The 230,686-nt window shown below is 46.3% G+C and carries 182 protein-coding genes and 1 tRNA gene (2 of these 183 running past the window's edge); 71 read left to right on the forward strand and 112 right to left on the reverse strand.

The window, feature by feature from the left end; translation table 11 throughout:
- Positions 1-1,602 carry the end of a SusC/RagA family TonB-linked outer membrane protein gene (locus GWR21_RS12950; RefSeq protein WP_162332154.1) on the forward strand. Its footprint begins 1,686 nt before the window's first position, so only the last 1,602 of its 3,288 coding nucleotides appear in the window; its start codon lies off the left edge, out of view; it ends in the stop codon at positions 1,600-1,602.
- Between the two features lie 26 nt (positions 1,603-1,628).
- Positions 1,629-3,251, forward strand: coding sequence for a RagB/SusD family nutrient uptake outer membrane protein (locus GWR21_RS12955; RefSeq protein ID WP_202929082.1), 1,623 nt, complete (start codon positions 1,629-1,631; stop codon positions 3,249-3,251).
- Between the two features lie 163 nt (positions 3,252-3,414).
- Here GWR21_RS12955 and GWR21_RS12960 read toward each other — a convergent pair whose 3' ends face one another.
- From GWR21_RS12960 to GWR21_RS12995, 8 genes are all read right to left on the reverse strand, one after another.
- A complete protein-coding gene (locus GWR21_RS12960; protein WP_162332155.1) occupies positions 3,415-4,878 on the reverse strand; it encodes a glycoside hydrolase family 30 protein in 1,464 nt (487 codons plus the stop codon).
- A gap of 22 nt (positions 4,879-4,900) precedes the next feature.
- Complete coding sequence (locus GWR21_RS12965; RefSeq protein WP_162332156.1) at positions 4,901-6,358, reverse strand: glycoside hydrolase family 30 protein; 1,458 nt, start codon at positions 6,356-6,358, stop codon at positions 4,901-4,903.
- Positions 6,355-7,215: a glycoside hydrolase family 16 protein gene (locus GWR21_RS12970; RefSeq protein WP_162332157.1), complete on the reverse strand. Its 861-nt coding sequence runs from the start codon at positions 7,213-7,215 to the stop codon at positions 6,355-6,357. Before GWR21_RS12970 ends, GWR21_RS12965 begins: the two co-directional genes overlap by 4 nt.
- A gap of 187 nt (positions 7,216-7,402) precedes the next feature.
- Complete coding sequence (locus GWR21_RS12975; RefSeq protein ID WP_162332158.1) at positions 7,403-8,260, reverse strand: hypothetical protein; 858 nt, start codon at positions 8,258-8,260, stop codon at positions 7,403-7,405.
- Positions 8,261-8,306: 46 nt separating this feature from the next.
- On the reverse strand, positions 8,307-9,848 hold the full coding sequence (locus tag GWR21_RS12980; RefSeq protein WP_162332159.1) for a RagB/SusD family nutrient uptake outer membrane protein: 1,542 nt from the start codon (positions 9,846-9,848) through the stop codon (positions 8,307-8,309).
- Between the two features lie 21 nt (positions 9,849-9,869).
- Complete coding sequence (locus GWR21_RS12985; protein ID WP_162332160.1) at positions 9,870-13,223, reverse strand: TonB-dependent receptor; 3,354 nt, start codon at positions 13,221-13,223, stop codon at positions 9,870-9,872.
- A gap of 287 nt (positions 13,224-13,510) precedes the next feature.
- Positions 13,511-14,626, reverse strand: a complete 1,116-nt coding sequence (locus GWR21_RS12990; protein ID WP_162332161.1) for a FecR family protein — start codon at positions 14,624-14,626, stop codon at positions 13,511-13,513.
- Positions 14,627-14,779: 153 nt separating this feature from the next.
- Positions 14,780-15,370: an RNA polymerase sigma factor gene (locus GWR21_RS12995; protein ID WP_162332162.1), complete on the reverse strand. Its 591-nt coding sequence runs from the start codon at positions 15,368-15,370 to the stop codon at positions 14,780-14,782.
- A gap of 244 nt (positions 15,371-15,614) precedes the next feature.
- Between GWR21_RS12995 and GWR21_RS13000 the strand changes: the two genes are divergently transcribed.
- Positions 15,615-15,688 (forward strand) — tRNA-Asp (locus GWR21_RS13000).
- A 159-nt stretch (positions 15,689-15,847) separates the two neighbouring features.
- On the opposite strand, the gene GWR21_RS13005 is transcribed toward GWR21_RS13000, so the two are convergent.
- The 9 genes from GWR21_RS13005 to GWR21_RS13045 all read right to left on the reverse strand — a co-directional run bounded on the left by GWR21_RS13005 (position 15,848) and on the right by GWR21_RS13045 (position 26,075).
- Positions 15,848-16,573 (reverse strand): PDDEXK nuclease domain-containing protein, encoded by a 726-nt coding sequence (locus tag GWR21_RS13005; protein WP_202929083.1) that lies wholly within the window; start codon positions 16,571-16,573, stop codon positions 15,848-15,850.
- A gap of 75 nt (positions 16,574-16,648) precedes the next feature.
- Positions 16,649-17,389 (reverse strand): IS21-like element helper ATPase IstB, encoded by a 741-nt coding sequence (gene istB, locus GWR21_RS13010; protein WP_162331617.1) that lies wholly within the window; start codon positions 17,387-17,389, stop codon positions 16,649-16,651.
- Positions 17,390-17,409: 20 nt separating this feature from the next.
- Positions 17,410-18,957 (reverse strand): IS21 family transposase, encoded by a 1,548-nt coding sequence (istA, locus tag GWR21_RS13015; protein ID WP_162332163.1) that lies wholly within the window; start codon positions 18,955-18,957, stop codon positions 17,410-17,412.
- Positions 18,958-19,176: 219 nt separating this feature from the next.
- Complete coding sequence (locus tag GWR21_RS13020) at positions 19,177-19,647, reverse strand: DUF1016 N-terminal domain-containing protein (protein WP_162332164.1); 471 nt, start codon at positions 19,645-19,647, stop codon at positions 19,177-19,179.
- 611 nt (positions 19,648-20,258) lie between these two features.
- The gene (locus tag GWR21_RS13025; protein WP_162332165.1) at positions 20,259-21,425 is read right to left on the reverse strand and encodes a Wadjet anti-phage system protein JetD domain-containing protein; all 1,167 of its coding nucleotides are present in this window, start codon (positions 21,423-21,425) and stop codon (positions 20,259-20,261) included.
- A 3-nt stretch (positions 21,426-21,428) separates the two neighbouring features.
- The gene (locus GWR21_RS13030) at positions 21,429-24,827 is read right to left on the reverse strand and encodes an ATP-binding protein (RefSeq protein ID WP_162332166.1); all 3,399 of its coding nucleotides are present in this window, start codon (positions 24,825-24,827) and stop codon (positions 21,429-21,431) included.
- Positions 24,828-24,837: 10 nt separating this feature from the next.
- Complete coding sequence (locus tag GWR21_RS31900; RefSeq protein ID WP_162332167.1) at positions 24,838-25,050, reverse strand: DUF4194 domain-containing protein; 213 nt, start codon at positions 25,048-25,050, stop codon at positions 24,838-24,840.
- A gap of 343 nt (positions 25,051-25,393) precedes the next feature.
- Positions 25,394-25,723: a PDDEXK nuclease domain-containing protein gene (locus tag GWR21_RS13040; protein WP_162332168.1), complete on the reverse strand. Its 330-nt coding sequence runs from the start codon at positions 25,721-25,723 to the stop codon at positions 25,394-25,396.
- Positions 25,724-25,871: 148 nt separating this feature from the next.
- Positions 25,872-26,075 carry a hypothetical protein gene (locus GWR21_RS13045; protein ID WP_162332169.1) on the reverse strand — a complete coding sequence of 68 codons (204 nt, stop codon included), beginning with the start codon at positions 26,073-26,075 and terminating at the stop codon, positions 25,872-25,874.
- 645 nt (positions 26,076-26,720) lie between these two features.
- On the opposite strand from GWR21_RS13045, the gene GWR21_RS13050 reads away from it, so the two are divergent.
- Positions 26,721-27,596 carry a sulfite exporter TauE/SafE family protein gene (locus GWR21_RS13050; RefSeq protein WP_238430354.1) on the forward strand — a complete coding sequence of 292 codons (876 nt, stop codon included), beginning with the start codon at positions 26,721-26,723 and terminating at the stop codon, positions 27,594-27,596.
- A 605-nt stretch (positions 27,597-28,201) separates the two neighbouring features.
- Here GWR21_RS13050 and GWR21_RS13055 read toward each other — a convergent pair.
- On the reverse strand, positions 28,202-28,432 hold the full coding sequence (locus GWR21_RS13055; protein ID WP_162332170.1) for a helix-turn-helix domain-containing protein: 231 nt from the start codon (positions 28,430-28,432) through the stop codon (positions 28,202-28,204).
- A gap of 2 nt (positions 28,433-28,434) precedes the next feature.
- Positions 28,435-28,992 carry a DUF2975 domain-containing protein gene (locus GWR21_RS13060; RefSeq protein ID WP_162332171.1) on the reverse strand — a complete coding sequence of 186 codons (558 nt, stop codon included), beginning with the start codon at positions 28,990-28,992 and terminating at the stop codon, positions 28,435-28,437.
- Between the two features lie 255 nt (positions 28,993-29,247).
- Between GWR21_RS13060 and GWR21_RS13065 the strand changes: the two genes are divergently transcribed.
- A complete protein-coding gene (locus tag GWR21_RS13065) occupies positions 29,248-31,548 on the forward strand; it encodes a TonB-dependent receptor (protein WP_162332172.1) in 2,301 nt (766 codons plus the stop codon).
- 46 nt (positions 31,549-31,594) lie between these two features.
- Here the strand turns inward: GWR21_RS13065 and GWR21_RS13070 are convergent, their stop codons facing one another.
- The 11 genes from GWR21_RS13070 to GWR21_RS13120 all read right to left on the reverse strand — a co-directional run bounded on the left by GWR21_RS13070 (position 31,595) and on the right by GWR21_RS13120 (position 45,604).
- The gene (locus tag GWR21_RS13070) at positions 31,595-32,971 is read right to left on the reverse strand and encodes an AMP-binding protein (RefSeq protein WP_162332173.1); all 1,377 of its coding nucleotides are present in this window, start codon (positions 32,969-32,971) and stop codon (positions 31,595-31,597) included.
- On the reverse strand, positions 32,968-33,207 hold the full coding sequence (locus GWR21_RS13075) for an acyl carrier protein (RefSeq protein ID WP_162332174.1): 240 nt from the start codon (positions 33,205-33,207) through the stop codon (positions 32,968-32,970). The genes GWR21_RS13070 and GWR21_RS13075 overlap by 4 nt, the downstream gene beginning before the upstream one ends.
- 17 nt (positions 33,208-33,224) lie before the next feature.
- The gene (locus GWR21_RS13080) at positions 33,225-34,631 is read right to left on the reverse strand and encodes an MATE family efflux transporter (protein ID WP_162332175.1); all 1,407 of its coding nucleotides are present in this window, start codon (positions 34,629-34,631) and stop codon (positions 33,225-33,227) included.
- 20 nt (positions 34,632-34,651) lie between these two features.
- Positions 34,652-35,980, reverse strand: coding sequence for a lysine N(6)-hydroxylase/L-ornithine N(5)-oxygenase family protein (locus GWR21_RS13085; protein ID WP_162332176.1), 1,329 nt, complete (start codon positions 35,978-35,980; stop codon positions 34,652-34,654).
- Complete coding sequence (locus GWR21_RS13090) at positions 35,958-37,301, reverse strand: GNAT family N-acetyltransferase (RefSeq protein ID WP_162332177.1); 1,344 nt, start codon at positions 37,299-37,301, stop codon at positions 35,958-35,960. The genes GWR21_RS13085 and GWR21_RS13090 overlap by 23 nt, the downstream gene beginning before the upstream one ends.
- Positions 37,302-37,305: 4 nt before the next feature.
- Positions 37,306-38,109 carry a creatininase family protein gene (locus GWR21_RS13095; protein WP_162332178.1) on the reverse strand — a complete coding sequence of 268 codons (804 nt, stop codon included), beginning with the start codon at positions 38,107-38,109 and terminating at the stop codon, positions 37,306-37,308.
- Positions 38,106-39,929 carry an IucA/IucC family protein gene (locus tag GWR21_RS13100; RefSeq protein ID WP_162332179.1) on the reverse strand — a complete coding sequence of 608 codons (1,824 nt, stop codon included), beginning with the start codon at positions 39,927-39,929 and terminating at the stop codon, positions 38,106-38,108. Before GWR21_RS13100 ends, GWR21_RS13095 begins: the two co-directional genes overlap by 4 nt.
- A gap of 18 nt (positions 39,930-39,947) precedes the next feature.
- Positions 39,948-41,777 (reverse strand): IucA/IucC family protein, encoded by a 1,830-nt coding sequence (locus tag GWR21_RS13105; protein ID WP_162332180.1) that lies wholly within the window; start codon positions 41,775-41,777, stop codon positions 39,948-39,950.
- Between the two features lie 11 nt (positions 41,778-41,788).
- The gene (locus tag GWR21_RS13110; RefSeq protein ID WP_162332181.1) at positions 41,789-43,312 is read right to left on the reverse strand and encodes a pyridoxal phosphate-dependent decarboxylase family protein; all 1,524 of its coding nucleotides are present in this window, start codon (positions 43,310-43,312) and stop codon (positions 41,789-41,791) included.
- Between the two features lie 25 nt (positions 43,313-43,337).
- Positions 43,338-44,393, reverse strand: a complete 1,056-nt coding sequence (locus tag GWR21_RS13115) for a Fe(II)-2OG oxygenase family protein (protein ID WP_238430355.1) — start codon at positions 44,391-44,393, stop codon at positions 43,338-43,340.
- 572 nt (positions 44,394-44,965) lie between these two features.
- The gene (locus GWR21_RS13120) at positions 44,966-45,604 is read right to left on the reverse strand and encodes an NAD(P)H-binding protein (protein WP_162332183.1); all 639 of its coding nucleotides are present in this window, start codon (positions 45,602-45,604) and stop codon (positions 44,966-44,968) included.
- Between the two features lie 346 nt (positions 45,605-45,950).
- Between GWR21_RS13120 and GWR21_RS13125 the strand changes: the two genes are divergently transcribed.
- The 6 genes from GWR21_RS13125 (at position 45,951) to GWR21_RS13150 (ending at position 54,050) form a co-directional block, all read left to right on the forward strand.
- Complete coding sequence (locus GWR21_RS13125; RefSeq protein ID WP_238430356.1) at positions 45,951-46,418, forward strand: hypothetical protein; 468 nt, start codon at positions 45,951-45,953, stop codon at positions 46,416-46,418.
- Between the two features lie 329 nt (positions 46,419-46,747).
- Entirely contained in the window at positions 46,748-48,028 is a 1,281-nt protein-coding gene (locus GWR21_RS13130; protein WP_162332185.1) for a TCR/Tet family MFS transporter, read from the forward strand.
- A gap of 111 nt (positions 48,029-48,139) precedes the next feature.
- A complete protein-coding gene (locus GWR21_RS13135; protein WP_238430357.1) occupies positions 48,140-48,955 on the forward strand; it encodes an AraC family transcriptional regulator in 816 nt (271 codons plus the stop codon).
- 150 nt (positions 48,956-49,105) lie between these two features.
- The gene (locus GWR21_RS13140) at positions 49,106-49,486 is read left to right on the forward strand and encodes a VOC family protein (RefSeq protein ID WP_162332187.1); all 381 of its coding nucleotides are present in this window, start codon (positions 49,106-49,108) and stop codon (positions 49,484-49,486) included.
- A 181-nt stretch (positions 49,487-49,667) separates the two neighbouring features.
- Positions 49,668-51,317, forward strand: a complete 1,650-nt coding sequence (locus tag GWR21_RS13145) for a tetratricopeptide repeat protein (protein WP_162332188.1) — start codon at positions 49,668-49,670, stop codon at positions 51,315-51,317.
- Between the two features lie 99 nt (positions 51,318-51,416).
- Positions 51,417-54,050 carry a T9SS type A sorting domain-containing protein gene (locus GWR21_RS13150; RefSeq protein ID WP_162332189.1) on the forward strand — a complete coding sequence of 878 codons (2,634 nt, stop codon included), beginning with the start codon at positions 51,417-51,419 and terminating at the stop codon, positions 54,048-54,050.
- A 316-nt stretch (positions 54,051-54,366) separates the two neighbouring features.
- Here GWR21_RS13150 and GWR21_RS13155 read toward each other — a convergent pair whose 3' ends face one another.
- The 3 genes from GWR21_RS13155 to GWR21_RS13165 all read right to left on the reverse strand — a co-directional run bounded on the left by GWR21_RS13155 (position 54,367) and on the right by GWR21_RS13165 (position 56,514).
- Positions 54,367-54,774 carry a DUF6157 family protein gene (locus GWR21_RS13155; protein WP_162332190.1) on the reverse strand — a complete coding sequence of 136 codons (408 nt, stop codon included), beginning with the start codon at positions 54,772-54,774 and terminating at the stop codon, positions 54,367-54,369.
- Between the two features lie 128 nt (positions 54,775-54,902).
- A complete protein-coding gene (locus GWR21_RS13160; RefSeq protein ID WP_162332191.1) occupies positions 54,903-55,904 on the reverse strand; it encodes an aldo/keto reductase in 1,002 nt (333 codons plus the stop codon).
- Positions 55,905-55,914: 10 nt separating this feature from the next.
- Positions 55,915-56,514, reverse strand: a complete 600-nt coding sequence (locus tag GWR21_RS13165) for an NAD(P)H-dependent oxidoreductase (protein ID WP_162332192.1) — start codon at positions 56,512-56,514, stop codon at positions 55,915-55,917.
- Positions 56,515-56,614: 100 nt separating this feature from the next.
- Here GWR21_RS13165 and GWR21_RS13170 point away from each other — a divergent pair, with 100 nt between their 5' ends.
- Entirely contained in the window at positions 56,615-57,517 is a 903-nt protein-coding gene (locus GWR21_RS13170) for a LysR family transcriptional regulator (protein ID WP_162332193.1), read from the forward strand.
- A 45-nt stretch (positions 57,518-57,562) separates the two neighbouring features.
- Here GWR21_RS13170 and GWR21_RS13175 read toward each other — a convergent pair whose 3' ends face one another.
- The 3 genes from GWR21_RS13175 to GWR21_RS13185 are packed head-to-tail and all read right to left on the reverse strand — an operon-like array spanning position 57,563 to position 60,545.
- The gene (locus GWR21_RS13175; protein WP_162332194.1) at positions 57,563-58,954 is read right to left on the reverse strand and encodes a hypothetical protein; all 1,392 of its coding nucleotides are present in this window, start codon (positions 58,952-58,954) and stop codon (positions 57,563-57,565) included.
- A gap of 24 nt (positions 58,955-58,978) precedes the next feature.
- Entirely contained in the window at positions 58,979-59,986 is a 1,008-nt protein-coding gene (locus GWR21_RS13180; RefSeq protein ID WP_162332195.1) for a FecR domain-containing protein, read from the reverse strand.
- 7 nt (positions 59,987-59,993) lie between these two features.
- Entirely contained in the window at positions 59,994-60,545 is a 552-nt protein-coding gene (locus GWR21_RS13185) for an RNA polymerase sigma-70 factor (RefSeq protein WP_162332196.1), read from the reverse strand.
- A 171-nt stretch (positions 60,546-60,716) separates the two neighbouring features.
- Here GWR21_RS13185 and GWR21_RS13190 point away from each other — a divergent pair, with 171 nt between their 5' ends.
- The 3 genes from GWR21_RS13190 to GWR21_RS13200 all read left to right on the forward strand — a co-directional run bounded on the left by GWR21_RS13190 (position 60,717) and on the right by GWR21_RS13200 (position 63,113).
- The gene (locus GWR21_RS13190; protein WP_162332197.1) at positions 60,717-61,202 is read left to right on the forward strand and encodes a GNAT family N-acetyltransferase; all 486 of its coding nucleotides are present in this window, start codon (positions 60,717-60,719) and stop codon (positions 61,200-61,202) included.
- 330 nt (positions 61,203-61,532) lie between these two features.
- Positions 61,533-62,396 carry a helix-turn-helix domain-containing protein gene (locus tag GWR21_RS13195; RefSeq protein ID WP_162332198.1) on the forward strand — a complete coding sequence of 288 codons (864 nt, stop codon included), beginning with the start codon at positions 61,533-61,535 and terminating at the stop codon, positions 62,394-62,396.
- Positions 62,397-62,462: 66 nt separating this feature from the next.
- Positions 62,463-63,113, forward strand: a complete 651-nt coding sequence (locus tag GWR21_RS13200; protein ID WP_162332199.1) for an HD domain-containing protein — start codon at positions 62,463-62,465, stop codon at positions 63,111-63,113.
- Positions 63,114-63,154: 41 nt separating this feature from the next.
- On the opposite strand, the gene GWR21_RS13205 is transcribed toward GWR21_RS13200, so the two are convergent.
- Positions 63,155-63,460, reverse strand: coding sequence for an ArsR/SmtB family transcription factor (locus tag GWR21_RS13205; RefSeq protein WP_162332200.1), 306 nt, complete (start codon positions 63,458-63,460; stop codon positions 63,155-63,157).
- Between the two features lie 188 nt (positions 63,461-63,648).
- Here GWR21_RS13205 and GWR21_RS13210 point away from each other — a divergent pair, with 188 nt between their 5' ends.
- The 3 genes from GWR21_RS13210 to GWR21_RS13220 are packed head-to-tail and all read left to right on the forward strand — an operon-like array spanning position 63,649 to position 68,362.
- On the forward strand, positions 63,649-65,064 hold the full coding sequence (locus GWR21_RS13210; protein WP_238430358.1) for an FAD binding domain-containing protein: 1,416 nt from the start codon (positions 63,649-63,651) through the stop codon (positions 65,062-65,064).
- A gap of 6 nt (positions 65,065-65,070) precedes the next feature.
- The gene (locus GWR21_RS13215; protein ID WP_162332201.1) at positions 65,071-67,380 is read left to right on the forward strand and encodes a molybdopterin cofactor-binding domain-containing protein; all 2,310 of its coding nucleotides are present in this window, start codon (positions 65,071-65,073) and stop codon (positions 67,378-67,380) included.
- Positions 67,343-68,362, forward strand: coding sequence for an XdhC family protein (locus GWR21_RS13220; protein WP_162332202.1), 1,020 nt, complete (start codon positions 67,343-67,345; stop codon positions 68,360-68,362). The genes GWR21_RS13215 and GWR21_RS13220 overlap by 38 nt, the downstream gene beginning before the upstream one ends.
- On the opposite strand, the gene pucL is transcribed toward GWR21_RS13220, so the two are convergent.
- On the reverse strand, positions 68,307-69,152 hold the full coding sequence (pucL, locus tag GWR21_RS13225; RefSeq protein WP_162332203.1) for a factor-independent urate hydroxylase: 846 nt from the start codon (positions 69,150-69,152) through the stop codon (positions 68,307-68,309). The genes GWR21_RS13220 and pucL overlap by 56 nt on opposite strands.
- Before the next feature lie 77 nt (positions 69,153-69,229).
- Here pucL and allB point away from each other — a divergent pair, with 77 nt between their 5' ends.
- From allB to GWR21_RS13260, 7 genes are all read left to right on the forward strand, one after another.
- A complete protein-coding gene (gene allB, locus GWR21_RS13230) occupies positions 69,230-70,576 on the forward strand; it encodes an allantoinase AllB (protein ID WP_162332204.1) in 1,347 nt (448 codons plus the stop codon).
- Between the two features lie 15 nt (positions 70,577-70,591).
- Positions 70,592-71,842, forward strand: a complete 1,251-nt coding sequence (locus GWR21_RS13235) for an allantoate amidohydrolase (RefSeq protein ID WP_162332205.1) — start codon at positions 70,592-70,594, stop codon at positions 71,840-71,842.
- 1 nt (position 71,843) lies between these two features.
- Positions 71,844-72,590 carry a (S)-ureidoglycine aminohydrolase gene (gene allE / locus GWR21_RS13240; protein ID WP_162332206.1) on the forward strand — a complete coding sequence of 249 codons (747 nt, stop codon included), beginning with the start codon at positions 71,844-71,846 and terminating at the stop codon, positions 72,588-72,590.
- 12 nt (positions 72,591-72,602) lie between these two features.
- The gene (gene uraD / locus GWR21_RS13245; protein ID WP_162332207.1) at positions 72,603-73,109 is read left to right on the forward strand and encodes a 2-oxo-4-hydroxy-4-carboxy-5-ureidoimidazoline decarboxylase; all 507 of its coding nucleotides are present in this window, start codon (positions 72,603-72,605) and stop codon (positions 73,107-73,109) included.
- Complete coding sequence (gene uraH / locus GWR21_RS13250; RefSeq protein WP_162332208.1) at positions 73,106-73,444, forward strand: hydroxyisourate hydrolase; 339 nt, start codon at positions 73,106-73,108, stop codon at positions 73,442-73,444. The genes uraD and uraH overlap by 4 nt, the downstream gene beginning before the upstream one ends.
- A gap of 12 nt (positions 73,445-73,456) precedes the next feature.
- Positions 73,457-74,890 carry a DUF6986 family protein gene (locus GWR21_RS13255; protein ID WP_162332209.1) on the forward strand — a complete coding sequence of 478 codons (1,434 nt, stop codon included), beginning with the start codon at positions 73,457-73,459 and terminating at the stop codon, positions 74,888-74,890.
- A gap of 61 nt (positions 74,891-74,951) precedes the next feature.
- The gene (locus GWR21_RS13260) at positions 74,952-75,149 is read left to right on the forward strand and encodes a KTSC domain-containing protein (RefSeq protein WP_162332210.1); all 198 of its coding nucleotides are present in this window, start codon (positions 74,952-74,954) and stop codon (positions 75,147-75,149) included.
- Here GWR21_RS13260 and GWR21_RS13265 read toward each other — a convergent pair whose 3' ends face one another.
- The gene (locus GWR21_RS13265; RefSeq protein WP_162332211.1) at positions 75,150-75,971 is read right to left on the reverse strand and encodes a ThuA domain-containing protein; all 822 of its coding nucleotides are present in this window, start codon (positions 75,969-75,971) and stop codon (positions 75,150-75,152) included.
- Positions 75,972-76,057: 86 nt separating this feature from the next.
- On the opposite strand from GWR21_RS13265, the gene GWR21_RS13270 reads away from it, so the two are divergent.
- Positions 76,058-77,398, forward strand: a complete 1,341-nt coding sequence (locus GWR21_RS13270; protein ID WP_162332212.1) for a serine hydrolase domain-containing protein — start codon at positions 76,058-76,060, stop codon at positions 77,396-77,398.
- Positions 77,399-77,524: 126 nt separating this feature from the next.
- Here GWR21_RS13270 and GWR21_RS13275 read toward each other — a convergent pair whose 3' ends face one another.
- Both GWR21_RS13275 and GWR21_RS13280 read right to left on the reverse strand, forming a co-directional pair.
- A complete protein-coding gene (locus tag GWR21_RS13275) occupies positions 77,525-79,666 on the reverse strand; it encodes a rhamnogalacturonan lyase family protein (RefSeq protein ID WP_162332213.1) in 2,142 nt (713 codons plus the stop codon).
- A gap of 203 nt (positions 79,667-79,869) precedes the next feature.
- Positions 79,870-80,853, reverse strand: a complete 984-nt coding sequence (locus GWR21_RS13280) for a 2-hydroxyacid dehydrogenase (protein ID WP_162332214.1) — start codon at positions 80,851-80,853, stop codon at positions 79,870-79,872.
- Between the two features lie 615 nt (positions 80,854-81,468).
- On the opposite strand from GWR21_RS13280, the gene GWR21_RS13285 reads away from it, so the two are divergent.
- The gene (locus tag GWR21_RS13285; RefSeq protein WP_162332215.1) at positions 81,469-82,512 is read left to right on the forward strand and encodes a S41 family peptidase; all 1,044 of its coding nucleotides are present in this window, start codon (positions 81,469-81,471) and stop codon (positions 82,510-82,512) included.
- Between the two features lie 106 nt (positions 82,513-82,618).
- On the opposite strand, the gene GWR21_RS13290 is transcribed toward GWR21_RS13285, so the two are convergent.
- Complete coding sequence (locus GWR21_RS13290) at positions 82,619-83,302, reverse strand: TIGR02117 family protein (RefSeq protein ID WP_162332216.1); 684 nt, start codon at positions 83,300-83,302, stop codon at positions 82,619-82,621.
- A 407-nt stretch (positions 83,303-83,709) separates the two neighbouring features.
- Between GWR21_RS13290 and GWR21_RS13295 the strand changes: the two genes are divergently transcribed.
- Complete coding sequence (locus tag GWR21_RS13295; protein WP_202929085.1) at positions 83,710-85,578, forward strand: glycoside hydrolase family 71/99-like protein; 1,869 nt, start codon at positions 83,710-83,712, stop codon at positions 85,576-85,578.
- Positions 85,579-85,679: 101 nt separating this feature from the next.
- Here GWR21_RS13295 and GWR21_RS13300 read toward each other — a convergent pair whose 3' ends face one another.
- Positions 85,680-86,519 (reverse strand): rhomboid family intramembrane serine protease, encoded by an 840-nt coding sequence (locus GWR21_RS13300; RefSeq protein WP_162332217.1) that lies wholly within the window; start codon positions 86,517-86,519, stop codon positions 85,680-85,682.
- 149 nt (positions 86,520-86,668) lie between these two features.
- Between GWR21_RS13300 and GWR21_RS13305 the strand changes: the two genes are divergently transcribed.
- Complete coding sequence (locus GWR21_RS13305) at positions 86,669-87,202, forward strand: DinB family protein (RefSeq protein WP_162332218.1); 534 nt, start codon at positions 86,669-86,671, stop codon at positions 87,200-87,202.
- Here the strand turns inward: GWR21_RS13305 and GWR21_RS13310 are convergent.
- The 7 genes from GWR21_RS13310 to GWR21_RS13340 form a co-directional block, all read right to left on the reverse strand.
- Positions 87,176-88,426 (reverse strand): alkaline phosphatase family protein, encoded by a 1,251-nt coding sequence (locus GWR21_RS13310; protein ID WP_238430359.1) that lies wholly within the window; start codon positions 88,424-88,426, stop codon positions 87,176-87,178. The genes GWR21_RS13305 and GWR21_RS13310 overlap by 27 nt on opposite strands.
- 18 nt (positions 88,427-88,444) lie before the next feature.
- Complete coding sequence (locus GWR21_RS13315; protein ID WP_238430360.1) at positions 88,445-89,896, reverse strand: SusD/RagB family nutrient-binding outer membrane lipoprotein; 1,452 nt, start codon at positions 89,894-89,896, stop codon at positions 88,445-88,447.
- 11 nt (positions 89,897-89,907) lie between these two features.
- A complete protein-coding gene (locus GWR21_RS13320) occupies positions 89,908-93,321 on the reverse strand; it encodes a SusC/RagA family TonB-linked outer membrane protein (protein WP_162332220.1) in 3,414 nt (1,137 codons plus the stop codon).
- A gap of 12 nt (positions 93,322-93,333) precedes the next feature.
- A complete protein-coding gene (locus GWR21_RS13325; RefSeq protein ID WP_162332221.1) occupies positions 93,334-94,341 on the reverse strand; it encodes a FecR family protein in 1,008 nt (335 codons plus the stop codon).
- Between the two features lie 63 nt (positions 94,342-94,404).
- Positions 94,405-94,968 carry an RNA polymerase sigma-70 factor gene (locus tag GWR21_RS13330; protein ID WP_162332222.1) on the reverse strand — a complete coding sequence of 188 codons (564 nt, stop codon included), beginning with the start codon at positions 94,966-94,968 and terminating at the stop codon, positions 94,405-94,407.
- Between the two features lie 101 nt (positions 94,969-95,069).
- Positions 95,070-95,513: a hypothetical protein gene (locus tag GWR21_RS13335; RefSeq protein WP_162332223.1), complete on the reverse strand. Its 444-nt coding sequence runs from the start codon at positions 95,511-95,513 to the stop codon at positions 95,070-95,072.
- Positions 95,514-95,796: 283 nt separating this feature from the next.
- Complete coding sequence (locus tag GWR21_RS13340) at positions 95,797-96,717, reverse strand: AraC family transcriptional regulator (RefSeq protein ID WP_162332224.1); 921 nt, start codon at positions 96,715-96,717, stop codon at positions 95,797-95,799.
- Between the two features lie 189 nt (positions 96,718-96,906).
- Here GWR21_RS13340 and GWR21_RS13345 point away from each other — a divergent pair, with 189 nt between their 5' ends.
- Genes GWR21_RS13345 through GWR21_RS13370 form a run of 6 tightly spaced genes read left to right on the forward strand, consistent with a single transcriptional unit; the run spans position 96,907 to position 107,772 of the window.
- Positions 96,907-100,152, forward strand: a complete 3,246-nt coding sequence (locus GWR21_RS13345; RefSeq protein WP_162332225.1) for a SusC/RagA family TonB-linked outer membrane protein — start codon at positions 96,907-96,909, stop codon at positions 100,150-100,152.
- 10 nt (positions 100,153-100,162) lie between these two features.
- Positions 100,163-102,079 carry a RagB/SusD family nutrient uptake outer membrane protein gene (locus tag GWR21_RS13350; RefSeq protein ID WP_162332226.1) on the forward strand — a complete coding sequence of 639 codons (1,917 nt, stop codon included), beginning with the start codon at positions 100,163-100,165 and terminating at the stop codon, positions 102,077-102,079.
- A gap of 33 nt (positions 102,080-102,112) precedes the next feature.
- Positions 102,113-103,372 (forward strand): DUF4959 domain-containing protein, encoded by a 1,260-nt coding sequence (locus GWR21_RS13355; RefSeq protein ID WP_162332227.1) that lies wholly within the window; start codon positions 102,113-102,115, stop codon positions 103,370-103,372.
- Between the two features lie 18 nt (positions 103,373-103,390).
- Entirely contained in the window at positions 103,391-104,611 is a 1,221-nt protein-coding gene (locus GWR21_RS13360) for a DUF4998 domain-containing protein (protein ID WP_162332228.1), read from the forward strand.
- Between the two features lie 10 nt (positions 104,612-104,621).
- On the forward strand, positions 104,622-106,958 hold the full coding sequence (locus GWR21_RS13365; protein WP_162332229.1) for a glycoside hydrolase family 95 protein: 2,337 nt from the start codon (positions 104,622-104,624) through the stop codon (positions 106,956-106,958).
- A 22-nt stretch (positions 106,959-106,980) separates the two neighbouring features.
- Positions 106,981-107,772 (forward strand): SDR family NAD(P)-dependent oxidoreductase, encoded by a 792-nt coding sequence (locus tag GWR21_RS13370; protein ID WP_162332230.1) that lies wholly within the window; start codon positions 106,981-106,983, stop codon positions 107,770-107,772.
- On the opposite strand, the gene GWR21_RS13375 is transcribed toward GWR21_RS13370, so the two are convergent.
- Positions 107,767-108,228, reverse strand: coding sequence for a hypothetical protein (locus GWR21_RS13375; protein ID WP_162332231.1), 462 nt, complete (start codon positions 108,226-108,228; stop codon positions 107,767-107,769). The two genes, GWR21_RS13370 and GWR21_RS13375, sit on opposite strands and share 6 nt — an antisense overlap.
- 112 nt (positions 108,229-108,340) lie before the next feature.
- Between GWR21_RS13375 and GWR21_RS13380 the strand changes: the two genes are divergently transcribed.
- Positions 108,341-108,826: a hypothetical protein gene (locus tag GWR21_RS13380; protein ID WP_162332232.1), complete on the forward strand. Its 486-nt coding sequence runs from the start codon at positions 108,341-108,343 to the stop codon at positions 108,824-108,826.
- A gap of 10 nt (positions 108,827-108,836) precedes the next feature.
- Positions 108,837-109,454, forward strand: coding sequence for a hypothetical protein (locus tag GWR21_RS13385; RefSeq protein WP_162332233.1), 618 nt, complete (start codon positions 108,837-108,839; stop codon positions 109,452-109,454).
- A 306-nt stretch (positions 109,455-109,760) separates the two neighbouring features.
- On the opposite strand, the gene GWR21_RS13390 is transcribed toward GWR21_RS13385, so the two are convergent.
- The 10 genes from GWR21_RS13390 to GWR21_RS13435 form a co-directional block, all read right to left on the reverse strand.
- Positions 109,761-110,525, reverse strand: a complete 765-nt coding sequence (locus GWR21_RS13390) for a hypothetical protein (RefSeq protein ID WP_162332234.1) — start codon at positions 110,523-110,525, stop codon at positions 109,761-109,763.
- A 483-nt stretch (positions 110,526-111,008) separates the two neighbouring features.
- A complete protein-coding gene (locus GWR21_RS13395) occupies positions 111,009-111,329 on the reverse strand; it encodes a hypothetical protein (RefSeq protein WP_162332235.1) in 321 nt (106 codons plus the stop codon).
- 104 nt (positions 111,330-111,433) lie between these two features.
- Positions 111,434-111,862, reverse strand: coding sequence for a c-type cytochrome (locus GWR21_RS13400; RefSeq protein WP_162332236.1), 429 nt, complete (start codon positions 111,860-111,862; stop codon positions 111,434-111,436).
- 71 nt (positions 111,863-111,933) lie between these two features.
- Positions 111,934-112,950, reverse strand: coding sequence for a DUF4421 domain-containing protein (locus GWR21_RS13405; protein WP_162332237.1), 1,017 nt, complete (start codon positions 112,948-112,950; stop codon positions 111,934-111,936).
- Positions 112,951-113,595: 645 nt separating this feature from the next.
- The gene (locus GWR21_RS13410; protein ID WP_162332238.1) at positions 113,596-114,885 is read right to left on the reverse strand and encodes a RagB/SusD family nutrient uptake outer membrane protein; all 1,290 of its coding nucleotides are present in this window, start codon (positions 114,883-114,885) and stop codon (positions 113,596-113,598) included.
- Between the two features lie 19 nt (positions 114,886-114,904).
- Positions 114,905-118,027, reverse strand: a complete 3,123-nt coding sequence (locus GWR21_RS13415; protein ID WP_162332239.1) for a SusC/RagA family TonB-linked outer membrane protein — start codon at positions 118,025-118,027, stop codon at positions 114,905-114,907.
- Positions 118,028-118,190: 163 nt separating this feature from the next.
- A complete protein-coding gene (locus GWR21_RS13420; RefSeq protein ID WP_162332240.1) occupies positions 118,191-118,937 on the reverse strand; it encodes a DeoR/GlpR family DNA-binding transcription regulator in 747 nt (248 codons plus the stop codon).
- A gap of 119 nt (positions 118,938-119,056) precedes the next feature.
- Positions 119,057-120,250 (reverse strand): anhydro-N-acetylmuramic acid kinase, encoded by a 1,194-nt coding sequence (locus GWR21_RS13425; protein ID WP_162332241.1) that lies wholly within the window; start codon positions 120,248-120,250, stop codon positions 119,057-119,059.
- A gap of 6 nt (positions 120,251-120,256) precedes the next feature.
- Complete coding sequence (gene murQ / locus GWR21_RS13430) at positions 120,257-121,057, reverse strand: N-acetylmuramic acid 6-phosphate etherase (protein WP_162332242.1); 801 nt, start codon at positions 121,055-121,057, stop codon at positions 120,257-120,259.
- 24 nt (positions 121,058-121,081) lie between these two features.
- Positions 121,082-122,563, reverse strand: a complete 1,482-nt coding sequence (locus GWR21_RS13435; protein WP_162332243.1) for a sodium:solute symporter — start codon at positions 122,561-122,563, stop codon at positions 121,082-121,084.
- A gap of 153 nt (positions 122,564-122,716) precedes the next feature.
- Between GWR21_RS13435 and GWR21_RS13440 the strand changes: the two genes are divergently transcribed.
- Positions 122,717-125,158 carry a glycoside hydrolase family 9 protein gene (locus GWR21_RS13440; protein WP_162332244.1) on the forward strand — a complete coding sequence of 814 codons (2,442 nt, stop codon included), beginning with the start codon at positions 122,717-122,719 and terminating at the stop codon, positions 125,156-125,158.
- On the opposite strand, the gene GWR21_RS13445 is transcribed toward GWR21_RS13440, so the two are convergent.
- On the reverse strand, positions 125,151-126,398 hold the full coding sequence (locus GWR21_RS13445) for a glutamate-5-semialdehyde dehydrogenase (RefSeq protein ID WP_162332245.1): 1,248 nt from the start codon (positions 126,396-126,398) through the stop codon (positions 125,151-125,153). The two genes, GWR21_RS13440 and GWR21_RS13445, sit on opposite strands and share 8 nt — an antisense overlap.
- A gap of 20 nt (positions 126,399-126,418) precedes the next feature.
- Positions 126,419-127,453 (reverse strand): glutamate 5-kinase, encoded by a 1,035-nt coding sequence (gene proB / locus GWR21_RS13450; RefSeq protein ID WP_162332246.1) that lies wholly within the window; start codon positions 127,451-127,453, stop codon positions 126,419-126,421.
- A 151-nt stretch (positions 127,454-127,604) separates the two neighbouring features.
- On the opposite strand from proB, the gene GWR21_RS13455 reads away from it, so the two are divergent.
- From GWR21_RS13455 to GWR21_RS13480, 6 genes are all read left to right on the forward strand, one after another.
- Entirely contained in the window at positions 127,605-129,914 is a 2,310-nt protein-coding gene (locus GWR21_RS13455; protein ID WP_162332247.1) for a GH92 family glycosyl hydrolase, read from the forward strand.
- Between the two features lie 96 nt (positions 129,915-130,010).
- Positions 130,011-130,514 (forward strand): hypothetical protein, encoded by a 504-nt coding sequence (locus GWR21_RS13460; RefSeq protein WP_162332248.1) that lies wholly within the window; start codon positions 130,011-130,013, stop codon positions 130,512-130,514.
- 758 nt (positions 130,515-131,272) lie between these two features.
- Entirely contained in the window at positions 131,273-131,731 is a 459-nt protein-coding gene (locus tag GWR21_RS13465) for a hypothetical protein (RefSeq protein WP_162332249.1), read from the forward strand.
- A 218-nt stretch (positions 131,732-131,949) separates the two neighbouring features.
- Positions 131,950-132,585 (forward strand): hypothetical protein, encoded by a 636-nt coding sequence (locus GWR21_RS13470; RefSeq protein ID WP_162332250.1) that lies wholly within the window; start codon positions 131,950-131,952, stop codon positions 132,583-132,585.
- Positions 132,555-133,391, forward strand: a complete 837-nt coding sequence (locus tag GWR21_RS13475) for a sensor histidine kinase (RefSeq protein ID WP_162332251.1) — start codon at positions 132,555-132,557, stop codon at positions 133,389-133,391. Before GWR21_RS13470 ends, GWR21_RS13475 begins: the two co-directional genes overlap by 31 nt.
- A complete protein-coding gene (locus GWR21_RS13480; protein ID WP_012794385.1) occupies positions 133,363-134,040 on the forward strand; it encodes a response regulator transcription factor in 678 nt (225 codons plus the stop codon). The genes GWR21_RS13475 and GWR21_RS13480 overlap by 29 nt, the downstream gene beginning before the upstream one ends.
- Here GWR21_RS13480 and GWR21_RS13485 read toward each other — a convergent pair.
- The 6 genes from GWR21_RS13485 to kduI form a co-directional block, all read right to left on the reverse strand.
- Positions 134,037-135,293, reverse strand: a complete 1,257-nt coding sequence (locus GWR21_RS13485) for a DUF2264 domain-containing protein (protein ID WP_162332252.1) — start codon at positions 135,291-135,293, stop codon at positions 134,037-134,039. The two genes, GWR21_RS13480 and GWR21_RS13485, sit on opposite strands and share 4 nt — an antisense overlap.
- Positions 135,293-136,486 carry a glycoside hydrolase family protein gene (locus GWR21_RS13490; protein WP_162332253.1) on the reverse strand — a complete coding sequence of 398 codons (1,194 nt, stop codon included), beginning with the start codon at positions 136,484-136,486 and terminating at the stop codon, positions 135,293-135,295. The genes GWR21_RS13485 and GWR21_RS13490 overlap by 1 nt, the downstream gene beginning before the upstream one ends.
- 120 nt (positions 136,487-136,606) lie before the next feature.
- Positions 136,607-137,671, reverse strand: coding sequence for a LacI family DNA-binding transcriptional regulator (locus GWR21_RS13495; RefSeq protein WP_162332254.1), 1,065 nt, complete (start codon positions 137,669-137,671; stop codon positions 136,607-136,609).
- 20 nt (positions 137,672-137,691) lie between these two features.
- Positions 137,692-138,456, reverse strand: coding sequence for a 2-dehydro-3-deoxy-D-gluconate 5-dehydrogenase KduD (gene kduD / locus GWR21_RS13500; RefSeq protein ID WP_262888501.1), 765 nt, complete (start codon positions 138,454-138,456; stop codon positions 137,692-137,694).
- A 21-nt stretch (positions 138,457-138,477) separates the two neighbouring features.
- A complete protein-coding gene (locus GWR21_RS13505; protein ID WP_162332256.1) occupies positions 138,478-139,620 on the reverse strand; it encodes a DUF4861 family protein in 1,143 nt (380 codons plus the stop codon).
- Between the two features lie 5 nt (positions 139,621-139,625).
- A complete protein-coding gene (gene kduI / locus GWR21_RS13510) occupies positions 139,626-140,462 on the reverse strand; it encodes a 5-dehydro-4-deoxy-D-glucuronate isomerase (RefSeq protein ID WP_162332257.1) in 837 nt (278 codons plus the stop codon).
- Positions 140,463-140,734: 272 nt separating this feature from the next.
- Here kduI and GWR21_RS13515 point away from each other — a divergent pair, with 272 nt between their 5' ends.
- The gene (locus tag GWR21_RS13515; RefSeq protein WP_162332258.1) at positions 140,735-142,381 is read left to right on the forward strand and encodes a UxaA family hydrolase; all 1,647 of its coding nucleotides are present in this window, start codon (positions 140,735-140,737) and stop codon (positions 142,379-142,381) included.
- A gap of 63 nt (positions 142,382-142,444) precedes the next feature.
- Here the strand turns inward: GWR21_RS13515 and GWR21_RS13520 are convergent, their stop codons facing one another.
- The 5 genes from GWR21_RS13520 to GWR21_RS13540 form a co-directional block, all read right to left on the reverse strand.
- Entirely contained in the window at positions 142,445-143,800 is a 1,356-nt protein-coding gene (locus GWR21_RS13520) for an MFS transporter (protein ID WP_238430361.1), read from the reverse strand.
- Positions 143,801-144,029: 229 nt separating this feature from the next.
- The gene (locus tag GWR21_RS13525; protein WP_162332260.1) at positions 144,030-144,692 is read right to left on the reverse strand and encodes a beta/alpha barrel domain-containing protein; all 663 of its coding nucleotides are present in this window, start codon (positions 144,690-144,692) and stop codon (positions 144,030-144,032) included.
- 2 nt (positions 144,693-144,694) lie between these two features.
- Positions 144,695-145,693: a sugar kinase gene (locus GWR21_RS13530; RefSeq protein WP_162332261.1), complete on the reverse strand. Its 999-nt coding sequence runs from the start codon at positions 145,691-145,693 to the stop codon at positions 144,695-144,697.
- Between the two features lie 11 nt (positions 145,694-145,704).
- Complete coding sequence (gene uxaC, locus GWR21_RS13535) at positions 145,705-147,099, reverse strand: glucuronate isomerase (protein WP_162332262.1); 1,395 nt, start codon at positions 147,097-147,099, stop codon at positions 145,705-145,707.
- 15 nt (positions 147,100-147,114) lie between these two features.
- Positions 147,115-148,620: a tagaturonate reductase gene (locus GWR21_RS13540; protein ID WP_162332263.1), complete on the reverse strand. Its 1,506-nt coding sequence runs from the start codon at positions 148,618-148,620 to the stop codon at positions 147,115-147,117.
- Positions 148,621-148,800: 180 nt separating this feature from the next.
- Here GWR21_RS13540 and mnmA point away from each other — a divergent pair, with 180 nt between their 5' ends.
- On the forward strand, positions 148,801-149,904 hold the full coding sequence (mnmA, locus tag GWR21_RS13545) for a tRNA 2-thiouridine(34) synthase MnmA (RefSeq protein ID WP_162332264.1): 1,104 nt from the start codon (positions 148,801-148,803) through the stop codon (positions 149,902-149,904).
- Positions 149,905-150,057: 153 nt separating this feature from the next.
- Here mnmA and GWR21_RS13550 read toward each other — a convergent pair whose 3' ends face one another.
- From GWR21_RS13550 to GWR21_RS13565, 4 genes are all read right to left on the reverse strand, one after another.
- Positions 150,058-150,945: a hypothetical protein gene (locus GWR21_RS13550; RefSeq protein WP_162332265.1), complete on the reverse strand. Its 888-nt coding sequence runs from the start codon at positions 150,943-150,945 to the stop codon at positions 150,058-150,060.
- An 18-nt stretch (positions 150,946-150,963) separates the two neighbouring features.
- Positions 150,964-152,124 carry an RsmB/NOP family class I SAM-dependent RNA methyltransferase gene (locus GWR21_RS13555; RefSeq protein ID WP_162332266.1) on the reverse strand — a complete coding sequence of 387 codons (1,161 nt, stop codon included), beginning with the start codon at positions 152,122-152,124 and terminating at the stop codon, positions 150,964-150,966.
- 107 nt (positions 152,125-152,231) lie between these two features.
- Positions 152,232-153,797 carry a 2-oxoglutarate dehydrogenase complex dihydrolipoyllysine-residue succinyltransferase gene (gene odhB / locus GWR21_RS13560; RefSeq protein WP_162332267.1) on the reverse strand — a complete coding sequence of 522 codons (1,566 nt, stop codon included), beginning with the start codon at positions 153,795-153,797 and terminating at the stop codon, positions 152,232-152,234.
- Between the two features lie 58 nt (positions 153,798-153,855).
- Complete coding sequence (locus GWR21_RS13565) at positions 153,856-156,606, reverse strand: 2-oxoglutarate dehydrogenase E1 component (RefSeq protein ID WP_162332268.1); 2,751 nt, start codon at positions 156,604-156,606, stop codon at positions 153,856-153,858.
- A gap of 269 nt (positions 156,607-156,875) precedes the next feature.
- Between GWR21_RS13565 and rpsT the strand changes: the two genes are divergently transcribed.
- Positions 156,876-157,130: a 30S ribosomal protein S20 gene (gene rpsT, locus GWR21_RS13570; protein ID WP_089815682.1), complete on the forward strand. Its 255-nt coding sequence runs from the start codon at positions 156,876-156,878 to the stop codon at positions 157,128-157,130.
- 652 nt (positions 157,131-157,782) lie between these two features.
- Positions 157,783-159,510 carry a M14 family metallopeptidase gene (locus GWR21_RS13575; protein WP_162332269.1) on the forward strand — a complete coding sequence of 576 codons (1,728 nt, stop codon included), beginning with the start codon at positions 157,783-157,785 and terminating at the stop codon, positions 159,508-159,510.
- A 146-nt stretch (positions 159,511-159,656) separates the two neighbouring features.
- On the opposite strand, the gene GWR21_RS13580 is transcribed toward GWR21_RS13575, so the two are convergent.
- From GWR21_RS13580 to GWR21_RS13630, 11 genes are all read right to left on the reverse strand, one after another.
- Positions 159,657-160,691, reverse strand: a complete 1,035-nt coding sequence (locus GWR21_RS13580; protein ID WP_162332270.1) for a beta-ketoacyl synthase chain length factor — start codon at positions 160,689-160,691, stop codon at positions 159,657-159,659.
- 16 nt (positions 160,692-160,707) lie between these two features.
- Positions 160,708-161,922: a beta-ketoacyl-[acyl-carrier-protein] synthase family protein gene (locus GWR21_RS13585; protein ID WP_162332271.1), complete on the reverse strand. Its 1,215-nt coding sequence runs from the start codon at positions 161,920-161,922 to the stop codon at positions 160,708-160,710.
- A 12-nt stretch (positions 161,923-161,934) separates the two neighbouring features.
- Positions 161,935-162,231: a phosphopantetheine-binding protein gene (locus tag GWR21_RS13590; protein WP_317165874.1), complete on the reverse strand. Its 297-nt coding sequence runs from the start codon at positions 162,229-162,231 to the stop codon at positions 161,935-161,937.
- Positions 162,232-162,330: 99 nt separating this feature from the next.
- Complete coding sequence (locus GWR21_RS13595; RefSeq protein WP_162332273.1) at positions 162,331-163,617, reverse strand: ABC transporter permease; 1,287 nt, start codon at positions 163,615-163,617, stop codon at positions 162,331-162,333.
- Positions 163,618-163,627: 10 nt separating this feature from the next.
- Positions 163,628-164,374 (reverse strand): ABC transporter ATP-binding protein, encoded by a 747-nt coding sequence (locus tag GWR21_RS13600; RefSeq protein ID WP_238430362.1) that lies wholly within the window; start codon positions 164,372-164,374, stop codon positions 163,628-163,630.
- A complete protein-coding gene (locus GWR21_RS13605; RefSeq protein WP_162332274.1) occupies positions 164,374-165,399 on the reverse strand; it encodes a BtrH N-terminal domain-containing protein in 1,026 nt (341 codons plus the stop codon). The genes GWR21_RS13600 and GWR21_RS13605 overlap by 1 nt, the downstream gene beginning before the upstream one ends.
- A gap of 45 nt (positions 165,400-165,444) precedes the next feature.
- The gene (locus tag GWR21_RS13610; RefSeq protein ID WP_162332275.1) at positions 165,445-165,843 is read right to left on the reverse strand and encodes a hypothetical protein; all 399 of its coding nucleotides are present in this window, start codon (positions 165,841-165,843) and stop codon (positions 165,445-165,447) included.
- A 199-nt stretch (positions 165,844-166,042) separates the two neighbouring features.
- Positions 166,043-167,179: a beta-ketoacyl-ACP synthase III gene (locus GWR21_RS13615; RefSeq protein WP_162332276.1), complete on the reverse strand. Its 1,137-nt coding sequence runs from the start codon at positions 167,177-167,179 to the stop codon at positions 166,043-166,045.
- A 301-nt stretch (positions 167,180-167,480) separates the two neighbouring features.
- Positions 167,481-168,401, reverse strand: a complete 921-nt coding sequence (locus tag GWR21_RS13620; RefSeq protein WP_162332277.1) for a dialkylrecorsinol condensing enzyme — start codon at positions 168,399-168,401, stop codon at positions 167,481-167,483.
- A gap of 456 nt (positions 168,402-168,857) precedes the next feature.
- Positions 168,858-169,526 (reverse strand): class I SAM-dependent methyltransferase, encoded by a 669-nt coding sequence (locus GWR21_RS13625; RefSeq protein ID WP_162332278.1) that lies wholly within the window; start codon positions 169,524-169,526, stop codon positions 168,858-168,860.
- 121 nt (positions 169,527-169,647) lie between these two features.
- A complete protein-coding gene (locus tag GWR21_RS13630; RefSeq protein WP_162332279.1) occupies positions 169,648-170,364 on the reverse strand; it encodes a head GIN domain-containing protein in 717 nt (238 codons plus the stop codon).
- A gap of 134 nt (positions 170,365-170,498) precedes the next feature.
- Here GWR21_RS13630 and guaA point away from each other — a divergent pair, with 134 nt between their 5' ends.
- The 5 genes from guaA to GWR21_RS13655 all read left to right on the forward strand — a co-directional run bounded on the left by guaA (position 170,499) and on the right by GWR21_RS13655 (position 176,903).
- Positions 170,499-172,037, forward strand: coding sequence for a glutamine-hydrolyzing GMP synthase (gene guaA, locus GWR21_RS13635; RefSeq protein ID WP_162332280.1), 1,539 nt, complete (start codon positions 170,499-170,501; stop codon positions 172,035-172,037).
- Positions 172,038-172,152: 115 nt separating this feature from the next.
- Positions 172,153-173,475, forward strand: a complete 1,323-nt coding sequence (locus tag GWR21_RS13640; RefSeq protein WP_162332281.1) for an ABC transporter substrate-binding protein — start codon at positions 172,153-172,155, stop codon at positions 173,473-173,475.
- 218 nt (positions 173,476-173,693) lie between these two features.
- Entirely contained in the window at positions 173,694-174,716 is a 1,023-nt protein-coding gene (locus tag GWR21_RS13645) for a ligase-associated DNA damage response exonuclease (RefSeq protein ID WP_162332282.1), read from the forward strand.
- Between the two features lie 9 nt (positions 174,717-174,725).
- Positions 174,726-176,315 carry an ATP-dependent DNA ligase gene (locus tag GWR21_RS13650; RefSeq protein ID WP_162332283.1) on the forward strand — a complete coding sequence of 530 codons (1,590 nt, stop codon included), beginning with the start codon at positions 174,726-174,728 and terminating at the stop codon, positions 176,313-176,315.
- A gap of 84 nt (positions 176,316-176,399) precedes the next feature.
- A complete protein-coding gene (locus tag GWR21_RS13655; protein ID WP_162332284.1) occupies positions 176,400-176,903 on the forward strand; it encodes an Lrp/AsnC family transcriptional regulator in 504 nt (167 codons plus the stop codon).
- Between the two features lie 5 nt (positions 176,904-176,908).
- Here the strand turns inward: GWR21_RS13655 and GWR21_RS13660 are convergent, their stop codons facing one another.
- Positions 176,909-177,496 carry a hypothetical protein gene (locus tag GWR21_RS13660; RefSeq protein ID WP_162332285.1) on the reverse strand — a complete coding sequence of 196 codons (588 nt, stop codon included), beginning with the start codon at positions 177,494-177,496 and terminating at the stop codon, positions 176,909-176,911.
- Between the two features lie 72 nt (positions 177,497-177,568).
- Between GWR21_RS13660 and GWR21_RS13665 the strand changes: the two genes are divergently transcribed.
- From GWR21_RS13665 to GWR21_RS13685, 5 genes are all read left to right on the forward strand, one after another.
- Entirely contained in the window at positions 177,569-178,612 is a 1,044-nt protein-coding gene (locus GWR21_RS13665) for a S66 peptidase family protein (protein WP_162332286.1), read from the forward strand.
- 211 nt (positions 178,613-178,823) lie between these two features.
- A complete protein-coding gene (locus GWR21_RS13670) occupies positions 178,824-179,525 on the forward strand; it encodes a hypothetical protein (protein ID WP_162332287.1) in 702 nt (233 codons plus the stop codon).
- 86 nt (positions 179,526-179,611) lie between these two features.
- A complete protein-coding gene (locus GWR21_RS13675) occupies positions 179,612-182,074 on the forward strand; it encodes a ligase-associated DNA damage response DEXH box helicase (protein ID WP_162332288.1) in 2,463 nt (820 codons plus the stop codon).
- 32 nt (positions 182,075-182,106) lie between these two features.
- Positions 182,107-182,754: a ligase-associated DNA damage response endonuclease PdeM gene (pdeM, locus tag GWR21_RS13680; RefSeq protein ID WP_162332289.1), complete on the forward strand. Its 648-nt coding sequence runs from the start codon at positions 182,107-182,109 to the stop codon at positions 182,752-182,754.
- Positions 182,754-183,653 (forward strand): histone deacetylase family protein, encoded by a 900-nt coding sequence (locus GWR21_RS13685; RefSeq protein ID WP_162332290.1) that lies wholly within the window; start codon positions 182,754-182,756, stop codon positions 183,651-183,653. Before pdeM ends, GWR21_RS13685 begins: the two co-directional genes overlap by 1 nt.
- 341 nt (positions 183,654-183,994) lie before the next feature.
- On the opposite strand, the gene GWR21_RS13690 is transcribed toward GWR21_RS13685, so the two are convergent.
- The gene (locus GWR21_RS13690) at positions 183,995-184,747 is read right to left on the reverse strand and encodes an XRE family transcriptional regulator (RefSeq protein WP_162332291.1); all 753 of its coding nucleotides are present in this window, start codon (positions 184,745-184,747) and stop codon (positions 183,995-183,997) included.
- Between the two features lie 113 nt (positions 184,748-184,860).
- Here GWR21_RS13690 and GWR21_RS13695 point away from each other — a divergent pair, with 113 nt between their 5' ends.
- The gene (locus tag GWR21_RS13695; RefSeq protein WP_162332292.1) at positions 184,861-185,322 is read left to right on the forward strand and encodes a hypothetical protein; all 462 of its coding nucleotides are present in this window, start codon (positions 184,861-184,863) and stop codon (positions 185,320-185,322) included.
- A gap of 363 nt (positions 185,323-185,685) precedes the next feature.
- On the opposite strand, the gene GWR21_RS13700 is transcribed toward GWR21_RS13695, so the two are convergent.
- The gene (locus GWR21_RS13700) at positions 185,686-186,366 is read right to left on the reverse strand and encodes an SdpI family protein (protein WP_162332293.1); all 681 of its coding nucleotides are present in this window, start codon (positions 186,364-186,366) and stop codon (positions 185,686-185,688) included.
- A 280-nt stretch (positions 186,367-186,646) separates the two neighbouring features.
- Here GWR21_RS13700 and dinB point away from each other — a divergent pair, with 280 nt between their 5' ends.
- From dinB to GWR21_RS13715, 3 genes are all read left to right on the forward strand, one after another.
- Positions 186,647-187,861 carry a DNA polymerase IV gene (dinB, locus tag GWR21_RS13705; RefSeq protein ID WP_162332294.1) on the forward strand — a complete coding sequence of 405 codons (1,215 nt, stop codon included), beginning with the start codon at positions 186,647-186,649 and terminating at the stop codon, positions 187,859-187,861.
- A gap of 10 nt (positions 187,862-187,871) precedes the next feature.
- Positions 187,872-190,820: a DNA polymerase III subunit alpha gene (locus GWR21_RS13710; protein ID WP_162332295.1), complete on the forward strand. Its 2,949-nt coding sequence runs from the start codon at positions 187,872-187,874 to the stop codon at positions 190,818-190,820.
- A gap of 210 nt (positions 190,821-191,030) precedes the next feature.
- On the forward strand, positions 191,031-192,644 hold the full coding sequence (locus tag GWR21_RS13715) for a hypothetical protein (RefSeq protein ID WP_162332296.1): 1,614 nt from the start codon (positions 191,031-191,033) through the stop codon (positions 192,642-192,644).
- A gap of 83 nt (positions 192,645-192,727) precedes the next feature.
- Here GWR21_RS13715 and GWR21_RS13720 read toward each other — a convergent pair whose 3' ends face one another.
- The 12 genes from GWR21_RS13720 to trpS all read right to left on the reverse strand — a co-directional run bounded on the left by GWR21_RS13720 (position 192,728) and on the right by trpS (position 210,769).
- Positions 192,728-194,050: an aspartate kinase gene (locus GWR21_RS13720; protein ID WP_162332297.1), complete on the reverse strand. Its 1,323-nt coding sequence runs from the start codon at positions 194,048-194,050 to the stop codon at positions 192,728-192,730.
- 76 nt (positions 194,051-194,126) lie between these two features.
- Positions 194,127-195,200, reverse strand: a complete 1,074-nt coding sequence (locus GWR21_RS13725) for an Ldh family oxidoreductase (RefSeq protein ID WP_162332298.1) — start codon at positions 195,198-195,200, stop codon at positions 194,127-194,129.
- A 54-nt stretch (positions 195,201-195,254) separates the two neighbouring features.
- Complete coding sequence (locus GWR21_RS13730; protein ID WP_162332299.1) at positions 195,255-195,569, reverse strand: DUF3467 domain-containing protein; 315 nt, start codon at positions 195,567-195,569, stop codon at positions 195,255-195,257.
- A 93-nt stretch (positions 195,570-195,662) separates the two neighbouring features.
- Positions 195,663-197,003: a SusD/RagB family nutrient-binding outer membrane lipoprotein gene (locus GWR21_RS13735; RefSeq protein ID WP_162332300.1), complete on the reverse strand. Its 1,341-nt coding sequence runs from the start codon at positions 197,001-197,003 to the stop codon at positions 195,663-195,665.
- Positions 197,004-197,022: 19 nt separating this feature from the next.
- Positions 197,023-200,217, reverse strand: a complete 3,195-nt coding sequence (locus tag GWR21_RS13740; protein WP_162332301.1) for a SusC/RagA family TonB-linked outer membrane protein — start codon at positions 200,215-200,217, stop codon at positions 197,023-197,025.
- Between the two features lie 309 nt (positions 200,218-200,526).
- Positions 200,527-201,969, reverse strand: coding sequence for a SusD/RagB family nutrient-binding outer membrane lipoprotein (locus GWR21_RS13745; protein ID WP_162332302.1), 1,443 nt, complete (start codon positions 201,967-201,969; stop codon positions 200,527-200,529).
- Between the two features lie 19 nt (positions 201,970-201,988).
- Positions 201,989-205,240, reverse strand: a complete 3,252-nt coding sequence (locus tag GWR21_RS13750; RefSeq protein ID WP_162332303.1) for a SusC/RagA family TonB-linked outer membrane protein — start codon at positions 205,238-205,240, stop codon at positions 201,989-201,991.
- A gap of 478 nt (positions 205,241-205,718) precedes the next feature.
- On the reverse strand, positions 205,719-207,731 hold the full coding sequence (locus GWR21_RS13755; RefSeq protein WP_162332304.1) for a ComEA family DNA-binding protein: 2,013 nt from the start codon (positions 207,729-207,731) through the stop codon (positions 205,719-205,721).
- A gap of 31 nt (positions 207,732-207,762) precedes the next feature.
- Entirely contained in the window at positions 207,763-207,987 is a 225-nt protein-coding gene (locus tag GWR21_RS13760; protein WP_162332305.1) for a hypothetical protein, read from the reverse strand.
- A gap of 29 nt (positions 207,988-208,016) precedes the next feature.
- Complete coding sequence (locus GWR21_RS13765) at positions 208,017-208,835, reverse strand: hypothetical protein (RefSeq protein WP_162332306.1); 819 nt, start codon at positions 208,833-208,835, stop codon at positions 208,017-208,019.
- 151 nt (positions 208,836-208,986) lie between these two features.
- Complete coding sequence (locus tag GWR21_RS13770; protein ID WP_202929086.1) at positions 208,987-209,622, reverse strand: deoxynucleoside kinase; 636 nt, start codon at positions 209,620-209,622, stop codon at positions 208,987-208,989.
- Positions 209,623-209,764: 142 nt separating this feature from the next.
- Positions 209,765-210,769, reverse strand: coding sequence for a tryptophan--tRNA ligase (gene trpS / locus GWR21_RS13775; protein ID WP_162332307.1), 1,005 nt, complete (start codon positions 210,767-210,769; stop codon positions 209,765-209,767).
- A 108-nt stretch (positions 210,770-210,877) separates the two neighbouring features.
- Here trpS and gatC point away from each other — a divergent pair, with 108 nt between their 5' ends.
- Genes gatC through GWR21_RS13790 form a run of 3 tightly spaced genes read left to right on the forward strand, consistent with a single transcriptional unit; the run spans position 210,878 to position 212,487 of the window.
- The gene (gene gatC, locus GWR21_RS13780; RefSeq protein ID WP_162332308.1) at positions 210,878-211,168 is read left to right on the forward strand and encodes an Asp-tRNA(Asn)/Glu-tRNA(Gln) amidotransferase subunit GatC; all 291 of its coding nucleotides are present in this window, start codon (positions 210,878-210,880) and stop codon (positions 211,166-211,168) included.
- A 26-nt stretch (positions 211,169-211,194) separates the two neighbouring features.
- Positions 211,195-211,914 (forward strand): ABC transporter ATP-binding protein, encoded by a 720-nt coding sequence (locus tag GWR21_RS13785; RefSeq protein WP_162332309.1) that lies wholly within the window; start codon positions 211,195-211,197, stop codon positions 211,912-211,914.
- A 9-nt stretch (positions 211,915-211,923) separates the two neighbouring features.
- Positions 211,924-212,487, forward strand: a complete 564-nt coding sequence (locus GWR21_RS13790; protein ID WP_162332310.1) for a cob(I)yrinic acid a,c-diamide adenosyltransferase — start codon at positions 211,924-211,926, stop codon at positions 212,485-212,487.
- An 8-nt stretch (positions 212,488-212,495) separates the two neighbouring features.
- Here the strand turns inward: GWR21_RS13790 and GWR21_RS13795 are convergent, their stop codons facing one another.
- Positions 212,496-213,179: an ABC transporter ATP-binding protein gene (locus tag GWR21_RS13795; RefSeq protein WP_162332311.1), complete on the reverse strand. Its 684-nt coding sequence runs from the start codon at positions 213,177-213,179 to the stop codon at positions 212,496-212,498.
- Between the two features lie 100 nt (positions 213,180-213,279).
- On the opposite strand from GWR21_RS13795, the gene GWR21_RS13800 reads away from it, so the two are divergent.
- Positions 213,280-213,501, forward strand: coding sequence for a DUF2795 domain-containing protein (locus tag GWR21_RS13800; protein WP_012794455.1), 222 nt, complete (start codon positions 213,280-213,282; stop codon positions 213,499-213,501).
- A gap of 825 nt (positions 213,502-214,326) precedes the next feature.
- Here GWR21_RS13800 and GWR21_RS13805 read toward each other — a convergent pair.
- The 5 genes from GWR21_RS13805 to GWR21_RS13825 all read right to left on the reverse strand — a co-directional run bounded on the left by GWR21_RS13805 (position 214,327) and on the right by GWR21_RS13825 (position 220,451).
- Positions 214,327-215,139 (reverse strand): enoyl-ACP reductase FabI, encoded by an 813-nt coding sequence (locus tag GWR21_RS13805; protein ID WP_162332312.1) that lies wholly within the window; start codon positions 215,137-215,139, stop codon positions 214,327-214,329.
- Positions 215,140-215,220: 81 nt separating this feature from the next.
- Positions 215,221-216,870: a DNA repair protein RecN gene (gene recN / locus GWR21_RS13810; RefSeq protein WP_162332313.1), complete on the reverse strand. Its 1,650-nt coding sequence runs from the start codon at positions 216,868-216,870 to the stop codon at positions 215,221-215,223.
- 88 nt (positions 216,871-216,958) lie between these two features.
- On the reverse strand, positions 216,959-218,446 hold the full coding sequence (locus tag GWR21_RS13815) for a tetratricopeptide repeat protein (RefSeq protein WP_162332314.1): 1,488 nt from the start codon (positions 218,444-218,446) through the stop codon (positions 216,959-216,961).
- Between the two features lie 149 nt (positions 218,447-218,595).
- Positions 218,596-219,348 carry a zinc ribbon domain-containing protein gene (locus tag GWR21_RS13820; protein WP_162332315.1) on the reverse strand — a complete coding sequence of 251 codons (753 nt, stop codon included), beginning with the start codon at positions 219,346-219,348 and terminating at the stop codon, positions 218,596-218,598.
- An 8-nt stretch (positions 219,349-219,356) separates the two neighbouring features.
- A complete protein-coding gene (locus tag GWR21_RS13825) occupies positions 219,357-220,451 on the reverse strand; it encodes a Nif3-like dinuclear metal center hexameric protein (protein ID WP_162332316.1) in 1,095 nt (364 codons plus the stop codon).
- A gap of 44 nt (positions 220,452-220,495) precedes the next feature.
- Here GWR21_RS13825 and GWR21_RS13830 point away from each other — a divergent pair, with 44 nt between their 5' ends.
- Positions 220,496-222,013: a carboxypeptidase M32 gene (locus GWR21_RS13830; protein ID WP_162332317.1), complete on the forward strand. Its 1,518-nt coding sequence runs from the start codon at positions 220,496-220,498 to the stop codon at positions 222,011-222,013.
- On the opposite strand, the gene GWR21_RS13835 is transcribed toward GWR21_RS13830, so the two are convergent.
- A complete protein-coding gene (locus GWR21_RS13835; protein WP_162332318.1) occupies positions 222,008-222,679 on the reverse strand; it encodes a rhodanese-like domain-containing protein in 672 nt (223 codons plus the stop codon). The two genes, GWR21_RS13830 and GWR21_RS13835, sit on opposite strands and share 6 nt — an antisense overlap.
- A gap of 216 nt (positions 222,680-222,895) precedes the next feature.
- Between GWR21_RS13835 and GWR21_RS13840 the strand changes: the two genes are divergently transcribed.
- The 4 genes from GWR21_RS13840 (at position 222,896) to GWR21_RS13855 (ending at position 229,884) form a co-directional block, all read left to right on the forward strand.
- Positions 222,896-227,767, forward strand: coding sequence for a PKD domain-containing protein (locus tag GWR21_RS13840; RefSeq protein WP_162332319.1), 4,872 nt, complete (start codon positions 222,896-222,898; stop codon positions 227,765-227,767).
- A 51-nt stretch (positions 227,768-227,818) separates the two neighbouring features.
- Positions 227,819-228,856, forward strand: coding sequence for a PorP/SprF family type IX secretion system membrane protein (locus tag GWR21_RS13845; RefSeq protein ID WP_162332320.1), 1,038 nt, complete (start codon positions 227,819-227,821; stop codon positions 228,854-228,856).
- A gap of 69 nt (positions 228,857-228,925) precedes the next feature.
- Complete coding sequence (locus tag GWR21_RS13850; protein WP_162332321.1) at positions 228,926-229,396, forward strand: redoxin domain-containing protein; 471 nt, start codon at positions 228,926-228,928, stop codon at positions 229,394-229,396.
- Positions 229,397-229,533: 137 nt separating this feature from the next.
- On the forward strand, positions 229,534-229,884 hold the full coding sequence (locus tag GWR21_RS13855; protein WP_162332322.1) for a T9SS type A sorting domain-containing protein: 351 nt from the start codon (positions 229,534-229,536) through the stop codon (positions 229,882-229,884).
- Positions 229,885-229,971: 87 nt separating this feature from the next.
- On the opposite strand, the gene GWR21_RS13860 is transcribed toward GWR21_RS13855, so the two are convergent.
- Positions 229,972-230,686: the 3' portion of a class I SAM-dependent rRNA methyltransferase gene (locus tag GWR21_RS13860; protein ID WP_162332323.1), read on the reverse strand. 458 nt of this gene lie beyond the right edge of the window; 715 of the gene's 1,173 nt are visible here — the last part of the coding sequence; its start codon lies beyond the right edge, outside the window; its stop codon occupies positions 229,972-229,974.

Below are 230,686 nucleotides of genomic sequence, written 5' to 3' on the forward strand. Positions count from 1 at the left end.
GAACAGAAAATATATGCTGGTACCATCGCACAGCTGGCTACCAGGAACGGTGGTTATGTATACAGTAACACCACTACCACCCAGAAGTACGGCGACGTATTAGCCAACTTCGACATTCCTGTAAATAAAGACATCCGCATCACCGGTGTGGTGGGGGGTAGCCTCAGGGACGTTGTCACAAAGGGTAATAAATTCAATAATGGTCAGGATAGTCTGAATATCGCAAACCTGTTCATGATCCAGAACTTCTCTGCGATCAACCCACTGAACTCCGGTTCCTTACAGGAGAACCACAGCCAGGTACAATCAGTATTCGGTAGTGCTAACATCGCCTTCAGAGACTGGGTATACCTGGACCTGACAGCGAGAAATGACTGGGCTTCTAACCTGGCATTTACACCAAGTGGTTCTTACTTCTATCCTTCTGCTGGTCTGAACGTAATTCTGAGCTCCGTTGCGAAACTGCCTGAGTTCATCAGCTTTGCAAAAGTACGTGGTTCCTTTGCGCAGGTAGGTAACTCTCCGCTGCCTTATCAGTCTAATCCGGCACAGTATACCTTCAACGTAGGTGGTACTTTCAAGATCAACACGGCAGCTCCATTCACTGATCTGAAACCAGAGAAAACAAACTCCATAGAGATCGGTACGGAATGGCGTTTCTTCGATAACAGACTGAGTGCAGACGTTACTTACTATAAGACCAATACAAAGAATCAGACATTACAGATCCGCGCGCCATACGCCAGCTTCTTTGAATACTACTTCATCAACGCCGGTAACATCCAGAACCAGGGTGTGGAAGCAGTAGTAAAATATGATGTACTGCGTGACGGTAAACTGAAATGGAATACAGGTCTCAACTTTGCTACTAACCAGAACAGGATCAAATCCCTGGCACCAGGTGTTGACGAGTTTACACTCAGCGGCGCTTCCGGCTCTAACTACGTTTCCAAATTCAAAGTAGGCGGTTCCTTCGGCGATATCTATGGTATTGAACTGGTAAAAGATGAACAGGGTCGTGTGGTGATCACTGACGGTTCTCCAACCAAGAGAGGTGACTTCACTTATATTGGTAACTCCAACACGAAATGGCAGCTTGGCTGGAATAACAATCTGGCTTATGACAACTTCAGCCTGTCCTTCCTGATCGATGGCAAGTTCGGTGGTAAAGTACTGTCTATCACACAGGCGATGATGGATCAATACGGTGTATCCAAAGAAAGCGGCGATGCACGTGATGCGGGTGGTGTGAATGTGAACGGTGTGGACAAGGCTACCGGTAATGCAGTGACGAATGTAGATGCCAACAAATGGTATTCAGCTGTAGGCGGCCGTGAAGCTGCATCAGGTGAATATATCTACAGCGCTACTACCGTACGTCTGCGTGAAGTAGCATTAGGATATACAATTCCTGTCAAGAGCACCAGCTTTGTAAAAGCGCTGAAAGTGTCTCTGACCGGCCGTAACCTGCTGTACTTCTCCAAGAAGGCGCCATTCGATCCTGAGCTGACAATGTCAACTGGCAATGGTCTGTCTGGTGTGGACATCTTTATGCCACCAGCTACCCGTAACTACGGTCTGACACTGAATGCTACTTTCTAATCATTGTTGCTACTAAACTGAAGAAAATGAAACGTTATTATAAAAAAGGCATGTGGGCGATAGCAGCAGCGGTAGTGCTGGGTGCGAGCGCATGTACGAAGAACTTTGAATTATATAATACAGATAATACCGGCATCTCTCCTGACGATCTGAAAGGAGATTTCAATGACGTACGCTCATTCCTGGTACAGGCACAGCGTTCCGTTATTAACTTCTCAAACGGAGGTGATCCGAACTCTTACCAGGTACAACAGAATCTGAACGCAGACTGCTATTCAGGTTATTTCATGTCGCCGACGAACTTCGCCGGCGGCCAGAATAACCTTTCCTATTCACTCATCACCGGCTGGAATGAAGAACCATTTAAAGTGGCTTACCTGAACCTGATGTCAAATGTGAACAGACTGCGCCAGAACGGTATTGACAAAGATTATCCTGCTGTATGGGCAGTAGCGCAGATCGTACAGATAACTGGTATGAGCCGTGTGACGGATATATATGGTCCGATACCTTACAGCAAGGCTGGTTCTGACAAGAACAACATTGCCTATGACAGCCAGGAAGATGTGTACAAACGCTTCTTCCTTGAACTGGATAGCGCAGGTACCAATCTGCGTAACCAGATCAATGGTGTCAATCAGCCTTTGCCATTCTCCTTCGCTAACTCTGACCTGGTGTATGACGGAGATTTCACCAAATGGCTTCAGTTCGCGAACAGCCTGCGTCTTCGTCTGGCGATGCACATCGTGAAAGTAGCCCCTGAGCTGGCGAAACAGGAAGCTGAAAAAGCCCTGAACCCAGCGAATGGTGGTGTTATTACCGGCAACGCAGGTAATATGCTGGTAAAAACCACCGGTACCGGTATCAGCAACCCACTGGTGTTCATCGCTACCAACTGGGCTGACATCCGTGCAGGTGCATCAATCATCAGCTATATGAATGGTTACCAGGACCCACGTATCGGTAAATACTTTGATAAATCAACAGATACCAAATTCTCTGAAAGATACCAGGGTATCCGCATTGGTTCTACCGTAGATAAGCCTGAGTATGTTACTTATTCTAATCTGAATGTATCTGGCCCCAACCCGTCCTTCACACTCAGAACGCCTGTACAGCTGATGACTGCTGCGGAAGTGTACTTCCTGAGAGCAGAAGCTGCCCTGCGTGGTTTTGCGAATGCAGGAGGTACCGCACAGGCACTGTATGAGCAGGGTGTGAATATCTCTATGGCACAATGGGGTGTAAATGCAGGTAGCTACCTGACTGATAACACCAGCAAACCAGCTGCTTTTGTTGATCCTAAGAACAGCGCGGCGAATGCGCCTGCTCCTTCCGACATTACGGTAAGATGGGATGATGCTGCTACAGAAGCGACCAAAATGGAACGTATCATTACCCAGAAATGGATCGCGATGTTCCCTGAAGGACAGGAAGCATGGACGGAGTTCCGTCGTACCGGTTATCCGAAGCTGTTCCCTGTTGTGAACAACTTCAGTGGTGGTGTTATCAACAGTACCACCCAGATAAGACGTTTACCATTTGCACTGAATGAATATAACACCAACAGGGCTGAAGTAGAAAAAGCCATTACCCTGCTGAAAGGCCCGGATAACGGCGCTACCAGACTGTGGTGGGATGTACAATAGTTACCCGATATAACGCTTGGACGTTAGGATTGTCTGAATGTGAAATTTTCGATTTAAACGGAAACCATCAGTTGAGTTGAAGGATCAACGATTGGATGAAAGAGTGAAGAAAAAAGGCCCGCCATCTTCCGGCGGGCCTTTTGTATATTATGTTGTCCACTAATTAGTCAACGATCAGGGTGGCAATGGAGTGCGGCAGGCTGTTTGCCGGTGCTGCTTCTCCCTTGATCCACAGTTTGTAAGGAACCTCCTTATCAGACATGTTTAATACTACAACAACCAGTTTGCCATCTTTGTTTATAAATGCAGTTGTTTCCAGATCGGTCCTGTTGGAAGAGGCGACCACACGTTTAGCGCCCGGACGGATGAATTTGGAAAAATGCCCCAGATAATAATACGCGTTGGTATAGATCAGTTCTCCCGTTTGGGTATCTGCATGTACAGGTGCAAAACAGAAGTTACCTACGTGATTCGGACCGCCGTTTTCATCCAGCAGGATATTCCAGTCTGTCCAGGCAACGGTACCATTGTTAAAATCATTCACCAGGGAATGACCATAGCGTTCTCCAAGGAACCATTCTTCCATACGGTTACGTTTGAAAGACTCCACACATCCCTCTGTGAAAACAAGGTGCTTGTCAGGGAATGTCTCTGACACACGGCGTACGTTATCAAACATCATCGTACTGCCAGTCCATGTTTCATACCAGTGATAGCCGATACCCCATACATATTTTGCGGCTGCCGGGTCTTCCAGGATCGTGCTGGCACGCTGATATACCTGGTCACGATTGTGATCCCAGGCAATCAGTTTTTTACCCGCCATGCCCTGTCTTTGCAGGGTAGGTCCGAGATAAAGTTTGATAAAGTCTCTTTCTTCTTCGGCTGAGTAATTACAGGACTCCCATTTCTGTACCGCCATAGGTTCGTTCTGTACTGTCAGTCCCCATACAGGAATACCCAATGCCTCATAGGCTTTGATAAACTTCACATAGAAGTTGGCCCATGACTGGTAATATCTGGGTAATAATTTACCGCCATGCAGCATATCGTTGTTGTCCTTCATCCAGGCCGGAGGGCTCCATGGGCTCACATACAATGGTATCTTTCCACCTGCAGCCTCAATCACCGCTTTTATGAACGGAATACGGAACTGCTGGTCATGTGCTACACTGAACGTCTTCAGCAGACTGTCATGCTCCTGTACATAGGTATAACTACCACTGGAGAAGTCACAGCTTTGTATATTGGTCCTGGCCAGGGTATAACCGATCCCATTGACCGGGTCGTAATACGCCTTCAGTAATTCCTGTTGTTTCTCTTTCGGCAGTTTAGCCCATACTTCTGCAGAAGCGTCGGTCAGCGCACCACCGATACCGGTCAGCGTCTGAAAACGCTTCGCAGGATCGACAAAGATGCAGACCTCTGTTTCCTTCGGCTGCTTCATGGGTGCAAAAGAGAGTGTGGCAGTTTCGGATATACGTAGTTTCGTGTTCTCGGCAGTAGTGTACACCGTCACAGTTTTGCGTAAGGGCACGGTGGCCTCTTTCCTGTTCGCCAGGGTCTGGCTCTTCGCGTAGCCGGTATAAGCTACCAGCAGCAGGCCCATCAAAGCATACTTTCTCATCTATGAATACTGAATTATTATGTTACCAGATATAGGTAGCTACCGCTCCATTGGCCAGCGAAGTAGTTACCAGTTTTCCATTATACTGGATGTTAAAAGATTGCGGAGTATCCCCGCTATTCACAACGATCAATGCTTTTTTACCATCGGGTGTTTTAAAAGCGACATTGTCCAGTTTACTGGTGATATTGGATGCGATCCTTACGGATCCAGGGCGGACAAATTTAGAGGCATGCCCGATAATGTAATAGGCAACGTTACGAATAACGCCGGAACCAATTGTTAGCGCACCGAGGCACGTCGTACAACCACCATCAGTATGCGGACCATAATTAGGATCAGCAGCCAGGTTCCATTCCAGTACGTTACGGCTCCAGTTACGCGTAGCGCCTACTATGAGTGTGCTGACATGCCATTTCAGGTCATTGCCAAAGTTACCCGGACCACCTACCCATTGTTCTGTGAAGTAAATATTCTTCTCCGGATAGGCATTGTGTACCTGCGTCAGGGCACTGATGTCGCCACCATACAGGTGAAAGGCAGAACCGTCCACATAGGGGTAAGCTGCGGCATCGCCCAGGATGGCAGCAGGGTACTCGGGTTTATCAGCATTATGATCGTATACGATGATCTTTGTAGTCAGGCCGGCCGCTTTAAAAGCAGGTCCCAGATGGTTCTTTACAAAGTCGGCCTGCTCATTCGCCTGCATCACCATACTTGGGTTGTTGCCACCATGTAAAGGTTCGTTCTGGGGAGTGATCGCATCAATGGTAATGCCTTCCGCTTTCATTGCCTGGATATACTTCACAAAGTATTTTGCATAAGCAGCATAGTATTCCGGCTTCAGACTGCCTCCTTTAGACGCATTGTTCGTCTTCATCCAGGAAGGAGCTGACCAGGGAGAACCGAGTATTTTAATATTGGGAGACAATGCAACTACCTTCTTCAGAATAGGCAGCAGGTCTTTACGTTCTTTCTCTATACTGAACTTCGCCATATCCACATCAGTCTCACCAGCGGGAAGGTCATTATAGGTAAATGGCGCTACGCTCAGATCAGAGGCACCAATACTCACCCGCAGATAACTTACACCGAGGTGCGCTGTATCGGGCAGGAAGAGTTCTTTTAACAAAGCATCCTGTGCATCGGCAGTAAGCGCATTGATCAGCATGGCGCTACCATCAGTCAGGCAATAGCCGAAGCCATCTATTGACTGATAGGACTGTGATTCATCAACCTTAATTGTAGGATATACATTCACCGTATCTTTAAACAACAGGCTTACTTTCTGTTTTTGCAATAACACAGACTTATCGCCTTTGGTCAGCCACATATTCACATCTGTTGTATCTTTTCCAACAGGTGGATCAACAGGCGTAACAGGTGTATCACCGCCATTATCTTTACAAGCGGCAAAAGCGATCATGCCTGATAGCAGGAAGGTGGTCAGACTGATCTTTGTTTTATACTGGAATCTCATTTTTCAATCATTTTGTAAACACGGACATAATCAACATCCATGGTAACGGGATAAATGGAGTCGTCCATTCCCTGCGCACCACCCCAGTCGCCACCGACAGCGATGTTCATCAGGAGATGAAATTTCTTATCGAAGGGCCATACAGTGTAGCCTTTCCCTTCATTCTTAAACTCGAAGATCAGCTGATCATCAATGTAGCCACGCAATGCGAAAGGAGTCCAGTCCATACGATAGAGATGGTAAGCAGTGGTGGCATTGCTGATCTTTTTCGTTGCCGATTTCTGTGTACCTATTTTAAAATAATAGGCTTCCGTATGAGCAGTGATATGGACTACATCAGGATCATATCCCACATGCTCCATGATATCGATCTCACCTGATTTAGGCCAGTCACCATATGCCCAGTCAGTAGGTAACATCCACAAAGCGGGCCAGGTACCTTTGCCGGCAGGCAGTTTTGCCCTGATCTCAATACGTCCGTAAAGGAAATCGCCTTTCCCTCTGCTGACGAGGCGGGCCGAAGTATAGTTACGGTTTTCCTTAGCTTCTTTTTTAGCGGTAATGGTCAGTTTGCCGTCAGCGACAGCAGCATTATCGATACTATTGGTATAGTATTCCAGTTCGTTATTCCCCCAACCACTACCACCAATATCATATCCCCATTTGGTAGCATCGGGTAAACCGGTATAATCAAATTCATCCGCCCACACAGGAGTGGTTTCAAATGTCCAGCCCTTGTCTACAGGGCCCTGAGGTATTACAGGGTCAGGGGTACTGCCACCACCATCACCTTTTCCTGAGCAGGAAAGAAGATGAATGCCAAGTAGGATGAAGGGAAGGTATTTTAGTTGTTTCATACATGCGTTTTAAAAAATTAGGAATTAAAAATCAGGAATTAAGAATTGGTTGGCCGTCAGTTTTACGAGGCATCAGTCCTGCTAACAGTGATGTTATTAAAACATTAACTCATCACAGGCATTGATGGAAAAGACAGTCTCCAATATTTGCTAATTCCTAATTCTTAATTCCTAACTCCTAATCAATTTAGATTTCTTCCAGGAACTTCACATCATCCATCACGATGCCACCCGTACCTAAGGTACCACCGGCACTGCCAGCTTTCACGACGATGTAAACATCCCCTGTTTTTGTAAACGACATAACGCCATTTTTGTTCTTACCAGTACCATCGCAACCAATAACAGCGAGGTCACCGGTAAACTTAACGGCGCCACAGCCTGCCCAGGTGTTCAGCGAAATATACTTGTTTCCGCCATAGTCACTGCCCTGTTTGGGTACTGCTGTATCGATATATATTTCAAACCAGGAATTGCTTGCACCGTTACCGGTTACTTTCGCAGAGAAGATATAAGACTTACCTGCTTTCACGCTTACCTTCTGGTAGATCGCACCATTGGAATCACCGGTATTCTCGAAGTGCATAGCACCATTCTCGATCCTGATCGCTGTTTGTGTACCGCCGGTATTGAGCACAGTCCAGAACTGCTGACTATCCGTACCCATATCGCCACCTTTCAGGATGTCCTGTGTTTTGGCGTTCTGGGCGATGGTCACCTTTTTAACAGCTTTGGCAAAACCACCGCTGGTAAATACGGTAAACTGGATAGTATACTCTCCCGCCTGGAAATAGCTAAGGGTATCTTTTTCCCGGGTAGCTTTATTGTTGTTATCGTCTGTGTATTCAAACATGAAACCTCCCGGAGTCGTACTGGTCACAACGATCTTATTCGGATTGCCGGCCAGTGGTTCAGCAGTAAAGCTGGCAGTAGGTAAAGGGCCGAGTTCCTTATCGGATGACTCGGGCGTACAGGCAGATACAGCGCCGGCCAGCAAAGCTGCCATCGCGATGGTACGTGTATTTCTGATATAGTGAAAGTTCATTTTGTGCTGTTTGTTAAGTCATGAATGCTGTTAATGTACACTTTGATTATTTCCACTCTGCGCTCTGTACGATCTTGGTGTTTTCCATTTCCAGTAATGGAATAGGCAGAATTTCGTGTTTGCCGGCCACAAAGCCACGACCTCCCAGTACAGCCGCAGCTCTCTTGGTACGTACCAGGTCAAACCAGCGGTGACCTTCACCAGCCAGCTCCAGACGTCTTTCATTGAAGATATTGTCGTCAGTAGCAGTGATCGGGTTAAGACCAACACGGGCACGTACGGCATTGAGCAATGCATAGGCACGGGTGCCAGGTCCACCAGGCTGACCAGCTTTGAGCAATGCTTCTGCTTCGAGCAGGTAAGTATCTGCCAGACGGATCTCATACAGGTTCTGTGGATAGTTCAGTTCCTTGTTACCAGGACCTTTGGACTGATCGCCGATCTTCGCAGCAAATTTGTTAAGGAAATAACCTGTGTTATCATGACCAGGCGCATAGTCAGCGATGCCATTCGTCTTCAGGCTATCCATATCCAGAATAGTTGCATTAAAACGTGGATCACCATGTAATGCATCGTAGAGGCTCTTTGTTACTACCAGGAAGCTCCAGCCGGACACCATATCAGGAGCGGTTGGTTTCAGTACTTTATATCCTCTTGGGCCTACCATGATGTTCAGCACGTTACCTTCAGTACATGCCACACAATCCCAGTTACCACCTGAATTAGAGCTGTATGCCGCTTCCAGGATGGACTCAGAGTTAAACTTGTTGGTAGCGAATTTCCACAGGTCTTCAAAGTGCTCCATTAGTTTGTAACCATATTTTGCACTTGTCTGACCAGGGGTAGTACCATTCACTTCAGCCAGTTCCGCTGCTGCTTCCGACCATTTTTCCTGCCACAGGTATACCTTACCTAACAGTGCGTGTGCAGCACCTCTGGTAGCACGACCACCTTCAGTACCTACCGGTACCTGGTCAGGAAAATTAGTTTCTGCAATAGCAGCTTTCAGGTCTTCGATGATCTGCGCATATACTTCATCCGGTGTGGCCTGCAGCACATCATACATTTCTGAAGTAGAAACAGGTTGTGTCAGCAGTGGGATATTTTTAAATAAACGCACCAGGTCAAAATAGAAGAAGGCACGCAGGAATTTACATTCTGCGGTGAAGCGTTTCTTCAGATTTTCATCCATAGGGATGCCAGGCAATTTGTTCAGCAGTGTATTTGCACGGAAGATACCAGCATATCCTTTTTTCCACAGTTCTTCCTGTGGTCCCTGTGCTGGCGTCAGTGTATAGTTGGTGAACACCTGGAAGGAAGATACGTCGTTAGGGCCGCCACCACCAGCAAGATGATCATCAGAACCAGCGTCCAGCGCACCTACTTTAGTGACATAACCACCACCTTGCCAACCTACCACATCATATACAGCGATCAACCCGTTGAAGGCTTCTGTTGCGTTACGGTAATAGTTAGCCTCCAGGTCAGTACCTTTTGGTTTTACTTCGAGAAAGCTATCGCGGCAACCGCTGGCCAGTTGTAAACCCAGGGCCATTGCGATGATATATGGAATTTGTCTTGTTTTCATTTTGTAATCAGCTTTTAATAATTAGAAAGTTGCATTTACACCTACCATGAATGAGCGGGCCTGAGGATAGATACCTCTGTCGATACTGAACACACCACCACCGATCTCAGGATCGTAACCAGTGTATTTGGTCAGTGTCAGCAGGTTTTCGCTCATCAGGTATACGCGGAATCTCTCGATATGCGCTTTCTTTAACAGAGAAGAAGGCAGTGAGTAACCAATCTGCAGAGATTTGATCCTTGCATAGCTACCATCTTCCAGATAGAAATCTGATGGGTTAGTGAAGTTCCTGTTATTGTCCTTTGTGGTCAGACGTGGATAATCATTTGAGGAGCCCTCTCCTGTCCAGCGGCCCAGGGCCTTGGTCTGCCAGTTTGCAGCACCGATATCCAGACGGCGTAAACCCTGGAAAATCTTGTTACCGGCAGCACCCTGTACGAATAATACCAGGTCGAAGCCTTTATAACCAGAGTTCAGTGTGAAACCGTATGTCCAGTTTGGCGTAGGATTGCCCAGGAAAGTACGGTCGCCTTCATCGGTCAGCACACCATCACCGTTTACATCTACCCAGCGGAAATCACCAGGAACAGCATTTGGCTGGAGTTTCTTACCATCTTTACCCACATACGCATCTACTTCCTGCTGATTCTGGAAGATGCCATTTGTTTTGAAACCATAGAAGGCATTGAATGGCTGACCAATGGCAGTACGTGTGATAGGATAGCTGGTAGACTGGAGTGTTTGTCCGCCGGAAAGGTATTGTATACCCTGACCCAGGTTGGTCACTTTATTTTTCAGATAAGAAACATTACCATTAACAGAGAAGTCGAATTCACCGAATTTCTTACGATAGCCCAGCTCCAGTTCCACACCGGTATTTTCCATATCTGCTACGTTAGCAGCAGGATTCGAGATAGCACCTACATATAAAGGAATACGTGGGTTCTGGAGGATATCTCTGGTAGCTTTTTTATACCAGTCGAATGACACGGTGATATCTCTCAGGACGGTTGCTTCAAAACCAACGTTTGTCTGGCTGGTAGATTCCCATTTCAGATCAGGGTTGGATGGTGCATTCGGGCTGTAACCGATCAGATACGTATCTCCGGAGCCGAAGCTGTAGTTACGACCGCCACCGATAGTAGACAGGTAGGCAAAGTCACCGATGTTGTCATTACCAACCACACCGTAACCGCCACGGAACTTCAGGAAGCTCACGATCTGATTGTCATTCCAGAATCCTTCGCGGGAAGCAACCCAACCGAGGGAGAAGGACGGGAACACACCGTATTTATTGTTAGAACCAAAACGGGAAGAACCATCGCGACGAACGATCGCTTCTGCCAGGTACTTTTCATCATAGGTGTAGTTCACACGTGCAAACAGGGAGGAGATCCTGTGGTCAGGGTTCTCGCTACCACCTGCATTTCTCTGGTCCTGCGCCACATTATAGTTGAGAGACGCATCCTTGAAATTGTTAACAGGCAGGTCCCAGTATGTTACGTTCAGTGCACGGGTATGGTTATCCTGGTAGGCACCCTGACCGGCTAAGATAGTAACATTGTGTTTGTTGAACTCCTTATTGTAAGATACGGTATTCTCCAGGTTCCAGTTGTAACCGGAGTTAGAGCTACGGTTAAAATTGGTACGGGAAGCAATAGTAGAAGGATTAAGATAAGATATAGGGGTAAAGGACTCACTTCCCCAGAAGGAGATCTTGGAACCGAGCGTAGAACGGAATTTCAGTCCTTTGATCGGAGATACTTCCAGGTAGGCGTTACCTACGATATTATGAGACCAGCCATAGTTGCCCAGGCGCGTTTTGATGTAAGCCAGCGGGTTGGTGATTTCCTGTGCCACTGCTCTGGAAACACCATAGTAGTTACCGTTGGCATCAGTTGGCGTCCTTGGATCGTAATTCGCTGCTTCAGCAGGATCTGTTACGATTACCGGAGTGATAGGATCGAGGTTGATGGCAGAAGCCAGCGGACCACCGAATTCGCTGTTGGTATTACCAAGACCGATAGACTTATCGTAAGCATAACCCACGTTCTGACCAAAGGTCACCCACTGGGACAGCTTATGAGTAGAGTTCAGACGGAAGTTTACACGCTCATATTTAGAGATGTCAGTGGCTACGATACCATCCTGTTTCAGATAACCGAAAGAAGAGTAGAAAGTAGACCTGTCGTTACCACCGCTGATGCTAATCTCATGGTTCTGGCGTTTTGCGCTACTGTTGAAGATCTGATCCTGCCAGTCGGTGCCTTTACCATATGACCGGGGATCGGCGTAAGGCAGTGAGTTTTCATTGCCAGCTTTAGCCGCTTCGTTTCTGAGCGTAGCATACTGTGTAGCATCCAGCAGTTTCAGTTTACGGGCAGGAGCGGAAGTACCGTAATAACCATTGTAGTTAACGCTGAGTTTACCTGCTTTACCTTTTTTGGTGGTAACGAGGATCACACCAGCTGCAGCACGGGCACCATAGATAGCCTGGGAAGCCGCGTCTTTCAGCACCTCGATAGATTCGATATCATACTGGTTGAGGTAACCGATACCACCATTATCTACCACAACACCATCCACTACCCACAGCGGATCATTATTGTTGAAGGTGGTCAGACCACGCACCCTAACAGCGGAACCTGAGCCAGGCTGGCCGGAGCTGGAAGCGATGGTTACACCGGAAGTTCTACCCTGGAGGGCAGATTCGACACGCGTGATAGGCTGGTTTTCAAGATCAGCAGCTTTTACACTGGAGATAGCACCGGTCACCACACTTTTCTTCTGCACACCATAACCAACCACTACCGTTTCGGTGAGGGAAGTTTCGGAGCCTTTCAGTCTGATAGTCAGGTTACCATTACCTACCGCCTGTGTATATGGCGCGAAGCCGAGCGCACTGAATACCAGGGAAGCGGTAGCAGGTGCTTTCAGGGTAAACTTACCATTTACATCAGTAGCGGTACCAGCGGATCCGTCTTTTACACGAACGCTTACACCGGGAACAGGTTCACCTTTTTCGTCAGTTACACGGCCGGTAACGGTGATGGTAGTGTCTGCCGCGGCTTTGTTACCGATAGGCAGGCTTTTAACGATGATGCGGGCACCATCTATAGTATAATCAAAAGGTTGGTTATCGAGACAGATGTCGAGTACCTCTTTAACAGAAGCATTTTTAATATCGATAGTTACCGGATTGGCTGTAGCGAGCAATGTTTCATCATAAACTATGGAAATTCCTGCCTGACGAGCCACCTGGCGAAGTACCTTTTTCAGGGGAGCCTTCTTCTCCGATATAGAGATTTGCTGAGATACTCCTTTTGCGCTGATCTGCAGACAAGCCACTAGCAACAAAAAGGTTGTCAGTTTCATAACGTTGAGAATTTTGGTTGATAGCGATTTCCGGACACGGAAAGTCCTACCACTAAAGTTTAAATGCATACTTTTGTAGTGTTTGGGAATTTTAGAAGATCAATTTAACGTGACGTGGTTTTCAGAATGCCCCGACTAATATTCCGGAAGTGTTGCAAGCGCTTCCGGTTTTTTTATGCGGCATTCGCTGCTTCTTTAATCTGTTCCTGTTATTTCCATAACGCAATTCGTTTTACTTAATGAATGTCCCGGCTGCTGTTTACGTGGATTTAAATACAGCACAGGCTTTACTTACCTGATGTTACAGTTAGTTTTCTTCCTGACAGTGAGAATGTAGGTCCATTTGCTTCCAGCATATGCAGAATATCAGATAATGGTAAGCTCCGGCTTATACGTCCCCCAAAGCGCCCTTCATTTCCCGCCTGGTTGTAACTAATATCTATATCATACCACCTGGACAACTGACGTAGAATATCGGCCAGGCTGGCATTGTCAAATTCAAAGAATCCTGTTTTCCAGGCAATTACCTGATCTACATCGGCGGGTCTTACAACCATATTACCGGTAGCCGGATCTACGATTGCCTGCTGGCCAGGACGTAGTCGTTCTTCGTGGCTTCCGTGTTTTACATTTACAAGTCCCTCGATCAGTGTTGTATTAATACTCTTTTCGTCGGCATAGGCCATAACATCAAAGCGGGTGCCCAGTACCTGTACCTCCATATCGTTGACCTTTACAAAAAAGGGTTGGCGTGCATTAGGTGTGATCTCAAAGTAACCCTGTCCCTGGATCTCCACTTCACGACGGCTGCCGTTAAAAGCGGTCGGGTATCTCATGCTGGAGGCTGCATTCAGCCATACGTGGCTACCATCCGGCAGAATAATATTGAACTGACCTCCCCTGGGAACGGAGAGTGTATTGTAGACTACAGCGTCACTGTTACCCTGAACAGCATATTGCAATTGTCCATTCTGCTGACGCACGAGGGTTTGTCCCTGGTTGATCACTTGATTACCGGCACTATCCAGTGTTACCACATCGCCGTTTGCCAGTGTCAGAATAGCCTTATTAGTACCTGGCGCAATATCTGCGGTATCAGCCAGTACATTGTTAACTGCGGTAAAGGTCTTGCGGGGCGAGACGGTGTTCATATAATAGTATACGCCACTACCTGCCAGCAGAACGATAGCCGCAGCAGCCGCCCAGCGGAACCGGGTACGCTGTGGGAAGGAAACAATCTTTTCGCGGGAGATATCCTGTAAGAGCCTGGTTTCAATTCTGTCACTCAGTTCAGAAGGGATTTCATGGTGCTCACTCATCGTTGTTTCGAACTCCCTTTGCAGGGCAGCCAGTAAAGAACGGTGCGAACCTGACGATTGCAGCCAGGTGTACAGTTCTTCCATTTCGGCCTTATTACATTGACCGTCAATGTATTTTTGCAAAAGTTTTTCGTAGTAGTCCGTGGATAATGACATAATAGATGAGCACCTTTTGCGTCGGTACTGTATATATTATCCGGAAATAAAGAAGTAGGGTACCTCTGTTTAAAAAAAAAGTTAAAATATTTTTTTGAAGAGGTAAATGGCGAACAGGATATCGCCGTGGCGGTGCACATAATCGTATATAAAACGCATACCGAGTACCATGTGCTTTTTGACAGCATTCCTTGAAATACCCAGTAAAAGAGCTGCTTCATCATAGCTCTTCCCCTCCTGCCGGCATAGCTTGAATACATTCAGTCGCTGGGTGGGCATCCTGACCAGGGCTTCATGAAATAGCCGGTCATACTCTTTGGCTCTTACCTGGTGTTCCGGTTGTGCATGAGAGATATCATCCAGCTGGTTGAATAGCTGGTTCCGGAGATTTTTATCGGTAGCCAGTTTATCGATCGTTTTTATAACATGATTTCTGGCTATTCTATATAGATACCCGGAAAAGGAGAGTTCAGGGTTGATACGGTCTCTTATTTCCCATACTTTCAGGAATACATCGTGCACCAGGTCCTCTGCAAGGGAGGGAATCTTGCAAAAACGTAATAAATAAACGTAGAGTGAGGCGTGGTAGTGCCGGTAGATTTTCGTGAACGCAGACTCATCTCCCTGCATCATCCTTAACAACACCTCATCTTCGGATGGCATACGATCCATATCAAATTGTGCATTAATCTATGGGAAACCCCCTTAAAGCTGTAAAACTAAAGAAAAGTGAGAAATGTACAAATTGGGGCAGAAATGAATAGATAGCATTACGAGAAGCGTTTTCTACACCCTTGTAACTATCGGGTTTTCAATTATTTTCGCAGAGTTGTAAATATTTCTGCATAATTTATTTGCGCAATTGAAATATTTAATCATATATTTGCACCCCCGACGAACGGGAACACACAGTGTTGGATCAGTAGTTCAGTTGGTTAGAATGCCGCCCTGTCACGGCGGAGGTCGCGGGTTCGAGTCCCGTCTGGTCCGCAAAAAGCAAAACCCACGCTTAGCGTGGGTTTTGCTTTTTGCACAATTTGATCTTTTTGCCCCAGAATCCTAATATTCAATCTGGGAAAAGGTTTTGTTGGTTCGAAACTACCAAGATAATCTCGTTAAATAACCATCAACCAAAACATCAATATTTGGTTAGCTTAGTTTTCTTTGTTCATCTTCAATAATCATTCTCAGTTCATCTTCACTAGGTAGATTAATTAGATATTTAGATACAAACATCTGCTGTGGTAAACCAGAAGTAGCATATTTCACCAGATTTTCATTTTTATTTGCGCAAAGAATAATCCCTACTGGCGGATTATCATCCTCCTGCATTTCATTATCTTTATAATAGTTTAGATATACGTTCATCTGACCAGCATCTGCATGTGTAAATTCACCAATCTTTAAATCAAGCAGAACATGGCACTTTAATATGCGATGGTAGAATACCAAGTCTATTCGATAATGAGTATTATCAAATGTTATCCGTCTTTGCCTGGCTTCAAAACAAAATCCTCTACCTAATTCCAAAAGAAAGCTCTGTAAATGATTAATGATAGCTTGCTCAAGGTCTGTCTCCGTGTATATTGCTTTTTCCTCTAATCCCAAGAACTCAAGCATATAAGGATTACGAAATATATTCTCGGCTTTTAAATTTTTCTTCTTTGCTTCTTCACCTAATACTGCATTTTTATTAGTACTTAATCCAGTTCTCTCATATAACATACTGTTCATTGCCCGTTGCAAATCACGAACACTCCAATTATTCTTAATCGTTTCAATCTCATAGAATTCCCGTTGGAATATTGCATCGATTTTTAACAACTCAATAAAATGAGAAAAACTCAGCTGTAAATTCTGGTCATGTTGACCCACTATTCTGGGATGTTGACCCACCTGCGAAGCAGGCAATAAAAGTAAGAGCTTGAGGCTGTGTAAAAATACGATGTGTTACTGATTCTCAGATGCCTTTTTTCTCCTCATAGAGTCTCCCTTTAGTTCAATACGATGTGCATTTGCTGTCATTCTGTCAAGGATTGCATCAGCTAACGTTGGATCGTTAATGTACTCATGCCATTTAGAGACCGGTAGTTGTGATGTGACGATGATGCTTTTCTTACCATAGCGATCTTCAAGTAGTTGGAGCAATGTAAGCCGGATTTCCTGTGTCATTGGCGTTAAGCCAAAGTCGTCCAGCACGATCAAGGTTTGTCGTTCCAGGTGATTGAGCAGTTTAATGTAGGATCCGTCAAGTTTAGATAAGGTGACCTTCTCAATAAGACGGTTCATGTTCAAGTAAGTTGTTTTATAACCCTGAAGGCATGCCTGATGCCCTAAGGCACATGCCAGGTGGCTTTTTCCGCAACCAGTTGCGCCTGTAATCAGTACATTCTCTCCCTGCTGTAAATAGCGGCCCTCACTTAGTAGTGCGAGCTGCTGTTTGCTTAAATTGCGTCTGGGACTACAATCTATTTGTTCAATGGTTGCTGGCAGACGCAGCTTGGCCAGTTTCAGGTAATATGCGGTCTTCTCATTAAGACGATTTTGCTCTTCTGATTGTACCAGATGGGCAATCATGTCATGACCTTCAAGTTGTTGATTCATGGGTAGGTCTAATTGAGTCTGATACGCCTGGAACATGCCCTGTAGGCGAAGTGATTGCATTTGTTGGAGTGTTTGTGCCGTGTTCATTTTTGTTTATTATTTACTGATTATTGATAGTGGTCTTTACCTCTTATATTATCATGCAGAGGTATAGATGATACTTCTGAAGCAGGAACCGATTTATCCATTCCTCTCTCAAGGATGTTTTTAATGAGCGTATAGTTTACGCGAGTGCCAGTCAATGCTCTATTGCAGGCAGCCTCTAACCTGTCTGAACCATATTTCTTCTGCAGCCTCAACATTCCAAAGCAGGCTTTGTAGTTCTGCTCGATATAGATACTGTTTTCAAGCATTATGCCTGCTGCCTGATGGGTCGATGTCCCAATACGAGCTGCCTGTTGCAACAGATCCTCGCGGTTCCATCCTTTGATCTGTTGCATACGCTGGTGATGAGGCGGCATATGTTCGGCCAGTGTTGTATATGCTTTATTGTGACCGTCTCTTCGATGTAGTGCAATGCGTTGGTGATCCAGATAGACTTCCACCGTCCGTTGATCATAAAGCACTTTAACCTTTTTACCGACATGGGCATAGGGAACACTATAGTACCTGTGGTCTTCTGAGAGCTGTACGTGATAGTTACGCTGAACAGTGAGTTGCACTACTTTTTTGGCACTAAACGGTTGGGGCGGTAGTGGCTTCAGAGAGGATTGTTCCTGCTGTTCAAAATAATGCCAGCGACTGTAAGGCGTGCCTTTATAAGGTTTATTATTGAGTAGCAGTAATTGTTCATGCACAGCCGCATTAAGTGCCTTAAGACTGGTAAACTCCCGTTTCCTGAGTGGGCCGTATAAGTTGTTATAAATGATATTTACCGCTTTTTCGACCATCGCTTTATCACGTGGGCTGTATGGTCTGGTTGCGCTAAAGGTAGTGGTATAATGCTCACTGAGTTGCGTACAGATATCAGTAAACAATGGTTCATAGCGATTTGGCTGCTTTACTGCGGTTCTTAGGTTATCACAGAGAATCGTATTAGGAGCTCCTCCATAGAATAACAGCATAGCGTTGATGCAATGAACGAAGTCGGCTGTTTGCTGGCTGCGTACTGCCTCACAGAAGATAAGTCCGCTAAAAGGCAGAATTGCGATAAACACTTCGCATTCGACCAGTTCTCCGGTAGCAAGATCAATATAATGGAGCTTTTTACCTGCAAAGTCGATCATGATCATATCAGCTATGGAGTACTCCATATGCATCGTCACATCCAGTTTCTTCAGATACTGGTTAAGGTGATGACAATAATGGCTGTAAGCGTATCCATCAGGATGCTGCTGTAAATATTCCCGCCAAAGCAGTTGACGGGTGACTCCAACTTTACCTAATTCTCCCTGGGCGTATTTCAAATGGACAACCAATTGTTCAAGTCGATGCATATCATGAACGGTATTGTCATTGGTATACGCCTTTTCAGCAAGGGTCTTATTATCCGGAGGCTGTTCCTGAGTAGAATCATCAGAGAGTAGACACAGATATTTACGCACGCTATTGCGGCTAATACCTATGCGGCGTGCCATTTCCCGTATTCCAACTCCATCATTATGAAGTTGTAAAAGCTGTCTTAATTGTTCCATTGCAATGGGCGTTTGTGCCATGCTCCCACATTTTTAGGAGCAAATAATAAACAAAAGCCCTTACTAATGACTGTCCGCAGGTGGGTCAACATGCCAGAATGGCAATCCGAGCTGTGAATCCAACACAGCAACCCAGGTGGGTCAACATCCCAGAATTATTTGGCAACTAGCTGTTTTATTAATAATTATGGGTGGGTCAGCATCCCAGAATGGTGGGTCAACATAAATCAGAACGGTGGGTCAACATGGTCCAGAATCTACACTCAGCCTTTCTAATAATAAATTGGAAATGGTCTTACTATCAGCAGGGGATCTTTGTGAGGATTGAATTTCTACTGAATGTAATTTTTCAGAAAGGGGCTGCAAGAATTTAACTCCATAAGAATCAGATAGATATAATTTTGCGGACGGTGTCCGCAAAATGTTAGAATATGCTTTGTAGAAGTCTTTACATAAATAGAGATGTCTTTCCCTTATGGACTTAATACCTGCTTTATTTAGATTTGAAGCAATCTCCTTGTAAAGTTTCTGGCCATAAACAGCTCTATCATTGCCGTTTTGTTCATATTCAACTATATAGAACCCAATTATCCAGTTCCTTAATGTTAAGGCGGTATTAACCTGTTTCTGGACTTTGTTCAGGAAATAATGATTGGTTTCTTTGATGCTATTGACAAGTGTCTCAATACTGCTGCTTTTATTGCTTTCCATATTATGAAAATGATGTGTTGCGGTTAACTATCTGTCACAAAACTAGTGTATTTTATACTTCATTTAATGAAAAAAAATCTATAAAAACCTCATTATCATTTAGATAAACCTGATATTAGTTTAATATACCTATTAATAAGGGCTCCTTTGGCGAAATCTTGTTAGTGGTTATTTGCGGGGTCTGCAACCATGTGAAATATTCAAACTTTCATTTCCATTAATCATTAGCTGCAATACATTCGTTAAGCTATATGTAATTATAAATCCTTGGATTTATAATGAGTTTCACTAATAAACATTACAATTTTAGATAAATCTTCCACAAACCGGTTCGAAAGTTGTCCCTCATAGCCCGCAAAATAAATCGACCGATTTAGCAAAAATTGAAAGCGTTCAGATGGAAATTCTGAATGCTTTTTTTTTGTGGCAGTCTCAGATCGAATGATTTTGACTGTAACAGATCAAGTTGAATTTTTTGGGGATATATTTGATTAGGCATAAATCCTAGACAACATAAACAGGAAGAAGTATCATAATCCATTATCTATAAAGAATTGATTATTATAGAACGAAATATTCACTAATCTATAAACAGAATAAATCGGCCCGAATCACCTAAACCTACCCCTAAAAACACTCTCCACATACTCTTGCGGAATCTTTTCCTGCTCCAGCCTATTCCCTCCCTTCATCGTCTTCAACTTCCTATACATCTCCTCTTCCTTTCCCGTCAGTAAATCCAACTTTTCCGCATTACTCCGTCCCCCATCAACCGCAAACTGTTTAAACCTTTCAAAGGTCTCTTTATCCATCATCAAACTTTCCACACCTGCAAAATAACTCCTGATCTGATGTAAAATCTGAAATCCATGTTCATCAATATCTCCCCAATAGTAAATCTGAATCCCATTCAACCATTCTATCTCCCGCAAATAGGAAACATTAAATCCTCCCCCGCTCCAAATCGCAATCCCTCCTGGCACAGATGGCAACGTCAGAAAATTCATCTTGTTCTCCGTAATAAAAATCCTTACGATTGGTAAATCTATTTTCTGAAAATCCGACAACGGAATACTGATATCAGATAAACTACCTGCAACCGATAGAGACATATCAAGTATCCGTACACGAATCAATGGCTCATCAAATCTAAGGTAAAACCGCTCCGCAAACCTTTGCTGCCCTGCATGACGAATATGCCCAGGTATCAGAAAATCCAACAATGATTGAATCAATGCAGTATTCTGCTCAATAAACTTTGTATGAACCGATATCGGTAACTGTCTTAGGTAAAGATTAGGCCGCGGATGAGCTACAAAATAATGACATACCTTCAGGATATCCGCCCACTGTATATCAGGATTCGTCAGTGACAAACAATGCTGGTATGCCCAATCTTTCAAAGAAGCAAATGTAGCTACCAACAACTCATAATGCTGTTGGAAATATTTCCACTCTTTCTTCTTTTGCACAAAAGACAAATAATCATCTATTGACTCAAACACAATATTATCCGGTACCTCTTGACTCCCGGCACGCCTAAAAGTCTGGTTAACGGTTTTAACCTCGTAGCCCAACCCAGTGTTGGATTTGGAATGACGATGCAAACGCGATATCTGCTCCCGTAGCAACTCAAGGTTGCCGGTAATACCAGTAGATTTAACTTTCCCTATCCGGTCAATCGTTCTGGGGAAAAAAGGTACACCAGAGATATAACTTTGTAAAATAGGCTTCCACCAGCTCAGCGCCTGCTTTTGTATCTCTTCCGGACTAATCATCGATTAATTTTTCTGAATATTGACTAATTGACGTTTTTGCTTCTCAGCTTCATATTCCAGCTTCGTCAAATTTCTCACCTGGGAATTATTCCCATCCCGGTTACTCACAAAATGAAACGAGTTCACGTGACTCTCAATAACGTGTATTTTCTGCAGCGGCGTTACAATCAATAATTGCAGATTCAGCTTCTTAAATAGCTCCATTCCATACCGGGTACTTTCATCACTCCCCCTTCCAAAAGCCTCATCTATTACCACAAAACGGAAACTACGGCTCTTACTCTCCCCAAATTGCAATCCAAACTGGTAAGCCAGCGCACTAGCCAAAATAGTATACGCCAGCTTTTCCTTTTGGCCACCACTTTTACCACCAGATCCCTCATAAAACTCTTTTTCCGCATTATCTGCCCTAAATCGCTCACTGGCATTAAACTCAAACCAATGACGCACATCCGTCACCGTATTCGTCCATTCCTTATTGCTATTCTCCATACTAGCAAAACGATCCAATATCCGCTTTACCTGCTCAAACTTACCCTCCGTATACAACTCAGTATTATCACTTAGAGAATGTGTAAAACACTTCTTCAGGTCTTCTCTGAACATCCTGATATCCTTATTATTAGCAGGGTCAATCAGTATGGTAATAAAGGTATCTTGCGATGCGTTATACACAATCTCATGCAGGTGCTGGTTGATCAGCTTAATTTTCTGCTTGATCTCTTTTTCATGTTTTTCCAACTGAGCGTCAAATACCGCTATGCTATTAATGGTATTTTTATTCAGCTCCTCTTTAAATCGCTCTTCATGCCGCTTCAAATCTTCCTTTTGCAGCTGTTCAAACTTGCCCATATATTCTCCACGAGCATCTATGTGGTCAGGTAGCTCGCTATACTCTGCTTTGGAATGATCTTTTATCTGCCGCATCTTATTTTCTATCGCAGATCTTAACCCACCCTGCCTACTGCGTAGCCGCTTCAATTCCCCCTGCTCTCCAATATATTCTTTCCTAAACTCCTCCATCCGGTTATCAATACCTTTCAGCGTCAGGTTTCTCTCCGCCATCTTTTCGTCAATAACGGGAAACCACTGCTGTTGGTCGCTTTCATTCACTTCAGTAATACGAAGAGAAGCATCAGCATGCTGTGCCCTATAATTTCGGATTTCAGTCTCCTTACCACCAATTAATTTACTGATTTCAACTTCCTGATCCCGCATTTCCTTGAGCTTATGTTCTACTTCTTTTCGCTGTTCCTGCAAATGTTTAAGCAAGTCATTATTATTCAGCAAATCATATTGTTCTTTTTTCAACTCATCTATCTTCCCGGCATGATACTGCCAGTTGATACGGGAATAGTCTGTTTTGGATAACAATACAGCCAGGGCTTTCTTCAATTTTTTGTTTTCCTCTTCTTCCTGTTCTACCCGCGAGATCTCTCTGCCCAGATCCTGAATAATGATATTCAATTCAGCAATCGCATGCTCCAGTGCCTTTAACTTTTCCACATTACTCCATCCAAGCACATAATTCCGCCGGTCATTTATTGAATGCCGGTCATCTTTAGTATGCCTGATACGCCCACTCTTAATAAGCCCCTGCTTGGTTATCCCATAAGAAACATGTTGCAGTGAATCGACTTCCACACATAAAAATTCACCAAAAGTACGCTGTATATACTGCTCTATCCATTCATAAAAGTCCGTTTCCGGTTTTATATCTATTTTATAAAAGATACTGTCCGCATCTGGCATTCTATTGCTTTGGGAAATGTTTCTTTTGTCCGCTTCAAGATAAGTCAACTTCATGCCCCTTCCATCTGCCCGCTTCAGCACATTATCATTTACATACTTACCCACACTTCGATAATGAATACCAGGTACCAACAAGCTGATACCCGCATCGCGCAATAGTTTTTCCACTGCTCCCTCCCAGGCAGATTCATCCTCCTTCACCTTTACCAATTCCCCCAGAAATGGCAAATCTGATTCCTCAATGCGTAAATCCTCGCACAACTGCGTACGAAAATCTACCAACCACGCCGGAATCTGGTTCTGTCTTTCTTTTAAGGATTGTAATTCCTCCTTTTCCAGCTGTAAATTAACTTTTAGGTCACGCTGTTCTATTACAAGATCATCCCTGGTATTACGCAGTACACTTTCTTGTTTTGTACATGCTTCCTCCAGTTCAGTTGCCTTGTTCAAATTTTGCTCAAAATCCTTTTCATAGGTTACCGCAGGCAATCCACATAAGCTACTAAACTGATTATAATCGTTATATTCCCGCTGCTTTTGTTCACTATCATTGCTATGCCGTTTTATTTCCTCTTCAATTTGTTCAATACGTCTCCCCCCATTATTTCCTATATCCTGGATAATAGCCTGCTTTTTATCTTCAAGTGCCCGCTCCTCATTTTGAACAGATAAATAACGACGCTGCTCTTTTTCGACCTCCTGCGTAGCCTTCTCAATAGCCTCTTCCAGCAATGCTATTTTCTTTGCTGCAAACCATGCGGGCATCACTTCCAGCATAGCTTCAAGACTTTCTATATCGGACCACACTTTTCCAAATTCAATCGAATTTTCAACCAATGGTTTCAAAATCTGATACTGCTCTCGCGCATTCACTACGGCTGTATGTGCCTTGGTAAGGTCATCGAACCGTTTTAATAAAGTCGCAATTTGCTCCTTTACATCAGTTCTTTCCAACATCTGCTCCCGCACAAAATCCGTCAGACTACTCACCGATTTCATGGATACTGTCTGATAAAACAAGTCTATAGCTTTTTCACTATTCATACCAAACATCCGGCGAAACTGCTCGCTATATTGCGAGAAGTTGTCATTAAATAATTGCACTCCTTTTATATTCCGCAATCGCTTGCGCAGCTCATTGACGTCAACAAAATTGCTAAAATGTTCTTTGATTGTTAATGGTACAGTACTGATGATGAGCAGTTTTTCTACCTTATTGTCTTTGCCCACCCAAAAGAACTGTGCCAGGCAAACATACTCCTGATAGCCTTCATTGTGAAAGCTTCCTATCACAACAGTATACGTATCATAACCAGGGCGCAGATAGATTCTTTTAGCTGTTTGGGTGATCTCCTGCTTCTCCTTTTTATATTCTCCTTTTACATAGCTTAGCAGGTTACGTTCCCGACTCTCTGCACCAGCAGCTTTGTTAAAGGTGATTTTATTATGTGGTACCAACAAACAGGTAAGTGCATCAACCAGCGTAGACTTACCAGAACCAATATCACCCGTCAGCAATGCATTATGTCCATTAGGATGTATACTCCACCGTACCTGGTTAAAAGTTCCCCAGTTAAATACCTCCAGGTATTGTAATCTAAACCCCGCTTGTACATCTATGTTTATATTATTATCACCAGACAATTCCATATAATTTCTTTTATTCAGTTATCTGCTTGTCTTCAGCATGTTGTTGCAACCTCCTGAGCGTATCGTCAATAACCTCAGCATTCACAAATCCCTTTATAATCCGATGTATCTCATAATTTTGCTCCTGATCATCCAGCTTTCTTAGGAAGCCAAGGTCTATTATTTTATTGATCGTAGTGTGAACTTTATCCTGTTGTTTGGCTTCGTCTGTGGCAACCGGCAAAAATAATTCTCTGATGACTACGCAAGACTCGCTTCCGATGGTTGACTAGACCTTGTCGGGCAGGATTGGCTACCTGCCGGATAATTTCGAGGTGTTTCATCTAAAAAAATCCCACCTCACGGACTTTGCACAGCGCAATCGAAACTTGTCCCCTCCAGCCCGCAAAAAGCAAAGCCCGCTCTGAGAGCGAGCTTTGCTTTTTTTATATATTTTGATGAGTTTATAGGATACTTATTATCAGAAAGTGATCGAATTCCATGATCGCCCTGAACTACGCGACTTCACATCCAAACATTTATTTTCTTATTCTCTGTTGCGCTAACTGGATTTCCAAATGTAGCTTTTACTTCAGCAATTCTTTTGACGGGAATTCAAGTAGATATTGAGCAACATGTATACCAGCAGAATCAAGTTCTAAAAGTTCAATCAATTCATCATTTTTATCAGTACAAAGAATTAATCCAATTGGAGAAAGCTCATGAGACTGTTGTTCATATTTTGTCAGCCACCGAAGATATAACTCCATTTCCGCGCAACGCAGGCAATGCCTACAGCTGAAAAGCATGCCTGCCGAAAATGTAAAACCATGGAAGGAGTCTGCTTGATAACTCACATGACCACCTATAGCATCGGCCCTGCAATTAGTAAGTCCGGAAGTATTATTGGTTACCATGATTACATTTCTCAGTTGACCATGTAATGATCCTTTGTCAAAGTCCTGAACAGGGTGCTTGCATCCTTACTTTTGACTGGGAGGCAACTACTGATTGGAGCAGGAATGCAGGAAGCAATAAATAAAATACCTTCTTCACATCCTGCGTTTATTTTTCGTGTTTTGCCGATGGTAGGGTACAAGCCCCACTAAAACAGGGGCGCATATTAAAAACGGCTATGATAATAAAAGATAGACCAGCTACACCCAGCAAGGGTTGTCGTTCAGTCACTGCAAGTGTTATCGCTGTGATACCAGCCAGTAAGCGAATAAAACGCATTATAGTCCAGCGGGTAAAGATGAGTTTTTTCATTGTTCACTGATTATATTTATTTTTTCAAATTTTCCATTAAGCGTCTACATTATCCAGCGTGCCGCCATTAATGCCCCCCTTAGTAGGTATCTATATGGCTTTTCGGATCTATCACAACAGCGACGCCTGCTTTTGGACGTCCAGTAAAGCAACTGCTATGTACCAGGCTATTATCATAAATGTGCTGAAAATACATAAGGTAACTTGTTTTGATAGCACAAAGATGCAGCCTGTTATTAAAGCCATCAGTGATCCCTGTCACATAGCATTAAATTTACTTTTTGATCCGATCAAAAGAATTACGATGGACGATCACCCAGTCATTTTTCTCCATCCTTCTCATCAGCCGGCTGACTACTTCTCTGAAAGGATTGAGATCAGTAGCTATTTCCTATGATTTTAGCTCGTCGCCCATTTTTTCGACCTGTCATTTTTATAAAACTCCAGTCGTTCCTCCATGTTTCTGAAAGCGATTTCATTGATGGCGTTTAAAAATTCTTAGGCATATGATTACATTTCAGGCTCAAAAAAATGCCGATGCACTAAATGCACCGGCTATAAACAAAAACCAACGAACTTTCTCAGATTTTATAATGCAGAATTACAATACAGGAGCATAGTTAAAAGTGACTTTTATCACAAAAAATGGATAAAGACGGTACAGTAAAAGAGGTGACTAATATCACAGACGGCACCGATGAAGAGTGCGACATTTGCCTTAAATCAAATATTATGCATGTGTTTGGATATATAGCTTCGTTACTGATAGGAATATCGCTTGGATTAATCGGTGGTGGAGGTTCCATACTTACTATGCCTGTAATGGTATATCTCTTTGGTGTATCACCGGTTACGGCCACTTCCTATTCTTTATTTGTGGTAGGATCCACAAGTCTTATCGGTGCTGCCAGGCAGTATAAGGATGGTACGGTGAATATCAGGATGGCCTTACTATTTGCAGCTACTTCTGTTGTGACCGTATTTATTACCCGTAAGTGGCTGGTACCTGTCATTCCGGCACATATTGCGACATTGAACGGTTTTGCTATTACAGAAAGCTGGTTGACAATGATATTATTTGCGGTACTGATGCTCGTTTCTGCTGTTTTTATGATGCGAAATAAAAAGGTCACTGAAGTGAAGGGTCAGAAAATCAGGTTCATGAAGCTGGTGATATACGGTACAGGTATCGGACTGGTAACTGGCCTGCTGGGGGCCGGAGGCGGTTTTTTACTTATACCGGCGCTCGTGTTACTTCTACATCTGCCAATGAAAGAAGCTGTTGGTACGTCACTGCTAGTGATAGCGCTGAATTCTTTGATCGGCTTTATGGGAAATGTGCAAGATAAGGGGATGGATTGGAGATTACTGATTACGGTGACATTGCTTGCTATGGTTGGTATTTTTGCGGGTAGTTATTTGAATCATAAGGTACCGGCAGGAAAGCTGAAAAGAGGCTTTGGTTGGTTTGTACTGATTATGGGGATTTATATTTTAGTGAGAGAAGGGATTACTTTATGACCTTCAATTAAGCGTACAATGACGCTGATGTTATTCTCTTTTGTCTGGCAAGAAAAGCAAAATCATTGCCCTGCTATAATACTAAAAACGCCGATTGCTATGTAAAGCTTAAATTGCACACCCGTAAAGTTCAAACTGAAATTAGAAATAGTTGTAAAGTCAATCCTGATCTTCCCCAATAGAACTGTAAAGTTTTTCTGTATTAAGACAATGTTCAGTCAGTTACTTATTCAGATTCGTTTAAGTAGGCTTTCTCTTACGTTTCTCTTACGTTTTAAAACGTAAGAGAAACGTAAGAGAAAGCCTACTTAAAGACACCTAAAACATAGGTCAAGTGAACGTCTTTTAACTTGCAATGCTACGGAAGCTTAAATGGACGAAACGGCTTATGACGCCAAATCGACCCTCCGTGACGCGAAACCGACGGTTGGTATACTCACTTCTAAAAATGCATTAAAATCTTCCATAATATTTGGTTATCAATCACAACCAAAGGGAGCATCTACACAGGAAGCGCCTCTCTCCTGTAACCCCCGAAAGTTGTGATAGCAGAGAATTTTGTTTGTTAACCGTTATGAAACAATTGATGATAATTACAACAAAAATCAAATACCAGACCCGTTCTCATTCTTATCACTCACAAATTCCAGAATGTCGCCCGGCTGGCAATCTAACACCTTACAAATCGCCTCCAGCGTACTAAAACGGACAGCCTTTGCTTTTCCCGTTTTTAAGATAGACAGATTGGACAGTGTCAGGTCTACTTTTTCTGACAGCTCATTCAATGACATCTTCCGCTTGGCCATCATTACATCCAAATTGACTATTATAGGCATCCTTATATTGTTAAATCATTTTCCGTTTGCAATTCTATGCCCCGTTTTACAATCTGTACAATTACAAAAAGTACAATTGCCATAAATAACCATATGTCAGCCCCCACAAAGTGTAGTGCCTGCAGATCAGGAATACTCCCTCCCTGTTTGGCTAACCATGTGGCATATTTAAGACCGGCATGTGAGAACAACGAAATACCTAAGGTAATGCAGGAAAGATTTAAAATAAACTTTCTAAGTTCCGGGTTGAAAGGATGGGATATATTCAGTTTTCGTTCAGAGAACAGTTTTACGATCAGGTAAAACATTAGCGCCTTTAATACGGCCACGATGGACATGATCAGGACAATGACCATAAAATAGCCTTTGTCAAACGAATATAATCCAGATAAATAGGCTGCGCCTTTCCAGAAGTTTGCTACACCAGGAGGGTGGATGGTCAGTGTGATGACCGCATTCACAATAATTTCTCCCGCTTCAACACATAATCCGATAAAAACGATCCAGGATAGTAACTGCAGGACTTTCAATAGCTGTGGGGTGGTGATCTTAATTTCCATAATGTTAGTTAGTTCATAAGGCAAACATAGGCATTTTCGGCAAATATTTATCGATATTCAATAAATATATTTCGATTAAATAAAATTAACCAGTCATAATTTAACTGTCCGGACCGGAAACTTTTCCCTTTTGCGTAAAAGATTTTCCCGAATGTTAAAGGAGGAACACCGCTCTATAACGGACTTTTGCGGAAATTATACCCAACCATGAGGCAATTTCTACAGATTTTCCTCTTATTGTTACCTATCTGCAGTTTGGCGTCAGTTTACGAAGAGAATGACTTTGGTACCATTAAAGGCAAAATAACAACTAACGACAACCGCGCGGCAGCTGCGGTTACCATTATTATCAGAGATGCAAAGAAGACCACTCTTACCAATGAAGATGGCACATTTACCATCTCACATGTTCCGGCAGGTAGCCATCAGCTTGAAGTATCCCTGGTGGGTTACGCCCCCCTGCAACAGGAAGTAAAGGTGGAAAAAGGTAGAACTACAGATATAGAGCTACAATTACAGGTATCCAGCACACAGCTAAAAGAGATATCCATTATTTCTAACCAGAATAAGTTCAGCCGCAGGGAAAGTGAGCAGATCGCCCGCCTTCCCATCAAAAATCTGGAAAACCCACAGGTATACCAGATAGCAGGCAAGGAACTGATTGAAGAACAGGTCATTACAGAAAGGACAGACCTTTATCGTAATATCCCTGGTGCAGTACCCAACTTCGCTGCCGGTGGCTCCCAGGGCCTGACCATTCGTGGCTTTGCCAATGCAACAGGTATGCGTAATGGTATGGTCACCAGTGCCATCGTACCGCTGAACCCGATCATCCTGGAAAAGGTAGAAGTGATAAAAGGCCCCTCCGGTACTTTATTTGGCAGCAACCGTAATGTAACCTTCGGTGGGGTATTCAACTACGTTACCAAAAAACCTTATGACACCTTCGGTGGTGAAGTTAGTCTTACCGGAGGCAGTTTCCAGTTTGGCCGCGTTACTGCAGATATCAATACGCCCCTTAACAAAGAAAAGACACTGCTGTTCCGCCTGAATGCCGGCGCTCAAACGGAAGGTTCCTTTCAGGACCAGGGTTACGCTAAAAACTATACGATCGCACCGACACTCAGCTATCAGCTTACTGACCGTCTGAAAGTTACGTTAGATATAGAACTGACCCGGGCATCTTATACCACTACTTCGTTTGCAATAGACTCTATGAGCAAAGTAACTGCACGTAGTTTCAGAGACCTGCCGATCGGTTACGACCGTTCTTATATCAACAACAGCGTAGATGTCGCCAACGGTATCAATAATATACAGGCACAGGCGGAATACAAGATCTCTGATAACTGGACATCCCAGACCAACTACCTGTATTCCGAAGGTTTCTATAAACACTTCCTCTGGACGACCTTGTCACTGGTAAGTGATTCAATGATGAACCGTACGGTAAGAAATCAGACACCGGAAACATTTGGTAACATCCAGCTTCAGCAGAACTTCATAGGAGATTTCTATATTGGCTCCTTCCGGAACAGAGTGGTGATAGGACTGGATTACAATTATAACTATAATCAACTATACCGTACGACCGTATCATACGATAAGGTGAACATCAATAATCCGCTGCCGGATATCAATGCAGAAAAGATCAATGCACTGGCCTATCAGAAAGGATTTGTCGGTACTACTTCCAAAGCCTATAGCTACAGTGCCTATATCTCCGATGTATTTAACATCACGCCTTCGCTGATGGCCATGTTAAGCTTACGTGCTGACCGCTTCACAACAGATGGCACGTATGCCATTGCCACCGGCAAATACACCGGAAAATACAACCAGCATTCCCTATCGCCTAAATTAGGACTGGTTTATCAGATCGTAAAAGAAAAAGTATCTGTATTTGGTAACTATATGAACGGTTTTGTCAATCTGGCACCTACAACACAGCCGGATAATACTATTCTCGAGTTAAAGCCACAATACGGCAATCAGTGGGAAGGTGGTGTGAAAGTGGACATCATCAATGGTAAACTCAGTGGTAGTGCCAGCTACTATGATATCTCTGTTACAAACTCTACCCGCACCGAAGTACTGGATGGCAAATCATTCACGCGTCAGGACGGCACACAACATAGTAAAGGATATGAGGCAGATATTACTGCCAGCCCGTTGCCTGGCTTGAACATCATTGCCGGTTATGCGCATAATGAGAATAAATACACTAACGCCAGCCCGGCTTTGCAAGGGAAGTATGTAACTGCCAGTCCGAAAGATGTCGCTAACATATGGGTTAGCTATCATCTGACCCGTGAAAAGGCGAAAGGCCTGGGATTTGGTGCAGGTGCCAACTATATCAGTGATTCATGGTTCGAGGCAACCAATACATTTGTATTGCCAAGCTATACGCTGATCAATGCTACTGTTTTCTATGACCAGCCTACATTCAGATTATCCGTAAAAGCAAATAATCTTCTGAATGAACAATACTGGAACCCGGTGGGTAACGCACAGAAACAAATGAACTTCCTGGGCAGCATTGCCTTCAAGTTTTAACTATATATGTATTGTTAAAAAGGCCGGACAGATCGTCCGGCCTTTTTTAATGTTGTATCTGCGGAAGGCTATCTTGTTGTAATGCGGTGTAGTCCAGCTTCCCATTAGGTGTCAACGGAAAATCGTCTATCTTTTGCACCTTAAATGCCGTAGGATGCAGCCCCAGCTTTTTCGCTAGTAACGACCTGATCGTACCGTCATCCAGCGTAGCCTGCCGATGAAATACCATCAGCTGTTTGTCCTCCATACCGATACAGGCAAACGTTTCTCCGGCTGTTTCCTGCTTCAGGATCGCCTCTACCTCATCGAGGTTAATACGTGTACCAAACAGCTTAACAAAACGCTTTAAACGGCCTGTAATGTAATAATACCCATCGGCATCACATACGGCTACATCGCCTGTGTGTAACACCGGCAAACGCTCAAACGATGCCAGGTCAGCAGCCGTAGTAGCATAACCGCCAAATACATTAGGACCAGTATATAACAGCTCATTGGTATCAGGCGCCAGGGAGAATTGCCCACCTTTAATAGGCCGGCCTATCGCACCCACCTTCTGTAACAGGTCATGAGGAGGCATGTAAGCCATACGGGCAGTGGCTTCTGTCTGTCCATACATCACGAAAAACTGTTTACCCCTGTCGGCCAGATAGCTGCCGAAAGACTGTATCAGTGTGTCGCTTAGCTTTCCCCCAGCCTGTGTCATGTATCGCAAAGATGGATACTCCCTGCGATGAAAACCTATACGATGAAGCATTTCATATACATAGGGTACCCCCGCCACGGATGTATAACCATACCGCTCCATATCTTCCCAGAACTCCTTTTGCACCACATCACGGTTACCACATACGACCTGTCCTCCGCCAATGCTATTCGTCGTAAAAACAGATAATCCGTAAGAATAGAACACGGGGAGGTTCAGCGGGGCGATATCTTTACTGTTAACAGGCAGATAGTCCAGAATAGACAACGCATTCTGTACAAGGTTATCATCTGACAACTTCACGAATTTGGGCGAACCGGTCGTCCCTGAAGTACTAAGCAACACCTTTATATCCGGATGTATCACATTCCTGATCACATTTTTACTACAGAAGAGCATATCGTCCTGCAAGTCAAAATCAGGTATAACTGTTCTTGTTACATCGTAAATGTAATAAGGAGTATAAGCTTGTTCCAGGCGCTGCTTATACTCAGTATGCAGCTTTGGGCTCAACAGTGCCAGTGTCAGTTTACTATTAAGACAACTTAACAGCATCTTTACAGATGCAATTGAATTGTCCAGATACAGAAAAGCCAATGCCCGTCTATCTGTAATATCCACAGCATTACTTACATCCCGGAGCGTATACTTGTCACCAGTAACGGCATCGAGATACTGCAACTGTTTGTTCTGCGCAATTAATCCGTATAAACTCATATCTCAACGTTATGCTTTCTAAGGGTTTCTTTTATTTGTTCCACGTTGCTCATTTCGAGTACCTCATCAGTATCGATCGTAATATTAAACGCCGCTTCCAGTTCTGTGATGAGATAAATATGGGAGACAGAATCCCATTCGGGAATACTCTGATAACTAAGGTCATCTGTCACCTCATTTAAGGGTATCGACAATGCAGCTGCAATAATATCCTGTAGTGTTTGAGTTGTGTTCATAAAACAATATTTTCAGTTTATATTTTTACTTTTTTCCATTTACCGCTACGGAATACAATAAGACATGCTGCGGCAAGCACCATTTCCGATACCAGAATAGCGATGAAGATCCCCTGTGCCCCCCTGTCTGCATGTATACCCAGGAACCAGGCCAGCGGCAGCTGTGTGACATAGAACATCAGCACATACATAAGGGTCACCACATTAACAGCACCTGCCGCATTCAAAGAGCGGGAGATCACCATGGTATATCCGAAAAAGAAATAAGCGATAGACATGTAACGCAGATAGAGCGCCGCGTTCTGGGCAACGACCTGTTCACGGGTGAAAAGATGTACGATACTCTCTCCTGATACTAACAGGAATAATGCGATACTACCCAGGAAACACATATTGAAAACACCCGTTTTCCATACCGACTGCTCCGCTCTTTCCGGCTGTCCCGCACCCAGGTTCTGCCCCGTCAGCACACCCGCTGCATTGGCAATACCCCACGCAGGTAATACTGTGAACATAATGATACGGTTAGCCACAATATATCCGGCCAACACGCTCTCGCCCAGTTGCGCAACAATAATGATCATCAGGAATCGACTGGAAGACGGTATCAGGTATTGTACGGTACCTGAAGCAGCCAGTTTACATAAGCGTTGAATGATACCAGGCACCAGCATCAGTTGCTGCTTACCTATAGTGATCAGCTTTTCCACCTTTACAAAGTACCAGCACTGATAGCCTACCCCAACAATATTGGCAATGCTGGTTGCTATTGCCGCACCTACCAGCCCGAAAGCGGGAACTGGCCCCAGACCAAAGATGAATACCGCACATAACACGGCATTCACTGCGTTGGACAATAACAACGTGCGCATCGCCATAGCGGCATTACCAGCACCACGGAATATCCCATTCAACAGTACGCGCATCACAACCAGCAGGATACAACCAAACATAATCCGGGAGAACAGATCACCTTCCTGTACCAGTTCCGGTGAAGCACCGGCCAGCTGCAGGATACTTCTGTTAAAGGTGATGGATATGATACTGAACAACACAGAGATCGTTACACCCAGATAGATGGCCTGCATCGCTGCCAGACCAGCAGTACGGGGCTTCTTCTCTCCTATACGCCTTGATATAATAGCCGTAGCGGCAATGCTAAGGCCCATGGCTACGGAATGAAAAATGATGATAACCGAGTTGACGATACCTACAATTGTAATCGCTCTTTCTCCGAGACTGCTCACGAACAGGAGGTCTACCATTACAAAGAGGGATTCCATCGCCAGTTCCAGCATGGAAGGCACAGACAATAAAAAAGTAGCACGATTGACGCTACCAGAAGTGAAATCCTTTTCTGTACCGGCAATAGCACTTTTAAACAGCGTTAATATAGAACGGGCTCTCACTAGCACAGCATTCATTCCTAATAATGGTTTTATCGTTAAAGGATGGCTAAATCTGTAGCAGTTTCTTTTACATTCGCAACACCGAAGTCCTGGTAGGCGATCCGCTTCTCAATCTTATACACGTCCCTTCCGGCAACTGCATTAACGATATGTGAATTGCGATAAGCCCCCATGCCAAGATCGGGTGTTACAAATCCATGGGTGTGCAGTTCTGCGTTCTGAACAAATATCTCATTGTGATGAATATCTATTGTGTAGTTACGGTGCACATCCATCAGATTATCCGGAGTACGACGGATACGTTCTTCAATACCACTGAGAATAGCGGGTTCATTATATTTATAACCTGTTGCGAGTACAACAGACCTGGTATCCAATGTGAAACGTCTTTGTTGCTGTGTATGATTAAAATGCAGGGTGTAGGCATCAGAACCTGCAACAGATGTTATATTAGTCAATTCGCTGTTGGTATTCAACTGCACATTGAGTTTCCGCCCACCCACACTCATCTCATACATATTATCAAAGATCTCATTGATCAGATCGTAGTTAATACCTTTGAAGAGTGAGTTCTGTGAAGCCAGTACCTTCCTGCGACGCTCCGGTGGCATCTCATAGAAATAATCTACATACTCCGGTGAAGTCAGCTCCAATGTAAGTTTCGAATATTCCATCGGAGAGAATCTATCCGCGCGGGTAAACCAGTTCAGTTGCAAACCCTTCTTTGTTTCAGGCAGTAAATCATAAAAGATCTCTGCCGCACTCTGTCCAGAGCCAATAATAGTGAGGTCACCTTTCTCCAGTATATTCTCTTTGTTAGGAATGTAAGCGGATGTGTGTATAACGCCAGGTAATTGTTCCCTGTTCACAAAAGAGGGCGTGTATGGTTGCGTGCCTGTACCAAGCACCAGTTTTTCCGCATACCAGGTGGTCACATCTCCTGTTTGGGTATTTTGTACAGTTACCTCATACAAGCCATCACGATAGGCGAGCCGGGATACTTTCTGCGAAAAGCGACAGGAGGGTAACTGTGCTATTGCCCATTGACAATACAGATTATACTCTCTGCGCAGCATATAAAAGTTCTCTCTGATAAAGAACGGGTACAAACGATCTGTCTGTTTCAGGAAATTAAGGAAGCTGAACCAGCTGGTCGGATCCGCCATCGTTACCAGATCTGTGCCCATAAAAGGTGTTTGCAGGGTTGCACTGGGCAACATCAGACCAGGATGCCAGTCAAAACCATCTGCCTGATCAAAAAATACGGCGCTTACATCTTTTACAGGGTGTAACAATGCAGCCAGCCCCAGATTAAATGGTCCGATACCAATACCAATAAGATTATATACGGGAGATTGTTTCATGTTGTGTTTGTTTAATTGTTGGAGTAACGGTTTGTGCGGGAAGATGCCGGCTCTCCGGGAACTTCGCCCAATACCATTCACGGTAACAAAAATTAAGATTGGCTTTTTTATGCGGCAGTGTGATCACTTTTTCCACCCGGAACCCCACATGCGCTTTATTCATTAATGCGGCCAGCGACTCTACTGATCCCTCGCCAACCATTTTGCCTACCTCCGGCTGAGCGAACACCCAGTCGAGCATACATTGCGTAGAAGGTGATGAAAATTTAAGTGTAGGATCTACAGGTGCAATAAACTGATGAGTGCCATAATCTGTAGGCAGGGCATCATAGTAGTCGGCTAACATATCACGTACTACCCAATAGACTTCGAAGTTGTAATTAGGCGACCCATTGATCTCTCCGATATAGCTATGTGACCAGTTGCCGGGCAACATACACCGGTAATACAATTCCAGCTCACGCAGCGGCCAGTCCATCTTCCAGATCTTCTTTGCATGCTCACGGTTAAACCATTCGTGCACCATCTCCAGATCCCGGTCGATATCGAATGGCCTTATGCTGACAGTGATATTTTCTTTCGGAAAATAGCGGCTGTATACAACGCCCTTTCCTTCCGGCTGAATAAGCGCAGAAGAATAGTATGCCTTATGCAGCGGATTATGATACGGACGCATTGCCTTCTCCTGCCCCAGCATAAAGGATAACAGCACATTATGGACTGTCAGCTTATTACTGTTTAACAACGGATGGTCGACCAATAACTGGGCACACCTTTGATGGATAGCGCTGAGTAGTTTGTTTTCATCTGCCTGCTGCCGGAACCCGAGACTGGCGACTATAGGCAGCATATCCCGCACCAGCCATTCTTCAGGTTCCGATTGTCGACTGATATCCGTCATCAGCAATTGTGTGTTAAACGCAGCGACACTCGCCACTTCTATCTGCGTTGGACAGGGGAAAGAAGACAGGTTATCCAAAGCCTGGCGGAGATGTATGTCAGGATAGGCTTCCTGCAGATGGTCCGCTATGATCGTCAGCAAGCTTACCTCGTCGATCGTATGGATCTGATCATCAGGGAGTGTTCTTTCTACCACCGGAAAATCGAATACATGATAACCGCTTTCTGAAAAATAACGCAGCGGAACAAAGACTTCCCTGCCATTAGCGCTAAAGTCCAGCCGTAGATGAAGGTGATGTCCTGTAATTGAGAAATGATGACGAAGGGCAGCATCATATTTCGGAATGCCCTCATAACAGCTCCAGTTGGAGAACCCTCTGCAATAGCTGTTGATGATGGCAGTGATGATATTTGTGTTCATTCGTTTATTGTTTTACCTGTGACAGCCATTGACGTATTTCGCGGACCGCCAGTTGCACCCGCAGCTGACCAAACTGTCTGCCCTGCTCAGGCGTTGCATGACAGGGATCACCAGATACGCCTGCGGCATCCAGCGGACCATTGCCTAAATGCGTAGTGTCGCCTGCAGCGAAATACGCTGTACGCACTGCTGCTGGTAACACCGCCCATGTTTCCGCGGTATCCCATAGTCCTCCATGGCCACCAGGCACAAGACCCTGGCGGGCAATGCCAGCTTCTATCTGTGCTCTTGCTTTTTCATATCCATCACTGGAAAAGAACACCCGTACTCCTTTTTTACTAAGCGCACTATCCAGCTTTGCAGCCAGCGCTTTTAAAGGACGCTGACTGTTAAAGTGGTCGCTCATCAAAACGATATAACGAAATCCGGAAGCAGCCATACTTCTAGCCAGCTGTTCATTCACATCAGAGAAGGTCGGCTCAGTCAATGATATGGTACCAGGATACTGCTCCAATACCGGACTGTTAGGAGCAAATGGCAACACGGGAGCCACAAGGGTATTACCAAGACTATCCGCAATCTGTGTGGCATATCTGTACACACGATAGTTATGTTTACCCAGGACCAGATGAGGACCCGAGGCTTCTGTACCTCCACTGAAGATGAGTACAGTCTGCGCACCGGCAGCAACACGTGCGGAAAGCTCCCGCGATGTCATTGCTTCTATCAATACCTGTTCGGGTGCCTGCGCCCATACACAGGTAGATATCACCAGCAGCAGGCAACTAATACCAGCTATTCTTTTCATAGGGTCGCCATTTTAGTGAACGAGGATGCCGGTCTGAAAGCGGCGATAGGGTTTTCAACGAGGCCAATAGAAGGCACATCAAAAGGATTGGCCCTATTCCGCAACTGACGGTTATTACTGATCTGTAAACGGTTCAGTGCATCAGGACTGATCTCCTTTACAAAGAGGTCAAACTGTTCAAACTTCTGCTCCAGCTGCGGATGTTGTTGTCTGTATTCGAGTACAACATTTGCCACCAGTTCCCAGAAACGCTTCTCAGGATAATCCATGTGCTCTTCAAGAATAGCAGCAATAAATCTGAAAATACCATCAAATATCTGTGTGAAAAGCGGCAGTGTTCTCACTTCATCAGGTACCAGCACACGTAACCGGCCGGCCACTTCAGGCAGCGCAATATCCGCACTGAGAACGGACACTTCCTCTCCTATATCTTTCATGATCGTACGTACAGGCACATGGTTTTCCAGTACCAGTATGATATTTTCCCCATGTGGCATGAATACCATGTCGTGCTGATAAAAGCAATGTAGCAGAGGACTCATGTAAACATGGATATATTGCTTCAACCACACATCCGGGTCCAGACCAGACAACTGAATGAGCGCCGGCAACAACGCCTCTCCCTGCATATCTATATGCAGTAGCGCGGCCATCGTCATGATACGCTGTCCTGGCTGCATCCTGGATAACGGACTTTCTCTCCATAATGCTGCCAGCATTTTCTTGTAAGGGTTATCTGTCCTTGTAGCCTGCTCGTAGTTATGATTGGAATAGCCCGTAGTGGCAATCTCCCGGAGTGTACAGAAGCCTGTCTCCCGTAGATAGGCATCGTTCTCCACCAGTGTATTGACCCACTCATTGATACCAGGAGTTGTACGCATGAAATATGGAGATAATCCACGTACATATCCCATGTTCAGAATAGAGAGCGCAGTTTTGACATAGAACTTCTCTGGATGATCAACATTGAAGAATGTGCGTATCGATTGCTGTGGCAGGTACTGATCCTGTCCATAACCCAGTATCACCAGTTTATTTGCCGCTATATCCGGTGCAAAAATGCCGGCTAGTTTGTTATACCATTGCCATGGATGTACGGGTATATATATGTATTCCGCGGGCAGCAGTTGCTTACTGCTGATTATTGCGTCAAAATCATCCGCCAGACGGCCCAATTCCTGTCGCTTTACCTGCTCATATTCCAGCGGCGCGATGCTGGTAAACTCCGTGCAACTACGATGTCCTGCCAGCCATAACAATGGCATCGGGCTGGCTGCCTCGGGGGCAAAGCTGCGATAGTCACAGGCGTCAAACCCGACACGTCCGTTGTTGGCGATAAAGCGGGGATGTCCTGTCATGGCATGCTCAATTTCCTGGTAACCGGCGCCGGCCAGATAGGCGGAGGAAGGGCTTTCCTGCGCATGTATATGTGCACTGCCATACAGTGTAGCCGCTACTTCTTCCATATATACAGGCAGCAATGCAGGATCCATCTGCAGTTGTTCACTGAATTCTACGATGAAAGCCAGTGCATCCAGCGGAGCGGGTTGCCCGTCCACCAGCTTCTCAATGGATTTTGTGAGAATATACCAATGATTGAGACGTAATATCTTCGCACGGAAACGATATTCTATGTTAGGCTGATCAGCTGTCAGCACATAACACACCCATCCCTGTTTCACATGTCTGTAAGAAGGCTGTATGATCTGTTCATGTGCATATTCTGCAATCATCTTACGAACGTGCAGACGGTTCACCTTCGCCCATATATCCGGTTGCAGGTGGGCAACTGCCTCCCGGGGAGTAACTGTATTAAACATGTAAGTATCTTTAAATAGTTATGCGACCGGCACCGCTTTGTGCTTAAAGGCCGCCAATGGATTTTTAAACGTACCCGCAAACTGCTGGCTTTTGAAAGGGTTGTTCGGTTCGATCATCCGCTGGTTATTACGGATCTGCAGTCTGTTCAGACAGGTTTTGATGATCTCATCTGCAAACAGATCACTACGTTTGAATTTCGCTTCCAGCTCAGGATGCAATTGCTGATATCGCTGAATGCATTCAGCTGCCAATGCCCAGAACTGTTCTTCAGGATAGTTCACATGCTCCACGAGTATATGTGATACGAAGCGGAAGAAGCAATCAAATATCTGGGTGAAGATGGAGAGTATTTTCAATTCTTCCGGAACCGGAATTACAATACGTTTTACATTTTCAGGTAGTTCCAGCTCGCTGTTCACGATGGCCACCTCTTCTGCGATGTCTTTCATGATCGCTTTTACCGGCACATTATTCTCCATGATGAGTATCACGTTTTCGCCATGTGGCATAAAGCGCAGATCATAATAGTAGAAGCAATGTAACAGCGGACTCAGATAACAATCCATGTATTGCTGAAGCCACGTCGTTGTATCCAAACCAGAAGCACGGATCAACGCGGGTAACATTGCCTGACCGTGTGCATCTACGTGCAGCAATGCGGCCATCGTCATCAAACGCTGTCCTGGTTGCAGTTTATTCACCGGACTTTCGCGCCATAGTGTGGCCAGCATCTTCTTATAGGCACTCTCTCCTTTGATCGCTGTTTCAAAGTAGTGATTTGTATATCCCATGGTAGCAGCTTCTTTCAGCATGGTGAAGCCCTTTTGCCGGAGGTAAGCGTCACCTTCTATGATCGCACTTACCCATTCATTGATACCTGGGGTGGTACGCATGTAGTATGGAGAAAGACCACGCATAAAGCCCATATTCAATATGGATAAGGCAGATTTGACATAAAATCGTTCCGGTGTGGTCACATTGAATAAGGTACGTACAGATTGCTGTGGCAGGTATTCATCTTTCCCATATCCGAGGCATACAAGATAATCCGCCGCTATATCAGGAGAAAAGATACTGGCCAGTTTATTATACCATTGCCACGGATGAATGGGCATCAGATAATAATCTTCTACCTGTAGACCTTTATCTTTTAGTATAGCATGAAATGTTTCTATGGTAGCAGCATCGAGTTCCTGTTGCAATACTTCTTCGTACTTCAGCGAGTCTATACCTGTAAACACAGTTCTGCTCTTATGACCTGCCAGCCATATAACAGGGAAAGGCGTAGCTGCTTCCGGTGCATATTTCCGATAGTCGACAGTATCATAACCGATACGGCCATTATTCGCAACGAAGCAAGGGTGACCTGCCATCATCGCGTGTTCTATATCCTGATAATCAGCAGTCGTCAGTTCAGCCGCGGTAGTCGTATTATAGGTATGCATGTAGGCACTACCATAGAGCGTACTGATGATCTCTTCCAGGTAGGTTGGCAACAATGCAGGATCAAAACCAAGTTGTTCACTGAACTCAGTAATAAAATGAACTGCATCCAGGGGAACCGTATTACCATTCACCTGTTTTTCCATAGACTCCGTATCTATATGCCAATGATCGAGGCTTAGTAACCTGGACTGAAAGCGGTAAGTGATACCTTCCGCGGGCGATAAACGATAGTGTCCCCAACCGGCTGCATCTGTATGCTCCAATACCGGAGTAATTAACAGTTCATGTGCAAATTCCGCAATGATCTTACGTACATGTAGTCGGTTCACTTTCAGCCAGGTGGCGGGTTGCAGATGGGCTACTGCTTCTGCTGCTGATATATTAATAAGTTGCTGAGTCATAAAAGGGGCTTTTATTGGCGCCATGCAGCGCCGGTTTTTTTGATGGTATTGAGGATGTAATGCACGTCTTCCATCGTGGTTAACGGATTCAGCATAGTGAACTTCAGATAGAAATTCCCATCTACCCGGGTACTCGCCACCAATACCAGACCGCTATTGAACATGGTCTTTTTAATATACTGATTCAATGCATCGAGATCTTCGGCTTTATACTGATCTGGTGCGTAACGGAACAGTATGACGCCCATATCAGAATAGCTCAGTAGTTCCAGTTCAGGATCTGCACTGATCACTTCCGCCGCCTTCTGAGCTGTTTCTATAATAGTTTCTGTATACGCACCCAGTTTCTGCTTACCCATCAGGCGCAGCGTGAACCATAGCTTTAACGCATCAAAACGACGGGTACTTTGCATAATGGACTTATTGATCTGATTCAGATCATCATAGTCCTCATCTTTAGGATTGAGATAGTCCACATGCATGCGTAACAGACGCAGATATTGTTTATCCTTCACGATAAAAGCACTACTGCTGATAGGCTGGAAGAATGATTTATGATAATCGATAGTAACAGAATGAGCTGATTCTATTCCATTCAACAGATGACGGTATTTATCAGTCAGCAGCAGGCCACATCCATAGGCAGCGTCTATGTGGAACCACAGTTTATACTTTGCGGCGATACGGCCAATGGATGCCAGCGGATCGAGGTTACCAAAGTCAGTTGTGCCGGCCGTTCCTACTACAGCGATCGGAATATTGCCCTGCTGTATCTCTCTGGCAATAGCTGCTTCGAGCAATGCTGCATCCATGCGAAAACGCTCATCGGTCTTAACTTCTACCAGCGCCTGTTCTCCAAGTCCCAGTAATGCAGCACCTTTATGGTTACTGAAATGTGCCTTTTCAGAGATGAAAATGCGGTAACGGGAAGCGTCAGCCGGCAAACCATATTTTTTGATATTGTGACCATCATGGGTAATAGCATAATGGTCTCTCGCCAGCAATAACCCCATCAGGTTACTCTGTGAACCACCAGCGGTAAATACACCATCCGCCACGCTGCCGAAACCGATCTCACGTGCAGTCCAGTTAATGAGCTGCTGTTCCATAAGTGTTCCACCTGCACTCTGATCCCAGGTATCCTGAGAGGAATTAATAGCGGCAATCAATACTTCCGCAGCTACTGCCGGTATAACCACAGGACAATTCAGATGCGCGATATACGCAGGTAGATGAAAAGCAGTAGCATGTTTTACATACAATTCCTGTACTTCATTCAGCAGACTTTCATAATCCGGCAAAGGCGTATCAAAGTCTACTGCAGCAAATGCAGCCTTTAGGGCTGCAGAAGATATACCGCTGAAAGGCTGGCGGTTCTGCTGCAGGAAATGAGTGACCAGTTCACGCGCGCCATTGATGGCCTGCTCATATTCAGCGGCTGAATCCTGGTGAAAAATATCTTTATAGGTTTCCTTTACAGGCAATACAATGTCCTGCAGGGGCTGTTGCCAGCCTGCAAATGCGGTCGTACTCATATTTGGATGCTATTTCCGGGTTTAATTAAAGATTTGCGAGGTGAGCATTATATACTTTACCATAATGCTCTTCCATGATGAGATATGGGTTTTCGGGGTGGGTCACTTCACGGATGTTAATAAGGCTGGTCTTGCTCATCATACGCAACATCAATCGACGTTCGCATTTAACCAGCTGACCATTTTCTTCCCGGAAGCCTGCCAGGAAAGCATTACGGCCATGCGCACAGAGATGATTATTGACAAAGATCAGATCACCTGATGCCGGAATGAAGTCATTGTATATTAACTGACGTGCTTCTTCCCAGAAACGTTTCAGATTGTTTAATGCTTCCGGGTCCTGCCTGGCATCTTCATTATAGATTTGCTCTGCAGCATCAAAACGCATAAAAGGAGCCGATTTACTGCCATACAGGACCGACGTGCGGGTATCTTCCCCTATAGCATCATCAGCCGCGTAATTGGCATCTTTCGGGCATTTGTAGATAGGCTTGAACAGTTCCTGTAATACGGCGTTAGGTCTGCCATGCGAACGGATTGAATATAACGTTGATGGTACACGTTCTTCATTACGCAGGAAAAGGAAACTCAGGAAATCTGCTGCATTGTGGAGGAACGCGTCTTCCGTATGCACAAAAAGATCTGTGCGGGAGCCTGAACCAGTTTGTGTATAACTCATATTCTCGTCAGGAATGATGGCGTGCATTAACCCACCGCCTTTCCGCTGCGCAAAGTACTCAACAGGTTTAGAGGGCACCGCACCATGTAATAAAGAAGAAATGAAGCCGTACTCCATAATTTTTTCATAGTCGGTTTCCTGCCAGGAACGTGGCGTAGGCCCCAGTTCATCCTGCCCTATTTCTATCAGTCCGCGTAGCACAACAGCACCATACTGCTGATCAGAAAAGTCTGTTCCGAAACTACTAAGCACCTTTGCAATACGTTCGGGCAATAGCGTATATGCATTCAGATGCAGCATCGAAATAAAGCCGGGATCATCATAGCTCTTATACTTACGTTTGAGCTTCTTCCCGATATAGGTAATCTCCAGTTTCTCATCCTCCGTGATATCTATTATCATGGGTTGCAAAGGAGGTTCAGTAGCCAGATGCATTAAGCGGGAGGGTTCCTGAACTCCTGGGCTAATCGTAGGCATTATATCCAAGGGTCTCATTCAATAAAATTTTTTTTAAGTCAATGTTGAGGTTCCAAATTGAAAAATAAGGTCTTCCATATGTTGCTATTACAAAATGCAATAACAACAACATGCAAAAAGTAGTCTTTTAATGTTTCGTGCTTACCGGATTAACTAAGCGTTACAAAAGTGCAACATCTGCATTTAGCTATTTGATCGAAAGCGGAAAACATTTTACGCAATAAGGAAAACACATGTAGTGGCGGGTTTTGTGGTTAACAATGTTATTTCTCAATTAAGGCTGCTAAAATTGAATACGGTGAAGATTTCTTTTTCGCATGACCGGTTTTAAAAATTCAATGGGATAACTAACAATGTAAAAGTACATCTTTTTTACCGCTCTCAGAAGCAAATAAAAAAGTTTATACTGACAGCAAAAACAAATACCTGATCTCGTGACGTTTTGATGTTAAAGTTCGTAGCTATTTTTTCAAGATATCGTGACTAATGCCTTATCGCTAAAATCCGAAGATCTCATCCAATAGAATTACCTGTGTTGCTCCTCCAGCGACTTTTGGCGCCTTCGCGAGTTTTTCCGCGAGCACATAGGTGGACAATGGCCGGAACCGCTTCAGTAAACCTATACCATTCAGAAATTTCAGTATCCCCGCTATGATACGTTCGCTCGCTCTGTCTGTACCTTTCCGTAAGAGCATACCCGGCTTAAAAATGACATACTGATCAAACGCCAGACGGGCAATATCTTCTTCCAGTTGTCCCTTCATTTTTGAATAAAACACCTTACTCGTGGCAGCAGCTCCATACGCAGATACCAGCACCGCTTTGGCGACACCATTTCTCCTGGCAATCTCCGCAAACTTCAATGGGATCTCATAGTCTATATGCCATTGTTTTTCTTTTGAACCCGCTGTCTTTAAAGTAGTTCCCAGACATGAGAACCACACATCTCCCCGGATGAATCCTGACACATCTTCCAGCTTATCAAAGTCGGTCAGGATTTCAGTTAGCTTCGGATGGCTTATGCCGGTTGACCGGCGTACAAATATCACTACTTCGGTATACGCCGCATCCTGCAATAAAATATTTGTGAGGTCTTTTCCGGTGGCACCGGTAGCACCAATGATCAATGCTTTCATATAATGCCTTTATGTATTGATTAAATATAATACTTTTCGTACTGTGAAAACAAGCCTTAGGTTATGTGAGGCATAATGTTTCATACTATTTGGTTTTATGTAGTCCATTTTTGTTGTGCTGCCATTAGAAAGATTGACGCATAATAAATAATTTAAATACATTTGCAGTAAATTACCCGACATCCCAGACCTATACATATGCAATGCTATTATAAACCCATCCTGCAATTATCTGGCTTACAGGCAGTTTTGATAACATACCGGGCGATGTACAGGACTCATGCCGGCAGCGGCCAGCCCCTTTCCTCTCAAATAGCCATTTACCGTTAAACACTTATTCTCTACAATGCATTTCTTCAAACGATTTTTCAACAGGAACAAAATGCTCATTCAATGTCCGAGATGCCTGGGTAAAGGGCACGTAGATACAGAAGACATAAAAAGACTTGGCAGAGAATTAACCTGGAGACCAGGTTCCTGTGCCTATTGCAATGGAGCCGGAGACGTGCCGGCCGATGTGGTAAATAAAGTCTCTCCCGGAGAAGCTTATCTGACCGTTGATCTTTCGCAGGAAGAAAGACAACGGGTCCTTGACGGCGCACCGGAAGCAAAGGCCAGAATGGAGGAATTTAAGCAACATACCGATCGTGTTATCAAGGATATCGTAACACTACACTATGTAAGAAAACTAGACGTGGAGGAAATAGCTGAACTATACCTGGGATCTTCTTCGCGGTTCAATGTTGAAGGACATGCGCAAAAGAAGAAGGAACTAATGGTATATATCAACAAGGTAATTTCCCGTCAGAATTAGCAGCATTCCGTTCTTCTTTTTTGAAAAATGGATATTTGTAACTGTAGCGTATAGCAAGGACGTATATGCGCCGTCCGGAAAGATCGGTACCTATCCACCGTCCCCCTTTTGTCAACTTACCTTGACTTAAATTCCCCCTTAACTTGGCGTGATCAGCACCCCTGACATTAGACATTTCTCACTAAGTTTGCATTACCGGGAACCAGCACATTACGTGCAACGATTATTCTTCATGCACCTCCACAGCAACTATGCTACTTAAACCAGCAGGAGGAATCTTTGTTATTAATATCATATCCGGGTTAAGAAGTTTCAATTCAATCATACATATGCAAGTATCTAAAAAGTCTGCTATTGGCTTTATTTTCATTACGTTACTGATCGATGTCATGGGATGGGGACTCATCATTCCTGTGATGGCCCGCCTGATATCGGAACTGAAAGGTATTCCGGTCAATGAGGCCAGTACCTATGGGGCCTACCTGCTCTCCGCGTTTGCCATTACACAGTTTGCGTTTGCACCAGTTGTTGGCAATCTCAGCGACAAATACGGCAGACGTCCCATCCTGTTGCTGGCATTGCTGGGCTTTGGGATTGACTATATCATCCTTGCGCTCGCCCCTACCTACGGCTGGTTATTCATCGGACGTATCATTGCTGGTATGACAGGCGCCAGCTTTACTACCGCCACCGCCTATATCGCCGATATCAGCGAAGATGAAACCTCACGTGCCAAGAACTTTGGTATGATCGGTGCTGCATTCGGGTTGGGTTTTGTCCTCGGTCCTGCATTGGGTGGCCTGCTGGCGAAATGGGGCATCAGAGCGCCATTCTATGCTGCCGCGGCCCTCTGTCTGCTCAACTGCCTGTATGGCCTTTTTATTCTCCCTGAATCATTGAAAAAAGAGAACCGTCGTCCATTCGAATGGTCACGTGCGAACCCCTTCGGATCACTGAAGTTCTTAAATACCCATCCGGAGATCGGCGGACTGGCAATCGCCTTCTTCCTTATCTATCTCGGTGCCCAATCTGTACAAGGTAACTGGAACTTCTTTACAGAATACCGTTTCCACTGGACGGAAGGCATGGTAGGTACTTCCCTCGCCATCGTCGGTGTACTCGTCGGAGGTGTACAGGCCGGACTTACCAGGGTGGTCAATCCGAAGATCGGCAATGAGAAGAGCATCTACCTCGGATTATCATTATATACGATAGGGCTTGTTCTCTTTGCATTTGCCACACAAAGCTGGATGATGTTCGCCTTCCTGGTGCCCTACTGTCTGGGAGGTATCTGTGGCCCTTCGCTACAGTCCATTATATCCGGACATGTACCCCCCAATCAACAGGGAGAGCTGCAAGGTGCATTAACCAGCCTGATGAGTCTTACAACAGTGATTGGTCCGCTGCTCATGAACAGCACATTCGCGTACTTTACATCTGATCATGCGCCGTTTCATTTCCCGGGAATACATTTCCTGATCGGGGCGGTATGTATGCTGCTGAGTATCGTTATTACGAATAAGGTATTGTCAAAAGAGAAAAAAGAAAATCCGGAGTTAAGGAATGTGATTGCGGGTGGTGGAGACCTTAAAGATATGCCAACACATTAATGCAATAAGTTATAGCGAACAAAAAGGAAAAGGATGGAAGTATGTTCATCCTTTTCCTTTGCATGATAAATTATGTTCAATACCCCCTATCTTTACCCAAACAGCACGTCCTTGCACCCATTCGCCACCATACGAAATCTCTACACACCTATTCAGCCGACGATCAAACAATCAGCTGAACATGTCACCTATCACGAATTCCTACCTCATCCCCGCCTCCAAACGTTCATCTACTGCTACTGGCAGTTAAAAACCACCGCCCCTCTCTCAGATCAGTTTAAATACCGCGTTGTTGCCGACGGCTGTATAGATATCTTCTTCGAACTTAATAATCCCAAAGAAAATTACATCATGGGATTCTGTAAACAATACACCGAATTTGCATTAGACAACAACTTCAATTACGTAGGCATTCGATTTCTCCCTACCATGTTCCCTCAGCTGTTCAAAGTGAACGCCGCTGAACTAAGTAATCGCTTCGAACACCTGAGCAACGTATTACCTGCCACAGCTGACTTTATCACCAATCATTTACACGAGGCACTACCAGCTGCTGATATCGCTGATATCTTTAATACGTATTTCCTGCAGACAGTAGCAGCAACAGACATCAATAATGACTCCAGACTATACGATGCCCTCACACGGATCCTGAACAATTGCGGCGTTGTCGACATTGAGAAGGATCTGAATACCGGCATCAGCGCGAGACAACTACGCCGGCTGTTTGAGTTTTACATAGGCGATACTGCCAAGACCTTCAGTAAGGTCGTGCGCTTCCAGCATATATTGAAGGCAAAGCCATCCGCACAAAGCCTGCGACAAAATAAACTGTTCTTCGACAGTGGCTATTATGACCAGTCACATTTCATTAAGGAGTTCCGTAATTTCTATGGTGTCACCCCTTCCAAGGCCTTCGGCAGATAAATTGTCCGTTTTTTACAATGTTAGCACTGACTGATTGCTGAATTTTACAGTACAAAATAAGCTGTAATGAAACACTTGTTGCCATTATTATCTGCCCTGTTACTAACTTCAGGCATATACGCCCAATCGCTCTCTAAATCAAAACATACTATGAGACTAAATGCCGGTATTATCACCAGTAAACTCAGTGAAAGCAAAGCCTTTTATAAGGATGTACTCAGCTTTGGTGTGACTTTCGAAAACGAGTTCTACCTCCTGTTACATACACCTGATAAAAGCACAGAAATCAGCTTCCTGCTGCCCGAACATCCTACACAGCAGCCGTTGTTTCAAAAAGCTTTTCAGGGACAGGGCATGTACCTGACAATTGAAGTAGACGATGTAGACAGTATATATGCCGATATCAAAAAGAAAGGTATTCCTATGAAAATAGACATCCGGGACGAGCCGTGGGGCGACAGACATTTCGCTATTGAAGATCCTAATGGTGTTGGTATAGACATTGTACACTACCGGGCCACTGAACAATAAAACGGGGCCTTCTCAAGGCCCCACATACCTATCTTATATTCCTGCAAAGCACAACTTTTCCTTCGCCCCGTAACTTTTATCTTATCTCACCCGTTGAATATTTTTTATTATTTTAAGCCCGTCCCTGCTCCGGGTAGGGAGGAAATCAACCAATAGCTACATCCAAGACACCTGTGTGGTAATGAAGTATTTAAAACATTTATTTGTAACGGGGTTCCTGTTATTTACTGTACTGACAACCTATTCCAGCAACCAGCCCTATTGTGACACGCTGATCAAAAGAGGCATAGATTCCATGCTCTCCAGGAAATTTGTTCCGGCCATCAACCTGCTGACAGAAGCCCAGCACCTATCGGCTGACAATCACTGGCAAAAACAATTATTTCTTGCTACCAACAATATCGGGCTGACCTACTATTTCATGCTGGACTACGGAGAGGCATTGCGGTATTACCTCAATGCCTATAAAATTGCCATGGCAGAAAAAGACGCTACGCTGGAAATGACCGTGCTGAACAACATTGCTATCCTTTATTCCAAAGAAAAGAACTTTGATAAGGCCAGCATGTACTTTCTGAAAGCCTACGATATTGCCAAAGAGAAAGATGATAAGATCAGGATAGGTAACTACGCCTCTAATCTGGGAATCGTATATACCGAAATGAATCAGCTGGCGAAAGCAAGGGAGTACCTGCGGGAAGCAGCTATCTATCTGCAGAATGACACACGACGGTTACTGGGCGCACGGTATGCCTATGCCCAGAATCAGTTTCAGGAAGGGAACATTACCGAAGCCGACCGCCTCTGTACCGAATTACTTACTATCGCCAGGGACTCCGGCTACCGGGATGAGCGCATCTCCCTCCTGACACTCATCACCTCCACCAGGCTCAAGCTGAACAACACCGTTCAGGCTATACAATATGCCAATGAAGCGCTGGCCCTGTCGCCCAACCTGGAAGAACGCATCGAACTTCACCATACTTTGGCCGATATTCACCTCAAAGACCATGCTTATGCACAGGCCATGGCCAGTAAAGATTCGGTGATGTATTACCGGGATTCCATGAACACTGTTAAAAACGGGCAGCAGTTCGAAACCGGCAAACTTAAATTCGAACTGCTCAACTCACAGCATACCCTCTCATTAAATAAGGCGCAGCTCTCCAACCAGCGCCGGCTGCTGTATGTCGCGCTCGCATTTATCGCGGTGATCATCGCATTTTTCATCTGGCTCATGCGCATCAAGGCCGCCGAGAACAGACAAAAAGCCATCCTCGCTGAACGCAGCCATCAGATCATGGCACTGGAAATTGAGAATGAGAAAAGCCAGAAACTATTGCTCGAAAAGCAACTAAAAGAAAAAGAAACTGCTGCCCTCCTCGAACAGGAAAGGCTGAAAAACGAAATTGAGATCCGGAACCGGAAGCTCTCCGCCAAAGCATTATACCTCTCCGGCAGAAATGAACTGATCGACGAGATCATTACCGCCATGTCAAAAATTCCGGATCTGAGCAAAGATGGCGTTGTATTTAAACACATCTCCCAACTGAAAAGTTATCTGCGCACCGATAGCGAGTGGGATGATTTCAGCACACACTTCCAGGAAGTCAACCAGGGATTCCTGAATGCCCTTCGGAAAAATCATCCGAATCTGACCTCTAATGATGTCCGGTTCCTCTCTTACATATACATGAATTTGAATACGAAGGAAATTGCTTCTCTGCTAAACATCACACCGGAAGGTTGCCGCAAAAGGAAGGAACGGATCACCAAAAAGATGCAGTTGATCGAAAACACCTCCCTTTTCGATTATTTATCAGGACTTTAGGCGACATGTCACACTTTGTCCGGCTCCTGTCCTGTTAATTACATACACACTTTAAGGGAAGCGGGGTACTTTCACAAAGCACCCAATCGACCAAAATTCATGAGAAAAATTTTACTCTTTCACCTTTTCCTACTGCTATTCTTTTCTGCCAACGCACAGCTCTCTTTTGAGTCAACCGGGGACTTTGGGAAGTTATGGGACGTTACGCCTGATCCTGCTGTTGCCAACAGATTGTATGCCCGTACACTGAATAATCATATCCTGGTATCAAATAACAGGGGCACAACCTGGGACATATTCTATTCGTTTGAGAACAGTGCCATATCTGTTACGCAATTCAAATTCCTGCCTAGCGGACAGGCCTTCTCCTTTGCTGTTGTTAATGCGCCCGATATGAACACAAACGGCGTATATGTGGTGGATATGGAAAGCAAAGAGATCATCCGGCATTTTGTCACCCCCGATCAGTTCAGAAAAACGTTTGTAGTTAGCTACGATATTTATGACGCACAGGCTAGCCGGGCGGTTATCAACACGGCCTTCATAGACCCCGACACCTGGACGCAGCTAACCGAAGTCTACTTCACCAAAGACGGCGGTAAAAATCTCAGTCTGATCTATTTCAGCTCTGATCATGATGGTGTACATATCGGCAATAGCTTCTTTCATCCGGATGACCCCAAAAAGATCTACCTCGCCAGGAGTCTGGGCGCACAGGGCGTAGATGGTGGTCTCTTTATCTCTCCCGACGAAGGGAAAACCTGGAGAGAACAGCTGGCTGGTAAAGGATCACTGAACGCTATGGTGTTCAATCCAAAGAACCATAATGAGTTCTTTATCTGTAGTTATATCAACTTTGGCTCCTCACCCGAAGCAGTATTTCATACCCTGGACAGTGGCCATACCTTTACACAGGTACCTGTCTCTTTTACCAGTCAGACGCTCGACAACGTCATTATGATCACTTATGATCCATCCAATACACAGCACATGTGGATGCTGGAAGAAAACGAGATCCTGAAAAGTACGGATGGTGGTTTGCACTGGACATCTATTGTTTTCCCTCCCAAGAACCCGGTATATGCCAGCGGCACTTCCCTGGTCATTAACCCGAAAAACAGTAACGACATCCTGGTCTTCTCTGATGCCTGGCCCCAGCGCTCCAGGGACGGCGGTAAGACGTTTGAACGCCTGCAATTACCTTTCCACTTAACAAGAGACGTGGCTCTGGCGCCCCGTGGCACCGGCAAACAACTGTACTACACCAGCCAGGGAGGATACACCACAAAAGATCTTACCACCGGGAAAACAGCGATTCATGATACACTGCCTTTCTACTCATTTACCTACGAAAACTATTACGTCATACCGGATACTTCCGTTGAGGGACGCGTGTTTTTCTTCAAACCCTGCGACGACTTCCTGAATCCTTCAGAACTGTATTACAGTGACGACTACGGCGCCACGAAGAGGAGGCTGCCGTCCGACGATTATGCCACCGGACTGGATGCCATCCGCCGTGATCCTAATCATAAAGACCGCTACTGGATCTCGTACTCATTCTACAACGCATTCTCTGCCCTGTACAGACTGGACTTCCCCGATCCGGCGAATCCGGAACACAATGCAGTGGCTGCAACAGGTAATAGCGTGCTGACTGACATCTTCATTCCTAAAGGCGATGGTCAAACCCTGTTCATTACAGTAGGTGAAAAAGTTTACAGGTCTAATGACGGAGGTATCACATGGGGATCTGTATCCCAAGGTTTGGAAGCCCTGGTAGAAGGAAATGATATGATCTGGGACCTGGCCACCAATCCTTTTGATGAGAAAGCAATGGCGGTCGCCACAACGCTCGGTATCTATCAGACCACCGATGGTGGAGAGAACTGGGCGCGTACCCTGGAGGCTACTGATCTGAAAAAGATCTCTTATTCTACTGCTGTCAATGGACACCTTTTAGCCGCTTCTTTCTCCGGCTATTTCAATGACACCAGACTGGTTTTCAGCACGAACAAAGGAGCAAAATGGTCTACGGTACCCGCATCAGCCATGGCTTACATCTCCTGTGGCGCTTCCATGGATTTTCGCTTCTTTGATGATCACGCGGATATTTACCTTGCCTCTTCGGATTTAGGGATCGTTAAATATCAGCTGACTGATCTCCTTTCTCCCGAGCTGATCTTCCTGCATTCCTTCACAGGAAAACTACAGGGACACAACGCCTTCCTGGAATGGAGAACCCAGAACGAAGAAGGACTGCTGCATTATGAACTGGAAAGAAGTACGAATAATAAAGATTTCACCACTATCAATACCCAGCAGGCTACCAATAGCAACGGCCGTTTCTACTACAATCATGAGGACCTGGACTTCTGGAACCTGGCGGCGAATGCTGGCAATGTGTATTACCGGCTGAAGCTGGTCAGCCAGGACAATAGCTTCTCCTATTCTGATACCGTAAAATTGAGTGCCCGTGATATGTATATCTATCCTGTGCCTGCGGCAGATGTGATTAACCTGCATGTGCAGGGCGTCACCCAGGCTACTAAGTACAGGATATTACTGGTGGATGTGGCTGGCAGACAATATACCATTCAGCAATACAATATACCAACCGGACAAACCACTATTAATATGCCGATCAGCCGGCTGACTGGTGGCGTTTACTTTATGCTGGTGGAAACCCGTCCGGGAGGAGAAGTAAAGAAATTTAAGTTCATCAAGTTATAATACCGGCCTTTAAATCCTGTACCTACAACCCCGGGCGCCCGCAAAATGCGGGCGCTTTTTCGTTATGACTATGCCTGCGCTTTTATAGTGTTTGGGGCCCGCTTGGCCGTCGCTTGTTCGTCGCTTGTTATACCCTTCCGGCCCCGGGGACGTTTTGCCAGTATATTATACTACGCAAAAGCAACAGCAGGCAGCACATTTTTCTACCATTGCTTCCCTTCTACGCTATATTGCTTGCGTAACCGCTGTCCAGTTCCTGAGAGCGGTTTTCCAAAGTCCCTACCCGGAAATTATTAAAAAAAATTACATATCATATTTATAGCTTCTTTGAGCGCATCGCCTTTATCTGCCTCAGCGCCTTGTCCCTGGCAAACTGCTGATACTCTTCAGACTCGACAGCATAGATAGCCATCCGTCCATCCGCATCAAAATGAGCCCCCCAGCCATATCTTTTGGTTAACGGGGAGGAGCGGAAACAAGCCTGTCCTTTGGAAAAGAACTGCTCTCTCTCCTTCTCAAACTCTTTTGTTCTGAGTTGGCGTTTTGCAGCATAGACATGGAAAAGCACATCGTCGGAGGTAAATTCATACGGGTTATCAACCAATAGTTCAAACTCAATATTGGCGATAGTCTTTTCGCCTCTTAACGGGGGCACTTCTGCTGTAGTAACGGGGCAGTCTTCAGCCACTTCTATAAAAGTGTTGTAATAATTGGTGGTCTTCATTCGTAAACTGTTTACAGGTCCCTTTGATATTATATTACCTAAAATATAAAAAATCCTGGTAACTTTTGTTACCAGGACCAGGAACTCTACAACGAAAGTAGATATTAATTATTTTTAACTCATCTTACTTACACAGCCTGTCTACTATACACTTTCTCCAGTTCCCCATTAATAAATCCTATTTCTTCAGTCGTCAGTTGCAGGTCCATAGCTGCCACATTCTCTACTGCCTGCGTCGCATTCCTCGCACCGGCCAACACAACGGTAATACCAGGTTGTAAAGTGGTCCAGCGTAATACCAGTTGTGCCAGCGATGCTTTCTTCCCTTCCGCCAGCGGGGTGATACTTTCCAGAAATGCCATTACTTTATCGGCCGGGAACTGTCCGAAATAACCATTCCGGTGATCATCGGCTTTCAATGCCGCATCTTTGAAGTACTTGCCGGTCAGCAAGCCTCTTTCCAGCGGGCTATAAGCGATGATACCAATATTATTACCAATGGAATAAGGCACTATGTCCTTTTCTATTTCCCTGTTCAGCATGCTGTATGATACCTGATTCGATGCCAGCTGTATAGTTTTTGCCGCTTCCTGCATCTGCCCCTGGTCATAGTTACTCACACCTGCCGCTCTGATCTTGCCCTGTCTGATCAGGGTGTTCAGCGCTTCCATTGTTTCTGCAATGGGTGTGGTCGCATCGGGCCAGTGTAATTGTAGCAGGTCCACGTAATCGGTGCCCAGTCTTTTCAGACTTTCCTCCAGTTCTTTAATGATATTAGCTTTGGAAGTATACTTATATACCGGGATGTTCTTACCATCAGCGGGGGCATCAAAGAAATACTCTCCCTTACCGTTGTTACTGCCATCCCATACCAGACCAAACTTTGTCAGTAGCTGGATCTTGCTTCTGTCCTTTCCCCTGATCGCTTCCCCTATCAGCTCTTCGCTCCGTCCGAAGCCATAGAAAGGTGCCGTATCAATTGACGTTATACCATGATCTAATGCAGCATGTATACCTGCAATAGAGTCCTGCTTCTCATTACCTCCCCACATATTGCCACCAATAGCAAATGCGCCATATGTAATAGCTGACAATTGCAGCTCCGAATTACCTAATTTTCTGTATTCCATTTCCGTTAACTTAATTCACGTTTGTAAATACTTTTTCCAGATGTTCTTTGTATACACGCAGGTCTCTTGGAATGTCCGCATTCTTTTCAATATCATGAAAGTGCATGCCTGGTAGTGGTGTCAATCCGATAAACGCATTCATGCGGTGAAAACCAAATAAGATGCCCTCATCTACAGGCGTTTCATTAAAGAACTCGCCCGGCATCGTAAACGCCTCACGTGGCGCATTCCAGGAGGAGGTCACCATATATTTTCTGCCATGCAGCATGCCACCTGTGCCATAATTAACAGCCGGATTAGCTGATGAACGTCCGTCGCTATGGTAAATGCCTGTGCCATGCCCTTCCGTGAATACTTTATCTATATATGCTTTGAATCCGTGCGGTACCTGGAACCACCAGATGGGGGTATGATAGATCACTACATCCGCCCATTTATATTTTTCAACCTCTTCTTTCAGATCGTAATCGTGATTGATATTGGTGGTCTTCACCTCAAAGTCCGGCCTGCTCTCAAAAAACTCAGCAGTAGCTGCTGAAAGGGTCTCGTTGAACCGGCCGCCGGAATGGCCGAACTGCTGACCTCCGTTGATGATAAATACCTTTGTCATATGTTCGTTTTTCTTTTGACAATACAAAAGTAGAACGACCAGCAGTATTATTAAAACAAGTTAAATCATACCTTTGTATCAGAATTATAATAGCATTATTATGGTTAATCTAGAGTGGTACAGGACATTTAAAGCAATATATAAGACCGGCACCCTGACCGGTGCCGCAGAAAGCCTGTTTATATCGCAACCAGGGGTGAGTCTGCATTTAAGTTCGCTGGAGAACTATGTCGGCTACAAACTTTTTGAAAGAACGGGGCGTAAAATGATCCCTACGGAAAAAGGAAAGGTTTTTTACAACTTCATTATTGAACCGCTCAGCAAACTGGAAGATGCAGAAAAGAACTTCCAGAAAAGTACAGAAGTACACACCCCTACCATCAGTGTAGGCATGTGCTTCGAAACATTTCAGATAACGCTGGAACAATACATATCCACACTTCCCTTCAATGTCATTATCCGCTTTGGGGAATATCCGGAAATGCTCGATAACCTGGACAAAGGCATCCTCGACCTGATCATCACACCGCAGCGAGGTACCTCGGTCAACATTGAACACGAAGCCTTTTCTTCGGAAACGATTGTATTGGTAGCAGGGAATGATGTAGACAGTAAAGCCTTCAATAAACTGGCCAAAGGTAAAGATATGGATGTAGTGGAAGAATGGCTTAAGCAACAGAAATGGTACGGTACCACCGGCGATATGGAGCACCTGTTCCGTTTCTGGAAACTGAATTTCAATCATCATCCTGACTTCCGTCCGAACTACATCGTACCCAATCTGAACTCGATCGTTCGTTGTCTCAGAAGCGGAAAGGGGGTGGCCGTCATACCCGATTTCCTTTGCAGGAAAGAGATAGAAGCAGGAGAGCTGAAACTACTTTGGGAAGGAAAAACAAAACTAAAGAATACACTCTACTTCGGTACGAGAAAAAAGACGATGTATGCAGAGGAAATAGCACTCATCAAAACGCTCTTCAGAAAAGTCATGTTACCCGTTTAAAAAGAACAGCGACCTATGCATCATCATACAGGTCGCTGTTAATATTTACAAATGACTTTTCTTATTCAGTACGTAAGAGAACCTGATCTCTACTGCCGGGTAAAACCTGGAATGAATGGGATTAAACGTATCAATAAAGTTACAGCCCCATCCTACGCCTGCATGGCCATCTATCACCCATTTCCTGCCTATAGGCGTCTGCATCCCCCAGTGTATATTGCTCATGATCGCGTCCGTGACATCTGTTTCAATGATACTCGTACTGGTGTACTTTACCCGCAGCCCGATATAATACCCCGCGTTCAGTGAATTACGTTTTCCTTTTCTTTCACGCTTATCGCGGTTGTAATAATACCGTGGATTGACAGACAGGTACACACATGGATCTGCCAGCGCCCAGTCATAACTAAAGTCATTACGCAGATCATACCCTCCTCCAAGACCGCCGGAAAACTTAACAGTAACTTTCCTTGCCACGGGCAATTCAAAAGCCAACCCAATACCCTGTAGTCCCAGTTCCAGGCTTGTCAGCTTACGCAATGGCGGGGCAGCAACCATATTTGTATCTCCTGCCTGACGGGCTGCGATAAACGCAGCCCTCTCTTTCACCGCCCCAACAACGGGAGGGTTCACTATACTGATCTGTTGATCTGTTGCGGGTAATTCATATGCAGGCAACGGCTGTAATTCATCGTTGGTGATCAAACCTGCCTGCCCGTTATACGTTGGCTTATCAGCAGTATAGGCAGCATCACCCTTAGCAGCCGGCACAACCGCCCTGTGGGGCGACATGCTGTTTTCCGGTATGTCAACGGCATTCACTCGCGCGTTACTATCTGCACGTTGCTGTTGCCGGGCACTGGACTCCTGGCTATCCGTGACATCCTTTAGTCTTTTCTTCTTATCAGTCATAGTCACTTTATCACGCTCATGCAAATGTTTAACAATGGCAACACCGTGGTTTACAGCCAGCTTCTCCGTTATATCAGGAGCATTTTCGCCTGGTTGCACAACTACTTTATTCGCTGCTGCGGCACGCTGTATAGTTGACGTTTTTACAGCAGGAGTATTCACCACCGCTCTCTCCCTGATAGTTGCAGTCTGTACAGGCACCGGTGCATCCTGTAGAATAATATGATCTCCTTTCACGCGTACGTGAATACCGGTGGTCTTTTCCAGCTCTTTCAGCCACGCAGATAATGTCTGATCGTGATGCGTAACCGGTATTTCCCTCGATGGACTTAACTGTTTTGAATTAAAGGAAAACTCAAGGTCGGTTTCTTTTGAAAATATCCCCAGCAATGTAGCTACACGAATCGTTTTACTATTAACAACAATGTGTTTCTCTGCTTTCTCTTTACTGAGTTGGGCATGGGTGATAACAGGAAGCTGCGCCATTCCGATCAGGAACGGAAAATAAATTGCCTTTTTAAGCATAGTAGAGAATTATAGGTTAATGGGCTAGTTACAGCCGTTTCCGCTGATATAAATAGTATTATCCTTAATAGTATAGTCAATATTTAAAGTGGCCGCTATCATATCCATGATATAGGCGACAGACCTGCCCTTAAAATGAGCTGACATTCTGCATTGCGACAGTTGTTCATTCTCCAGTATGACCTGCACATTAAATGTATGTTCCAGGTAGTGACAGATCGCCGGCAATGGCATATCATCAAAAGCGAAGTCATGGGTCACATAACTGAACACATTGATATCCGTTGTATCACTAAGCGTGAGCGCACCGGTTGTTATTGCATACACCCCCGTTTTTCCTGCCGGAACAATCAGTTCTTTATTTGTAGTATACAACTTTACTTTACCGCTATTCACCGCCACCGTAATCACCCTTGCCGCAAAGTCCTCCCGCACATTAAAGGATGTACCCAATACCTGTATTTTCAGATCGCTGGCATGTACAATGAAAGGCCTGTGTCCATCTGCCATCACATCAAAATAACCCTCTCCCTGTAGCAGCAATTTTCTATCCTGCTGATTATAGTCCGCCGCATACTGCAATGTACTGTTCCTGTTTATTACGATCGCAGATCCATCGGGCAATACACCTTTCCGTATTGCATATCGTGTACTTTGCACCGGTACTGGCTGCCATATAATATTCTTTTCTCCGCGCAGCTGATAATAACCATACAAACCGGCTATGAACAATATGCCGGTCATGACAGCTGCCACCGCGTAACGAATGAGCAGCCGCCTGAGGCTACCTGCCTGAGGCTCCTTCGGCAGCTGTGTCAGCAATGTTTCCCATTCTCTGGCTGCGGATGGCGCGTTCCATGTCTTATTGCCCGGGATCAGCTGCCACGTTTGACGAAGCTGTGCAAACTCCTGCGAATGTGTGCTGTCGGTCAGCCAGTCGTCTATTGCCATCGCCTCTTCAGGCGTCGCTTCACCTGACAGGTATCTCGTCAGCAGCGTGATATCTATCTCCATCTTTTGGTGTATACTCATTGAAGCGCTATTTGAAATATGCGATAAGAATTATAGATATTGGAATCAGATCTCCGAGTTGTTCCCTCATCACTTTAAGCGCTTTGCTCATCTGCACTTCTACCGTTTTGACGGATATATTTAACTCAGCCGCGATCTCTGCGTACTTCTTATCCTCGAAGCGGCTTTTACAGAATACCTCTCTGCATTTAGGTGGTAAAGCATCAATTGCGGCCTGTATCCTGTTACTCAATTCTCTGCTTTCCAACCGGTCATCTGTATATTCTTCTGCATGTGTGGCATGTACTGCACTGGCATAGTTCTTTCGTACCTTCTTACTCCGGAAAATGTTATAACATTCTCTTTGTACTGTTGTATACAAATAAGCCCGGCCTGCACCTTCCAGGTTGATCTCCTCCTGTTTCTGCCAGAGTTTGACAAATGCCAGTTGCACAACATCCCTGGCTTCTTCATTATCCTGTAGTAGTGTGAAGGCATAGCGATGCAGGCGTTCAAAATTTTCCTGAAAGCACTGTTTATAAACATCCTTCGCACGTTGCGGATTGATCAGTTTGTTCAATGTGTACAACTTTAAGCATGACCGGTTACATACTAGACACGCCACACGGAAGATACCCTTATACAGACACAGAAAATATTTTAATTGGTACTATAGCCCTGTTTGCTAGGATATCCAGGTCGATTTACTTTATTTTTACGTGCGAATCAATTACTTCAGAACAGCAACACCATGCCAGTAACGATCAGAAATATTATTCCGGCTGACAATGCCCCATTGGCGGCTATCATCCGTGCAACATTTGATGAATTTGATACCGTACCTAAAACAGGCACTGTTTATTCAGATCCGGAGACGGATAAGCTCTATGATCTTTTTCAGACGCCAGGCAGTGCGTATTTCATAGCAGAAGAGGACGGTGTGATCTTAGGTGGATGTGGGCTCTTTCCTACCAGGGGACTGCCTGAAGGCTGCGCCGAACTTGTCAAGTACTATTTAAGCAGTGCCGCCAGGGGCAAAGGTATTGGTAAGACCCTGATGGAAAGGACTTTCGAAGGTGCTAAAGAATTAGGCTATAAGGAAATATATCTCGAATCTTTCCCTGATTTCACCAAGGCGATCAGCATCTATGAAAAAGCGGATTTCCGCTATTTGGATAAACCACTGGGTAACTCCGGACATTTCGCCTGCACTGTCTGGATGCTGAAAACACTATAGTACAGTCAGGCCTGCCCATTACATCTTTATCTATCCCTTTAATAAGGGAGCAACAGTCGTATCCCCAATTTCGGTGATTGCATGATCCGGCAAAAAGCCGGACTTTACATACATGTTAGCAGGACATCGCCGGCTAACTACCATTTTTACCATTAAAAGACAAACAACCATATCCATATCCTGATTAACACAAGTTGCTCGAATTTTCTCAATTTAGTCCCCCGGGCCTTCACTATCAGACAGTGAAGGCCCTGTTGTATATAATGATCTCTATGAAAGCATCGATTCTTTAAATATTCACCCACGGGATATTTACCTAATTTTACACTTATGCACAGGGCCGACATCATCAACATAACTATTCATCCTGCATTGAAGGACTCGTTTTCCATTACAGCCATCGACGGGCAACTGTTTGAAGATGATGCCCTGCGACGTATCTCCTTCAATGAACTCATCTTTGTAAGGAACGGGCACGGCACGATCACCATTGACGGCAAGGCACACGCGATTACTCCGCATAGCCTTTTCATCCTCTCCAAAGGGCAGATATACGCTGTTAGCCATGATAATCTTGTTAACGGGTATATACTCCGCTTCGGAGACTGCTTCTGGGAGAAAACACCCGCCAGTGCAGCTAATTGTAAGGCTGTACTTTACAATGATCCCTCCGGGCACCAGCAGATGCAGTTGGATACCAGGGAGGAACAGGTAATAGACAGTCTGCTGTCCACCACACTCGAAGAATTTAATATGCCTGATTATGTGAACAAGGGCGATGCGTTAGCCGCTTATCTGAAGATCATCATGATCAAGGTGGCGAATGTGAACAGCCTGTTGCACACCGGTCATAGTTCCACCGACAACCAGGTATACCGCCAGTATGTAGAACTGGTCAGCAGGGAATACCGGAATACACATGAAGTGAATGACTATGCCGGGAAATTAGGCCTCTCCTACCGCCAGCTGGCAGACCTCTGCAAACGCTGCGGAGGCAGAAGAGCGAAAGACGTCATTAACGGACAACTGGTCGCCGAAGCGAAACGGCTATTACAGTTTTCCACAAAACCAGTGAAAGAGATCTCATACCTGCTCAATTTCGCCACACCGTATCAGTTCAGTAATTTCTTTAAGAAAGAAACACAGGTATCGCCGAATGAATACAGGACCCAGTTTGTGAAAATTGGTATCTGATTGGCAGTTTTTAGCATTTACTGCCCTGGGCTTTCCCGGTAATTTTGAGGCATAAATAGTAAAATTATGCCAGTAACAAGATTATCAAAATTAGCCGGAATAGATATCCCAGACAGCCAGGTAGCAAAGCAGGCCACGGAATTACTGCTGGAACATGGGAATGAGTTCCTTTACAACCACTCACTCAGGGTATTTCTCTTCTCTTCACTCAATGCACAGCGTAATCATGTCAAACACGATACAGAGTTGTTGTATATCAGCTCCATCTTTCATGACCTGGGACTTGTACCTCATTACAGCAGTCCGGATAAACGTTTTGAAGTAGATGGGGCAAATGCTGCAAGAGACTTCCTGAAAAGCCATGGTTATCCGGAACAGTCGCTGCAACGCGTATGGGATACCATTGCCCTGCATACAACGATCGGTATTGCGGAGTATAAAGAACCGGAAGTAGCGCTGATGTATTCCGGGGTAGGTTTAGATGTGATGGGAGAAGGCTATGAACACCTGACAGCAGAGAACAGGGAAGCGATCATCAGGGCATTCCCGAGAACGGATTTCAAGAAAAAGATCATTCCGGCCTTCTTTGAAGGGTTTAAACACAAAACAGATACGACGTTTGGCAATATTAAGGCGGACGTTTGTGCCTTTATGATCCCAAATTTCGAAAGGAAGAACTTCTGTACCTGCATAGCGCATTCGCCGTGGGCGGAGTGAAATTAGGCATTGGGAATTGGGAATTGGTCAGCATGCAATTCCTAATTCCCTTCCAGGAACTCTCCCAACGCATCCAGCCGCTGCGTCCAGAAGCTTTTAAACTGTTCCGTCCACTCAGCTACTTCCTGCAGCTTTTTCGGATCTGCACGGCAATAGCGTTCCCTGCCCTGCTGGGTGATCATTAATAATCCGCATTCCGTTAGTATCCTGATATGTTTGGATACGGCGGGTCTGCTGATATCAAATTTGTCGGCGATCGCATTCAGATTGAGTGTCTGGTGTGCCAGCAGGTGGATGATTTCTCTCCTGGTAGGATCTGCAATGGCCTGATAAACATCTCTTCTCATTGTATATGAACTTGTTACAAGAAACTGTACGGTTACAAAATTAAGGAAAGCAATGCTTGTTTCCATCACTCACATCGTTCCTGACCGCAGTACAAAAAATAATGCCTTAAAGCCGCACAGCATCGGCGAACAGCACTTCTGAACATGGAAAATTTTCATTAACTTCAGAGAAACCACATTTGTTACCCTTGCTAAAATTTATACTTAATAATGAAGATGTTAGTACCTCACTGCCCCCGGGTATGCCGCTGCTGGATTTCATCAGATATCATCAGCACCTGACCGGTACAAAGACCGGTTGCAACGAAGGAGATTGCGGCGCCTGTATCATACTGGCAGGTGAGCTGCAACAGGGCGTACTGGTGTACCGCTCCTGGACTTCCTGCCTGACGCCACTGGGCAATGCACATGGTAAACATATCGTGACCATAGAAGGCGTTAACATGCTGCCTGCACTGAACCCTATCCAGCAGGCAATGCTGGACAACAGTGCTACGCAGTGCGGCTTCTGTACCCCCGGCTTCGTCATGTCACTCGCCGGCTTTTGCCTGGACCGGAAAGCGCCTACTACGCGCAATGCCATTGCCGCCATAGATGGCAACATCTGCCGGTGTACCGGATACAAATCCATAGAAAGAGCTGCGGCCGTTGTGGCAACCCTGCTTACCAGCAGAGATAACGAGGAACCGGCCTTATTTGCTGCCGAAAGACAAATCCTGCCCGAATACTTCACCAGCATAAAAGAGCGGCTAAAAAGCCTGATTACATCGCTTAACGGGGAATTAAATCCACCTCCTGACAGCCATCCCTGTTTCGTTGGTGGCGGCACCGATCTCTATGTGCAGCAACCCGAAGCGCTACAGGAGCATCCCATCCGTTTTTTACTCGGACAGGAAATGCTGAAAGGCATTACCCGGGAAGACACCCGCTGTGTACTGGGCGCCGCTGTTACCGTAAGTGACCTGCTGGAATCGCCTGTCATGCAGCACTATTTTCCGGCACTGGAGAATTATCTGCAACTGGTGTCCTCCACGCCTATCCGGAACATGGCCACCATTGCGGGCAACTTTGTCAACGCCTCTCCTATCGGCGACATGACGATCTTCTTCCTTGCCCTGGATACAACCCTGGAACTGAGTGACGGACACCATACGCGAACACTTCCGCTCCGGGAATTGTATAAAGGCTATAAACAGTTGCATAAAAATCCCGATGAGTATATCACCCGTTGCTGGTTCGAACTGCCTGGCCCGGACACCGGCTTTCATTTTGAGAAGGTCAGTAAACGGACGCACCTGGATATTGCCAGTGTCAACAGTGCCATCAGTATCACAATGGCAGCGAACCTGATCAGTGAGGTGCGGATCGCCGCAGGCGGTGTAGGCCCGGTTCCGATGCTGCTGACTGATACAGCGGCATTTCTGAGGGGCAAGGCACCGGGAACAGCGACCATCAAACAGGCATATGCCATTGCGCAACTGGAAATCACACCGATCAGTGATGCCAGGGGTACCGCCGAATATAAACGCCTGCTGCTGGAACAACTGATAAAAGCACATTTCATTACGCTCTTCCCCTCCCTGCAGGTGGAATTGTTATTATAACACGCTATGAAGAATATTGATTCGAACACACATGTCAGCGGTACGTCTGTGTACCTGGACGATGTACCCGTCATGAATGGTACGTTGTTCGGAGCTGCCTTTGAGTCGCCCTCCGCGCATGGCGTCATCAGGGAATTGATATTAGATGACGCCCTGCGGATACCTGGTGTCGTGCGCGTCTTTACAGCAGCCGATATTCCCGGACAGAACGAGATAGGTGGTATCATCAAGGATGAACCCCTGCTGGCTGATACACATGTACATTTTTGCGGTATGCCGGTGGCCTTTGTGGTCGCCCGCACCCGGGAGGCGGCAAGAGCAGCGGTAAAGAAGATACGTATTAGGATCGATGCGCTACCTGTCATTACTGATCCCCGCGAGGCGCAGGCAAAAGGTGAGCTCATCATCCCTCCACGCACTTTCCGGCAGGGAGATACAGACCTTGCCTGGCCGCAATGTACACACATCTTTACCGGCAATGCTGATATCAACGGACAGGAGCATCTGTACATTGAAACGCAGGGCGCCTATGTCATTCCACAGGAGCATAACAGTCTGCGGATCTATTCCTCCACGCAGGGACCAACTGCTGTGCAACGCGTGGTAGCTGCCATCACAGGAGCCTCTATGCACCAGTTTGAAGTGATCGTGACACGGCTGGGTGGTGGCTTTGGTGGCAAGGAAGATCAGGCGAACACCTGGGCGGCCCTCTGTGCCTTAGCCGCATGGATACTGAAAAAGCCGGTAAAATATGCCCTGCACAGAATGGAGGATATGGCAATGACTGGTAAGCGGCATCCATATGCAGCCGACTTTAAAATAGGGCTGGACAAAGACCTGAAAATACTGGCGTACGAAGTATCCTTCTTTCAGAATGCCGGCGCTTCCGCCGACCTGTCGCCTGCCGTACTGGCCAGGACACTTTTTCATTGTACCAATGCCTATTACATTCCCCATGTGAAAGCAACCGCCTGGAGTTGCCGTACACACCTTCCTCCCAACACCGCCTTCAGAGGCTTTGGTGGTCCGCAGGGCATGTTTGTGATAGAAGCTGCCATTGCAAAAGCAGCCCGCGTGCTGCAGGTAGATGCGGCCCTTATTCAGAAAACAAACCTGATCGCCACCGGACAAACATTCCCCTACGGACAGATCGCTGCCAGTGAAGCCGGCACCTGCTGGGACAAGGCGGAAACATTGTATGATGTGGTGGAACAGCAAAGAAAGGTACAACTGTTCAATACGGAAAATAAGCTGCTTAAAAAAGGGATCGCCTTTATGCCGATCTGCTTCGGTATTTCTTTTACCAACACGATGATGAACAATGCCCGTTCGCTGGTACATGTTTATTCAGACGGGAGCGTCGGCATCAGTACTGGCGCTGTTGAAATGGGACAGGGCGTCAATACGAAAATACTTCAGGTAGCCGCACAGACGTTTTCCATCCCTGCGAATAAAATAAAGCTCAATCATACCAGTACCTATACTATTGCCAATACGTCGCCCTCTGCGGCCAGCGCTACGGCGGATCTGAATGGGAAGGCAACACTGATAGCCTGTAATGCAATACTGGACAGGCTGAAACAACTGGCTGCGGAAGCATTCCACGTCACGCCTGCTGACATCACCCTGGAAAACGGACATGTACTGGTGAATCAGCAGCCGTCTTCCTGGAACTGGCAACAGCTCGTCACAACTGCTTTTGCACAGCGGATCAATCTGTCTGAACACGGACATTACGCCACTCCGGAAATACACTATGATGCAGTGAAAGAGAAAGGGCATCCTTTCGCCTATCATGTGTATGGCACTGCCATACTGGAAGCGACGGTCGACTGCCTTCGTGGTACCTATACCATAGACACGGTTAAGGTTGTACACGACTTTGGCAACAGTATGAATACCGATATTGACCGCGGACAAATAGAAGGCGGTATCGTACAGGGTATCGGATGGATGACCCTGGAAGAAGTGATCTACGACAGAGAAGGAAAGCTCCGTTCTAATGCATTATCCACCTACAAGGTACCCGATATCTATGCAGTCCCAAAAACGATTGCCATAGACGCATTGCAAACTACCAGGGATAACCTGGCCGTATTCCGTTCCAAAGCAGTCGGAGAACCACCACTGATGTACGGAATAGGTGCCTGGTTTGCGCTGCACAATGCGATACGGGCATTCCACCCACATGCTGATATCCCGTTTATCACCCCTATGACGCCTGAGAAAGTGCTGTTGGCATTATATTCTAAAACCAATACGGAAACGAATCAACAACATGCAGAAACAGTTAGTCACCTGGGATCTGATCTGTAAGAGCCTGCGACAGAACATTCCCGTTATGCTGCTATATGTACTCGAAAGTAACGGCAGCAGCCCGGGCAGAAGAGGCTTTTTTATGGCCGTAAATGAATCAGGAGAAATAGCCGGCTCCATCGGCGGCGGCATCATGGAACACAAGTTTGCTGAGATGGCGAAAGAACAGTTAGGACACTTTGCTACCTCCTACTCCATTCACCAGCAACACCATGACAAGAGCGTACCCAAGAACCAGAGCGGCATGATCTGCTCCGGCGATCAGACCATCCTGTTATACAAACTGACGCCAGACAGTATCACGCCTGTTAACAAGATCATTGCCTGTCTGATGCAACACCAGCAAGGTATACTGGAGCTCTCTCCGCTGGGACTGCAGTTTACCAGCGAAGTGCAGGGCCATCCGGCATATGACTATCACATGCAGTCAGAGCTCGACTGGTATTACCGGGAAAAGATCGGATACCGGGATTACCTGCATATTATCGGCGGGGGACATTGTTCACTGGCACTCTCGGACATCATGCACAAACTGGACTTTTATGTACATGTCTATGAAGAACGTCCGCAGGTACATACATTGTTGCAAAACAATAGTGCACATGAGAAGACCATTGTACATGATTACAGTCAGCTGGAAACGCTCATTTCCGGTGGACCACATCATTACGTGGTGATCATGACGGTGGGTTACCGTACTGATGATATTGCGTTACGTGCATTGCTGTATACATCTTTAAGATATTGCGGGGTATTAGGTAGTGCCGCTAAGATGGACAAAATGTTTGCCACCTATCGGGCAGAAGGCATCCCCGATTCACTGCTCACCAGGTTGTATGCGCCGATAGGCATAGACATCAGCAGTCAGACGCCGGAAGAAATAGCGGTGAGTATTGCCGCTCAGCTCATACAGACAAGGCATTTACCTACTCCCGCGTCACCCGTCCCGAAATCAGACCATACGGCTCATCCGTCGCCATGAAGATCTCATTCTCGTGTCTGATATTGAACTGCTCCAGGTTGAAGGGGATATGATGCTTATTAGGCATTTCAAGATAGACATCTTTTACATTGGCATGCGACTCCAGTACGGCGGCTCCCATAGCATACAGGGTCTGTTGTACGGAGAGGCTTTTATGTCCTGCGAATGTACGTAGTAACACCTCCCTTATACTGTTATACTGTTCTGTATAATCAGCCGGCAATGGATCATATTCCCATGTGATGGTACATTTTGTAGCCAGTATCCGGTCACTGGTCTCCTTTAGTGTGGTGTATGTGTCTTTTATATATTTCTCAAAAGCAGAATCAGTTGTTTTTAATATTAACAGGTCAGCAATACCGGATGTAACGCTGACACTGGTGGCGTCTTTTGTAACGACAGTCGTATGCTTTTCGGACCCGCCGCCGATATAGGTATGCGGATGTTCATTTCCGTCCAGCATGATACGCTGGTACAGGTGTTCCGCTATTGCAACAGTAGCAGTTCCTACCTGGGGCTGTGTGGAAACAAAGTGATTGGCAAGATAAATAGCAAAGTCTTCCACGGAAGATTTAAAATGATCCTTCGCCAAGGCGTACACGGTATTCTTTTGTGTATCTGTAGGCAATATTTTGCTATTGTCACCATTTGTATGGGCCTCTTCAAAATCGCCCTTCAGCGAGACGCTCACTGTTATTTGCCGGAACTCATGATAAGCGGGGTGACGGATAATTTTAGATAATTGGATAGCATTTTTGCCATAGCTATTTTCGCCAAGTCTTATTTTCATTTTGAGGCATTTTATTTGGTGGTCACATACCCTAATATAATGAATTAATTGCCTATTTTTACTTAGAAGCCCCTTATATGTTTGACCTCATTATAAAAGGAAATAACATACTCACACCTGAGGGTATTAAACCCGGTGTAGTATTGGTGAGAGACGGCTGCATCTACTCAGTCAGTGACACCGTGCCTGAGGCAGCCCATACCATTGTTGATATCGGTAATAAGATACTGATGCCGGGCATGATTGATCCACATGTACACATCAACGAACCCGGCAGAACAGATTGGGAAGGCTTTGCAACAGCTACACAGGCTGCTGTTGCCGGCGGTATCACTACCCTGATCGACATGCCACTGAATGCGGATCCGGTGACGACTACCGTCAGGGCATTTGAGGAAAAAATACAGGCGGCCGGTCCCCGGTTACACTGTGATGTCGGATACTGGGGAGGCATTATACCGGGCAACACACACGAAATAGAAGGGATGGCATTAAAGGGGATCAGTGGGTTCAAGGCATTCCTGACGCACTCCGGCATTGACGACTTTCCGCATGTCACCGCTGCCGATCTGGAAATGGCGATGCCGGTCATTGCCCGCCATCAGCTGCCCTTACTGGTCCATTGTGAGCTGATGCCGGATATACAGCCCCCTAGGCAGGATAATGTACGCTCCTATCGACAGTATATGGCATCCCGCCCGCAATTGTGGGAACAGGCGGCTATTGCGCTGATGATACATTGCTGCGAACTATATGGATGCAGGGTCCATATTGTGCATCTTTCTTCGGCAGCCGCCCTTGAACAGATCACTATCGCAAAGGAAAAAGGGTTACCCCTTACAGTTGAAACCACACAGCATTACCTGTACTTCAATGCGGAGGAGATCCCCGACGGCAATACCAGCTTTAAATGCGCACCGCCTATCCGGGAAAGAGAGAATAACAGTAAATTATGGGAAGCCCTGAAAGCGGGCATTATTGACTTTGTGGCAACAGATCATTCTCCGGCACCACCGGCATTGAAACAGATCGACACAGGTGACTTCACTACTGCCTGGGGTGGCATAGCCTCCCTTCAGTTAGCATTACCTGCCCTATGGACAGCAGGCAGAAGCCGGGGCGTCCGCATTGAACAGATAGCGAGCTGGTTATGTGAACGTCCTGCGATATTAGCCGGACTAGAAAACAGAAAAGGGAAGATAGCACCGGGTTATGACGCTGACCTCGTCGTATGGGATCCTGAGCGTTCATTTATCGTCAATGCAGAAGGACTGTACCATAAACATAAACTGACACCCTACATCAATGAGACTTTATATGGTGTTGTGGAACAAACCTATCTGAGAGGAGTAAAAGTATTTGATGAGGGTAATTTTCCACATACGCATCAGGGTCAGCACATCATCAGACAGTCAAACATATAGACTAAATACAGCGTTATGGAAAACTACCTGCACCGGGCAAACAATATACTGGCCAGAATCCAGGAACTGGCTTGTATCAGTGAGGATGCTCACTGTATAACGCGCACGTTCGGCTCACCTGCTTTTATCAGCGGATGCAGCCGTGTATTGTCATGGATGCAGGAAGCAGGACTGGACGCCAGAATAGATAATATCGGAAATGTAAGAGGCAGATGGAACAGTCAGCAACCTGCCGCCAAAACACTGGTCATTGCGTCACATATCGATACAGTCAGGAATGCAGGCCGCTTTGATGGTCCATTAGGCGTGATCATGGGCATAGACCTGATCCACTGGCTGCACCAGGAAGATATACAACTCCCGTTCAATATAGAGCTGATCGCCTTCAGTGATGAGGAAGGCGTACGCTTTCATACCACATACCTGGGCAGTAATACCGTTGCCGGTAGCTTTGACATATCGCTGCTTCAGCAAACAGATGATACGGGTATCACACTTCGTGATGCGATCAAAACAATTGGCGGCGATCCGGCGTTACTGGCCAATGATGCCATACCAGCAGAAGAATGGCTGGGATATTTCGAAATACATATCGAACAGGGACCGGTACTGTATGAAGAGCAACTACCGGTAGCCATTGTACAAAGTATCGCAGGACAACAACGTGTCCGCGTAAAGTTTAATGGTATATCCGGGCATGCGGGCACTGTCCCCATGGACATGCGGCAGGATGCTTTATGTGCAGCGGCTGAATTCATACTGGCAACAGAAAGGTATGCTGCGCATCAGAAAGAAGCGCTGCTGGCTACAGTGGGCACCCTCCAGATAACAGATGCCGCCAGCAACGTGATACCGGGTGAAGTAACCTGCACACTGGACATCAGGAGTCCTGAACAGACTGTATTAAAGAAAGCACGCAAATCCCTGAAAGAAATAGCCGCACAGATCTGTGATGAAAGGCAACTGACCGCGGACTGGGACATTATACAAAAAACGAAGCCTGTTGCCTGTGACACCGCATTAAGCCACCTGCTTGCGCAGGCTGTCTCCGCAGCAGGCTACAATGTGAAGAACCTGCATAGCGGCGCAGGACATGACGCCGTGACCATTGCAGCCGTTGCTCCCGTATGCATGCTGTTTGTCAGATGTTACAAAGGAATCAGTCATCAGCCACTGGAAAATGTGGAAGTACCGGACATTGCTGCGGCAGTGAAAGTAGCAGATCATTTTATTCATCGCCTCACAGAGGTATATAAAAAGCGGTAATATGGAAATATCAGCAATGACAAGATCGGTGGTAAAGCGTAATCACGCAGTGATCTGTCCGGATGGATATGTCAACAGTGTCGTACCGGGATGGACAAACTGCCGCGTAAATGTACTGATCAATGAGCAAATGGGCGCACGCCTTGGACAAACACTGATCACGGCAACGGCAGATACTGTTATTGCAGGCGATACAGACACCGCACAGATCTTCTTTTATATCATCTCCGGCTCGTGTATCGCGAAAGTAGATACGGCTTTACAAACGTTAGGCAGCGGACAGTTCGTCTACGTGCCTGCAGGGCATTCCTATAGCCTGGAGCAGTTCTCCGCAGATACACAGATCGTGACATTCCATAAAGTATATGAACCATTAAAAGGACATACTGCACCACCGGTGATCTTTGGTGATGCCGCTAAAGTAGAAGGCCCTGCCTTCCTGGGTGATCCTGCGTTACGGCTCCAGGTCCTACTACCGGAAGATCTGTCGTTTGACATGGCCGTAAATATCTTCACATATGACCCCGGTGGACATCTTCCTTTTGTGGAAACACACATTATGGAACATGGTTTGCTCTATCTCCAGGGACAAGGAGTGTATATGCTCGATCATGAGTGGTACCCGATCAAAAAAGGAGATACCATCTGGATGGCGCCCTATTGTCAGCAATGGTTCACTGCGATGGGCAAAGAACCGGCAGTGTATATCTATTACAAGAATGTGAACCGGTTTCCAACTACGTTATAATAAATTCCACTAATGACTTTGAAAGACTTGAACACACTATCACCAGAACAATTACAACAAACACTGCGTCAATGTTGTGGCGCAACAGCATGGATCGAAAAAATGAAGCATGAATTTCCTGTAGCTGATGAAGAAAGTCTGCTGGAAGCCGCTGCCCGGCACTGGCATACCTGCTCTGAAGAAGACTGGAAGGAAGCCTTTACACATCATCCGAAGATCGGAGACCTGCATGCCCTGCAACAAAAATTTGCCTCCACCGCACACTGGACCAGTGGAGAACAGGCAGGTACCATAGATGCGTCAACAGTTATACTCCAGGCATTTGCAAAAGGCAACATGCTGTATGAAGATAAATTCGGTTACATATTTATCGTATGTGCCACCGGCAGGTCAGCACCTGAAATGCTGTCGTTGCTGACAGAACGCCTGAAAAACACACCTGAGGACGAAATAAAGATCGCGATGGGTGAACAGGAAAAGATCACTACTATCAGACTGAAAAAACTATTGACTGCATGAGCCAGATCACGACACATATACTAGATACTTCAGCAGGCATACCCGCAGCGGGTGTGCCTGCCAGCCTGCTGCAACAGACAGCTGGCGGATGGACATCCATTGCCACCGGCGAGACCGGTGAAGATGGAAGGATCACCGATCTGCTGCCGCCTGACAAGTTATTAACACCTGGAAGCTACAAACTCAGATTTGATACGGAAGCCTACTTTACCGAACGGGATATCACTACATTCTACCCTTTTGTAGAAATAGCTTTTCTTATCAATGATGAGCCACATTACCATGTGCCACTTTTATTGAATCCGTTTGGTTACTCTACTTATCGTGGCAGCTAAAATCACCTGCTTATGCAACTGGCTATCGCTGAAAATGAGAAAGAACAACTGCTACAGGTATTACAAACAGCCAACCTGAAATTCCAGCAGACCTATCCCGGTGATAAACCTGACCGGCAGCCAATACATACTGTCTATGGCGGCGCTAACCTGTTCAAAGCGGATACCTGTATCCGCATGGGCGACATTGCGCTTAAACATCTGCATACCTATGCGCCTGATTTTGTCTCACTCGCAAAGGCCCTGCGGTTAGAAGGGCACGAACAGCTGCCACAAAAGGAAGCTGCGATCAGTCAGCTACAGGAAAGACTGGCGCTGTTAACAGACAAGGACCGCCGTCAGGAACCCGCCTGGTTGTATTATACTGTCTATCACAAGATCATCCGGAAGTTATCCACAGAAGCTGTGGAAGACTTCCGGATCGACTTTGAAGATGGTTTCGGTAACCGTCCGGATGAAGAAGAAGATGCCACTGCTGTCAGTGCCGCCAGAGAACTGGCGCTGGGCATGCGGCAAAAGACTATCTCTCCTTTCATTGGCATTCGTATCAAACCTTTTACCGAAGACCTGAAATACCGGAGTGTAAGAACACTGGACCTGTTCCTGACAACCCTGTTACAGGAAACAAGGGGCGTCCTGCCAGCTAACTTTGTGGTGATGTTACCCAAAGTCACTATTCCGGAACAGGTCGTCACGCTCGTCAGGTTGTTCGAGCTGCTGGAAAAAGCACATGCACTGGTTCCCGGCTCCCTGAAAATGGAAACCATGATAGAAGCCACGCAGATCATCATGGACGATGAAGGCAGAAACCCATTGATGCGGATCATCAGGGCCAGCGAAGGGCGTTGTATCGCAGCCCATTTCGGTACATATGACTACACTGCTTCCTGCGGTATCACCGCGAAATACCAGACCATGGCACATCCGGTATGTGACTTTGCCCATCATATGACCAAAGTCGCACTGGGCAGTACAGGTATCTTCCTCTCGGATGGCGCCACCAATGTCATCCCGGTAGCCCCGCATAAAGGAGCACATCTGAGCCTGGCGCAGTTACAGGAGAACGCAGATACCGTTCATCATGCATGGCGTACCGGATACGGACACACCCAGCATTCCCTCATCAATGGCTTCTACCAGGGATGGGACCTGAATCCGGCACAGTTACCCATGCGCTATGCAGCCACCTACCTGTTCTTCCTCAGCAATTATGAAGACGCATTATTCCGGCTGAAGACATTTGTGGAACGTGCAGCGATCTCCACACTCACCAAAGACATCTTTGACGATGCGGCTACCGGACAGGGACTGCTGAACTTCTTTCTGAAAGGGATCAATTGCGGCGCTATTTCTGAAGAAGAGGTACTCGCTACCGGATTAACGCTGGATGAGATCAGGAGCCGGTCCTTTTACCGTATACTGGAAGGAAGAAGAAAGCGACACTGACGGGACTGCCGTTTACTGATGACACTGCCTGCACTGGCGCGGCAATTGTGGTAGGACACATATGCCATCTACCGTTGTCTATAAGATGCTTTATGACCATGATACTGCTACCCTGCGGATCATCTTCGTTTCCGGTCTGATATACGACTACAAGAACGTACCGGAAGAAGTGTATCAGGCAATGAAAAATTCTGGTTCAAAGGGGACTTATCTCAACAAGCATATCAAAGGGCACTATGCGTATGAAAAAGTCGGCTGACTACCGGCCGGCCAGCCAGAACAGCGCGTCCAGGACAAACCGTCGCTGCACCTTGTTATCAAAGGTATGTGACAGGTCTTTATTGGTATGATGCTCATAGTCGATATCATTATGCCCCATGTTCATATACAGCATCTTGTAACGCTTGTTTGTCCATACAACAGGATAGTACCCGCTATGCCATATTTCATGTGGCTTAGGACCTGTACCCAGTGGAAAACTGGCAGGATCTATCGACAACAATATCTCAATATCCTTATTTGATTTCAGGTCATTTGACCATCTGTACCACTCATTGGGAGCCGCTGTAAAGGTGACCGGCAGGTGCTTCATGGCAGGATGCTCCGGATGTTCTACCCGCAGAATAGCGGATGTGGGCCGCCAGGTATTACTGCCATATTCACCGGAACCAAGGAATTGGTTATGATACCAGTCCCAGTTCTGCGGATAATCGGATGGCGTAAGCGCGAAAGCAGCAAAGTGGAATCCCATCCAGGCGCCTCCGTTTTCCATATATTGCCGGAAAGCTTCCCGCTGGGCGGGTGTATCAGGTCTTGTATCCAGAAACACGACCACCTGGTATTGCGAGAGTACGCCTGGATTCATTTTATGCCAGTCATTAGTCGAATCGTAAATGAAATGATGTTGTTTAGCCATCTCTGCAAACCAGCGGTTGGCTTCATGTACGAAACTGATATGAGCCTGGTCATGACGGGCGGTGTAGAAACCTAGTACTTTAAATGGCTTATGTTGCTGGGCACTGGCGGCGGTAATGGAAAGGCAGCAGATACAGATCAATATTCTCTGCAAAAAACAATTCATGATACGTGGATTTTATACATTCCAAAATATAACATTATATTTGCCCGTACAACATAGCCCGACGTCTTCCCAAAACTACAATTACCATGAAAAAATTACTATGCCTGGGCATATTCCTTGGCACGTTACACCCTGCTATTGCCCAGGATACCACTGCTAAACTGGATTCTCTTGTCAGCGCCTATCACAAACTACATCGGTTCAACGGCACCGTACTGGTAGCACAACAGGGTAAGATATTACTGGACAAGGCCTATGGATATCAACGTACAGCCGACAAGACCCTGAATGAACCAGGTACGATCTTTCAACTGGGCTCTGTAACCAAACAATTCACTGCCACCGTCATTCTCAAACTGGAAGAACAAAAGAAACTAAGTCTGCAGGACAAGCTGTCAAAATATTTCCCGGACTATCCCAAAGGCGACAGCATCACCATTGAAAACCTGCTGACACATACATCCGGTATTTACAATTACACCAATAACAGGGAGTTTATGCAGAATGAAGTTACTATCCCTGCCAGCAGAGAGAAGATCATGGGCCTTTTCAAAGACAAACCGCTTAACTTCTCCCCCGGCACCAAATGGGATTACTCAAACTCCGGTTATTCCATGCTGGGATATATTATAGAAAAGGCAGCCGGTAAACCGTACGAACAGGTGATGAGAGCGTACATCTTCGGCCCTTTACATATGGACCATACAGGCTTTGACTTTAAGAACCTGAAAGACAGTAAGAAGTCAACCGGCTATTTCAATATCAGCGATACCAGCAGTACACCCGCGCCATCCGTGGATTCTACCATCTCTTATGCAGCCGGAGCCATGTACAGCACTACCGCCGATCTGTATAAATGGCACCAGGCAGCGCAGCAGTACAAGATCATCTCAAAGGCTGACTGGGAAAGAGCGTATACACCATTCATGAACCATTATGGCTATGGATGGGAGTCTGACTCTATTGCCGGCAAACGTAAGGTATCACATGGCGGCGGCATACATGGATATGTCACTACTATTGTGAGGGTACCGGAAGATGATGTGTGCATCGTTGTACTTGACAATGCGGCTGACAAGGAGGTAGGTAAAATAGGGCAATCGCTGCTGTCTATACTTTATAAGCAGCCATACACCCTACCGTACGAGAGAATCGCGATACAGGTGCCGGAAGCGACACTGAAGCAGTATGAAGGAGAATATAACCTGTTCCCGAATTTCAATATTGTCATGACAGTGAAAAATGGTATGCTGATAGGCCAGCCTACCGGGCAGGCGGAGTCTCCGCTGTTCGCTGAGAAAGAGGATTTCTTCTTCCTGAAAATAGTGAATGCACAGATCAGATTTACGCGGAACGACAACAGGGAGATAACGGGACTTATCCTGTATCAGAATGACAGAGAGATGCCTGGAAAGAAAATAAAGTAATATGCACAAAGGCGTCCGCTTCCAGCGCGACGCCTTTACTCAGATAATATCGGTAGTTCCCTTTACATGAATGGCCGTCATCAACGGCAATGTCTGTTCTTTCATCTGCTCTCAGCAGACAGGCAGTTACTGCTTTACTATTTTACCCTTGAAATGTTGTTTACCGTCTTTTAGCTGTACGATATACAACCCCTTCGGGAATGATCCTATTATTGCATTTAAGCCATTATTCAGCTCTGTAATGCTGCCGGTGCGTCTGAATACCACATGGCCATCTCCAGCCGTTATAACGACGTTTAAACGGGTATTCTGGCTATTATAATCCAGATAAGCTGCATTGTCAACGGGATTAGGACGGATCGTCAGTATCTGGCTGTCTTTGATCGTTTCCTTCACTTCCTGTATACGTAGCGCACTGCTGTTCGGAATGTAAATATTCGGCTGCGGTGGTGTGCTCATACCGGTACCGAGGTAGTAATCAGGATAAGGCGGCTGATTGTACGCAGTATTCTGCCAGGCAATAGCCGTGCGGTATTGGAGATTGTGCATCAGCGTGTACAGTCTGTAAGAAGTTTCAGCTGTTGTTGTGAATAATAACAAGCTACTGTTATCAGCACTTCTTACCAGTACTTCTTCCCGCCAGTCGCCCAGCAGGTCGGCAGTCAGGCAGGGATTAGCCTTTGTACTGTTATTGGAAGTCCCACCATAGTCAGATAAAGTAAGCAAACGGTTCAGCGCTTTGGAGGTGTAATTCCATTTATCCAGTTTCACACCATCCAGTAATTCCCTGCACAGATCACCATCCCACCAGATACCGAAATTATTACTGGGTTTGGCAGTACCAATAGATACTCCTTTACAGGTATACAGATCACCGGCGGAAGCCCACACCTCATAACCTATATGGGTGGGATCCACATCACCGGCCAGCGCCCTGCCGACATCTCCGGTAATACCATGGGCCGCTCCTCTGCCCCAGATAGGCGTACCACTGGCCGCATCTCTGAACTCGATACCAAAGTTACCATACTGGGACGGTGTCTCATGGCATTGCCACAACTCCTGCCCTGCTCTTTCCGGATCGAGATCTGTCATGTGCATGGCATCACCGTGTCCGAGGCCATTGACATATAGTCCACTACCGTTGTCATTGATAGCACTCGAACCATTGATCAGCTCCTGCTTTCCATCGTTATCCACATCCCCCACCGTTACCTGGTGATTACCCTGTCCTGCATACGCGCCGTTACCGGATGTATTGCTGTCAAAAGTCCAGCGTTGGGTGAGCTGACCATTCCGCCAGTCCCAGGCGACTCTCACCAGGCGGGTATAATAGCCACGGCCCATGATAAGAGAAGGACGGGCACCATCCAGATAAGCCACCGCATTCACAAATCTGTCTACACGGTTGCCATAGCTGTCTCCCCAGGAAGACACGGTACCACGGGCAGGCAGGTAATTGGTCGTCGCCATCGCAGCCCCTGTTTGTCCGTTGAATACAGTCAGAAATTCAGGACCACTCAGCACATATCCACTACTATTCCTGTAATCGGCGGTCGCACTACCAATCACAGTACCCACGCCATCTACAGTTGCATCAGCTGTTTTCATCGCCACTTCTGCTTTACCATCACCATCCAGGTCGTACACCATGAACTGTGTGTAATGGGCGCCGGCACGGATATTACGTCCCAGGTCAATACGCCACAAACGTGTACCGTTCAACCGGTATGCATCAATATACACATTACCGGTATAGCCACTCTGGCTGTTGTCCTTGGCATTGGTAGGATCCCATTTCAGGACGATCTCATATTCACCATCGCCATCCAGGTCGCCTACACTGGCATCATTGGCAGTGTAGGTATATGCTTCACCGGATGGCGTGGTACCACCAGCGGGGAGCTGTAAGGGGATTGTTTTGTAGATACTGGTCCATACACTGACAGCCGGAGTAGCTGTCTGCTCAGCACCATTTATAACGGGGCGGATGGTATAAGAACCGTTGGTGGTGACATTGTCAACATAATTCGTGGAATTGGTGATGGGAGTGGCGTTCAGCTTTACACCGTTCCTGTACACGTTAAAACTAATGGAACTGGGGTCGGTGCCAAGCATACGCCAGCCGATGTAGACGGCACTGCTGCTCTGGCGTACGGCAACAGGCGCTCTTGAAAGAAATTCCATCTGTTTCGACTGCGAGACGGCAGAAGAGGAAGAAAGGCTGATCAGTGCAAGGATCAGCAGTTGGGTGAACATGCTTTTCATACGGGAACTTATTTAAATATTTGGGAATTTGGAATTAGGAACCGGTTCAAATCAACAGGCATACAAATAGTGTACAGGTGCACAATAGCGTCATATCCCCGGGGCTTTGAGGCCATATTCCAGGCGTACACATATCAATATCGTAAGACGCACCAATTCCTAATTCTTAATTCCTAATTTATTCAATATTCCCGCGACTATACTTACACCCTCGTTACATTCTCTACTACCGCATGTTCCAGCTCCTTCCCTTCAAATGTCCGTATGACATTTCTGGCTGCTATGGCGGCCATGGCATTACGTGTATCAACCGTAGCTGAGCCTATATGCGGCAGCACAGCGACATTGGGCATATTCAGCAGGGGATTATCTGCGGTCATAGGTTCAGGATTGGTCACATCCAGCCCCGCGCCCCAGATCGTGCCATTCTGCAATGCAGCGATCAGGTCGCCTTCATTGTGAATACCGCCCCTGGCCGTATTAACGAATATTGCGGAAGGTTTCATTTTACTGAACACCTCTTTATTGAAGAGTTCTTTCGTCTCTGGCGTCAGTGCGGTATGTACGGATACCACATCACTATTCTGCAGTAACTCATCAAAGGAGACACGTATAGCGCCCAGTTGCCTTTCTGCTTCCTCATTTATACCGCGGTTGTAATATATGATCTTCATACCGTAAGCACCTGCACATCGCTGCGCCATCTCAAAACCGATCCTGCCTAAACCAACGATCCCCAGTGTCTTACCATTGAGTTCCAGTCCCAGGTTAGCCGTAGGATCCCAGAAATTCCAGTTGCCACGCAGGATCTCCTTGTGCATGTGAAAAGCTTTACGGGAAGCCGCCAGCATCAGCAGAAAAGCAGTATCTGCAGTAGCGCCGCTGAGTACGCCTGGCGTATTGCCCACGGCTATACCAAGGTCTTTTGCTGCTGTAACATCCACATTATCATACCCTACGGACATCATGGAGATGATACGCAGATGACGGCATGATTCGAGAAAATGACGGTCTACCTGCAGCGGACCGGACACAATGATCGCATCGTATTCCTTCATCACCGGGATCAGTTCTTCTGCCGGCTGATGACGGTTCTCCGTCCACACCGTATAGTCGATCTGATTGTCATTCAGCAGTTGCAACGCTATCTCAGGAACGTTCCTTGTTATATACACTCTCTTACGCATGGCTATATTAATTTCTGGTTATTGTCTACAAAATACATAAATGACTGTTTTCAGGGATATTTTTGACAAATTGTTTCGGGTAATTTTGCACCGAACAAAATTCACCTTTTCCCTCGTACCATTAAGAGCAGGTCAAATGGTTAAAGTGTTGGTTTTATTGTTTATTTTAGTCAAGTCCTACAGGCCGCTTACCTAACAGTGAACGGCCTGTTTTTTTTAGCCGGTTGCCCGCAGTCATACTGTTCACCCAATCATCTATTCCATGCTCTCCAGATATGCGGCTCATGCATTCCCATTTTATAGCTGTACAGGATATTCCGTATTGTTTTACTGACACGAAAAAAAAAGTGCTTTTCCACGTTGTAAAATTGATGAATAATGATAACTTGCAATAGGGCGAAACGCCCGCCCATGCTGCATTAACAATTCATTTAAGATCGTAACAATTCATTAAAGATTCGTCACACAGTGGATGTTGCTGACAGCACGGGACTGTGTATAAATGATCGTCAATAATTATACGCGCAGCAACCGAAAAGATGGCGTAAAATACTATCGCCAGAAAGCAATGGATAAAAACAACTGCAGGTATTTCTAACTAATCTCCGTACGAGTATGAAACTACACTTATATAAATCTGCCGCCCTGCTGGGCGCTCTATGCCTTCCGCTATATATGTCCGCACAGACAGCTGCGAAAGATACAGTTCATGTGGTCAGTAAAGAAGTAACGCATGAGATCCTTACGAGGATCAGTAAACAACTGGATGAAGGATATCCTTTCCCGGAAATAGCGAAGAAATATATCGCAACCTTAAAAAACCAGGAATCCAGGAAAGCCTATCAGGACCTGACCCCGGAAAAGCTGGCCAGAAAGATCACCAATGATCTGCGTGAGACGCATAAAGATGTGCATCTTACCATCTTCCACAATAAAGATTACTATGAGCAGCTGACCCGTTCATTCTCTAATACCCGCACACCTGAAGATGATAAACTGGAACTCGAAAGAAAACGCCAGAACAACTACGGTTTTGATGCGGTGGAACTGAATAAAAAAACGTCTACTGCCTACATTAAAATACAAGGTGGTTTCCATGGCGATCAGGAAGCTTTTGAAATGGCTGCCAATGCTATGAATATGGCTGCGTATTCCAAAAACATCATTATCGACATCAGGGATAATGGTGGTGGGACCGGTATGATGGGACGTTTTCTCGCTGGTTATTTCTTCAATGCGGGTGACGAACGCTACTACCTCCATGGTTATCATAAAGACAGATCAAAAGATATCCAGGAATGGACATATCCTTTCGTTCCCGGTAAGAGAATGCCTGACAGCAAACTGTATATCCTTGTTAATAAACATACAGCATCTGCAACAGAAGGTTTTGCTTTCGCTATGCAACAGATGCATCGTGCCACTATCGTAGGCGACACGACCGCTGGTGCCGGTATCGCTGGTTCCATGATACCGCTGAAGGAAAACCTGGTGGTGTTCATGCCGGTGAAAATGGTCGCAGCTCCTGGTTCTGATGAGGGATGGGAAGGCATCGGCGTATTACCGGATGTTCCTGTAAAAGGTGAAGATGCAAGAACGGAGGCTGAAAAGCTGATCAAAAAAGAACAGGACCTGGCCTCAGCCGCCAGGACTAAGTAATATTTCCTACCTACAACTGTAACTGTAACAGTGGGGTATCAAAAGTGATCGCTTTTGATACCCCACTGTCTTTTTTATGCATGGAGGAATGTTGTATCAACTGATACTATTTCCTGCTTTTATACTGATAAAAGATGCCCTTATCAAACGGCGTCCACAGACAGGCCTTTTGTCCGCCACTTTTCAAACCACTGTTTGCCCAGGTATTACAGGTATGAAACAGACTATAACTACCTTTTGCCTCATAAAATGCATCTGTGGTTCCATAATTGGCATCTGTAACAATGTGGATCACATTCCCTTTATCATCACGATCAAAACTACCCTGTATATAGCTGATCAGTCCTGCATAATGCGCACTGTCAATATTGAGTCTGATACAATCATTCCCCTCACGCATCGTGCGGTAATAAGTAGCATGAATAGCCGATGAACTAAGGCCGGTAGCGGCCTTAAAAGCCGTACTGAATTTCAGGTCCGCCCAGGTAGGCGTTTCCAGGTAGAAGCCTTTGTCTCCCCATCCGAAAGCAATCCATTCGGCCGTAGTATCCTTTCCTCTGGTATTGACAAAGCGGACGTCTTTGCTCCAGTCGATCTGACTATTGCGCACCGGCATCACCAGATCTGTATGTACGCCATTTGTCAGAATGTAAAGCGGGATCTCATCACCGCTGGCGGGTTCTTTATCCACCGTAATACGTGATAACACATAAGCTGCTGACAGGTATAGGGCTACGAGTACAACCGGAGTTAAAATAGTCCATCCGATGATCTTGATTACTTTCTTCAATGTGATTGATAATTAATAATTAGCAATGATACTTAATAAGCAGGCTAGCCTTACATGTAATAGGTAAACGTTTATCATTAATCCCCGGCGGGCAAAAAGGTAACCCACTACAATCGCTGCCTGCATGCTGCGCCATCAACAACCACTAATGACTAATTACATTGGCTGATCATGAAAACATCGCCGGACTACTGAACGAAATGACTTATATTACCAATGGATTATAACGTAGATGCCCCTGCGGAATTTGCAGCTGCAGGAGTAAGCGTAGGCGGATCATGCGCCTTCCCTAAGACGAACAAACGCGTAGAATAACATTGTAACGGTTATAAATGCGAATACCTGTGAGTAGAGCTACTCACAGGTATTCACGTTATATCTTCAGAACAATTTAAACAAAACCCTCTATGCGAAAACCCTCAGTATGGTCCTTTACCCTTATGGTACTGACGATCATTACACTCCATTCAAGCGCGCAGGTGGCTCCTGCAGCACAATCAGTGACCGGTAAACTGATTTGCGGATACCAGGCATGGTTTAATTGTTACGGCGACGGCTCGCCTGTAGAAAGATGGGCCCATTGGAGCCCCGGCAATTACCGCTCAGACACGCCCAAACCTGCTCCTGGCCGTATTACCTTCGAAGCATTCCCGGACATATCGGAGTACCCTGCCACCAGTCTGTTCCAGACGGCTCTCGGTAACCTGCATGACGCACGTAATGCCCGTCTGTTCAGCTCCTGGCCACAGGCATCGATTGACCTTCACTTTTCCTGGATGCAGCAACACGGTATTGATGGCGTAGCCCAGCAACGTTTCCTCGGACCTACCGGGGACGGTGTGTACAAAACCAGTATGGATAGCCTGGTACGAAGGATCAGGCGTAGTGCCGAAAAGTACCAGCGTATCTTCTACATCATGTATGACATGAGTGCGGATGATACCGCCTTCTTCAAAGCTGACTGGCTGCATATCGAAAACGATCTGCGTCCACAGGAATCCCCTTACTATGCCCACCAGCATGGAAAGCCGGTCATTTGTATATGGGGCTTCGGACTGAATGAACGCAGTAATCGGCCGGCCAATAGTCTCGCCATTATCAACTGGCTGAAAGGGAAAGGATACTACGTTATCGGCGGCGTTCCTGCCGGCTGGCGTACTGGTACCCGTGATTCACATCCTGGTTATGAGAATGTGTATAAAGCATTTAATATGCTGTCTCCCTGGGCCGTAGGACGCTTCAACAGCCTTACCGGTGCAGACGACTTTAAAACCGACAATCTGGTCCCGGATCAGGCGTATTGTGCGGCAAACGGGCTGGATTACCAACCGGTTATATTCCCTGGCTTTGCCTGGAGCAACTGGAATGGCGGCACCAGGAACATGATCCCCCGCCTCCGCGGAGAATTCTTCTGGCGCCAGCTGTATAACATCAAAAGCCTGGGTATGAACACCGCCTACATCGCTATGTTCGATGAGTATGACGAAGGCACTGTCATCGCTAAAATGGCGGATAGCTATTTTGCGGTAACGAATGATCAATACTTCCTTACCACCAGCGCTGACGGTACCTATATAGGAGCCGATTTCTACCTGCGGCTGGCCGGTCAGGCCACAAAAGTCCTGAAAGGGGCCGCGCCACTGACAACCAATGTGACCATCCCCTACGCGACGGCACCACTATGGTTCAGGACCAGTGTAGAACCACAATATGATGCAACGATCACCTGGACGGATACGCCCGACCAAAGTGTGGCTACCACCAATGTAACGGGCTATGACGGAACAGGTGCCCCCATCTGTGGCATTGTACAGAATGAGTCCAGCCATACAGGACCATCTTCCATCCGCGTGGCAGGAAGGGCTACTTCTGCTACTGCCAATGCTTACTGTGCCTTTAAGATCTTCGACGTCAATATTCCTGTAACTGCCGGTACCGGACTCAGTTTCTGGCTCTATCCTACCAGCAATCTTTCCCGTTACGTAACGGTAGACCTGATCATGACGGACGGAACTTCCCTGCGGGATGCCGGTGCGGTGGATCAACATGGTGTATCTATGCATCCGGCTGCAGGACATGGTACGGTCAACAGCTGGTCACAGATCACCTGTAATATCGGGCAATGGCTGAACGGTAAGACTATTGACCGTATCGTCGTGGATTATGTACATGGCAATGAAGTGGGTAACTTTAAGACATATGTGGATGATATTATCATCAGTGATACGACCACAGTGGCTAGTCTGCAATTAAAAACACCAGGCAGGAAACATTAAGTATAAAAGAGCGGGGCCTTTTGTATGACGCTCATATGTTTACAACATAAGAGCATCGTACAAAAGGCCCCACTTTATTAAAAAATAGAATAATCAGTTATTCACACTTCTTCTGAATACTTCATGAGCATAGCCCGCTCTTTTTTGGTCAGACTTTTCATACCGCGTTTATGGATCTTTTCCAACAGGGCGTCCAGGTCCTGCTTCTGGCCGGACCGTTCGAGATTATAACGGTCATCCAGGTCATAATCTCCTACATGCTCCTGGAAGTACTTGTTTTCGATCAGCAGTGCATGCGGGCGGGTCACGATGATATACACAAAAAAGATCCCTGGTAGCAGGATCGCCAAAATGGTCGGGAGATTGGTCACCACCACTTCCGGCACCATACACAGCACCACGAGCATTCCAATCAGGGCACCACCCAGGTGCGCTTCGTGGCCGATATTATCTTTCTTGGAACGTACACCGTAAATAGAATAGAGTACATATCCCACGCCATATGCCCAGGCGGGAATAGCAAACGGCAAGCCGAAGAACCCCAGCTTCATTCCCGGAAAGACAGCAATGGAAGCAAAGACAATTCCACACACAGCCCCGGAAGCCCCCACAGCGCTATAATCACCATGATTACGGTGGATCAGCAGCGATAAGAGGTTCCCTCCTACCAGACTGGCCACGTACAATACCAGGTAGCTCGCATGCCCCATCCTCAGTTCAAGCCCACTGAAGGCATACAGGGAGAACATATTGAACAACAGATGCATCCAGTTCACGTGCAGGAACCCTGACGAGATCAGTCGTTTGTAGTCTTTGTAGACCAAGATGTTATCTACTTCAAATGAGTACTTATTGAAAAAGGTGCGGTCCTTTAGTCCTTTGTAAGAAACTGCAATATTTACAATAATCAGTAAGAGGTTAATGAGACCAATGTGTGCCATTCAAATGCGGGTTTAAAAATAACTATAGGGAACGCCAGCCCGGAAATATTGTTCACTTCAATATTGTGATTAGTACAAATATATCCAAAACTGCCGTCATCAATTCGCGCTTTCCCGGAATTTATTTAATATTAGCAAAAATCGCACCCATGATATCAAGACCACAAGCTGGCGAATTTGTACCCTACCAGGAAGTTTATATTAAGGCTGTTGGCAATGCGGAAGTCCCTGCAATACTGGAAGAACTGAAAGACAGCACGTATGCATTTTTCACAGCTATTCCGGAGGAAAAGGCCGACTATGCATATGCGCCGGGAAAATGGACTGTAAAGGAAACTTTAGGGCATATGATCGATACGGAGCGGGTATTTGCCTACAGACTGTTATGTTTCCTGCGGGGAGAACAACAGGGGTTACCAGGGTTTGAACAGGATGATTACGTCCTGAACTCATCTGCCGGTGAACGCTCCTTACAGGACCTGGCAAATGAGTTCAGGGTAGTACGTGAATCAACGATATACCTGACACGTAATCTGAAAAAAGAACAGGAAACTATTATGGGCAAGGCCAGTAATAATCCGGTATCTGTAAGAACACTGGCTTACATAATTCCCGGCCATGAGCTGCACCATTTAAGCATACTGAAAGAAAGGTATTTACCTGGAATGGGCATCCAGATCTAACCACTTATTGACGGTATTGGCAGATGTTTCCAGTACGATCTTGTAAAAGCGGGAAGACAGCTGCCTGACATCCAGTAATGCATGACGGTCCTGTACGGGTACTTCTGCCAGCAGTTTGTACTCGTCAGTGCCGCCTGTTTTGAAATTATTTGTAGTGGCTACCCAGATCTTCACTTTACCTGTGTCCTGCAGGGAAGACCATTTCAGGTCAATATTTCCCTGAATAAAGTTAGCAGCTGCATTCGCTATCGCCACATTTCCGATCATTGGCGTACCATCTACCTCACGGGCGGTATGTGCAGGAATATCCATATGCAGATAACGGGCGATAGTAGGCATGATATCCACAATACCCGGCTCGTAATAACGCGCATATGCATTGGCAGGTTTGTAGCTGGTCACCATCCAGGTGCTGCGCTGACGGGCGGATTGTCCGCCATGGTCACGACCGGTCTTTTCGTCCCGTCCATGATCTGTCGTGATGACCAGCATCCAGTCTTCCTTAAAGTGTTGCTGTCTGTAGTTGATGGCATCCCACAGTCTGCCCATTTGTTTGTCCATCAGCTCTACCGCTCTATAGAACTCCGGGCTATCTCCATACCCATGTCCCATATCATCTGTATACTCCAGGTATACCCATGACAGCGACGGCGCGTCTTTTCTGATACCGGCAGTTGCCTCATCCATCACTTTCTCATCGATGTTATGCATAAAGTCTCTTTTCTTATCATGCGGGAAATGGACGGTATCCAGCTCATAACCATCGGCATGCAGGTCGATGTGTACATTGCCTGCTGCTGCCAGGCCATCCCCTGCCAGCTTGGTACGGTTATCCAGCCAGCTGGAATAGATCGCTACCTTCTTCTGCGGGTACTGTGTTTTAAAGAGACGGAAAAGGTTATAGTAATGATAGTTAGGCGCTTTGATATCGTTATCAGTCACGTTGTGTTTATTCACCCAGGTGCCTGTCAGCAAACTGTTATATCCCACGGCGGAGATGGTAGGTGTCTGGTTATAGGTATCCTTATCTCCACCCACATGCATGCGGGTATACCGGCCGGCCTTAATTATACGGTCGATATTAGGCGTATGCAGCTTTTCCAGTACATCGGCAGGAATACCATCTGCAATTACGAACACTACTTTCTTTTCTCTTTGCTGCGCCTGCGCTGAACCTCCCAGCAGAAGGCCCAGACAAGCGGCAAGATATAATTTCTTCATCATGACTTAAATTTATACAACTTATTCTGCTTTTAGTAACCACATAACACCATTGATGTTATCATTACCGGAGAACTGGCTACTGATGGCGGCATTTACATTCGCCTGATTGTTCTGCAGCTCACTCACCGGATACATCCAGCGTTTAGGTATTTTCTTGTCATTCAGCACACCAGCACCTGTTACATCAAAAACAGGCAAACCAGTACGGCGCTGCTCATAGAAGAAATTCCAGTCACTGTTCATGAAGGAGGCAATATATTTCTGGGTCATGATGGCTTTCAGCTGATCTGCCGCAGGAAAAGGATTTGCTTTCAGATAGTTGTCAATGGCAGTCTGGTCAATGGCATAGAACTGCATGGAAGCCTGTACACCCTTGGTGTAATATTCCGCTGCATTTCCGGAGATCCAGCCGCGTACGACAGCTTCCGCCAGGATAAACTGCAGCTCGCCGTAACCGATAGCGATACTTGGTTCGTTCACCGGATTATTGAAGTAACGGGACTTGATCTTAGACACTTCACCTGCCAGCACTTTACTGCTGTTCACATTCACGGGATCACTTCCCTTAGCACCTCCATAGGCATTAAAGTCGTTATCCGGCAGTGCGACATGATCAGGCGCCTTTTCCGCAAAACGGAACAGACGAGGGTCCTGCAATCCTTTCAGGAGGTCTACGAAAGTAGCATCCATGTAGTAAGCTGTTTGCAGATCATTGTCGTTGAATGTCGGGTAACGTGTACCCAGTACATCATGAAATACCAGTTCACCATTATCACTATTACCTGTCATTAAAGGATAGTTCTGCGGATTGTTCACAATCTCCGCAAACCTGCCTTTTACATTGAGGGAAGTATTGTTCTCTTTCACGGAGAGGCTCATGAGGATACGCAGTGACAGGGTATTGATCAGGCGTTTCCACTGTTGCATCCTACCCTTATACAGGATATCGCCCTGCACATCCGCTGTTGTATTGGTGATCAGTGTATTCGCTGCTTTCAGGTCATCCAGTACTGATACATAGATGGTCTGCTGTTTATCATACACAGGTGTCAGACTATCCTGCTCACCTTTTAGTGCAGAAGTATAAGGAATATCACCAAAGGTGTTCGTCAGTTTCATGAAGTAGTAGGCCTTAAAGAATTTAGCCAGCGGAATATATTCCGGCTTCTGCATTCTGTTGGCCTCTTCCTCCATCTTCACCACCTGGCGCAGCTTGTTATAGGTGTCAAAGCTGGCACGTGTCCATCCGTAATACTGATCGTTCGATACACTATTCACAAATACCATCTGTCTGGTCGCCAGTGTGGCACCCAGGTTAGTGGACTGAAACGCGTCCTGGATAACAGTGCTCAGTAACAGATCGGGTGTAGACTGTGTTGGCTTATTAGGATCTATCTGAAAATCCTCAAATTTCTTACAACCTGTTGCTACGATCAGCAGCAGCGCTGCTATGCTAAATATCTTTCTCATCGTTGCTGACATTAGAATTTAAGATTAAGGTTAACACCCATACTTCTGGTAGAAGGCGTTTGCAGGTTATCCACACCTGAATCCGGATCAACGTTCGGCATTTTGGTGAACAGCAGCAGGTTACGACCTACAGCAGAGATATCTGCTGCGCGGAACACACGTCCCTTCAGCCATTTCGAAGGCACGCTGTAAGTAAGGGTCACTTCTCTGAGTTTCAGGAAACTCTGTGAGTAGTAGTTATAATTTACGTCTGCTCCATTGCTGGTATTCGTCATGTAGTCGATATAGTTTACCCCCTGTGTATTTGGTGCGAAAGTTCTGTTATCACTGATGATGTTACCATCTGTATCATATGTCGCCTGACCGGAAGTCACCACTACACCCTTACCCACAAAAGTGGATTTGTTCTGGTTTGCATCATCCCTGAAATGGTTCACAGTACCCGGATGTGTACCACCCCACCACATTTTCTGGTTAGTAGTAGAATACATCATTCCACCCAGACGACCATCTACCAGGAAACGGAAACTGAAGTTGCCATAAGAGAAACTGTTTTCCAGCCCATAGATCAGGTCCGGATCATTGTTGCCTATCAGGCGCTGAATATTGTCTTCCAGCGGGAATCCATCCGCCCTGAAGATCACATTACCGGAAGGGTCTTTCTGGTATACGGTAGCGAAGATCTTGTCACTTCTGTCTCCTGCCTTCAGGTAACCCAGACGGTCACCACCCGTGATCTCTTTCAGGCGGCGACGATAGGTACTCAGGTTAAGCATCACATCCCATCTGAATTTATCCTTGCGGATCGGCGTAGCAGTCGTCACAAGTTCCACACCCCTGCGTTGGTAAACGTGACCATTTTCCAGCCGGCTGGCAAAACCAGTGCCTAATGAGATCGGAATAGTCAGGATGTTGTTATAGTCTTTTGTCTGGAAGTAGGTCAGTTCAAAACCGAGTTTATTGCCAAAGAACTTCGCATCCACACCCGCTTCCCAGCTATCGGAGGTCTGTGGTTTCAGCGACGGGTTCCTGATCACATCTTTAAACTTCAGTCCAGGTACGCCATCCCAGGTTGTGCCTTTATCATAAGAAGGCAGATAACCGTAGGTGTAACCATTATCAAGTGTTCCGCTGGACACACGGGATACCGCACCTCTGGCTTTCAGGAAGGAGAACCATTCCGGCAGACGGGTGAGTTGTGATACAACTACCGAACCAGACAGTGATGGATAGAAGAAGCTGTTGTTCTGTGTAGGCAGTGTGGAGATCTTATCGTTACGTCCTGTCAGGGACACATAGATCGCGTTGTATAATTCCAGGTCTACAACACCATATAAGCTGGCTGTTCTGCGTTCTTCCAGCCAGTTGGTAGACTGTACCGCATTGGCGGAGTTACTCAGGTTATACAGACCCGGAATGGTCAGTCCGTCAGTATTGCTGGAGTCACCCTTGAAGTTGCGGTAGTAGTTGGAGCCGCCTGCCTGTGCGTGTATCTTAAAATATTCACTGAAAGTATGGTTATAGTCTACGATCAGATCAGATACAATATCAAAATAGGTATTGGAAGTAAGTGTATACTGACCTCTTGATTTGTTACCGTAGCCAATATAGCTCTTCGGTTCTCTGTAGTCCCGATTCAGGCTATACTGGTTGATACCTGTACGGAACTTCGCACTGAAGGAAGGACTGATCTTATAGTTCAGGTCAACAGATCCGAAGGTATTATTCTTATCATATCCCCTGAGGTATTCATATGCCTGAAAATACGGGTTGTTGTAATAAGACGTGTTGTAATGACGTTGCTGTACACCTTCCTTACCCGGTGCCCAATAGTTACGCAGGTCACGTACATCAATATCCGGACCTGTCCACAGGATCAGGTTATACAGATAGTTGGTAGGACCATAACCGGTTTCAGGGAAGTTGTGTGTATATTCTTTGTTATAGCTGATACGTCCGTTCACCGTAAAGTCCTTTGTCATGTTGTAGGTACCAGACAGGTTGAAGGAAGTATTCTTCAGGTCTGTATTAGGTACAATACCCTGCTGATAGATATGAGACGCTGATGCGCGGAAACTACCGTTATCACTGGATTTTGCAAAGCTGATGTTATTACTGGTGATCACCCCTGTTCTGAAGAAGTTATTCACATTATCCTTACCACGGGAGAGGAAAGGCAATGGCACCAGCTTACCGGTGTTCGGATCTACCGGACTATTGAACTGAGGTGTTTCATAGTAACCACTTGGCGTAGAAGGATCGCGCTGGTCCAGCTTAGGGCCCCAGATCCATCCAAAACCTTCCGGACCACTACCTGATCCGTCTATATACTGATATTCTCCTTTAAAACCGTTACCATAGGTAGTCTGCACCTTAGGGATACGGATAAAGCTGGTCTGGAACTGTGTAGAGGAATTGAAGTCAACGCTCAGGTCTTTCGCACCACCTCTTTTCGTGGTGATCATGATCGCACCATTCATACCGATGGAACCATACAGCGCAGAAGCAGAAGCACCTTTCAGTACGGTCATACTTTCAATATCATCTGCATTGATCTTATATAAGTCGGCGGACTGGTCTGGGATACCATCTATTACGATCAGCGGTTTAGCACCACGCAGCGAAATACCCGGGTCCTGGAACAAGTCAGTAGTATTCCTGATAGTCAGACCAGCTACACGGCCTGTCAGAGAGCTGATCACGTTTGGTTCACGTGCCTTTACCAGGTCAGCACCTTTTACTTCCTGTGCAGCATAACCAACTTTTGCTTTTTCTTTCTTAATACCTAATGCAGTCACCAGTACTTCAGAGAGCACTTTCTCATCATCCTGTAAAGTGACCTGGTAACTCCCGGATCTACCGACAGTTAGCAGGTAGGTCTGATAACCGGTAAAAAAGAACTGCAATACTTCACCTTCATTGGCTTTGATCTGGAAGTCGCCATTCTCCGTCGTGATGGTACCGCGTTTAGTACCTTTCACCATGATAGACACACCAGGTAAAGGTTGTTTTTTACTATCGGTTACTTTACCGGAAATGTTCTTCTCGGCAGGATCACCGGGGTCAGTTACTGCACCTGCCTTTACGATGATATTGTTATCGAGGCATTTGTAGTTGAAAGCTGCTTGTCCGGCCAGCAGTTGCAATACATTCTCCAGTGTGGTATTTCTGGCGTTAAGATTTACTTTTCTATTCATCAGTCCGGACTGGTCCACACAGATGATAGCATAATGCGTTTGTTGTTCGATCAGCTCGAACACTTCTTCTAATGATTTATTATGTACGGTCAGAGAGCAGGGCACCTTGTGCAGGTCCGCGATCCTCTCCGCCTTTACGGTTGTAAAAGGCAATGAAAATACACAGCAAAGCAAGAGGCATAAGACTGCTTTACTGCGGATACTCAGATGTTTGTAAAAAGAAGACATAAATGCATGCATTTAGTGTGATTGATAAGCGTTGTTTTCGATAAACCGGATCTGCTTTCCGTTGATGGTGTAGTCGAGATTGCCCGTTGCTTTGATCACATCCAGGATGTAATGAAGTGGCTTGTCCCTGAACTTCGCAAACAACTTATAGTTAGCCATGGCAGGGTCGGTAAAGATGATCTCAACATCATACAATTGCTCCAGTTTGCGTGCCACCACAGCGAGTGATTCGTTGCGGAATATGAGTAAACGGGACGTCCATCCGGTTACTGATTCCACATCATAATCTCTTGTGAAAGCCTGCTTCGCATGGCTATCATAAAATAACTCCTGTCCTGGCTGCAGGTCAACAGGATGCGGCTGCGCAGGCGTACTTACCTGTACCTTCCCCTCTACCAGGGAAACGGCAGCACTGTCCTGCCCTTTGTAGTGTGCTACGTTAAAACGGGTACCGAGTACCAGTACAGAGAGCTCTCCTGCCAGTACAGTAAAGGGACGGTGCGCATTTTTAGTGACATCAAAAAATGCCTCTCCTTCCAGTATGATGTGCCGGTCAGTCTTACCGAAGTCCTGTGTATAACGGATAGTGCTGTGAGGCGCGAGGTGCACAATCGTACTGTCCGGCATTGTCAGTGTCAGCACCTGTCCCGGCAACCCTGTTCTCTCCACATAGGCGATGGGTTGCGGCTTTGTGCTGTGACGCAGATAGAACACACTGCTGATGATCATACCTGTTACGACAGCTGCGGCCGCGATCTGTGTAAGGTATTGTTTCATCATAGTGATCAGCGCAGGTTGCTGACGCTGGCGGATGCGTTGTTTTACATCCTTTAGTGCAGCATTCACCAATGCAGTATCTGATCGTTGATGGCTGGCCTGCCATAACTCTTTTAATACATTGTAAGTCTGCCTGTTCTCTGCTGCGCTCTCCAGCCAATCGGCCAGGAAGTCTTCTTCCCATAGGGCGGTCTGTTCATTAAAATGCCTGGTGATCAGTAAATAAAGCTCCTGCTGTTCCACAATGTTTCCGTTTACAAGACAAGGACGAAAAGAATGACGCTGCTCGTGACAGGAAAAATGGAGTTAACATATTGGTAATATTGGATAGGTCGCCTTGAGGAATTTAAGGGCGCGGAACATGTGTGTCTTAACTGAATTAACAGATATATTTAATAGACCCGCAATCTCTTCATAACTGAATCCTTCATATCGGTGCATCTTGAATACCAGCTGCATCTGCGGCGGCAACTGTGCGATCAGGGACTGGATATGTACAGTGATATCTTTATACATCAGCTGATGATCGGGTTGCTGATAGCCATCATCAGGCATCTCTGCAAGTGCTTCTTCCGGGAGGTTATACATTGATTTTCGCTTACGATAGTAATCGAAGATCCTGTTACGGACCGCTACATACAGGTATGCGTTTAAAGTGGTGGAAATAGCCAGCTGGCGGCGGTTATGCCATAGGGCGCAGAACATTTCCGCGACGATATCTTCTGCTTCATCAGTAGGATATGGCAGCAATACTTTAGCGAACTGTCTCAATCCTTCATAGTAGCGTTTGAAGATAGCGTCAAACGCATCTTCGCTTCCGGAGATGAACAGTTGCAGATAGTGGTTATCGTCGAAAGACTGGCGTGCCATTGCCACAAATCTAAGGGGCGGCCACGGGTTTCAATGTTAGGTTTTCATTAAGTCTTAAGAGAGGGCGGTATTATCGCATTACATAATCACGTTCGCCATCTTTAAAAATAGATATCTACGTAGTCTACAACATTATTCCCTTCGCAGTTATCCATTTCCTGTAAACGCCAGTATTTTCTTGCACCTTTCGCCAGGAAATGGTATGTACCTGTCTTATCACATACCTCTCCTTTATTAACAGTGGCATACCTGGTTTGGATCTTACCCTTAAATATCAGCTCATTAAAAGTGACCATCGTCAGTGTACCATCGATCGTCACAAAGTCGCCGTTCTCCCCACGTTGCTCACCTTTAACCGTATACGTACCATCCCTTTGCTTTTTGATCTGCACTTTACCCGGCTGGTCCCAGCTGATCCATTGCAAGGTGAAATTGTGTTTGCCTTCCCGTATCTGTTTAACAGGTTGCTTAGCTACATGCTGGGCAAAACTGGTGGAGAAGGCCAGACTTAATACGCAGGTTGTACCAAAAAATAACTTTTTCATATTCATAAATCGTTCGTTATAGCGGAGCTGGTCTGGTGTATCATTAGACCAGGGAAAAAATTAATGAATTAATATGATAGTAATTAATAGCCGGAGTGAGATGATTGCAGGAGTTCATCTGGTCTGCTCCACCACTAGACCAGCAACAATTTCTTCCTGAACTATCCTACTATGCCATGTAGGTGAAACACAGCACTGGTCTGCCTCACAACTAGACCAGAGAAGATAACATGCAATACTGATAAAAAACTATCTGACTTAAAATTCAAACACCTTGCATATACTAGAGCACCAGGCAATCCATCCCCTCATGATCCTTTCTCCGCATGCCTCTATAGAGCTCCGGACTCACATGCATACTCTTCTTGAATAGGCGTGAGAAATGGTACGGATCTTCATACCCTATCGCAGTAGCCACCTGCTTGATCTTCAGGTCTGTCGTGTATAACAGCAGACAAGCCTGCTGTAGTTTCAGGTGAATAAAATAATTCAGCGGAGACATGCCCGTCGTCTTTTTAAACAGGTTGGAGAAATGTGAAGGTGACAGGTCAGCCAGCTGCGCCAGGCGTTCTACCGTCAGTGTAGCCGCGAGGTGCTGCTGCATATACCGGATCGTATCATGGATACGGTGATGCCCTTCCGCCGTGTCACGGGTAGGCTTTTCCGGGAAAAGAAAGGTCGAAATGAAGTGGTACAGATGTAGGTTTGCTTTGCTCAGATTGTCTTTTCCAAATCCCATCTTCAGTGACTGGAACATGCTGTTCCATAGCTGAATCCCTTTCTCATTGCGGTGAATGGGTTTTGGACCATCATACAGCCCAATGTTAAATCCATGATTAAATGCCTCCATATCTTTTCCGCTGAAATGCACCCAGTAAATTGTCCATGGATGATCATCATCAGAGCCATAGCGCAACGGCAGATCAGTGACCGGAATAATGACATATTCATTCATGCCGACCCTGAATGTCCTGTTATCAATTGAGTACCAGCCTTTGCCGTGCGTACAATAGATCAGAATATTGTCCGTGCAGCCTTTTTCTCTGTCCCTGTAATGAAAAGCAGCTTTAGGAAAATAACCAATGTGTGTGATGTACAGCTGACCCAGTACGGGATTGATCTTAATGGCATTTTTCCAGACGGCATCAGGGAGACTGATGAGCTGTTCCCCTTCGAAGCCATCCCTTCTTTTAAGAGTCCCCATAACGTGAATGTTGTTTTGATGTTTTTCGTACCTGAAAAATACTCAATTCATCTGAAAAAATAGTTGAATAATTCATCAAAATAGATGGATTTGCTATTTACACCACCTAGGTGATGAAATACATTTGCCTGATAATTCCATTTATGAAATAGTTTTATTCACTAACACAATCTCCCAAACGTCTGGTTTATGCCACGAATCCTCTCCACGTCCCGGTTACCCGGGGTACTAAAACACGTATACCTATTACTACTGTTTTCCACGAACTTCACCTACAACGCGTTTGCACAGCAAGCTGCTAAAGTTACCGTTACCGGTACCATTACAGATACGTCAGGTGTGTTTCTACCGGGTGTATCTATCGTCGCGGAAAACAAAAAGAATGTCGCCACCTCAACCAACAACAACGGTAAGTTCATTCTTGACGTAGAAGTGGGTACATTGCTGCGATTTTCGTACATAGGTTTTGAACCACAGTTTATCACTGTTTCTCCTAATTCAAAGGTGATCAACCTGACCCTCCGGTCAGCTACCTTTAATGCGGAAGAAGTCGTGGTTGTCGCTTATGGCCGTAAACAACGAAAGGAAGCGGTAGTAGGCTCAGTGACCACTATTGATCCCGGCAACCTTAAAATTCCGTCCAGCAACCTGACAAATGCAATGGCCGGACAAATCGCCGGTATGATCTCCTTCCAGCGCGGCGGCCAACCAGGGCTTGACAACTCCCAGTTCTTCATCCGTGGGGTGACCACCTTCGGATATAGTGCCAGTCCGCTGATACTAGTAGACAACATCGAGTTAAGTGCAAATGACCTGGCACGTCTCCAGGTAGATGACATCGCCAGCTTCTCCATCCTGAAAGATGCAAGCGCAGCGGCACTGTATGGTGCAAGAGGTGCGAATGGTGTTATACTTGTCACTACGAAAGAAGGTAAAGCCGGCAAGGCGAATGTGAACGTTCGTTATGAGCATTCTATCTCCCGCCCTACAAAGACCGTAAAACTGGCCGATCCGGTAACGTACATGAAACTGTACAATGAGGCACTCACCACCAGGAACCCGCTTGCGACACCACTGTATACGCCGAATGATATTATCAATACACAGGCTACATGGAACAAAGCACCCGGGCATAATCCATATGTATACCCGGCGGTAGACTGGATGAAAACACTGTTCAGAGACCAGACCACCACACAACGCGCCAACTTCAGCGTACAGGGCGGTAATGATGCGGCACGTTATTACATCGCAGGTTCGTATGACAGGGACAATGGTATTCTGCAGGTGAATCCTGTGAATAACTTTAACTCTTCCATGAAGTTCGAGAACTATCAGCTGCGTTCCAACGTAAATGTAAAACTGACTAAAACCACAGAAGCCGTTGTTCGCCTCTGGGGTAATTTCAATGAATACACCGGCCCCATTACCGGCGATCGTTCCGGCCTGGCCAGTGATATGTACGACAGGGCGCTGCATACCAGCCCGGTGGCCTTTCCGGCCTACTATCCGGCTGACAGTGCCAACCTGCTGACCAAACATATCCTGTTCGGTAACTCACTCACGACTTCCGGCGGACTGCAATCCAATCCTTATGCATCCCTGATGTATGGGTACAAAAGTTTTTCAGAATCAAGACTCTCTGCACAGTTTGAATTAAATCAGAACTTCAACTTCATCACCGAAGGACTGGCATTCCACGGCTTATTCAGTACCAACCGTTACGCATATTTTGATCTGACAAGATCGTATTCTCCTTTCTTTTATGACGTGGACCAGTATGACCAGGCAAGCAACAGTTATACATTGAAATGGCTGAATAGCCAGCCGGGACAGGCACAGGAGTATCTCAGCTACTATCCTGGGGCTAAAAACGTGAACACTTTTCTTTACATGCAGGGCTCAATCGATTACGCTCGTTCTTTTGGTAAAAATAACATCAGTGCAGCACTCATCGGTACCCGTCAGCAGAAGCTGAATGCCGATGCAAATGATCCGGAAACCAACCAGCCATCATTACAATACTCACTGCCTTACCGTAATATCGGACTGGCAGGTAGAGCGACTTACTCTTATGCGAGCAAATACTTCCTGGAATTCAACTTTGGGTATAATGGATCGGAGCGTTTCTCCATGCAGCACCGCTGGGGCTTCTTCCCGACTATAGGCGCAGGCTGGGTACTGTCTAACGAGAAATTCTGGAAAGGGCCTGTCAGCAATATTGTCACCAGGCTGAAACTGAGAGGTAGCTATGGACTGGTCGGAAATGACAACATCGATAACACACGTTTCTACTACCTGTCTAACGTTAAACCCAATGATACCAACGGACCTTCCGCTGTATTCGGCACCAACAACGGTGTAAGGATGTATGGTACCACTATCCGTAACTATCCTAATCCGGGCGTAACATGGGAAACAGCGAGAAAGTCTAACCTGGCAGCTGAGATCACCTTCATAGACAAACTGAATATAACAGCAGAGATCTACCATGAGTACAGGTATAACATCCTGCAACAACGTGGATACATACCAGTGACAACCGGTCTGGAAGCAGCAGTAAAGTCAAACGTAGGCACTGCCTATGCGAAAGGTCTTGACCTGAACATCAACTATAAACAAACCTTCAATAAGCACCTGTGGGCATCTGTGCTGGCGAATCTGACTGTCACTGCCAACAAGTATGGCCGCTTTGAAGAGCCGCAGTACAAATATGATTACCGTTTCCAGGCAGGTAAACCAATCAATCAGCCGTTCGGTTATATCGCAGAGCGACTGTTCGTAGATGATAAGGAAGCGGCTAACTCACCTACACAGTTATTCGGTTCCTCTCCATTACCTATTGGTGGCGATATTAAATACAGGGATGTCAACAAGGACGGTATCATCAATCAGGACGACCAGGTACCTATCGGTTTACCGACTACACCACAGATCATCTATGGTTTCGGTTTCTCACTGGGCTACAAAAACTTTGACCTGAACGCCTTCTTCCAGGGACTGGCAAGGGAATCCTTCTTTATCAATGCTACATCGGAAGATGACAGATACTGGGGTAAATATGGTACAGCGCCTTTTGTTAATAATGCACAGATCCTACAGGCATATGCAGATGACCACTGGTCTGAAGAAAAACAGAACCTGTACGCACTATGGCCCCGCCTGGCCACTACAGACATCCTGAATAACCAGCAGCAGAGCACCTGGTGGCTGAGGGACGGCAGTTTCATGCGACTGAAATCACTGGAAGTCGGCTACACACTACCTAAAGAGATCGCCAGAAAAATGCACATCAGGAATATGCGCATCTACTTCACAGGTCTCAACCTCCTTACCTTCAGCAGCTTCAAACTATGGGATCCTGAACAGGCCGGACAAGGCTTCAGCTATCCTATACAGAAGGTATTCAACCTCGGTATCAATGTCAACCTTTAAACGATTGCAGATGCAAAAGATCAGTAAATTATTTGTCGGCCTGGCCCTCTCCATATGCATGCTATCGTCCTGTAACAAGTACCTGGACGTAGTGCCTGATGATGTTGCTACACTGGAAAGCGCGTTTGCGAATGCCAATGAAGCACAAGCCTATTTATTCGGATGTTATGCCACCTTACAGGCATTGTCAGATATACGCCGCAATGCCGGCTTTACCACTTCAGGAGAAATGATGTTCCCTTATCCATTACAGGACCAGACTACCCTGGGCGGTAATGGCGGAGACGCCGGATTCAGCATCCTGCGTGGTTTACAGAACAGCGCTAATCCACTACTCAACTACTGGGATGGTTATAACATGGGCATTAACATGTGGCAGGCGATCCGCCGGTGTAACATCTTCCTTGAAAACGCGCATATCCCCAGAGACCTGCCGGAATACCAGCGCAAAAGATGGGAAGCAGAAGCCAAATTCCTGAAAGCCTACTATCACTACTGGCTGATCAGGATGTATGGACCTACGCCGATCGTAGATGTGAACCTACCCGTGAATGCGTCTATCGATGAAGTAAGAGTGAAACAGCAACCAGTAGATTCCTGCTTTAATTATGTGGTACGCCTACTGGATGAAGCCATTGCCGATCTGCCACCTGTTATACAGAACCTGGCCGCAGAACAGGGCCGTATCAGCTCCACCATTGCCAAAGCTGTGAAAGCAGAAGTACTGGCCACCGCTGCGAGTCCGTTGTTCAATGGCAACAGGGACTACATCAGCATGAAAAGGAAAGATGGCACCATGCTGTTTCCTCAGGCATATGATGAAACCAAGTGGCAGAAAGCAATGATCGCCTGCCGGGAAGCAATTGAAGCAGCTACCACCAGTAGTGCAGACCTCTATCAGCTCAGACTGAGCGGCGGTATTGTACACATGTCTGATGAAACGCGCAGAATGCTGACAATACAGGGCGCCTTTGTAGATAGCTGGAACCCTGAGCAGATATGGACACTCAACTCACAGTTCGGCTGGCAGTACATGGCATCTCCAAGGGTGACTGCTGAAGCAGCAGCCAACGTATTTGCCGTATATTCCAACTTATCTGTTCCTATCGGTCAGTCGGAACTGTTCTACACCGATCACGGTGTACCTATTGGAGAAGACAGAACGTGGGACTATAAGAACCGTTACAAATTACAGGCAGGAGATGAAGCCCATAAGTATTATATCAAACAAAACTACGTCACAGTTAAAGGTAACTTCAACCGCGAGCCACGTTACTATGCCGATGTAGCCTTTGATGGTAGCGTATGGTTCGGTTCCGGTGGACTGGACGACAACAATCCAAACTACATCAATGCAGTGAATGGACCTGCTGCACCACCCGACCAGCTGCGTTATAACGCGACCGGTTACTGGGCCAAAAAGCTGGTACCCTATCAGACTACCTTCGGACAGAACAGCGTACAGCAAAACTATTCCTGGCCGTTCATGCGCTTAACCAGCCTTTGGTTACTATACGCAGAATGTATCAATGAAGTGAACGGACCTGGCGCTGATGTATACAACTGGATCGACAAGGTTAGAGAAAGAGCCGGTCTGGGAGGTGTAGTGAATGCATGGGCACAATACTCCACCAACCCGAATAAACCGACCACCAAAGATGGTCTGCGTGCTATCATTCACCAGGAAAGAAGGATCGAGACAGCCTTCGAAGGCCAGGCCGGATGGGACCTCCGCAGATGGAAAGAACTGCAGAACGTACTGAGCACTCCATTGCAGGGCTGGAATGTTTTCAGCAGAAAGACAGAAGGTTACTACCAGCTAAGGATCGCACAACAGACTGTATTTGGCGTAAGGAACTACCTGTACCCTATCCAGGACTTTGACATTCTGGCGAATCCTAACCTGGTGCAGACACTCTACTGGTAAGCAGGGATCTATTCAACTACTCAATTTTCACGTATGAAGTATACATCGAACGCTATACAACGGCTCTTGCTGTTATTCATTATATCAGGCTTTCTTCTTTTCTCCTGTAAGGAGATGGATGGTTACAACGAGATCGTATCCACAGACATGACCAAACCTGATCCGGTCACGAATGTCAAAGTGGTTAATTTTAACGGAGGGGCCTATATCACCTATACACTGCCGAAGTCTTCCAACATCCTGTATGTACAGGCAAACTACATGATCAACGACAAGAAAAGCAGGGAAACAAAATCTTCCTACTACTCTGACAGCATCACCGTAAGCGGCTTTGCGAAGAGTCAGGATTATGATGTGGAACTGCGTGTGGTCAGCCGTGCACAGGTGGCATCGGAACCCGTGCATATTAAGGTCCATCCGGATACACCGGCATACCTGCTGGCCCGTCCGACCATTACGATCAGACAGGACTTCGGCGGTGTACAGATCAGTGCATTCAATAAAGCACATGCTAATCTGGGTATCATCGTCGTATCACCAGACCAGACCAACAAATACCAGATCATTTCCCAGAACTATACCAATGAGGATTCGATCACTTTCAGTCTGCGCGGATATGATACCATTCCCCAGAAATTCGGCATCTATGTGACTGACCAGTGGGAAAATATTTCAGATACTTTATATGCCACCATCACGCCGGTTTACGAAATGCAGATGGATAAATCGAAGTTCAGGTCCTATCAGCTGGGTACAGACGCAAGGACAGGCTTTGGCTGGGTAATAGAGAACCTCTGGAATAATTCGGCACAATCTCCGGGTTATCATACCGAACAACCTATTCAACCACTGGTATGGCCCGCAGTGATCACTTTTGATATGGGGCAGACCGCAAGACTAAGCCGGTATACCATCTGGAACAGGGGTATAGATGGTAGTGGTAACTGGTTATGGCAGGCGGGCGCTCCGCAGACATGGGTATTATGGGGACGCGAAGATAATCCCGTAGATGAGACCATGCCGGATGAGAATCATCTGCCACCAGTAGGCGGCTCCACACCCAATGGCTGGATCAACCTGGGCGTATATGAAGCACCAGGCAAACCATCCCGGTTACCGAATCCGCAGTACACGAATGCCGATCTCTCTTTCTGGAATGCAGGCTTCAGCTATAACTTCTCACTGAATCTGCCCAAGGTGAGATATATACGGTTCCAGTGTGTGTCTAATATGGCACAGACCAACAACTTCTTTAACGTGAACGAACTGACATTCTGGGGCGATCCGAGATAACCTTCCAAAAAGCAACCAATGAAACGTTATACAACATATAATACATATCTGCTGGCCGGTTTGCTGGCCCTGATGGGATGCAGCAAAAAACCCACTGACTACCGTGACTTCCTGAACGGAGAGGAACTGACCTATCCCGGCAAAATATCCAACAGCCAGGCAAGGCCGGGTAACGGACGCATACAGCTGATATGGACACCCAGCCCTGACCAGAGCATTACCCAGTACAGGGTATTCTGGAACAATGGGGCGGACTCTCTTACAGTGGCTGCCAATACACATAATACTTCTGATACCGTAAGATGTACTATCCCTGACCTGTCGGAATATGTGTACTCCTTCATGCTCTATTCCTATGACGGAAAAGGGAACCGTTCCGTATCCACAGAGATCAGCAATGCGCGGGTATATGGCACTGTGTACATTGGTACACTGAATAACAGGTTAACCAATACGGAGAATCTTTTCACCGTCAATGAAAACAACTCTGTTACACTGCGCTTCCTTACACCGGATACGATCAACATCCGTACGATACTGAAATACACGAACGCGCAGAATCAGGAAGCTGTTGCCACCCTGGCTCCTGCCGATAACGAGCTGACACTGACCGACTATAAATTCGGTACCCCTATTCTGTATCAATCTTCCTATATTCCTGTAGCCAATGCACTGGATACATTCAATGTACCACGTTATGATACCATTGCACCGATATACAAGCTCATTCAATGTGACAAGAGCCTGTTCCAGGAAAGGGATATGTGGGGAGATATGGGGATCTATCAATCAGATACCCGGGTAAGCAGATTGTGGGACGGCTCCGTTGGTCCGCAGGGATATCCAAACATCTTCCATAGTGATGGAAATGGTGGTATGCCAAGAACACTGAGCTTTGATATGGGTAAGGTATATAACCGTCTGGCGGTAATAGAAGAGACAGGCAGGGATTGTTGCAATAATCCTGATCAGTTTGAAGTATGGGGTATTGCAGATCTTACGAATGCTATACCGGAAATGAATCCAGGTGACCCGGGCTGGAAAGATGCAATGCTGAATAAGGGATGGACATTACTGACAGAAGTGAAAAGACAGGACAACGGCAATGGTGCCTTTAAGGCAAACCTGATTGACAATCCGCCGCCGGTACGCTTCATCAGGATCAGGGTGCTGCATAATGCCAATGGAGAGAATAGTTATGTTAATATGTCGGAAATCACCTTCTGGAATAAAGAATAAGTTCGAGCTAATGATGATCTTAAAGAAACACATTATTACTACAATTGTGCTGCTTATACCTGTAACATTCAGTTATGCGCAGCAAAGTCCGCTGACAATGAAATATGACAGGCCGGCGGCTATATGGGAAGAGACATTACCACTTGGAAACGGCCGACTGGGAATGATGCCGGACGGTGGTATTGAAAAAGAGAAGGTCGTGCTTAACGACGTCACTCTATGGTCGGGCGCCCCACAGGATGCGAATAACTATGAAGCTTACAAGCAGCTGCCGAAGATCAGGCAGCTGCTGAAGGAAGGCCGTAATGACGAAGTACAGGCACTGATGGATAAAGATTTCATCTGTACCGGTAAAGGGTCAGGCAGCGTTCCCTTTGGCTGTTATCAGACATTAGGTGAACTACAGTTGCAGTTTACCTATGACAATGCAGGTAAAGTGGAGCCGGAACAATATGAGCGCCAGCTTTCCTTACCACAGGCTGTTGCAGGTTGCCATTACAAGATAAAAGGTGTCACCTATAGCCGGGAATACTTTACCAGCTTCGGAGACGACCTGTCGTTCATCCGCCTGACGGCCAGCGAGCCAGGCAAACTGAACCTGCGCGTAACGATGAGCCGTCCGGAAAGAGCGGCTACCCGCACAGAGAATGGCGCGTTACAGCTATATGGACAGCTGGACAATGGCATCGACGGAAAAGGGATGCAGTACCAGGCTACTGTCAGGGCACAGGCGAAAGGTGGTACGGTGGCCACGGAAGCGGAGGCACTGGTGATCAAAAATGCGACAGAAGTGATCCTCTATATCGCGGCAGGTACCGACTTCAGAAACCCTGGATTCAGGACACAGCAATCCAAAGTACTGACCACTGCCATGAAAAAGCCCTATAAAGCGCAAAAACAGGCGCATATAGCCAATTACAGCAAATTGTTTAACAGGGTACAGATAAACCTGGGTAAAGGCGAATCAGGGCAGCTAACGACCGATAAAAGGCTGGCAGCTTTTTACAACAATGCTGCTGCTGACAATGAGCTGCCTGTACTCTTCTACCAGTTTGGCCGTTACCTAAGCATCTGCAGTACCAAACCGGGCTTACTGCCACCGAACTTACAGGGACTATGGGCCAACCAGGTACAAACACCCTGGAACGGAGACTATCACCTGGATGTGAATGTGCAGATGAACCACTGGCCGGTGGAGGTATCCAACCTGTCAGAGCTGAACCTGCCGCTGGCTGAGCTGGTGAAAGGCCTGGTAAAACCAGGAGAAAGAACAGCGAAGGCCTACTACAATGCACCAGGATGGGTGGCCCACGTGATCACCAACATATGGGGATTCACAGAACCGGGCGAGAGTGCCTCCTGGGGTGCAACCAAATCCGGCTCCGGCTGGTTGTGCAATAACCTATGGGAACATTATGCATTCACCAATGACAAAAAATACCTGGCCGATATCTATCCCACATTGAAGGGTTCTGCGGAGTTTTATAATAGTCTGCTGATAAGGGATGAGAAGACCGGCTGGCTGGTGATGTCTCCTTCCTCTTCTCCGGAAAACTCTTTTTATCTGCCTAACGGCAAACATGCCAGCATTTGTATCGGTGCGACGATCGACAATCAGATCGTCCGTGACCTGTTCAACAACATCATCACGGCATCTGAGGTACTCGGTATAGATGCCGCCTTCCGTCAGGAGTTACAACAGAAGCTGCCACAGCTGCCACCAGCGGGCGTGATCTCTCCGGATGGCAGGATTATGGAATGGCTGGAAGACTATAAAGAAACGGAGCCGCAACACCGGCATATCTCTCATCTATGGGGACTGTATCCGGCTGCACTGATCACGGCAGAAACAACACCGGAACTGGCAGCAGCAGCGAAGAAAACACTGGAAGTGAGAGGCGACGATGGTCCAAGCTGGACCATCGCCTACAAGCTGCTTTTCTGGGCAAGACTACAGGACGGTAACCGTTCCTTTAAATTGCTGAGAGAGCTGCTGAAACCTACTAACAGAACAGATATCAACTACGGCGCAGGCGGTGGTGTATATCCAAACATGTTATCAGCAGGCCCGCCGTTCCAGATAGATGGCAACTTCGGTGCGACAGCCGGTATTGCGGAAATGTTGCTGCAAAGCCATGCAGGCATGATCAATCTGCTGCCGTCTATTCCTGACCAGTGGCAGGCACAGGGCGCTGTAAAAGGATTAAAAGCGAGAGGCAATATCACAGTCAGCTTTGACTGGAAGGATGGGAAGGTGGTTCACTATACCCTCACTTCACCTGTAGCTACTAAAGTAAAAGTAAAGATCAATGGTGAGATAAAAGAGATCACCACCAGCAAAAGCTGACATTCCTAATCACCCTCATCGTATGCAACTTCTGACCGGTAAAATCATATTACTGACAGGCGGCTCTTCCGGTATCGGATATGAGTGCGCTTTGAAGTACGCAGAGGCAGGTGGCATCGTTGTGATCGTGTCCAACGATGCGCCGGCCCTTGCCGCTACGATCAGCACACTGGGTGCTGATCACCATGCGATCTTCGCCGATATCTCCCAATCAGCCGACGTGGCACAAGCTATCCGGGAAACACTGGAGCGATACGGCAGAATAGATGTTATTCACAATAACGCAGCTATCGCCTCTCCTTCGAGTCCACTACATGAAACCAGTGAGACCGAATGGGATCAGGTGATGAACACAAACCTGAAAAGCATTTTCCTGACCACCCGGTATGGCATTCCGGCACTGAAAGAAAGCAGGGGATGCATCATCAATACCAGTAGTCTGGTGGCGGAGATCGGACAGGAAAACCACGCAGCGTATACTGCCAGCAAAGGTGCGGTGAATACACTCACCAAATCCATGGCGCTGGATTATGCACCGTTTCATATACGCGTCAATGCGGTGGCGCCAGCAGGTGTATGGACACCGATGTTACGGGAATGGGGAAAACAGCAACCTAACGGACATGGCTTTGAGCAATATATGAATGGCATCCATGCGTTAGGATATTGTCCGGAGGGAGACGTGATCGCGGATGCGTGCGTATTTCTGGCTTCGGACAAGGCACGTTTCATCACAGGGCATGTCATGCATGTGAGTGGCGGCGCCGAGCTGGGATACAGGGCACTGATGCAGCCGGTCGAAGCAGGGTTATAGCTTGCCGTCCAGTGGTGTTATTCCATTCCCTGCTTTAAACACTTCCATGGTCTGCTCCTCTTTCCTGCGGCAGCAATATAAGCACCAGTTATAATGCTTATCAACAATGAAAAAACCCTCGATATGATAAGTTAACAACCATTTAATTGCCCTTACACTGCAGTTATACACATGAGGCTTACAATCCGGATACGCTTCATATACTGGTACCCACCAGTAGTTGGAGGTATCCGGTAGTAGCTTCAGCATACTCCACAGGTTACCTTTCGCTGTTGATCCTACTGCCACTTTATGCCTGATACGATCTGTCCAGTGGGTAAGAAAATAATTAGGATCTCTGATAAAGAAACGATCGTCAATCTTTTTCAGGATGCCCACACCTGCTGTGAATGGATCTGTAAATTCCGCAGGTCCGAGTTTGTTTTTTATATATTCAAGCCTTTCTTCCCAGAACATAAGACGGTCTCTTTTGTGTGCAAAAATAGCAGAATGCGATGTAGTCGTATGCGTGGTTTGGAGAGTTTCCCGGAATAAGTTTACTTTGAGGCGAATTTAATGGTTTGTCCCTATGCCCGAGAATACCGCTATCACATCGACAGCATACTTTCATCAGCTGCAATTTGCTTATTTCGATACCTATTCATTTTGCAGAGGTGAGCAATATCAAAGTGAGTCCTTACCTGTGGAATTCCTGACTGACGCTAATAAGTCAATTCACCCATCTGCTGTTTTATATCAAACAGCGCGACAGGACAGTTCTTTCGCAGATGCATTAAAACAAGCTTTAGTACAAGATATACACATGGAAGGCGGATGGATGTGTGGACCTGTTTACCGGGATGGTATTATCTTCTACAATGAGCAGGGAGAGATCATTTCCGTATTGAATGTTTGCCTGAGTTGTTGTCATATGCAGCTGGATGACAAGACATACCTTTCAGCCGATTTCTTAACCTATGATCTGCTGAAAAAGCTATTCCTGGAAGCAGGACATCCGGTAGAAGAACCGGAGCACTTCTATGTACCTGGATTAAAAAAACATTATCCCCAATAATACCTTTACTATGAATGTCAACCGATTCACGCTTATTTTGATTACCGGTATTGCGGTTGTTTACAGACTAGTATATAAGATTGATGAAGATTTTTTTTTGGATGGCATACTCAATGTGTTCACTATCATTGCTGCGACTATTGTAATGATTGGTGTGATAGTGAGAGATGTTAATGACTATAAATTGTCCAGATCTTCTAAACAGTTGCTACCTACTTTTACAAGTGTTCTATTTCTGCTGGTTATCGCCGTGTCGCTATATGCTTTAAACAGGAGAGATAATACGCCGACAATTGTTTTTGCCAGCTATAGTGGTGATTTTAATGGTGCATCGCTTGACCTGCGTGCCAATGGTACTTATAAGTTTACAAATTATGCTCTGGGTGCGGATTATTTCAGGGGAAAGTATACTATAAAAGATAGTGTTATCATCCTGGATAAGTCGGATATTGACAATGTGATCAGGAGTAATAGGTTAGTGATCAGATCAGCGCCGTTCGTACCCGGGACAGGTTTGATGATCTATCAGATAAATAAGCAGGGACAGGTACTTGAAGATGAGCTTTCGTTTCAGGTACGGAGGATAACAGGAGATAATGTAGAGAAAAAAGAAGCCCCCTGGCAATAGATACCAGAGAGCTTATTTTACAATATACAAATGATTACTTACTTCTTCTTTTTCGCTTCTATAACTTCAATTACTTTTTTCCCGTCGAATCAAATTTTTCTGTTTTTACGAGTTTACCTTTCTTGTAAGTCCTACGCTATGCAGAAGAGCGGCCAGTTTTGACAACAAACATTAAAGCAGAAAGTTATTTCAATAGCAGGAAGATCCACTGGACAGTCCAGTAGTAAGGTATAGATTTCTATTCTCCACGGATATAATATTCAATAGGTATAGTCACTCACCAGTATAAATTTCTCCGGCTGTTTGCTATTCTCTTTGAATGAAATTCCTGGTAGTAACTGCATCCCACCGTGCATCAAATATCGCTGATGGTTGATCTGCTATCGCATGCGGCGGATGTATGACTACCGCCTTATATGTTACCTCCTGTGGCTCCAGTACACCTACGATATCAGCAGCCATATCCTTCCTGTTAACAGAAGGCCCGTCATGACGCATTCCCCTTGCCTGTACAGCTACCATTAACGTGCCGGTACCCGGTACATCCACCGAAAAAGAAATACCCGTAAAAGGCTGCTTCGTATCAATAGTTATGATAGCCGAAGCCACATTTACTACTTGCTGTAATCCAAAGCTGACACGTGCCGCAATGATCTTCACTTCCAGGGATGTAGTGTCTTTTCCCGTTGACAGGGCCTGCGCAGGAATATGAAAAGTACCTTCCGGCGTCAATACAGGCGCCACTGTGAAGAAACGTTCTATACCCGCATGCTGATTAAACTGAAAGCCGATTACGGATTGAATGCTCTTACCGCCCGCACGGATCAACACACTATTCAGACGGTTAATATGACTGCCATCCCCGTGTACATCTAACTTACTGTCAAATGCACTACGGATCAGCGCTCCTTTCCTGCTGGCAATACCGAAACGTTGCGCCGCCTGACGGGTAGCCGCTGTTTGCCTGACACTTTCAGGGGCGCTACGCAGAAAATAACTGCCTTTGCGATAATAACCGATCATGTTACCGAGTTTCCCGGTGAAGATGATGATAGAATTTTGCTTAGCCATTGAAATGCATACTGGTGAATACTGAAAATAAGAAAAACCAGGCACTCATCTCGGGCGTAAACAATTGATTATCTGATATTAAATACCCGTTTATCTGCAAAATTCACAACAGCACTGGCCTGGCAGTTTCAATAATCATCAATAGCAGTAAATGAAGGGTTAGAAAATTGCGAAATCTTATCCGGCATACAGTAGACTTTGAGCCTCCATCTAACAGATAGCTATTTAAAGATGATATCGGGGCGGGAAATAGAGGGCCTTATTACACGATATCAACAGTTCATGCTAAAAACCGACAGCTCGTGTACTCTCTTCAGCATCACATTGAAATCTTTGCTAACATTGTGTTATCAATCACGGCTGAGACCTGCGTCCATTACAGGAGAGGGGGGCCTCCTGTTACACCCGGATGCCATTATTGCCAAAAACAAAATAGGACTGTGATCTATGACCACAATCCCCTTTCAATTATATACGGATAAGTTATTTACTACCTAACTGATACTTCGGCATTATCAGCAACCGCACAATGGTGTGGGCTGTAAATGACAGGACAATCACCAGTGCCAGTATCAGCAGCTGTTTGCCCGGCGTATCAAACACATCCAGGACAGAGGAAGTATTGGTCCCTGAGAACAGCATTGCCATCAGGAATACCAGTGCTCCGGCGACCCAGAGTGTGACATGAGAATAGAAATAACGTTTCTTCTGATAACCATTTTTTCCGAATGATGTAAACAGTAATACAACGTGGGCGATAAATGAAATCAGCGCCAGAATGGCGAGGGAAGTGAAAGCAATCATGATTTTACATTTAAGTTGTGCGGTCTGTAACAGTTAATACAACAATAGGTAGATGTATTACTATAAAGATATTATTTTTCACAATTGCTCCCAAACGCACATTTTTAGTGCTGACGAGGCGCCTCTTCCGGTCCAGCTGGCTTGGATGCCGGCTCTTTCTGCCCGTTGTGGCAGGTATAACAGGTCACTGTCATGATCTGCATACCTTTCTCGTCTTTACCGGATTTAAAGAACTTCTTGTTTATACGGTTAGTCATTTTCAGCATCTCACGCGCTGTTTCTTTTTCCTCTTTTGCGTCGCTGGCGAAATCCATTTTCTGTGGATTATCGGCCTGTTTCGCATGGCAATAATCGCATTTTACGCCCAATGCTTTATTGTAAGCGCGCATTTCCTTCATCAGATCGTCATGACTGATGTTCTTTGGTAATACTTTCAGATTCTTTGCTTTTTCCTCAGGAGGTAAGGATAAAGAGCATAATGTAGCTGCCAGCAATAGCGACAGCGGTACCAGGTAGGCTTTTTTCAATTGCATAGATGTAATAATTAGCTTCCTTATAAATCAGGGAAGGAACATACAAAAAATCCCTATACTTAGAAAAATTATTACAGGAGACCCAGTATTTTATGTTTAAGACTGGAAAAACGATACCCAACGGTAAGAGAGAAATCGCTGTTCTGCAGATGCAGGTGTGCTGCCGGCAGGTGGTCGCGGGTGTAGTCGTGACTGACGCTCAGGTAGCTGAAGAAGTGCTCTCCGTTATAGCCCCCGTTGATCTTTCCTATAGCGCTGTATACAAGCGAGATCTCCTTCGGGTTGAAACGGTTATCGTATAAGGGGTATTGTCCGCCAGCCCCCAGCAGCAAAGTCGGACTAATCGTCCAGTGACCACCTTCCATCACAAAGTTAAACGAGTAGCCCACATAACCGATAGCCGATACCCAGGCGGGTTGTGGCTTGACCAGCTCGTATACCATCGAGTCCTTCGGTTCATCGCCTATCAGGTTCGCATGCGTAAAGCTAAACTGCTGGTACTCCGGACTAAACATGAAGAGCAGGCTGCCGGCAGTTTTCTGTTGCAGACTGCTGTAAAAACTAGCGGCGGTATAGGAAAAGTGCTTCGGATTCGTAAACAGGTAAAAATTCGCATTATACCGTCGGTAGCGGATATTCTCAAAGGTAACGGGCGGATCCCTCCGGCGGCCACGTACCTCAAACAGCATCCCATCGACACGCTGAAACCCGGCCTCCACCCCGAAACGATAGCCGAACTGCGAGATGGAGAGGTTACGGTTACGTAAGCCGGTGGTCCGGTCGGCAAGGCTGGTATAGGGTAAAGTAAAATCGTAGAAAAGAGACAGGTATTTGTAATTAAGGTTAAACCCTGTATAGCCTGCATTATTGGCCAGTAAGCGAAAATATTCCCGTGGTGTTGTTTTGGTCTGAAAAATAAAGCTGCTACCGGAATACCCTCCGTACAGCTGTATGTTATTATCTTTCAGAAAAGGCTTTACCCACGCAGTATCACGGGTACGCTGGGCGTACAAACAGCCTGCTCCCATGATCTGTAAAAGAAGGAACAGGCTGATCTGCAGTTGTAGGTTTAAAAAAAAGCGTTTCATTTCATCTCAAAGTCAACTCTATCACTAGAACCTCCACCAGAGGCTTCCTGAACGGTAGCGTGAGCACAATGTCATGACTACCCTGATTTTCTTTTCCAAGATAGTTTATTTCTGAATGATCGTGCAGGAATTGCACATATTTAACTTTTTGATCAAACCCGGGCAAGGCCAATTTATTCAGGGGCCAGCTTAGTAAACGGACATACAGTTTCCTGGTAGCAGGGTTGTAGGTCAGTATGGTACCCGGAGGCGCCTTGAACTTGTCCGGCGCCTGTGTACGGCCGTAGATCGATTGATTATTAAGTACCATCCACCCTCCGAGTACCCCAGTGCATCCTACGCCCGGTGGTCAAATAAGCCGCGGGCGGGCGGCCCGACATTGAGTAATACGTTACCACCTTTACTAACGGAGCCGATCAGCAGTTGTCTCCAGGTTTTTCGAAGCCTATGTTTTTCCGGGAAGGCAATTAAAGAGAAAAGAAGGGCTGCGAACAGTAAAGGATAGCTTTTTTCATAACGGGAGTTGAAGAATTGGGAATTAAGAATTGGGAATTACCTAAAATAGTCACTTCTTTCTAAAAACCCAAGAGGCTGACCGGAGTTAGTTCCGGTCAGCCTCCTATCGGTTAAAAATTATCCACTGTCCTAAAATGCAGGATCCTGAGGTATATTGGTATTATCGTTTCTTTCCACAAAAGGGAAAGGCAGCCAGGAGCGCTTACGCTCGGCAACAGGTCTGCTAAACCTGCGTTGATCTTCCAGTTCCATACCGCTCATGAATAATTCTATACGACGATGCTTGTAGATTAGTGTCAGTAACTCGCTTTGGGTAGTGGCAGCTTCCTCCGGCAATCCGGCACCTACACCAAATGCATCAGCAGCGGGCTGCTTGGTGACCACCTTATTCAGTTCGGTCAGGCCGTTACTCACTTCATTCTTACGTGCATAACACTCTGCTTTGATCAGCATGATCTCGCCAGGCAGGAAGACAGGGATACTCTGTGTCAGCGCCGTGAAAAAGCCTTTCACTCGGAACTTCGGATTGGTACCGATGCCTACATAGAAAGGTACGCGTTTATCCGCGAGATCTGGCTGCAGTCCGACTGGAAGTCCCATAGCTGAGTCAACTACCTGGTAGATATTATTGGTGGTGGTGACCAGTGTGAAGATAGGATTGGTGACTACTGTATTATAGTTAAAAGTAGACGTACCGGTCACTTTATTGGCCGTATTGAGTGCAGTATCATAATCGCCTGCAAAGAGCGCATAACGGGCCTTTAATGCATAGAGCGTACTAAGGATATTCACACCCGGCGGAATATTACTTCTGAATGTCGCACTGATCGTATCCTGAGCGAGTACATTAAGCGCACCGTTGATCACCCGTACCGCTTTCCTGTATCCCTCCTGACTGGTAATAAAAGGTACATTACTACCAGTGGAATCCGGTACGTTCGTCCAGAACATCGACATATTACCAATAGCCATGGCTTTGAACAGGGAAGCATAAGCCACTACACCGGCCCTGTAGTTCACATCAGGAATAACGGCCGTAGCATTATTCAGTACCCTGTCCGCATCAAAGATGATCTTGTTTGATACAGCCCACATACCAGTAACCACTGCGTTGGTGTTCTGTAAACTCGCGCCACCTGCATTTAACTGTCCTTCATCGGCATTACCTGCATTTACGACATAGGTTTCGTTCGTAAGCAGACTACCTGTTGCAATAGATGTATAGATAATGCTTGTTCTGTTGGCGGTATACCAGTTCTGTAATCCCACAGTCAGATCAGCCAGTGCGTTGGGAGAGCTGATAGCCTGATCGTAAGAAGGCCCTGACGGATCTGCATATTCCTTCTTACAGGATGCAGCAGTCAGCAATAACAATCCGGCCAGAAAAGAACGACTATATTGATTGAAATACATTTTCATAATTCTTCATTTTGATGGTTTAGAATCTGGCACGCAGCGCAACATTATATGTTCTGGGCGCAGGGATGCTACCAAAGTCAATACCGCGCAGCACAGTGCTTTGTCCTGCTGCATTCACTTCAGGATCATACCCTTTGTAGTTATCCCATGAATGCAGGTTCCGTCCGCCCACGCTTACCGTCAGGTCGCTCAGTCCTCTGACCTTTCCGATATTATAGCTGAGTGATACTTCCCTGAGTTTCACAAAGGAACCATCATCAATTCTCCATTCCTGGATGTTATAGTTACCGGCAATAAATCCACGCGGTACCAGTCCCAGGTTCTCCTGCTCTGCTACCTTACCATTATCCACACCTTGTCTTGTTCTGAAGTCGGCATTGAACACATCTACGCCCTGCACAAAGTCCAGCTGTGTATGCAGACTGAATTTCCTGTAGCTGAAATCATTGGTAAGTGTACCGGTCCAGTCCGGATTAGGATCGCCTATTTTCTTTTGCAATGCAGTTACACCAGTTGTTGGTGGCAGGCCGGTATTAGGATCTCTGGCAGGCGTATAGGTAAATGGTGAGTTCTGTACGCCCGCTTCTGTCACAGGAATACCAGCAGCATTTTTTAGCTGATTGCCATTAGCATCACGTGCGTAGAAAGTGCCATAGAAGAAGCCGATCGGTTCACCATTGGCAATAGCTACCGGTGCACCACTGACAGTAGAATAGAGAATGATAGACTGTCCGATATCAATTGCTTTATTCCTGTTCCGGTTGAAGATCGCCGTCATATCCCAGGTGAAATCTTTTGTCTTTACAGGCACCACATTCAGTACTACTTCAACACCCTTATTGGAAAGCGTACCGATGTTATCCAGACGTGTGCTGTAACCCTGTGTCGGAGCGATCGCACGTGCGATCAGCAGGTCCTTTACTTTTTTAGTATAATAGTTCACTGACAGGTTAATACGGTTATTCGCAAAAGCCATATCAGTACCAAATTCCAGCTCTTCCTGCCTTTCCGGTTTAATATCCGGATTGGTGTAGGTAGTAGGAGAAGTGAAGGAAGCAGCGCCAACAAATGCGATGGCTTTATAGGTATTAAAGCGACCGTATGCAGGAATACCAGTCAGGTTACCTGACTGACCATAGGCAGCTCTGAGCTTGAACAGGTTCCACCAGTTGGATACACCCAGGTTCTTCCAGTAGTCAGTACCAGACAGCACATAGCTACCACTGAGTTTTGTATAGATCTGATTACGTTCGTCGGCACCAAATACGGAAGAACCATCTCTTCTCAATGCACCAGTGACGAACAGCTGATCACGGTATTTAAAGTTCTGCTGAATGAACTGACCTGATATAGATAATTTAGTACGCTCATCCGCACCAGGTATTAAAGTAGCCGCACCACTTACCGTTTGTACGAACGGCGGTAACCCTCTGCCCTGTTGCAGGGAGTAATGCACCTGCTGGTATTGCAGTGAATAACCTACCTGTGTCACAGATGCGAGATCATTTGTGATCTGGGCATTGTAAGTCGCATTGATATCATGGTTGATAAGGAAAGAGTTATTCACACCAGTGCTCGCATAACCATTCTGAGTCGGATCAAGCGTAGCACCACCACCAAAGAATGCCAGACTTACGTTGTAGGCAAAAGGCGGAATGAAGGTTGTACCATCCTGACTGTAATTATCGATACCCATGTGATAGTCTACGGTCAGATTTTTGATTGGCGTCAGTTTCACTCCCGCACCTGCGATCACCCTGTTCGTTTGTTGCTGCTGTTTGAAGTCTTCGATGATAGACACCGGATTGACACGTCCGCGTTCACCTACAGGGAGCAGATTCCCCAGCGCATTCCGCTGATGGATGTCGTAGTAGTTACCGATAATAGTCACCGCATTTGTCGGAGAGAAGAAAGAGTTGCCATCAGGCTTCTCATTGGTTTTACTATAAATATAGTTGAGTGACGCGTTAAAGCTGAGCCATTTGTTCAACTCCTGGTCTAAATTCACACGGAAGCTGTAGCGATTGAAGTCTGTATTTCTTACAATACCCTGGTTATAGAGATAGTTGGCAGAAGCATAATATCTTGTTCTATTCTGTCCACCGGTCACGGATATATTGTTATCAGTACCTACACCTGTACGGAAGATGTAATCCTGGTAATCATACCGCTGTACGGCGGTGGTATTGGTAATAGCAGGTGTTAATATTGTCTGTGTGGACACGTCGGGCGTACCACCGAACTTGGTAGGCGCCTGGTTTACATCCAGTTTCTTCCGCAGCTCGTTCACGTTAAAGCTGGTAGAGAAATTAACTACCGGTGCACCACCTGCACCCTTCTTAGTGAATATCTGTACAACGCCAGCGTTTGCCCTTGAACCATAAATAGCGGCAGCAGCGGCACCATTCAACACTTCTATACGTTCAATATCGGCGGAGTTGATATCCACCATACGGTTCTGCCCCACATTACCAGCGAAGCTACCTCCTGCATAAGAGGCATCCGCGTTGGTCACACGGGTGGTAGAGTTATCAATGATCACCCCATCGATGATATACAACGGTTCTGTAGAACCACTGATCGTACTGATACCACGAAGTTTAACAGACATACCACCAGCAGGATCACCGGAGTTCTGGGTGATCTGCGCACCGGCCGTTTTACCCTGTAACGCAGACAGCACATTAGATGTAGCACCTTTACTTAATTCATCCGCTTTTACACTGCTGACGTAACTACCTAGCTGTTTACGTGTGGTACCGATAGAGGCACCGGTGATCACCACTTCATCCAGTTTGGATACGGAGGCGGAGAGCTGCTGATTAAGTGTATAAGTTCCTGCACTCCCTATCGCCACAATGCCCTCTTTTTGTGCAAAACCAATACCTGTAAATACGAGCGTATAACTACCTGGTTTGAGATCGGCAGTAATAGTATAGGTACCGTCCACCGAAGTAGTTGCGCCCATTTTAGTCCCCCTGATGGCTACGGTGATACCAGGCAATGATGCGCCTGTTTCATCTGTCACCTTACCGGACAGCTTTACCTGCGCGAAAGCAGCTACGGCAGTAAAGCATTGCAGTACCAGCAAAAGCAGCAGATACCTGCGACTGGCAAGCCGGAATAATGGATACATTCTCATAACTAATTTTTAATAGTAAGCGATAAATAATGGCGTAGCTATTCCCCTTGTTCTTCTACGGAATAGGCCATGAATAACTGACTGATTACAGGTTGGCTGATAAGCGCATTTACGTTTATAAAATGTTGCCGGTGTTATTACCGGAAAAATACTTGCCGTTTTATTATAATATCAGGATACCCTTTTTTCTGTACGATTTCAGTTTCTTCGCATCGGGAGGCAACTCGGTTATTAACACATCAATATCTTCTGCGTCGCAGATCTTTAACTGTTCTGACGTGTCCAGCTTTTCTGAAATGGATAACACCACTACCTTCTTGGCGGTGCTGATCATGGCCCGTTTTACCTGGACTACATCCCAGTCATTATCGGTCAGTCCGTCGGTTGCATCAATGGCGTTGTTACCCAGGAAACACAGATCGGCTTTGATCATTTTTATTTTAGAAATAGCCTCTCCCCCTACGGTGATCTTTGATCCTTTGGATAACTTATCTCCTATCACAATCACCTCTATATTCGGGTGATTGGCATATTCAAAAGCAGCAGGCAGGCTAACGGTTATAAAAGTAGCCTGCAGGTCTCTTGGCAGGACACGCGCCAGTTCCGCGATGGTCGTGCCGCCTGTAGTTAATACAAACATACCGTCATGAATCAGCTGAACGGCTTTTAAAGCAATGGTCTTTTTATCTTCTACGGCATATACATCCTGTGAGGTAATGCCCAAATGAAATGAATTGGATAATGCGCCGCCATGGACCTTAATGATCTTTCCTTCCTGTGCTAACTCTGCCAGATCACGGCGGATGGTATCTTCTGATACCTGAATCTGTTCGCTAAGATGGGAAGACAACACCTTATTATGCAGGTTTACCTGGTGAAGTATATATGCGTGGCGTTCTTCCTTTAACATCAGCGATGATTACGTTGGTTGAATTATAGGACTGAATTTCTGCAAAAAAACGCAGAAAACAAAATATAAACCTGCATTTTTTTGCTGCTTTACGCAGGAATGCGTTATAGCTTGCAGGTTTATGCAGGAAAAGATAACTTTCCCATGCTCACAGCGGGCATACCCGGCTTACCGAAATCAATGCCCTTGCCGGCAATTGCCTCATTGGCCAGTATAGCGAATAATACCGCCTCCTTTGCATCACCTGGGATCCCCAGTTCACTGGTAGTACGTAACTGTAGCCGGGGCAGGCGCTCTTTAATCCATTTCATTAATAAGGGATTATGCGCCCCTCCACCACTCACGTATACAGCGTAGTCCCTGTCTGGCTGCAATACACTCTTCAGCGCATCAGTGATCGTATCTGCACTGAAACGGGTTAAAGTAGCCAGTATGTCGTAGGGAGATATCTCCAGGGTACCACTTGTAATCTGTGCATTATGCACATATATCTTGCTGAAAAGCTCCGGGCCGGTAGTACGGGGAAAAGGCGCTTTAAAAAATGAGTCATCTTTTAATGCCGCCAGCAATACTTCATTCACACGCCCTTGCCTTGCTAAAACAGCGTCCTGGTCATATTCAACCTGGAAATAGGTTCTGGCAAATGCATCCAGCAATGTATTTCCCGGTCCCGTATCGGTTACAAATATGCCGGATGCCTGCAGGTCTCCGGGCAGGAAAGTAAAGTTGGCAATCCCGCCCATGTTCAGCATTACGCGGTCTTCGCCACGTTTCGAGAACAGGCAGTAATCTCCATAGAGGGCCAGCGGGGCTCCCTCCCCACCAGCAGCAATATGCTTTTGCCGGAAATCACTCAGGGTGATAATGCCCGTCCTGACAGCGATATGATCACCATCAATAATTTGCAGGGTGGCGTTGGGAAAGTCAGGTAGCTGATGTAATATTTTAGGACTATGGTATACCGTCTGACCGTGTGAAGCGATCAGGTCTACATCAGCAGGTGCTACGCCCCATTTGGAAAGGCAGGCCAGTATCCAGCTGGCATGCAGATCTGCCAGCCAGGGGTGTAGCAGGCAAAGCTGCTGAAAGGCGATCATATCCCTTGCGAAGACCTTCCTGATCTCATCTTTTACATGTGCCGGATAGGGCACCGTTTCAAAATGTTCCAGGGTGACACGTGTATCCATACCGCTACCGCTGATGGTGCACAGCGCGATGTCCAGGCCATCCAGAGAAGTACCTGACATTAACCCGATAATACGGCGGACTGGCTTTTCAGCGATCGTAAATAGTTGCCGGAGATTCCTGTTCATACCTGCTTATTTTCTGCTTTCAATAGCAGCCCTTACGCTGCCTTTTTCCGCGATCAGCTGACTGGCAGTAGCTTCATCCACATTCAGTTCACTCATCACCATTCGGGTGGCACGGTCTACCAGTTTATGATTGCTCAGCTGCATATCAACCATTTTGTTTCCCTTTACTCTGCCCAGCTGTATCATCACTGAAGTAGAGATCATATTGAGTATTAATTTCTGCGCGGTACCTGATTTCAGGCGCGTGCTACCCGTGAGAAATTCTGCACCTACCGCCGCCTCTACCGGGTATTGTGCTGCCGCAGCCAGCGGACTGCCCTCATTACAGGTAACACATCCTGTTATAATTCCTCTTTCCCGCATTGCCTTCACGCCACCGATCACATAGGGGGTAGTACCAGATGCCGCAATACCGATCACTACATCTTTATCATTTATGCTGTATTTGTCCAGGTCTTGTGCAGCCTGCTGGGTATCATCTTCTGCAAACTCTACCGCCCTGCGAATTGCGGTATCTCCACCGGCAATAATACCTACGACCATTTCATGCGGCACACCAAAAGTCGGTGGGCATTCAGAAGCATCCAGTACTCCCAGGCGCCCGCTGGTACCAGCGCCTATATAAAACAGTCGCCCGCCCTTTTTCATCTTTTCAACGATGGCGGTGACCAGTAATTCTATTTGTGGAATTGCTTTTGCGACTGCGAGGGGCACAGTCATATCTTCACTGTTCATCCCTTCCAGCAGGGCACGAACGCTCATCTTCTCCAGGTCGTTAAAATGGGAAGACATCTCGGTAGTAAGCATAGCTTTCACTTTAAAGTTTATAGATCAGGATAGCGGTCTGTCTTTCTGAAGGTTCCTTGAATTGAGCCATAAACCAATGAACATGAACAATCCGTTTATGATGAGTAACTCCAGTCCCAGTTTATAACCATTGAAGAGATACTGCTGGAAGTACTCCAGCCCGAAACACAATACCGGCGCAGCGACAGCGATCTTTGGCACCATATCATCATTCACCGTCCGTTTGGTCAGGATACCGAATGCGAAGAGTCCGAGTAAAGGTCCGTATGTGTAGGAAGCGACCTTCAGGATCACTGAGATCATACTGGAGCTGTCAATACGTTTAAAGATCAGCACGACAACCAGGAATACCGCCGTGAAAGCCAGGTGTACAATGCGTCTTATCTTTTTCTTTTCCTCCTCCGATCTTGGTTTGTCCGTCTGAATGTTGAGAATATCGATACAGAATGACGACGTCAATGCCGTGATAGCACCATCAGCACTGGGGAACAAGGCGGATATCAATGCGATGATGAAGATAATAGAGATGGCAGGAGGCATATATCTTGCATCCAGTGCCAGTGTCGGGAACAGTTTATCAGCTGATGCGGTAACATTGATCTGTTCAGCAAACAGATATAATAATCCCCCGAGGAACAGGAAGAGAATAATTACAACGACAAAGATGACACTCAGGGTCATGACGTTCTTCTGTGCATCTACCAGGCGTTTTACGGAGATATTTTTCTGCATCATTTCCTGGTCCATACCCGTCATGGTGATGGTAATGAACGCACCACCCAGTATCTGTTTCAGGAAAAAGTGCGGGCTGTTCGGGTCCCAGAAGAAGACCTGTGACATGCCTTTTTCTCCCATGGCCTGCAAGCTGTCACCAACACTTAAGTTCAGGTGGTTGAGAATGTAGATGATCACGATCACCAGACCGGCCAGCATGCAGGTAGTCTGTAATGTATCTGTATATACAATGGTCTTCACCCCCCCTTCAAAGGTATACAGCAATATCATTAATAAGATGATCATGGTGGTCACCCAGAAAGGCACCGTGAACTGGTCTTTAAATGTCTCCTGTAACAGGTTCTGCAGGATATTCACCACAAGGTATAACCTGGCAGTAGCGCCAAGTGTACGTGACAGGATAAAGAAGGAAGCACCCGTTTTATAGGCCTTGATGCCGAAACGGGTATTAAAATAGTTATAAATAGATGTCAGTTGCAGCCGGTAATATAAGGGCAGCAATACGAAGGCAATAGCCACATACCCCAGCATATTCCCCAGTGCGATCTGCAGATAGGAAAAGGCAGTATGTCCAACATCTCCCGGCACACTTACAAAGGTCACCCCGCTCAGGGATGTACCGATCATACCAAATGCGACCAGCATCCAGTTACTGTTGCGGTTGCCTATAAAGAAGGATTCATTGTTGGAATTTCTGCCGGTGTACCAGGCGACTACTAATAAAATAACGAAATACGCAATGACTATTGAAAACAAAAGGCCTGCTGTCATAACCCGGGAATTATAGTTTCAGTTGATATAAAGCCGCATAAAAACGCACATTCACATTTCAATATAGTAACAAAAACGCAAAATAGCTAGTAGTAATATGCAGAAAAACGAATTAATTTGGAGATTCACCTACTACCACCCAAAACTATGCGTATGAAAAAACTGCTTCTGCTGGTGATAACCGCATTTATCAGTCTTCCGGTCCTGGCTGATGTGATACGTATCAATCAACTGGGCTATCCACCACACGGGAGTAAGGTTGCAGTTTGGTGCAGTAAGGAACAAGATACATTAAAATATTTTGAACTGGTCGATGCAACTAGTGGCGACGTGATGTTCAAAAGTAAAGCTATGAGGGCGGCAGGTGCGTATGGACCTTTCAGGCAAACCAGCCGGCTGGATTTCTCTTCCTTTCACACGCCGGGGCAATATTACCTGCGCGCCGGAAGCACCACCTCTCCTACGTTTTCCATCAGTGATACTGTTTATAAAGGGACCGCCGATTTCTGTCTGCGTTATATGCGGCAGCAACGTAGTGGTTTCAACCCTTTCCTGAGAGATTCCTGTCACACCCATGACGGATTTCCGGTATATGGCCCGGATACCACCTTTGTTCGTGTTTCCGGTGGCTGGCATGATGCTTCTGATTACCTCCAGTATGTCACCACCTCAGCCAATGCAACCTGGCACCTACTGGCAGCCGCACGCGACTTTCCGAAGGTATTTTCCGACTCATTGCAGGCCAATGGCCTACCAGGGAGTAACCAGCTACCGGATGTACTGGATGAAGCAAAATGGGGGCTGGACTGGCTGATTAAAATGAACCCCGGGGACGACAGGATGTACAACCAGGTAGGTGATGACCGTGATCACCAGGGTATGCGTATCCCTAAACAGGATACCAACTTTTACGGCCGCGGTCTGGAACGTCCGGTGTATTTCTGTACCGGCGAACCACAGGGATTACTGAAATACAGGAACCGGGCTACAGGAACAGCTTCCACTGCCGGCAAATTCAGTAGCTGCTTCTCATTAGGGCAGCAATTGTTTGCGCACTCCGGATATGCGGACACATTGGGTCATAAAGCGAAAGCTGCCTATACTTTTGGTATGGCTAAACCAGGCGTATGTCAGACGGCCCCCGGCCGATCACCTTATTTCTATGAGGAAGACAACTGGACGGATGACATGGAGCTGGCCGCTGCTCACCTCGGGAACAACTACCTGGATACCGCCTGGCACTTTGCGCTACAGGAACCCGTTACACCCTGGCTGGGTAAAGACACTGCCAGGCATTATCAATGGTATCCGTTCATCAACCAGGGGCACGCTGAACTGGCCAGACAAATAAGTGGTGCCAGAAAAGATACGCTGATACACTATTACAAAGTGGGCATTGAACGTGTATGGCAGAAGGCCCGGCTGAACGCTTTCTATCGGGGCGTACCATTTATATGGTGTAGTAATAACCTCACTGTTGCTTTTGCCATTCAGTGTTACTGGTACCGCCAATTAAGCGGAGACGATACCTACCTGCAACTGGAACAGGCATGCTTTGACTGGATCTTTGGCTGTAACCCTTGGGGAACATCCATGGTATACGGATTGCCTGCGAATGGAGACACGCCTGCCGATCCGCATTCTTCTTTTACGCATTTGAAGCAGTACCCGATCGATGGAGGACTGGTAGATGGACCAGTATATACCAATATCTTCAAAAACCTTATCGGTATACAGTTGCAGGATGCGGATGAATATGCCGCATTTCAGAGTGACCTGGCTGTGTATCACGATGACTATGGCGACTATAGCACCAATGAACCGACGATGGATGGTACAGCAGTGCTGATCTATCTGCTGGCAGCGCAGGAAAATCAGGCACGTCGTAGCGGGTATACCATTACACACGGAGGTATCACCCGGATGGACAGTACACATCAGGAAATTGCACTCGTCTTTACAGGTGATGAATTTGGAGATGGCTTATCCGCTATCAGTAAAACATTACAACAGGAAAAGGTGAAAGGCTCCTTCTTCTTTACAGGTAATTTTTACCGCAATAAAGCATGGCAACCTGCTATCCGGCAACTATATAAAGAGGGTCATTACCTGGGGCCACATTCTGATAAACACCTGTTGTATTGCGACTGGAATAAGCGGGATAGTCTGCTGGTCACAAAGGAACAGTTCCTGCAGGATATGAATGCTAATCTTGACGTGATGCAGCAATTGGGTATTGATACGGCGAACGTGCGCTGCTATATTCCCCCGTATGAATGGTGGAATGACAGTATTGCAGGATGGTCTGCAGGTATGGGCTTACAGATCGTATGCTTTACACCAGGTACAGGTAGCAATGCGGACTATACCTACCCTGAGATGGGGATACGATATAAAAGCAGTAAGGCGATCGTTCAATCAGTAAAGGCATTTGAAAAAAATAAAGCAGGGAAGCTGAACGGGGTCATATTACTGATACATGCAGGTACAGATGCCCGTAGAAAGGACAAACTATACCTGCAATTACATCAGCTGATCAATTATCTGAAACAAAAAGGTTATCGTTTCAGGAGAGTGAACGACCTGGTTATCTGACCTGGCCATCCCCCCTGACAAACCATTTTTCGGTCACCAGTTTTTCCAGGGCAAAAGGTCCGCGGGCATGCAGTTTCTGAGTAGAGATCCCGATCTCAGCCCCCAGTCCGAACACACCACCATCCGTGAACCTGGTAGAGGCATTTACATATACAGCAGCGGCATCTACTTCATTGAGAAAGCGTTCGCTGATAGTTTTGTCCTGAGAAACGATCGCTTCAGAGTGTTTTGAAGAATACTGCTGAATGTGGTCCAGTGCTTCCTCTATGCCGTTCACTATTTTCACTGAACATTTAAAATCCAGGAATTCTCTTCCGTAGTCAGTAGGCGCAGCCTTGATCAGGTAAGGATATTCCAGGGCCTGCAGGATATTAAATGATGTTTCATCTGCAAAGATCTCCACATCATAATCCTGTAGTGCATCTGCCAGTAAGCGCAGTAGTTCCGGTGCGACAGCTTCATCTACCAGTACAGTGTCCAGTGCATTACAGACAGAAGGACGGGATACCTTTGCGTTCGTGATGATAGCGCTGGCTTTCTCCAGATCTGCCGTCTTTTCCACATATGTGTGGCAAACACCTGCCCCCGTTTCAATAACCGGTACTTTGGAATTTTCACGTACATAGTCGATCAGCTGCTGAGAGCCACGCGGAATGATAATATCAATATATTTTACAGCAGTCAGCATCTCACCGATCAGGGCCCTGTCGACTGGCAACAACTGTACCGCACTGGGATGTACGTTAAACTCCTTCAGCACCTGCTGAATAAGGTCCACCAGAATGATATTGGTATGAAAAGCATCCGTACCACCACGTAATACAGCCACATTACCCGACCGGATGCAGAGGGCTGCAACATCCAGTGTTACATTAGGACGTGATTCATAAATAACGCCTACGACGCCCAGGGGTACCGTACGCTTCTGAACCTGTAATCCATTGGCCAGTGTTCTTTCCAGTAACAGCTGGTTAGCCGGATCTTCCAGGCTGGCGATATCATTCAGACTGTCCGCCAGCTGTTTGATACGGGCAGCATTCAATAACAGGCGATCCTTTTTGGGATCCTGATCAGACATCTTATCCAGATCCTTTTGATTCTCAGCAACGATCGCATCGGTATTACCTTCGACAACGGCAGCGAGCTTCCGCAGCAGTTGCTGCCGCTGGGCGTCAGGCAACGTTTTCAGGGAACGAGTGGCTGCCTGTGCCTTTTCCAGTAAAGGTTGTATGGACTCCATCTTACTTTTTCCTTTTTTGGTTATAACAAAACGATATCGTCTGCATGTGCGACTTCGAGGTTTTGTACTTTTCTATCTTCTGCCAACAGCTCTGAAGATACCTTTGCCCTGGCCACTGCAATCACATTGTGTTCTTCATCCACGATCTCAAACACCTCACCTCCTTCAAATGATTCCAGCACGGTCAGTACACCCACCGCCAGCAGACTACGTCTTTTCTGCAAGGCAGTCAGCGCTCCCTCATCCACCAGTACGCGACCGGTCACCAGGCTGCCGCTGGCCAGCCACTTCTTACGGGCAGGCATGCTGCAGGGCTGTGGCAAACATAAAGTACCGGTGGTGCCTGCTATAGCATTCAGGATGCCATCGGTCGTGTGGATACCAAATATAACAACTTTAATTCCCATACGGGTGGCGAGGCGCGCGAAAGTCAGCTTAGACACCATGCCACCCAGCCCCAGATTTGATTTTTTTGTATCAGCTAAGGACAGGATAGACTCATCAATAGCTGTGATATGAGGAACCACCTTCCCTTCCCTGTCCAGGACACCACCCACCGAGGTACTGAACAAGAGCATGGAGGCGCCGAAACCCACTGCTATCAGGGTCGCCAGTTCGTCGTTGTCAGAGAATTTGAGTTCCAGGTCACTTACCACGTCATTTTCGTTGGCAACAGGAATGACGCCACTTTCCCACAATTCCTCATAGGTTTTTTTCAGTTGCAGGAACTGCGCCCTGTTGCTGAAATGCCTGCGCTCACAAAGACTCTGGGCGATGGCAATGTCATAAGGGGAGAAATACCGGGCGTATTTGCTCAGCAGCAACGGGTTACCTATGGCTGCTGCAGCCTTACGTTCGCTCATCGTTCCACTATAGTTCTTCAGGTATTTTTTACCTGCCGCCACGGCTCCTGACGACACCAGTACGATATTATATTCGTCTTTAAGATCGGCCACCTGTCTGGCTATGGCTGCTACTATTGTTTCATCCAGCTCCCCGTTTTCATGTGTGATGGAAGCTGTACCAAATTTTATTACTAATATCGGTTTTGTCACTGCTCGCTGAATTTGCCGACAAAATATTGAAAATGCCTCATTTTTTCATTATTTACATTTCATTTAAACTCTTTTACCCGGCTGTGACAAGCTGTTTATTCCGGAACTTTTATTTTGCGGGGTTATCTAATCGTTAAAACACATATTGACAATGGGCGCACGTCAGGCTACTCGTCTTTCCTTAATCACGGCATTTTCTCTATGCACCCAGCTTTCCCTGCAGGCGCAGGACAAAAATCTGGTGCAATACGTAAAACCTATTATTGGTACGGCAAAGATGGGGCATACCTATCCCGGAGCGACTGTGCCGTTCGGCATGGTACAATTGAGTCCGGAAACAGATACGATCCCGTATGAAATGAACGGACGTTACAACCCGGACGTTTATAAATACTGCGCCGGTTATCAGTATGCAGATAAAACCATTACAGGATTCAGCCATACGCATTTCAGCGGCACCGGCCACTCCGATCTGGGAGACTTCCTGATCATGCCTACCACAGGTAAGCTGCTGCTGAACCCTGGTACAGCAGCGAATCCGGAAACAGGCTACCGGTCTACTTTTTCACATGACAACGAAGTAGCGGAAGCAGACTATTATAAAGTAAAACTTGATAAATATAATATCACAGCCGAACTGACCGCGACCAACCGCGTTGGCTTTCACCAATATACGTTCCCGGAAGCAACCGACCAGGCGCATATCGTACTGGACCTGATGGCAGGTATCTATAACTACGGTAACAAGAATGTGTGGACGTTTGTGAGAGTTGAAAATGATACCCTGATCACCGGTTACCGGCAGACTAACGGATGGGCGCGTACGAGGACAGAGTATTTTGCGATGAGCTTCTCCAAGCCTGTTTCACAATATGGCCATCAGAACTATGCAAATGATGTATACAAAGGTTTCTGGCGCAAATTTGATGTAGCACATAACTTCCCGGAAATGGCCGGCCGTCAGATCAGGGCCTGGTTTGACTTCAAGGTACAGGCAGGAGAAAAGATAAAGATCAAGTTTGCCCTGTCTCCTGTAAGCACGGAAGGAGCGCTGGCTAACCTTCGGGCAGAAATACCAGGATGGGATTTCGAGAAAGTAAAACAGGATGGTCAGGCACAGTGGAACAAAGAACTGCATAAGGTGACTGCACAGCTGAACAGCAATGATGAGATGATCAACTTTTATACAGCCATGTACCATGCGTTCCTGAGCCCAACCACCTATATGGATACCGACGGTAGCTACCGTGGTCTGGACCAGAACAATCATAAAGCAGAAGGCTTCACGAACTATACTACATTCTCTCTGTGGGATACATACAGGGCATTACACCCCCTATTTAACGTGATCCAGCCGAGGCGTAATGCTGACATGGTACAGTCACTGCTGGCACATTATGATCAGAGCGTACAGCATATGTTACCAGTATGGTCCCATTATGCGAATGAAAACTGGTGTATGATCGGTTATCACAGTGTATCACTGATCGCAGATGCAATTATCAAGGGGAATGCACCATTCAATGAAGAGAAAGCCCTGGAAGCGTGTGTTACGACAGCCAGACACCGTACCTATGATGGTATAGGATATTACATGGACAAAGGTTATGTGCCGGAAGATAAAAGTGGTGCATCTGTATCCAAGACACTGGAGTATGCGTATGATGACTGGTGTATCGCACAGATCGCAAAGAAACTGGGCAAACAGGATATCTATGATGAGTTCATCAAACGCTCTCAGAACTTCCGTAACGTGTACGACGCCAGTATCGGTTATATGCGTCCACGCCTGAATGATGGTACATTCCGTGCAGCATTTGATCCACTGAAAACGGATAACCAGGGCTTCATTGAAGGCAATGCATGGAACTACAGCCTGTATGTACCACATTACCCTGCAGAGCTGATTGAACTGAACGGTGGTAAGAAACGTTTTTCCAAGCACCTGGATTCCCTGTTCACCATGCACCTGCCGGATGAATTTTTTGCAGAAACAGAAGATATCACCCGTGACGGTATCATCGGTAACTATGTGCATGGTAATGAGCCATCTCACCACGTAGCATATCTGTACAACTGGACCGGAGAAGCATGGAAAACACAGGAGAGAGTACGTATGATCCTGAAGAAAATGTACCATCCGGGAGCAGATGGTCTGGGTGGCAATGACGACTGTGGTCAGATGAGCGCCTGGTATATCTTCACTTCTCTGGGCTTCTATCCTGTATGTCCTGGTTCAGATCAGTACATCCTGGGCAGCCCCGCGGTGAAAGAAGCTACTATCCAGCTGGAGAATGGCAAGACTTTCACAGTAGAAGCGATCAACCAGAGTGATAAAAATGTGTATGTACAGAAAGTGACATTGAACGGTCAGCCGGTACAAAACAATACGATCACACATACGGACATCATGAATGGCGGCCGTCTGGTATTCCAGATGGGAGCTAAACCTAAGAAGTAGTTTATCCATAATACGTCGGAGGGACAGATGAGAGGAACAGCCTCTTGTCTGTCCCTTTTACTTTTTACTTATTTTTATAAGTGCTAACCCATACATATGAAAGCACTTCCCCCACAGCACAGTTTCAGGTTCCACAACCTGGGCATAGGTGAGATTCAGCTTGGCAAAAAGCCGGAAAAAGTTCCGGGCATGTTACCATTTCCTACTTATGGCAGCAAAGACTTTTTCCGGATCCATCCTAATGAGGCTCATTATCATGCATTTGCAGGTAATGCGAAGGGAATGATAGAACGGGACGACACGGGTATTGACCTACGGCATCTGATCACCAGTATGAATGAGAGTGGGTTTATTAACAGGATCTTTTTGTATCCGCAGGGTCAGATAGCACAACTGGCATGCAGATTGAGTCAGTTATATGGAGAGCCATTCGCGTATAAGCTGCCGGCAGGCGTCCGGAATGTATGGATTACGAACAGTGAAACAGAAATAACATTATTTACCCCCGAGGGTAATGCCATACGGGATACAGTCATTACTTTCAGATTCTTTCATGATCTCGTTGCATTGAAGGAATATATCATTGAAGGTAGCACGTAACTAAAGTGGCAGAAAAGAAAAGGCCTGCTAAAAAGCAGGCCAGTTATGGTACTTTGGGGGGGACAATACAATTAGGGTTTTCAAAGGGTACAATATTTTAAATCAGCATTCAGGCTTAATTGCCTTCTCAATATTAGAGAAAATAAAGTTGATCTGACAGTCATGGAGAACGTAAACGAACAACGCCAAATGTGACTTTGAAATACCTGTTATAACGCGGAAATAAACCACGGTATCGCAAAACGCCTGTGATTCATACTAATAGCTCATTTTACAGCGATAAATAACTGATAGACAGCCTTTCTATTCGAGGTAAGCAGGGGTAAAAAACCGGCAATGAATCAAACGGAAATGTATATTCACGCAAACACAAATTGCGTGAATCACGGTATTTAACAAACCGATATTTCCCGGTAAGAAATCAACCAATTTTTACTTGTTATATAATAAGGGATCAAACGAAGTCAAAAGCTCCTGGAAAAAATAGCAGTTACATGTGATTTTTTATCATCACCGATATAATACGGTAAATTTGTACCGATATTCACGCAGTTTTAATTTCATCTATCTACAAAAAAGAAGGACAAATACACGGGTTTTATATTACATAAAACTATATATGACCTGATCACATAGTAATTATAAATTTATTATGTTTGTAATGTTATGATAATCATAAGATTACAACAATATCCCTATGCTTTTAAGCCTAGTTTTAGGTCGTTAACGAGATTCAATAAACCTAAAATACATATCTTATGTCAGCCGCAAAAATCATGAAAGCAGGTCAGTTCGTAGACGACAAACACGTGTCGATGTTACGGGAGAACTACAGGGAAAACAGGTGGAGAGCCAACTCTGAACGCCTGGGAAAACCTGATTCACTCAGTGTATGGTACAGTCTGGACGAGCTGAAACAATTTATACAGACGGCAGAAGCTGCCGGTGCGGACGGGATCAGGGTTTATTTTGGTGTATATCCTTCTGTATTTCCTGAAAATATTCTGCTTCAGGACAGGCAAACTATCGTTTTTGTGGGTACGCAGCAGAAACAAAGTGCGACCGGTAAAACTGAGAACAAAGACCTGTATATTTCCACGCCTAAGGGGCCGGAGATCATGGCCTTTAATTATGGATTGCCCTGCCCTCCTGCCTGTGTAGGCCCGGATAGACGTGAAATTTATAAAATTGATGAGCCTCATCTTGCCGCAAAATAACGTTTCCTCCTTCCATATAAATCATTCTCCAAGCTGCCGGATAATGTTCCGGCAGCTTTTTATCGTGTTATAAAAATTATTTTAACTCCACTTTCATTAATTTACCAACCGCATTTAAGTCATTAGTAACCTTTAAAAATATCTGCCACCAATATTCTATGTCCTCCGTACATACATATATGCTCTTAATTTCTAAAGCGTTCATATACCGACTACCTATGCATGTGTTTATCATCATTATCTGTTTTCTCATAGCATTGCTCGCAAAGCTTCAGAAAAACCCTCCACGATACCTGAATACATTCATTTTATATATACTGACAACTATTGCCGTGGAAATGGTAGCATGGTGGTTCAGCGTACATAATAAACGTAATCTGATCATTTATAATTTTTATACAACTATTAACTTTACCTACCTGATCTTTTTACTTCGTTCCTTTTTGAACAACGTGAAAGTGGTGAAGGTACTGGGAGTATTGATGTTTGTATATCCCGTGTTTGCATTGGTTAACATGTTCCTTATTCAGGGAGCAAACACTGTTTTCAATACCTACACATTTTTATCGGGTTGCGTAATAGTTGTAACAGCCAGTATTTGCTACTTCTATGAACGCATTAAATATCCCGGCACCCATAGTCTTTTAAAAGAGCCTGCTTTCTGGGTATCCACCGGCCTCCTCTTTTTTTACACCTGCAGTCCACCACTGACAGGCGTACTGAATGCCATATCATTAATGCCATTTTATAACTATAAAACCCTTTATATCATCAACCTTATGGTAAATATTATCCTATATTTATTGTTTAGTATTTCCTTCATATGCAATCTGATTTTCAGGAGGTATTCCTAGTCATATTTACGTCCCTGTTCCTACTTGTGTTACTGGTGGGCTTCATCATTATTATGTTGATACTCAACCAAAAGAGCAGGCAGGCACAAGTACAGGAGCTCAGATTGATGGAGGAAAGGTATGAACAGGAACTATTAAGATCACAACTGGAAATCCAGGAAAATGTTTTCGGACACCTTTCCCAGGAGATTCACGACAATATAGGACAGTCGCTCACTTTTGTAGCACTTTCCCTGTTAACCGTACCAGTGGACAACAACAGCGAGGCACACGAATATATAGAAGAGAGCAGGAAAGCCCTACAAAAAGCCATTACTGAATTAAGAGATCTTTCACGGAGTTTACACACCGACCGCGTTACGGAAATAGGCCTTGCCAACTCCATTGACTTTGAACTGGAGAGACTGAAAAGGACCAATTTGTACGAAACTTCTTTTAATTTTGCCGACGTAAGGAACCTGCTGGACCATCAGACCGAAATCATACTTTTCCGCATTGTTCAGGAAATGCTCAATAACATTGTTAAGCATGCGAAAGCTTCTAAAGTAGAAGTCAGACTTTCCCATAAAACAGATATCATCATCCTCGAAATCAAGGACAATGGTGTCGGCTTCGATCCCGAAGCACTGTTTGCAAAACAGGAAAGATTGAAAGGCCTTGGATTAATGAACATTCGAAAAAGAGCGTCTCTGATAGGAGGCACATTCCATATCAATAGTGCGAAGAATAGCGGCACCGCCATTCGGATCACTATACCAATAAACAAAGAGTCATTACATGAGCATAACCAGGAAAGCGAAATATAGTGTTGCAATTGCCGATGACCATGTGCTGGTAAGAAAGGCACTTGGCCGACTGATTAATACCTTTACTGATTACTTCATTCTGTTTGAAGCCAGTAATGGGGAAGAAGTCATCAAGATCATCAATAATCGTGAGTTACAATTGCCCGATATACTTATCCTCGATGTTAACATGCCGGGTATGAACGGTTACGAAACTGCTGCCTGGATCAATAACCATTTCCCTCAGATCAAAGTATTAGCGCTCTCTATGCTCAACGACGAGTCCGTGATCATTAAAATGCTGAAGTCAGGTGCGAAGGGTTATATCATGAAAAACGTGGAGCCCGATGATCTTAAAGAAGCATTTGACTCTATCATCAAGAAGGATTTTTATTTACCCGATTATATCTCCGGCAAAGTGATTTCCGGGCTGCAGAAAGATGTACTGTCCCTCAGTGAAAAGATCGAACTGACGCCTAAGGAAAAGACATTCCTGCAATTCCTTTGTACAGAACTCTCCTACAAAGAAATAGCCCAGAAAATGTTTGTCAGTCCGCGTACCATTGACGACTACAAAAGCAGTCTGTGTGACAAGCTGAAAGTGAAGACCCGGGTGGGCCTTGTTATTTTCGGTATCCGATACGGCCTGATAGATATCAATACTGATTAAAGCGCGTGATCTCTCTTCACTGACTTGCCCGTCCATGCTTTCTGTGCGGTCCACTCCTCCGGAGCTGCTGTCCAGAAAGCATTTTCTTTGGGCAGACCCAAAGCGAGAAAGCCTGTTGTACACAGGTACAAGCTGCCCGTCGATGTATAGACATCTGCTATCTCTGGCTGATGACCACAAAAACCCAGTTGCAGCCAGCCATTCCCATCAAATGTCCCAGGTACCTCAAAGATCCGTTTCATCACGGCTGTCAGCGCGCTCCGCACCTGTCCTGGTGACAATGACGTGGGCAACTGTTCATGTAATGCCAGCTGTACCAAAGGTTGAAACACGGCATTACGATAGGTCATAGAGCGTCCTACTACGGGAAAGGTTCCTTCGGGCGATATCATCCGTTCCTGTATCTCTCCATAACGTTGCATCCGGGTGATAGCCTGCTGATATTCTTTCACATTCCCCTTACCTGCGTCAGCCAGCACTTTGAGTATATCAGTCAGCATCGGCTGGATAACAAACCCATTGTAGTAATCAAAATGAAACTCTGCGCCATCTCCATACATGCCGTCCCCCTTGTACCACTCCTGGTGTTTCTTCACCGCATAATCTATCCGCATGCCGTCCCACTCTTCGCCGAATAATAACAAAGCAGCTTCGATGATCGCCGCAAACAATAGCCAGTTGTTATAACCCGGCCGGATACTGCGCAAACTTTTAAAACCCGCCACTACCTGCTGTTTTACCGTGTCGGGTAATGGCTGCCATAACTGCTTCGGTGCCCGGAGAAAAGCATGTGCCAGGAATGCGCCATCTACTAACGGCTGTCCATCAAACTGTCCGGTAAAGTTCATGTGATCCGGGCCACCAGGTAACACGGATTGCGCTGTTCCCTTCAATGCGTAATCAATGAAACGCGCCCGTATTTTCCCTTCTTCACTACCATCAGCACCCAGTTCCAGCCAGGGAGCTATCCCTGCCATAGTACGCCCGAAAGCCTCCAGGTAAATGACTTTCTCCACCGGCTTGTTATACCCAGGTGCTACTTCCAGCGGCATTTGCTGACGCAGTTTTCCCACAGCCAGGTTTTTCATTACCGGCTCGCAGATCCGTGTCAGTAACGTTGTCCAGTAGGCACGGTCAGCCGTTATAACAGGACTTCCTGCTAGCTTTGTATCAGCCTGCAGGAAGTGTCCTGGTTGTACCGCCCCTACCATACCAGCAAGTGGAACAGCTTTTATAAAATGACGTCTATGCATTATTTCACCCATTGTTTATACCGTAATAATGCTTCCACAAAGTAGTAGTCAGCATAGGTCAGTGGCACATCTACTTCTGAGTTATGCGGAATAGATCCTACGCTGTGCATCAGTATAAAGTTGTTATTATCGCCTTCTTTCGCCAGGTATGCCGGACTGCTCAGGCTTACCAGCATTTTCTCTGCTGCATTCCAGTACCTGGTAGACGTCTCACCTTTCGTATAGCGGCTTAATTCCAGTAAGGCAGATGCAGCTACGGCACCTGCAGATGCATCTCTCGGTGCATTGGGAATACCCGGAGCATCATAGTCCCAGTATGGGATCAGGTCTTCGGGCATACGGGGATGGTTCAGTATATAATCTGCTATATGTTGTGCTTGTGCCAGATAAGCTTTGTTTTTTGTATCCCGGTACATCATGGTGTATCCATACAGTCCCCATGCCTGTCCACGCGACCATGCAGAAGTATCATTCGCTCCCTGGGCGGTATTTCTTGCAAGTACAGCCCCATTAGTCGTATCATATCCGATAACATGGAAAGAGCTGTAATCTTTTCTGAAATGATGCTTCATAGTTGTATTCGCATGTGTGCGGGAGATGCGGTCAAAAGACGGGTCTTTGCTGACGCGTGTAGCCCAGTTCAGCAACTCCAGGTTCATCATGTTATCAATGATCACCGGGAACTGCCATTTGCCATGGTCCCAGGATTTGATACAACCCACCGTGGGATTAAATCGGGTAGACAGCGAGCGTGCACTGGTAAGCAGTACTTCTTTATACTTCGGATCTTTCGTGATACGGTAAGCATTACCGGCACTGCAATAGAGCATAAATCCAAGATCATGCGTACCCTTATTGTTCTTTTCCACTTCCACCTGCGCAGTACGTTTCAGCGCTTCCTGTTTAAGGGCATTGTCTTTAGAATATTCATACAGATACCAGAGTGTACCCGGATAAAATCCAGCCGTCCACCAATTGGTCTTAGCAGTAACGAAACTACCATCCTTACTGTTGGTAGTACGTGGCAATACACTGTCAGGCACATGCTGCATCATCAGCTTATACTGACGCACAGCAAGGTCCAGTGTTTTGTCGGCCATAGAGATCATTTGCTGTTTTTGGCTGCTCTGTTGGGCATAGACAGCAGCGCCCGACAGCAGGAATGCACAGAAAAGAAGTGGTAATTTTTTCATCTCGTGTAATTTTTATCCGCAGTACAAATTGTGCGGTTACTAACCAATTATTTTTACGCAATCGTTTGCATGTATATATAAAAAGAAAGGCAGAGCTGCCGGCAGACAGCGATCCTGCCGTTATTTTATTTTCTTTTTAACGCTCGTCTTTCGTGTTGATACGGTTGCTGCAGAAGAAGCACGTTCTATCAACTGAATAGGTACGATCTCTTCAGAGTATTTCTGTGGTACACCTGGTTGCTGCATAAGTTCAAGTAATGCAGCGGCCACCCGTTCTCCCATCAGTAATGGAAACTGATCTACTGACGTAATGGAAGGTGTGATGATCTCCGCACGTGGGTCATTGGAGTAGCCAACGATCTTAATGTCTTCGGGTACACGCAGGTTCAGCTTACGGCAATATTCCAGTATAGTGATGGCGGTCGTATCATTCGCAGCAAAGATCCCATCTGGCCAAGGCTTTTGTGCAAAGATCTTCTCACACGCCTGCCATGCGTTTTCCCTGGTCAGCTCCTGGTAAAATATTCTTGATTTTTTGAACGGTATCTTATGTTTCCGCAGGGCATTTTTATACCCCGCTACACGGTCTATATACAGATTACAGGTCAATGGACCGGAGATATGCACAATATCAGTACACCCCTTTTCGATCAGGTGTTCCGTAACTGTATATCCACCCAGGTAATCATCGCCTTTCACTACTTTCACCTGATAGTCTTTGGGTACCCGATCAAAGAATACCAGGGGTATATTATTATCCTTGAAGATATCGAAGTGAGAAAAGTCCGTGGTATATAGTGTACTTGATACCACCAGCGCTTCAATCCTTGTGGAATAAAGTGTTTCAGCCAGTGCGATCTCCTGTTCCAGCGAATCGTTAGACTGACAGATCAACACGTGATAACCATGCTCATGGAGTTTATTCTGTATAACTGTACTGATAGTCGCGGGAAAGAACATAGAGATACGCGGCACAACAAGTCCGATGGTGCGGCTTCTGTTGTTACGCAGCCCGGCGGCCATGGCATTGGGACGATATCCCAGCTTGTTAGCCATCTTCTTTACCTTCTCTTTTGTTCTGGCACTGATATTCGGATGATCGTTCAGTGCCCGGGAAACAGTAGAAATGGAAAGTTTCAGCTCTTCCGCAATATCAACAATTGTCTTTTCTGTTCTTTTGCTCATAAATCAGTATATAGGTGCAGTTATCGCCCCATCCATCCACCATCCACAGTGAGTATCGTACCATGTACATAGTCAGATGCAGCAGACGCAAGGAATACTACCGGACCTTTGAAGTCAGCCGGTTCTCCCCATCTGCCAGCAGGAATACGCTCCAGTATGGAAGCACTGCGTTTTTCGTCGGCACGTAATGCAGCTGTATTATCTGTTGCGATATAACCTGGTGCAATTGCATTCACATTCACCCCCTGACCTGCCCATTCATTGGCAAATGCCTTTACCAGCGAACCCACGGCTCCTTTGCTGGCGGCATATCCGGGTACATTGATACCACCCTGGAAAGTGAGTAGCGATGCCGTAAAGATAATCTTTCCGCTGCCACGTGCGATCATTCCCTTACCGATTTCACGGGTAAGAATGAACTGAGCATTCAGGTTAATATTGATCACCTCATCCCAGTATTCGTCCGGATGCTCGGCAGCCGGCTTTCTCATGATAGTACCGGCATTATTAACAAGTATATCCACCACCGGATGTTGTGCAGTCACTTCTTTGATGAACTGATAAAGCGTTTCACGGTTGCCCATATCACACTGATAACCGTAGAACTTACGTCCGGCGGCATTTACCGCTTTTTCTACTTCACTGCCTTCTTTTTCCAGAGAGGCAGATACGCCAATGACATCCGCGCCAGCTTCTGCCAGTGCTACTGCCATGCCCATACCGATACCTCTTTTACAACCTGTTACCAGCGCTGTTTTTCCTGTCAGATCAAAAGACTGTAAGATCATATGATTGTAATACTGTTTTTACTGATTGATGTCGATTTCCAGCGGAGCATTCAGTTTATCTGCGAATGTTTGCAGGTAGGTAAACCATCCTGCGGCGTTGGTATACATGCCGGCCTTGTTCCAGGCCGCTCCGAAATAATACACAAATGGTTCCTGTACATTGATAGTGGTAGTGGCGAGCAAATGCTGTCCGGTCAGCAGCATACGTTGCTTCTTTGCGGGCACGATCATGCCAAGTCCAGTAATACCGTCCTGACCATGTTCCGGTTCCCAGTACCCCACGACACCGTTCTTCTCATCCAGCAGCATGGTACCCTGCTGCATCCTTCTCACAATACCAGTTGCAACAGGTAGTATATCCCCTGCCGATAATTTGTATTGTACACTCATTTTATTTAACTGTGAACCTGCATCCAGCGAGATCGTTTTTATCACGGAAACAGTGTTCCTCCCCGCTTGCCATGGCTCATATCCCAGCTGAAAAGTGCAGCGTAAAGGACCACTGTCCAGTACTTTCCATGTCCTGTAGTGACGCGGGAAATAGATAGAATCATTGAAATACGGAGCAATATCACCAGCGCCCAATGTCAGGCCTACGGAATAATAGTCAAGTCCGTCGCCATTATCATGATGGTAATCGTTGGTCTTATACCATTTGTTGACGATGAGTTCAGGAGTTCGTTTCACCCATACATCAATACCATGTGCATTTTCAGCCGGAAAATTCTCTAATGCAGCACCATACATACGAAAGGCAATACGATCATTCTCCCATGCAAAGTCATCCTTACGCTCAGGCACAAAACGTGCATAGGTACGTGGTTTTACATTGGAAGGAGTGCCAGGTACAGCTGCTATTACGATACTGCTGTTAGCCGGAATGCTTACCTGCACCAGCAACAACTGAGGCTGCGGCGTCCCTTCGTAGGTTAGCTGATAAGGCAGTTCCTTACCCGTCTTTTTATTGATGATCTTAAAAGTACCGGCCAGTCCCTGCAATTTTGCATAAGGTATTTCCACAATCTCGGCTGAGCGGGCGATGGCAGATGGGTTCTTTATAGTAATGCTTACCGCAGCCGTTTGTTCTTTATCCGTGGAACCGGCTGCCAGGGCTGTGTGCCACAGCCCTGCCGCCATTAACAACAATAATATCCGCTTCATGATAGTTATTTGAGATCAGGTACTGCGCATACGTCCATATCTCCATAGTCCAGGTTCTCACCAGCCATACCCCAGATAAAGGTATAATTGCTGGTACCTGCACCGGAGTGTATCGACCAGGGGGGGGAAATCACTGCCTGCTCGTTCTGCATCCAGATATGCCTTGTTTCCTGCGGTTGCCCCCAGAAGTGACATACAGACTGCCCCTGTGGCACCTCAAAATAAAAATACACTTCCATACGCCTGTCATGTGTGTGAGCAGGCATGGTATTCCATACGCTGCCTGGTTTCAGCTCGGTCATCCCCATCTGCAGCTGGCACGTAGGTAACACAGTACTGACAAGCAGTTTATTGATGGTACGGTGATTGGATGTTTCCATTGCCCCTAATGTCACGACTTCCGCGTCTTTACGGGTAACGTGGCGGGTAGGATATTCATGATGTGCAGGCGTAGAGTTCAGATAGAACTTCGCAGGTGCAGCACTGTCTTTACTGCCGAAGGAGAGGTCTTTCTTTCCTTTACCTACATACAGGGCTTCCTTGAAGCCTATTTCATATGTTTCTCCATCTACAGTAACCACACCGGCACCACCTACGTTGATGATGCCCAGCTCCCTTCTTTCCAGGAAAAAAGCGGCTTTGAACTGATCGGGAGGGGTCAGCTGTAATGCTTTGCTAACCGGGTAGATACCACCGGTCACGAAGCGGTCATAGTGACTGTATACCAGTTTAATTTCATCCTGTACGAACAGCTGTTCTATCAAAAGCGCCTTTCTGGTCTGGGCTGTATTCCAGCTCAGTACTTCCGCCGGGCTGGAGGCATACCTCGTTTCTGCAGTCATATTACGACATATTAGGTTTGGAAATGATAATAAATTATGGGGATGCTGTATCAGTGCATCTTTTTCATAACCTGCATGAAAGATAGCGCATAATGCCGAAAAATGCAAACGTTTGCATAAAATACCGGCAAACCCGGAACTGCTAAACTTATGGTGCTAAAATATTTTAGCTGACACTGATACGATCCTGACTGTTTCAAAGGCAAAAAGTTATCATAGATTAATATTTTAGTATTAACAGCGGGTAAGGTTATTTCATACTTTAGCTTATTATGAACACTTTTCTACAAATACATCCTGACGACAATGTACTGGTTGCTCTGCAAGACCTCCCACAGGGCACCGAGGTTGGGTTTAATGGTTCCACAATTACTTTACTCAAAGACGTTCCCGCTAAGCATAAATTCATGATCACCGATGTACAAAGCGGCGATCCTATTACTATGTACGGTGTACTGGTTGGTAAAGCTAATACGCCTATTCACCAGGGTGAGATCATTACCACCACCAATATTGTCCATGACGCTAACGCTTTTCACGAGAAAGAAGGCAATATCGAATGGCAAAAACCTGATGTCAGCAAATGGAAAGACCGCACCTTTATGGGCTATCCGCGTAAGGATGGGCAGGTAGGTACCCGCAACTACTGGCTGGTAATACCAATGGTCTTCTGTGAAAACCGCAATGTCAGCGTCATTAAAACTGCTTTTGAAAAAGGCCTCGGCTTTGCTCCTACTGAAGTATACAATGAGCAGGTGCAGGATCTGGTTTCCCTCTACAAGAGTGGGAACCTCAATGCCATCAAGACTTACAAAGCAACAGCTGTCACTGACAAGACCACACGTAACACTGTATTCCCTAACATTGACGGTGTTAAGTTCCTGATGCACGAAGGCGGTTGCGGCGGTACACGCCAGGACTCAGATGCGCTCTGTGCCCTGCTGGCCGGCTACATCCACCATCCGAACGTAGCAGGCGCTACTGTGTTAAGTCTGGGTTGCCAGCACGCACAGGTATCCATCCTGAAAGATGCACTGCATAAACTGAATCCAAACTTTGACAAGCCTGTCCTGGTATTTGAACAGCAGAAAAGTTCTTCTGAATTCGATATGCTGTCTGATGCTATCAGGGACACCTTCCTGGCACTGATCGAAGCCGATAAGGAACCTCGTCAGCCAAGCCCGCTGAACAAGCTGGTCATTGGCCTGGAGTGCGGTGGTTCCGACGGATTCTCTGGTATCTCTGCTAATCCGGCTGTCGGTCATACTTCTGACCTGCTGGTAGCAATGGGTGGTACCTCTATCCTCTCTGAGTTCCCTGAGCTGTGTGGTGTTGAACAGGAACTGATCAACCGTTGTATAGAAAAAGATACAGCTGATAAATTCATCCGCATCATGCGGGCATATGAAAGCCAGGCAGAATCTGTAGGGTCCGGCTTCTATATGAATCCTTCCCCGGGCAATATCAAAGACGGTCTGATCACTGATGCGATCAAGTCCGCCGGTGCTGCCAAAAAGGGTGGTATCTCTCCTGTAGTGGATGTACTCGACTATACTGAATATGTGACGAAACCAGGTCTGAACCTCCTTTGTACGCCCGGTAACGATGTAGAATCCACTTCTGCAGAAGTTGGTTCCGGTGCGAACATTGTATTGTTCACGACAGGTCTGGGTACACCTACCGGTAACCCGATCGCGCCTGTTGTAAAACTGGCTACCAATACCAAACTGGCTACACGCATGCCCGACATCATAGATATCAACACAGGTACTATTATCAGTGGTGAAAAAACGATTGAAGAAATGGGTGAAGACATCCTTGAGTATCTTATTAAGGCTGCCAGCGGAGAGATAAAAACCAAAGCGGAACAACTGAACCAGGATGACTTTATTCCATGGAAACGTGGCGTTAGTCTTTAAGCTATCATAGTCTTTATATACAGCAAAGGGTCCGCCATTGGTGGACCCTTTGCTGTATATCATTTAGATATCCACCTGTTCCATTTTCGGTGCAAACAGATGCATGATTCCCCACGCCAGCAAGTACATCGACCCACTTATCAAAAACAGGATATTGTATCCTGTACCAATGTCACCCTGTTCTTTATAATAGTCCAGCAGAAAGCCTGCAAATATCGGGAACAGACTTCCTCCTATAGAACCAGCCATCCCGCCGATACCTACTACAGAGCTAACCGCATATTTCGGGAACATATCTGAAGCGGTGGTGAATATATTAGCGGACCATGCCTGGTGTGCCGCAGCAGCTAAGCTGATCAGTCCTACCACTACCCATATGTTATTCGTGCTTTTAGCAAACATGATAGGCACGACACAGATTGCGAAAAGCAACATAGATGTCTTACGCGCCCTGAACACCGGCCATCCTTTTTTAATCAGCCACGAAGACAGGTAACCGCCACCAATACTACCAACAGTAGTAGCGGTGTAGATCACGAATAACTGCAGATTGGGCTTCTTAAAGTCAAGATTGAAGGTAGTCGCAAAGTACGATGGCAACCAGAACAGGAAGAACCACCAGATTGGGTCTGTGAGCATTTTACCGAACACAAATGCCCATGTCTGTCTGACACCCAATAATTTACCCCAGCTGACACGTTTCTTTTCCGGAGGAGTATTAGCAGCTGCCACAGCCGCGGCAGTAACTGGTTTTACACCATCCGGCAACTCACCCGCATACGCTGCAGGCTTTTCCTCATCACTGTGGATATAGTCATATTCCGCCTGTGTCAGTTTTTTATGACGGGCAGGAATTTCATAGATAAAGATCCAGAATACCAGCCACACAAAACCGATCAAACCAGTCCATATAAACGCATGTTGCCAGCCATAGGTACCAGCTAACCAGGGTACCACGATAGGCGCAATAACAGCCCCTATATTAGCGCCTGAGTTGAAGATACCGGTTGCCAGTGCCCGTTCTTTTTTCGGGAACCACTCCGCTACTGATTTGATCGCTACAGGAAAGTTCCCTGACTCTCCCAGTCCCAGCGCCACACGCGCAAAACCAAATCCCATGGTGCTTTTTGCCAGTGCATGCGCCATGGCTGCAAAGCTCCATACCACAATGGATAATATATATCCCATCTTAGTGCCTATCCTGTCCACTAACCGGCCAAACAGTAACAACCCTATTGCATATGCTGCCGCAAAGGCGGACATCATGCCTCCGAAGTCTTTCTCCGACCATTCAAATTCGTCTGATAATATGGGTTTCAGCAAACCAATAACCTGCCGGTCTATGTAGTTAATAGTTGTAGCAAAAAACAGCAACGCACAAATGCGCCAGCGATATTTGCCAATTGTAGTGGAATCCATGCCTTTCATTTTGGAATTTATAAAGTGTTATCAATTTACAACACTCCGTCGAATAATGCAAACGTTTGCATATATTCCTGCTACATATGCTTTTTGCATATGTATACTTTATTTCAAACGTTGATCGTGAATAGCTCAAAGAATATTGAGACTGTTTGTGCTATGTACAGGCTGCTGCGTAAATAACATGATCATCAGTCACGTAGCAACCTGTCGGGTCAGCTGTTCATCAGGACACCTGCTGTATCAGGGTCACAAGATTGGTTAACTGTACTTTCAGTGCAGCCCAGTCCTTTTTGTCGATCAGTTCCTTGTTCAGCAGGTTAGATCCCATACCGACACATACGACACCGGCATCCAGCCATGATTTGATACTTTCTTTAGTAGGCTCTACTCCTCCGGTAGGCATAAACTTCATCTTCGGGAATAATGGTTTGATCGCTTTTACGAACCCTGGTCCTAACACATTTCCCGGAAACAGTTTGGTTAACGGTGCTTCATATCTTTCCGCCACAGCTATTTCTGAGGGTGTCATACATCCAGGTATCCAAACAATATTCTCTTCACGGCAACTCTCCGCCACACCTGCATCTATAATAGGGCTTACAATAAAATCTGCTCCCTCATGCGCAAAGACTTTTACATCTGCAGCTACTTTAATGGTGCCGATACCAAGATACATATCAGGCATCGTCTGTAACTTATGTTCACGCATGGCGGCAAAATTACGTTGTGCGTTGCCCCCACGATTAGTAAACTCAAATACTCTGATACCTGCATCATAGCAGGCCTGTAACACTGCTACACATACGGCGGCATCATCATGATAAAATACCGGGATTGCTTTACTACGCTCAAATGCTGCAATGATCTCTGCTGCTGGTACTGCCATGTCTATATCAGTTTTAAGATGTCTGCTTTTTCAGTTAAATTAAAATCTCCTTTCAGGAATAACTTTGACCATGCAGCGGCAGCTGCAAATGAAATCGTTTGCTGTGCATCCATTCCACTTACCTGCGCATGGATTAATCCTGCCATGAAACTATCACCACTCCCCACACGATCTACCACCTCATTGGTTTCATACTGTTTAGATACTTTCAGTTCCCCACCTTCATACCATGTTGCATAGTAGAGATTATGTGTAAAGGCATTGGAAAATCTGAATGTAAACGCTACCTGCCTGCAACGCGGGAATTTCTCTGTGATCTCCCTGGCTACAGATGCTGCTTCTGCGAGATAGGTTTCTTTTGTTGCTGTCTCCAGTGCAGCAGTATTTAATGCTGTACCCAGCATCTGATGTGACGCCCATATATTCCCCATCACTACATCACAGTACTGCACCAGTTCAGGCATCACAGCAAATGGCTGTTTACCATACTGCCATAACTTACTGCGGTAGTTCAGGTCTGTGGATATCTTCAGGCCTTTCCTGGATGCGGCTTCCAGTATTTCTTTACAGATAACTGCGGTCTCTTCATTCAATGCAGGGGTCAATGCGCTCCAGTGGAACCATTCGGCATCGCCTAACAGACTGTCCCAGTCTACTGTACCGGGTTGCAGCTGACTGAAGGAAGAATATTTTCTGTCATATACCACGCCTGCGTTTTTCAGATCAGTACCCTGCTCCAGGTAGTAGATACCAATACGGTCTCCTCCTTTCAGCATGCGATCTGTCGTTATGCCCAGCGATTCCAGCTGTTCCAGCACCTGCGTGGCGACGCCATTCTCAGGTACTTTACTGATATATGATACCGGTGTTCCCCAACGTGCAAGTGCTGCAGCTACATTCGCTTCTGCACCACCAACATACAGGGCTGCGCTATGTTTGTTCCATTCCGGTGACAGGCGCAATAATATTTCTCCAAAGGAAATAACTTTTACTGGCTTCATGATTTGTAGGTCTAAAATCCGAAATACGATCTGGCATTATTATAACTGATGTCCTGCACCATTTTGCCCAGCCATTTAATATCTGCTGGCAGCTCTCCATTCTCGACATCGTTACCTATGAGGTTACACAAAATACGGCGAAAATATTCATGACGGGAGTAGGACAGAAAACTTCTCGAATCAGTCAGCATCCCTACAAACCTGCTCAGCAAGCCCATATTGCTCAGGGTGTTGATCTGTTTTTCCATCCCGTCTTTCTGGTCGAGGAACCACCAGCCGGAACCGAACTGCATTTTTCCTGGTATAGTTCCGTCCTGGAAATTGCCTATCATTGTAGCGAAGACTTCATTGTAGGCGGGATTCAGGTTGTATACAACTGTCTTCGCCAGTTTATCCTGCTTATCTAACCTGTCAAAGAACACGGACATCGCCTGTGCTACCTGCCAGTCACCGATAGAATCTACGCCCGCATCAGCACCGATGCTGCGCAACAAACGGCTGTTATTATTTCGTATAGCACCTATATGGAACTGTTGTACCCATCCGCGCTCGTGATGCCATTCGCAGATGAATTGCAATGTGCCTGCTTTGAAACCATCAGCTTCGGTTGCTGTCAGCGCCTGGCCCTTACGTAATTTAGCATAGGCAGCTTCCAGGCTTTCAGCTGTAAAACTACCCGCGTAAAAGGTACTCAAACCATGATCTGCCAGCCGTCCGCCCTGCTCATGGAAATAGTCATGACGGCTACGCAAGGCTGCAATGAACTGACTGTAAGTATCTGTATTGATTCCAGCCACAGCACCCAGTTTATCAGCATAGGCGTTAAATGCTGCTACATCTTCTACACCTATTGTCTTATCGGGCCTGAATGTAGGCAGCACGCGTACCTGGAATCCTGACTGCCTGATAGCTTTATGATATTCCAGTGTATCACAGGGATCGTCTGTGGTACACAAGGTATCCACTTTAAAATGTCGTAGCAGCGCCTGTGTCGTCCATCGTGGCAGCTGCTCATTGCAATGCTGGTATACCCACTCAGCACTCTCCCCATCCAGCAACTGCTTCACACCAAATGGATTCAGCAGCTCCATATGTGTCCAGTGGTACAATGGGTTACGCATGGTATAAGGCACCGTCTCCGCCCACCGTCTGAACTTCTTATAATCATCCGCATTGCCTGTAATGTCTTCTTCTGCCACACCATTTGCGCGCATTGCTCTCCACTTGTAATGATCTCCTTTCAGCCACATGGCAGTCAGGTTTTCAAACTGGCGGTTGGACGCTATCTCATCAGGAGGCAGGTGATTATGATAATCGATGACAGGCATCTCTTTTGCATAATCGTGGAATAACTGTCTGGCTGTTTCTGTTTGCAACAGAAAGTCAGCATCTAAGAATTGTTTCATAAACGTTCTGGTTCCTTATAATACTTTACTATAGCTGTCTGCATAAGACTTCACTCCCTCCTGTAACATTCCCTGTAAATGTGCTGACACGGCATCAGTAAAACCAGGTATCTGTGACAGGTCAGCTTCCCATAAACGTTTGTCTGCGCTGACCGCCTGTACCATGTCTATTATCGCATCGCTACCTTTACCGTTTACATGCGACCAGTAGTCTGCAAATATGGCAATGTTGTCATCTGTGATGGTATAAAATTCTTCTCCCCGCTGACCGGCATACTGTCCGTTTTCCTTTTTCTCAGGACGCAGGAACAACAGCATTGCAGCGAATCCCAGGCACATGTTAGCAGGAAGTGACTGGAACTTTTCGTAATAGCGCACGATCGTGCGCACATTACGGGCATTCATCTTCATACTTTCCTGAAAGGTGATGCTCAGCAGCTTATGTGCTATATTGGGATTAGCGAAACGGTCCAGTACATCTTCTGCGAATGCAGGCGCGTGCGGACAAATTTCCCTGATCGTAGGTAAGATCTCTTCAATGATCACTGTCCGGAAGAAAGCGCGCATATAGGCGTCTTCCATACATTCCACCACGGTGTTCATGCCACTGAGATAACCCAGTGGTACAGATATCGTGTGACTACCATTCAGGATGCGGAGCTTCTGTTCACGGAAAGGTGTAATATCCGGTGCGATCAGCATTCTGGCATCTGCCTGGTGGAAGCCCAGTACCCGCTTTACGTTGTCATTTCCTTCTATAGCCCATAACAGGTATGGCTCCGTATCTATCCAGAGTCCGTCGGTATACCCGGCTTTTTGTTCCAGTGCCGACAGGTCTTTGGGTTTACCCGGTACGATCCTGTCTACCAGGGAGCTACAGAAAGAATTATCATTTTCAAGCCATTGGGTAAAGGCTACGGGCAACTTATTAAATGCGGCTAGTTTCAATACGATCTCTTTCAGCAGCTGGCCATTGTTTACCACCAGTTCGGTCGGTACAATGACAAATCCTGTATGGGAGGCGCCTTTAAAGTACTGAAAGCGTTCCCAGAGTACTGCCAGCAGTTTTCCCGGGAAGGAGGCCGGTACCCCGTCTATCTTTTCTTCTACGTATTGTATACCTACTTCCGTCGTATTGGAAATGATGGTCTGCAGCTCGGGCTGATGTACGGCGTCCAGTACCTTCCGCCATTCTGCATTCGATTGCAGTACCCGGCTAATAGAAGCATTGACCAGCACCTGGTTCACCAGTTCCCCCTGGGAAATGCCTTTTATATTGGTTGTGAACAGGTTATCCTGCTGACTAAACTCATTTGTCTCGCCTCCGGTGGACTTTACCACTACAATTCTTCCCTGGTAACTGCCTGATTTATTGGCTTTATCTACCAGGTAGTCTACCAATCCCCTCAATAAGACGCCGGTACCAAACTGTAAGATTCTCTCAGGATAATTGAAATAGCTCTCAGACACCCCCAGTTCCGGATGCTTCAATACATAAGCCTTATTTAAAATAGGTAACATATTAATGTTTTTAATAAACGCAGAACTCTGACCATTAAATATAAAACGAATCCCTGATAGTCCCTAGTCCTTCGGCAAACCAATTCAAAGTTTTACAATTTCCCATTCGTGTCATAATATTCCCCTCAGGGAGGTGTCTCGACTAATTTCTGTAATTTTGCGCACTTAATATTATTAACAATGAGCAGACATGGTAAAGTTCTGGTAGCAATGAGCGGCGGTATAGATAGCACCGTTACCGCACTGATGCTACACGAACAGGGGTATGAAGTGGTGGGCATCACCATGAAAACCTGGGACTATGCATCTGCCGGCGCCAGCAAAAAAGAAACCGGTTGCTGTAACCTGGATTCCTTTAATGACGCCCGTGCAGCTGCTGTACATCACGGTTTTCCTCACTTCGTACTCGATATCAGAGATGAGTTCGGGGATTTTGTTATTAATAACTTTGTAGACGAATATATAGCAGGCCGCACACCTAACCCGTGTGTTCTGTGCAATACCCATATAAAATGGCGTGCGCTGATGAAGCGTGCTGATGCCATGGATTGTGCTTTTATTGCCACAGGACACTACGCACAGATCAGGGAGCAGGATGGCAGGCACATACTCAGCAAGGGAATTGATGAACTGAAAGACCAGAGCTACGTATTATGGGGATTACAGCAGGACGTATTGGCACGTACCTTACTTCCGCTGGGACAATACCGCAAGACAGAGATCCGCCAGATGGCGTTTGATTTCGGTTACCCTGAACTCGCGAAAAAAGCAGAAAGCTATGAGATCTGTTTCGTTCCCGACAACGATTACCGTGGCTTCCTGAAACGTAAAGTTGACGGACTGGAAGAACAGGTAAACGGTGGTAACTTCGTTTTAAGAGACGGTACCATCGTCGGTCACCATAAAGGTTATCCGTTCTATACGATCGGACAACGCAAGGGACTGGATATTGCTTTAGGTCGTCCGGTATTTGTAACGGAGATCATTCCGGAAACAAACACTGTTGTATTAGGTAATGAAGATGAGCTGAACAGGAATCAGATGACTGTTGCAGGGCTGAATCTTATCAAATATGATCATATTCCTGAAGGCATGGAAGCCATCACCAAGATCCGTTATAAAGATAAAGGTGCATTAAGTAACCTGTATAACGTAAACGGACAAGTGAAAGTAAACTTCTATGAACATGTGAAAGGTATCGCACCTGGACAGTCAGCCGTTTTCTATGAAGGCGATGATGTGATTGCAGGTGGTATCATTCAGCGGGATATGACACAGTTGTGATCAACTTTAAAAGTGTATAAAAGCGCAAAGGCTGACCATATGGTCGGCCTTTGCGCTTTTATGGCACTGCCGTGCACGTGTGAAGATCATGCCGCCTTACAGACCATCTGAAAGACCATTAAAAGGGCAGCTGTTCATATCAATACACCCCTTTTATCTGTAAGTTATTTTCCGCTCTGTTATTATTATTTTCGACGTATCATACCACGTCTGTACCTTACTTGTCCAGTTACCTTCATTGTCATACTTATAAGCTATCTTATAACTTCTGGACGGATCTGCCCCGGCAATACTATCCTTTGCTGTGTAATCTGCTTTATGATATTCCAAGGAAACAGGATTATCATACTTATCATATTTTCTAAACACTTTATAAAACAACTGACCATCTGCATAATGACTTAGTGATGTTTGCAGACCATTCCCATTATACGTTTCTACATCACCCAATCGCATCACAGCCTCATCCACCATATAGTGCTGTACGATCATCTCATCTCCCCGGGCCCTGATACTGATCTTTTTTTTCGTAACAGGTCCATTAGCTGAAATTGTATCTCCTGCAGTATTATACCTGTACAACGTACTATCCACGATACTAAATAAGCGATGTACTATTTTACTCAGCCTGCCAGCATGATTATATGCGTAGACATTAGCATAATACATTTCCCGTTCGTCTGAATATACCCTTGCCAGTATTCTACCGGCTGTATCATAACGCATCGTCATGGTATCAGGCTGCATTCGTCTACTACGCCCTGCGACCTGGTACAAATGTCCTTCCCTGAAAATGTAATGCCTCAGAACAGTATCTTTTCTCACGTAGGAATCACTCATGTGTGTCTCTCTGCGCGCTGTCTCTGCAATATGGTCTATATCGCCATGGAATTGCTCCCTATGAAAGACGTTATCATTTGTACTTCCTTCCAGTACATATGTGGTCACCACCGACATCCTGTCCTTCTTTTCTTTTTGTTCTGTTTTGGTTGATGATTTACATGCTGCCAGTATCAGCAGCAAACATAGCAATCTTCTCATAGGGTAATTTAAGCGTTTTTATGGCTTTATCAGCTTCATGGCAAACATAGAGTCCGCCCGTTGTTCATAACCGGCTATTACGCCTCCTTCCTGCCTTGTAAGGCCATGCTCGTTTTTCAGGAAGGCTACTACTTCCTCATTCTCTTTGTTGAATACGGAGCAGGTGATATAGATCAGTGAACCGCCCGGTTTCAGCAATTGTACAACATTGCCGGCTATTTTCAGCTGTAACTGCTGATAGTTTGTGATCTGTTTTGCCGTAAAGAAGGACATACTTTCCGGTGTACGACCCCAGGTACCTGATCCGGAACAGGGTGCATCCAGGATAATATGATCAAAACGGCGGTCTTTAATAGGAGATGCAGCGACTGGTGCTGTCAGGTCCATCACCACACTTTCATACTGCCTTATCCCTGCCTCTTTAAAGCGCTGATGCAGGTTTTGAATGATACTATTCCGTACATCACTTACCAACAGTTTTACGCCTGGCTGCTTATCTAGTAACAGGATAGATTTACCGCCGCTGGCAGCACAACTATCCCACCATTGTTCTCCGGCTTTAGGGGTAAATAATGCGCCTACCTGCTGCGAAGAAGCGTCCTGGATCTCATACCAGCTTTTATCTGTAATAACCGTATCGATCTTTGTACTGTTAGGCAGGGCAATCGTATCTGCACCTTTCACCTCATGGGGAATAGCTGCTTTTTCCAGCAAACGAAGGATTGCGGCCTGCCTGTTATTACGTGTTCTGATGAACAGATCCGGCTGTACAAAGAAGGAGCGACTGAATGCAGGACCGTCTATTGCGGGAGACAATTCATCCGCAAAAGGGAAAATGCTGGTGGCATCCGCTATGCCGAGGAAAGCCAGTTTATCGGCTACTGACAAGGTAGTGTTCTCCTGAAGGTCAGGACGGAAAAACTGTAATAGTTCACTTCCATCCTTTTCACATAGGAAAGTGCCGAGTAATATTCTTTCTGCAATACTCTTTTCCGTCTTCCATAATTGTCCGAGGCGATAGTACTGATACACCAGTTGTGATATCTGGCGCCGGTCACGACTTCCCATGTAAGGATGCTGTTTAAAAAATCCTTTCAGGAAATGGTGTAACGGCAAACTACCGTCATAACTTACAATGATCTTCTCTGCAGAAGCGATATAATTTTCCCAGCGGGTCATATTCTCATGATGCGGCCGTATCAAAAAGCAAAACGCTTAACGCGATTGGCTATAAGGGCAATCAGGCGTTAAGCGTTTCGCTTTATGCGTTCCGCGTTTAGCGTTAATTAGAGTTTCAGTAATGCCTTCAGTGGATCTTTACCGAACAGTAACTGCTCAGGATTTTCCAGCATATCTTTCACACGTACCAGGAAGCTTACAGACTCACGACCATCGATGATACGGTGGTCATAGCTGAGCGCCAGGTACATCATCGGACGGATCACTACCTGTCCGTTAACAGCCATCGGGCGATCCTGAATTTTGTGCATACCCAGGATAGCAGACTGAGGGATGTTAATGATCGGGGTACTCATGAGGGAACCGAATACACCACCGTTGGTGATGGTGAAGGTGCCACCGGTCATTTCTTCCATGGTCAGTTTGCTGTCACGTGCTTTGGTAGCCAGTTCAACCACTTTCTTCTCGATCTGTGCCATATCCAGGCTTTCAGCGTTGCGGATCACCGGTACTACCAGTCCTTTCGGAGCAGATACTGCGATAGATACGTCACAGTAGTCGTGGAATACCAGTTCTTCGCCATCGATATAAGCGTTCACAGAAGGGAATTCCTTCAGTGCGAAACAACAAGCCTTGGTGAAGAAGCTCATAAAGCCCAGGTTCACTTCGTGTTGTTTCTTGAATACTTCTTTGTATTTCGCGCGCAGTTCCATGATCGCGGTCATGTCTACCTCATTGAAGGTAGTCAGCATTGCGGTCGTGTTTTTCGCTTCCACCAGGCGACGGGAAACGGTCTTACGCAGGTTGCTCATCTTCTCACGGCGTTCTCCGCGGGTGAACATTTCCTGACCGATTGCCACACCCGGATTCTGCAGCGCAGCCAGCACATCATCTTTCATGATCTTGCCGTGTGCACCCGAACCCTTGATAGAGGACGGATCTACGTGTTTATCAGCAATCACGGCAGCAGCTACCGGCGTTGCTTTAATATCGTTCGGTATTGTTGTTACAGGTGCCTGTTGTGCCTGCGGAGCAGCCTGTGGTGTTGCAGCCGGAGCAGCAGATGCTGCCGGTTGTGCTTTACCTGCAGGACGACCTACGCTGGTATCTATTTTAGCGATAGGATCACCTATCTTTAATACATCTCCTTCTTTACCTAAAGTCTGTAATGCACCAGCTTCTTCTGCGTTCAGTTCGAAAGTAGCTTTTTCAGATTCCAGTTCGCAGATCACTTCATCACGTTCTACGTACTCGCCATCTTTCTTCAGCCATTTGATCAATGTCACTTCGCTGATGGATTCGCCCACAGTAGGCACTTTCATTTCAATAGTCCCTTTGTTCACCGCTGGCGCTGCCGGAGCTTCTGCCGCTGGTGCCGGTGCAGCTGCTGCTACCGGAGCCGCCGCCTGAGCTGGAGCAGGTCCTGCCGGAGCCGCAGCATCCGTATCAATTGAACAAGCAACATCGCCTACTTTTAGAGTAGCGCCTTCAGGAGCCAGGATCTTCAGTACCCCTGCTTTTTCTGCATTCAGTTCAAAGGTGGCTTTTTCAGATTCCATTTCACAGATCACCTCATCCTGCTGTACATAATCTCCGTCTTTCTTCAACCACTTTGCAATTGTTACCTCGCTAATAGATTCTCCTACCGTAGGAACTTTGATTTCGATAGCCATATTTCTAATTTCTGTGTGCAATCATTGTTTAAAGGTGAAACCGATTCACCCGATTCGTCTAGATGTTAAATGCAGTCTCAATAATTTCAAGCTGCTCTCTTGCGTGTACTTTCGCAAAACCTGTTGCAGTAGCTGCACTTGGGTTGCGGCTGATCACTCCGTAGTTGATCTGTTTCAGGTTCATCTGCAGATAAGAAGCAGCACCCATGTTCAGCGGCTCTTCCTGTACCCAGAACCACGTAGCAGCTTTGTACTTCTGGTTCAGTGCTTCCAGTTGTGTTACCGGCAGCGGATACAGTTGCTCCAGTCTTACGACAGCAACATCTTTCCTGTTTTCCTTCTGCTGTTTTTCACTCAGATCGAAGAACATCTTACCAGTACACAGCAATACTTTTTTCACTTTAGACGGATCATCTACAAATTCATCATCCAGTACTTCCTGGAAGCCACCTTCTGTGAAAGCTGCTATTGGCGAGTAAGAACCGATGTGCCTTAAATTGGCTTTCGGTGCAAAGTTCACCAGCGGCTTACGGAACTCCCATGTCAGCTGACGGCGCAGCATATGGAAGAAGTTAGCAGAGGTAGTGATATTTGTAATGATCATATTATATTCAGCACAAGCCTGCAGGAATCTTTCCGGACGGGCATTGGAGTGGTCAGGTCCACCACCTTCGTAACCATGTGGCAGCAACATCACCAGACCGTTCTGCGTTGTCCATTTCTGTTCTGCACTGCTTACATACTGGTCAATGACTGTCTGAGCACCATTGGCAAAGTCACCATACTGTGCCTCCCAGAGTACCAGGGCGTTCGGATTCGCCATAGCGTAACCGTATTCAAAACCGAGTACAGCAAATTCACTCAGCAGGGAGTTATAGATGCGGAACTGACCTTGTTTCTCCTGTAATGAGCCCAGTCTGCTATAAGTAGCGTTGGTGTTCTCATCGAACAGGATAGCGTGACGGTGAGAGAAGGTACCTCTCTTCACGTCTTCACCGCTCATACGTACATCTTTGCCTTCAGCCAGCAGACTGGCATAAGCCAGCAGTTCACCGGTAGCCCAGTCAATCTTACCTTCTGTTTCGAACAGTTTTATTTTGTCCTGCAGCAGTTTCTCCACTTTACGTAATGGTACGAACTCTTTCGGCCATTCCATCAGTTTACCGAACAGGCGTCTTACTTCTTCTTCTTTAATGGCAGTCACAGGAGATTTCTCGAAATCTTCCGGTGTTGACTTACGCAGGGAAGCCCACCACTCTTCAGGTTTCTGGTAATGGTAAGGCAGTGGATTCTGTCTTACTTCATCCAGACGTTCCTGGAGGTCAGCCCAGAAGCTCTTTTCCATTTCCTTCGCCAGTTCCTGTACTTCCACATCACCTGCCTGGAGCAGTTTCTGGGAATATACTTCACGCGGATTCGGATGTTTATCGATCAGCGCATACAGGCTGGGCTGGGTGAACTTAGGCTCATCACCTTCGTTGTGGCCATGCTTACGGTAGCACAGTAAGTCAATAAATATATCAGAGTTGAATTCCTGTCTGTAACGGGCAGCGATCTGGGCTACTTTTACCACAGCTTCCGCATCGTCGCCATTCACATGGAATACAGGGGCCTGTACGGTAGAAGCGATACTGGTACAATAGTCAGAAGAACGGGCGTCGTCGAAGTCGGTGGTGAAACCGATCTGGTTATTGATCACCAGGTGCATTGTACCACCCGTGTAGTACCCTTTCAGGTTGCTCATCTGGATGAGCTCATATATTACGCCCTGACCTGCTACCGCGGCATCACCGTGGATCAGGATAGGCAGTATTTTATCGTAGTCGCTGTTGTAGATAACGTCGGCCTTACTGCGGGCGAAGCCTGTAACCAGCGGGTCAACCACTTCCAGGTGGGAAGGGTTAGGCAACAGCTGCAGGTTTACCTTTTTACCGGAAGGTGTTTCGACGATAGAACGGAAACCCAGGTGGTATTTCACGTCACCGCTACCCATGGTCAGGTCAGGAACCGCATGACCTTCAAACTCGTTGAAGATCTGCTCATACGTTTTACCGAGGATATTTGCCAGTACGTTCAGACGGCCACGGTGCGCCATACCGATCACAGCCTCCTGTACGCCAGCGTCAGCAGCAGTGTTGATGATAGCGTCCAGGGCAGGGATGGTGTTTTCACCACCTTCCAGACCGAAACGTTTCTGACCTATATATTTTGTGTGGAGGAATCTTTCGAACATTACCCCCTGGTTCAGTTTCAGGAGGATACGTTTTTTCCCTTCGAGGGTAGTTGGCTGCTGGAAAGTGGTTTCCATTTCGCGCTGTAACCACTCGACTTTCTTAGCGTCGTTGATATACGTGAATTCCAGGCCGACTGCCGCAGCGTATACCTGCTTCAGACGGGTCACGATATTTTCCAGGGTGGTTTTACCCAAACCCAGGACCTGACCGGCATAGAATTCTGTTTTCAGATCTGCCTCACCAAGGCCGTAAAAAGAGATGTCCAGGTTGGCTTGCCTGTCTTTTCTCTCACGGATAGGATTTGTTTTAGAGATGAGATGCCCCTTTTTACGGTAGGCCTGTATCAGTCTGTAAACATTGAGTTCCTTTGTTAACTGGTCACTGCTAACCGGTAAACCGGCGCCCGCCGCTGCCGGCGCTCCTGCCTTTCCATTAACATTGTTTACCGCAAAGTCAAATCCTTCAAAAAACTTGCTCCATTCCGGGTCTACTGCGCCAGGGTCTTTACGGTAATCCTGGTATAAAGATTCAATGTAGGCAGGATGTGAGTTGGTAACAAATGAGAAGTCCTTCATTTACAACGAGTTTTGCTAAAGCTTCGATTCAAATTGCTATTCTGTTGAATGCCCCTTATATAATATATGGGATTGCAAATATCGTTGCTTTTTTGGGAAAGAAAAACGGAAAAATGGGAAAGTGATTTTGACCTCATTTTAACCCTTTTTTGCCTATCTTGCACCCTTTAGCAAAGGACCAGATCAAATATTCCGAAGGAAAATCCTTTTTATTTGTTTTCTAAGGAAGTAATTCCTACCTTTGCCGTCCGAAACTTGAAATTAAAACAATGGCAAACCATAAAGCAACGAAAAAAGACGTACGTCAGAGCAGAAAACGGAATGAGCGTAACCGTTACTACGGTAAAACTACCCGTAATGCTATCCGTGATCTGAAGAAATTGACTGAAAAGGCGGCTGCTGACGAAAAGTTGTCTGATGTGATCTCTATGATCGACAAGTTGGCTAAACGTAATGTTATTCATAAAAATAAAGCAGCCAACCTGAAAAGCAAACTTTCTAAGAAAGTAAACGCTATCGCGTAAGCGCTTTAGTCTGAAAATAATTGATACAGAAGCTCTTCCTGCAAACAGGAAGGGCTTTTTGTTGTCCGGAAGTACCAGAAAAACAGACGCATTCGCTATCCGCCCTCTGCTAATATTTCCGCCATTTACCCCATACACCAGATACCTCGCTTGCCGTCGCTAGTTCGTCGCTAGTTCGTCGCTTGTATATCCCTCCTGCCCATCTTCAATTCTACATGCAATTCTACCACTGTTCCACGAATGTTTCACATTTTTTACAAATGTGTTCCACAGCGACCCCATGTATGTTTCACGATGGTTCCACGTTGTTCCACGGATTATTTCTTCTTTTTATTTTATTGCCAGAAGCCGGACTGTAACTTCTATTGAGTTCATAATCGGTTTGGTATTGGTGAGGTAAGCTTTCACTTACGTTTCTCCTACGTTTTAAAACGTAAGAGAAACGTAAGTGAAAGCTTACCTTAACAAGACAACAACCAGAAAACAACACCATACTTACTCATCCAGAGCCGCCTATTTTCACTGAAAAATCCGTTTTTATACGCTTTCTTTCTTCACACTGATACAATATCTTTACTATTCGCCCGGAAATTGCTGAAGTATCCGTGCATCCATTTTAATAACTAAAAACTATCATACGTTTCAATATTTCATGAAAAGACTCTTCCATATCGCCCTTTTCTGCTGTATCTGCTACGCCGCAGGTGCGCAGGACCTGGTTACCCGTTTCGAAAAGACACAGGGACAGGAAACGGCTACCTATGCTGAATGCATCTCCTATTACCGGCAACTCGACAAACGCTTTCCACAGATCTCTATGCGGGAAATGGGCAATACTGATGCCGGCATCCCGCTGCACCTGGTGATCTATTCTAGCTCCGGCGACTTTAACTTCGCCAGCCTTCGTAAAAAAAACAAACGTATCATACTGGTTAACAATGGTATACATTCCGGTGAACCAGACGGCATCGACGCATCCATGATGCTCCTCCGTGACCTCGCCATGGGTAAAAAGAAACTGCCTGACAATATCGTGCTGGCAGTTATCCCCATCTATAACATCGGCGGCGCCCTGAACCGTAGTGCCGATTACCGTGTTGACCAGAACGGTCCTGCGGCCTTCGGCTCCCGTGGTAATGCGCGCAACTACGACCTGAACCGTGATTTTATTAAGGCAGATTCCCGTAATGCCCGCTCTTTCCAGCAGATCTATCAGCTAACTGACCCGGATGTCTTCATCGACAACCATGTTTCCAATGGTGCAGACTACCAGCACGTGATCACCCTCTTATCCACAGAGCATAACAAAATGGGCGGCGCCATGGGCAACTTCCTGCACAAGGAATTCGAACCTGGTATCTATAGCCTGATGAAAGAAAAAGGGTACGACCTCGTTCCCTACGTCAATCACTTTGGCGAAACACCGGAAAACGGCTGGATCACCTATGCTGATGGTCCCCGCTACTCCAGTGGCTATACCACCCTTTTCCACACTTTCGGATTCGTGCCCGAAACGCATATGCTGAAGCCCTATCCACAGCGGGTACAGGCCACCTATGCCCTGATGGAATCTTTCATCAGCTACGTCAGTCTCCACAGCGAGGAAATCAAAACATTGCGCGCACAAACAAAAGAACAGGAAAAAACACAGGCGACCTTCCCCCTGGAGTGGAATGTCGATACCACGCACTATAGCATGATCAGTTTTAAAGGTTATGCCGCTATCCACAAACCAAGTGATATTTCCGGACAACCGCGCCTGTACTATGATCGTACAAAACCTTTTGATAAACAGGTGAAGTTTTATGATAATGTCGTTGCAGGCAATTTTGTGAAAAAGCCTGCCGCCTACATCATCCCGCAAGGCTGGTGGAATGTGATCGACCTGCTGAAAAACAACAATGTGCAGATGAGACGTTTCACACAGGATACTACCATCAATGTCGACACCTATCACATCGCAGATTATAAAACGCTGCAACGCCCCTATGAAGGGCACTACCTGCATAACAATGTGCAGGTGACCGTCACCAAAGATGTGATGCAGTTCAGAAAAGGAGACTATTATATTCCAATGAACCAGGTGGCCAACCGCTATCTCATGGAAACACTGGAACCTACCGGTGGAGATTCTTTTTTCGCCTGGAACTTCTTCGACCCGATACTGGCACGTAAGGAAGGGTATTCGCCGTATGTATTTGAAGATATCGCAGCAGAGTACCTGCGTTCTGATCCTTCGCTACAGAAAGAACTGAAGCAAAAGCAAACGGCAGATAGTGTGTTTGCGAAAAGTGCAGATGCACAGCTGAGGTTTGTGTATGAGCATTCGCCTTATGCAGAACCGGGGTATATGAGGTATCCGGTGTATAGGGTGAATTAAATTAGGCATTAGGAATTGAACAAAAAAAGCGTCCCGCATGTTGGACGCTTTTCTATTTTATAAGATATTTTTAACGGGAAAATCAGAAACTATTATTCTCACAAATTTCTGCTGTATTTCAATTCCTAATTTGCAATTCATGGTTCCTACTTAACCTGCTGCAACAACATAAAACAATGCTGCTCTCCAAAGAAGTGGTTATAAATAAGCACATTCCTCATCCTACCTGGCTGCTTCTCTAACATCGGAAACCAATGTTGAGGTACCTGCTGCTGTTTCACGATCATCGCTCCCAGCCATAAGGCAAAAGCGCCCACCGTTTCATAATCTCCGCAGAGATGTTTAAAAGGCAGCTGCGTCCACTTTGGATAAGCCGTCAATACATCGTAGTAATGCCCGTGATTACTGTCCGCATTCGCACCTGTCAGTACAAGATCTATCTCATCTGCCTGCACACCATGCTGTTCGAGGAACTGGCTCAGTGTACATTGCAGCTTTTCGGATGATGGCTTGTACAGCATCTGCAAACCACCTATCTGTGCATAACTCTTTTCTGTAGCCTGTGGCGTCAGTAAAAAGAAGGCAGCGCCTTCTCCTGATATCGTACCGGGAGAAACATGTGCATATAACTGATCATTGGAGATCGTTTCCTTTTTCCAATGCCCGATACGGCCTTTGATAAAAAAATGCTCAGGAGTGATTTCGTCGAATGCGCCTGCCAGTACATCTGGAGTACCTTCCGATAACAACAGCAGACTATCCAGCAGGGCGTGTTCGAAAGAGAAGCCCCGGTGAACAAATGTATTATTATACTGCGTACATTTCTGTTGTAATGCGATCAGTCCGTTGACAGCATTGTATGTAGACTGAATAAAAGGAGTGGGATTGAGCGCACGTTCTTCGTAGTCGCGTATTTCCTTGATGAAGCGTTCAGTATCCTGCAAACTGCCCTTGCCGGTGCCTGTGACGATCGCACCCGGAACGGCAATGCCACCATCCTGTAAGCACTTCAGGGAAGTGGCAAGGCCCATTTTTAACACCCTGGTCATACGACGCAGGCTATTAGGCGCAATAAAGCCACGATAGTCCGGCTCCACACAGGAAAGCATATTGCCCTGCGTGACCGTCAGCGGCTGCGTCAACTCTCCATCAAACGTATGCTGGGGAGAGATGGCAGCCATTCCTTGTATGTAACACTTACCCTTCATATTTGCTGATCAGCAGAGAGGCATTATTGCCCCCGAAACCGAATGAATTGGATAACACATGACGTACCGGATAATCTTCCAGTAATGTGGAAGCCGGTGTAATGTATAACTCCTCCATCTGCTCTTTGAAATGGAGATTAGGAAATATTAACTGATGCTGAATAGCCAGTACAGCATAGATGGCTTCTATTCCGCCTGCGGCGGCTAATGTATGGCCGGTAAAAGGCTTGGTGCTGCTGAATGGCGGAACCTGTTCTCCGAACAGACGTTGTAAAGCCATGCCTTCCGCCACATCATTGCTTAATGTAGCAGTGCCATGTACATTCACGTACTGAATATCCGCAGGTACACATCCTCCCATTTCCATAGCGCCTTTCATGGCAGCATAGGCACCGTCTCCTTCGGGAGATGGTGCGGTAGGATGGAATGCTTCATTTGTATTGGCATATCCACTTAATACTGCCAGCACAGGCGCATTACGGTCTTTCACCAGCGATTCGCTTTCCAGTACAAGATAAGCGGCTCCTTCACCGAGATTAAGACCGTTGCGGTCTTTATCGAAAGGCATGCAGGGGCGCTTGTCAATATTCTTGAGTGAATTAAACCCGTTGAGGGTAAAGCGGGTGAGTGCTTCTGTACCTCCGCAGATCACGCGGCGGGCCAGTCCCGATCTGATCAGCCTTGCACCATACATCAATGCATTTGCAGAAGATGAACAGGCTGTACTGATAGTGGTGATGTATCCGTCTATACCCACGGTGTCCGCTATACGTTGCGTACAGTCAGCGCAATCCAGGGTATCGATAAATCTTATAAAATCGCCTGTTTTCGCAGGATCGGCAATCTCGAAATAAACGTTCTCGGTATCACACATACCCCCTACGGTGGATGCATTGATAAAACCGGTCGGTTCATCCTGTACGTTGCTGATACCAGCAGAACGCAGGGCTTCCCGCATAGCGATCAGTCCCAGCAATGCAGTACGCGTATAGCCTTCCTGACCTGCTACGCCAGCTATTTCACTGAGTCCCGGTGTCGTGTGTTTTACTTCCGCTACCGGCAATACTTCTTTGTAAATAGTTTGCAGTTGCTGAGTATATCCCAGCCCGCTCTGTTGCGCACGCAGGCTACGGAGGTTCTCCGCTACATCATCACCAATGGCGGTGATCATCCCCATTCCAGTTATAAACACACGTTCCGCCATGCCTGGTATTGTTTACGCAGGTTGTTTAGATTGAATAAATTCTGCCATGGATTGAACAGACTGTAAGATCTTTCTTCCTTCGCGTGGATCTTCTACTTTGATCTTGTAATATCTTTCCAGTAATACCATCAGTTCAAGGGAATCAATGCTATCGAGTCCGAGCCCCTCCCCAAACAGCGGGGCATTATCGTCAATATCTTCAGGACGGGTATCCTGCAGGTTCAACGCCTCAATAATCTGAACTTTCAATTGCTGTTTTAACTCTTCCATAGTTTGTTGCAGGTTTATGCTTCCTTTTTTTGCTTTCAGAAAGCCAGGCCTCCCTCAGCAATTTTTTTGCCAGGGTAGCCGTAAAAATACAGTTTTAGCTTCAATAGTCAATGCATGGCTTACCCACACAAGGTTTCGTTAGCTGAGTCTTCTTTTCTCAATGGCGGCGGCTGTACATAACAATACGATTGCAAATACAACCAGCTTACCCACATCGCCCCATATGTGGCTCACGCCCACATTCCTCAGATAAATATCATTAATAGCATCCAGTCCCCAGCTTAGTGGTGACAGATGTCCTATCAGTTTCATATGCGATGGCATGATCTCTAAAGGTATCCAGATACCACCGATGGCAGACAGTATCACGATAGAGATAGCGCCAAAGTTCAGTGCCTGATTAGGTGTTTTGAACACGGTGCCTACCAGTATACCGTAGGATGTTGCCGCCAGTCCGATACCGATGGCGACGATCAGTGCGGCCATATAACTCTGTCCCAGGGACAACTGTGGTAGCCCCAGCAATGGCAGCAGATAAATACCTACCTGCATCATCAGGTAGAATTGTATCACGCAAACGGCCACAAAGAAGAACATCTTTCCTGCGAGTATCGCCAGGTAGGAACCCGGGATCAGTTTCATACGCAGCATGCTGCCATCTTCTCTTTCCCTGATCATATTACCTGCTATCGGAATGACGATAAAGAACATCGCAAAGATGCTCCAGGCAGGTACGTTGTGCTGAACAGAATTAGAGATCACATCCAGTTCCTGTGAAGGACCTGTCAGCTGCTCTTTCAGTCCGACAGCCTTCAACTGTATGTTCATGGAGTCATTCTCTGCCACATCCTTTCTCTTCAGTTGCTTCTTGATCCGCTCCAGTAACATATCTGTTTCCACCTGTGTCAGGAAGTTGTCCAGTGCCTGATGGATCGCACTTTTAAATGCTTTTTTAGAAGCAGGATCAAAATACACGGTCACATGCAGGGAGTCTTTCCTTGTGCTGACTGGCAATACATCCGGCATTCCCATTCTGCGGGAAATATCATTGACGATCTTATTGGCATTGCTGACAATAGCGCCGGTAGATCCCTGTGGAATGATAATACAGATCTGGTAGTGTCCTTCATTCACGAGTGATCTGGCCTGTTCCTCTGTCACAGCACTACCATTCAAAGAATCTATGACGCGGAATTGTCCTGATTCCCCTAATCCTTCGCGGATATATTTTCCAAGGCGACCGTGGTCATTATCCACAGTAAGAATATCAAATTTCAGTTCCTGGTAATCACGGAATGGTGCATCTTCAATCAATGCCATTACTGTGATCAATACAACCGGCATGGCAAACAGCAGGGTCAGCCCTGTTCTGTCGCGCATCAGCAACAGCCATTCTTTTCGTATAGTAGCCAGTAATCTTAGCATCCGGTTTTTATTAATCTCTTAATGCGTGGCCTGTGTAATGCAGGAACACGTCTTCCAGGTTGCGGCATTCCGCATGCCTGGCAATGAGTTCCGCTGTACCGCCCTGTACCACCGCTTTTCCTTCATCAACGATCACCACTTCACTACAGATGGTCTGTGCTTCATCCAGCAGGTGAGAGGTATATATGATACTCACTCCCTGCTGATTGTATTCCCGCAGGAACTGTAGTATCATAGTTCGTGACTGTACATCTACCCCCGCAGTCGGCTCATCGAGTATCAGCAGTTTCGGGTTGTGCAGAATTGCTGCAATGATATTGGTACGTCGTTTCATCCCACCGGAGAAATGGTGCACCTGCTTGTGTCCTGCTTTTTCGAGTCCGAACACCTGCAGGTATTCATCGATACGGCTGCGCAGGGGTTTACCTTTCAGGCCGTACAGGTTACCGAAATATTCCAGATTTTCAATAGCTGTAAGATGAGGAAACAGTGCGATCTGCTGAGGCACTACGCCTATCAGTCGTTTGATGGTCTCACGATTAGCCGCATGCTGTGGCTGATCGAAGATCTGCACCTGACCGGCATCCGCTTTTACCAGTCCGCAGATGATGGATATCGTAGTTGTCTTTCCCGCGCCATTAGGCCCGAGCAGCCCTACGATACTTCCTTCGGGGAAGCTGAAGGACAGGCCTTTCAGAGATGGTTCCAGCGCTCCTTTATATGTTTTGTGCAGGTCCTGCACGAGCATACTGGTCATTATAATTTCACTTTCGACAATTTCCGGAATAGTACTTCTTCTTCAGCTGCGCATTGCATCAGCATATCGCTGAGTTCTCCATACGATACATTATTCGCGCTCCTGCTTTTACATACCCGGCCCGCGTTAAAGGCAAAGTTGCGCCAGGTATCACCGATACCGGTCAGTTCAGCAGACAGTGCTGATAATTCATCTCTCTTGAGGATACCGGCAGCTTCCTGCAGGAAGGCAGCATACATGAAGCGGAAACCAGCACCACCGGTGCCTATTTCTTCCTGCATACGGATAATGTTACCCAGGTATAATACCGCTTTTCTGTCTCCTACTTTCTCCGGATAATGCCTTAGACGTTTAGCGAGAAAGCGCATGCCTTTTACGCCAAACATCGGCAGCGGGATATTCAGCATATCACTGCATGCCTGTTTGATACCATCGCGGATAGGTTGTTCGAATGAAACCTGCTTTGGTACTTCAACCGGGTAGTACATTTTACCTTTCGGAGCAGGAAATCCTTTAGCAAAGCGGGCTTCCGCCAGGCTTTTCGGATCGATCTCGGTCACCTGTTCCATGATAGGATCACTGATCAGGTAGTTATCTCCTTCTTTTCCATATGCCACGAGGTTGTGGGCATTAAAATGGAAACGATAGGCTGGCGGGAAATAAGGCAGGTAGTATACGCTGGACAGCAGCCCGACAGGCCGGCCCTGTTCCAGCACACGGTCCAGTTCCTGCATTCCTTTTTCCGGACTGGAAAACGTCTGTGATGCTATTTTTACTCCCAGGCGTTTCGCTACTCTTTTGAAGATAGCCCCTGGCACCACACGGTACGTTGTACCTGGTACACCATTTACCTTGACAAAGGGCAGATGGCCGAAGAATATGCCGGCACCGATGCCAAAGGCCATAGGCTCACTGATCTGCAATCCGTAATGACGGAATATATTAGAGATCACCCCGCTTTCGCAGTGAGCTGTCTGCACGTGGTGAAAGTGTGTATCATTCATAACTTCCAGTACCTCGTCCATTTGGATAATAATATTTTATGATAGTCCGCCAGCAGCGGAGACTACTTATTTAATGTTTTTCAATTCCTGTACGGTGATCTTGAATGCGGCAGCATACCGTTGCAGCATAATATCGCTCAGCCCCTTAAATACGGCGGGTTTCATATGGCGTTTTACCTGCCACTGGAACTTGCCTACATAACTCGCCAGCAGTGGCAGGTCCATGATCGTTTTTTCCATGTAGTAGGCTACCGGACTGATCTCACCTGCCAGTACACGTGCACGTGCTTTTTCCACCCGTTCATTGATCTCTTCCCACGCCTGTTGCATTGCTACGTTTTCCGGCTCCCAGCCTACGCTGGTTACGGGTACATACTGTCCTGCATTGTCGGTAGCATAGAACAACTGCTTGAACTGACCTTCATGCATGTTGTTACCATCCTGAGGAACATCGTCTTTTTTCATGAGGTGCGTGTTTAAAGAAAAAGGAGCGTAAGCTCCTTATTAATTAAGAATCAGGAATTACGAATCAGGAATTATGTTAGCCTGACTACACATTTGCGCTGACTAACTATTTTATGGATGTCGGAATGACCGGGAATAATGTTCATTCATCTGAAGACAACTGAAGTTCAATTCCTGATTCCCAATTCCTAATTGCTAATTACACTACCGTGATATGTGCATATGCATAAGAGAACCTTGCGCTCTCAGGTACCATCATCACGATAGTCTGGCCTTTCTTCAGCATATCATTGTTCAGCAATTCTTCCAGCATCAGATAAGGAGAAGCGGTACCTACGTTACCAACTTTGGTAAGGTTAGTGAACCATTTTTCCTGCGGGATAGGTACTCCCAGGCGGGTGATCTCTTCATCGATCTTAAAGCGGAAAAATTCTGAAGACAGGTGAGGCAGGAAGTAGTCCAGTTTATCCAGGTCAATATTATAGCGCTCTACCAGCTCTTTCCACATTTTAGCACCGGAAGGTACAATGTTCGCACCTAACAGGCGGGTATCCTGTTTGAAGGAGAATACGCTGTTATTAGCCCATTCTTCCGGCGTCATATCGATCCAGCCTGTAGTGCTGCCATCTTCATTTTTAACGGAGCCTGCATACATACAGGTTTCCAGTTCGTGTGCATAAGATGCTATTTCCACCCAGTCTACGCGAAGAGACAGACCTTCTTCATTCGGTTTATCCTGGAATAAGGCTGCACTGGCGCCGTCGGATAGCATCCAGCGAAGGAAATCTTTTTCGAAAGCAATGATCGGATTGTTTTCCAGTTGCTTCAGATTTTCAGCTTCAGGCTCGAACTTTTCGGCCAGCATCCAGCTGGAGAATTTTTCAGAGCCGGAGCTTACTGCATTGCTGGTGTTACCACATCTGATAGACATCCAGGCATATTTGAAAGCCTGCATACCGGCAGCGCAGGCACCTGTTGCAGCGATCAGTTCGACAGGCTGGCATTTCAGCAAACCGTGCACCATAGCTGCATGGTTAGGCAGCAGCTGATCAGGAGAAGTTGTTCCGCAGGCCAGCAGTTGCAACTGGCTGATAGGGAATTTATCGTCAAACAGGCCATCTACTGCGGCAGCTGTCATTTGAGCATTAGAGTGGGTGGATTTACCCTCTTTATCCAGTGAATAATAACGGGTCTTGATCTTATTATTTCCCAGAATCCTCAACCGGGCACGGGAAGGCTTTCCGTCCACCAGTCCCAGAATGCTTTCCATTTCATCATTCCCTACAGGTTCATTTGGCAAAAACTTAGATAGCCTTGTAATATAAACTTCCTTCATTTGAAATAGATTCCTGTTTTTTTATAAGTAGATGCCTATCCTCCTTTAAAGACTGGCTGTTGTTGCTGATTGTTAACCTTTTGTATATTCATGCAGGAGCTACGGTCTCATCGGACAGGTCATCATTCCATTGGTTATGTCAATTATAATATGTCCTGTTTGCCCCTCTTCCCGTCATTTATCACATACAAACGCCCGTAAATATAGAATACTCTACGGATATTACCGTAAAACAGTCGTTCACATGCTGTCCCTTATAATAATTGATGGTATACTAAGTATGATATGACCACCCTTCCTTTTAACGCAGGTGTATTCCTTTATAGTACTTCACGTCTTCCAGCAGCTTACTCTTGTTTAAAGCGAGCTTGAAAATAGACGTGATCTTGGCCAGCGGCGATAAAACAAAGATACCGATCAGTAACAATCCCCTGTACATTGATACCCTTCCCTGTCTTTCCGGAGCCCCCGGCCCCCCTTTGGCACTAATGAACTTTGACCAGTACCGGAATGCCCTGATACCCCTGTCTTCCAGCAGGATCAGGTTAGGCAACAGGTCCACTGCGCCCAGTTCCACCAGTTTCGGTTGTAATGCATCCCATTGTCTGTCCTGCAGGACTTCAGCAATCGGATTGGCAAAACGTACTGATTCAACAATATCCTTTTCCTGCACACCAGCAGGTGGCAGCAGGGAGGTTGCCTCCTTCTTGCCTTTGAACTGCCATCTTAATACGGTGATCAGTGCCACCAGGTTAGGCGACTTATCCACCATTACGATGTTACCCACCAGATGAGCGCCGGCTTTCTGCAGGTAGCCTTTTACTGTTTCCTGCGCGTTCAGCCACATATTGCGGCATCCCATCAGGGTAATTACAGGTTTACCTTTCAGCAGACGGGCTGCTGATTCACTTTGCAAAAATGCTGCCGTTGGTTGGGAAGGAGAAAGGAACCAGGGTTGATAAGCAAGAATAATAAGATCAAAATGCTCATCCGGATTCACTTTCAGCGGAGCAATCGCTCTGGGTCGCCCTAACACCGTTTCCGGCATTGTATCATAAAAAACCTGCTTTTTCCATGGGAACTCAAATGGCTGCACTGGTTTCAATTCTTCGTATACGATGGTTGCTTTGTCCTGTAAAGGGCCTAATACCGTATCGACGATTCTCTTTAATTGTCCTGTTTGCGTATAATATACAACCAGGATCTTAGGTCGTTCAATCATAAAAGGAATAGGAGGTTCAACAATTGAAGCCGTAAACTTACGAAAAACAACTGTAGGCGAAAGATATTTTTTTGTTATATGAATGACGATCGTTCCTAAATGCTTGTCGGGATAAATCCCCTGGTTTTAGCGGCATTCATCTCCTTCTGGCCATTGAACGCTTCTGCGGCATTCACTGCGCGGACATAAAATAAAAACGCCTGCCGGCATGTGTGACACGCTGCGGCAGGCGTTGTAAATATGAAAAGTACTTATTATCAGGATGTAAACAGGACGTTATCCGAAAATGATCATTTGTCTGATCATTGCGGCTCTTTTTCCGTTCCTTGTGCCCTAGCCAGGTATTGCCATAACCTCTGCATTTGTTTACAGCAATACCGTGGCCAAAGGACTTAATTAGTTGTATAGCAGTTACAAAGATGCTGTTTGTATCCTTACTTAAATGTTAAAGAGTACTTAAATTTTTATTCCGCGCAAACAGATATTTTCGAATTGTATCGTGGCACCCCCGCCCTGCGGGGCTTTCGCATCTTCCACTGCGGTGATGACCGCAGCCACAGAAAAACCATTTTTTTCCAATAAAGCTGCTGCACTTTCTGCGCTGTACAATGTAAATCCATGTTCACTGAAAGGCAGTTGCTTCATAGATGCTGCCGAACGGATAGCCAGTACCAGCTCTCCGCCTGCTTCCAGTACACGGTGTATTGCTTTCAGGGCTACGTCCGGCTGCTCCCAGAAATATAACACGTTCACTGCGAATACTTTTGTGAAGGCGCCATCTGGGAAAGACATGGACGATGTAACCCCCAGATGGAGTTCCACAGTCCCCTCTGCGATCCGGGTACGATTTTCCCGAGTGGCTTCTTCCACCATTGTTTCGGACATATCCAGTCCGGTATACCGGATGGTGGGCTCCTTTTCAAACAGTGCCGGGATAAAATACCCGTTACCGAAACCTATTTCCAGCACGCTGTCAGCCGGTTGAAGTCCCAGGAAGTCAAGCACCATATTATATATTGCGGCATTAGACTTATTCATCGCCAGTCCTACCTTTATGCCATCTTCTCCTTCCGGTTTACGTAACTGGCGGGCTAAACTTTCCGGATCCATTGCTGGTTTCTCCATATTTTTTCAGTTAAGTGGTTAATTATTAGCAGTTCTTCGCTGATATAAATAAAAAAAGCCAGACTGGTTGTTACGTTACACGCTAACCAGTCCGGCTCCTTATTAATAATTTATCTGACCGTTACTCTTTATGAACAGATCCTGAACCGGCGATATCAGATGATACTTCAGGACTACCTTTATAGCTGACATCACCAGATCCCATGATCTTTGCCGTCAGCTTTACACTGGCATGCACTTCGGCATCACCACTACCTGCAATGGTCACTTTTGTAGTCTCTGTACGCAGATCTCCGCCGTCAAAATTACCACTTCCGGCCATACTTACCTCGAGGTCTTTTGTCTCGCCGGTGATCTTGATATCACCGGAACCGGCAGAAGAAGCGATCACCTTCGGACTGTTCACAATTCCCTCTATATTACCAGCGCCTGTCAGCTTAAAACGAACCGGATCAGGATTCTCCAGGGTATTGGTCACTTTAATATTACCGGAACCCAGCAGGGCCAGCTGGTAAACGTCAGGTGCCGTCAGCTTTATTTTTATATCGTGATGTGACTTGATGGAGATATGATCTTTCAGGTCGATCACCAGTTCATCATCGTGAATATTGAGTTCAATGTAAGGTAAAATATTATCATCTGCTTCAATCACCGCAGCCTGAGCCGGCCCCTGCGTAAATTCCACATTCATACTACCTTTCAGCGCAACTTTATGATACTCCTGTACAGAGCGGGTTGCTGTGATAATGTTTCCACTACCTTTGACCCGGCGGCCTCCACAGCTATAAAGGGCTAACAACAGGACCGCTACTCCCGCACCATAGACGATTTTTTTCATGAGGTTGATATTTTGTTGAGTTTTAAAATGGCGATTAATATTCATGTGTGATACGAATATAAGAACAAACGGCTACAGACTATTCGTATTTTCCAACTTGGGATTTCATATTTGGCCGTTATCTTTGCACCACCATGACAGAAAAGATACTTATACTCGACTTTGGTTCCCAGTACACGCAGCTGATTGCTCGCAGTATCAGGGAGTTGAACATTTACTGTGAAATCAAGCCTTGTCTCGCTCCGGTTGAGTGGGACGATACGGTAAAAGGCATTATTCTTTCCGGTAGTCCGTTTTCCGTGAACGATGCCGGTGCTCCAACCGTTGACATAGCTGCCATGGCGGCTAAAGTTCCGGTACTGGGTGTGTGCTATGGCGCACAGCTGACTGCCAAGGTATTTGGTGGTGAGGTAGCTAAAAGTGGCATCCGTGAGTATGGCCGTGCTTTTATGGAGCATGCGGACAAGGAAGAAAAGCTCCTGTATGATATCTCTTCCCGTAGCCAGGTATGGATGAGCCACTCAGATACCATCGTTAAGATGCCTGAAGGTTTTGAGATCATCGCTCATACAGAGAATATCCCTGTTGCGGCATTCAAATCCGAAACTATTGCCAAGCACCCGATCATGGGTCTGCAGTTCCATCCGGAAGTGACACACTCCCTGGAGGGTAAGCAACTGATGCGTAACTTCCTGGTACACATCTGCGGATGCAAACAGGACTGGACTCCGGCAGCATTTGTACAGGAGACCATTGATAAGATCAAGGCGCAGGTAGGCAATAAGAAAGTGGTAATGGCGCTGAGCGGTGGTGTTGACTCCACCGTAGCTGCTGAACTGATACATAAAGCGATAGGTGATAACCTGTACTGCGTATTCGTAGACAACGGATTACTTCGTAAGAACGAATTTGAAACGGTACTGGACTCCTATAAACATATGGGTCTGAACGTAAAGGGTGTGAACGCCAAGGATCTCTTTTATGGAGAACTGAAAGGTGTAAGTGATCCTGAGAAAAAACGTAAGATCATCGGCCGTCTGTTCATCGAGGTATTCCAGCAGGAATCAGCCCTGCTGAAAGACATCTCCTTCCTCGGCCAGGGTACTATCTACCCGGATGTGATCGAGTCAGTATCTGTGAACGGTCCTTCTGTTACGATCAAGTCTCACCACAACGTAGGTGGTTTACCTGAGAAAATGAACATGGGACTGGTAGAACCACTGCGTTTCCTCTTCAAAGATGAAGTAAGACGTGTAGGTCGTGAGATCGGTATCAGTGAAATATTCCTGGGCCGTCATCCTTTCCCGGGTCCTGGTCTGGCTATCCGTATCCTTGGAGAGATCACTCCGGAGAAGGTAGCGATGCTACAGGAAGCGGACGCTGTGTATATCGACGGGCTGCGTGAAGCAGAGCTGTATGATAAAGTATGGCAGGCAGGTACCATTCTGCTGCCGGTACAAAGCGTAGGCGTAATGGGAGATGAAAGGACTTATGAGTTTACAGTTGCACTGCGTGCGGTGACTTCCGTGGATGGTATGACTGCTGACTGGGCACACTTACCGTATGAGTTCCTGGCAAAAATGTCCAACGATATTATCAATAAAGTGAAAGGGATCAACCGTGTGGTGTACGACATCAGTTCCAAACCACCGGCTACCATCGAATGGGAATAAACCCTATACACCGTATGTAGAAACGCTTAACGCTGAGCCGCTTATACATGTAAGCCTTCGCGTTAAGCGTTTCTTATTGAGTATATAGGAACGATTTTTGTAATTAATGATCGCTATGAGTAAATCCAAAATATGCAGTCTGACAGTCACTGCCTGTGCAATGGCCGTCCTGCTGTCTGCCTGTTCGCTGTTCAAAGGCAGCACCAGCAGCCCTACAGCTCCGCCAACAACTGTTACTAAACCGAAAGAGGAAGAAAAGAAGAAGGAAGAGAAAAAGAATGAAGAAAAAGCAGCGCCATTCAATGTACCTGCCTTTGCCCGCGAAGTAAAAAAAGATGCCTACAATATCGCCATCTTCGCGCCACTCTACCTTGACTCTGTATTCACCAACGGAACAGAAATTCCTGGTCGTACGCTGCCGCGCTATGTATTGTCCGGCCTTGATTTTTATGAAGGTGCACAGCTTGCACTGGACAGTCTGCAGCAACAAGGCGTAAAACTCAATGTGTTCGTTTATGACAGCAAATCGAGAACCAACAACATCGAGACACTCAAAAGGAACAAGGCATTTGATGGTACTGACCTGATCATTGCGGCTGTCAGTGCTCCAGAAATACAGGAACTCAGCAACGTTGCAAAAGATCAGCAGATCAACCTCGTATCGGCTACCTATCCGAATGATGGAGGTATCAGCGGTAACCCGTTCCTGCTCATCACGAACAGTTTACTGAAAACCCACGGAGAAGTATTACAACGCTATCTGCAGGAAACATTTGCTAATAAGAATATCCTGTTGCTGCACCGTAACAGTCCCTTTGAAAAACGTCTTGTAGCTGACTTCAAAGCAGACTATGACAAAATGCAGAGTGCAAAGAAATCACGCATCCGTGAAGTGATCTGGAATGATGCTATGACCGATATGGACCTGTCTCAGTACCTCCTCACCGATCGTCCGAATCTCTGTGTCGTGACTGCACTGGATGAGAACAATGCAAAGGCGATCCTGCGTAAGCTGAGCGTACAGACAGCTACTTATCCTATTCAGATCTACGGTATGCCTACCTGGGATATTATGAAATTTAAAGAGCCTGAATTTAAGGATATGCAGATCTACTATACGTCTCCTTATTTCAATGACAAAACAGATGCCTACAGCCGCTACATCACCGATTACTTCAAACGTGTTTACAAATCCCGTCCGTCAGACATGGCGTTCAAAGGATTTGAGCTGACATGGTACTTTGTGAAGCAGCTGAACGATAAAGGGGTATATTTCAACGGAGATATCAATGAAGGCACCAAAAAGATATTCAATAACTTAAACTATCAGCCGGTATACCTGAAGGAAGGTAATACTGTTCCTGACTATTTTGAGAATAAAAACATTAATATCATTCAAAAGAATGATAGTGCAGATGTGAAGATGAATTTCCAGTAAAATTGGGAATCAGGAATTAAGAACAGGAACTGATAAAGCCTGTATAGCTGAACAGGATCAATCGCTTTATTCACACCTGTTTCAATAAATACCTAACAGGGCGTTTCTTACAAAGGAACGCCCTCTTTTTGTATACAAGACTTAACAAGAAGCGTAGTTCCTACTGCCTGATTCCTAGCTTTCCGTTCTCTTTGCACGAAAATTGCATCACTTTTCCCATGGTACTACAGTTCACTGACAAAGGCATCTACTGCCCGGCAGGCGACTTTTATATCGACCCCTGGCAGCCTGTAGAAAGGGCTGTCATCACCCACGCCCATTCTGATCACGCCCGGTACGGTAGCAAACATTATCTCTGTCATCACGACAGTGTTCCCCTTTTACAACTCCGGTTAGGACAGGATATCAGTGTGCAGGGCGCTGCTTTTGGGGAAACAATTCGCTATAATGGTGTCACCATTTCCCTCCACCCAGCCGGTCACATCATCGGGTCGGCCCAGGTACGCGTACAGCAGGGGAATGAAGTATGGGTATTCAGCGGGGATTATAAAGTGGAAAATGATGGCATCTCCGGACAATTTGAACCGGTGCCCTGTCAGACGTTTATTACAGAGTGTACGTTCGGTCTGCCCATCTATAACTGGCAGCCACAGGCGATGATATTCAGCAATATCAGGCAGTGGGTACAGGACAACCAGGCTGCCGGCAAAAACAGCGTTATACTGGGGTATAGTCTGGGGAAAGCACAGCGCCTGTTATATAACCTAAGGGATGTAACAGAGCAGATCTGGGCACATGGGGCTATTTACATCCCCCATCAACTGCTGCGGCAGAAAGGCTGGGACTTGCCGGAAATACACCGTATCACACCCGAAACACCCGCATCTGCCTATAAGAATAACCTGATCATCGGACCACCATCTGCCGCGGATACTTCCTGGATGCGCCGGTTTAACCCTTACTCACTGGGTGTATGCAGCGGATGGATGCAGGTAAGGGGAAATGCCCGGCGACGGAATGCAGATGCAGGATTTGCCCTGTCGGACCATGCTGACTGGACCGGCCTGCTACAGGCTGTCAAAGCTACCGGCGCCGAAAAGGTATATACTACCCACGGTTTCAGTAGCGCTTTTGCCCGTTATCTGACCGAAAACGGTATTCCGGCACAGGAAGTAAAAACAGAATATGGTGATACAGATGAAGAACTGACTATTCCGGAAATTACTGCCAATGAGCAATAAAGCCAGTTTATGAAAGAATTTGCCACGCTGATAAGAATACTGAGCAACAGTACCAAGACCAATGAAAAACTGGATGCACTCAGCCGGTACATGGCCTCCGCAGATGCGGCCGACCGGTTATGGGTACTGGCATTGTTCACAGGTCGCAGACCCAAACGTACTGTCAATGCTACCCAGTTAAGCACCTGGTGCCTGCAGATGACCGGCTTACCTGCCTGGTTATACGAAGAATGCTACCATACGGTCGGTGATCTCGCTGAAACCATTGCCCTGCTGCTGCCCCCTGGTAAAAGCATCTCTGTCCATCCCCTTCACTACTGGATCGACCAGCTGATACAACTGGAAAAAGCGGACGAACCTACCAAACAGGCCTTTATTCTCAAGGCTTGGGAAGAACTGGATACCAGTGAACGGTTTGTCTTTAATAAGTTGATCACCGGTGGCTTCCGTATTGGTGTTTCACAGAAAATGATGGTCAATGCACTGGCAGCAACGTATGATATTCCGGCTGCTACGATATCCCACATGATCAGTGGGAACTGGCACCCGCAGCAAACAACCCTGGAAGCATTGCTGAATGAAAATATCACGGCAGCTGACGCCTCCAAACCCTTTCCGTTCTATCTCGCCTATGCGCTGGAAATACCACCTTCAGAACTGGGTACCCCGGAACAATGGCAGGCGGAATGGAAATGGGACGGTATCCGCGGACAGATCATCAAACGTAACGGGCAGTTGTTTGTATGGTCACGCGGAGAGGAACTGATCACCGAAAAGTTCCCGGAATACCAACCCCTGCTGGAACTCCTGCCAGAGGGCACTGTGCTGGATGGCGAGATACTCACCTTTGCAGCGGGAGCGCCACTACCCTTTCAGACGTTACAAACCCGCATCGGCAGGAAAAACGTTACCCGCAAACAACTACAGGAAGCGCCTGTCGCCTTTCTCAGTTACGACCTGCTGGAATGGGAAGGACAAGACATACGTACAACGGCATTGCAGGAACGCCGCGTACTTTTGGAGCAGCTGATAGAAAAGATCAATCACCCGACACTCCGCCTGTCCCCGGCTATTACCTTTCACGACTGGGATGAACTGGCCGGTTTCCGGCTGCAGGCAAGAGAAAAAGGCAGCGAGGGCTTGATGTTGAAAAAGCGGGATTCTGCCTATCAGGTGGGTCGTAAACGGGGGGACTGGTGGAAATGGAAGATTGATCCGCTAACAATAGACGCTGTCATGATATATGCCCAGAAAGGTCACGGACGACGGTCTAACCTCTATACAGATTACACCTTTGCAGTCAGGGATGGGGAACAGCTGGTATCGTTCACAAAGGCATATTCCGGACTGACAGATAAAGAGATCAATGAAGTGGACAACTGGGTAAAGCGGCATTCTATTGAAAAGTTTGGGCCGGTGAGGACAGTAAAGCCAGCACTTGTATTTGAGATCGGATTTGAGGGGATAGCAGCCTCCAACAGGCATAAATCGGGTGTAGCACTACGTTTCCCAAGAATATTACGCTGGCGTAAAGACAAGCCGGTAAGCGAAATAAATACATTATCGGATTTACAGCAACTACTGCAAATGCATAAATAATAAGAGTCCGAGAACGATTATTAATTCAAATTAGTATATTGTACTTAATTTCGCATTCAAATTGGAACATTATTCTATACTGATATGAACAACCTGGGAAATACCAAAAAAGATAATGCAGCCGACAACATTGCGCTGGATGAAAAGGATATCGCTATTCTGCAATTGTTGGAAGAAGATGCAAAAATGACTATCCGTGACCTGGCTGCGAAGCTGAATCTGAGCGCAACACCTGTTTATGAACGTATCCGTAAAATGGAGCAGGCTGGTGTGATCAGGCAGTATGCGGCTATTGTTGATCCCAGCAAGATAGATAAGGCCCTGACCGTATTATGTTATATCTCCCTCAAAGAGCACGGCAAAAAAGCAGGTTCAAAATTCATTAAAGAGATCACCTCTTTTCCGGAAGTAATGGAGTGCCTGAACATCTCAGGTCAGTTTGATTTTATGCTAAAGGTGCAGGTTAAAGACATGCTCGCCTATCATGAGTTTAATGTCAATAAGCTAGGCGAGCTGGATAATATCCGTCATATGGAGAGTGTATTCGTGATGTCAGTCATCAAAGCCACACACAGAGTTGTATATTAATCTTACTATAATTTTCTAAGACCTTCATACCCGGGGAAGAGGATATAAGCATTCACATTTTCTCCCCTGGGATGCACGGTAATAGCCGAACATTTCTCTTTCGCACCTTTCTCTGCCGTCATCTCAAAAGCAATACCTGCACTGCGTACATCGTATACAGTCACTTTTTTGCTTTTTACACGGTCTTCATACTGCGCTACTACCCTGATGGCCGGGAACAGCTTTTTTATTTCAATGTAGGAGCTGCCCACTTTCAGTCCTTTGGCTGTTTTAAAGGAAGCGGTATTCACACGTACCTGTTTTACCACCATTCCTTCTTTACCATTGGTCTCTTCTCTTACGGAATACACCGCCAGGTACCTGGAGGAATCAATGCTGCTATCTTTTCTGTGGCTGTACCAGAAGCTCCAGGCTTTTCCCATAGCGGCATCGCCACCATCTGCATTGCCCAGTTGCTGCGTCATTTCATCGACTGTTGTTCCTAGTTTTGTGTTGCCGATGTATTCCCCTGGTTCTATTTTCCAGGCATTCTGCGCATAAGCCGATACAGACATGAACATACATGCAACGGCAAAAAAGTAAAGGTGTTTCATAGTTATTCTTTATGCAAAGAAAGACAAAAAACAGGCCACATTACATATCTAAATAATGCTTACTTTCCTGCTATGAATCGCAAACATTTCCTGTCAACACTGGCTACCACTGCGGGACTCACCACTTTACCCGCACTGACGCGTTTACAACAGGCTGCTGCCTCATTAACTCCTCATGAAGAACGATGGCTCATTCCTCCATATCTGAAGCCCGGAGATGTGATCGGTATTACCTGTCCTGCCGGACATATCACACTTGACGAAATCAAACCGGCGATCCGTATTATGGAAAGCTGGGGGTTCCGTATACGTATAGGTAACACTGTTAATAAAGCCGACTTCAGTTTTGGTGGTACTGACCAGGAAAGGCAACAGGATATGCAATCCATGCTTGATGATCCCACTATCAAAGCCATCATGTGCGGACGTGGCGGATATGGCAGCGCGCGTATCGTAGACCAGCTTGACTTTACCCGCTTTATTCAGCAACCTAAGTGGGTGATCGGTTTCAGCGATATCACCGTGTTACATTGTCATATCAGTCGCCTGTATGGTATTGCGACACTGCATTCAAAGATGTGTAACAGCTTTCCGGATGATTATGCGAAAGCCGAGCCGATCGTACAACAAACGATCTCTTCTATCAAAGATGCCCTCTGCGGGCAACAACTGCAATACACTACATTTTCTGACACACGCAATCGCACAGGGGTTGCGAAAGGAATACTGGTGGGTGGCAATCTGTCCATGATACAAAGCGTACTAGGCACTAATTCAGAGCTGGATACCATCGGAAAGATACTTTTCCTGGAAGAAGTAGGTGAATACCTCTACAGCCTGGACCGCATGTTCAATAGTCTGCAACGTGCACATAAACTTGATAACCTGGCAGCTCTGATCATCGGTGGCTTTAACCGTATCAAACCCGATGATCCCGGCGAGGAATTCGGTCGTACGGTGTATGACATTGTAATGGAAAAAGTGAAGGATTTTAGTTACCCGGTTTGTTTTAGTTTCCCGGTAGGTCATCAGAAGGATAACTATGCATTAAAATGTGGTATTATGCATCAGCTGAGTGTCGGAAACGAGGAGGTGACACTGAGTGAGTTGCGTTAATACTCAATTTTACATGACTGTCTCAAAGCACAGGCCACTCTGCTACAAAAATATTATCTTTATCTGGTACTGTACCCACCGGCACCGTTCACCATAGCAACTTTCTATGACCAGCTGGCCGGCAACCATAGATTCCATACGTTATAGTCTATAGACTACTCATCCGATAACCTAAAAACCTGACCCACGAAACAATCAAATAAGTATGCTTATGAAGATGTCCTTTATACTGGTCTTTTGCCTGTCGCTCTGCTTTGCCTGCAGGAAAGACAAAGAACAACCGGATGCGCTTCCTCCCGTGGTATATGCCGGTGATCTCAAATTTGATTCAGATCCCCTTATCATGTTCGTCAAAGATACCGCTATTCAGGACCTTGATTTCATCAGGGCTTACATGGAAAGGCATCGTAGTATGGGGGTCTTTGACCTGTCAGCCGGCGGTCTTTTAGACGGTGCTAAAGTCACATTTGACGCCCGGAACAGTGAGCTTGTCAGCTTTAAGATCGTCACGGCCGGTGGCGGTGTGAATGAGCGGGTATTCGACAGGGCAAAACTGGATAACACCACCCTTGTTTTTACAGCAAAGAATAAGGGAGAGGTAGAAGAATATGATAATACTGCGTTCTCGTGTAAATCAGTGCATACGCTGACGCGAATGTATCCTCCTGCCAGTGAATGCCGTTCCGATCAACTGTTCTGCTCAGGATATCAGCACATGCCGGTCATTGAATATGGGGACAAGCTGGTGCTTCCCGTGACGTGTTTCAACTACTTCCACCGGCAGAATAACGGCACCTGTCTCATCAATAAAACAGGATTGTATGACATCTTTAATCCTAAGGCAGTCGAGAAATTAGGCGAGTTTGATACCCTGGTGGTACAAAGGAGTACGCTGACGCTAAGTAAGCAATAGCAGACTTTACCTGCAGGAAAACCGGAGAATATTTGTTCACAATACGCTGATCTAATTTCTCCGATTTTCCCTAATTTCATCACCTGATGAAAAACAAATCGCGCGGATGGCAGGTGATCATAGCATGGCTGGCTGCAAATGACAGAAAGCCCTTCACATTCCAGGAAGAAGCCTGGAAGTATTACACACAAGGCAAATCAGGCCTTGTTAACGCCCCTACCGGTTACGGTAAAACCTTCTCCCTATTCCTGGGTGTCGTGATCGACTGGATCAATAAACACCCGGAGGACTATCAGCAAAGAACAAAGAACGGTCTGCAAATGCTCTGGATCACCCCGCTGAGGGCGCTGGCAAAAGATATTGCCCGTGCGATGGAGCAGGTATTGCAGGAACTCAATATGCCGTGGCAGGTTGGTATACGCAGTGGCGATACGCCGGTATCCACCCGCCAGCAGCAAAAGAAACAGATGCCGGAGATCCTGATCATCACACCGGAAAGTCTGCACCTGCTGATGGGACAAAAAGAATACCCTAAGGTCTTTACTCATCTGACCACCGTTGTGGCAGATGAATGGCATGAATTGCTGGGTAGTAAACGGGGTGTGATGGTAGAATTAGGGCTTAGCAGATTACGCGGACTGGCGAAAAAAGCAGGACGACCACCGTTGAAAGTATGGGGCATATCAGCAACGATCGGCAACCTGGAAGAAGCAATGGACGTGCTGTTGGGAGTACCCGATCCGGAAGCAGTGATTGTACGTGCGAAGCTGGACAAAAAGATAGAATTACAAAGCATCCTTCCTGACGAAATAGAAAAGTTTCCCTGGGCTGGTCACCTTGGTACGAAGCTGCTATATAAAGCGCTGCCGGTGATCATGAATAGCCAGACGACCCTGATATTCACCAATGTTCGTTCACAGACGGAGATCTGGTATCAGGAGATATTGAGGCAATGTCCGGAACTGGCAGGCGCCATTGCATTACACCACGGTTCTATTGACATGGAACTACGCGTATGGGTTGAGGAAGCGCTGCACACCGGCGTATTAAAAGCGGTGGTCTGTACATCCAGTCTTGATCTGGGAGTGGATTTCCGTCCTGTTGATACGGTGATACAGGTAGGCAGTCCCAAAGGCGTGGCGCGTTTCCTGCAAAGAGCAGGACGAAGCGGCCACCAGCCGGGTGCTACCAGCAAAATATGGTTCCTGCCAACACACAGTCTTGAACTGGTGGAGGCAGCCGCATTGAAAGCGGCAATGGATGAACAGCTGATCGAAAGTCGCGTACCCATTGTACTCGCTTTTGACGTATTGCTGCAATACCTTATGACCCTGGGGATCTCTGACGGCTTTCATGCATCTGAGATCTGGGAAGAAGTCACCAGCACGTTCTGCTTCCGTGATATCACAGCAGATGAATGGGCCTGGATGCTGGCCTTCCTGAGTACCGGAGGCGATGCATTATATAGCTATGATGAATTTAAAAAACTGGAACGGGAGGGCGATTTCTTCATCTGCCGCAGCCGTATGCTGGCGATGCGGCACAGACTGCATATTGGTACCATTGTCAGCGATGCGATGCTGAAGGTGAAGTTCATCAGTGGTGGCTATATCGGTATGATAGAAGAATGGTTCGTTGCGCGCCTGCAGCCGGGTGATGCCTTTAGCCTGGGCGGACGTACGCTGGAGTTTGTCATGATCAAAGACATGACAGTGCTGGTAAGGAAGTCAAATGCGAAACGGGCGATCGTACCCAGCTGGATGGGAGGCCGACTCCCCCTGTCTGCCAATCTCGGTAAAGTACTACGCCGGACCTATAACGAGGCATTGTCAGGTAAATCGGACATGCCGGAGATCAAGATACTACAACCATTATTCGACCTGCAGGAACAATTGTCACATATCCCGAAAGACGATGAACTGCTGATCGAAATGATTAACACCAGGGATGGTTACCACCTGTTCGTGTATCCTTTCGAGGGCAGACTGGTACATGAAGTGATGGCGGCACTGCTGGCCTACCGTATCAGTAAGCGACAGCCGATCACGTTTTCCATAGCGATGAACGACTACGGATTTGAATTGTTATCTGACCAGCCGATCCCGGTATCTGAGGGAGATGTGCACGATCTGTTTTCAACGGAGAACCTGACCATCGATCTGCAGGCCAGTGTGAACTCGACGGAAATGGCGCGCAGGAAATTCAGGGACATTGCGGTAATTGCCGGGTTGATATTCCAGGGCTATCCAGGCAAACATAAACAAAGCAGGCACCTGCAGTCGTCCGCATCTTTGCTCTTCAATGTGTTTAAGGATTATGATCCGCAGAACCTGTTATTGAGACAGGCCTTTAACGAGGCATTCTTCTATCAGATGGAAGAGGCACGGCTGCGGGAAAGCCTCGACCGTATTTACAACAGCAATATCATTATTACAACACCGGAGAGTCTGACACCTTTCTGTTTCCCGATAAAAGTAGATAGCTTAAGAGAAAACCTGACCAGTGAAAAACTGGAAGACAGGATCAAAAAGATGCGTCCTCAGTTTTAGTATAAACAGGATGATGTAGTTTTACGTACGATATGGAGGAAGTGATTTATAGACAACAGGACCAGACCTGGCATTTATCCCCACACAGGGCAATATTCTGGCAGGAAGAGCAGGCGCTGATCGTATCCGATCTGCACCTGGGAAAAGGAACACATTTCAGGAAAGCAGGGATCGCCGTTCCTGCGAACATCGGGCAGAACGATCTGTACCGGCTGCAACTGCTGATCACTACCTATAATCCTGCCCAGATCATCATTGTTGGTGACATGTTCCATAGCCGGGAGAACAATGATGTGGCTTATTTCAAACTCTGGCGACAACAGTTCGCCAATATCCGTTTTAAGCTGGTCAAGGGCAATCATGATATACTGCCTGATGCGATATATGCATCGCTGAATGTAGAAGTATCGGATACGCTCTGCATCCGGGATATTCATTTCATACATGAGCCCTGCGATGAAGAAGATGCGCCGGGGTATACTTTCTCCGGACACCTGCATCCGGGTGTGGTGGTGGCAGGTGCCGGCAGACAACGCTTGCGTCTCCCCTGCTTCTACTTCGGAAAGCATTGCAGCATATTGCCTGCTTTCGGCCGTTTTACGGGCCTTGCTACCTTAGAGCCTGCACTTGATGAGGCAGTATTCGTAATCGCTGAAAATAGCGTCTTAAAAGTCAATTAATGCTGGTTGCGTACGATCCCATATTTGCACATCCACTTCCTGAAGGCCATCGGTTCCCGATGGTAAAATATGAGCTGATCCCGGCACAGCTGCTGCGGGAGGGCGTAATTACCAGCGAACAGCTACATCGGCCAGTTCCACTGGATGAAGCGACCATTCTGCTGACCCATACATACACTTACTGGCAGCAGTTACAACAGCTGACATTATCTGAAAAAGAACAACGCCGGATAGGTTTACCACAATCCGCCGCATTAACACTGAGAGAGATCACGATCTGTCAGGGAACGATCGATTGTGCCCTACATGCCATGCAGCATGGGGTGGCGCTGAATGTAGCCGGAGGCACGCATCATGCATTTGCAGATCGCGGAGAGGGTTTCTGTCTGCTGAATGACTTTGCCATTGCGGCGAACTACCTGCTGCATCATCGCCTCGTGAAGCAGGTGCTGGTCATTGATCTCGATGTACACCAGGGGAATGGTACAGCGGCTATCTTTGAAGGCAAACCGGATGTCTATACTTTCAGTATGCATGGTGCGCATAATTATCCGTTCCACAAGGAAGTATCCGACTGGGATGTACCATTGCCTGACGGGATGAATGATGAGCACTACCTGCGGACACTGAGCGACTGTTTACCGGTGTTGATCAATCAGGTGCAACCTGATATTGTGTTTTATCTCTCCGGTGTGGATATCCTGGAAACAGACCGTTACGGAAAACTGAAGGTAACAGCTGCTGGCTGCAGACAACGTGATGAGCTGGTATTTAACACCCTGAAACAACATGGTATTCCATGTGCGGTAGCCATGGGCGGAGGTTATTCAACACATGTGCGGGATATAGTGAATGCACATTGTAATACATTCAGGGCGGCCGCAGAGATCTGGGGGTAACAGGACAATCATTCTTCTATGACCGTACGAAAAGTAATCTTACTTTATCCACACCATTGGTCAAATCCTGTCTTCCCGGCGCCTCTCACCAGTAGCATTGGAGGGATCATAAGACGGCATAACAAACTACTCCTGTAAGGATGTCAGGAAGGACTGGCTATCACAGCAACACTGCACAACACACTTATCCACAAAAAACAGCGAATGATTATCTGTAATCAAATAATCACCCGCTGTCAATATTTTCTACGAATATCTTCACAAGCTGGGGGGTAACTACGAACAGTGCTCCTGAAAACTATGGCTGCGACAAATATTATTGTCAGACGGCTATAGATCTGTTAATCCTTGATCCGCTTCTTCAACATACTCACCTGGTCCTGCAGATGGCTCACCATATCTGCCAGATGATTTACACTCAGACGGCTTTGCTGACTTGTTTTACTGATCACTGCATCGGACTGCCAGAGTTCCAGTACTTCATCCATGCCCACCGCGTAAGGCTCATACTGAGGGTTATCAGATAAGAGTGTGATTTTACCTTTGCTACGGTTACTTTTCAACACACGTTTGTACACGATACCTTCACGGTTGGTCACCACAACGTATGCTTCATTATTGCGGATCTCATCCCATCCATCCACCTTGTGGCAAACGATCACAGAACCGGAAGGAGTAGGCAGCATAGAATCTCCTGCTATTTCAAAAGCCCTGTAATTACCGGCGCCCATCATGGGTAAAGTGAAGGTGTTCAGTTCTTCGATGAATTCATCATCGTTATATCCGGCAAGGTAACCGGCAGCAGCTTTCACCGGTACAAACTCTATGACCTGACGGTCACTGCCCATTTTCTGTTGCCTGCGTTTTTCGAGGAAGGTCTCCTTCTGGGAGCCTACATCACGACGTAACAAATCGTCAATGGAGATACGGAACATATCACTGATCAGTTCCAAAACTTCTGTGCGGGGTTCTGCACGTTCCTCTTCGTAAGCGCCGAGCAGCGAACGTTTAATACCTAATTTATCGGCAAATTCCTGCTGGGTCCAGCCTTTCTGCTTACGCAGGAACTTCAGATTGCGGCATACTATGGACATAATCTAAAGAATTTAGTACATTACTAACAAAATTAGCATATAATTTTTATAATAACCAAATATATTCCGGTCTGCTTGACTTATTTTTGCCGCGTAAAATCCAACTCAATATTATGAATGACACCTTAGTAACTATTCACTCGCTGTTAAGATGGGCAATTGTACTGACCGGTATATGGGCAGTCATCCGCGCATTGAAAGGCGTTAGTGGTAACTCAGCTTACACCGGCGCTGATAAGAAAGCAGGCCTCTTCTTCATGATCTCTCTCGATATTCAGTTACTGGTAGGTTTAGTACTGTACTTCGTTAGTCCACTGGCCATGAAAGCATTTCAGGCAAGCGGCGGCGCAGTAATGAAAGACAGCACCCTGCGTTACTTTGCGGTAGAACATGCATTGATTGCGATCGTAGCCATTGCGCTTGTTCACATTGGCCGTGCTAAAGTGAAAAAAGCTGCATCCGATGCACAAAGACATAAACTGTCCCTGATATTCTTTGCCATTGCGCTGATCCTGCTGGCATCCCGTATTCCATGGCCGTTCACGGCTGCAGGCGCTGGCAGAGGCTGGTTCTAGTATACAACAACAAGCTATTATAAAAAAGAGATCGTCTCAGGGCGATCTCTTTTTTTATACTCGTAAACGTACAAGAGGGCTGTCAGCCTCTGGCAGGACACCCCTCCTGATGCTGTCAACTGATACAATTTTGACGACTATCCGCCGCCTGGCCGTCGCTAGTTCGTCGCTAGCAGGTCGCTTGTTCTTCCCTTGCTTCAGTGACAGCTACGTCTCCAAAAACTATAAAGCATTACAAATCAGGCAATTACTTTTACCTACCAATAACATAAGGACTGTTATTAATATCAAAATAGTATCAGTGTATCACTGACGCTGTTGTAGCGGCATGTGTTACTATGCCAGGTAGACCACCTTAGTGTATTAACCTTTATCCGTATTAAACAGCCGGTACGAATAGATATAGGGCAGTGCTGCCAGTATCCCTCCGATAAATATCAGCAGGAAAGTGCCGGTCACTACCGGTAAAAAGAATCCGGCTATGATGGTCGCCGCCCCGGTACATACCCATAGATTACCTGCGAATGCGTGGGTTTCACGCCATATATCCTCGCTTTTTAATGTCCATGGTGTACGGACGCCCACAAAGTAGTTAGGCTCCAGACGGCGCAGGAAAAGGCCAATCGTACCGATCAGCAGCCCGGTTCCTGTAAAGACCCAGCGTTCTATAGCGAACGGATGTCCCTGACTAGCCATAAATACGATGGCAGCAGTAAAAATAGCCAGGTAGATATGGATCATGAAACGGATCTGGTAGTATTTCTTTTGAAACAATGCCATTTCCTGGGGATTGTGTTCGATATCCTCTTCTTCCACATGAGGTATATACCTGAACAGAAAATATAACAACAGATTGGTAAGGAACAAAAAGGTCATCAGTAATAAAAAGTCACTCTTGTTGCCAATACGGTCGGCTACACCATTAACACTGAAGTTAGTCGGCATAACGCTTGGCAGCGAAGGCCAGATAATTCCCAGATAAGCCATGGGCATTATCAGTAATAACAATAACAGCAGTTCCTGGCCAATATCAGGCTTTTTCATGAGAAAGTGTTTTGTTGATAACTATGTTTGACAAATAGCATACCTGCTTGGAGCACATATAGTTAATAACCATTATCCCCCCCGATTTGTTATTGATTGGTTATGCATACTAATTTTATTAGCATGAACTAAAAATATTAGTAAATTTGGGCTGAATGATTGTTCACAGGTGATGATCTGTGAATGAGCAGCCTCCCCGGTCATAGCCTGTGCTCTTTTTCCGGCTGCCTTCACTGCTTATCGCCCGTGAACAACCATTCATAACCATTACCAAACTTGTATGATTTCTTTGCAACACAGGTCCATTGCTCATTTTGACATGGACAGCTTCTTCGTATCAGTGGAATGCAGGGATGATAACAGCCTGAAGGGAAAACCACTGCTTGTCGGAGGTATGAGCGACCGGGGCGTGGTAGCTGCCTGTAGCTATGAAGCCCGCCGCTATGGCATTCATTCGGCTATGCCGATGAAAGTTGCGCTCAAACTGTGCCCGCATGCTATTGTCAGACGGGGAGATATGGAGAAATACAGCAACGTATCCCGTGAGGTGACCGGACTCATTGCTGACAAAGCCCCCCTGTACGAGAAATCATCTATCGACGAATTCTACCTTGACCTCACTGGTATGGATAAGTTCTTCGGCTCCATGAAATGGACTGTGGAACTTCGTCAGCACATCATGAAAGAGATGCAGTTGCCCGTTTCCTTCGGTCTGGCGTCTAACAAAATGATATCCAAGGTGGCCACCAATGAGGCCAAGCCTAACGGACAAATGGAGATCCATTTCGGAGAAGAAAAATCTTTCCTCGCGCCAATGCCAGTGGAAAAGCTCCCCATGGTGGGTAAGGAAACAGCCAGTCAGCTACACCGGCGCGGCGTAGAAACGGTCAAAACACTGAGTGAAATACCCGTCTCCCTGCTTGAGGCATGGCTGGGCAAGAACGGCATCTCCCTGTGGAACAAGGCAAACGGTATCGACGAGTCCCCTGTTGTACCGTACCATGAACAAAAGTCCATCTCCACCGAAAATACCTTTCACACTGACACAATAGATATGCAGTTCATCCATGCAGAACTTGTACGGATGACAGAAAAAATAGCTTTCGAACTGAGACAACAAAACAAACTCACCGGCTGTGTTACCGTAAAGATCCGCTACTCGGATTTTGAAACTGTTACCAAACAGATGACCATTCCGTATTCCAGCAGCGACCACGTCCTCCTGGAAAAAGTAAAAGAGCTGTTTCAGAAACTCTATGACAGAAGACTCCTGATCCGCCTGATCGGCGTCCGTTTCAGTCATCTCGTACATGGCAACCATCAGATCAGCCTGTTCGATGATACCCAGGAAATGATCTCGCTCTATCAGGCCATAGATAACATTAAAAACCGCTTCGGATGGCAATACCTGATGCGGGGCACCAACGCAGGCGCTCAATCGAAAAAAGGGGCTGTAAAACAGCCTGATATCATACCCTATCCTAAAGTGAGATAAACCAACGCTTATGTTTCTCAACTGCAAAACATTCTTCAGTCTGCGCTACGGCACCATCGATACAAAAGATCTGGTGAAGTATGCCCGCGAAATGGGTGTCACTTCCCTTGCCCTCACAAATATCAATATCACTTCCGATACCTGGAACTTCGTAAAAGAATGTCAGGAAAACGGCATTAAGCCTATTATCGGACTGGAATGCAGGAACGGCCACCAACTGAAATATATACTGCTGGCACGCGACTTAGACGGATGGTTTTATATCAACAGGTTCCTGTCAGATCACCTGCATAAAGGGCTTGACTTTCCCGACCGCGCACCCGGGTTTCCCGGCGTGTTTGCCATTTATACATGGAATACCGTTCCACTACAGGATCTCTATGATCATGAACTCGTCGGCATCCGCAAACGTGACATCAATAAACTGTTTCGTGTAAACACCACTGAATGGAAAGACAAACTCGTTATCCTCCACCCGGTCACCTTTCAGAATGATGATTACTACCAGTTGCATCGTGTGTTACGTGCCGTTGATCAGAATATTCTTATCAGTCAGCTGGAGCCGCATACCACGGCACATCCGGACGAGCAGTTCCTGTCACCAGCTGCTTTGTTTGACTGCTTCGAACAATACCCCGACATCATCAGTAATACCGTACGTATTATGGATGCCTGCCGGATACAGTTTGATTTTAAAACACCCCGCAATAAAAAATACTTTACCAGCAGCGAAGCAGAAGACCATGCCCTGCTACGGAAGCTTGCCTATGAAGGCATGCTGGAACGCTATGGTCCTGACAACGCAGAGGCGAAGGAACGTATTGAAAAAGAACTGGAAGTTGTACAGGGACAACATTTCAACGGCTATTTCCTGATCACCTGGGACATCATCCGATATGCGCGGGAAAGCGGCTTTTTTTATGTTGGACGAGGCAGCGGCGCCAATTCTATCCTGGCCTATTGTTTAAAAATAACAGATGTCGATCCGATAGCACTTAATCTCTATTTCGAAAGATTTCTTAACCCATATCGTAGTTCACCTCCTGATTTTGATATCGACTTTTCCTGGAAAGACAGGGATGAGATCATTGAGTATGTATTCAAAAAGTACGGTGCTGCGCATACCGCCTTACTGGGTACCGTCACTACCTTCCAGCAGAATGCAGTGATACGTGAACTGGGAAAAGTTTACGGATTACCTAAACATGAAATAGACAAAATACTGGACACGCCATTTGCACCTGATCTCTCAGGCGATAGCGTACAGCAAACCATCCTGCGATATAGTAAGATGATGTCTAACGACAATAAATCCTTTCCCAATCATCTCAGCATCCATGCGGGGGGTATACTGATCAGCGAAGCGCCTATCCATCAGCATTGCAGTACGTACCTTCCTCCCAAAGGATTCAGTACGGCCCAACTGGACATGCATCAGGCGGAGGCTATCGGGCTATTCAAATTTGATATACTTAGTCAGCGGGGCCTGGGACATATACGCGATGCGATCAGTATCATCAAGGAAAATAAAGGCGATGAAGTTGATATTCACGACGTAAAATCATTCATGCGTGATGAGCGTGTTAAACAGGCATTGCAGACGGTCAACACGATCGGATGTTTTTATATAGAATCTCCGGCTATGCGGCAGTTGTTACAAAAACTGCAATGCGGTGACTACCTGACACTGGTAGCCGCCAGTTCTGTTATACGTCCTGGTGTCGCACAATCAGGTATGATGCGGCAATATGTGCATAACTATCGTAATCAGGATAAGGTAGAGTATCTCCATGACATCATCAAAGAGGTATTGAGTGAAACCTTCGGCATCATGGTCTACCAGGAAGATGTGATCAGGATAGTAAGCCGGTATGCAGAAATGGATCTGGCAGATGCAGATATTCTGCGAAGAGCGATGGCCGGTAAGTACCGCGGGCAGGGAGACTTTCAGAAAATAGAACAACAGTTCTTCAGCAACTGTAAACAGCTGGGAAGACCAGAAGCTGTGACGGCTGAACTATGGCGGCAGATATCGAGCTTCTCCGGTTTCTCTTTTTCAAAGGCCCACTCTGCCAGCTTCGCGGTAGAGAGCTATCAGAGCCTTTTCCTGAAAACATATTATCCGGCGGAATTCATGGTAGCCGTGATCAATAACTTCGGTGGCTTTTATAACAGGGAACTCTATTTCCGGGAATTACAAAAAACCGGTGCCGATATCAAACCACCCTGTATCAACAACAGTGACTATTACACGAGGATCACCGGTAATACTGTGTATACAGGATTTATACACATCGAAGGACTCGAAGAAAAATGGATGGAACAGGTGCTCGAAGAACGTAAGCAGTACGGTCCCTATACCAGTCTGGAAGACTTCACTACCCGTATAGCGCCCCCACCGGAACAGCTGGATATACTCATCCGGATCGGCGCTTTTAATTTCGACAACTACACAAAGAAAGAGCTCCTGTGGAAAAGCAGCCTGTTACTGAAAGCCAAAACACCACATGCAGAGCATATACAGCCGCTGTTCCAGGAAGAATTACCAGATTGCCAGCTGCCCATGCTGTCTTATACCGAACATGAAAATGCATTTGAGGAAATAGCCTTGCTGGGCTTTCCGTTGTGCTCTCCTTTTTCTATTCTGCAACATGATCAGCGTAGATATATTACAGCCGATGCCTTCAAACGCTACGAAGGAAAAACGATTACAGCCCTGGGATATCTGGTATGTACAAAAGGCATTTATACCAGCAAAGGCATACCTATGAGCTTCGGTACCTTTATGGATGTGAACGGAGACTTTATTGATACGGTACATTTTCCTGATATCCTGCGTGCCTACCCTTTCCAGAAAAACGGGTTTTACATCCTGCAGGGGAAGGTCACCGCTGAATATGATGTCTATTCAATAGAGATCAGTTATATGCGGAAAATCGGCTACTTTGAGGATAAATAACAACTAATCAACACTATACAATTCAATATACTATTTCAGGAAAACCAAAACAATATAATTTTATTTCCTATTTTAGCCTTTCGAATAATATATGAATCAGGGGACAATTTGTAATTCCTAACACCTCGAAAAACATACAATATACCAATACGCCGTATAAGAAACAGGTACTATTCCTATACAGCAATGAGCAAATAACACTATCAACCTATGAACAGATTTTTAACTGTAACTGTGCTACTGTTACTAAGCGCCCGTGTGTTCGCACAACAAGAAGGGCCTGTAGCTGAGCGTCCGGCTTATTTTATCTACTCAGCAGGCGAACGCACGGATAAAAAGCTGAAGGTACTGCTCATCAGTACTTACATTTACCGGGCAAAGAATTTCGCCTTTCCCCATGATCAGATAAGCACAGGCATGTCCCTGGATTTCAGCAAAATTATATTGCGCATCGAACGGGAAGAAAAGTATTTTCCGGCGGACTATGACAACATTATGTTCAATCCGATAAAAGTATCGGATATATATGGCAACTTCCAGCGGTGGAATATTACACACCAGTATTATGATGGCATCACACAAAATGACAACACACTCACGGCACTTGAAAAGATACGGACCGCACTGATAAAGGATTATCAGCAGAAAGGGTATAGCGTCTATCAGGTCAGCTTTGCACCTGAGATTGACGGTGCAAATCAGACGAGTTACAGTTACTACGATGCGCAAACCAGCACTTACAAAAAGTTTGCGTTTGAACAGCTGTCGCCGCTATCTCCGTTGTGGATACCTCCCTTCAGAACAGGGAATATCAGAAACCTGCTTGCCGGTCTGAATACAAGCACCTCTCAGAGCAGTGGTGGTATTGTCATTGAAAGCAAAAGCACTGGTAAATCGCAGACAACCAACAGTAAATCCTATAGTAGTACGTCCTCTTCGTCCAGCAAGTCTTCTGACGATCCGGAGAAATGGAAAAGAGAAGCTGACCTGAAAATGTGGGAAGCAGCAGCGCTGGAAGCAAAAGGAGACACGCTGTATGGCATGGGTGCGCTGTTTTATATGCAGGCGCTGGACCAATATAAAGCCGCGTTTTATACATTTCCTTCGGCCAGGGTGCAAAGCAAAATTGATAATATCAATGCCATGGCTAGTCTTGGCAAGGCACTGCGTGAAGGAATGGAAAAGGTAGACGAAGGTGTGGAAAGACTCGACCCTCATAAAAAGACGCGTCATATATATGGCTTTGTGAATTATTCCGGCCTGTTATCGTCCTACGACAAAATAGCGAACCCAAATGACCATACTGCCATGGGTGCATTCCTGGGGGTAACGGGGCACCGTACATTCGTGAGCTTTGAAGTCAGACTGGGATATATGCGTGCACCTGCCTATGAATACAACATAATGGATATAAACCGTCAGATAGTAGACGGTAAGGTGCGGATCGTACAAAGCAGTGCGACGCTCGGTATGTCCGGCGGTGTGAATATACCCATCAGGAACCTGGTGATTTACGGGCTGTACGGATTCGATTGTATGCTGACAACCAGTCAAAAGATACTGACGTCAGGCTATTCACTGGACGAAACACCGACTTTTCCTTATCTCCTGACTAAGTTCACGTTCGGTACTATCTACCGGATACCGCGTACAAAAATCGGGATCGGCTTTCAATATAACCTGAATAGTATCAGTGGCGAGAAAGATGGCGCCTCTGCTATTATCAATGATAAGGCGCCGCAGGAACATTACTATCTGCATTCCACTACGAACGAAAAATATAAGTACAATAATGCCGGTGTACTGATAGGCGTGACGTTATAAAAGTCCGTTAAAGCACTATATAAAGCAAAAGGGTATCCACTATAGCGGATACCCTTTTGCTTTATATAGTGCTTTAAAATTGCCTAACCCAGGTTGAACAAACCTTTGTTCAGCAGTTGTAAAGTTTTCTCTTTGTGTTGTCCACCGATCAGGATGGAGATGTTATGGCGGCTGCCACCATAGGAGATCATCCGCAATGGCACTTCGTTCAGTGCATCGAAGATCTTCTTCAGAATGGAAGGAGTCGCTGCCACCTCGTTACCTACGATAGAAACGATCGTCTGGTGATGATCCAGTTCAACAGAACCGAATGGCTGCAGTTCTTTCAGCAGCTGGTCCAGCACAGGTGTATTCTCTATTGTCAGGGACACCGCTACTTCAGAAGTAGTGATCATGTCGATAGGCACACGGAACTTTTCAAACACTTCAAATATCTTACGGAGGAAACCGTAAGCCAGCAGCATGCGGCTGGATTTGATCTTGATAGCGATGATACCGTCTTTGGCAGCAATAGCCTTTACACCGTCGCCGTTTGGCATTTCAGTGATGATGGTACCTCTTGCTTCCGGCTGCATGGTATTCAGCAGTTTCACCGGGATGTTGAAATGCTGTGCAGGCCAGATAGATGCAGGATGGAGGATCTTCGCACCGAAATAAGCCAGTTCAGCTGCTTCGTCGAAAGACAGTTGCTCGATCGGGAAGGTCTTTTTCACCACTCTCGGATCATTGTTGTGCATACCATCAATATCCGTCCAGATCTGTACTTCTGACGCCTGGATGGCAGCGCCGATCAGGGATGCAGAATAGTCGCTACCACCACGTTTCAGGTTGTCGATCTCACCTCTGGAGTTACGGCAGATATAACCCTGTGTAACGAAGATGGTCTCTCCTTTATTTTTCTCGAGCAGGTTACCCAGCTTGATCTTGATCTTAGGGATTTCAGGCTCTTCGTATTCGTCGATACTCATGAAGTCCAATGCGGACAACAGTACAGACTTGACGCCAGCTTCTTCCAGGTATACACTGAACAGGCGGGTTGACAATAACTCACCCTGCGCCAGTATATCCTTATTCAGCGCTTCGTTGAAAGATATCTTAAGAATGATGTTCAGGAACTCGAAATGCTCGTCAACAACAGCACTCGCCTTGGCACGTGTCTCGTCCTGCTTGACCAGGTCCTCACAAAAAGTCCTGTAATGTGCTTCCAGCTTGTCTATCTGGCCCTTTGCCTGTTCCTTCTTACCCTCAGAAAGGGATTGTCCGATTTCCACTAATGCGTTAGTGGTACCGGATAATGCGGATAATACCACGATTTTTGGCGCGGTATCGGCAGTTACCAGACTGGCCACGGCATGCATACGTTCCGGTTTACCTACGGAAGTGCCACCAAATTTTAAGATCTTCATTACTGTTGAATTGTTATATGTTTGACTGGTACAAGATTTCGCTTAAAAGACGCAAGTTCGGGCGTTTATACCGACTTTAAAAATCCAATTTGAATTTTCGGGCTACTTCCTGCAGGTCTTTCACTACAGGATCCAGTAATGGGATGCCGGCCGTTATCCGCTCTTTCTCCATTTCACGTTCCGGATCGCCTGGTATCAGTACCTGTTCTCCTTCAACTGGTGTAGCGCTGCGGAAACGTGTGATCCACTTGTCCATGTGCGCTTTGAATTCATCAGCCGGACGGAAAGCATCTACCCGCATCGCCCCCAGGAAATGCCCCAGTCCCTGCCCTACCGGATCAGGTGCCAATGGCAGGAAGCTCACGAAAGGAGGTGCCCAGGGACCGTAATTGGCTCCTGATAGTACAGCGGAGAAAATATCTACAATCGCACCCAGACAATACCCTTTATGGCTGCCATGGTCACGATCGCCCCCCAGTGGCAGTAAAGCGCCTCCGGATTTCAGTTCGTGCGGGTTTGTACTGGAATGACCTTCCTTGTCCTGGATCCAGCCTTCAGGTGCTTCCTGATTCTTACGCTGGAGTATTTCCAGTTTACCGTTAGCAGCAGTTGTAGTGGCAAAGTCAGCTACAAATGCCGGCTGTTCCTTTGCCGGAATAGCCACAGCGATCGGGTTCGTACCCAGCATACGTTCTGTGGCAAAGGTGGGCGCTACCAGCGGACTGGCATTGGTCATTGCCATACCGATCATGTCCCTTTCCAGGGCCATCATCGCATGCTGACCAGCTATACCGAAGTGATTGGAGTTCTTTACACTTACCCAGCCACTACCAACAGCAGCCGCTTTCTCGATGGCCACTTTCATGGCGAAAGGCGCTACTACCAGCCCCAGCCCGGCATCGCCGTCTACAACGGCCGTGCTGGGCGTCTCATGTACAACCCTGACATGGGGAGTAGCATTGATCCTGCCGGCTTCCCACAGGCGTACATACCCACTCAGGCGGGCCACCCCATGAGAGTCAATCCCTCTCAGGTCTGCAGATAACAACACCTCACTGGCTGTTTCTGCATCCTGCGGCGGACAACCCATTTTTATAAAAACTTCCCTGGTAAATTCCCTTAATGCGGGATAGGAGAATATCTGGCTCATGATTCGTAGTCCTGTTTCCTGTATAGTGCCTTACAGCGTGTTTAGTAGATGTTATTAAGCCTGCGCTGTAGGTCCACCAAAATTAAGCGGCATGGAAACAGGCTCCTGATCCTGGATCGGACCGTTTGCAGCTTCATACTTTTTGATATTGTCCACCATCGCTCTCATGAAACGCTTGGCATGCTGTGGAGTCAGTATGATACGGGACTTTACCTTTGCTTTAGGCAGGCCAGGCATTACATTCACAAAATCCACCACAAATTCTGCATTGGAGTGTGTTATAATGGCAAGGTTGGCATAGATACCTTCTGCTATTTCCTCGCTCAGCTCAATATTCAGCTGATTCTGTTCTTCCTGCTGATTTTCCATAATTTTTTTCTTTTGCGCTACAAATGTAAAAAAGAGACCTTAAAATGAAAGGTCTCTTTTTTAAAACATGGTACAGGAATGTTTGTGTGTGTGTTATTGGACGTCCCACCATACACGGCGGGTCAGCCTGGTGTTGGCAGGTGTATTGGTATTGTAACGTATTTCACTGCTTGGATAGAACAGGGACCGTGGTAAGGCGCCTCCCAGCACATTGCCGTCAGGGGCTGTCAGCTGAGGGAACCCCGTCCTGCGCCAGTCGGTCCATACTTCCGGACTCAGGAACAGCGCTATGTACTTTTGCTCAATAATATCTTTCAAAGTGATATTAGCTGGTGTTTTAGCCACTGAAGGCAGATAGGATGCATCATTGATCGTCCTTTGCAGATTCGCCCTTACTGCTTCATTGTAGGCAGCGGCTGCACCTGTCGTGTTTCCTGCTCTGAACTCCAGTTCCGCCTCCATAAATTTCTGTTCGTCATATGACAGAAAATAAACAGGGGAGTTCGCGGAGCCATACAAAGCACCTAATGCACTCGGATCGGCCGGATCGAAATAGGCATCATACCTGGGATCTCCGGCAGCATCCATCAGGTCGTTCAGGTAGCCTGTAAAGATGATATCTGCACGTTGTGTGTTGAACTGATACCAGGGCGCCTGTGTCGTGGTGGCGCTACTACCTACAAATTTCACAAAAGCACCTTCTCCGTCATCAAAACCATTGGCCAGTGCGGCTAACGCTTTGGTCCGTGCGGTTGCATCCACCTTCACGGTATGCAGATAGAATTTGGCTTTGAGTGCGTAGGCAAACTTTATCCACATGTCCAGGTCTCCATCAAAGAGGAGGTCATCATTCGAATTAGGCTGAAACTCTGCGCCGTCGTCTTTTCCCAGATCGGTGATCGCTTCATCCAGCAATGTCTGCAACCGCGTATAGATTGCCTGCTGACCATCATATTTGGGCTGCGTATTCTTCAGCCCCTGGAATGCCTCTGTGAAAGGTACATCTCCCCAGAAGTCAGTCACCTGGCCTAAGTCATTTGCCATCATGATCTTACCAACAGCCGCGTAATGCAACTGACCAGCCGCAGTAGCTACCGCTATCAGCGTGTCTATATTGGTCATAATAGCGCCGTAAAAACCTGCATACCACATGTTATCCACATCATCAGGCGTAATGTTATACAGGTCAGCACTGGCCGACTGGTTGGCTGCACCTGTCACCTGCTGCATGAAAATGGCAGGAAAGCGGGAAGCATCTCCACCCCAGGTATAGGCACTTTGTAATATCACGCCCGGCAGCAGTGAAGAGGCGGTCGGATTTTTCAGTTGTGAAGGGTCATCATTGATGCCATTGTAGAAGTAGTCTTTTCTGCAACCCTGCGAGATTACCAGCAGGATCAGTAACGGGAGTATATATTTGGTTATCCGTAACATGGTCATTCGTTTTAAAGGGTTAGAATTTAAACTTGAAGTTCAGGCCATAACTGGAGGTACCCGGCATATTGAAATAGTCAATACCCTGGGCGTTGGTCGCTCCCGTCAGACTGGTTTCAGGATCGATGCCCCTGTACGGTGTCCATATAATGATATTACGGGCAAATAAATTGACGTTGATTCCTTTGATAAACCTGGAATCCTTAAACTTTCCGGATGGCAGGTCATAGGAAAGGGTCACTTCACGCAGTTTTACAAAAGAGGCATCATCTATAAATGTCTCTGTCTGTGCACCGAAACCGCCACCATTACCCAGATACCAGCCTTCATCCAGCGGTACTTGTGTACTATTCACAGCGCCACCGCCAGGTTTCTCCGCACCACCTTCATTGTGTACCACTTCACCCGCATCATTGAGGTGTCCCATGACACCCGGGAATACGGTCATTTCACCCCTGTTCAAAGTATAGGCAGATGTTCCGATCGCCTGCAATGAACCACGGGTACCATTCCACAGGTCGCCCTTGTGCTTCCAGTCTACCAGGAAGTAGAGGGAAACACCTTTGTAACTCAGGGTATTACCAATACCCATCAGGAACTTCGGATTGGGATTACCTACTTTTGTCTGCACATTAGACACTACCGGATAACCAAAGTCGCCGGAAGCATCACTGATCACGATCCTGCCCTGTGCATCCCGCTGCCATCCATAGGCATAGATGATACCGGCCTGTTCACCAGGTATATGTGCTACGACTGTACCTGTAAAACCATTCACCGTGATCTGGTTAATACCAGGTGCTAACGCCAGTACCTTACTCCGGTTCATACTGAAGTTCACAAACATGTCCCAGGTAAAGGCCTGATCTGTAAGCGGCTTCGCACTCAAAGTCAGTTCGAGACCATTATTCCGGATAGAAGCGGCATTCAGGTTCACGTACTGGTATCCGGCGGAACCGGCCAGTGGAGAACGCACCAGCAGGTCAGTACCCTTGGTATGATAGAAGGTCGCATCCAGTCCGATCCTGTTCTGCAGGAACTGTAACTGTAACCCTGCTTCATAGGAAACTGTCTTTTCCGGCTTCAGATTCGGGTTACCCAGCACATTATTCAGTGAGAAGCTACCCTTTCCGTCATATGGGAAAGACACCCCTGTCGTATAACCATCCGGATAAGTGGTTGGCACGGAGAATGACTTAGTCAGGAACGCACCAGGGTCTTTACCTACCTGCGCTGCTGACAACCTGATCTTACCAAAACTAAGCACCTTACCATCTTTCAGACCTTCCAGTTCCGTAAAGACAAAACCAAGGCTGGCGGATGGATAAAAGAAGCTGTTATTCTCAGGAGGCAGTGTTGATGTCCAGTCATTACGTCCTGTTATTTCCAGGAATAACATTGACTTCAGGTCCAGGTTAATATCGAAATAACCGGAGATCCTTCTGTATGGTGTTACATAGTTATATGATTTCTGCACAGTTGCGTTACTGATATTATCATAGCCCGGAGAAGTCAGACCATCGCCCTGTACATACAGTTCGTCCATCCTGCGGGAATACAGGTTATTACCCACTTTCACGTCCATCCGGAAGTCCTTGGAGATCTGCCGTGCCCAGGTAATGATCGCATCAGAGTTCACACTCTTATAGGTATACCTGTCATCAAAGAGACGGCCACCATTGTAGGCGCCTGACTGGATCTCGTAGTACTGGTGACGGTTATCACTGTACACGTCCGTACCGATGCGGTAGGTCAGTGTGAAGTCTTTGATGAAATCCCAGTCAAACTGCAGACTACCGATCAAACGGTTCACTGCTGTTGTGTAGGGGTTTTTATTAATGGTCCAGAATGGGTTGTCATAGATACCGTTACGGTAGGAGCGCTGCAACCCATTTGAGAACAGATAAGTGCGTGGATCATCCGGTGCGAGATCGCCATTGGAGTTATCAAATGAGATAGGCGTTCTGGTCAGGCCCAGCATGATACCGGACAGGTTACTACCGTTCTGCGGCATGCTACCGTTAGACACGTTAAAATTGATATTACCCGATGTTCTGACCTTCTCTGACACTTTCAGTTGTCCTGCCAGTGCGATAGCCGTACGCTGGTTGTACTGCAAGGGCACGATAGAGTTCTGATAGTTATGAGAAACGGACATACGGTAGGTAGCAGCCTCGGTACCACCGGTAAAGGACAGGGAGTTGTTGTAAGTGAGCGCTGTTCTCCAGAAATCGCCCGTATTATCGTACGGCGTAAACTTCACTTTTGCGTTGGGGCTGGAAGCGCCTACGATATCACCATGTATATCGTATTCGTTAGGTGTACCTGTCCAGAATAATGTGTCTATATTAGGCCCCCAGGAATACCTGTTGGAAGATGTAAAAGGCGCCAGTATACCACCGGAACCTTTGACAAATTGTTTCTGGATCTTAGGCAGTCTGTTCACCACATCGAAAGAGACCCCTGTGCTGAAATCAACAGATATCCTACCGGCTTTCCCTTTTTTAGTAGTGATAATAATGGCACCATTGGCAGCATCGATACCATAGATGGCCGCTGCCGCAGGACCTTTCAGTACAGAAATACTTTCAATGTCATCAGGATTAATATCCGCACCACGGTTGGTATTAGTGGCCCCCTGCAGGAGGTTGTTGGTAGCATCCGCGGGGTCACCGGAGTAGTTCTGTGAGTTATCCACAGGAATACCGTCAATGACAAACAATGGCTGGTTGTTACCTGTCAGGGAGTTGGTACCTCTTAATTTTACGAAGGTAGCCGCACCAGGGGTACCACCGGAACCGATGACCTGCATACCGGCCACTTTACCTGACATGGCCCTGAGTGCATCACCCTGACTGGCCTTCACGAGATCATCGCCCTTTACATCCTGGACGGCATATCCCAACGCCTTTTTTTCGCGTTTGATACCGATACCGGTGACTACAACCTCCTGTAAATTTTTGTTGTCCGGTGCCAGGGATGCATTGACTGTACTCCCTGTACCTACCGGAACTTCCTTAAGCGTAAATCCGACACTTCTGAATTGTAAGATGGCGTCATTACCATCTACCATCAGGCGGAAATTACCATTCTGATCTGCGGTGGCACCTCTTGCTGTGCCTTTGATCTGAACAGTCGCATATGGGATGGGTACCCCATCGCTTCCTGTTACCTTACCTGTGACTTCACGTTGCTGTGCGTAAAGTCCTGACATGATGCAAAAAAGAAAAAACAAACAAAGTAAATGTTTCTGCATAACGGTTCTGATTTATTAATACACCGGGGCGGTGCGATGAAGGAATCACAATCAGAAAGAAAAAATCCGCTGTTACCGTTTAACGAAATGCTGCGTTTAGAACAAATCCAGTCTTCTATTTTGTTGATTGATTTACAATGGGTTCTACTGCTATAACAAAAATTATTGATCAGGGTTCAGGCGTTAACAAAAAAAGCGCCTCCCACGAATATCGAGGAAGGCGCCGTTATCAATTCTACATCTTGCCCAGTGTGGCTGAAAATCTTATTATTTGTCCCAGAACAATTTGGTACTCAGTGCATCACCGCCAGTGCCGAGAGCAGCTGACGCCTTATCATAGTTACCTTTGTTCAGGTTCTGCTCACTAACAGGATAAGTTAATCTTACCGGAATATTAGCGTAGGTCATGCCAGTTGGCACGTTGAACACAGGGAAGTTAAATCTTCTCCATTCTGTCCATGCGTCGTACCCTCTGTTATACAGTGCAATATATTTCTGTGTACCGATCTTCTGCTGCCAGGTACCGGTAGCAGTAGCATAAGCTACAGATGGCTGTAACAGGTAGGCAGCAACCTGAGCATCAGAGCCGCCCCAGTATTTGATGGAAGCAGTGATACCAGCTGTATAGTGTTCTGCCGGCGTACCAGTTACTGTCAGGCCACCACGTGCTGCTGCCTCAGCGAGTGCAAACTCTACTTCAGCATAATCGATCAGCAGTGCTTCAAAATCAGCAGCGGTTACTTTCGCACTAATATGAGAAGTGGTTTCATAATCAGCACCTGAACCATAAACGCCACCAACATATGCACCACCTACTGCTGTGAAGTAGAAAGGACGACGTGGGTCATTTACGGAGTTCATCAGGTTCACCAGTGTGTTGGCAGGTACATAGTCCGCACGGTTGCTCTGTACCAGGTCAATCCAGATAGGATTGGTGTTTGGCTGTACTGGCAGGTATTGCAAGCGGAAGTTGTCGGCATTGGAAGAGATCACATTCCCTGCCGATTCATTGATCGCAGTTGTACCTGCAGCAGCAGTTGCTGCATCCTCCAGGGCGATCAGCCCCATTTTCAGTCTCAGGGAGTTGGCAAATTTTACCCATTTGGAAACATCGCCACCGTATACCAGGTCCTGGCTACCGAAGCTACCCTGAGCAGTTTCCAGTTTTTCAACATCCGCTTTCAGACGGGTCAGCAGGTCAAGGTACACTGTTTTCTGATTGTCGTAAGCCGGAGACAGTGATGCAACATCAAAAGCACCGGTGTATGGCAGATCACCGAAAGCAGTTACCAGTACAAAGTAAGCATACACCTCTGTAATATCGATAATGGCTAACTTGTTCTCTTTAACAACCTGATCTGCATCTGATAAAGCAGGAACGCCTTCAATCAGTGATTTTGAAGTATACAGATCTTTCAGTACATCTCTGTACATGCCATGCCAGAAAGACTGTGGCACGTTACGTGATGCCAGATCATAACGGCTCTCATCCAAGTAGGTCACCTGTGATTGCTGTTGCGCCAGGAGCCTGAATACGTTTGTATTCACATTGTTTGATGTCATCAGGTCAAACAATGACTTCTCCGCAGCACTAAATACCATTTCACCAGGCACCACTAATGCCTTTTTCGGGTCGCTATTCAGGCTGTCCAGGTCCGAACAGGAAGTGGCCAGGACCAGCGCTGATATGTATACAAATATCTTTTTCATGTTACTTTTTCGTTTTTAATTAGAATCTGAATCTTACGTTAAAACCAAAGTTGCGGTAAGTAGGATACACACCACTTTGATAACCCTGGATGTTACCTGCTGACAGGTTCTCTTCAGGATCAGCATAAGGAACATTTTTGTGGATGATCCACAGGTTACGACCCAGCAGGCTCAGGTCAATGCCTTTAAATGCTTTCAGATTATTAATCCAGCTACCTGGCAGAGAGTAAGTCAGTGATACCTCACGCAGTTTTACGTAGCCGGCATCATAGATGTACGCTTTGTTAGGGAAGCCATTCACACCTAAACCACGGGTACCGCTCACACGTACACGCTGTTCGTTAGGTTTACCATCAGGTGTTACACCGTCGAAGATGATACCACCACCTTTTGAAACGTCTTCTCTGATAGATACGCCTTTGTCATTCAGTCTTACGCTCTCTTCATAGATACCAGTTGACTGGCCGTAAGCCTGGTCGAGGGAGTAAGTATCACCACCTTTCTTGATATCGATGAGGAAGCCGAGTGACAGGCCTTTGTAACGGAGTGTATTGGTGATACCACCGATCCATTTTGGTGTATAGTTACCGATCACCTCATTGGAAGAAGAACTGATCTGGTAATAACCCGGCAATACAGCCTGGCCTTCCCTGTTCTCTACGATCGGTTTGCCGGTTGCTTTGTCATAAACGAAGTCCTTACCACGGATAACGCCATAAGCCTGACCCATTGCGTGACCAACAGTCACACCGCTCTGGAGTGCAGTGGCACTTAACTGAATGAAATCAACACCCTGTGGCAGGTCCAGTACTTTACTTCTGTTCAGTGACCAGTTAATGTTCATGGTCCAGGAGAAGTCTTTCAATTTAACAGGCGTTACACCCAGGCTTACTTCCACACCCTTGTTCTGGATAGTACCAGCGTTTACGAACATCTGATCGTAACCGGTGGCTCTTGAAACAGGCAGTCTTAAGATCTGGTCAATTGATTTGGAAACATAGTAAGTAACATCGAAGCTTACACGATTGTCAAACAAAGCGATTTCAGCACCTGTTTCAAACGCTTTTGTACGCTCAGGTTTCAGGTCTGAATTTCTCTTTACTGAAGGAACGGAGAAGATCGGTGTGCTGCCAAAACCGGTTGGCTTATCGTACGGATCGTACAATGCCTGTGCAGGAGCACTGTTACCTACTTCTGCATAGTTCACACGTACTTTACCATAGGTCAGCCATGGTGCTTTCACTACTTCAGAGAAGGTGAAGCCTAAGGATGCTGCAGGATAGTAATAAGAGTTTTTACCAGCTGGCAGTGTAGATGACTCATCACGACGTGCAGACAGATCTAAGAACAACATATTCTTGTAACCCAGGCCTGCACTGGCGAAAACACCATTTACCTGCATTAAGCTATCCGCTTCCTCAGGAGCGAGGATCGGGTTCTTTGAGTTGGAAAGAGAATATAAGTTTGGTACAACCAGACCACCATTGGTGGAAGCACGGATGTACTTAGCGTGTGTACGTCTGATGTTACCACCCACTAAACCGGTCAGTTTAAACTGGGTGTTCAGTTGTTTGTCAACATTCAATATCAGGTCGTAGTTGTTCTCGGCGAAAGAACCATCGTATCTTGAATAAGAAGAAGGGTTTTTACTACCTACTGCATTACGCTCTTCCTGCCACTGATCATAAGTATCCATGCTTGATCTACCCAGTACGGATAACCAGCTGTTGATCTGATAGTTCAGGGTGATGTTACCAAAGTAACGGATACGACCATCTCTTTCATAGTTTTCATTTCTCATGAAATAGAAGTTATCCGTATAAGTCGGGATCGGGTTGGTAGGGCTGGTCAGGTTCCAGGACTTATTCAGTCTGTTTCTTTTGTAATCCTCTTCCTGATCCTTCATGTCAATGTTCATCTGCCACCACTGACGGAAAGCCTGGTTCACGTTATACTCGTCATAACCAGTACCGTAACGGCCTTTACCATCGATCTTAGACATGTTAACGCTTGCGCTGGCAGTCAGTTTGTTAGACAGTTTATAAGAAGCCCCGAAGTTCACCATGTCTTTTACCAGACGGGCGTTAGGGATCATACCGTTTTCAACTGTTTTGGTGTATCCGAGTTTGAAATTACCTTTATCATTACCACCATCCACAGCGACGCTGTTATTGGTAGTGAGTGTGTTCTTGTAGAAATAGGAAGGATCGTGTGCACCAGCTACCCAAGGTCTTGCCTTTTTGTAGTAAGGAGATGCCGGATCGAGTGACTGATAGTTGAACACCATCAGGTTCGGATCGAATTTAGCACCGAAAGACGCATCTTCCTTCATTGGTACTACTAAATCTCTTGTACCGTCGCCGTCTATGTCAGCATACCAGAAACGTCCATCAGGAGACTGGTAAGTATTATCTTCCTCATCATAGTAACCAGCACCATATTGTTTCTGATACTTAGGGAAAGTGCTCTTGTCCATCGTACCAACAGTCAGACCGGTATTTACGGTTACACCCATACCTTGTCTGCCTTTTTTGGTAGTGATCATGATCACACCGTTCGCCGCACGGGAACCGTACAGTGCAGCAGCAGCAGCACCTTTCAGTACACTTACGTTAGCGATGTCATCAGCGTTGATATCGGAAGCAGCGTTACCGTAGTCAAAACCACCACGGCCTGTGGCCTGGTCAGTTGTGTTGGCAACGGAGTTATCGATAGGAACTCCATCTACTACGAATAATGCCTGGTTTGAGTTCTGGAATGATTTGTTACCACGTAAAACGATGTTGGTGGAACCGCCCATGGTGCTGTTCCTTCTCACTTCCAGACCGGCTACTTTACCGGACAGGGAGTTTACAACGTTTGGATCACGTGTTCTGTTCAGTTCTTCTGCCTGAACAGTCTGAGCTGAATAGGCCAGCTCATTCTTTTTCCTGGTAATACCAAGAGCTGTTACTACAACCTCCTGTAAATTTTTGTCCTCCTCATTCAGTTTCACCGTGAAAGCAGCAGCTGCACCAACTGTGTAATCAATTGTTGCATAACCTACGCTTCTGATTGTCAGCACAGGGTTTGCACCTGTTACAGTCAATTTGAAGTTACCTTCCTGATCTGATGTTGTTCCGCTGGTTGTCCCTTTAATTTGTACAGTGGCAAAAGGTATAGGTGACCCGTCTGCACCGGTGACCTTACCCGTAATCTGACGCTGTTGAGCATACGTCAGGGTTACACTCACCATGAGAATGGTGAAAAAGAGTAACGCTCTTTTCTTCATAAACGATTTAGATTTAGTTGACAATAAAATTCTTAAAGGGTTTTTCTATGCAGCGATTATGTTGACATAGCGATTTAGCAAACCCCCATATCAGGATTTAAACCACAGTTTGTTTACTAATAAATTTGTTGTTGAACTTTAAAGAACCATCCGGGATGAAGGCGGCAAGACCCTGGATGGTTATTTGTGACACAGAATGCGTCTCATTACCCATGCTAGCAACGGAAATATTACTATACCGTCTTAAACAGGTTGACATAAAAGCACTACTAGCTATAGCACAGGATAAAGAGATTCCGGTCTCTTTCATATTACGATTTAGATTTTGGTTGAGAGCCACAATTTAGAGTATTTTTTTACTCTCCGCCAAGAAAAATTTAACCTTTTTTTAAGAGAGGTCAAATTTCATATACATAAACAAATATTTTTCAACGTCATATAGAAGAAAATTTAACATTCATTTTTGTCCATTATGTCACTAGAATAAGTGTTGAATCTGACATTGCAAGGCACTTTTCTTACGTCCATTCACTTCCTCCCATCCATTTCCGATGTGATCAACATTTGCATATAGTATTAATTCATATCTGAACCAGCACGTCGTCCTTTTTGCACACTTCCAGCGCACCCGGCACTGGAACTGATGCCCTTCCCCACTTAAGCGTGACAACGCGTATTCATATAGCATGCCGGTAGTGATCGTATATAAAGTATTCTTACTTCCATCGGTCATAAACCGGGTATACCTTACATATAGCTGCAACGGCGTTCGCTGGAACTGATACAACATCTCCTGGAATAATAACCATCCCTCCTCCCTGTTGTCTTTCCGGATATAGTTGTTCACTTCTATCCTGCTTTTAATAGTTAGTCCCACTGCCGGTTGCAGTTTATATTGCAAGCGCCAGCTCTGTTTCCGTACAGTCGTCAAGGCAGGAATAAAACGTTGCGGATCCGTGCTGTTTTCCTCTTTTACAACACGGCTGTATCGCAGAAAAAATTCTGTCTGTTTATCTGGCGTATAGGTCATTGCGATCATATGATCACTGCCACTGGCCGGTGCCGCCGCCCTGTATTGTAACCACGGAAAAATAAAGTGATCTGCATATGCATTTACCCTTAGACGACTGTTCAGCTTTACACTGATACCGGTGTATAGTCCTTCTTCATTCACAGGCTTATAAAATTCTGCAAATGCATCCGCATACAAAGCATGATACCCCTTATCATACCGGCGATGTAACAATACCAGATCGGCGTGGGCGCCTGCACTTATCAAGAGACTACTGAGTATAGCAGTCCTGCCATTGTTACTTATCGCAGCTTCTCCAAAAAAGTGCATATTTCTCCACGTGATCTCATAATCAGTACTCACACCAGACAGGTTATTTCCTTCAAATGCAAACAACTGATAAGGTGCATGGCCCTTTTGCACCGGTGTTGAAAAATGATGCTGTATGAAATTAAAACCCAGTTTACCAGTAGCCCCTTCCACGCTGATATTACCACCGGCAGTGAACTGCGATAATGTGCCCTGCTTCGCTGTTTCTGCGGCTGTACGATGATATCCGCTGTTGCCGGTAATACTTCCATCCAGCTGTCGCCCCGATACAAACGCCGTCGCACTGAGTTGCCGATGTGCTATCGTTATCCCCAGGCCTCTGAAGAAATTATATTCTCCTGCGGAGGCATACGGCTTTAGTAAGTCTCCTTCCCGTTTTACGGACATTACAGCAGCGCCTTTGCCGAAGGCCAGGGATTGCCAGTTTAACAATCCCTGCCCCATATTCACCGTAAAATCACCTATGGCCAGCGCTTTGACACAACGGTATTTGCTAATAAAGAGATGCATGCTATAAAAGTCAAATCCATGTTGCTGTGCTCCTTTTAAAAACGCTTCTCCTGCATCTTTTTCCATCACTATGCCCCAGCTGATATAATGCGTGAGATTATACCGGTAACGCAGTAAGAGCTTATCCGGACTCCCCATGTAATGGGGTGTTGTAGTATCTGTATGCAGATAACCACGACTCTTTTCTATTTGTCTGCCATACCTCCATAACAATGTATTTTCTCCTTTTTTGATATAGTCTTTCCAGCTATAGTCAGGTTCCAGCTCATTGCCTGCGCGCACATATGGCAACAACTTGCTGATAAGCTGTGCATCAAAGCCCGGTATCGCCTGCAGCTCATACACACTCAGCAGCTTTCCCATCTGCCGGCGATACCTGATAAACTGTTCCAGCTGCAGGGGAGAAACCAGCTGCAATGACCGGAGTACTGCTATACCGGCTGTATTTAAATTGATCTTATGCCGTGTATATACCTGTAATTGCTGCCAGTGATGATCATCTTCCGGTACATTGTCGGTGTGTGCAACGTAATGCTCCAGCTGCGTCTCATCAGCTGCCGTCTGTTCAGGTATTGTTTGTGACCAGGCATGCATAGTGCCGCACAGTCCTGTCAGCAGCACTGCAATACTTAATTTCATACGCGGGTATTATTTCTTTACAATCGTGATGTTACAGTCTATGCATCTCTGCATGGAGAGAAAAGCAGCATTCATTACTCAGATAGGTACTATCCTGGTAATAACGGACATTCCCTCTTCTCCTGCCAGATACTATTTCAACAGGTGTGTATACAGACGTATATACACCTGCTGCTATGCGCTCCTCATTTGCAGCTGCTGTTTTACAATCCTGCCATATACAGGATATGCGCATCCACTTTAATGTGGATATCATTCATCATTCAGAAAAAAAGATGGTCATCACTAATGTCCCTTTTTCACCTGCCATACAAAAGAGGCAGCAGGTGTCATACCAAGTTGTGGATGATGACTGGCGGACAGTTGTATATGCAGTTGCTGTAAAGACACCTCGACGGCAGCAGTGTTCAGTTGCGGGTCAGTACATATACCCAGTTGCAAAGACAGCTCACGGATGATACGGTACTCGCACATCACCTTCGTCAGCGTTGCCATAGCCGATTCTTTTACCAGAGCAGCACTCAGCAGTAACACTGCTGATATTTCATAGCCTATACCGGCACTATAGACAGCAGGGACCTGCTCATTACCGGGCTTTTGTAACCGGCTGCCTGCCGGATTAAACACATGCATTCCTGCGTGTAATTGCGGCGTAAGATGTATGAGGCATCCCAGTTCTGCGATAATCGTATGCGCATGAAAATAACCAGGTACCTGCCTGGAGAGATAACTGAACTGCGTCCCTATACTAAGCCGTTCTCCCAGTGGCCGGCCATAGGCGAAGCCGATAGACTGCTGGCGGAAATGTGCACTCCCGGTCTGTGTCAGGTGTAATCCGAAGCCACCGCGCGTGACAGGTAATACGATACCGGCATCATGCTGGTGAATGGCCGACAGCATAAAGCGTCTTTCGGTGCGTATACCAGCTGTTATAGCGGGTATATATGCCAGTGCAGCCTGATTCTGCCATGTAGTGAGTAACTGATGATAATTGCGGCTGTAAGTGCCTGCAAAAGGCTGTTTGTCGACCGATAGCCAGACCAGCTGCGCAAAAATAACAACGGTGCACAACGTGCAAACAATGGTTGCAATGATCTTTTTCATTTGCATTTAATGGATGTGGATGAGTTGGTTTTTCAAAAAATTTATCGTGGCAATTCAGGTCAACATGTTAACAAACAAAAATCTCCTCACTTGCGTGAGGAGACAATATTAGGAAAATAATTTTTACTAAAAAAAATACAGATCAGATTGATCAGAACAAACCATGTAACTGAGAGTCTATCTTTGATATGATCTCACCAAGATCTTCATCACTCTCGGGGAATTTGTTCTTATCCACATCGATGATCAGCAAAGGCCCTTCGGCATATTTTTCGATCCAGTTATTATAGAATTCGTTGAGTCTTTTCAGATAATCCAACCGGATATTTTCTTCATATTCTCTTCCTCTTTTCTGGATCTGTGCCACCAGGGTAGGTACAGAGGCACGCAGATAGATAAGCAGGTCCGGTGGTTTCACCATTGACTTTAACGTTTCGAAGAAGCTGAAATAATTATCAAAGTCCCGTTTAGTCATCAGTCCCATTTCATACAGGTTCGGCGCAAAGATGTGCGCATCTTCGTATATGGTACGGTCCTGTATGACGATCTGCTCTCCCTGCTGAATATCCAGCAGCTGTCTCAAACGTCCGTGCAGGAAGTAGATCTGCAGGTTGAATGACCAGCGCGGCATCTCTTCGTAGAAGTCGTTCAGGTAAGGATTATGTTCAACGTCTTCAAACTGGGGTGACCATTTGTAGTGTTGTGCCAGCAGCTTGGTAAGTGTGGTTTTTCCTGCGCCGATATTCCCGGCGATAGCTATATGTTTGATCTTACTTTGTTTTGTCATGATGATAACAGGGGGTCACTAATCGTTCGTTTGCAGCCAGTTAGTGGCAGCAAGTGATCAGTTGACAACCTAAAATTTACAAATTATTTGATTATCAACTGAAAAAACTTGCCACCACTATCAGTGACTATATAACGAGTTATTAATAATAGTGAATACCTATGAGTTTTCTCGCTTGTTGCAAAGTCTGTGCCGCACTTTCCCGTGCTTTTTCCGCACCTTCTTTCATAATACGGTTCAGGTAAGTGGCGTCATTCTGCAATGCGAGCGCCTTTTCTCTGATCGGCGCAATGAAGTTAACCATGTCGTCACCTAACTGTGCTTTCATATCACCGTAACGGAGAGACTGGTTGTCATATGCATCTCTGAAATGTTTGATGACGTCAGGTGTTGATACCTGATCCATTAACAGGAAAAGATTTTCAATACTTTCCGGCATAGGCATACCTGGTTCAACTGGTCCGCTATCTGTTTTTGCCTTCTTCATTTTTTTGCGGATCAGTTCATCATCATCAGATAAATACAAGGTTGCCATCTGATTTTCACTCTTACTCATTTTACCTACTCCATCCAGGCTTGGTATTTTTACCAGGTTATCTCCAAAGTTAAATGCCATCGGCTCGGGGAATAAATCTCCGTAACGGCTGTTAAACCGCTGGGCATAGTTACGTGCCATTTCCAGATGCTGCTCCTGGTCTTTACCTACCGGCACTTTTACCGCACGGTGGATCAGGATATCCGCACTCATGAGCACGGGATAAGTCAATAGACCAGCATTTACGTTCTGCGGCTGCAGACGTACCTTATCTTTAAATGTGGGTACTTTCTCAAGTTCACCCATATATGCCAGCATGTTCAGCAACAGGTATAATTCGGCGATCTCCGGTACGTCACTCTGTACATACAGTGCCACTTTTTCAGGATCAAGACCAGATGCGATATTTTCTGCCAGTACGCGGAACACATTGCCACGCAGGTCCTTAGGATCAGGATGTGTAGTCAGGGAATGCCAGTCAGCTACAAAAAAATAACAGTTAAAAGTTTCCTGCATCCTGATGTAGTTACGGATAGCTCCAAAATAATTGCCTAAATGTAAATACCCGGTAGAGCGGATTCCGCTTACCACTATTTCTTTTGATGTAGCCATAATGGGGTGCAAAATAAGGAATTTGCCAATTATGGACTATCGACTATTTAAGGTAACTTTAACGCTGACCGATTCTAATAATTATTATTTTTTGATTTAATTTGATTTATGGAAGTGAATGAGACGCTGGTACAGCAACTGGCAGACCTGGCAAGGCTTGAGTTCAACGAACAGGAAAAAACAGCAATTAAAGGCGATCTGCAACGTATGATCACCTTCGTGGAAAAACTGAACGAGCTGGATACCACTGACGTAAAACCATTATTACACATGACAGCAGACAGGAACGTGCTGAGGGAAGACGTGCTGGTCCCTTCCATAACCCGCGAAGAAGGCCTGCAGAATGCGCCTGCTGCCAATGACCAGTACTTCAAAGTACCTAAGGTCATCAGGAAGTAGCATCAATCTATTAACGCAATAAATCTATGCACCCAAATTCCGTCATCCATTTAGAAGACATCCGTAAGAGCTATTTCATCGGTAAAAATGAACTGCCGGTACTGAAAGGTATCAACATGGACATTTTGAAAAATGAATATGTAGCCCTGATGGGACCTTCCGGTTCCGGTAAATCCACGTTGATGAACATGCTGGGCTGCCTTGACACCCCTACCCATGGTAGATATGTCCTGAGCGGTCACGATGTAAGCAAAATGGAAGACGATGCCCTGGCCAGGGTGCGTAACAAAGAAATCGGCTTTGTATTCCAGCAGTTCAACCTGATGCCACGCCTCAGCGCGCTGGAAAACGTAGCTGTTCCCCTGATCTATGCCGGTGTAAATAAAAAAGACCGGGAAGATAAAGCCCGCTTCATGCTGGAAAAAGTAGGTCTGGGGCAACGTTACAAACACAAACCGAACGAACTCTCCGGTGGTCAGTGCCAGCGTGTGGCCATTGCCCGCGCCCTGGTGAACGACCCTTCTCTTATACTCGCGGATGAACCGACCGGTAACCTGGATACCAAGACCTCTGTAGAGATCATGGACATCTTCGGTAAGATCCACGCTTCCGGCAATACCGTTGTACTGGTCACCCACGAAGAGGACATCGCTGCACATGCCCGTCGTGTGATACGCCTGCGCGATGGATTAATTGAATCTGACAGGCTGAATGCAGAGATCCTCGCTGAAGCCGTAAAATCATAAATTATCAGGATGGCTTTTAAGATCTACACCAAAACAGGCGATAAGGGTAAAACAGCCCTGATCGGTGGTACCAAGGTGCCTAAAAGCGATCTGCGTATTGACGCCTACGGCACCGTAGACGAACTGAATTCCTATATCGGGCTGGTCAGCGACTATCTGACCAGTTATCCCGATACTGTCAGCCTTTTAAGGGAGATACAGGACCGTTTGTTTACGATAGGCGCCTCGCTGGCCTGTGACCCTGACAAGGACACCAAAATGCGTATTCCCGACCTGCATGCGGCCGACATTACTTTACTGGAAGACAGTATCGATAAAATGAATGAGGTGCTGCCGGAAATGAAATCTTTCATCCTTCCGGGGGGGCATGTGGCCGTATCGACCTGCCATGTTGCCCGTTGTGTATGCAGAAGGGCGGAACGGCTTTGTGTGGGGCTGCAGGAGCAGCAGCAGTTCATTGAACCGCTGGTGCTGCAATATGTGAACCGCCTGAGCGATTATCTTTTTGTACTGGCCCGTTGGATAGGTCATACCTTCCAGGTAGCCGAAATACCCTGGAAACCCAGGGTCTGAACACCCGGTTATAGCTTCCCTGTTACCGGAGTGGCGATCTCTCCTACAATTCCCCCATCTTTCATCACCAGCTGCCTGTTACTCATCGGAGCCAGCTCTTCGTTGTGCGTCACGATGATGAAGGTCTGCTGAAATTTATCTCTCAGTTCAATGAACAACTGATGCAATTCCCGGGCATTTTTAGAGTCCAGGTTGCCCGTTGGCTCGTCGGCCATTACTATGTCCGGCTGATTGATCAAAGCGCGCGCTACGGCCACTCTTTGCTGTTCTCCGCCTGATAACTGATTCGGTTTGTGTTCCAGCCGGCCGGAAAGTCCCAGGGTCTCGAGTAAATACACGGCTCTTTCCTTTACAGCGGACTTACGGTTACCCGCAATATAACCAGGTATACAAACGTTTTCCAGGGCAGAGAACTCCGGTAAAAGATGATGGAACTGGAAAATAAAGCCCATATGCTTATTTCTGAAATCAGCCAGCGCGTTACCCTTTAGTAAACCCAGATTGACATCATTCAGCCATACTTCTCCGGAACTGGGAGTATCCAGTGTACCCAGTATGTGCAGCAGGGTGCTTTTTCCGGCACCCGAAGAGCCAACAATAGTAACGATCTCTCCTTTCGAAACGGAAACACTTACATCTCTCAGGACATGTAAGTTGGAATAATTTTTGGTTAGATTGCGAGCGGTTAGCATACTCAAAGAAAAGTAAAATAACCTTTAAAATAGTAATAGTTGTTTATTTCAAATTAAATAATACTTTTGCGGAAATTCAGAAAGTAAAAATTTTGATCACATGTACTGGACCTTAGAATTAGCTTCATACCTGGAGGATGCTCCATGGCCAGCTACGAAAGACGAATTAATAGACTACGCTATCCGCTCCGGTGCACCGATTGAAGTGATAGAGAACCTGCAGGAGTTGGAGGACGAAGGAGAGATCTATGAGGGAATAGAAGATATTTGGTCTGATTACCCGTCGCAAGACGACTTTTTCTTCAATGAAGATGAGTATTAGACGGATTATTTTCCATTATTGTTGCCTCAGCAATTCGCCTATGCATAAAAAATTGAGCCGTTCCTTCTAATCAAAGGGAGCGGCTTTTTTGTATCCCGGTCAGCCAACTCATCTGACCAGTGGATGCTTTGCCGGATCATCCGGGAACATCTCAGCTGCCTATACTTTTGAAAGAATAGCCTGGTATGCAGGGGATTTCCTGTCCCTGATCAACGCCTGCTCCTTTTTATTTCAGGCGGCAGGTTATCCGTTTTTCCCTTTCGTTCACCCGGCTGCCGCTCTATCCAACCCTCACCCCGCACTATTTTTCTATCGCGTTATCGTTTCCTGGCCGGTATTACACCCTTACCGTTTATCACTTTTACTGCCTGTTCCCGCACGGGATATATATTGAAAATGATCGCCAGCGTAAAGCAGGAGACACCCTTTCCTGCCTGAGGTACTACCCTGTTGATCACGATTGTTTACACAAAAATACGGGGACCATTTCATCGATTTCAGGCCATGTATGCAAACTGCAAAAACACGTACGTAAACTGCCAAAATTCAGGGGTGGGAATTTTAAACCAGCAATTTCCGGGACTACGGGAGCTGATCCAGCTGATGCTTCACCACCGGTTTACCTTCGGTGTAGGTTCGCTTAAGTAAGCTTTCTCTTCCGTTTCTCCTCCGTTTTAAAACGGAGGAGAAACGGAAGAGAAAGCTTACCTGAACATTACCTGAAGATCGCCTGAAACATAGCTGACTGAAAACCGATCAAATAAAAACGCCGTGAGTAAGGAATTTTATCCTTTCTCACGGCGCATAATTATTTGTAACGACGAATTACTTTTCCATCTGTGCGATCACCTCAGCAGAAACGCCGGTGAAAGAGAAACCACCATCATGGAACAGGTTCTGCATGGTCACCATTTTGGTCAGATCAGAGAACATAGCTACGCAATAGTCAGCGCATTGCTGTGCAGTAGCGTTACCCAGCGGGCTCATTTTCTCAGCATAACCGATGAAACCATCAAATCCTTTAACACCACCACCTGCGGTAGTTTTGGTAGGAGACTGTGAAATGGTGTTTACACGTACTTTCTTCTTGAAACCGTAGTGGTAACCGAAGCTACGTGCTACTGATTCCAGCATAGATTTAGCATCTGCCATTTCGCTATAGTCAGGGAATACTCTCTGTGCAGCGATGTAGGTCAGCGCTACAACGGAAGCCCAGTCATTCAATGCATCCAGCTGCCATGCAGTCTGCAGTACGCGGTGCAGGGACATTGCAGAGATATCGAATGTTTTATGAGAGAAATCATAATCCAGATCGGTGTAGGATCTACCTTTACGCATATTGATACTCATACCCACAGAGTGCAGTACGAAATCTATTTTGCCACCAAAATGCTCCATGGATTTAGTGAAAAGGTTTTTCAGATCATCCATATTGGTAACATCAGCGGGTATTACAGGAGCATTACACTGTTCAGCCAGCTTGTTGATCTCTCCCATGCGTAACGCTATCGGAGCGTTGGTAAGCACTACTTCGGCGCCTTCTTCCACACAACGTAACGCTGTGCTCCAAGCCATAGACTTCTCGTCCAATGCACCAAATATGATACCTTTCTTTCCTTTTAATAAGTTATGAGCCATTGGGTTCAAAAATTAATTTCGGCAAAAATAGCTGTTATAGTTGAAAAAAAAAGATTAATTGAAAAGCAGTCAACGGATTAGCTACTTTACCAGCTCCCGTGCGTTTTCAAGTGCCGCTGCCGTTGGCTTCTCACCACTCAGCATCTGGGCTATTTTATTGATCCTTTCTTCTCTGGTGAGCAGGCGTACGTTCGTATGCACCTTACCATCCCGGGCGTCTTTATACACAAAATAGTGCGCATCTGCCTTACCGGCGATCTGCGGCTGATGGGTGATACAAATGATCTGATGTGCTTTGGCCATATCTTCCATAATGAAGCTGACCTGTCTGGCGGCTTCTCCGGAGATACCTGTATCAATTTCATCGAAGATCAGGGTAGGCAGGGCTACTGACTTCGCCACGAGTGACTTGATACACAGCATCAGCCTGCTCAGCTCACCACCGGAAGCTACTTTCCGGATCGGTGCAAACTGACCACTTTTATTGGCGTCGAACAGGAATTCGATGGTATCCTGGCCGTTAGGATTGAGCGCCCCCTGCATGATAGAAGCTTTCAGGCGTGCATTGGGCATACCCACCTGTGCCAGCAATTCATTTACCTTCTTTTCAAATGGTTCTGCTACTTTCAGACGTGCAGCAGTAATCGTTTCAGCCAGCTTCTGCAGGGCTGCCCGCAGTGTTTCCAGCTCGGTTTCCAGGGAAGCCAGTCTGTCATCCAGGTTCAGCACCCCTTCTATACTGTTATTCAGTTGTTCCTGGATAGCCAGTAATTCCGCCGTGGAGTGTACTGCGTGTTTCTTCAGTAATTTATATCCTAAAGACACTCTTTCGTTCACATGTTCGATACGTGCACCATCAAACTGTACCTGGTCGTTCATACGGCCTATCTCTGAAGAAATATCCTGTAGTTCGACATAGGCAGACTGCAGGCGTTCTGCCACTGCAGGTGCATCTTTATGGTAGGAAGCCAGTGCCTGCACGGAAGACAGTATCTGTTTCAGCTGCTGCAGGATAGGCTGTTCATCTTCATTTAGCTGGAAATATACCCGGCTGAGGGTATTGCGGATCTCTTCTGCATGGCTCAGTACCTTGAGTTCAGCGTCAAGGTCTTCGATCTCATTGGCACCGAAAGCGGCATCACTGAGTTCGTCAAGCAGAAATTTGTTGTAATCCAGTTCTTTGTTGGCGCTGTCGCGCTGGTTCTGTAATTGTTTCAGTTCGCGCTGTACCTGTGCATAGCGTTGGTATTGCTGCTGGTACTGCTGCATCACAGTAGGCTGGTTCACCAGGGCATCCAGCACTTCACGCTGAAAATCTGAGTTTTCCAGGTCCTGTGTGTCAAACTGCTGGTGCAGGTCTACGAGGGACTGACTGAGTTCAGTAAGTTGTCCCAGGTTCACCGGTGTATCATTGACAAATGCACGGGACTTACCTGCTGTACTGATCTCCCTGCGGATGATCAGCTGATCTTCCATATCAAGTTCATGCTCCTGGAAAAATGCAGCTACCTGGGATTTCTTTACTTTAAAGATCCCTTCTATGACACACTTGGATGCTTTGTCCAGCAGCATGCCCGGATCAGCCCTCTCCCCCAATATTAATGACAATGCACCTAACACGATCGATTTACCGGCACCTGTTTCCCCCGTAATGACATTCAGGTTGCCGGAGAAATCTACTTCCAGGTGATCAATGATCGCGTAGTTCTTGATAGTTAGTTTCTGTAGCATAAGGAGTATTGGAAATACGAATATATCACATTGGATTATTCCGCAAATTAAGACCCGCGGTACGTAATGTATCTGCGTAGTGACAGGCTCAACCGCCGGTCAGTCTTTGTATTCCGGCCTTCGCCCGTTGATCAAGTGAGTTTTTATAATCGTGCCCTTTCATGTCCAGACAGGACTGATAACATTGCTTTGCCTTTGCCTTGTCATTACGCTTTTCGTAGATGTACCCCATCTGTAGCGCTGCTCTGGCCGCAAAATGCTCAGTTCTGTTGGCTCCGGTTTTAACAGTTGCTTCATACATCGTGATGGCATTGTCGTCCTGACCCATTTCATCGTAGATACGGCCCAGGCGGTATGCATACTCGATCTTTTCTTCCATCAGCGGGAAATCAGCTGCCTTTTTATTGACCAGCAGTTTCAGTGCCTCCGGAAAGTAACCGCCATCACTCAGCAAACGCGCTCTCAGTAACAACTGATTAGGCCATCTGCCACTCTTCGCATCTTTCAGTGCCTGTTTGTCTGCATCTGTTTCTGTATTACCTCTTGTCAGTATTAAGTTACGGTACTTATTCGCAGCATCCATATTTCCCCGCAGATAATAATACCAGCTTAGCCTTTGCAGGCCCTCTTTCAGGTAGAACTTGCCTTTGAAACGGTCAATGAATTTCTGCAGATAAACGTTTGCATCCTCATCCTGCCGGCAAAGTTTCAGTTGTCCGAGCACGTAATATACATAAGGAATCTCTTCAAACTGCACACTATCATTCCGTTCTGTTAACACCTTGATACCCAGTGTCGCTTTCTGATTGTTCATGGCGATATTAGCCACCATCAGCGCGAAAAGGTAGTTATTTTTTGTATCAAGCTTATATTTCTGGATAAATGTCCAGACATCTTCCGGCTTATTTTCCACAAAAAGTTTCAGGTAACAGTAATAATAACAGGCTTCTTCCCTGAATAACCGGGCTACCTCGGTATTACTGTCTATCACCTGCTGCACCATCTGCATCCCATCCCTGATCGTACCCTTCATTCCAAGCGTGTTGGAAATCCAGCGATACCCTTCCGGAATTGTTCCGAATACCGTCTGCATAGAACCCAGCAGCATATTGTTGGGCAGGAACTGCGGGAATTTCTTCTGATTCTCTTTCAGCAACTGATATGCCTTCCGGATCTCCCACACCGCGTCCCACTTCTCATTGAATTTCAGCCGGACCATCCCCCACTGAAAACGGATAGCTGCCTGTGTATATAAATAATAGGGAGAATTAGTGGGCCCACCTTCCATTCTGGACAGGCGGTCCGCCTTCAGATATTTCTTTTGGGCATATTCTGCCGGATCTTCATTAAAAAAGAGTGTAAAAAAGTCAGCATAATTATCAAGAAAATAAGGCACAAGATTATCCGGATGTACTCTCTTTTCTTCGGCCAGTAATGCAGCACCAGCGTCAAGGCGCAGTTGCATGATAGCATCATAGGCCTGCTGACAGCGGGCGTTAAAGTCATAGACCTTTTGCCTTCCCGAAACAGCAACAGTAATATTCAACAATAAACCCAGCAGGAATAATGTGCGCATGGACAAAAAAATAAATCTGATTAATAATTCCGGGCCTATCTGTCAAAATCCAAACCAAATTTTCGTTTACCCCTTCGACCTTAATGTAAAAGTCCCGGCCTAAAAGCCAGGACTCTACACTATTAAAATAAGTTAGTTACAATGCGCTATTAAATAGTCACTGTTGCATCCAGATCATTATCAACCAGGATACGACCGCAATGTTCGCAAACGATGATCTTTTTACGCTGACGGATCTCTGCCTGACGTTGAGGAGGGATCGCATTGAAGCAACCACCACAGGAGTCACGGGAGATAGTCACCACAGCCAGACCGTTACGGTAGTTGGTACGGATCTTTTCGTAAGCAGCCAGCAGACGGGCTTCTACTTTACTGCGTGCCTCATCGCTCTCTTTACGGAATGCCTTCTCTTCTTTATCAGTTTCAGCGATGATCTTTTCCAGTTCACCTTTCTTGTGCTTCAGGTTAGACTCTTTATCAGCGATCTGTTTCTTAGCACCTTCCAGAACACGGCTTTTATCCTTTACCTCTTCGTTAGCGTCTTTGATGTGTTTCTCAGCCAGTTTGATCTCCAGAGACTGCATTTCAATCTCTTTGGTGATAGCTTCGAATTCACGGTTATTCTTAACGTTATCCTGCTGCTTCTCGTATTTCTTCATCAGGGCCTCAGAGTCCTTGATTGCGTTCTTTTTGTTGGCAATAAAGTCCTGGATACCACGAATTTCATCCTCTACATGAGACAGACGGGTGTTCAGACCCTCGATCTCATCTTCCAGATCCTTTACTTCCATTGGCAACTCCCCTTTCAACACCTGGATTTCATCCAGTTTGGAGTCCATCTTCTGTAGCCTAAGTACAGACGCCAATTTTTCTTCTACGGAGTATTCTTTTACAGTAGCCATGTATGTGTTTATAAGTAATTTACCGGATTTGTACGAATTGTAGATTTAAGAGGCGCAAAATTAGGGAATTTTTCAGTCAATATATGATAAAATAATTCAACCGTAAACTGCTCGCTCTCGAAATGCCCCACATCCGCTATAACAATTTGATTTTCAGCGTCGAAAAACTCGTGATACTTGAAATCGGCCGATATATAGGCGTCCGCTCCAGCTGATATGGCCCGTTTTAACAGGAAACTGCCGGCTCCCCCGCACAAGGCCACCTTTCTGACCGGTTTTCCTCTCAGTGGCGTATATCTCACACAACCCGTATCGAACTGCTGCTTCACCCAGCGAAGGAAGGCGGCCTCCTCCATCGGCTCTTTCAGGGTACCGATCAGGCCCGAACCCACTTCTGCATATGCATTCTCCAGCTTCACAATGTCATAAGCTACCTCTTCGTAGGGATGGCTCCCTAACAGGGCTTTTGTTATAACCTGTTCCAAATATACGGGAAATATCACCTCGACCTTCGTTTCTGCCTCTATATGTTGCTGACCGACAGTTCCTACATATGGTGTGGTCCCCTCTCCGGCCTTAAAGGTGCCCCTGCCCTCCACATTGAAACTACATTCGTTATAGGCGCCTATATGTCCGGCTCCCGCTGCAAACAGGGCCGCCCTTACCCTTTCTGCATCTGCCTGTGGCACAAAGGTATACAGCTTGCGCAGCAACTCCCTTTTAGGAGATAATATACTGCATTGCTGTAATTCCAGCCGGCGGGCCATCATATCGCAAACACCATTCCGGACATTATCCAGATTGGTATGTGCCGCGTAAATGGCAATATCATTTTTGATGGCTTTGATGGCCACCCGCTCTACATAATTGTTCCCATTGATCTTTTTGAGTCCGCCAAATACGATCGGATGATGCGCGACCACCAGGTTACATTTCTTTTCAATGGCCTCGTCTATGACTGCTTCAGTAGCATCCAGCGTCAGTAAAACCCCGGTCAGTTCCCAGTCGGCACTGCCGAATAGTAGTCCTGCGTTGTCATAACTTTCCTGGTATTGTAATGGTGCAAATGCCGCAATGGCATTGGTAATATCCCTGATCTTCATAATTGAGCGGTAATTTACCCCTACTTTTGCACAAAATCAACAGCATGGCACAGACTACCTCATCTACAGCAAAACGATACGAAACCTATAAGGGTAAGATGCAGCAGATCGCTGACATCCGTAATGCGATCGCCGTTCTCAGCTGGGACCAGGAAACCTACCTCCCTGAGAAAGGAGCTGCTTTCCGCGGACAACAGATCACCTCTCTCAGTACCATTGCGCATGAGCTTTTTACTTCCGCCGAACTGGGAACACTGCTGGAATCACTGGACAACGACAGACAAACACTCGATACTGTCGCTGCTAAAAACATCACCCTCTCCCTGGAGGACTACCGGAAGAATGCAAAATATCCTGCCAGCTTCGTAGCCGAGCTGTCAAAAACGACCAATGAATGCTACCACGCATGGATCAATGCCCGGAAAGAAGGTAACTACTCCGTATTTGAACCCGTGCTCGCTAAAATGGTCGCACTAAAAAAACAGGAAGCCGATATACTGGGCTATGAAGGACATCCTTATAATACCCTGCTGAATGAATATGAGAAAGGCGCCAATACGGCCATGCTGGATACTGTCTTCAATGATGTGAAAACCGCGCTGACCCCGCTGCTGCGCAGCATCGAGCAAAAACCACAGGTGAATAAGGCATTCCTGCATCTCCGCTATGAGCGGGACCGCCAGTGGAATTTTGGGATCCAGCTGCTGAAGGCCATGGGGTATGATATGGCCGCCGGCAGACAGGACATCTCTGAACATCCATTTACTACCAGCTTCAGCCCACAGGATGTGAGAGTGACCACCCGTATAGATGAAAATGACTTCGGCAATATGACCTGGAGCTGTATCCATGAAGGGGGCCACGCACTATATGAACAGGGACTTGATCCCGAATCATACGGACTACCTTCAGGCGAAGCAACCAGCCTGGGTATTCATGAATCACAATCCAGATTGTGGGAAAATAATGTGGGCCGCAGCCTTACCTTCTGGGAATATCATTATCCGCAGCTGCAGCAGCTTTTCCCTGAAAACCTGGGTAATGTCCAGTTACGTGACTTCTATAAAGCGATCAACCTGGTACAGCCATCCCTCATCAGAACAGAGGCGGATGAACTGACCTACCACTTTCACGTGATGGTGAGGTATGAAATTGAGAAAGGGCTGCTGGACGGCACTTACCATACAAAAGACCTGAGAGAGGTATGGAATAACTATTACAAAGAGTTTTTACATGTGACCGTTCCGAGTGACACACAGGGGGTGCTGCAGGATATACACTGGTCTCACGGCAGCTTCGGTTATTTCCCTACCTATTCCCTGGGTAGCTTCTATGCTGCACAATTCTTTACAGCTGCTCAGCAGCAACTGCCTGGGCTGGACGCACAGATCACCAGCGGCGATTACACCGCCTTACTGGGATGGTTACGTCAGCAGGTACATCGTCATGGCCGTTCTTTCACTTCCAATGAACTGTGTGAGAAAATAACCGGTGAACCGCTGAATTTCAAATATTTCCTACACTACGCAACGCAGAAGTTCGGTGACATCTATGGTCTATAACTGATCAGATACACCCTCTTTGCGCCATACTTCCCTGCCATCTTTATAGAAAATGAAAGTAGGCAGGGAAGTGGCTTTTATAGCCTCCATGACTTCCTGGTCACGCCCCCCGTCCACTTTCAGCAGTCGTACAGTTTTGTGTGTTTTCAGATAGGCATCCAATACAGGCTGCATCTTCCGGCAGGGTGGGCACCATTCAGCGCCTACATCTACCAGCACTTCTCCCTTGTCAATACTGTTCCGGAAGTTATCCACACTCATCTGTTCCACGGCGGCCACACCTTCCACAGGTTGTCCAGCTTGTTTCCAGGCATTGATTCCACCGTTCAGCTCAATCACCTCAGTAAAACCGTTCTGTCTCATCCATTCGGCGGCCTTTGTGCTGCGACCACCGCTGAGACAGTATATATATACTGGTTTTTTCTTATCCAGATACTTCACTCTTTCATTAAATTCGGCCTTATTAGTATAATCTGCCTGCAATGCATTGTGCAAATGCCCTGTTTTAAATTCGGCCGCCGTCCGCACATCAAAAATCTGGGCATCCTTCTTGTCAGAGATAGATTGCTGAAAGACAGGAGCATTCACCTGTTGAGCTTCCGCCGCATCTCCTACTAATATGAGTAGACCTACCAGGGCCCCGTATATATAAAATTTAGAAATCATACTTTTGTTATATAGTTGAGTTTGGATTCTCGTAAATCGTTCGTTTATCGTTGAATAAGAACACCTTTGGAGTGATGATGAAACAGCACCCTGACTGTTTATGCGAAGTTGAGATTTTAAATCACAAATAAGTAATTATAACACATTATATTTTTTTCATACTTTTCTAGTTTACAACCTTTGCTGACGTCGAGTTGACGCAGTCATATCCGGAAAATGAAACACCATTACCTACGCCAACTTAAGCACTTCCTGTATGCTGTAGCATATCTCGTCGTGTTCTTTTTGCTATCGGGTGCCAGGGCACAGGCACAGACGGCAGCATTTACCGCCGACAACTGGAGTGGTTGCGGCGCCGCATTCGTACAGTTTGTCAATCAGTCGACACCTGTTGGTACCGCCTCCTGGGACTTTGGAGACGGAGGGGCGAAGTCCACCCTCTGGAATCCGTCCCGTACATTTAACAGGCCCGGTACCTTCAACGTGGTACTGACAGTGACCTTCCCCGGCGGACAAACAGCCAGCGCCCAACACGTGGTGAATGTCTATGCCAGACCTACGGTGCAGTTCACCACCAACCCTACCACCGGTTGTACACCACTGAGTGTCAACTTCCGGGACCAGTCTCTCGCAGGAGATGGTACTATTACCGGCATTAACTGGGACTTTGGTGATGGTAATGGCGCCACTGGCACTACTGCCAGCCATACCTATAACAGGGGAGGCGGTTTTGTAGCCACCTCTATTGTAACGAACAGCTACGGCTGTACAGGTAGCGGCTCACAGGTTATCCAGGCCAATCCAACACCAGATGTATCCTTTACCAGTAATACACAGGGAGGATGCCGTACCCCGGTGACCATCAACTTCACCAATACCACAACGCTCAATACAGCCGGCCCATTGCCCGCAGTTACCTATTTATGGGACTTCGGAGATGGTACGACCAGTACGGACATGCATCCTACCCATAACTATACATCAACCGGCAACTTTGATGTAACTCTCACTGCTACAACTGCCGACGGTTGTACAAGGAGGATCTCCATGCCGGCTTATATTAAGATAGCGACCATGCTGGCCGACTTCCAGATCGTGGACAGACCATGTTCCGGCTCCAGCATCACCTTCCGCAATACGACCCAGCCAGCACCGGTATCTGCTACCTGGACCTTCGCTGACACCGTGATCAATTCTATCGATGCGGTGAGAAGTTTCACTACTGCAGGTACTTATGCGGTTACCATGCATGCGATTACGCAGGATGGTTGTGATGCAGTCGTTACAAGGAACTTTACAATTTCCACACCACCGACAGTTGATTTCACCATGAACCCAACTTCGGCCTGTTCGGTTCCGGTGAACGTACAGTTTACGACGGCCAGCACCAATGCGACGGGCTGGGCATGGAACTTTGCAGATGGTACTACAGGCAATATACAGCACCCATTGCATAACTTTACAGCTGAAGGAGATTATGCAGTAACAGTAGTGGCCAGCAATGCGGCAGGCTGTCTGGATTCTGCTACCCATTCTATCACCATCAGGAAACCCACACTGACTATCAGTGGTCTTAACCGGGGATGTGTGCCTTTTGATGCTAATCTAAGTGCAGCTATCACTGGTACTACGGAAGCCATTGCTACTTATCTGTGGAATTTCGGAGATGGTACAACTTCTACTGATCCCACTCCTACACATACCTACACCCGTCAGGCAAGGTATGATGTAACCTTAAATATCACTACTACAGGCGGCTGTACACAAACAGCCACTTATGAGATCAGGGTTGGACGTCCTGTAATACCTGATTTCTCTGTGGATAAGATCAATGGCTGTCAGCCAACCATCTTTAACTTTACCGACCTGTCTACGCAGGTGACCAATATGACATGGCAGTGGACCTTCGTGGAAAATACCGGTGCAAATGGCACGTCCACTATCAGGAACCCGTCCTATGTCTTTAATTCCATCGGTACACATGATGTGATCCTGACTATCAATAATAATGGTTGTATCCGTACGACCACTAAACCGGCTCTTGTAGAAACATTCCCTCCGGCAGCCTTCTTCACGGTAGGTACGGTGGATTGTAATACACCGCTGGTAAGAAGCTTTATTGATGCCAGTGAATGGGGGAATGATCCTACATTGCCGAGGAACTATGCATGGGATTTTGGAGATGGCACTACTGATAATACGCCAAATCCGACCCACACCTTCCCGCGGGAAGGTACATATACCGTGACATTAACTGTTAATAACGGCACCTGTTCTTCTACCTATTCTACTACCGTCAGAATACTCGATGACAAACTGGTCATCACGGTAGATCAGAATTTGATCTGCCAGGGTACAAGGGTAAATTTTGCTACTAACTCTATCGTAGCAGGTATTACAAGTTCCTACCGCTGGACTTACGGAGACGGTCGTTTCAATACAAGTTCACCAAGACCTGCCTATATTTACAACGTACCTGGCACCTACAAAGTGGCGCTGAGAATGGTAGATATATATGGTTGTATCCATGTATCTGATAGCCTGACAATAGAAGTTAACGGCGCAACGGCACAATTCACAACTTCTGCCCGCCAGTGCCAGAATGAACCTGTCACCTTTAAAGATCAATCAACTGTCCGCGCAGGAAATACGATTACTTCCTGGACATATGACTTTGGAGATGGTACACCCCCTCAGACATTCACTACAAAACCTGACAGCATCACGCACAGCTTCAGCGTGATCAATGATTATCCTGTAAAACTGATCGTGACAGATAATACCGGTTGTGCGGATACGGCTACGCAGACGATACGCATCGCTAACATTACAGCCAGTTTCACTGCCAGCACAAGGATCGCGTGCCTGAATACGCCATTCCAGTTCACCAACCAGTCAGTAACAGCACCACTGACCTATGCATGGACATTCGGCGATGGCGGCACCAGTACAGATAAAGATCCGAGACATACCTATACTGTACCGGGTTCTTACACCGTATCACTGGATGTCACCAGTGCTACAGGCTGTACAGCACATATAGACACGGCTAACTTCCTGCGCGTACCTAACCCGATAGCCGATTTCGCCGTACCAGTGGTCGCAGGAGATATTTGTCCGCCGGTAAAAGTGCAGTTCACCAACCAGTCATCTGACTATGTAAAAGTATCCTGGACATTTGGTGACGGTAGTTCTTCAGATGAAGAGAACCCGTTACACAACTATATCAGACCAGGTAGCTTCCCGGTAACACTGACCGTTTACTCAGAGGGAGATTGTCCTAGTCCGGTAGCAGGTCCTAAGAACATTTCGATTGCAGGTCCGGACGGAAGCTTTGCGGTATCAGTAGAAAAAGGTTGCGTACCGCTGACAACTTCTATGACCGCAGTATCTGCTACTGCACAACGATTTATATGGGATTTTGGTGATGGTTATACGGTGCGTACGACCACACCGGCATCTCCATCCTATACATATAATAAAGAAGGCGTTTACTATCCGGTAGTGTTACTGGAAGACGAAAGAGGTTGTACCGTACCTGCGAGTGGTAGTCCTAAAGTAGTGGTAGATAAGATCACTGCCGCCTTTGGACTGGACCTGAGCAATGCCTGCGATGGCGGTATCGTATATTTCCATGATTCTACCAGGGCGGTTTCTATTGACGATGGCAATCCGGCTACCTACCTGTGGGACTTCGGTATTCCAAACCGCACGGACGACGTAGCGACCGGCCCGAATCCTACATTCCTGTTTGATGCACCGGGTGTTTATACAGTGAGAATGACCGCTACCAGCTATTATGGTTGTGTAAAAGATACCACCATGCCAGTAGTGATAGAGGAAAGTCCATCAGCAGAAATCACACCGGTAGCAGCCGTATGTGTGGGTACGCCGGTACAACTGACAGGTACCGATACCAGGAACATGCCTGCCACCGTATGGAACTGGACCACAAACGGACAGGATTATCCGGCACAGAACCCGGGCCCGATCACTTATCCGCAACCAGGTATCTATCCTGTACAGTTAATTATATCCAGTGCGACCGGCGTTTGCCATGATACAGCAACGATGAATGTGGAAGTAGCAGCTTATCCTACGGTAGCGCCGACGCCAGCGGAGTCCAACATTTGCCGCGGAGCCTCTGTCAACCTGGAAACGAATACAGAAGCAGGCGTAAATATTAACTGGACCAACTATAATATCTCTGATCCGACCAGTCCATCACCAGTAGTAACACCTGACATGGACACCACTTACCGTGTGACGGTTGTCAATAGTACCGGTTGTGCTGCTGAAGGCAGTGTAAAGATCAGGGTATCACAGCCGTTCAACGTACAGGTGAATACAGCCGATGTATGTCAGGGCAGTGTTGTACAGTTCAACGCCACCGGAGCAGTGAGTTACAAATGGATACCGGAGACGGGGCTGAGTCAGCCGGACATCAGCAATCCGACAGTAACAGCAGAAACATCTACTACTTATCAGGTAATAGGTTATGGCAATGACAATTGCTTTACCGATACCGCATTAGCCACTGTAAACGTACACACTACACCAGTCGTGAATGCAGGTGAAGACCTGACCATACCTACCGGCAGTTCGATCCAGTTATCAGTGATCGGTAGTCCGGACATCACTGGTATTGAGTGGTCACCAGCGACATCACTGAGTTGCGTTGACTGTCTGACACCCACCGCCTCTCCGAGATCGAATACGACTTATCAGATCAGAGTGACGAATGCATATGGATGTGCCGCAACAGACGATGTGACCGTAAACCTGGTATGTTCATCAGGAGTGGTGTTCCTTCCCAACACCTTCTCGCCAAACAATGACGGGCAGAATGACCTGTTCTACATCAGGGGTAAGGGTATCAAAACTGCCAAATCATTCAGGATCTATAACCGTTGGGGACAGCTGATATTTGAACGAACCAACTTTAATATAGAAGACCCATCATTCGGCTGGGACGGCCGTGTGAATGGCGTGGCAGCAAACCCGGATGTATTTGTGTATGTAGCGGAACTGGTTTGCGATACAAACGAAGACTTCACCCTAAAAGGAAATGTGATGCTGGTCAGGTAATCTTACCTGTCAGCATCCACACCGTAACTATGACTATAAAAACATGCCAGCATGAGAATGAACTGTAGAAAACTGTTAGCGGCACTGTGCCTTCTGGGCACACAGACACTGGTAGCACAGGACATTCACCTGTCCCAGTTTTACGAGACACCCATTTTACGCAATCCGGCCCTGATCGGTTTATTTAACGGAGACTACCGTGTACAGGCCGTATACAGGAATCAGTGGAACAGCGTCACGATTCCATATCAGACAGGCGCATTAAGTGCCGAAATGAAATTCCCGGTAGGGAACAGCGAAGATTTTGTTACCGCAGGTCTTCAGTTCACCTATGACAGAGCGGGTACTGCCCGGTTGCAATCCGTACAGGTCCTGCCGGCGGTGAACTATCATAAGTCACTCAGTCAGGACAAGAATATGTTCCTGTCAGTAGGCTTTACCGGAGGAATCGTACAGCGTCAGTTTGACCAGACCAAACTGACTTTTAACAACCAGTATACTGGCGGGCAGTATGATGCGACGGCGCCTACCGGAGAGGAAGGCCGGCTGGCATTACGTGGGTACTCCTACCTGGACGTCGGAGCGGGTATCAGCTTTAACAGTACAATCGGGGAAAACGAGGATATCAACTATTATATAGGAGCAGCCATGTTCCACTTCAACCGTCCGAAGCTGTCGTTCTATAAGGATGCGTTGGTAGCGCTTGACCCGAAGATCACGTTCAATGCCGGTATTACGTTCCCGCTGGAGGAACGTCTGAAACTGATCGCGCAGTATAACCAGATCCATATGGGCGCCTATTCAGAATACCTGGGAGGTGCACTGTTGGGATATAGTCTGTATGACGATGGACTGGAAAGTACGCGTGCCTTTTATTTCGGTGCTTATCTGCGTTACAACGATGCGATCATCCCGTCTTTCCGGCTGGATATGGAGAAATATGAGGTAGGTATTACGTACGATGCCAATATTTCCGGACTAAAACCAGCAACGAAAGGCGTTGGCGGGTTTGAACTATCATTAGTATTCAAAGGATTCCTGAACAGTCGTAACAGCACCATGGAAGCAGTGCACTGTCCGAGATTCTGAATCTAATGCGCCAATCATTATCTTTACACCTGACTTGATACATTACTATAACCTTATAACGAATAACAGATGAACGTAACCGTTGGCTCAAAAGCACCTTCTTTCTCCCTGCTGAATACTGAGAAAGAGAAAGTTTCCCTGGAGGACTACAAAGGCCAGAACCTGGTAATATTATTCTTCCCACTGGCATTTACAAGTGTATGTACAGCAGAGCTGTGCAGCATCAGAGATAACATCAGCACCTATAACAACCTGAATGCAGCAGTTGTAGGTATCTCTGTGGATTCTCCATTTACCCTGGGCAAGTTCCGTGCGGAGCAGAACCTGAATTTCCCCCTGTTATCTGATTTCAACAAGGAAGCATCTCAGGCATATGGCGCATTCTATGAGAATTTCGTACTGGACCTGAAAGGCGTTTCCAAAAGAGCAGCGTTTGTGGTTGATAAAGAAGGGGTTGTAAAGTATGCACAGGTGCTGGAATCAGCGGGAGATCTTCCTGATTTTGATGCAGTTAAAAGCACACTGAGCAGTCTGCAATAAAAAATTACGAAAAGCGTTAAATTTTTTAAAAAAGTAATGGCAAGCCTTTGTTTTTGGCTTGCCATTTGTTATTTTTATATAGGTGATATTGTGAAATAAATCGACTTATATTTGAAAAAATCTTTATCTTTACGGGTATGTGGAAAACCTCTACACTCTTATTTACTTGTTTTCTTTGCCTGATATCCCTAATAGGTAAAGCTCAAACTGCCAAGAATTCTCCATTTTCTGATGGAGGCAGTAAGATCGTGAAACTATATCCCAACCCCGCTACCAGCAGGATCAATTTTGAATTACAGAACAATAACGACCAGGGTTATGATCTTATTGTGTTCAACTTTCTGGGAAAAAGAATTGATCAGATAAAAAATCTCAACGCCAAGACTACCGTTGAACTGGATAAATATTACAGTGGTGTATATATATTCCAGTTAAGAGACCGCCAGGGTAACCTGATAGAGTCAGGAAAGTTCAACGTCGTCAAGTGATATAACTAATAATTTCTCCTTAGGGACTATAAAAGAAAAAGGACTCGTATAATACGAGTCCTTTTTCTTTATATCTGTACTGACCGGTCACTGAACTTCCACTATAAGGAATTTCAGGTAGGTTGTATTTTCTATGTTCCAGAGGATCGGATGGTCCTGCGCCTGTGTCTGGAAGGTGACCTGACGCAGTTTCTTTTTTGCATCTTTGGCAGCCATATCGATAATTTCCAGGAACAGGGATGGCGGCACCAGGTTGGTACAGGAAGCCGTGACGAGGAAACCACCAGGTTTCAGCAGCTTCATACCGCGCAGGTTGATCTCTTTGTAACCAGTGATCGCTTTCTGGATGTTCTCACGGCTTTTGGTGAAAGCTGGCGGGTCCAGGATCACTACGTCAAACTTTTTGTCTTCACGGGTCCACTGTTTCAACACATCGAATGCATTGACAGCCTGGAATTTACATACGTCCTGCAGATTATTGAGCTCGGCATTTCTGCGGGCCGTATTTACTGCATGCTCAGAAATATCAAGACCTAATACACTTTTAGCACCATAATGGCCAGCGTGGCAGGAGAAAGTACCGGTATAGCAGAAAGCTTCCAGTACATCTGCATCTTTTACAATATGCTGAATAGCACGACGGTTATCCTGCTGATCAAGGAAATAGCCCGTTTTCTGACCATTTTCTATATCTACATGGAACTTCAGGCCGTTCTCGTTGATGATCACGTTCGTATCGAACGGCGCACTCAGGAAACCCTTCTGTTGTTCCAGACCTTCCAGTTCACGTACCGGCACGTCG

This window comes from Chitinophaga agri (genome assembly GCF_010093065.1).
In the GTDB taxonomy this organism is placed as follows: Bacteria; Bacteroidota; Bacteroidia; order Chitinophagales; family Chitinophagaceae; genus Chitinophaga; species Chitinophaga agri.

Bases quoted from the DNA above. Each gene is read 5' to 3' on its own strand.
- GWR21_RS12955 (WP_202929082.1), top strand. From the start codon at position 1,629: ATGAAACGTTATTATAAAAAAGGCATGTGGGCGATAGCAGCAGCGGTA.
- GWR21_RS12960 (WP_162332155.1), bottom strand. From the start codon at position 4,878: ATGAGAAAGTATGCTTTGATGGGCCTGCTGCTGGTAGCTTATACCGGC.
- GWR21_RS12965 (WP_162332156.1), bottom strand. From the start codon at position 6,358: ATGAGATTCCAGTATAAAACAAAGATCAGTCTGACCACCTTCCTGCTA.
- GWR21_RS12970 (WP_162332157.1), bottom strand. From the start codon at position 7,215: ATGAAACAACTAAAATACCTTCCCTTCATCCTACTTGGCATTCATCTT.
- GWR21_RS12975 (WP_162332158.1), bottom strand. From the start codon at position 8,260: ATGAACTTTCACTATATCAGAAATACACGTACCATCGCGATGGCAGCT.
- GWR21_RS12980 (WP_162332159.1), bottom strand. From the start codon at position 9,848: ATGAAAACAAGACAAATTCCATATATCATCGCAATGGCCCTGGGTTTA.
- GWR21_RS12985 (WP_162332160.1), bottom strand. From the start codon at position 13,223: ATGAAACTGACAACCTTTTTGTTGCTAGTGGCTTGTCTGCAGATCAGC.
- GWR21_RS12990 (WP_162332161.1), bottom strand. From the start codon at position 14,626: ATGGAAGAACTGTACACCTGGCTGCAATCGTCAGGTTCGCACCGTTCT.
- GWR21_RS12995 (WP_162332162.1), bottom strand. From the start codon at position 15,370: ATGGATCGTATGCCATCCGAAGATGAGGTGTTGTTAAGGATGATGCAG.
- istB (WP_162331617.1), bottom strand. From the start codon at position 17,389: ATGAACACGGCACAAACACTCCAACAAATGCAATCACTTCGCCTACAG.
- istA (WP_162332163.1), bottom strand. From the start codon at position 18,957: ATGGCACAAACGCCCATTGCAATGGAACAATTAAGACAGCTTTTACAA.
- GWR21_RS13020 (WP_162332164.1), bottom strand. From the start codon at position 19,647: ATGGAAAGCAATAAAAGCAGCAGTATTGAGACACTTGTCAATAGCATC.
- GWR21_RS13025 (WP_162332165.1), bottom strand. From the start codon at position 21,425: ATGATTAGTCCGGAAGAGATACAAAAGCAGGCGCTGAGCTGGTGGAAG.
- GWR21_RS13030 (WP_162332166.1), bottom strand. From the start codon at position 24,827: ATGGAATTGTCTGGTGATAATAATATAAACATAGATGTACAAGCGGGG.
- GWR21_RS13040 (WP_162332168.1), bottom strand. From the start codon at position 25,723: ATGGTAACCAATAATACTTCCGGACTTACTAATTGCAGGGCCGATGCT.
- GWR21_RS13045 (WP_162332169.1), bottom strand. From the start codon at position 26,075: ATGAAAAAACTCATCTTTACCCGCTGGACTATAATGCGTTTTATTCGC.
- GWR21_RS13050 (WP_238430354.1), top strand. From the start codon at position 26,721: ATGGATAAAGACGGTACAGTAAAAGAGGTGACTAATATCACAGACGGC.
- GWR21_RS13055 (WP_162332170.1), bottom strand. From the start codon at position 28,432: ATGCCTATAATAGTCAATTTGGATGTAATGATGGCCAAGCGGAAGATG.
- GWR21_RS13060 (WP_162332171.1), bottom strand. From the start codon at position 28,992: ATGGAAATTAAGATCACCACCCCACAGCTATTGAAAGTCCTGCAGTTA.
- GWR21_RS13070 (WP_162332173.1), bottom strand. From the start codon at position 32,971: ATGAGTTTATACGGATTAATTGCGCAGAACAAACAGTTGCAGTATCTC.
- GWR21_RS13075 (WP_162332174.1), bottom strand. From the start codon at position 33,207: ATGAACACAACTCAAACACTACAGGATATTATTGCAGCTGCATTGTCG.
- GWR21_RS13080 (WP_162332175.1), bottom strand. From the start codon at position 34,631: ATGAATGCTGTGCTAGTGAGAGCCCGTTCTATATTAACGCTGTTTAAA.
- GWR21_RS13085 (WP_162332176.1), bottom strand. From the start codon at position 35,980: ATGAAACAATCTCCCGTATATAATCTTATTGGTATTGGTATCGGACCA.
- GWR21_RS13090 (WP_162332177.1), bottom strand. From the start codon at position 37,301: ATGAACACAAATATCATCACTGCCATCATCAACAGCTATTGCAGAGGG.
- GWR21_RS13095 (WP_162332178.1), bottom strand. From the start codon at position 38,109: ATGAAAAGAATAGCTGGTATTAGTTGCCTGCTGCTGGTGATATCTACC.
- GWR21_RS13100 (WP_162332179.1), bottom strand. From the start codon at position 39,929: ATGTTTAATACAGTTACTCCCCGGGAGGCAGTTGCCCACCTGCAACCG.
- GWR21_RS13105 (WP_162332180.1), bottom strand. From the start codon at position 41,777: ATGACTCAGCAACTTATTAATATATCAGCAGCAGAAGCAGTAGCCCAT.
- GWR21_RS13110 (WP_162332181.1), bottom strand. From the start codon at position 43,312: ATGAGTACGACCGCATTTGCAGGCTGGCAACAGCCCCTGCAGGACATT.
- GWR21_RS13115 (WP_238430355.1), bottom strand. From the start codon at position 44,393: ATGATAATAGATATCACGGAGGATGAGAAACTGGAGATTACCTATATC.
- GWR21_RS13120 (WP_162332183.1), bottom strand. From the start codon at position 45,604: ATGAAAGCATTGATCATTGGTGCTACCGGTGCCACCGGAAAAGACCTC.
- GWR21_RS13125 (WP_238430356.1), top strand. From the start codon at position 45,951: ATGCATTTCTTCAAACGATTTTTCAACAGGAACAAAATGCTCATTCAA.
- GWR21_RS13130 (WP_162332185.1), top strand. From the start codon at position 46,748: ATGCAAGTATCTAAAAAGTCTGCTATTGGCTTTATTTTCATTACGTTA.
- GWR21_RS13140 (WP_162332187.1), top strand. From the start codon at position 49,106: ATGAGACTAAATGCCGGTATTATCACCAGTAAACTCAGTGAAAGCAAA.
- GWR21_RS13145 (WP_162332188.1), top strand. From the start codon at position 49,668: ATGAAGTATTTAAAACATTTATTTGTAACGGGGTTCCTGTTATTTACT.
- GWR21_RS13150 (WP_162332189.1), top strand. From the start codon at position 51,417: ATGAGAAAAATTTTACTCTTTCACCTTTTCCTACTGCTATTCTTTTCT.
- GWR21_RS13155 (WP_162332190.1), bottom strand. From the start codon at position 54,774: ATGAAGACCACCAATTATTACAACACTTTTATAGAAGTGGCTGAAGAC.
- GWR21_RS13160 (WP_162332191.1), bottom strand. From the start codon at position 55,904: ATGGAATACAGAAAATTAGGTAATTCGGAGCTGCAATTGTCAGCTATT.
- GWR21_RS13165 (WP_162332192.1), bottom strand. From the start codon at position 56,514: ATGACAAAGGTATTTATCATCAACGGAGGTCAGCAGTTCGGCCATTCC.
- GWR21_RS13170 (WP_162332193.1), top strand. From the start codon at position 56,615: ATGGTTAATCTAGAGTGGTACAGGACATTTAAAGCAATATATAAGACC.
- GWR21_RS13175 (WP_162332194.1), bottom strand. From the start codon at position 58,954: ATGCTTAAAAAGGCAATTTATTTTCCGTTCCTGATCGGAATGGCGCAG.
- GWR21_RS13180 (WP_162332195.1), bottom strand. From the start codon at position 59,986: ATGAGTATACACCAAAAGATGGAGATAGATATCACGCTGCTGACGAGA.
- GWR21_RS13190 (WP_162332197.1), top strand. From the start codon at position 60,717: ATGCCAGTAACGATCAGAAATATTATTCCGGCTGACAATGCCCCATTG.
- GWR21_RS13195 (WP_162332198.1), top strand. From the start codon at position 61,533: ATGCACAGGGCCGACATCATCAACATAACTATTCATCCTGCATTGAAG.
- GWR21_RS13200 (WP_162332199.1), top strand. From the start codon at position 62,463: ATGCCAGTAACAAGATTATCAAAATTAGCCGGAATAGATATCCCAGAC.
- GWR21_RS13205 (WP_162332200.1), bottom strand. From the start codon at position 63,460: ATGAGAAGAGATGTTTATCAGGCCATTGCAGATCCTACCAGGAGAGAA.
- GWR21_RS13215 (WP_162332201.1), top strand. From the start codon at position 65,071: ATGAAGAATATTGATTCGAACACACATGTCAGCGGTACGTCTGTGTAC.
- GWR21_RS13220 (WP_162332202.1), top strand. From the start codon at position 67,343: ATGCAGAAACAGTTAGTCACCTGGGATCTGATCTGTAAGAGCCTGCGA.
- pucL (WP_162332203.1), bottom strand. From the start codon at position 69,152: ATGAAAATAAGACTTGGCGAAAATAGCTATGGCAAAAATGCTATCCAA.
- allB (WP_162332204.1), top strand. From the start codon at position 69,230: ATGTTTGACCTCATTATAAAAGGAAATAACATACTCACACCTGAGGGT.
- GWR21_RS13235 (WP_162332205.1), top strand. From the start codon at position 70,592: ATGGAAAACTACCTGCACCGGGCAAACAATATACTGGCCAGAATCCAG.
- allE (WP_162332206.1), top strand. From the start codon at position 71,844: ATGGAAATATCAGCAATGACAAGATCGGTGGTAAAGCGTAATCACGCA.
- uraD (WP_162332207.1), top strand. From the start codon at position 72,603: ATGACTTTGAAAGACTTGAACACACTATCACCAGAACAATTACAACAA.
- uraH (WP_162332208.1), top strand. From the start codon at position 73,106: ATGAGCCAGATCACGACACATATACTAGATACTTCAGCAGGCATACCC.
- GWR21_RS13255 (WP_162332209.1), top strand. From the start codon at position 73,457: ATGCAACTGGCTATCGCTGAAAATGAGAAAGAACAACTGCTACAGGTA.
- GWR21_RS13260 (WP_162332210.1), top strand. From the start codon at position 74,952: ATGCCATCTACCGTTGTCTATAAGATGCTTTATGACCATGATACTGCT.
- GWR21_RS13265 (WP_162332211.1), bottom strand. From the start codon at position 75,971: ATGAATTGTTTTTTGCAGAGAATATTGATCTGTATCTGCTGCCTTTCC.
- GWR21_RS13270 (WP_162332212.1), top strand. From the start codon at position 76,058: ATGAAAAAATTACTATGCCTGGGCATATTCCTTGGCACGTTACACCCT.
- GWR21_RS13275 (WP_162332213.1), bottom strand. From the start codon at position 79,666: ATGAAAAGCATGTTCACCCAACTGCTGATCCTTGCACTGATCAGCCTT.
- GWR21_RS13280 (WP_162332214.1), bottom strand. From the start codon at position 80,853: ATGCGTAAGAGAGTGTATATAACAAGGAACGTTCCTGAGATAGCGTTG.
- GWR21_RS13285 (WP_162332215.1), top strand. From the start codon at position 81,469: ATGAAACTACACTTATATAAATCTGCCGCCCTGCTGGGCGCTCTATGC.
- GWR21_RS13295 (WP_202929085.1), top strand. From the start codon at position 83,710: ATGCGAAAACCCTCAGTATGGTCCTTTACCCTTATGGTACTGACGATC.
- GWR21_RS13300 (WP_162332217.1), bottom strand. From the start codon at position 86,519: ATGGCACACATTGGTCTCATTAACCTCTTACTGATTATTGTAAATATT.
- GWR21_RS13305 (WP_162332218.1), top strand. From the start codon at position 86,669: ATGATATCAAGACCACAAGCTGGCGAATTTGTACCCTACCAGGAAGTT.
- GWR21_RS13310 (WP_238430359.1), bottom strand. From the start codon at position 88,426: ATGATGAAGAAATTATATCTTGCCGCTTGTCTGGGCCTTCTGCTGGGA.
- GWR21_RS13315 (WP_238430360.1), bottom strand. From the start codon at position 89,896: ATGAGAAAGATATTTAGCATAGCAGCGCTGCTGCTGATCGTAGCAACA.
- GWR21_RS13320 (WP_162332220.1), bottom strand. From the start codon at position 93,321: ATGTCTTCTTTTTACAAACATCTGAGTATCCGCAGTAAAGCAGTCTTA.
- GWR21_RS13330 (WP_162332222.1), bottom strand. From the start codon at position 94,968: ATGGCACGCCAGTCTTTCGACGATAACCACTATCTGCAACTGTTCATC.
- GWR21_RS13335 (WP_162332223.1), bottom strand. From the start codon at position 95,513: ATGAAAAAGTTATTTTTTGGTACAACCTGCGTATTAAGTCTGGCCTTC.
- GWR21_RS13340 (WP_162332224.1), bottom strand. From the start codon at position 96,717: ATGGGGACTCTTAAAAGAAGGGATGGCTTCGAAGGGGAACAGCTCATC.
- GWR21_RS13345 (WP_162332225.1), top strand. From the start codon at position 96,907: ATGCCACGAATCCTCTCCACGTCCCGGTTACCCGGGGTACTAAAACAC.
- GWR21_RS13350 (WP_162332226.1), top strand. From the start codon at position 100,163: ATGCAAAAGATCAGTAAATTATTTGTCGGCCTGGCCCTCTCCATATGC.
- GWR21_RS13355 (WP_162332227.1), top strand. From the start codon at position 102,113: ATGAAGTATACATCGAACGCTATACAACGGCTCTTGCTGTTATTCATT.
- GWR21_RS13360 (WP_162332228.1), top strand. From the start codon at position 103,391: ATGAAACGTTATACAACATATAATACATATCTGCTGGCCGGTTTGCTG.
- GWR21_RS13365 (WP_162332229.1), top strand. From the start codon at position 104,622: ATGATGATCTTAAAGAAACACATTATTACTACAATTGTGCTGCTTATA.
- GWR21_RS13370 (WP_162332230.1), top strand. From the start codon at position 106,981: ATGCAACTTCTGACCGGTAAAATCATATTACTGACAGGCGGCTCTTCC.
- GWR21_RS13375 (WP_162332231.1), bottom strand. From the start codon at position 108,228: ATGTTCTGGGAAGAAAGGCTTGAATATATAAAAAACAAACTCGGACCT.
- GWR21_RS13380 (WP_162332232.1), top strand. From the start codon at position 108,341: ATGCCCGAGAATACCGCTATCACATCGACAGCATACTTTCATCAGCTG.
- GWR21_RS13385 (WP_162332233.1), top strand. From the start codon at position 108,837: ATGAATGTCAACCGATTCACGCTTATTTTGATTACCGGTATTGCGGTT.
- GWR21_RS13390 (WP_162332234.1), bottom strand. From the start codon at position 110,525: ATGGCTAAGCAAAATTCTATCATCATCTTCACCGGGAAACTCGGTAAC.
- GWR21_RS13395 (WP_162332235.1), bottom strand. From the start codon at position 111,329: ATGATTGCTTTCACTTCCCTCGCCATTCTGGCGCTGATTTCATTTATC.
- GWR21_RS13400 (WP_162332236.1), bottom strand. From the start codon at position 111,862: ATGCAATTGAAAAAAGCCTACCTGGTACCGCTGTCGCTATTGCTGGCA.
- GWR21_RS13405 (WP_162332237.1), bottom strand. From the start codon at position 112,950: ATGAAACGCTTTTTTTTAAACCTACAACTGCAGATCAGCCTGTTCCTT.
- GWR21_RS13410 (WP_162332238.1), bottom strand. From the start codon at position 114,885: ATGAAAATGTATTTCAATCAATATAGTCGTTCTTTTCTGGCCGGATTG.
- GWR21_RS13415 (WP_162332239.1), bottom strand. From the start codon at position 118,027: ATGAGAATGTATCCATTATTCCGGCTTGCCAGTCGCAGGTATCTGCTG.
- GWR21_RS13420 (WP_162332240.1), bottom strand. From the start codon at position 118,937: ATGTTAAAGGAAGAACGCCACGCATATATACTTCACCAGGTAAACCTG.
- GWR21_RS13425 (WP_162332241.1), bottom strand. From the start codon at position 120,250: ATGAACAGGAATCTCCGGCAACTATTTACGATCGCTGAAAAGCCAGTC.
- murQ (WP_162332242.1), bottom strand. From the start codon at position 121,057: ATGCTTACTACCGAGATGTCTTCCCATTTTAACGACCTGGAGAAGATG.
- GWR21_RS13435 (WP_162332243.1), bottom strand. From the start codon at position 122,563: ATGACAGCAGGCCTTTTGTTTTCAATAGTCATTGCGTATTTCGTTATT.
- GWR21_RS13440 (WP_162332244.1), top strand. From the start codon at position 122,717: ATGAAAAAACTGCTTCTGCTGGTGATAACCGCATTTATCAGTCTTCCG.
- GWR21_RS13445 (WP_162332245.1), bottom strand. From the start codon at position 126,398: ATGGAGTCCATACAACCTTTACTGGAAAAGGCACAGGCAGCCACTCGT.
- GWR21_RS13455 (WP_162332247.1), top strand. From the start codon at position 127,605: ATGGGCGCACGTCAGGCTACTCGTCTTTCCTTAATCACGGCATTTTCT.
- GWR21_RS13460 (WP_162332248.1), top strand. From the start codon at position 130,011: ATGAAAGCACTTCCCCCACAGCACAGTTTCAGGTTCCACAACCTGGGC.
- GWR21_RS13465 (WP_162332249.1), top strand. From the start codon at position 131,273: ATGTCAGCCGCAAAAATCATGAAAGCAGGTCAGTTCGTAGACGACAAA.
- GWR21_RS13470 (WP_162332250.1), top strand. From the start codon at position 131,950: ATGCATGTGTTTATCATCATTATCTGTTTTCTCATAGCATTGCTCGCA.
- GWR21_RS13475 (WP_162332251.1), top strand. From the start codon at position 132,555: ATGCAATCTGATTTTCAGGAGGTATTCCTAGTCATATTTACGTCCCTG.
- GWR21_RS13480 (WP_012794385.1), top strand. From the start codon at position 133,363: ATGAGCATAACCAGGAAAGCGAAATATAGTGTTGCAATTGCCGATGAC.
- GWR21_RS13485 (WP_162332252.1), bottom strand. From the start codon at position 135,293: ATGCATAGACGTCATTTTATAAAAGCTGTTCCACTTGCTGGTATGGTA.
- GWR21_RS13490 (WP_162332253.1), bottom strand. From the start codon at position 136,486: ATGAAAAAATTACCACTTCTTTTCTGTGCATTCCTGCTGTCGGGCGCT.
- GWR21_RS13495 (WP_162332254.1), bottom strand. From the start codon at position 137,671: ATGAGCAAAAGAACAGAAAAGACAATTGTTGATATTGCGGAAGAGCTG.
- GWR21_RS13505 (WP_162332256.1), bottom strand. From the start codon at position 139,620: ATGAAGCGGATATTATTGTTGTTAATGGCGGCAGGGCTGTGGCACACA.
- kduI (WP_162332257.1), bottom strand. From the start codon at position 140,462: ATGACTGCAGAAACGAGGTATGCCTCCAGCCCGGCGGAAGTACTGAGC.
- GWR21_RS13515 (WP_162332258.1), top strand. From the start codon at position 140,735: ATGAACACTTTTCTACAAATACATCCTGACGACAATGTACTGGTTGCT.
- GWR21_RS13520 (WP_238430361.1), bottom strand. From the start codon at position 143,800: ATGGATTCCACTACAATTGGCAAATATCGCTGGCGCATTTGTGCGTTG.
- GWR21_RS13525 (WP_162332260.1), bottom strand. From the start codon at position 144,692: ATGGCAGTACCAGCAGCAGAGATCATTGCAGCATTTGAGCGTAGTAAA.
- GWR21_RS13530 (WP_162332261.1), bottom strand. From the start codon at position 145,693: ATGAAGCCAGTAAAAGTTATTTCCTTTGGAGAAATATTATTGCGCCTG.
- uxaC (WP_162332262.1), bottom strand. From the start codon at position 147,099: ATGAAACAATTCTTAGATGCTGACTTTCTGTTGCAAACAGAAACAGCC.
- GWR21_RS13540 (WP_162332263.1), bottom strand. From the start codon at position 148,620: ATGTTACCTATTTTAAATAAGGCTTATGTATTGAAGCATCCGGAACTG.
- mnmA (WP_162332264.1), top strand. From the start codon at position 148,801: ATGAGCAGACATGGTAAAGTTCTGGTAGCAATGAGCGGCGGTATAGAT.
- GWR21_RS13550 (WP_162332265.1), bottom strand. From the start codon at position 150,945: ATGAGAAGATTGCTATGTTTGCTGCTGATACTGGCAGCATGTAAATCA.
- GWR21_RS13555 (WP_162332266.1), bottom strand. From the start codon at position 152,124: ATGACCCGCTGGGAAAATTATATCGCTTCTGCAGAGAAGATCATTGTA.
- odhB (WP_162332267.1), bottom strand. From the start codon at position 153,797: ATGGCTATCGAAATCAAAGTTCCTACGGTAGGAGAATCTATTAGCGAG.
- GWR21_RS13565 (WP_162332268.1), bottom strand. From the start codon at position 156,606: ATGAAGGACTTCTCATTTGTTACCAACTCACATCCTGCCTACATTGAA.
- rpsT (WP_089815682.1), top strand. From the start codon at position 156,876: ATGGCAAACCATAAAGCAACGAAAAAAGACGTACGTCAGAGCAGAAAA.
- GWR21_RS13575 (WP_162332269.1), top strand. From the start codon at position 157,783: ATGAAAAGACTCTTCCATATCGCCCTTTTCTGCTGTATCTGCTACGCC.
- GWR21_RS13580 (WP_162332270.1), bottom strand. From the start codon at position 160,691: ATGGCTGCCATCTCTCCCCAGCATACGTTTGATGGAGAGTTGACGCAG.
- GWR21_RS13585 (WP_162332271.1), bottom strand. From the start codon at position 161,922: ATGGCGGAACGTGTGTTTATAACTGGAATGGGGATGATCACCGCCATT.
- GWR21_RS13595 (WP_162332273.1), bottom strand. From the start codon at position 163,617: ATGCTAAGATTACTGGCTACTATACGAAAAGAATGGCTGTTGCTGATG.
- GWR21_RS13600 (WP_238430362.1), bottom strand. From the start codon at position 164,374: ATGACCAGTATGCTCGTGCAGGACCTGCACAAAACATATAAAGGAGCG.
- GWR21_RS13605 (WP_162332274.1), bottom strand. From the start codon at position 165,399: ATGGACGAGGTACTGGAAGTTATGAATGATACACACTTTCACCACGTG.
- GWR21_RS13610 (WP_162332275.1), bottom strand. From the start codon at position 165,843: ATGAAAAAAGACGATGTTCCTCAGGATGGTAACAACATGCATGAAGGT.
- GWR21_RS13615 (WP_162332276.1), bottom strand. From the start codon at position 167,179: ATGAAGGAAGTTTATATTACAAGGCTATCTAAGTTTTTGCCAAATGAA.
- GWR21_RS13620 (WP_162332277.1), bottom strand. From the start codon at position 168,401: ATGATTGAACGACCTAAGATCCTGGTTGTATATTATACGCAAACAGGA.
- GWR21_RS13625 (WP_162332278.1), bottom strand. From the start codon at position 169,526: ATGGAGAAACCAGCAATGGATCCGGAAAGTTTAGCCCGCCAGTTACGT.
- GWR21_RS13630 (WP_162332279.1), bottom strand. From the start codon at position 170,364: ATGAAAAAAATCGTCTATGGTGCGGGAGTAGCGGTCCTGTTGTTAGCC.
- guaA (WP_162332280.1), top strand. From the start codon at position 170,499: ATGACAGAAAAGATACTTATACTCGACTTTGGTTCCCAGTACACGCAG.
- GWR21_RS13640 (WP_162332281.1), top strand. From the start codon at position 172,153: ATGAGTAAATCCAAAATATGCAGTCTGACAGTCACTGCCTGTGCAATG.
- GWR21_RS13645 (WP_162332282.1), top strand. From the start codon at position 173,694: ATGGTACTACAGTTCACTGACAAAGGCATCTACTGCCCGGCAGGCGAC.
- GWR21_RS13650 (WP_162332283.1), top strand. From the start codon at position 174,726: ATGAAAGAATTTGCCACGCTGATAAGAATACTGAGCAACAGTACCAAG.
- GWR21_RS13655 (WP_162332284.1), top strand. From the start codon at position 176,400: ATGAACAACCTGGGAAATACCAAAAAAGATAATGCAGCCGACAACATT.
- GWR21_RS13660 (WP_162332285.1), bottom strand. From the start codon at position 177,496: ATGAAACACCTTTACTTTTTTGCCGTTGCATGTATGTTCATGTCTGTA.
- GWR21_RS13665 (WP_162332286.1), top strand. From the start codon at position 177,569: ATGAATCGCAAACATTTCCTGTCAACACTGGCTACCACTGCGGGACTC.
- GWR21_RS13670 (WP_162332287.1), top strand. From the start codon at position 178,824: ATGAAGATGTCCTTTATACTGGTCTTTTGCCTGTCGCTCTGCTTTGCC.
- GWR21_RS13675 (WP_162332288.1), top strand. From the start codon at position 179,612: ATGAAAAACAAATCGCGCGGATGGCAGGTGATCATAGCATGGCTGGCT.
- pdeM (WP_162332289.1), top strand. From the start codon at position 182,107: ATGGAGGAAGTGATTTATAGACAACAGGACCAGACCTGGCATTTATCC.
- GWR21_RS13685 (WP_162332290.1), top strand. From the start codon at position 182,754: ATGCTGGTTGCGTACGATCCCATATTTGCACATCCACTTCCTGAAGGC.
- GWR21_RS13690 (WP_162332291.1), bottom strand. From the start codon at position 184,747: ATGTCCATAGTATGCCGCAATCTGAAGTTCCTGCGTAAGCAGAAAGGC.
- GWR21_RS13695 (WP_162332292.1), top strand. From the start codon at position 184,861: ATGAATGACACCTTAGTAACTATTCACTCGCTGTTAAGATGGGCAATT.
- GWR21_RS13700 (WP_162332293.1), bottom strand. From the start codon at position 186,366: ATGAAAAAGCCTGATATTGGCCAGGAACTGCTGTTATTGTTATTACTG.
- dinB (WP_162332294.1), top strand. From the start codon at position 186,647: ATGATTTCTTTGCAACACAGGTCCATTGCTCATTTTGACATGGACAGC.
- GWR21_RS13710 (WP_162332295.1), top strand. From the start codon at position 187,872: ATGTTTCTCAACTGCAAAACATTCTTCAGTCTGCGCTACGGCACCATC.
- GWR21_RS13715 (WP_162332296.1), top strand. From the start codon at position 191,031: ATGAACAGATTTTTAACTGTAACTGTGCTACTGTTACTAAGCGCCCGT.
- GWR21_RS13720 (WP_162332297.1), bottom strand. From the start codon at position 194,050: ATGAAGATCTTAAAATTTGGTGGCACTTCCGTAGGTAAACCGGAACGT.
- GWR21_RS13725 (WP_162332298.1), bottom strand. From the start codon at position 195,200: ATGAGCCAGATATTCTCCTATCCCGCATTAAGGGAATTTACCAGGGAA.
- GWR21_RS13730 (WP_162332299.1), bottom strand. From the start codon at position 195,569: ATGGAAAATCAGCAGGAAGAACAGAATCAGCTGAATATTGAGCTGAGC.
- GWR21_RS13735 (WP_162332300.1), bottom strand. From the start codon at position 197,003: ATGTTACGGATAACCAAATATATACTCCCGTTACTGATCCTGCTGGTA.
- GWR21_RS13740 (WP_162332301.1), bottom strand. From the start codon at position 200,217: ATGTCAGGACTTTACGCACAGCAACGTGAAGTCACAGGTAAGGTAACA.
- GWR21_RS13745 (WP_162332302.1), bottom strand. From the start codon at position 201,969: ATGAAAAAGATATTTGTATACATATCAGCGCTGGTCCTGGCCACTTCC.
- GWR21_RS13750 (WP_162332303.1), bottom strand. From the start codon at position 205,240: ATGAAGAAAAGAGCGTTACTCTTTTTCACCATTCTCATGGTGAGTGTA.
- GWR21_RS13755 (WP_162332304.1), bottom strand. From the start codon at position 207,731: ATGAAATTAAGTATTGCAGTGCTGCTGACAGGACTGTGCGGCACTATG.
- GWR21_RS13760 (WP_162332305.1), bottom strand. From the start codon at position 207,987: ATGATATCCACATTAAAGTGGATGCGCATATCCTGTATATGGCAGGAT.
- GWR21_RS13765 (WP_162332306.1), bottom strand. From the start codon at position 208,835: ATGAAAAAGATCATTGCAACCATTGTTTGCACGTTGTGCACCGTTGTT.
- GWR21_RS13770 (WP_202929086.1), bottom strand. From the start codon at position 209,622: ATGACAAAACAAAGTAAGATCAAACATATAGCTATCGCCGGGAATATC.
- trpS (WP_162332307.1), bottom strand. From the start codon at position 210,769: ATGGCTACATCAAAAGAAATAGTGGTAAGCGGAATCCGCTCTACCGGG.
- gatC (WP_162332308.1), top strand. From the start codon at position 210,878: ATGGAAGTGAATGAGACGCTGGTACAGCAACTGGCAGACCTGGCAAGG.
- GWR21_RS13785 (WP_162332309.1), top strand. From the start codon at position 211,195: ATGCACCCAAATTCCGTCATCCATTTAGAAGACATCCGTAAGAGCTAT.
- GWR21_RS13790 (WP_162332310.1), top strand. From the start codon at position 211,924: ATGGCTTTTAAGATCTACACCAAAACAGGCGATAAGGGTAAAACAGCC.
- GWR21_RS13795 (WP_162332311.1), bottom strand. From the start codon at position 213,179: ATGCTAACCGCTCGCAATCTAACCAAAAATTATTCCAACTTACATGTC.
- GWR21_RS13800 (WP_012794455.1), top strand. From the start codon at position 213,280: ATGTACTGGACCTTAGAATTAGCTTCATACCTGGAGGATGCTCCATGG.
- GWR21_RS13805 (WP_162332312.1), bottom strand. From the start codon at position 215,139: ATGGCTCATAACTTATTAAAAGGAAAGAAAGGTATCATATTTGGTGCA.
- recN (WP_162332313.1), bottom strand. From the start codon at position 216,870: ATGCTACAGAAACTAACTATCAAGAACTACGCGATCATTGATCACCTG.
- GWR21_RS13815 (WP_162332314.1), bottom strand. From the start codon at position 218,446: ATGCGCACATTATTCCTGCTGGGTTTATTGTTGAATATTACTGTTGCT.
- GWR21_RS13820 (WP_162332315.1), bottom strand. From the start codon at position 219,348: ATGGCTACTGTAAAAGAATACTCCGTAGAAGAAAAATTGGCGTCTGTA.
- GWR21_RS13825 (WP_162332316.1), bottom strand. From the start codon at position 220,451: ATGAAGATCAGGGATATTACCAATGCCATTGCGGCATTTGCACCATTA.
- GWR21_RS13830 (WP_162332317.1), top strand. From the start codon at position 220,496: ATGGCACAGACTACCTCATCTACAGCAAAACGATACGAAACCTATAAG.
- GWR21_RS13835 (WP_162332318.1), bottom strand. From the start codon at position 222,679: ATGATTTCTAAATTTTATATATACGGGGCCCTGGTAGGTCTACTCATA.
- GWR21_RS13840 (WP_162332319.1), top strand. From the start codon at position 222,896: ATGAAACACCATTACCTACGCCAACTTAAGCACTTCCTGTATGCTGTA.
- GWR21_RS13845 (WP_162332320.1), top strand. From the start codon at position 227,819: ATGAGAATGAACTGTAGAAAACTGTTAGCGGCACTGTGCCTTCTGGGC.
- GWR21_RS13850 (WP_162332321.1), top strand. From the start codon at position 228,926: ATGAACGTAACCGTTGGCTCAAAAGCACCTTCTTTCTCCCTGCTGAAT.
- GWR21_RS13855 (WP_162332322.1), top strand. From the start codon at position 229,534: ATGTGGAAAACCTCTACACTCTTATTTACTTGTTTTCTTTGCCTGATA.